The organism is Streptomyces sp. NPDC054047 (genome assembly GCF_055585065.1).
Map to the genome: position 1 here is coordinate 1,289,445 of NZ_JBVJKV010000001.1, position 219,378 is coordinate 1,508,822.

The window sequence follows — 219,378 nt, forward strand, 5'->3', positions numbered from 1 at the left end:
GGCCACACCCGCAACCCGGTCACATCTGTGTCCCAGCCCAATTGCTGCCCCGGCCACACCCGCAACCCGGTCACTTCCGCGCCCCGGCCCGACTCGTGCCCCGGCCACACCCGCAACCCGGTCACCTTCCTGCCCGCATCCCACGCGCGCCGCTCTCCTCATCAGGCTCATGCGAACAACCGCCGCCAGGTCTCGGGGCCCGGGTAGCCGTCCGCCGCCGCGCCCCGCCAGCCCTGCGCGCGTTGGAACGCCTCGACGTTGCGGCGGTCGCTCTCGCTCCAGCGGGGGCCCGGCCCCTGGGCGTAGTGCCTGCCGAAGCCCTTCTTCACCAGTTGCCTCCCGAGCTTCTCGACCGACGGGCTGGACTGGCCGGGGCGGAACACTCCCCTGCCGGGGTACGCGGGCGCCCTGCCCTGCGCGCCGCCGCCCGCGCCCGACCCCGCGCCGGGGATGTCGCGCCCCTTGCCCGTCATCAGGTACGACCAGGTCGTGGGGCCCGGCAGTCCGTCCGCGTCCCCGCCGCTCCAGCCCTGCGCCCGCTGGAACGCCTGCGTGGCCCTGCGGTCCGCGTCGCTCCAGCGCGGGCCGGGCCCCGTCTTGTAGAAGCGGGCGCCGCCTCTGCCGACCAGGGCCTTGCCGAGCTGGGTCACGTATTTGTTGTCGGCGCCGGGGCCGAACGAGCCCGCGCCGGGGTAGCGCGTCCCCGTGCCCGGCCCCGAGCCGCCCGGGGTGCCCTCCGTCACTCCCTTGTAGCGGTACGCCAGATAGCGGTTCCCATTGCTCCAATAGGCATAGGGAGTGGTCTGCTTACGGGCGTGCGGACGGGCCTGTTCGTACGCGGTGTATTGCGTGTGCGCCGCGTTCGCCCAGCCGCCGAAAATCGTCACGTGCGACCCCTTCTCGGGGTTCGCGGGGTTATGGAAGAGAAGGATGTCGCCGGGCTGGAGCTGGGCCTTCGTAATGCGTACCGCGTACGAGGAGAGGCTGCCCGTCCATTCATTGCCGCCGAGATTCCAGGCCATGGAGACAAAGCCCGAGCAGTCCTGCCGGTAGCCGTCGGACCAGTACGCCCCCATGCTGTACGGCACCTTCGCCGCGACCCACTTCTTGGCGCGGGCGATGATCTCGGCCCGCGTCGTGCTCCGCGCCGCCGACGCCGCGGGGCCCGGGGTTCCGGGCCTGCCCGGCGCTCCGTGCAACGCGCTCGTGTCGCCCTGCGGGCTGCCGGGGCCCGGATCCTCGTCCGCCGGAGTCCCAGGTGGCCGCGCCGGATGGTGGCCGGCGCCGGGGGCCGCCGCCGCCGGGAGAACCTGCCCGCCGCCGAGCACGGTGCCCGCCGCTGCGGCGATGACGAGGGCGCGGCGCGCGCCGTGCGCCGCCGGGTGGCCACCTTGCCGTACGGGAAGTGCGTGAGTCATGGCTCGTCGCCAGTGAATACATCCGGGGCAGTCGCAGTCGCTCTCGGGATCGAATTCCTCGAATACCGGAGCACCCTCCATGCGATTCCCCTCACACTCCAGGAAAGAATGCCTGCGTCGCATCTGCACAGTCGTCAGCTTCTCAACTGTCGGGCGATATCGCATGTTGACGGTCCGAATGATGGATCCGCCCCGCATTCACGTCCCCGCCGCGCCCCGGGCCCGCCCCGAGCAAAGCCCGCTCGAACCCCGGCCGAGTGCCGCCCCGAGCACCCGAAGCTCCCGGAGGGTCCGGAGCACCCGTCCGCGTCCGGTAGAGTTCTCCAGGTCAGCAGGCGCCGTTAGCTCAGTTGGTTAGAGCAGCTGACTCTTAATCAGCGGGTCCGGGGTTCGAGTCCCTGACGGCGCACAGACAGCGAAGGCCCCCCGTTCACGCGGGGGGCCTTCGTGGTTCCCGGGCCGGGGCGACACCCGTGTTCCTGAGCAGGGTCGATACCCGTGTTCCTACCGCTACCGTTGCGCCATGGCGCGCGACATACAGGAGCGGATCAAGAAGCTCATCATCGACCAGCGGCTGCCCTCCGGCGCCTCTCTGCCCACCGAGCCCGAACTGATGGAACGCCTCGGCGTCAGTCGGAACTCCGTGCGAGAGGCCCTCAAGGCGCTACAGGCGATGGGCATCGTGGAAATCCGGCACGGTTTCGGCACATATGTCGGACCCATGTCGATGGCTCCCATGATCGAGGGCCTGACGTTCCGGACGGTGGCAGGGCACTACCGCGGCGAGGACAGCCTGCTCCAGCTCCTGGAGCTGCGGGAGGCCGTGGAGACCGGTCTCATCGCCCGTCTCGCGGGCCGCATCCCGGCCGAAGATCTGGCCGAACTGGACGCGATCGTCGACCGGATGGACAGCGAGACGGCGGCGAGCGAGGGCCGAAGCGGCCGGCCGGCGGCGGTTCACACCGAAACCGACCGTGCATTTCACGCCACTCTCTACCGCTGTCTGCGCAATCCGCTGCTCGGCGAGGTCCTCGAAGCGTTCTGGGACGCCTTCCACAAGGTACGTACCGACCTCGTGGACGTGCCGCAGGACCCCAAGGTCACCTGTCGCCAGCACCGGGAGATCCTCGACGCGGTCCGATCCGGCGATGTGCTCCGGGCCGAGCGGGCGATACGGGAACACTTCGGTAATATTCGAACGCGGTTGAGTGCTCCTGTCTCAACAGGCAACTCAAATCTCTCGTATGACCGGTAAACACCTTGTTTCGCTCTTGCGATCATGGCTAGGGGCGTAGAACCTTGTGCTGGAGCCATTGGCTCTCATGAGGCAGGCGGTGCGGGGCAGTTGGGGGGCCCGACCGGTGCCCACGGGGGAAGGGGCGGGGGCCCCTTTCATGAATGGATGCCGAGGGGGGCATCATGCAACCGGAAGGTAGCTGTTCCATGTCTAAGGGGACGGTGGCCTGCCACTGATGCGTCCGTGAAGGTCGGGGGACCGAGCCGGACGGAAGGACCAACGAACACGCGGGGGACCGCGTGCGGGGGGATGACTCATGACGTCGACGCCGACGGGCGCCCGGCCGAACGACCCGTCAGAGACGACCCAGCTGCGGGTGCCGTCGCACCGTACGGGCGGGTTCCGACGTATAAAGAAGGCCCTGCCGAGATACGACTACGAGCACTACAGCCGTCTCGCGGGGCCGCTCACGCAGCCCGATCCGACCAAGCCGTACAAGGTGCAGTACCGCTCCCTGCTCTCGCAGGAGCCGCACCGGATCAGAGCCGCGCTCATGCTGGGCGCCGCACCGCTGCTCTCCCTCGTACTGCTCGCCTGGCTGCTCCAGCCGACGCACTGGACGAAGCGCGACTACGTCGCCAACGACTGGCTGCCCACGCTCGACATCGTCATGCTCATATCCATCGGCCTGATCGAGTTCTTCCGCTGCATGAACGTGCTGTCGAACGCGCACGCCACGCTCGTCGCCCGTGACCCGATCCCCGTGGTGCCCGAGACCGGCACCCGCGTCGCCTTCCTCACCTCCTTCGTGCCCGGCAAGGAGCCGCTCGAGATGGTGACGAAGACGCTGGAGGCGGCCGTCAAGATCCGCCACCGCGGCCTCATGCACGTCTGGCTCCTCGACGAGGGCGACGACCCCGCCGTCAAGGAGGTCTGCCGGCGGCTCGGCGTGCACCACTTCTCCCGCAAGGGCATCGCGAAGTGGAACATGAGCAAGGGCCCGCACCGCGCCAAGACCAAGCACGGCAACTACAACGCCTGGCTGGACGCGCACGGCGACGACTACGACTACTTCGCATCGGTCGACACCGACCACATCCCGATGCCCAACTACCTCGAGCGGATGCTCGGCTTCTTCCGCGACGAGAACGTCGGCTTCGTCATCGGCCCGCAGGTCTACGGCAACTACGACAACTTCATCACCAAGGCCGCCGAGTCCCAGCAGTTCCTCTTCCACGCCCTGATCCAGCGCGCGGGCAACGCGTACGGCTCCCCCATGTTCGTCGGCACGAGCAACGCCGTACGCATCAGCGCGCTGAAGCAGATCGGCGGTCTGTACGACTCGATCACCGAGGACATGGCGACCGGCTTCGAGATCCACCGCGCCACGAACCCGCGGACCGGCAAGAAGTGGAAGTCGGTCTACACACCGGACGTGCTCGCGGTCGGCGAGGGCCCCAACGCCTGGACGGACTTCTTCACGCAGCAGCTGCGGTGGTCGCGCGGTACGTACGAGACCATCCTCAAGCAGTTCTGGAAGGCGCCGTTCTCGCTGCCGCCCGGCCGCCTCTTCAACTACACGATGATGGTCATCTTCTACCCGATGTCCGCCATGAACTGGATCCTGGCCGCGCTCTCCTGCGCGCTGTTCCTGGGCATGGGCGCATCGGGCGTGAACATCGACCCGACGATCTGGCTGATGCTGTACGGCAACGCGTCGGCGCTGCAGATCGGCCTCTACATCTGGAACCGCCGCCACAACGTCTCGCCGCACGAGCCCGAGGGCTCCGGCGGTATCGCGGGCATGGTGATGTCGGCGCTGTCCGCGCCGGTCTACGCGCGCTCCCTCCTGGACGCCGTGCTGCGCCGCAAGAGCAAGTTCGTGGTGACGCCCAAGGGCGATTCGGCCAGCCCGGACACACTGTTCGGCACGTTCCGGATCCACCTGTTCTTCATCCTGGTCTTCGCCGGCTCGATGGCCGCCGCGTTCGTCTTCGACCACGTCCACCCGGCGATGATCATCTGGGCCACGTTCGCCCTGCTGATCACGGCCGCGCCGATCTTCGCGTGGCGGTGGGGGATGCGGCAGGACAAGAAGAAGAGCAAGTCGCGGCACGGGGGAGGCAATGCGGGACCGCCCACGGGCGGGGGCCCGACGGTGCCGCAGCAGCGCGACGCCACGGCGGAGCTGCCACAGGCGCATCAGCCTTCGCAGGCGCCACACGCGCCTCAGCAGAAGCCCAGCTGGGCAGCGAACGACCAGACCATGCAGATCGCCCTTGGGGGACGTAAGAAATGAAGGACCGTTCCAGCCGCCGCCGCGCCCGCCGCATCGCGATAGGCGCGGCGGTGGTCATAGCGCTGGCCGGGATGAACGGCCCGTGGCTGTGGCGCGTGGGTTCGGAGAAGTACCACGACTACAAGATCAACAAGCCGGAGTACAAGGCCGACAACGGTCACTGGCAGGTCGTGAACTTCCCCGAGGAGTACCGCCAGAACACGATCCACGCGGCGCTCCTGCACACCGGCAAGATCCTTCTGGTCGCGGGCTCCGGCAACAACCAGAAGAACTTCGACGCCAAGAAGTTCGACACCCGCCTGTGGGACCCGGTCAAGAACACGATCAAGAAGATCAAGACGCCCGTCGACCTCTTCTGCACCGGCCACACGCAGCTGGCCAACGGCAATCTCCTGATAGCCGGCGGCACCCAGCGCTACGAGAAGCTCAAGGGCGACATCACCAAGGCCGGCGGCCTGATGGTGGTGCACAACGAAGACCCGGACAAGCCGATCACGCTGCCCGCGGGCACGAAGTTCACCGGCAAGAAGAACGGCAAGACGTTCGTGTCCAAGGACCCGGTCGTCGTCGAGCGCGCCAAGAAGGTCTTCGACAAGGCGACCGGCGCGTTCGTCCGCAACGAACCGGGCCTGGGCCGGGTGTACGTGGAGGCGCAGAAGAGCGGCTCGAAGCACGAGACCGGCACGCAGGACAACTACCGCGTGCAGGGCCTCAAGGGCGCCGCCACCCGCAACACGTACGGCATCGCGCAGAAGCTCGCCCTGGACAAGAAGGACTTCCAGGGGATCAAGGACGCCTTCGAGTTCGACCCGGTCGCCGAGAAGTACATCAAGGTCGACCCGATGAACGAGGCGCGCTGGTACCCCACGCTGACCACGCTCTCGGACGGCAAGGTGCTCAGCCTCTCCGGCCTCGACGAGATCGGCCAGCTGGTCCCGGGCAAGAACGAGGTCTACGACCCCAAGACGAAGAAGTGGACCTACACCAAGCAGGTCCGGCAGTTCCCGACCTACCCCGCCGTGTTCCAGCTGGAGAGCGGCAGGCTCTTCTACTCGGGTTCGAACGCCGGCTACGGCCCCGACGACGTCGGCCGCAAGCCCGGCACCTGGGACCTGGAGAAGAAGGGCAGCTGGAAGGGCATCCCGGGGATGAGCGACCCGAATCTCCTGGAGACCTCCAACACGGTCGAACTGCCGCCCGCGCAGGACCAGAAGTACATGGTGGTCGGCGGCGGCGGTGTCGGCGAGTCCAAGAAGTCCAGCAAGAAGACCCGCATCGTCGACCTCCTGGACGACAACCCGAGGTTCGAGGACGGCCCCGAGCTGGAGAAGGGCACGCGCTACCCGCAGGCCTCGACCCTGCCCGACGACACGGTGCTCATCTCCGGCGGCTCGGAGGACTACCGCGGCCGCGGCGACTCGAACATCAAGCAGGCGCGGATCTACGACGCCAAGACCGGCAACATGCGGCGGGTCGCGGACCCTGAGGTCGGCCGCAACTACCACTCGGGCTCGATCCTGCTGCCCGACGGCCGCGTGATGTTCTTCGGCTCCGACTCGCTCTACTCCGACAAGGCCAACACCAAGCCCGGCGAGTTCGAGCAGCGCATCGAGATCTACACGCCGCCGTACCTCTACCAGGGCTCGCAGCCCACGCTGACCGGCGGTCCCGAGGAGATCAAGCGCGGCGGCTCGGGGACGTATCGGACGCAGCACGCCTCGTCCATCAAGACGGCCCGCCTGATCAGGCCGAGCGCCTCGACGCACGTCACCGACATCGACCAGACGTCCGTCGCCCTCGACCTGAAGAAGTCGGCGGACGGCGTCACGGTGACGATTCCCGAGGAGAAGAGCCTGGTCGAATCGGGCTGGTACATGCTGTTCGTCACCGACGACCAGGGCACCCCGAGCAAGGCCCAGTGGGTCCACGTGCCGTAGCTCGCGTGGGCGCGGGGCCGGGTGACTGCGCCCCCGTTAGGGGCGCGGGGAACTGCGCGCTCAGCCCGCGAAAAGCCGCAGTCGCGTCTGCCAGATGAATCGGCAGACGCGACTGCGGCTCTTTTGTGGTTGCTCGCGCAGTTCCCCGCGCCCCTTGCGGGGCGCTCCTACTTGGCCGCCGCCGCGAGGCTCTTCGCGTACTCGGGCCACCACTGACCGGCCTTCGGCCCGCCCCTGCACGTCCCGTCGGACTCACCGGGCCGCTTGATCCAGAGGTACGCGTCCACGAGCGGGTCGGACGTCTTGGTGGTCGGCGCCTCGCCGAGCGCGCGGCCCGGCGGGTTGCACCAGGTGTCCTTGCCCTTGGTGTACGGGCCGTTGCCGTTGCGCGCGGTGTCGATGACGAACGGCTTGTCGCCGATCTTCGCCGAGAGCTTCTTGCCGAACTCCGTGCTGGCCTCGGTGGTCTGGAAGTTCGAGACGTTGACCGAGAAACCGTCGGCCTGCTCGACGCCCGACCACTTCAAGGGCTCCCAGAGCGAGTCCGGGTTCTTCCAGCCCGCGTTGCCCGCGTCCAGGTACACCTTAGTGTTCTTCAGGGACTTGAGCTTCTCGATGGCGCCCTTGAGCAGGTCGTACCGCTCCTCGTGGAACTCCTCCGGCGTGCAGTTGTCGACCATGTGGAGCACTGCGTCCGGCTCCAGGATGACCGTGGCCCGCCGGTCGCCGATGCCCGCGGCGACCTGGTCGATGAACTTCCTGTATTCGTTGCCGTCGGCCGCGCCGCCGCCCGAATACTGGCCGCAGTCGCGGTGCGGGATGTTGTAGAGGACCAACAGGGCGTCGCGGTCGGCCTTCTCGGCGGCCTCGGTGAAGCCGCGCGACTGCTCCTCCGCGTTCTCCGGGACGATCCATTCGGCGACCGGCTGCTCGGCGATCTTGCGGATCAGCTCGGCGTCGTCCTTCTTGTCGTCCTTCTCGTACGAGGCGACCTGCTTGGCCGCGTTCCCCTCCGGGTTGACCCAGTACGGGTCGGAGCCCTTGGGCTGCTGCTTGATGGGCTGTCCCGACGATTCCTCGTTGCCCGAGCCGTCATCGGAGGAGCACCCCGACAGCAGCAGCGCCGCCCCCGCAAACGCCGCCGCAGCCTTCACCCCCCGGGCCGCGATCCGATGACCGCGGCCGGTGCCTTTGTGGTACATCCACTCCCCCTTGGGTGCACTGTCCGATTCTCAATCCTGACATACGCACTCCCGGCCCACGAGGCCCGCCCGTCGGCTGCGGAGACCTGTTGGAGACCTGTTACAGCTCGGCGCCCGGGGGTAGGCGCAGGGCGCGGGGTGGCGCTCATGGGGAGGAGATCATGCGGGATCACACCTCTGAACTACGGCTGGCCGAAGTCCTGGTGGAGACCACGAACACACTGGACGACGACTTCGACCCGGACCTCTATCTCAGCCGGGTCGCGGGCCACTGCGTAGAGCTGCTCGACGCCACTGCCGCCGGAGTCATCTTCGACGGCGCGGGCACACACTCGGTCGCCGCGGGCGGCCACCCACGGGACCTGGCGCTCGACCTGCTGGGGGCCCAGCAGAGCGGCGGACCCTGCGTGGAGAGCCTCGGCACCGGGCTGCCCGTGCCGCCGGTGCGGCTCGCGACGGCCGAACCCGCCAAGCGCTGGCCGGAGTTCACCGCGCTTGCCCGCCGCCGCGGCATCGGGATCACCTACGCGGTTCCGCTGCGCCAGCGCGAGGCCCTGCTCGGCGCGCTCAACGTCTTCGTGCCCGAGGCCACCCTGGTCCCGCACACCGACGGGGAGTTGCGTCTGGCGCAGGCGATCGCCGACGCCGCCGCGCTAGGGCTGCACAATCACCGCGCCTACACGGAGTATCGGGTCCTCGCCACACAGCTCCAGGGCGCTCTGACCAGCCGCGTACGCATCGAACAGGCCAAAGGCATACTCGCCGAACGCTGGCACACGGGTGTGGACGAGGCCTTCCAGGCGCTGCGACGGTACGCGCGTAGAGAACGGCTGGTCATGGAGCTGGTCGCCACCGAAGTGATCAAGGGATCGCTCGACGACACGGTGCTGCGCGGCAGTTGGTCCGAACCTTCCTGAAGGTCATCCCGGGAACCACCACCACCTGCGGCGATCACGGAGAGGAAGCGGGTCACGACTTGGCGTCAAACCACCCCTAGGCTCCAGCGCTCATCCGTTCTAGAGTCGTCTCAACGGCCCAAGCCCCCGGCCTGATCGTCCATCCCGTATTGCGGGGTTGGCCACCGAACCTCCCGCGCCGGCGCCGGGTTACTCCCGCAGCTCGTGCGCGCGCGGTCGAGGACCAGCCCGGTCGACGGCTCCGGGGGGAGCGGGCCGCCGACCGGGCCGGGTTGCTCCCGATCCGGGGCTCTCCGGGACAAGTCCATACATCGAGGCGACGGTTGCAGGAACCCGGTGCGATTCCGGGGCGGTCCCGCCACTGTGACCGAACGCCCGCGTGGCGTGCGGAAGTCAGGAACTGAGCCGTCGCACTCCTGCTTCGGGGCGTGGAAACCCCAGGAGGAGGCGCTTCGACATGTCACTGCACGCCGCGCCATCGCCCACCGAAAGCACGGCGGCGCAGGCCGCCACGGCCTCGGCCCGCGACTGGCTCATCGCGTCGGCCGCGGTCGTCATCGCGCTGGTCGCGCTCTACGCCGTCTTCTTCGACAACGGCTCGCTGCTCTCGGCGACCGGCGGCCATCTCCACGAGTTCGCCCACGACGGCAGGCACCTTTTCGGCGCCCCCTGCCATTGACCGGGGACGGACACGGCACCATGCCATCCCCCTCGTCCTCACCTGTTCTGCCCCTGCTCGGCCGGGGTCTCGTGGCGGGAGGCGTGGCGGGCCTCGCCGCCGGTCTCTTCTCCCTGCTCCTCGCCGAGCCGCTGATGGACCGGGCGATCCGCGCCGAGGAGAAGCGGACGGCCGCCCAGGAGCACGCGCACGCCGCGCGGCACCACGAGGAGCTGTTCACGCGCTCCACCCAGCACGGCGGCCTGGTGGTCACCGCGGTCGTCGCCGGTCTGGCCGTCGGCGTCCTGTTCGCCGTGGTGTACGCCCTGGTGCACCGCCGCGACCCGCACTCGGCTCCTTGGCCGCGCGCCCTCACCTTCGCGGGAGCGGCCTTCCTGGCCCTCTCGCTGCTGCCCGGCCTGCGCTATCCGGCGAACCCGCCGGGCGTCGGCGACGCGGGCACGGTCGGCGAGCGCCAGCCGATGTGGCTCGCGGCCGTCGCGATCGGCGTCCTCGGCACGCTCCTGACCTGGCAGGTGTACGTACGCCTCGCGGCCAGATCCGTCCCGGTGCGGCAGCTCGCGGCGGCCCTCACGACGGTCGCCGTCCTGGCCGCGCTCTTCCTGCTCCCGGACAACCCCGACCCGGTCCCGGTCGACGCGGCGCTCCTGTGGGACTTCCGCGTCCTCTCGGTCGCCTCGCACGCCCTGCTCTGGGCCGTGTTCGCGGCGGTCTTCGGGGCCCTGGGCCTGCGGGCCGTCCGGGAAGGGGCCGTCAGGGGTGGCGCCAGGGGCGCGAGCGCGGCGGGAGTGCCCTCGCGCCCGGGCGCCACCCCTACGGCCCCACCCCGGTGAGGTAGGCGGACACCACCACGTTCGCCGAGTACGTCTTGGCCGCCCGGTCGAAGGTGCCGCCGCAGGTGATCAGGCGGAGCTCGGCGCGGCCCTTCTCGTGGGGGCCGTACGCCTTCTTCGCGTCGAAGCGGTCCCGGCTGATGACCTGGACGTCGTCCACGGTGAACTCCGCGACCGAGCCGTCGTCCCGGGTCACCCGGATCTTCTCGCCCGGCCGCATCGCGCTGAGGTCGTAGAAGACGGCGGGGCGCGTCTCGGTGTCGACGTGGCCCACGAACAGGGAGGTGCCCTCGGCGCCGGGGCGCGTCCCGCCGCCGTACCAGCCGACGGAGGCCGCCTCGGTGAAGGGCGGCGGATCGATGGCGCCGTCCCGGTCGAGCCCGCGGGCGATCACGGGCGCCCGCACCTTCAGCGAGGGAACGTCCACGCTCAGCGGCCTGGCCGCACCCAACGGCTCGTGCGCGTCCGGGAGTTCGACGGCGAACGGCCGGCCCACCGCCGCCACGTCACCGTTCGTGGGCTCCGAGACACCGCCGCGTACGTCGGTGATCTCGCTGCCCCACAGCCAGAGCCCGACAAGCACCAGCGCCCAGGCGAGTCCGGTGAGGAACCGCCCGTGGCCCGCCGACCCCTCGTGGCCCGACATGTCAGTGGCCGCCCGTCACTCGGAGCGGCGCCGGCGGACACTGCGGAACGCCACGGCCACGGCCGCCACCCCCGCGAGCACCAGGCCGATCACCGCGTGCCGGGTGCCGGGCCCCGCCTCCTGGGCGTGCGCGGCCAGCTGCGCGGTGCCGCCGCCGCCCGCGCGGACCGGCGAGACGGGGGCGGTGTGGTGCCGGCCGACCTGCACGGTGCCCACGCCCTGGTGGGGGTGGCCGTCGCAGATGACGGTGATGTCGTACGAGCCCTCGACGCCGTTGCGGATCGTGGCGGAGCCGTTCAGGGAGTACTTCTCGCCGTCCCTGCCGGTGAGCTTCGCGTCCCCCGTGAACGCGCCGGACCCGGCGGACCCGGTCGTCCCTTCACACCCCGAGACGCTGATCTCGACCTTGGCCCCGGGCTCGGCGGTGGACGGGGTGACCGTGGCACGCACTTTGTCCTGCTCATGGGCGTGCGCCGGCACCGTGGCGACGACGGGGAGCGCGGCGAGGACAGCCGCCCCGGCTATGCCACGCAGGGTGAGTGTTCCTCTACGCATCGTGAACCTCCTGTTCCGAGGTTCACGCGCGGCGGCATCACACGCCTCCCGTGTGCGGCAAACGGGTGGTTATACGCGGTCCACCAGGTCGGCGATGGAGTCCACGACATTGGAGGGCCGGAAGGGGTGCTGGTCGATGTCCTTGCGGGAGGTGAGCCCCGTCAGGACCAGGAACGTCTCCATCCCCGCCTCGAGACCGGCCAGGACATCGGTGTCCATGCGGTCGCCGATCATGGCGCTGGTCTCGGAGTGCGCCCCGATGGCGTTGAGCCCGGTCCGCATCATCAGGGGGTTCGGCTTGCCCGCGAAGTAGGGGTTGCGCCCGGTGGCCTTGGTGATCAGCGCGGCGACGGCCCCGGTGGCGGGCAGCGGCCCCTCGGTGGAGGGCCCGGTCTCGTCGGGGTTCGTGCAGATGAAGCGGGCCCCGCCGTTGATCAGCCGTACGGCCTTGGTCATGGCCTCGAACGAATACGTCCGGGTCTCGCCGAGCACCACGTAGTCCGGGTCGTGGTCGGTCAGGACGTACCCGATGTCGTGCAGGGCGGTGGTGAGCCCTGCCTCGCCGATGACGTACGCCGTGCCGCCGGGCCGCTGGTCGTCCAGGAACTTCGCGGTGGCCAGCGCCGAGGTCCAGATGTTCTCGACGGGCACTTCGAGGCCCATGCGGTTCAGCCGGGCCTGGAGGTCGCGCGCGGTGTAGATGGAGTTGTTCGTCAGGACCAGGAAGGGCTTCCCGGACTCCCGGAGCCTCTTGATGAAGGCGTCGGCGCCGGGGATCGGAACGCCTTCGTGGATGAGTACGCCGTCCATGTCGGTGAGCCACGATTCGATGGGCTTGCGCTCTGCCATGGGGTGCACTCCTGCGGTCTCCGTTGAGCAAGGTAACGGTGGGACGCCGGGACAGCTCTGTGCCGACGCCCCACAGCCTAATCAGGAAGCGGTGATCGTGACCCCGTCGATCACCCAGTACCAGTTGTTGCCGCCGGTGTAACGGAAGCGGACCTGGGCTTTCGTGACCCCGGCGGGCACCTGGAGGGCGATGTTCTCGACGACGGAGGGGGTGTCCGCGGTGTACGTCTTCACCGTGACCGGGGCCTCTCCGTCGTACGAGACGAGCACCTCGCCCTTCTGCGGGGCCTCCTGGCGGTAGTACGTCGTGTACGTGAGGGTGGCCCTCGCGCCGCCCCGCACCGTGTACGAGGGGCTGACCAGCGTCGAGTCGAACGTCCCGGAGAAGGACTTGTCGGTCCACTCGTCGCCGTCGGCGACCGCGAAGACGTTCCGGGCGCGGATGTTGAGCTCGCGCCGCTGGTCGCGCTCGGCCTTGGTCCAGAACTCGTCCGTGGTGAAGGACCAGCCGCGCCACTCGGTCATGCCGCCCGCGCCCATCCTGGAGTTGTCGACGCTCCAGCCGCTCGGCGGGGTGTGCGTGAAGCCGATGACCCCGCCGCCGATGCCGGTCTCGTCGACGGGCCCGGTCAACTGGGCGCGCAGGGCATCGAACGCGTCCGGCGTGGGCTGCTGGACGGGACGCCCGTCCAGGCCCCAGGCCGGGTCGATCGCGATGCCGAGGTGGGCGAGCGCGCTGGCGGCGATGTCGGGCATGCGGACGTCGTGGCGGACCGAGCCCGCCGTGACCCCGCCGCCGGTGGCGATCATGAAGGTCTGGCGCTCGGGCCAGCTGGAGCCGCCGTGGCCGCCGGGGTCGGTGTGCCCATGGTCGGCGGTGATCATGACGAGCCAGTCCTCGGAGCCGTACGTGGCGCGGGACTTGACCGCGGCGACGATCCGGCCGACCTGGGTGTCGGCGCCGTGGATCGCGTCGAGATAGGCCTGGCTCGCGGCGCCGCTGTCGTGACCCGCGTGGTCGATGTTGTCGAGCTGGACGAAGACCGCGTCGGGGTTGCCGCTCTTGACCTCGGCGACGGCGCGGCTCGTGGTGCCCGCGTCGTACTCGGCGGACGGCGTGGAGACCCGGGCGTCGACCTTCGCCGAGAAGATGATGTCGGTGATCGGGGCCCAGGACGAGACGGCGTAGGTCCGCAGGGCGGGCTTCGCGGCCTCGATCCGCGTCATGAAGTCCGGGTACGCGGCGAGGTTGTGCCCGGTGAACTCGTTGTTCACGACCCTGTGCTTGTCGGGCCAGACGCCGGTGATGAGCGTCGACCAGCCGGGACCCGACGAGGTGGGCGCGAGCGGATTGGCGTAGATGCTGCTCGGCGCGGTCAGGCCCGCGCTCATCAGGCCCTTGAGTGCGGGCGCGTCGGCGTCCTTGATTCTGTTGAGCAGGGCGCCGTCCAGGCCGATGACCAGGACCTTCGGGGTCTTGGCCGCGGCCCTGGCGACGGCGGCGAGGGGACCCGCGGCCACTGCGATGGCGGCGGTGGAGACGAGGAGCGAGCGGCGGGATATGCCGTGCGACGACACGTGGTCCTCCGGTTCGTGAGAGGGCTGATGCAGAGGGGTGGCACATGCCAACGCCCCCGGAGAACCAGGGGCGTTGGGTCCATACCCGTTATCTTTTCGCTACCGAACACCCGGGGCCAAGGGTGCGACGGTGAACTCTCAGCTACCGGTCGCCGACTTCCAGTCCTCGACGTACGTCTGGAGGTTCTCGGAGATGTCGGCCCAGTCCGGCTCGAAGACCTCGACCCCGTCGACGATCTTGTCGAGCGCGACCGCGTTCGCGTCGGTGGCCTTGATGTCCTTGCGCGCCGCGAAGCCGCCGCCGATCTCGCTGACCTGCTGCTGGGCCTTCTGGCTGAGCAGGTAGTCGAGGAACTTCTTGGCGTTGGCGTTGTGCGGGGCCTTGTTGACCAGGCCGGCGGCGTAGGGCAGGGCGAAGGTGGTGGGCTTGCCGCCCTCCTTGGCCGGGAACCAGATGCCGAGGTTCGGCATGTCCTTGGACTGGGCGTAGTTCATCTGCACGTCGCCGTTGGCGGCGAGGAGCTCGCCCTTGTCGACCTTGGGCGCGAGCTTGCCGGTGGAGGCGGACGGGCCGACGTTGTTCGTCTGGAGCTTCTTCAGGTAGTCCATGGCGGGCTTCTTGCCGCCGAAGTCGTGCATCGCCTTGATGAGCACGGCGGTTCCGTCGCCCGCGACACCGGGCGTGGAGTACTGGACCTTGTCCTTGTACGCGGAGTCGGTGAGGTCCTCCCAGGTCTTGGGCGCCTTGGAGCCGCCGAGCTCCTTCTTGTTGTAGATGAAGCCGAAGTAGTTGTTCACGACGGAGGTCCACTTGCCGTCGGAGGCCTTGTCGGCGCCGTCGACCTGGTCGGACCCTTCCGGCTTGTAGGCCTGGAGCAGGCCCTTCTCGTCGGCCTGCTGGATGAACGGCGGCAGGGTGATGATGACGTCGGCCTGCGTGTTGGACTTCTCGCGGACGGCGCGCTGCACCATCTCGCCGGAGCCGCCCTCGACGTAGTTCACCTTGATGCCGGTCTTCTTCTCGAAGTCCTTGAAGACCTGGTCGTACCAGCCGTCGCCGTTCTCGCCCTTGAGGCCGTCGGCGCTGTAGACGGTGACCTCCTTCGCGTCGGACGCGGAGGACTCGCCGCCGCACGCCGTGAGGGAGCCTGCGAGGACGAGACTGCCGGAGACGGCGGCGAGCGCTCTGGTGCGGGTGTGACGCGACATGACGTTCGTGCTCCTTCGGGGAGGGTTCGGGCTCAGCGGTAGGAGGCGCGGGTGCGGATGCGGGAGACGGCGAAGAGGACGAGCAGCGTCGCCGCCATCAGGACCACCGCGACGGCGGCGCCGGTGAACAGGGAGCCGCGGTCGGTGGCCGCGTAGATCTGCACGGGCAGCGGCATCCAGTCCGGCGGGTAGAGCATCATCGTGGCGCTCAACTCGCCCATGGAGAGCGCGAAGCAGAGGCCCGCGGCCGCATTCAGCGACGGCAGCAGGAGCGGCAGCTTCACCTTCCACAGGACGTACGCGGGCCGGGCACCGAGCGATGCGGCGGCCTGTTCGTACGCCGGGTCGAGACGGACGATGGCAGCCGAAACCGACTGGTAGGCGAACGCCGTGACAAGAATGGTGTGCGCGAGGACCACGATCCAGCGCGTGCCGTTGAGGATCATCGGCGGCTTGCTGAACGCCACGAGGATCGCGAGCCCGACGACGACGGAGGGCACGGCCACCGGCAGCATGAAAAGCGTGTCGAGTACGCGCTTGCCCCCTCTCTTCAGCGAGGCGGCGGCGAGCGCGGCCCAGGACCCGACGGCGAGCGCGAGCAGGCTGGCGCCGACGGCGGTGACCAGGCTGGTGGTGAGCGCCTGGAGCGACTCCCCGCGGGTGGCGGACGCGTAGTGCTCCGTGGTGAATCCGGACGGGAAGGCGCCGGACCAGTGCGAGGAGAACGAGGCCGCCAGGATCACCAGGAGAGGCAGCGCGAAGAGCGGCAGGAAGAAGACGAAGAAGAGAACCCAGGTGGCCAGCTTTCCCTTGCGGCTATGCACCAACACGACGGCTCACCATCCGGTAGAGGCTGTAAAGACCCACGGAGATCGCGATGTTGACCACGGCGACGACACAGGCCGCCGGATAGTCGGACTCGAGAATGGCCTTGCTGTAGACGAGCATGGGAAGGGTCGTGACTCCCTTGGCTCCGGTGAAGAGAACAATCCCGAACTCGTTCAGACACATGACGAGTACGAGGCTGCCGCCCGCGGCGAGGGCGGGCAGCGCCTCGGGCAGGATGACCCGCCGAATGATGCGGCCGGGCTTCGCGCCGAGGCTGGAGGCGACCTCCAGCTGGGCGGTGTCGATCTGCGAGAACGCGGCGAGGAGCGGGCGCATCACGAAGGGCGTGAAGTACGTGATCTCGGCGAGGAGAACGCCCCACGGAGTGGTGAGGAACTGAAAGGGCCCGTCCGCGGCCCCCGTCGCGTCCGTCCACATCCCGTTGGCCATGCCCTTGGTGCCGTAGATGAACAGCAGGGCGAGGGTGATGAGGAAGGACGGAAAGGAGAGAAAGACGTCGATGAACCGGGCGACGGCTTTCCCTCCCGGGAACGGCACGAAGGCGATGATCAGCGCGAGCGCGAACCCGAGCACGAGACACCCGACGGTGGCTCCGACGGCCAGCCACACGGTGGTCCCGAGCGCCTCCCGAAACGCTTCGGAGGCGAAGACGTCGGAGTAGGGCTGAAGGGAGGTCCCGCCGGTATCGGGCTGGACGGACTGCTGGACGACGAGGGCGAGGGGGTAGAGGAAGAAGAGGGCGAGGAGCGCGATGGGGGGCAGGGCCCAGACGAAACCGGGTATCCGCCGCTTCGGCGAAGGGCTGCCGCCCTTTCCCTCCCCGGACGAGCCGTCCGGCCGCCCCTGCTGTGGGCAGGCGTCCCGCAGGGCGGGACGGGTGGGCACAGCCTCCGACGCCGGGTCACCGTCAACGAGGCGTCCACCAGGGCTAGCCATCGGTCACACCACCAGACAGCAGCACCGCGTCTTCCGGCGCGAAGTGCAGCGTGACCTCGTCACCGATACCCGGCGGGGTCCGCAGCTCCCGTAGGTCCGCCTTCACCCGCTGTCCGCCGACATCGACGTACAACCGGTGGGTGGCACCACGCCACTGCACCTCGGCAACGCTGCCCTTCAGGGGATTGGGGCCCTCCCCCAGGCCGACCACATGCGGCCGCACACACAACGTGGCCGTGGCCCCCCGAGCCACCTCCCCCGTGTCGACCTTCAACTCGACCCCACCGAAGGTGACATCACCCGAGCCGACCGTCACCGGCAGCAGATTCGCGTTCCCCACAAAAGATGCCGTGAACTCAGTCCGAGGCGCCCGATAAAGCTCCTGCGGAGTCCCGCAGTCCCGCAACCGGGCCCGGTCCATGACGGCGATCCGATCCGCCAGGGTCAAGGCCTCCACCTGGTCATGGGTGACGTAAAGAATGGAGACGTCGGGCAACTCGCGGTGCAAACGGGCGAGTTCCCCCAGCATCCCCGACCGCAACTGCGCGTCGAGCGCGGAAAGCGGCTCGTCCAGCAGCAGCACCCCCGGCCGAATGGCCAACGCCCGCGCGATCGCGACCCGCTGCTGCTGCCCACCGGAGAGCTCCCGGGGAAACCGCTTGGCGTACGACGCCATCCCCGTCATCTCAAGCGCCTCGGCGACCCGCCCGGGAATCTCGGACTTGGCGACCTTCTGCGCCTTCATGCCGAAGGCGACATTGTCCTCGACCCGCATGTGCGGAAAGAGCGCGTACTGCTGGACGACCATCCCGATCCCCCGCTGGTGCGGCGGAAGGCCGGTGACGTCGCGCTCCCCGATGAACACCCGCCCGGACGCGGGCCGCACGAACCCGGCGACGGCCCGCAGCGCGGTCGTCTTGCCCGAGCCGGAAGGACCGAGCAGGGCCATGACCTCGCCCGGCTCGACGGTCAGGTCGAGCGAGTCCAGGACGGTGTTCTTGCCGTAGGCGACCGAGACCCGGTCGAAGCGGATACCGCTGCGCACGCGCGTAGGGGTGCCGGCGCTGACGCCGGTGCTGACGGCGGCGCTCACTCGTCAACACCCCTGAGTATGGAGGGGAGTTCCGCGACCGAGCCAAGGACGTGCGTGGCCCCGGCCCCCCGCAGCGCCTTTGCGTCATGCGCCCCCGTCAGCACTCCGGCGACCACACCGGCCCCGGCCCGCACCCCGCTCTTCATGTCGTACGCCGTGTCGCCCACGACGGCGACCTGCTGGACGCCGTCCACCGCCCCCGTGCGCAGGAAGGCGCTGAGCACCATGTCCGGGTAGGGCCGCCCCCGGCCGCCCGCGTCGGCGGGGCACAGGGTCAGCTCGACCAGGTCCCGCCACCCGAGCGCGTCCAGGATCGCGTCCTGCGTGACCCGCGCGAACCCGGTGCTCAACACCACGGTCAGACCGGCCGACTTGAGCTCCTCGACGGCTTCCCGCGCGCCGGGGATCGGCGCGATCAGACCCCCGTCGACCAGCTCCCCGTACGCCTTCTCGAAGGCCACGTTGGCCCGCTGGGCGAGGACCTCGTCCCCGAACAGGTGCCGGAAGACGGAGATCTTGGACTCGCCCATGGTGGCGCGCACGTAGTCCAGCTTCTCGGCATGGTCGGCCGAGTCCGGCTCGACGCCGAGCTCCCGCGCGGCGGCGGAGAAGGCCTGCTCGACGAGGCCCCCGTCGGCGACGGTGGTCCCTGCCATGTCCAGCACCACGAGGCCGATGCCGCTGCCCGTGCGCGTTGCCGTGTGTGCGGTCACTGCGGTCAACTCCCTCACCATCCCAACTCGTCGGCGGTCTTCTCGGCGATCGCGGGCGAGCACGTCATGCCGCGCCCGCCGGGCCCGGTGACCAGCCAGACGCCCTCGCGCACCTGCTGGCGGTGCACGACGCGCGCCGTGTCGACGCACTGCGCGTACACCCCGGCCCAGCGCCGCTTGATCTTCGGCAGCGGGCGCCCCAGGAAGCCCTCGACGACCTCGGTGAGGTGGTCGTAGGGGTCTTCGAGGGTGTCGAAGGCGAAGGGGTGCTCGTACTCGTGGGTGTCGCCGATGGTCAGGCCGCCGTCCTTGCGCTGCACCATCAGGAGCTGCATCTTGTGCTCGGCGGCGGTCGGCGCCTGCGCCTGCCCCGCGTTGAGCGCGTCGAGGGCGTCCGACTTGTACGCGGGGTAGTAGCGGAAGCTGTCCGCGTCGGCGACGGAGGTGGTGAGCGCCTCACCGAGGGGCTCCGTCTGCATCATCTGGAGGCGCACGCGGCGCACGGGCAGGTCGGGCCCGGCCAGCTCGCGGACGAGGCCGCCGAGCCAGGCGCCGGTGGCGAGCACGACGACGTCACCGGTGTGTACGTCACCGTGGTCGTCCCGCACCGCGTTCTCACCGACGACCTCGCGGACCTCGCGGCCGGGCAGGAAGGTGTAGCGGGGCGAGGCCAGCAGCGCTTCCCGCAGCCGGAGCTGAGCGGTGCGCGGCTCCACGGCGGCGTCGCGCTCGCACCACAGCCCGGCGGTGAAGTCGCCCCGCAGCGCCGGGTTGAGGGCGCGGGCCTCGTCGGCGTCCAGCAGCTTGTAGCCGCGGGCCGCGGCGTCGGGGCGGGCGAGGGCGGCCTCGGCGACCGCGCGCTCGCGCTCGTTGCGTACGAGGGTGAGGGAGCCGTTGGCCCGGAAGCCGATGCCCGCCACCCTCGCGCCTATCTCCTCCCACAGCTCGCGGGCCCGAAGGGCGGTGTCGAGCTCCTCGCCTCCGGCGCGGCCGCTCACCCATATCTGCCCGAAGTTGCGCAGCGAGGCTCCGCGGGCCTCGCTCTCGCGCTCGATCTGTACGACCTCGTGGCCGCGTTCCACTGCGTGCCAGGCGTGCATGGTTCCCACCACGCCGGCTCCTACGACGATGACTCTCACGACGGCAACGCTCCTGGGGACGGGTGGCCCGCTGTGGTCCTGACGGCAACGGGATGGTGAACGGCCACCCAAGCTTGGCCTAGACCCGTTACGTTCTCGTTATCTGTCTGGGTCATTCGGATTCGATCGCCGTACGGGGAGGGGAAGTTGCTCTGCCGTTCAGGCGCCGCCGTTGCCCAGGTGCGTGGTGAAGGAGAACCGGTCGCCCCGGTAGAGGGTGCGGACCCGCTCCAGCGGGTGGCCGGACGTGTCCCGCGAGACGCGGTGGATCAGCAGCATGGGGAGCGCGGGAGGGGTGCCGATGAGCAGGGCCTCGCGGGGGGTGGCGAGGACGGTCTCGATGCGTTCGTCGGCGTCGCCGAAGGAGATGGCGAGCCGGTCGCGGAGGTAGGCGTAGAAGGAGGAGTCGGGCTCGAAGTCCCGGTCGAGCGCGGGGACGCGGGCGACGGAGACGTACGTGCTCTCAAGCCCCACCCGCTCGTCGTCGGCGAGCAGCACACGCTCCATGTGCCAGACGGGCTCCCCCTGCCCGACCCCGATCTCGGCGGCGAGGGCTTCGGGGGCGGGGAAGCGGTCGAGGGAGATGAGATGGCGCCCAGGGGTGCGCCCCTGCCTGCGTACGCCTTCGGTGTAGCTCGCGAGGGACAGCGGCTGCTCCAGCTTGGGGCCCGCGACGACGGTGCCGCGCCCCTGCCTGCGCAGCCGTCCTTCGAGCAGCAGCTCACGCAGGGCCTGCCGCACGGTCTCCCGGGCGACTTCGTACCGCACGGCGAGGTCCCGCTCGGTCGGCAGCGTCTGCCCGTCCCCCAACTCCTCTATGAGGTCGGCGATCCGGGCCTTCACCGCGTAGTACTTCGGGATGCGGCCGTGCTCGGGGATGCCGGAGCGGATGGGGGCGCCGGGGGCCTGGTCGAGCAGGTGCGCGGGAGGGTGCGGGGAGTTCGGGTTGTCCACGCAGGGATGTTCGCAGACGTACGTGAACAGGTGGGTGAACGGAGGGTGCGGGGCGGCGGCTCGGCGGGTGCGGGGTCCTGTCGGGGGCTCAGCGCCTTCGCGCGGCCCGCAGCCGCCGGGTCCCCACGACGAGGGCCCAGCCCCCGGCGAACAGCGCACCGGCGACGGCGCTGACGCCGAGCAGGGCGCGGGGTCCTGTGGCGGCGAGTTCATCGGCGTACGAGGACCCGCCGGCGTCGAGACGCTCGCGCCCTCCACTGCTGGTGCCGCCATCGGCCTCCTGCCGGTCGCGCACCCCGCCCTCCCTCACGTCAGGTCCGCTCTCGTCCCTGCGGTCACCGCCGATGTCGCCCCCGGGGTCGATGCCGAAGGGGTAGTCGTCGGACTCGCCCACCCAGTCGCCGTCGTCGACGCGGCGCTGGACGACGGCGGCGGAGATGACGGCTCGCTCGGAGCGGGCCTCGGAGGTGAAGGAGAGCCGCACCTTGACGGTGCGGGTCTTCCCTGCCTTGACCTTGAACCCGGGGAAACCGTCGTCGAAGACGCCGACGTTCTCGTCCTGGTCGGTCCGCTCGAACTCCACGGGATGCCAGCGCTTGCCGGCGCGGAACTCCAGCTGGATCTGCCGGGGCCGCAGCTCGCGCTCCTTGTCGACGATGACGACGACGGGGTGGATGTTGCCGCAGGTGCCGCGGGTGGTGTTGGCCAGCTCGACGGACCAGCTCCGGTAGCCGCCACCGGCCTCGTAGCCGGGCGGCCCGCCTACGATCCGCGTCCCGATGGGAAAACCTTGCCCGTTGGGAGCGGAACAGATGGGAGGCTGCGCGGCATACGGCCGCTGCACGGACCCGGCCGCTGGAGCCGCCCCGACCGCCCCGGTCGCGAGGGCGGCGGCAACGGCGGTGACGCCGGGGGCGAGAGAGCGGCGGAGTCGCATGAAGGGCCTTTGCTGTACGCGGACGGGAGCGGGGGCCGTCAGAAGACTGTCGAGACCTGTCGAACGAAGGCCACACACACTGGCCACGGACGGCGACCTTGCCACGCCCCTAAAACCCCACACCCCCGCCACAACGGCGTACGGCCGACTGCCCCGCGTAAGTCCCCCTATCAGCCGACTTTCGTTTAATTGCGATTGCAGGGGGCGAGGCTGACCCCGGCGGCCGGGACCGCTAGTGGCTCCACTCGACCGCAGCCCCTACCCCCGCCCCGTCGGAAACGCCACGTCCGCCCTGCCGAAGAGCGGGGCCAGCAGGAGTTGGGCGGCACCCTCCGCCACGCCTCTGTCGCCTCCGGGGGCCACAGCGACCGGGATCTCTCTGTCTCCGCCGCCCCGCCGGGCGCGTTCCGTGACGACCTCGCCCACCCCTCGTACGAAGCGCTCCTCGTCCGCGAGGACCGCTCGGCCGCCGAGGAGTACGAGGTCGATGTCGAGCAGGCTGACCAAATTGCCCGCACCCGCCCCGAGCACCCGCGCCGCCTCCTCCAGGTCGCCCCGCGCGACCGCCGCCAGGCACAGCGCCTCGATGCAGCCCCGGTCTCCGCAGCCGCACTCCGGGCCGTCCAGCTGGATCACCTGGTGGCCGAACTCGCCGGCCCCCGTGCGCGCCCCTCGGTAGAGGCCTCCGCCCAGGACCAGCCCCGCACCGAGACCCGTGCCCAGGTGCAGATACGCGAAGGAGTCCGCCACCCCGCCCAGCGCGAGGCCCAGCGCAGCCGCGTTCGTGTCCTTGTCCACCACCACCGGCATCCCCAGGCGCCCCGCGAACGCGTCCCGCAGCGGGAAGCCGTCCCACGCGGGGAAACCGGTCACGCGGTGCAGTACTCCGTCGGCGTGGTCGAGCGGGCCCGGGAGCGCGACCCCGACACCGAGCAGCCCCGCATCCCCAGGGGCCCGCTCCTCTTGGACCAGCTCCCGCACCACCCCCGCCGCCGCGTCCACCACGGCCTCCGCGCCGTCCCCGAACTCCAGCGGCGCCCGCCGTTCCGCGACCACATGGCCCGTCAGGTCGGCAAGGACCGCCGTCAGTTCGTCGCGGTCCAGGTGGAGGCCGACCGCATGGCCCGCGTCGGGGACCAGGCGCAGCAGCGTCCGCGGCTTGCCGCCCGTGGACGCCCGGCGGCCCGCCTCCGCCGCAAGACCCTCCGTACGCAGGCGCGCCGTGATCTTGCTGACGGCCTGCGGAGTGAGCCCCGTGCGCTCGGCCAGTTCGAGGCGGCTTATGCCGGCCTCGCCCGCCGTGCGCAGCAGGTCGAGCACGAGGGCGGCGTTGTGCCCGCGCAGCGCCGGCAGGTTCACTCCGGCGGCACCCGTCCTGCCGCCGCTTCCCCTGCCGCCGTTCCCTCTGCCACCGGCGCCGCTGCCGCCGCCCGCCCTCGCCGTATCAGTGCTGTTCACACCCCCATTGTCGCCCGCGCTTGCGCTTTGGCAACACCGTTGCTTAAGTGGAACGCATGACTGGTACCGGCTCCACAGGGTCCACAGGGTCCCCTCTTCGCGTAGCCCTCATCGGATACGGCCTCGCGGGCTCCGTCTTCCACGCCCCGCTGATCGCCGCCACCGAGGGCCTCGTCCTCGACACGGTCGTCACCTCGAACCCCGAGCGGCAGGCCCAGGCCCGCGCCGAGTTCGGTGACGCCCTGCGCTTCGCCGCGTCGGCGGACGACCTCTGGGCCCGCGCGGACGAGCTCGACCTGGTGGTGATCGCCTCCCCGAACAAGACGCACGTCTCGCTCACGACCGCCGCCCTCAAGGCGGGCCTCCCGGTCGTCGTGGACAAGCCGATCGCGGGCACCGCCGCCGAGGCGCGCGAGCTCGCCGCGCTCGCCGACGACCGCGGCCTGCTCCTCTCCGTCTTCCAGAACCGCCGCTGGGACAACGACTTCCGCACCCTCCAGAAGCTCATCGCCGAGGGCGAACTCGGCGACGTATGGCGCTTCGAGTCCCGCTTCGAGCGGTGGCGCCCGCAGCCCAAGGGCGGCTGGCGCGAGTCCGGGAACCCCGAAGAGATCGGAGGTCTGCTCTACGACCTCGGGTCCCACGTCGTCGACCAGGCGCTCGTGCTCTTCGGCCCCGCCCAGACCGTGTACGCCGAGTCCGACGTCCGTCGCCCCGGCGCCGAGGCCGACGACGACACCTTCATCGCGATCACGCACCGGGGCGGCGTCCGCTCCCACCTGTACGTGAGCGCCACCACCGCCCAGCTCGGCCCGCGCTTCCGCGCGCTCGGCTCGGCGGCGGGCTATGTGAAGTACGGCCTCGACCCGCAGGAGGCCGCACTCCGCGACGGCAAGCGGCCCGCCGGCGAGGACGGTTGGGGCGAGGAGCTCGAGTGCATGTGGGGCCGGGTCGGCTCCGGCGAGTCCCCGCTGACCGGTGGCGGCAACCCTGTCAGGACGCTGCCGGGCGACTACCCCGCGTACTACGCGGCCGTGGCCGCCGCGATCCGCGGCACCGGCCGGAACCCCGTCTCCGCGTACGAGGCCGCGTCGGCCCTCGACGTCCTGGAGGCGGCTCGCCGCTCGGCCCGCGACGGTGTGACGGTGGTCGTATGACGAGCCCCACGCCGACGGGCCCGCCCACGGTCGAGGAGCTGGAGACCCAGGAACTGCGCCTGGTGCTCCCCCACTTCACGTACGAGGACGCCTGGGCGCTCGGCACCCTCCTGGTCGACCTGGCCCGCGAGCGCCAGGCCCCGGTGGCCATCGACATCACCCGGGGCGGCCAGCAGCTCTTCCACGCGGCCCTGCCGGGCTCGACGCCGGACAACGACGCCTGGATCGCCCGCAAGCGCCGCGTCGTCGAACGCTACGGCTGCTCGTCGTTCCTGGTCGGCACGCGTTTCCGCGCCAAGGGAACGACCTTCGAGGAGTCCTCGCGCCTGGACCCGGACGTGTACGCGGCGCACGGCGGCGCGTTCCCGATCGCGGTGCGGGGCGCGGGCGTGATCGGCACGGTGGTCGTCTCCGGACTCCCGCAGGCGGCGGACCACGCGCTGGTGGTGGAGGCGCTGGAGCGGTTCGTGTAGGGCCGCGGGGTGCGCCCCGTCAGGGGCGCGGGGAACTGCGCGCCCAGCCACGACGCACCCGCAGGTGGAGTCGGCGATGGCCCCAGCCGACTCCACCCCGGGGCACCAAGAATCCGCCGCGCCCCCGCCCCGAAGGGCTACGCGTCCTTCAGCTCCTGGCGCTGCTTGCCCAGCCCCTCGATCTCCAGCTCCACCACATCACCGGCCCGCAGGTACGGCTTCGGCTCGGCGTGCCCCATGGCCACCCCCGCCGGCGTACCGGTGTTGATGACGTCACCCGGGTACAGCGTCATGAACTGGCTGACGTAGCGCACCACTTCGGCCACCGGGAAGATCTGCTGGGCCGTGGTCCCGTCCTGCTTCAGCTCTCCGTTGACCCAGAGCTTCAGGGACAGGTCCTGCGGGTCGCCGACCTCGTCCGTCGTCACCAGCCACGGGCCCAGCGGGTTGAACGTCTCGCAGTTCTTGCCCTTGTCCCACGTGCCGCCGCGCTCGATCTGGAACTCCCGCTCCGACACGTCGTGCGACACCGCGTACCCGGCGATGTGCGCGAGCGCCTGCTCGTGGGACTCCAGGTAGCGCGCGGTGCGCCCGATGACGATCGCGAGCTCGACCTCCCAGTCGGTCTTGACCGACTTGCGCGGCACCAGGACCGTGTCGTTCGGGCCGACCACCGTGTCCGCCGCCTTGAAGAAGATGACGGGCTCGGCGGGCGGCGTGGCCCCGGTCTCCTGCGCGTGGTCGTGGTAGTTCAGCCCGATGCACACGACCTTGCCGATCCGGCCGACCGGCGGCCCGACCCGCAGCCCCGCCGCGTCGAGCGCGGGCAGCTCGCCCGCCTCGGCGGCGGACCTGATCAGGTCGAGGGCTGCCGTGTCGGCGAGCAGCGCACCGTCGATGTCCGTGACGGTCCCTGAAAGGTCCCGCAGCGTGCCTTCGGCATCGAGCAGCGCCGGGCGCTCGGCCCCCGCCGTACCGACTCGCAGCAGCTTCATGGTCAATCTCCCTTGGTCGAGCGCGCCCACTCACCTCCGACGATCGCGTGGCCCGGATCGGGGCTCCCCTGCTCTCGAGCAGAGTCGAGAGCTCGCGAAAGGGTTGCGGCCATCGTCGGAGGATTGGCCGATCCTCCAAGGTCGCCGTCCATCCCGCAAGACCCTGTTCACAGACCGGACCGTTACTGGGCGGTAGCCAGCGCTCCGGCGCCGTACGGCATGTCGCGGTACAGAACGGCACGCTCGACCGCGCTCCAGGTCGTGCTGGTGACCACGTACAGCGCGGCGGCGAGCGGCACGAAGGCGACGGTGAACAGCGTCATGAACGACATGAACGGCATGACCTTGGTCATCGCGCCCATGCCGGGCATCTGCTGGCCGTCGGCGCCGCCGCTCACGGGCGCCGCCGCCATCTGCAGCTTCGTACGCCGATAGTTGAAGGTCGCGACGGCGGCCACGATCACGAAGAGGCCGAGATAGACGAGCCCCTGCGCCCCGAAGACCCCGCCGTCGGCGAGCGCGTCGGCCCAGCGCCCGCCGAGGGGCGCCTCGAAGAGCTTGTGACCGAGCAGCGCGTTGGCCTCGCCGCCGATGCTGGAGTTGGAGAACAGGTGGTAGAGCAGGAAGAACGCCGGGAGCTGGAAGAGGCTGGGCAGGCACCCGGAGAGCGGCGAGACCTTCTCCGCGGCGTGCAGCTCAAGGACTGCCTTCTGCAGCTTCTCGGGGTTCTTTCCGTGCTTCTTGCGCAACTCGGCGATCTGCGGCGACAGCTTGGCGCGCGCCTTCTGGCCACGGGCCGACGCCCGCGACAGGGGATGGACGAGGAGTCGTACGCACGCCGTGAACAGGACGATGGCGGCGGCCATCGCGGAGGCATGGAAGAGCGGTTCGAGCAGATCGGCGAGGGAGCCGACCAGATCGGCGAAAAGCGACATGAATCCGGACAGGAAATCGAACATGGAGAGGCCCTCCGTGGGGCTCGTCGTGCCGAGGAAAAGAGGTGAGGGAGCTGGTGCGCTGGTGTGCGCTGAGGCTCTTTTCGGCGTGACGGCCCGCGAGGGGACTCGGTGGATCGGTAGAGGTGCTGTTCCCTACGCGGCCGTCATGACGAGACGGCCCGGTGCTCGGGGGCGCCTGCGCCCGGAGGCGTCGGGATCGCGCTGCGGCAGGAACGCCGTGCGCTTCTCGCGGTCGCGGATGGCCGTACGCACCCGAGTACGGGGCACGGCGGGCGCGCAACGCGCGGCGATCAGGGAGCAGACGGCGAGCGCGGAGCCCGCGGCGGCGGTCGCGGCGAGCGCGACGGCGGCGGTGAGGCTGCTCGCGTCGAGGAGGACGACCTCGACGAGGAGGAAGAGGAGAAGGCCGGTGGGACGAAGAGCGGCTTTCCAGCTACGGATCACGTCCTGCACTTCCGGGTCCCCCCTCTCCTGGCTCGGTTCTCCTGGCTCATTGACGCAGCAACGTATCGAACGTATCGAACCTCATGTCGCCTACCGCCCGTTATACAGGATCGGCCCCGCCGGCCGTAGAGGGCGTCCTGCCCCGCCCTGCCCCGCCCCGCCTCGCCCTACCGCGCCCTACCGCGCCCTACCGGGGCCTACCGGGGCCGCATGGACTGCAGCTTCCCCCACACGATGAGCCGGTACTTGGAGGTGTACTCGGGGGTGCAGGTGGTGAGGGTGATGTAGTACCCGGGAGCGCTGTATCCGCGCCCGGCCTTCACGAGGCTGCGGGGTACGGGGCGGATGACGCCGCTGTCGCGGGCCGAGGTCTGGGCGAGGGTCTTGTCGACGACGTACGTGTAGACGGCCTTCTTGGTCTCGACGACGAGCCGGTCCCCGTCCCCGAGCCGGTCGATGCGGCGGAAGGGCTCGCCGTGGGTGTTGCGATGCCCGGCGAGAGCGAAGTTCCCGCCTTCCCCGGGCTGGGCTGTGCGCGGGTAGTGCCCGACGTACCCCTTGTTGAGTACGCCGCTCTTGCTGATGCCCTCGGCGACGGGGACGCGGATTCCGATGCGGGGAATGCGGAGGACCGCGTAGGCCTGGTCCCAGTCGGGGGTGGGGGCGGGTTTCTGGCGGCGGGTGAAGGCGTGACCGGGGGCTTCACCGGAGTCGGGGACGGCGTCAGGCGGGGGCTCGTCGGCGACGTCGGCACCGGCATCGGACGAGCCGGAGGGTGCATCCCCCCGGTCCCCCCGGTCCCTCCGCTCCCCCCGCTCCCCCCACTCCCGCTCAAGGGCTTCGACCTTGCGCTCGGCGCCTTCGCGGGCCTGCCGGTTGGTCCACCAGAGCTGATGGGCGACGAGAAGCAGCAGGACGAGCCCGCAGGTGACGGCGGCTTCGGCGGCCCCCCACACGAGCCGAGCGCCTCTCCCCCGCCCCGCCCCACGCCGACGCCCCTGCACAACAACAGGAACCCGCTCCACCCGTCCCCGTCCCCGTCCCCGTCCTCGTTCCCGCACCCGCACCCGCATGCGCACCCGGCACCTCCCGTCCCAAGAGGGCGGCAGGCTAAGCCCAAGCCCGCCAACAAGCCATGGCGCCCACAGCGGATTGAGCCGCCCGAACCTCGAAAGTGTGCCGCCCTGATCTGCACGGCAACCCTGCTGTAACGCCCCCACTCGGCAGTACGGTGTCCCGTATGCGCCCCGACACGCCTGCCGATCACATCGCCGAAGCCGAGCGCCTGGAGCGGACCGCCGGCTTGTACCCCGAGGACACCGAGCACCTGCTGCTCCAGGCCGCGGCCAACCTGGAGCTGGCGGGTGAGCGCGACCGCGCGACCACGCTCTACGACCGCCTACTGGCCCCGGACGCCCCCCACCCGGCGTCGGCCCCGACCCTCATCCGAGCCCTCAAGGCCTCGAACCTCTGGGAGTACGGCCACGAGGCGGAGGCAAGGGCGATCATCGACGGAGTACGGGCGGCGGCACCTCGCGACCCGGCGCCGTGGGTGATCGTGGCGGAGTCGCTGGAAGCGCACGACGAACTGACCCAAGCGCAGGAAACCTTCACCCAGGCCCTGGAGCTCCTGCTCCCGCCCGGCGGCTCCGGCGGCGCCCCGTCGTACGAACAACGCCCACTGCTGTTCGGCCGCCACAGGGTGCGCCGCTTGCTGGGAGCGGAACACGACGCGTGGGACGCGATGGCGGACGAGGTGTCAACATCCCCCGTCCCCCTGGACGAGTTGCACGACCCGAAGCGAATCTGGTCCCTGGGCTCGGACAACCCGGCGGAACTCCGCGCGGAAATCTCCCGCATCCAGGCGGAGTTGGGCTCGTACAGGGAGGCCCTGTCCCGCCCCTTCCCGGTGGCGGTCCTGCACTGGCCGTCAACGGAACTGGAGGAACTCCTGACGGCGTACCCCTCGCTGGAATCCGAATACCCCTCCCACGAGGCGCACTTGTCGACCATAGAGTCGTCACTAAGGGAACTGTCGGCCTCCGGCACCCCGAACCTGGGCATCGTCACGGGCACGGTCCCGTCCTACGAGGCCTTCGCAGCCTCGGAGGGCGCCCAGCCAACGGACGTCTCCCTGCTCCCCCAGTACGCAACGACACTGGCGGCGCGGGGCCGGGCTGTGGGGTGGCCGCCGGAGGCGGGGGCGGCTTGTTGGTGCGGGTCGGGCACCCCATACGGCGATTGCCACGGAAGGCCGTAACGGCGCGACGCGTCACCGAGGGCCCCGGCTGAGGACCTGTTGGCACCTTTAGCCAGGGCCTCACCACCCTTTTCGCACTCGCACCCCATATGAAACGCCTGTGCGATATCGTTAAAGAGGAACCTTTAGAACTGCAGAGCCGTTGCTGCCTGCTTCCGTGGATAGAGCCCCACGCTCCCGGGGAACACGACAGCATGCTTGATGCGCCCACCGCCGACCGGCGCTACGACGACGCCACCCGCGGTGCACAGCCCCACCGGTGAGCCCGGTCAGTTCGCACCCCGAATGACTGCTCGGCGTGCATTTTTGCGGACTCTGGAATTCACGGGACCACCAACTGCGGTGAACCGGCAAGAAATCGGGGTACCGGCGCCACGCTCGGCCCGGCAAGGAGAACAAGTGAGCAGCGAACTCGACCAGATATACGGCGTCTTCCGCGATCTCCTCGACACCAGCACGCCCGCGGAAGCGGTGAAGAAGCTGGAGATCCTGGGGGTCGACGCAGAGCGGATCCAGCGCATCCGTGAGCGCCACGAACAGAAGCTGCTCGCGATCAAAGAGATGGAGGAACCACGGGTAGCCGTCAACGGCAACCGGGAGACCTGGTACACCGGACCGCGCGAGAACGACCGTGCATGGCCCGCGATCCAGCGTGAGCTGGAGAAGTCGGGCTGGGGAAAGGGCGCGATCGAAGATCTCGATGGCGCGTCCACGCGTGTCGTCTCACTGCTCAACCACCCCAAGGAACCCGAGTTCTCCACACGCGGGTTGGTTGTCGGCTACGTGCAGTCCGGCAAGACCACCAACTTCACCTCGGTGATGGCGAAGGCGGCCGACCGCGGCTACAAGCTCTTCATCGTGCTCGCCGGCATCCACAACGGCCTGCGCCGTCAGACCCAGGCCCGCCTCGCCCAACAGCTTGTGGAGTCGAATCCGACGGGGTGGTCCCAACTCACCGGTCTCGACCGTGACTTCGTACCGATGGAGAATGCCGCGTCCTTCTTCGGCGGCAGCAACCGCACCCACGTGCTGTGTGTGGTGAAGAAGAACGCCAAGGTACTCCGCAAGTTCGCCCGTTGGCTGGAGTCGGCCTCCGACTACCTGCAGCAGGCCCCCGCCCTGGTGATCGACGATGAGGCCGACCAGGCCAGCGTCGCCACCCCATCGATCAACCCGCTGATCCTCCGGATTCTCGACACCTTGCCGAAGGCTGCGTACGTCGGATACACCGCGACCCCCTTCGCCAATGTCCTTATCGACCCGGCGGCGAAAGACCTGTACCCGAGCGACTTCATCGTCAACCTGCCGCAGCCAAAGGGACACTTCGGTACGGAGGTCCTGTTCGGCAGGTACGCCCTCGACGGCGAGGACCCCGAGGACGTCGATGACGGGTACGACATGATCCGCAGGGTCCCCGGTGAGGACGTCCCTCTGGTCACTCCTGCGACAAGGGCGGACGCCGACGGCTTCACGCCCGAGATCACCGACACCCTCGAAGACGCCATCCATTACTTCTGGCTCACCACCGCCGCTCGCCGGGCTCGTGGCACCGGCAACAAGCACGCCACCATGCTGATCCACACCAGCATGCGCATCCAGGTCCACAACAGCTTCCGAGAGCCCCTCAAGAGGCTCCGCGCACACACCCTGGACCACCTGAACGATCCTGACGCCCTACAGCGACTGCGCACGCTCTGGGACGACGAGACCAAACGGGTGCCGGCCGAGGACTTCCGGGAGACCAAGGTCCCCTTCGAGACGCTGTTGGAAGAGCTGCCGGGCGTCATCGGCGACTGCCGGATCATCATGGACAACTCCGACAGTGAGGACACCCTCGACTACGACAACGGCCCGGTGGTCGCCATCGCCGTCGGCGGCAACAAGTTTTCCCGAGGCCTGACCCTGGAAGGCCTCGCCGTCACCTACTTCGTCCGCGCCGCCTCCGCGTACGACACCCTGCTCCAGATGGGTCGCTGGTTCGGCTTCCGGAACGGGTACGCCGACCTCCCGCGCGTGTGGATGACGGACGAACTCCACTCCGCCTTCCGGCATCTGGCCACCGTCGAGGCGGACATGCGTCGCGACATCGACGTGTACCTCCATGAGAACGAGACCCCACAGACGTTCGCGGTCCGCCTGCGCACCCACCCGGTGCTGCGGGTGACGGCGGCGGCCAAGATGCAGTCCGCGATCAGGGCCAGCGCGGCGTACGGCGGTCGCCGCATCCAGACCCGCTACTTCCACACGGCCACTGACTGGCTGCTCGACAACCAAGAAGCTGCCCGCGAGCTGGTGCGTCGCGCCGTCAGCCAGGCCGTCACGCAGCACTCGCGCCCCGAGGAAGGCCGTCATATCCTGCACGGGGTTCCGCACACCGACGTGCTCGACTTTCTGGGCCGGTACCGCTTCCACGAGAGCTCCCAGGAGTGCGACGCCGAACTGATCTCCGCATATGTCCAGCGCCGCGTCCAAAGGGGTTCACTCCTGCGCTGGAACGTCGCGATCATCGGCAACCGTGCGGGCACCACGGACACGGACTTCACCTTCGCCCCGGACGTCACCGTCGGCCGCATCACCCGTGCCCGACTGCGCAACCTCAAGGGAGAAGCGGACTTCGCGGACATCAAGACCCTGATGAGCCGGGCCGACGCTGCCGTGGACCTGAAGGACGTCCCTCGTGGCCTGGCGGAGGACGAGATCAAGCGGGAGCGCCGCGAGCAGCTCCCGGACAACGGTCTCCTCGTGCTGTACCCGATCGACAAGGACTCTCGCCCCTCCGAGCGCCGCAAGAAGTTCCGTGAGCCGCTCGGCGCCGAGGACCATGTGATCGGCGTCGGGCTGGTCTTTCCGGAACCCCGGCAGGACAGCGAGGTCGGCTGGGACGGCAGCTATATCTCGGCGGACCTCTCCGGCATTCGGCTGGAGGACAACGACGACGAGGACCTTCGCACTCTCGAAGGCGAGGACTCGGCGTGAGTGACGTATTCCGGCGGGCCCTGGAGGAGAGTTGGCGGAATCTCCTTCTCTCTCCCGTGTCTGCGGACAATCGGCTCCGCACCGCACCCCTGCCGGTCAGCACGTCACGCGGCCCGGTCCTCGCGGCCATCGATCGCGAGGGCCATCGCCATCTGCTGGTCCCCATCGCAGGGAATCAGCACGTCCGGGAGATCCGCGACGGCCAGGTCCTTCACCTGCGCAAGCGCCCCCTTGAGGACGCGGAGGTCTACCAGCACTACGCCGACCTCGGCTGCCTGCGGCACGACCTCGACGACGTGTTCACCGGGCTCGGCGAAAACGTCCTGCGGGAGATCGCGCAGCTCGGCGGGGACGAGCAGACGCCCGCCTCCTCCCAGACGCTCAAAGCTCTGCACCGGGTCCTGGACCGTTGGCGGGCCCTGTTCCGTACGCACGGCGCGCTGCTGGGTCCCGTGCAACTCGCAGGTCTCTACGGCGAACTACACATACTGCTCCGACTCCTCGCCGAGAACCCCAGCGCCCACCGGCTGTGGACTGGGCCGAACGGTTGCCCGCACGACTTCACCTCTGGGACCGACGCCGTCGAGGTCAAGACCACCACCGGGGACGCGCTGCGCGTACGCGTCCACGGCCTGCGGCAATTGGAGCCACCGGAGGGCGGCTCCCTCCAGCTCGCCTGTCTGCGCGTCGAGCGCGTCCCCGAGGGCGGCGAGGGGGCGAGCGTCGTGGACCTGGTGGAGCGGGCACTGCGGCTGTGCGACGACGAGAGCACGCTGCTCGGTCGCCTCGCCGAGGCCGGCTATCACACCGTCGACACGGAGCGTTACCGCACGACCCGATTCCTCGTGCGTGAGGAGCGCTGGTACGCGGTGGTCGCGGGCTTCCCCCGCCTCACGGCGGCCGATCTCGCCGTCGCCGAGGTGCCCGGCAACGTGACCGACGTCGAGTACACGGTGGATCTCTCCGTGTCCCCGCCCAGCCCTCTCCCGATGACCCGGGTGGAGAAACATCTGGCCGCCATGCTCGGGGAGAGCAAGTGACAGACGCGCGCATCGAACCGCAGTGGTACTCCCAGCCGTATCCGCCGGAAGGCGCGAGCGCGGCCGAGGGCATCCGCAACCAGCTCGGCCGCCCCGAGTTGGACCTGCTCACCATCCTCGTGCGAGAGGCCGCCCAGAACAGTTGGGACGCCAGGGACCCGCGGCAGGACGGACCGGTCCGCTTCGGCATCGACCTGGGGTATGTCGGTCCCGCGTCTGCCGACTCCTGGCGCAGGCTCCTGTTGAACGGCGCTCCGTCGAACGACCATCTGGCCTTGCGCAGGGCACTTCGCGCGGGCATCCGAATCATGACGATCTCCGATCGGGGCACGAACGGCCTTGGCGGCCCCACCCGCGCCCACGAGATCCCCAAGGGTCGTCAGGACTTCGTCGCCTTCGTACGAAACGTCGGAGAGCCCCGCGACACCAGACTCGGCGGCGGCACGTACGGCTTCGGCAAAGCAATCTTCTACCTCCTCTCCAGCCTCGGGACGGTGCTCGTGCACACCCGCTGCCGCAACGAGCGGGGAGACCTGGAGACCCGCCTGATCGGCTGCGCCCTGTGGCACAGCTATCGAGACAGGGACCTTCAGGGCGACGAGCGGCGTTACACCGGCCGGCACTGGTGGGGTGATGCTTCCGGAGACGTGATCGACCCCCTCGTCGGCGCCGCTGCGGAGGAGACAGCCCGCCAGCTGGGCCTCACGCCCTTCGGCGCGGAGGAGACCGGTACGAGCGTCGTCGTCCTCGATCCTCAACTCGACGGCCTGGAGCCGAAGGAAGCCGCTGCCTATCTCGCCGAGACCGTGGCCTGGCACCTGTGGCCCAAGATGCTGGAGCGGGCCGACGGCTCGTCGGCCATGCAGTTCTCCGTCACCTGCGAGGGGCGCGACTTCCCCGTCCCGGATCCGCGCACCACGTCCCCACTCAACCTCTTCGTGGACGCCTACCGCCAGTTGGTCACCGACGAGGGCCGAACGTTGTCGTGTCAGAAGCCCATCAGGGAGTTGGGGCGGTTGGGGCTCGTCCAGCGTCCGGTCATTCCCCTCGAGCCTTCCCCCGCCGCCCGACGGGCCATGGAGATGGTGCAGGTCGAACGGTCCCTGCACCACGTGGCGCTGATGCGCCCCGCGGAGCTGGTGGTCACCTACTGGCCGGGGCGCGAGACCGGCGCCGAACTCCTCTCGTACGCAGGCGTCTTCCGCGCCACGGACCAGATGGACGCCACCTACGCCGAAGCCGAACCCCCGACACACGACGCCTGGAATCACCACCGCCTGGAGGGCCACGACCGGACCTTCGTCCGCACCACGTTCACCCGTCTCAAGGAGGCGGTCGACGAGCTGCTCCAGCTGGGCGGAACGTCCCGAGAGGGCTCGGCGAACGTGGCACTGGGCGCAGCCAGCGCCCGCTTCTCCCCGCTGGTGGGCGGCGCCTGGGGAACCGGGGGCGCCACGGACTACGGCACCCACTCCACGGGCCGGGCCACAGCAGCGCCGGACGACGACGAGGAACACCCCGACCCGCGCCCCCGTTCAGGCGCGCGACGGAGGGGCCGCGGCCAGGGCACTGCCGCCGCCTCGCCCCCGGAGGTCGACACCGGCCGTGCCCCCCGCCCACGCGTGAAGTACTCGGGCGAGACCACGTACGAAGAGCGCTTCGGGCACTCGGTCCTCGTGCAGGCGTTCACCCTCCCCGCTCCGGTCGTGCAGCGTGTTCGGGTCGAACTGGCCGTGGCTCTCCCCGGCACCGGCAATCGCGAGACCGACCCTCCTGCGGGCGCCGCGATGCCCGGCCTCGTCGGCTGGGAGGACCCCACCGGCACGCTCCACGCCTCGCCGACCTATGTCATCGAGGGCGGCGACGACACCGTCTGGCGCGCCGTTGTCCGTCCGGCCCCGGACACCATCACGGAGATCACCGTGAAGACCCAGGCGGTGAGCGCGTCGTGAGCAGACTCGCCCTCCCCTACCGATCGCCCGCCACATCCTGTGTCCGGGCCGAGCCGTGGCAGCTCGTCCTCGACGGCGCCACCATCGCTCTCCCGGAGTCTCTCGACTTCTGGGACTACCGCATGGACGTCGAGGTGAGCCGCACCGTGCACGTCGATCTGCCGACGGCCCGCGCGGGAGCAGGCCTCAATGACGGCGCGGTGCTCACCCTCGCGGCCATCTGGACCGCTTCCGGCTCCAATCTCCGAGGCCCCGTGCAACGGGTTCCGCTCACCGGTGACGACGTGTGCACCGTGGACCTTCACGCCGTCCTGGCGGGAGCCCAACTCGGGGGCGTGCTCTCCTTGGAGACAGTGCTCGTCCTCGCCCGTGCGGCTGGGGGAGCTGCCCCCTTCGCTCCACGCCGCGCCGGGTCGCTGCTCTGGGAAGACACCGCGGCGCTGCGTCTCCAGGGCGATGCGCCTCTCTTCCCCATGACGGTGATCGACTTCGCCCACACCTCGTTCCGGGACGGCGCGGCCTGGCACCTGCAACTCGGATCGGATCTGAACGCCGCTGCCATGGGCTCCATGCTTCTCCTCGTCAACGAGAAGGCCGATGAGGTCTCCGCCGCCTTCGCCCACGCGGCCAGACCCGGCCCGGTGGATCGCGTCGTCCTCTCGATGGTGTACTCCGACTGCGCCCGGATCATGATGGAACATGCCCTGCTCAAGGAGGAGTTCCTCGACGAAGCGGACTTCCCCGAGGACTCGCTGGGAGCGACCCTGGTCAACCTCTTCCACCAGCTCTTTGCGGGCCGCACGATCCAGGACCTTCGGCAGCTCCGACAGAACTCACCGAGCCTTTTCGCCTCTGAACTCCAGGCCGCGACACGCATCCTCCAGGAGGCATGACCCATGGCTCTCCTCTACCCCCGCCTCCTCGCCGGACAGGCCAAACCGCTCCACCAGCGGTACAAGGAGATGCCACCCCACGACTTGGCCGAACACGTCGCGTACCGCCATGAGTCCGCGGTCTACGTCGCCACCGGCGGCGACAGGATCACGGAGGCACAACTGCGCGACCTGCGGGCCCGCGTCCTGGAGACCGCCGCTCGTGCGGGCTTCCCCGACGAGTCCTCTCGTACGGCACGGGCCCGCTTCGATCTCGAACTGGCCGCGCTCCTGCACAGCAAGATGGACCTGATGCCGGCCGAAGCAGCGTCCGGCGACGTCTGGGCCTTTCTCGCGCTGACCCTGCTTCCCGACATCGCATACTGGCGCTATCCCCGCCCACCCGGCGACCGTGTGGTGGCCAGCGACCTGACCCGGCACGTCTTCGGCCGCCTGTGGTGGCGGGCGCACCTCGTCCGTGACCCCGTGGCTCCGGAGCCATACGCGGCGCTCGACATCCTCGGAGAGGCTGCCTTCGACCAGATCTACGCCCGCCGCAAGTCCCTCGGCGGCAGCCCGCATCTCGTACGCAACATCCTGCACGCCTGGGCGGCCGTCGACCTGCAGGGTCTCGCGGAGCGCGACGTTCTGAGGGACTTCCTCAAGCGGCTCCTCAGGCTCGCTCCCTTCGTCATCTTCGAGGCCTTGGACGACACCGAGCTACAGGCCGAACTACGTTCCGTGGCCGAGGAGTCCGTGGCCGCATTGAGGCCCGACGAAGCGCAGCAGGCCCTTTCGGAACCCCCACCCACGCACGCGATCTCGCCGGGTCCGGTAGAGAGACCCGAGTTCGGGCCGACCTGGGCCCCACGGCCTGCGGCAGCGCCCGCGCCGACATCCCCCGCCCGTCGGCTGGCCTCCCTCGAGCTGTGCGCCGGCGCCGGAGGCCTCGCACTTGGCCTGGAATACGCGGGCTTCGACCCCGTCCTTCTGATCGACAACCGTCCCGTCGCCCTCGACACCCTGCGCCTCAACCGACCCGACTGGCGCCTCCACGAGGAAGACCTGAGCACCCTGAATCCTGCGTCACTGGCCCAGGAACCGACCCTGCTGGGACTTGACCTGATCTCCGGTGGTCTGCCGCGCGTGAAGGCAGCGGCCGCCGTCTCCCGCGAACGTGGCAATGACCACGAGCTGTCGGTCTTCCGTGCCACCCTCGATCTCACCCGGGCCCTGCGCCCCCGCGCCCTCCTGATCGAGAACGTACCGGATCTGATCACGAGCGAGATGTACCGGCCACTCCGGGACCACGTACAACAGGAGCTGTCCGCGAGCGGCTACGCCCCGCTCTGGTTCGTCCTCAATGCCGCCCGCTACGGCGTGCCCCAGGAACGTAAGCAGGGCATTCTCCTCGCCTTCGCGAGCCCGGGGGCGGCCGAGGCATTCCGGATTCCGCCGCCCTCCCCCGAACCCCCGATCACCGTCGGTCAGGCGCTCGGCCCGACCATGGCCGCCCGTGGCTGGCCCGGAGCCGCCCAGTGGGCGGCACAGGCCACCGAGGTCGCCCCCACGCTCGTCGGCGGTTCCTGGGAACGCGGCGGTGCCGACCTGGGCCCGACCGGCTCCAAGCGGGCCTGGGCTCGCATCGGCGTGGACGGCGGCACGGTCGCGAACGAAGTGCCGGACCCCGACTTCGAGTGGAACCCGGCCCTCGGACGCGAAGGCATGATGGCGCTCACCGTCGAGCAGGCTGCCCTGCTGCAGGGCTTCCCCAAGGATTGGGCCTTCGCGGGACGCAAGACCGCCCGCTACCGCCAGGTCGGCCATGCCTCCCCGCCTCCGGTGGGAGAGGCGCTGGGGCGTGCGATCCACGCCGCGCTGTCGGCCACGTGACGTCGTGGCCCTCCACCGGCTCCCCCGACCTCCTCCATCACCTATAAACTCGCTCACCATGACCGTCGCTCTGCCTCACCAGCTCTCACCTGCGGGTTTCCACATCGTGGACCTTTTCGCCGGCCCCGGCGGGCTGGACATGGCCGCAACGGTTCTGGGTGTCCCCTCACTGGGGATCGAATGGGACGCGAATGCCGTGACGACACGTGACGCCGCCGGTCTCCGATCGATCCACGGCGACGTGCGCAGCTACGGTCCGGAGGACTTCCCCGAAGCGAATGTCCTCGCCGGTGGCCCGCCCTGCCAGAGCTTCACTGTCGCCGGCACCGGGGCCGGGCGCCGCGCCCTGGACGACGTCCTGAAATACGTCCAGCGCCTCGTCGACCGCGACGCACGCGCCAACATCGATGCCGACCTCGCCGACATGGACGACAAGCGCACAGGACTTGTCCTGGAGCCCTTGCGCTGGGCGCTGGGCGCCATCGACAACGACGGGCTCCGTCCATACGACGCCATCGTCCTGGAGCAGGTGCCCGCAGCCCTCCCCGTCTGGGAGGCGTACGGAGCGGCCCTCGCCGAGGAGGGCTACTCGGTGGCCCACGGCATCCTGCACACCGAGGAATTCGGCGTCCCGCAGACCCGCCGCCGCGCGATCCTCGTCGCCCGACGTGACGGACACACGGCGGCCCTCCCCACCCCAACACATCAGCGCTACCGCAAGGGCGCCCCAAGGCCGGCGGGCGATCTCGTGCTGCAGAGTTGGGTGGCCATGGAAGACGTGCTGACCGAGCGCACCGAACCCTTCCGGGTCGTCTCCAACTACGGCACTGGTGGCGACCCAAAGCTCCGTGGCAGGCGCCGTTCCTGCGAACCCGCTGCCACTGTGACGGGCAAAGTCTCCCGAAACCGCATCGTCACCGACGACATGACGGAGGATGACCTCCCCCGGCTGAGCACGAGCGAAGCGGGTCAGCTCCAGACTTTCCCGAAGCGGTTCCCCTGGTCCGGCGGCGACATCTCCCAACAGATCGGCAACGCCGTTCCGCCCCGCCTCGGCATCCACGTCCTCAGCGCCGCGCTCGGCCTGGCGCCCCCGGGTGAGGACGTGTGGCGCGCACTCGCCGACTGGTCCCCGCGGGTCCGCGAAGACGCCTCACACTGAGATCGTGCCCGCTTCACGCCCGATCCCCTCGTCCCACACCGTCTCAGCCCGCATGAGCAGACAGCCCTCTCGGGACACCAAACCGGAAGTGGCCGTCCGTCGCCTGCTCCACGCCGCCGGCCTCCGTTACCGGCTTCAGCGACGCGTCCCCGGAATGGCCCGCAACACGATCGACATCGCCTTCCCCGGACTCCGCATCGCCGTCTTCATCGACGGCTGCTTCTGGCACGGCTGCCCCGAGCACGCCACCTTTCCCAAGTCGAACCCCACGTTCTGGCGCGAAAAGATCAACAAGAACGCCATGCGCGACACCAGAACCACCGCCCACCTCGAATCTCTCGGCTGGACCGTCCTCCGCTTCTGGGAGCACGAGGCGCCGGAGCAGGTGGCCGTTCAGGTGGCCGCAGTGATCCGTTCGGAGAAACAGGTGGGGCACCCGACGCGCGGAAGCCAAGGAGCACATCCGGCGGCTCGCCCAAAGAGGGGCGCCAACTCCCCACCGGATCAGCCGGATCGGCGCCCCGAACAAACCTGAAGCGGGCTTCTACGACGGGACGCGCTCCCGGGCTCATCCACCTGCGCCCTCGGCCTCGAAGTGCGTCTGCGCCCGATCCAGCGCCTCGTCCGGATCGCAGCCGTGAGCCCGAAGCCAATGGAGGAGGTCCGCGATGACGTCGATCGCGGCCTCTTCCGCAACGGCGACGGCCAGGACCGGACAGGCCTTGCCCCTCCGCACCGTCTTCTCCCCATAGAGGCCGATCACAGCCTCGGCACGGTCGACTCGCAGGCCCCCCGTGTGCCCGGTCGGCGATCCGAGTCCTGTGGCCAATTCGCACCAGGTGACCTTGGAATCACCCCGCAGAATCACGCCCCACCGGTCGGTGACCCCCTCCAGCAGGGCCATCCCGCGCCCGCTTTCGGCCTCCGCCTCGGCCACGAGCAGTGTCGGAAGCGCGCGCACATCGGGGTCGCTGACCTCGATACGGACGAACGTGCCGTTCATGCTGATTCCGAGCGTCGTGGGCGTGTGCGAGCCGACATGCGTAATGACGTTGGCCACGAGCTCGCTCACGCACAGCTGTGCCGCATCGACCAGTTCAGGAAGGCCCCACAGGTTCAGATGCAATCGCATGATGCGGCGCAGCGCCGCCACTTCCTCTGGTTCGGCGAGGAACGGGATCTCCCACGGCTTCCTCGTCATGCACTCATGAACGCTCACGCCTCCACCTCTCAGCCAGAAGCCCATGAGATCGACGAGGTCGGCAACTAGTTGTCACGACCCATGGACCCAACGTAGCGACGCATGTGAGCATGGCAGCGCGCATCCCGCCGTGCAATGTGCACAAAGGGATTCCCTCCATAGAGTGATTGGTCTTTCCAGGGGCTTCCGATGAGATGGAACCTCCGCTAGATGACAGGGAGTTGGAATGACCGGCTCGCCCACCGCTCGACGTCGCCGACTGGCTATCGAGCTCAAGAAGCTCCGCGAGGAGCACAACCTCACGTGCAACCAGGTGGGCAAGGAGCTCGACTGGAGCGGGTCCAAGGTCAACCGCATGGAGACGGGCACCGGGCGCGTCCAGCCGTCGGACGTCGAGGCGTTGTGCCGCTTGTACGGGACCAGCCCTGAACTGCGCGAGTTCCTCAAGGCCCTCGCCAAGGAGTCGAAGCTACGCGGCTGGTGGCATGCCCACGCGGCGGCGATCCCGTCCTGGTTCTCGGTCTACGTCGGGCTGGAACAGGAAGCGGCAAGCCTGCGCCAGTACCAGTGCGAGTTCACCCCGGGGCTGCTGCAGACGGCCGCGTACGCCACCGAACTGCACCGCGCCACAGGTCACATCAGTGACGAGCAGTTGGAGCGGGCCATCCATGTGCGCATGGAACGGAAGCAGATCCTCACCCGCGAGAATCCCACGGAGCTCTGGGCAGTCATCCACGAGACGGTCCTGCGTCACGTCATCGGCGACCGCGACGTCATGAAGCAGCAGCTCGAACATATGCTGGCCATGGGGAAGTTGCCGAACGTGACCCTTCAAGTCCTGCCCTTCGACGCGGGTACATACCCCGCGACCGGCGCGTACACCATCCTCGGTTTCCCCGAGCGGGGCGACCCGGACGTGGTGTACCGGGATGGGATCACTGATGCGGTCTACCTGGAAACTCCCTCGGATGTGGACCAGTACACGAAGGCCTTCGACACCCTTCGGGCCTCTGCTTCAAGCCCGGCCCGCTCCGCCTTGTTGATTGAGAAGGTGCTTGAGGAGTACTCCAGATGACCCCAGCCACAGGATCCAGCGGCCCTTTGACCTCGCAGTGGCGCAAGAGCAGCCACAGCAACGGCTCCGGAGGCGAATGCGTGGAGGTGGCCGCTGTTGAGCAGGCAGTCCTCGTTCGTGATTCGAAGCGCCCTGACGCCCCCCGGGTCACCGTCCAGCCGTCCACCTGGAGCGAGTTCCTCACCGCCTTGCAACAAGTCCCCCCACTCTGAGGCCCGCCTACCCCACCCGCTCATCCCAATCAATCCGATGCTCGAACTGCCAAGCCCCCCAAACCGCTCCCCCAGCCCCGCCCACCTTCGTAGCCACCGGCAGCAACGCGTCCCGTAGGGCGCGGCTCAGTGGCCCCGCCGGCTTCGGCGTTGCCGTGCGGGCCGCTGCTGATGTGGCCGTTGCCGTTGCTGTTGTGTGTTTCAGGATGCGGTCCACCCTGGGGCGGCGTAGGGACTCGTAGGCCTTGAATGCCTTGCCTACCGGCAAGTCGCGTAGGCAGCGGGCCAGTTCTACCGCGCTTTCCGTGGCCAGGGACGCCCCCTGGCCCGAGGTGGGGGACGTCGCGTGGGCCGCGTCTCCGATCAGGATCATGCGGCCTCGGCTCCAGGTCTCGACCGGAGGCATCGTTTCTGTGGGGCCCGGGATCAGCAGGTCCTCCGGGGGCGTCTCCGCCAAGAGTTCCGGGGCCGGGGTGCGGTCGTCCGTGAAGGCCTCGGCCAGGCGCTTCAGCCACTCCCCCGCGCCCACCGCCTGCGCCTCCGCCGCCGTCATCGGCTCGCGGTGCGGAAGGTTCGCCGACCAGGCCGCCGTCGCGTCGTCGAAAATCTGGTAGGCGAAGTACGCCCGCTTGCCGTAGCACATGTACAACACCCCCTCCGTGGAGGGGAGTTCCGTCTTCGGGACGCGGGCCGTGAACGTCAGCGTTCCCGCGTAGTGCGGCTTCGGCGCCGTCGGGTCGATCAGGCGGCGCACCGTCGAGCGCAGGCCGTCCGCGCCGATCAGGATGTCCGCCCTCTCCTGCGAGCCGTCCGAGAAGCGGGCCGTAACGCCCGTGCCCGTGTCCGTCGCGTCCAAGAGGCGCTTGCCCCGGTGGACGGGGATCGACCTGCCCTCCGCCTCCGCCGCGATCGCCTCGTGCAGTTCCGTGCGCCAGACGAAGCGCGTGGTGGGGAGGTCAGCGGGCGCGGTCAGTTGGGCCAGGTGTCTGCCCGTCCAGCTGCGCAGGCCAAGCGCCGTCACCGGCGTGCCGATCGCGCTCACCGTCTCCGCCGCGTCGATCGCCTCCAGCGCCTGCTGGCCGTTGGGCGCGATCGTCATGCCGCCGCCGAAGCGAGAGCCCCCGGCCCCGCTCCTCGGCCCGGAGCCGTCGTACGCCTCGTACACCCTCGCCTCGATGCCCGCCTTGCGCAGGGCCATCGCCGCCACCAGGCCCGCGATGCCACCCCCGATGACCAGGGCGGTTCGGACTGTGGGGGCAGTGGTTCGCGCGGTCATCTCTACTATCGGTCCCTCGTCGGTGCGCCATCGATCGCGCCGCTCGGCCGCAGCGCGCACCCGCACCAACCTACGCGGCTCAGGCCCCCTCGCCGCAAGGCTTCCCGGCAGCGCGTTAGCCTCGGCCACGGACATCCCGAGGGACGTATCGGCTGGAAGCCGTGGAAGCGAGGCAGGCGTGGCGAAGGTACCGGCATCAGCGGCAACGGCCGCCGGCGGGCTCGTCGGCGGGTTCGCCGTCGCTCGGTGGACCAAGAAGCGGCCCCTTGGCGGAGTCGTCCTCGCCACCGCCGGGGTCGCCGCCGCGCGGCAGTGGCGTGCCGCGGCGGGCGGCAAGACCGCCGCCGCGCTCGGCGTCACCTACCTCGCCGCCTTCGCCGGGTCCCATCCCCTCGCCAAGAAGGTCGGCGCCTGGCCCGCCGTCTTCAGCGTCGCGGGCGGCGTGGGGCTTGCCTCCTGGGTGCTTGCCGACCGGAGGGGTTGATCCCCTTGATCCACTGCCGGATTCGGCAGCTCACGCCTCGCTGTCCCTGAACAAGCGCGCGAAACCCGCCACCGCCAGGACTCCCGCCCCCATCACGAGTACGAAGAACCCCCACGCCAGCGGCCACACCGCCGCGTCCGGCTCCGGGTGGCTGTCGAAGGAGACGTACATCAGCGTCGCCGGCGGGCCCGCCACAAGCAGCAGCGCCAGGACCAGCCGGTCGCGGAAGCCGAAGTAGGCCGCCAGGGACAGCATGGAGACGGCCAGGGCGGTGATGCCGAGCGCCGTCACCGGTGACGTCTCGTTGATCGCGCCGGGCGTCTCGGGGCGGTTGCGCAGGTCCCAGGGGAGGCAGAGGAGGTACGCCGCTGCCGCTAGGCCCGCGCCGACGGCGCGCGTCGCCCAGCGCCGCAGCGGAGGGCTCTCGGGCAGGGGCTTCAGCAGGTTCCGCGCACGGATGGGGCTCAGTTCGTTGCGCGGGCTCATGCGCCTGCCTATGCGGCGCGGACTCATGCGCGGACTCATGCGCGGGCTCATGTTCATCGACTTTGCCGTCATGCGGACGAGCCTGCCGACCCGGCCGGGGGCGCGACAGAGTACGCGTACTCAGAACGGGACTCCTCACGCGCCGGAGGGCCCGCCGGTCGTGCAGCGCGAGACGCCGGCCCAGGGGCGGTCAGCCCCGCGTCCCCCTGAACGTCATCCGGTACGCCCCCGGCGACACCCCCAGCCCCGCCTGGAAGTGCTGCCTCAGCGAAGCGCCCGTGCCGAATCCCGCCTCCGCCGCGATGCGGTCGACCGTGCGGTCCGTCTCCTCCAGGAGCTCGCGGGCCCGGTCCACGCGGCGCTGGGTCAGCCACTGCATCGGCGTCAGGCCCGTCTCGTCGCGGAAGCGGCGGCTGAAGGTGCGCACGCTCATGGACTCCTGCTCGGCCATCCCGGCCAGCGTCAGGGGTTCCGACAGCCGCCCCTCGGCCCACTCCCTGGCCCGGCCCGTCGACGTCAGCCGCGGCTCCGCCACGGGGCGGCGGATGTACTGGGCCTGGCCTCCCTCGCGGTGCGGGGGTACGACGGTGCGGCGGGCCACGTCCGCCGCCACCGCCGCGCCCTGGTCGCGGCGGATCATGTGCAGGCAGAGGTCGATGCCCGCGGCCTCGCCCGCCGAGGTGAGGACAGCGCCCTCGTCCACGTACAGGACGTCCGGGTCGACCGTCACGCTCGGGAACGTGCGGGCGAAGAGGTCCGCCGAGAGCCAGTGCGTCGTCGCCCTGCGGCCGTCCAGGAGGCCCGCTGCCGCCAGGACGAAGGCGCCGGTGCAGATGGAGGCGGTACGGGCGCCGGTGGCGGACCCGAGCGCCTCCGCGAGGGCGGGAGACAGCTCGCCCGGCCGCAGCGACTCGTCCTCCTCGTGCGAAGCCGGGATGATCACCGTGTCCGCGGCGGCCACCGCCTCGGGGCCGTGCTCGGCGTGGACCGGGAAGTCCGCGTCCGTGCGGATTCTGCCGGGGGTCAGGGCGCAGGTCGTCACCTCGTAGAGGCGCGTGCCCTGCGGGGAGCGTGCGTTGCCGAACAGCTGGTGGACCAGGCCCAGTTCCATGGGCAGGACCCCGTCCCTGACGAGGACCGCCACCCGGTGCGCGCTCTCCGCTCCCTGTACTGCCCCTGCTCCCTCTCCGCTCATGCCGGGATCTTCCCATCCGGTCCGGGCCCCGGAGGGCTACCCCGCCTTCGCCTCCGACAGCGGACTCGCGATGTCCTCCAGGGACCGCTGCTCCGCCTTCACCGCGAACACGGCCGCTACCAGCCCCGCCGCGCACATCAGGCCCGCCCCGATCTGGAAGGCGAGCACCGTGTCGCCGACGACGCCCGACTCGGTCAGCTTGGCGAAGATCAGCGGGCCGCTGATGCCGCCGGCCGCCGTGCCGATGGCGTAGAAGAAGGCGATGGCCATGGCGCGGGTCTCCATCGGGAAGATCTCGGAGACCGTGAGGTACGCGCTGCTCGCGCCCGCCGACGCGAAGAAGAGGACCACGCACCAGCAGGCCGTGAGTGTCGCCGCGCTCAGCGAGCCGCGGTCGAAGAGCCAGGCCGTGCCGAAGAGCAGGACGCCCGACACGATGTACGTCGACGAGATCATGATCCGGCGGCCCACCGTGTCGAAGAGCTTGCCGAGGAAGAGCGGGCCCAGGAAGTTGCCCGCCGCGATGACGGCGAAGTAGTAACCCGTGCTGCCCGAGGGGACGTCGAAGAACTTGGTGAGGATCGCGCCGAAGCCGAAGGTGATCGCGTTGTAGAGGAACGCCTGGCCGATGAAGAGGGAGAGGCCGAGCACCGCGCGCTTGGGATAGTCGCGGAAGACGGTCCTGGCGATCAGGCCGAAGCCGATGCTCTTGCGCTGGTGGATGGTGATCTCGCGCTCGGGCGGCGGCAGGCGTTCGCCCTTCTCCTCCTCGATCTCCCGCTCCACCGCCGTGACGAGGGCGTCCGCCTTCTCGCCGCGGCCGTGGATGAACTGCCAGCGCGGGCTCTCCGGCACATGGCGGCGTACGAGCAGGATCACCAGGCCCAGGACGACGCCGAGGGCGAAGGTGAGCCGCCAGCCGAGGTCCTTGGGGAAGATGCTGGTGTTCAGCATGACGACCGAGAGCAGCGAACCGCCGATCGCGCCAAGCCAGTAGCTGCCGTTGATGATCAGGTCCACGCGCCCGCGGTACTTGGACGGGATGAGTTCGTCGATGGCCGAGTTGATGGCCGCGTACTCGCCGCCGATGCCGAAGCCGGTGAGGAAGCGGAAGAGGAAGAACCACCAGGCGTCGAAGGAGAGCGCGGTGAGCGCGGTGGCGCCGAGGTACACCGCGAGGGTGACCATGAAGAGCTTCTTGCGGCCGTACTTGTCGGTGAGGCGGCCGAAGAAGAGGGCTCCCGCGCAGGCCCCCGCCACGTACAGGGCCGCCGCGGTGCCGGTCACCTGGGCGGAGCTGATGGCGAGGCCGCTGCCCTCCTCGGAGAGGCGGCTCGCGATGTTGCCGACGGTGGTGACTTCCAGGCCGTCCAGGATCCAGACCGTGCCGAGGCCGATGACGATCATCCAGTGCCAGCGGGACCAGGGCAGCCGGTCCAGTCGGGCGGGCACGGCCGTGGTGATGGTGCCTTCGTCGGACGGGGTGCTCTCCCGGTCCGGCGGCGGCGGGGCGGGCGTGGACGACGCGGTCATGGCGGGCGGCTCCTTCCGCTGCTCCCACGTCGCCGGCCTGCTGCTCCCGGGGCGGCTCCTCCGGCGGCCCCAGGCTCCCTGGGCGGCTCCCGCGGCGGCCCCAGGCTCCCGCGGCCCGGACGACGGCTCTCCCGGCGTCGGGAGAGCTCCTCCAGAGTGCCCAGCAAAGGCGCCCTCACGCGCGCCGGAGCCGCGGGTGGTCCGCCCGACCGGCCTACGCCCCCAGCAGCCGCGACACCGTATAGATCGCGAGGCCCGCCAACGCCCCCACCACCGTGCCGTTGATCCGGATGAACTGGAGGTCGCGGCCGATGTGCGCCTCGATCTTCTTCGACGTGTGCTCGGCGTCCCAGCCCGCGACCGTGTCCGTGATCAGAGACGTGATCTCGTCGCGGTACGTCGTCACCACGTACACCGCGGCGCCCTCGACCCAGCCGTCCACCTTCTGCTGAAGCCGTCCGTCCGTGGCCATCCGCGCGCCCAGCGACAGCAGCGCGGCCCGCACCCGCAGGCGCAGCTCGCTGCGCTCGTCCTCGGCTGCGGCCACGATCATCTGGCGCACCGCCGACCAGGCCGACGCGATCAGGTCCTGCACCTCGCCGCGGCCGAGGACCTCCCGCTTGAGGCGCTCGACGCGCTCGCGGGTGTCCGAGTCGGACTGGAGGTCGACGGCGAAGTCGGCGAGGAAGCGGTCGACGGCGCCGCGAGCGGGGTGCTGGGGCATGTCCCGCATCTCGGTGAGGAAGCGGAGCAGTTCCTTGTAGACGCGCTCGCCGACCTTCTTGTCGACGAACCTGGGCGTCCAGCCGGGGGCGCCGCCCTGCACCGCGTCCATGACCGACTCGTCGTGCTCCACCAGCCAGTCGTGGGCGCGTACGCAGACCAGGTCGACGACCCGCTTGTGGCCGCCGTCCGCGACGATCTTCTCCAGCATCTTGCCGATGCCCGGCGCGATCTCCTGGGCGTCCGCGCGGCGCGTGATGGCCTCGCCGACGACCGCCTGGACGTCCGAGTCGCGCAGCACCGTCAAGGCGCCGCGCAGCGCCGTCGCCAGTTCGGCCGTCACCCGGTCGGCGTGTTCGGGGTCCGCCAGCCAGGTGCCCAGGCGGCTTCCGATGCCCACCGCGCGCAGTCTGCCTCGTACGACATCGGATGAGAGAAAGTTCTCACCCACGAAGTCGCCGAGGGAGGCGCCCAGTTGATCCTTCTTGTTCGGGATGATTGCCGTGTGCGGGATGGGCAGGCCAAGGGGGTGGCGGAAGATCGCCGTCACCGCGAACCAGTCGGCGAGCGCGCCGACCATGCCGGCCTCGGCCGCCGCCGCGACATAGCCCGCCCAGGCACCGGCGCCGGAGTTCTGGGCCCACTTGGCCAGTACGTACACGACCGCGACGAAGACGAGGAGGCCCGTCGCCGTGATCTTCATCCGGCGGACGCCGCGCCGTTTCTCCTCGTCGGCGGGGCTGTACGTGAAGCCGCCGCCCGGAGCGGGGCCACCGGGGCCGGGGCCGGACGGGGCGCCGCTTGGAGGGCGGGGCGCACGGGCATGCTGCCCGGCAGCACCCGCTTGAGCCGCGTCCTCCGGAATTGATCGATTCGTACGTTCCACTCACTCCACCTGGCCCGTTCGCGTGGTTAGCGGCGTCCTCATCCGTATTGTCCCCGTCTCTCTGCACCCCTTACTGACCGACTCCTGGAACGGACGACAAGTTCCCGGCGTCTGATGGGACGGAGGGGGGCAGTGTCGGCCGCCTCACGGCCCATGACGCATCATGGGGTGATCACATCGGAGCCTCGATCAGGCTCCCCCTGCTCGAGGAGACACAGCCCGCATGACCAAGCGTCACGGTTATGCCCTGCTTGCCGCGGTCCTCGCGGTGATAGTGGTGATTTCCGCCGCCATATACCTCGGTGTCACACGCACCGACGACGGATCTCAGGACACCATCAGTGCGGGGTCACGCAGCCCCCACAACTCCGCGGCACCGGCCTCCGCCGGAACGTGGGTGGGCTCCTGGGCCGCATCCCCCGCGGCCGCCGAACCAAACACGCACCGCAACGGCTTCGCGGGCCGCTCCATCCGCAATGTCGTGCACACCAGCGTCGGCGGCGACAGCGCCCGCATCACGCTGTCGAACCTGTACGGACAGCAGCCGCTGAGCATCACCCACGCCTCGATCGCCGTGGCCGTCGGGTCGAACAACCCGGCCGCGGCACCGGGCACCCTGCGCCGCCTGAACTTCAACGGCAACACGTCCGTGGTGATCCCCGCGGGCCAGCAGGTGATGAGCGACGCGGTGCGGCTGCGCGTGCCGCACGACGCGGACCTCCTGGTCTCGACGTTCTCGCCGACCCCTTCGGGCCCGGTCACCTTCCACCCGCACGCCCGCCAGGTCAGCTACGTGGCCGAGGGCGACCGCACGGAGGACCCGAACGGCGCCGCGTACACCCAGCAGAGCACCTCCTGGCGCTACCTCTCGGCCGTGGACGTCCTGAGCAACGAGTCGGACGGCACCGTCGTCGTCTTCGGTGACTCGCTCACCGACGGCATCTCCTCCACCATGGGCGCCAACGCCCGCTGGACCGACTCCCTCGCCGACCGCCTCCGCGACGAGTCGGGCGGCCCGCGCTATGGCGTCGTGAACGAGGGGATCAGCGGCAACCGCGTCCTCTCGGACGGCAACGGAACGCCCGCGGACAACCCCAGCGGCCTCTCCCGCTTCGACCGTGACGTGCTCGACCGCACGGGCATCAAGGCCGTCGTGATCGCGCTCGGCGTCAACGACATCCTGCGCAACCCGCACCAGAACGACCCCGACCGCATCGTCGAGGGCCTGCGGGAGCTGACGCGCCAGGCGCACGCACGCGGCCTGCGGGTCGTCGGCGCGACCCTGATGCCGTTCGGCGGCCACCGGGGGTACGAGCCGGGTCTGGAGAACGTGCGCCAGTCGGTGAACGAGCAGATCCGCGACGGCAAGGTCTTCGACGAGTTCGTCGACTTCGACCGGGCGCTGCGCGATCCCTACGACCCCCGCAAGCTGCGCGGCCAGTACGACTCGGGCGATCACCTGCACCCCAGCGACCTGGGCTACCGCAAGATGGCGGAGACGTTCAACCTGACGCACCTGCGGGGCACCGCGGCCGCCGAGCTGTAGTCTCCGCCGTTTCCCCGACGGCGCTATTCACCGCTTCCGGCGCCGTAGTCCCCCGGCGCCGGATGCGAGGAGTCGGACCTGCGGTGGTGCTCCCCGTGCCGCCGCCGGTGCCCCTCTCCCCGATCCCCGCGGCCCCCGCGCTCCAGCTGCGCCGCACGCCGCTCCTCGCGCCGCTCCAGCTTCTCGCGGCGGCGCTCCTCCTTGATCCGCAGGCGCTCCGCCCGCGGCAGCTTGCGGTCCACGCCGACGCCGCCCATCAGGGCGAAGCCCGTGACCACCACGCGCGGGGAGCCCGGGGTGCCCTCTCCCGAGGCCTTGTCCTCGAAGCCGCCCATGATGCCGAAGCCCTTGACCTGGACGTCCAGCTCCGGCGGCACGGTGACCTGCAGGCCGCCCATGATCGTGAAGCAGCGGATCTCCACGTCGCGCTCGGCGAACCGCGCCTCGCGCAGGTCGATCTCGCCGCCGCCCCACATCGCGAACGCGGTGAACCGAGAGCCGACCGTCCAGCCGCCCTTGCGCATGAACCCGCTCCAGAACGCGAAGCCCCCCGTGGAGGTGGGCTCGCCGCCCATGCGGGAGGGCCAGTCGATCTCGCCCTCCCTGGCCGATCCCGGCTTCACCATCGAGATCTTGGCGCCCGCCTCCGGCAGGTCCCGGGTGATCGGCTCCAGCTCGCCGTACGTACGTGCCTTGTACGTCGCGTCCAGACGCTCCTCGAACTCCTCCATGTCCAGGCGGCCCTCGGCCACGGCGTCACGGAGTCGTTCGGCGACGCGTTCGCGGTCGGCGTCGGCGGCCCGGAGGTCCGGGAGATGAGGCTGCTCTTCGGTCATGAGAAGCAGCCTACGAGGTCGCTTTCTCCGCGTACATCTTGGCGATGACCGCCTCGATGTCGGGCTCCCTGACCGAGAGGTCGACCATCGGATACCGGGCCGCGACCAGGGCGACAAGTGGAGCTGCCGACTCCGCGGCGGGGAAGGCGAGCCACTGGCGCGGGCCCTCCACCTTCACCACCCGAGCCGACTCCACCTCGATGGGCGGAAGTTCGCGTTCCAGGTCCACGACCAGGGTCCGCTCGCTCTCGCCCACCTCGTGCAGCCCGGCGAGCGCGCCGTCGTACATCAGGCGGCCGTGGTCGATGACCATCACCCGCTTGCAGAGCTGCTCGATGTCGGTCAGGTCGTGCGTGGTGAGCAGGACCGTCGTACCCGCCTGCGCGTTCAAGTCCCGCAGGAACTCCCGCACTTTGGCCTTGCTGATCACGTCGAGGCCGATCGTCGGCTCGTCCAGGTAGAGCACCTCGGGGTCGTGGAGCAGCGCCGCCGCGATGTCACCGCGCATCCGCTGGCCGAGCGAGAGCTGACGCACGGGGACGTCCAACAGGGCGCCCAGTTCGAGGAGTTCGACACATCGGTCGAGGTTCTCCTTGAAGCGGGCGTCGGGGATGCGGTACATGCGGTGCATCAGGCGGTAGGAGTCGATCAGCGGCAGGTCCCACCACAGGGTGGTGCGCTGCCCGAAGACCACGCCGATGCGCCGCGCCAGGCGGGTGCGCTCGCGGGAGGGGTCGATGCCCGCCACGCGCAGCCGGCCGCCGCTGGGCGTCAGGATGCCCGTCAGCATCTTGATCGTCGTCGACTTGCCCGCGCCGTTCGGCCCGATGTAGCCGACCATCTCGCCGCGCGGCACGCTGAAGGTGATGCCGTCGACGGCACGCACCTCGTGCTTCTCGCGCCGCAGGAAGCCGGTCTTTTTGCGTACGTCGAAGACCTTCTCGACGCCCTCCAGCTCAATGAGGTCTGTTTCCACGGCAGTTCAGCTCCCTGTGCTGCGGTACGAACGAAGACCTGTGCGCCAGGCGAGGCCCGCGAGTGCGAGAAGGACGGCGGCCACCAGCGGCGGCGTGAACGCCACCCACGTCGGCAGGTCCAGCGGATAGGGCCGGCCAAGGACGTACAGCGCCGGAATCCAGTTCACGAAGGCCAGCGGCAGGATGAAGGTGGCGCCGCGCACCAGGTCCTTGGCGAAGACGGTCGGCGGGAACTGGAGCAGCGTGGTGCCGCCGTACGTGAAGGCGTTCTGCACCTCGGCCGCGTCCTGCGCCACGAACTGGAAGGCCGCGCCCGCCACGAACACGGCCGCGAAGATGCCCGCGCCGCACAGCAGCATCAGCGGGACCATCAGGGCCTTCAGCGGGGTCCAGCCGATGTCCAGGACCACGAGCGCGTACACGAGGACCAGGGCGCCTTGTAGCAGGCGCCCGATCCGGTGCAGCCCGAAGCGGTCGGCGGCGACCTGCGCGATCACCGGGGCGGGCCGCACCAGGAGCGTGTCGAGCGTGCCGTCGCGCACCCGCTTGCCGAGCCGGTCCATGGACCCCAGGGCGAGGTCGGCGATCCCGAACGAGGTGCAGGTGGCGCCGTAGAGGAAGGCGATCTCGGAGAGCGAGTAGCCGCCGAGCCGGTCCACCTGGGAGAACATCAGCAGGATCGCCGCGAAGTCGAAGGCGGTCACCGCGAAGTTGCCGAACGCGGTCATCACGAAGGACAGGCGGTAGGCCATCAGGGAGCGAATCCACATGGCGGAGATCAGCCGGTAGGCACGGAGCCCGTCCCGCACGTGCGTCAGGCGCTCTCGCGCCCGCTTGATGTCACCCACCCTGGACCACCACCCGTCGCGTGGCCACGGCCTGGAGCAGCCGTCCGGCCGTGAGCAGCGCCGCGGCCCAGCCGATCTGGAAGGCGTACGTCCCCAGCAGGTCCGCGCCCGTGTGCTTGCCGAGGAACACGTCGGCGGGCACCTGGAGCAGCGCCGACCAGGGCAGGGCGCGGGCGATCTCGCCCAGGGCGCCGGGGAAGACGTTCAGCGGGAGCAGCATTCCCGAGAAGAAGGTGCCCGCGAGCATCGCCACCTGCGTGGTGCCCGCGCCGTCCATCAGCCAGAACGCGGAGAGCGCCACCAGGAAGCGCAGCGCGAAGCTGACCAGGGCGCCGAGGAACACGGCGAGCAGGAACGCCAGCCAGCGCAGCGGTTCGGTGGGCAGGGCCAGATCGAAGACGAGGGCGCCCACCACCATCGGCACGACACCGCGCCCCAGCAGCTGGAACAGAGCCCGGCCCAGGTCGGTCGCCAGCCACCAGGCCTGCAGGTCGGCGGGCCGGTAGAGGTCGACGGCGATGTCCCCGGTGCGGATCCGCTCGATCAGCTCGCCCTCGAAGCCGCCGCCCATCAGCGCCATCACCGTGAGCAGCGCCTGCCCCAGCCAGACGAACGTCAGGGCCTGCGACTGGTCGTAGCCGCCGAGCCCCGGACGCTCGTCCCAGAGCGCGATGTAGGTGTACGCGAGGATCAGCCCGAAGACGGTGTTGGTGAACACCCCCGCCAGGGTGGCCGTCCGATAGGTCGCGTACCGCCGGAAGCCTCCTCGGGCGACGGCCGCGTACAAGCGGAACCGTCCTGTACGCACACGCATCCCCTTTAACGAGAGCCTTGCCCGGTCCGGGCCAAAGAGACGGAGCCTAGTGGCGTCGTCACCGCTCGTGCCAGGCATTTTCGGCGCGCGGCGCGTGCCTGGTAGGGAACGCAGGAAGCGACAGTGTGCAATGGGTCGTACGAGGCGTACGTGACGTACGACGCGAACCGGGAGTTCCACGAGACATGAGCAGCGACGAGCCGCAGCAGCCGGGCGCCGAAGAACCCAAGGGCTGGGCGCCCCGCGAACCCGTGGACCCCCCGGCCGACAGCCCCGCGGACACTCCCGCGGGCACCGCGAACACCGCGGGCACCGCAGGGACGGGCGGCGCGGCCGACAGCCCCGCGGGTGCGGCGGCCGCGGACGCCACCGACGGCAAGAAGGGCAAGAAGAAGCGCCCCAAGCGCAAGGGCTGGCGGCGGATCTTCCCCACCTGGCGCATGGTGCTCGGCGGGTTCATCCTGCTGATCCTGCTCTGCGTCGGCGGCTTCGTCGCGGGCTACATGATCGTCGACATCCCGCCGGCCAACGCGGGCGCCATCGCCCAGAGCAACGTCTACCTCTACGCCGACGGCAGCCAACTGGCCCGCGACGGCGAGGTCAACCGCGAGAACGTACCGCTGAGCCAGATCCCCAAGGAGGTCCAGCACGCCGCGCTCGCGGCCGAGGACCGGGACTTCTACAGCGAGTCCGCGGTCGACCCCAAGGCGATGATCCGCGCCGCCTGGAACACCGTCACCGGCAAGGGCAAGCAGTCCGGTTCGACGATCACCCAGCAGTTCGTGAAGAACTACTACCTGGGCCAGGAGCAGACGGTCACCCGCAAGGCCAAGGAGTTCTTCATCTCCATCAAGCTGGACCGCGAGGTGAGCAAGGACGACATCCTCGCCGGGTATCTGAACACCAGCTACTTCGGGCGCAACGCGTACGGCGTGCAGGCCGCGGCCCAGGCCTACTTCGGCAAGGACGTCAAGAAGCTGAACACCGCGCAGGGCGCCTATCTGGCGACGCTGCTCAACTCCCCGAACGCGTACGACGTGGCGACGCACCCGGAGAACAAGCCGCGCGCCGTGGGCCGCTGGAACTACGTCCTGGACGGCATGGTCAAGGAGGGCTGGCTCAGCGCCGCCGAGCGGGCGAAGACCAAGTTCCCCGCGCCGAAGGAGGCCAAGGGCGCCTCCGGCCTCTCCGGGCAGCGCGGCTACCTCGTGCAGGCCGTCGAGGACTATCTGACGTCCAACGACATCGTCGAGGAGGACACCCTGGCCAAGGGCGGCTACCGCATCACCACCACCCTCCAGAAGGGCCGCCAGGACGCCTTCAAGAAGGCCGTCGACGACCAGGTGATGTCCCAGATCGACAAGAAGGCCCGCAAGGTCGACCGCAACGTGCGCGCGGGCGGCGCCTCGATCGACCCGGCCACCGGCAAGGTCGTCGCGATGTACGGCGGCATCGACTACACCAAGCAGTACGTCAACAACGCCACGCGCCGCGACTACCAAGTGGGCTCCACCTTCAAGCCGTTCGTCTTCACCTCGGCCGTGGAGAACGGCTCGGTCACCCAGGACGGCCGCGCGATCACCCCGAACACGATCTACGACGGCACCAACAAGCGCCCGGTGCAGGGCTGGGACGGCGGGACGTACGCCCCCGAGAACGAGGACGACGTCGACTACGGCAACATCACCGTCCGCACCGCCACCGACAAGTCCGTCAACTCCGTCTACGCGCAGATGGCCGTCGACGTCGGCTCGGACAAGGTCAAGGACACCGCGGTCGCCCTCGGCGTCCCGGAGAGCACCCCCGACCTGACCGCCTCCCCCTCCATCGCGCTCGGCCCGTCCACGGCCTCCGTCCTGGACATGACGGAGGCGTACGCGACGCTCGCCAACCACGGCAAGCACGGCACGTACACGATGGTCGAGAAGGTCACCAAGGACGGCCAGGTGATCGAACTGCCGGAGAAGAAGACCGCGCAGGCCGTCAGCCGCGAGGCCGCCGACACCACCACGTCCATCCTGCAGAGCGTCGTGGACGGCGGCACCGGCACCGCCGCGCAGGCCGCGGGCCGCCCGGCGGCCGGCAAGACCGGCACCGCCGAGGAGGACAAGGCGGCCTGGTTCGCGGGCTACACCCCCGAACTCGCCACGGTGGTCTCCGTGATGGGCCAGAACCCCGACACCGGCGCACACACCCCGCTGTACGGGGCGCTGGGCCAGCCCCGCATCAACGGCGGCGCCTACCCCGCCCAGATCTGGGCGCAGTTCACCCGGGAGGCCCTGGAGGGCGAGCCGGTGCGGGACTTCGACCTGGAGCTGGAGGAGGGCGCCGACGACGTGCCGGTGATCCCCGACCCGTCGGGCGTCGAGGAGGACCCGGCGACCGGCGGAGCGGCCACCGGGGGCGACGACACCACGCAGGGCCAGGACCAGGGCCAGACCCAAGGTCAGGACCAGGGCCAGACGCAGGGCCAGGACCAGGGGCAGACCCAGGGCCAGGACCAGGGCCAGACGCAGGGGCAGGACCAGGGGCGGACGCAGGGCCAGACGGACGGCGGTGCCACCGTGGACGGCGGAGCGGCCGACGGAGGCACCACCGCCGATCCGGGCGCCGCCCAGGGGCAGACCGACGGCGCCACCGCCGACGGCGGCACGGGCGAGGACGACGGGGCCCTGGGCGGCCTGACGGACAACTCGGCGGCCAGAAGGAAGGGCGACGGCGCCGAGTAGCGGGCGTACCGGCGCCCCCGGGCTAGTGCCCCGAGGTCGCCTTCAGGCCCACGACGGCGACCAGCAGCAGCACGACGAAGAAGATCCGGGCGGCGGTGGCGGGCTCACCGAGCACCATCATTCCGACCACCGCCGCGCCGGCCGCACCGATGCCGACCCAGACGCCGTACGCCGTGCCGATGGGCAGCGTCTTGGCGGCGTGCGAGAGCAGCAGCATGCTCGCGACGATCCCGAGGCCGGTGAACACGCTCGGCCACAGCCGGGTGAACCCCTCGGTGAACTTCATCCCGATCGACCAGCCCACTTCGAGCAGACCGGCGACGATCAACAGAACCCAGGCCATGACGGCACCTCCGACAACGTAGGAACGCGAGATCGCGTTTCTTGATGGGGGTGCGTCGTCTTTTCCAAAACCCGGTACGGCGCGTCTCGTCGGGGTCCTTAAAAGGTAGCAAAGAACGCGCAAAAGGGGCTGGTGACGATGGTCACCAGCCCCTTCGCACGCTGGAGGGCCGCTCCAGCTCGCTACGGATCGCTACAGATACAGCCCGGTCGAGTCCTCGGAGCCCTCGAACCGGTCGGCGGCCACGGCGTGCAGGTCGCGCTCGCGCATCAGCACGTACGCCACGCCCCGCACCTCCACCTCGGCCCGGTCCTCGGGGTCGTACAGCACCCGGTCGCCCGGCTCCACCGCCCGCACGTTCTGCCCGACGGCGACGACCTCGGCCCAGGCCAGACGCCTGCCGACGGCGGCGGTCGCGGGGATCAGGATGCCGCCGCCCGACTTGCGCTCGCCCTCGGCGGTGTCCTGCCGCACGAGCACACGGTCGTGCAGCATCCGGATGGGCAGCTTGTCGTCGTGGGGGCTGTGTCCCTGGCTTTTGGCGCTCACGCCCCGAACCTACCTGCCGACACCGCGCCCGGACGATGCCGGGTCGGCCCTTCGTACGCCGCCGCGTCAGTCCCTGCGGCGCCGCGTGCCCACCGCGAGCAGCCCCACGAGACCCACGACCACCAGCGCCACCGGCACGATGCGCTCAAGGCGCGGCGCACCGTCCTCGCGCACCAGCTGGGCCCGCACGTCGGTCACCACGCGGTTCGCACCGACGTACGCCCGACCGAGGGAGTTGTCCACGGTGGCGACGACCTTGGCCTTCGCGTCACCGACGATCGTCTTCGGGTGGACCCGCACCCCGATCTCGTCGAGCGTCTCGGCGAGCGTCTCGCGACGGCGCTTGATGTCCGCCTCGATCTGCGCCGGGGTCCTGATATCCGACGTGTCCGACACCGCGCTGCCTCCGTGGTCGTGTCCGGCTGTCTGTTCCTTCTGTACGTGTCGCCGACAGTCTGTCAGCTCCAGGCGCGCCGCACCCCACGGCACCCCTATTACGCTCGACTCCGTCACCACACGTTTTACGAGCATCCTGTGCGAGGAGACCGAAAGATGAGCGAGCGACTCACCCCCGGCGACACGGCTCCGGCCTTCACCCTGCCGGACGCGGACGGCAACGAGGTCTCCCTGGCCGGCCACAAGGGCCGCAAGGTCATCGTCTACTTCTACCCGGCCGCCCTCACCCCCGGCTGCACCAAGCAGGCCTGCGACTTCACCGACAACCTCGACGTCCTGGCGAGCGCGGGCTACGACGTCATCGGCGTGTCGCCCGACAAGCCGGAGAAGCTCGCGAAGTTCCGCGAGCAGGAGAACCTCAAGGTCACGCTGGTCGGCGACCCCTCCAAGGAGACCCTGGAGGCGTACGGCGCCTTCGGCGAGAAGAAGCTGTACGGCAAGACCGTGACCGGCGTCATCCGCTCCACGATCGTGGTCGACGAGGCGGGCAAGGTCGAGCACGCCTTCTACAACGTGAAGGCGACCGGCCACGTAGCCAAGATCATCAAGGACCTGGGGATCTGACCGCCCCTCCCCCGTTCAGCCGTTCCCCCGGCAACTGTGACGAAGGCCCCCTTCCCGGGGGCCTTCGTTTGCGTCGGCCATGTTCGAGCAAGTGATGCCAGGAGGATTGTTCGCAGAACGGAAGGACTACCCATGGCGGCCCACGACGAGGCAGAGGCCGATACCGAGGCGGTGAAGCGCCACCACCGGCTCTTCCGGGCCGGCAAACGGCGCTCGAATCCACCGCTGCGCCGCACGGACATCACGGTCACGGACGATGCGGCGGTCAAGCGGGCGGTCAAAGCCGCGTCCCTCGGCAATGCCATGGAATGGTTCGACTTCGGCATCTACAGCTACCTGGCCGTCACCATCGGCCACGTCTTCTTCCCTTCCGGGAACGACACGGTCCAGCTGATCTCGTCCTTCGCGACCTTCGCCGTCTCCTTCCTGGTGCGCCCCATCGGCGGCATGGTCTTCGGGCCGATGGGCGACAAGATCGGCCGCAAGAAGGTCCTCGCGCTCACGATGATCATGATGGCCATCGGCACCCTCGCCATCGGCCTGATCCCGTCGTACGCCACGATCGGCTTCTGGGCCCCGGTCCTGCTGATCTTCTTCCGTCTGGTCCAGGGCTTCTCCACCGGCGGTGAGTACGGCGGCGCGTCGACCTTCATCGCCGAGTACGCCCCCGACAAGCGCCGCGGCTACTTCGGCAGCTTCCTGGAGCTCGGCACCCTGGCCGGCTACACGGGCGCGGCGGGCCTGGTGCTGATCCTCAACACGGCCCTCGGCTCGGACGCCATGGAGTCGTGGGGCTGGCGCCTGCCGTTCCTCGTCGCGGGCCCGCTCGGCCTCGTCGGCCTCTACCTGCGGCTGCGGCTCGACGAGACGCCCGCGTTCCAGAAGATGGAGGACGCCACCTTCCACTCGGCGTCCGAGGGCGCGTCCACCGTGGAGACCACGGCCAAGGGCGACCTCGCGAAGATCTTCCGCAACCACTGGGCCACGCTGATCCTCTGCATCGCCCTGGTCGGCGCGTACAACGTCACCGACTACATGCTCCTGTCCTACATGCCGACGTACCTCTCGGACGAGCTCGGCTACGACGACTCGCACGGCCTGCTGATCCTCATCGGCACGATGATCGTCCTGATGCTGATCATCAGTCAGGTGGGCAAGCTGTCCGACCGCTTCGGCCGCAAGCCGCTCCTGATGACGGGCATGGTCGGCTTCCTGGTCCTGTCCATCCCGTCGTTCCTCCTGATCAAGCAGGGCAGCCTGCTCGGGGTCTCCGCGGGCATGCTCCTCCTTGGCCTCTCCCTGGTCTGCCTCCTGGGCACCATGTCGGCGACGCTCCCGGCCCTGTTCCCGACCTCGGTCCGCTACGGCTCCCTGTCGGTCGGCTACAACATCTCCGCGTCCCTCTTCGGCGGCACGGCCCCCTTGGTCATCACCTCCCTGATCAGCATCACGGGGACGGACATGATCCCGGCGTACTACTCGATGGCGGCGGCGCTGGTGGGCGTCATCGCGGTGGCCTGCATGAAGGAAACGGCCCAGCAGCCCCTGGCGGGCTCGCCCCCGTCGGTGGAGACGAAGGAGGAGGCGGCGGAGATGGTGGAAGCGGCGGCTCCGACTCCACGCTTCTGACGCCGGGTCCACCGCGCGGGCGTGGCCCATTACGATGGGCCACGCACGCGGCCGTGGTGGAACTGGCAGTCACGCTGGGTTTAGGTCCCAGTGGGGTAACTCCCGTGAGGGTTCGAGTCCCTCCGGCCGCACGACCTGCCGAAGGGCGCCCGTCTCGACGACGGGCGCCCTTCGTATGTGCTGTGTCGTGCTGTGCTGTGTCGTGCCGTGCGGCCGTGCGGTGTCGTGCGGTGGGCCCTCAGCGCCGGCCGAGCAGCTCCCGTACCACCGGCACCAGCGCCCGGAACGCCTTGCCGCGGTGGCTGATCGCGTTCTTTTCCGCCGCGGACAGCTCCGCGCACGTGCGCGTCTCGCCCTCCGGCTGGAGGATCGGGTCGTAGCCGAAGCCTCCTGTGCCCGCCGGGGTGTGGCGCAGTACGCCCCTCAGCTGTCCCTCCACCACCCTCTCCGTGCCGTCCGGCAGTGCCAGGGCCGCGGCGCAGGCGAAGTGGGCGCCTCGGTGGGTGTCGGCGTCGATGTCGCCGAGCTGGGCGAGGAGCAGGTTCAGGTTCGCGGTGTCGTCGCCGTGGCGGCCTGCCCAGCGGGCGGAGAAGATGCCGGGGGCGCCGCCGAGGACGTCGACACAGAGGCCGGAGTCGTCGGCGACCGCGGGGAGGCCGGTGGCCTTGGCCAGGGCGTGGGCCTTGAGGAGGGCGTTCTCGGCGAAGGTGACGCCGGTTTCCCTGACGTCGGGGATCTCGGGGTAGGCGTCCGCGCCGACGAGGTCATGGGTGAGGCCTGCGTCGGCGAGGATCGCCTTGAGTTCCGTGATCTTGCCGGCGTTGCGGGTGGCGAGGATGAGGCGGGTCATGACGACCAGTATCCGGGCTGCCCGCGACGGCCGCGGCCCGCGGGCACCATGGCCCGCGTGCCACCAAGCGCTACGGCGTGCAGACCTTCGTCAGTTCGCCTGCCGCGTCCGTGATCGGGCTGAGGTCGGGCGTCGCGTCGCCCTTCTCGACCGACGCGCGGACGTTGGAGACCGCCTTGTCGAGGTCGTCGACTGCCTTGTTCACGTCGGCGTTGTCGGTCTTGTCGCCGATCTCGTCGATGTTCTTGTCGATGTTGTCGAGTGCCTCGTCCGCCTGCGTGGGGTCGTCGCCCGCCTTCTCGACGGCCTGCTGGAGGTCGGTGACGCTGTCGGCGATGGCGTCCGCCGTCTGGACGCAGTCGAGCGCCTTGTTGACGGCGTCGCAGCCGACGAGGCCGATGCCCGCCGGTACGGCGATCAGAACGGCGGTGACTGCGGTGGCGATACGGCGGTGGCGCGCGGCCATGGTTCGGTCCCTCCCCAGGGGGTACGGACGGGCGCACGGCTTGGCCCGCGCGCCCGTACTCGTTAGAACGCCCCTAAGGGGCCTGACGGTTGCTTGTTGTGCGGCTCGGCTTGGCTCGGTCAAGGCGGGACGGGCTCCACCATCGGCCCGCGTACGCCGGTGTTCCTACGGGGTGCACGCTTTGGTGACCTTGCCGCCCGCGTCCAGGACGGGGCTGAGGTCGGGTGTCCTGTCACCGCCGTCGACCGCCGCCTCGACGTTGTCCACGGCTTCCTTCATCTTGTCGACGGCCTCGCGCACGTCCTCGTCGTCGTTCTTGTCGCGGATCTCGTCGAGGTCGGACTTGATGTTGTCGAAGGTCTTGTCGATGTTGCCCGGGTAGAGGGCCGCCTCCTGGGCGGCCTTGCGTATCGCGTCGGCACTGTCGGAGACCGCGGCGGCCGCTCGTACGCAGTCCACGGCGTCCTTTGGATCGCAGGCGGCGAGGCCGAGCGCTCCAGGGACGACGAGCAAGGTGATGGCGATGGCGGGACGACGGTGACGCGCGGCCATTTGGTGAAGCCCTCCCCGGCGAGCGGCCGGGCGCGCGGCTTGGCCCGCGCGCCCGTCGTACTCGATACAACGCTCCCAGGGTGGGCGACGGTTGACCGGCCGTCCGGCCAACTGGCGGCATGAACCGCGTAATTCAGCCGTTCTGGACCGTGGATTCCAAGGCTTGGCGCTGGAGGGCGGCGAGTTCCTCGCAGCCGCCGACCGCGAGGTCGAGCAGCGCGTTCAGTTCCTTGCGGTCGAAGGGCTCGGCCTCGGCGGTGCCCTGGACCTCGACGAAGCGGCCGTCGCCGGTGCAGACGACGTTCATGTCGGTGTCGGCCTTCACGTCCTCCTCGTAGCGCAGGTCGAGGAGCGGTACGCCGCCGACGATGCCGACGGAGACGGCGGAGACGGTGTCGGTGAGGGGCTTGCGGCCCGCCTTGACGAGCTTCTTGCCCTGGGCCCAGGCGACGGCGTCGGCCAACGCCACGTACGCGCCGGTGATCGCGGCCGTACGGGTGCCGCCGTCGGCCTGGAGGACGTCGCAGTCCAGGACGATGGTGTTCTCGCCGAGCGCCTTGTAGTCGATGACGGCGCGCAGGCTGCGGCCGATGAGGCGGGAGATCTCGTGCGTACGGCCGCCGATCTTGCCGCGGACGGATTCGCGGTCGCCGCGGGTGTTGGTGGAGCGCGGCAGCATCGAGTACTCGGCGGTGACCCAGCCTTCGCCGCTGCCCTTGCGCCAGCGCGGGACGCCTTCGGTGACGGAGGCGGTGCAGAAGACCTTGGTGTCGCCGAAGGAGATGAGGACGGAGCCCTCGGCGTGCTTGCTCCAGCCGCGCTCGATGGTGATCGGGCGGAGCTGTTCGGGGGTGCGGCCGTCGATTCGAGACATGACGCCGACCCTATCCGGTACGCGCGCAGGCCCCGTTCCGGTGACCGGAGCGGGGCCTGTACGTATGGCTGGGGGTTCGGGGCTAGGCCCCGGGTGCTGCGGTGCCGCTGCTCACATCATGTCTTCGATGTCGGCGGCGATCGGGTCGGCGTCGGTGCCGATGACGACCTGGATCGCGGTGCCCATCTTGACGACGCCGTGCGCGCCCGCGGCCTTCAGTGCGGCGTCGTCGACGAGGCTCGGGTCCTTGACCTCGGTGCGGAGGCGGGTGATGCAGCCCTCGACCTCTTCGATGTTCTCGATGCCGCCGAGCCCGGCGACGATCTTCTCAGCCTTGCTGGCCATGGTGTTCTCCCTGTTCTTAAAGGACGCGGCCTCACCACACCGTAGGCCCGCTTTGTCACGGTAGCGCACGGTTGGAGCATCTTCGCGGGCGGTTACGGCACTCGTACCCAATGATGACGATCAAGGTGCCATCCCTGTGGGGGCGGCGCCGCACCCGTTCCGCAACTGGTCTACACCAGTTTTCAACGACCGCCAAACCTGGCTTGTTCCGGAGGGGACGCCGATGAGTTCCGAAGCAGCAGCGGTGCCGCAGAAGAAGTGGTGGAACGGGCTTTTCCAGGGCCTCCAGAAGATGGGCCGCAGCCTCCAGCTCCCCATCGCCGTGCTGCCGGCCGCCGGCATCCTCAACCGCCTGGGCCAGCCGGACGTCTTCGGCGCCGACGGCCTCGGCTGGGACAACGTCGCCAAGGTCTTCGCTGCGGCGGGCGGTTCGCTCCTGGACTCCACCCTCGGCCTTCCCCTGCTGTTCTGCATCGGCGTCGCGATCGGCATGGCCAAGAAGTCGGACGGCTCCACGGCGCTCGCGGCGGTCGCGGGGTTCCTCGTCTACTACGCGGTGCTTCGCGCCTTCCCCGACGACTGCCCCGCGGACACCACCTTCGGGGCCGCGGGCATGTGGAGCGGGGTCTGCATCGCGCAGGACGGAACACCCGCGCAGGCCGCGTACCAGAACCCAGGGGTCTTCGGCGGCATCGTGATGGGCCTGCTCGCCGCGTGGTTCTGGCAGCGCTACCACCGCGTGAAGCTGGTCGACTGGCTCGGCTTCTTCAACGGCCGCCGCCTGGTGCCGATCATCATGGCCTTCGTCGGCCTGGTCTTCGCGGGCCTGTGCGTGTGGATCTGGCCGCCCATCGGTGACGGCCTGACCAGCTTCTCCAAGTGGCTCGTGGACCTCGGCTGGCTGGGCTCCGGAATCTTCGGCGTGGCCAACCGCGCGCTGCTCACGATCGGCCTGCACCAGTTCCTGAACACGTTCGTCTGGTTCCAGTTCGGCGACTTCACCAAGCCGGACGGCACGATCGTCCACGGTGACATCAACCGCTTCCTCGCGGGCGACCCGACGGCCGGCCAGTTCACCTCGGGCTTCTTCCCGATCATGATGTTCGCGCTGCCCGCGGCGGCCCTGGCGATCACCCACGCGGCACGGCCCGAGCGCCGCAAGGTGGTCGGCGGCATGATGCTCTCGGTCGGCCTGACGTCGTTCGTCACCGGCATCACCGAGCCGATCGAGTACTCGTTCCTGTTCATCGCGCCCCTGCTGTACGCGATCCACGCGGTCCTCACCGGTGTCTCCATGGCGGTCACCTGGGGCCTGGGGGTCAAGGACGGCTTCAGCTTCTCGGCGGGCCTGATCGACTACGTCATCAACTGGAGCCTGGCGACCAAACCCTGGCTGATCATCCCGATCGGGTTGGTCTTCGCGGTGGTGTACTACGCCCTGTTCAGCTTCGTGATCCGCAAGTTCGACCTGCCGACGCCGGGTCGCGAACCGGAAGAGGAAGCGGAAGCGCTGGACGCGGAGCAGACGAAGGCTTAGCGCCAGCAGGGGCGGAGCCCGCGCCCCCGTACGCGGTCACATGCGGAAGGCCCTCGGACCTCTGGTCCGGGGGTCTTTTGCCGTTCATTTCGCGTTATGGCCGACCCCACAGAACTCGTGGGTTCCTTACGTCACCTTCACCGTGCTACAACAGGTCTACACCACTAATTGGTGTAGACCACGCGGCTCTCGCCGCGGACCCCCGGAGACGCCGCCGTCCCGCTCTTCCCTGTCCCCAGGCGGCGCCTTGCCCACTGGAGGAAGTTGTGTCCACGGCCAGTGCCGCCCCCGCGGCAGACAAGAAGAAGGGCGCAGGCGCGATGGCTGTCATGCAGCGCATCGGCCGCAGCCTCATGCTGCCGGTCGCCGTGCTGCCCGCAGGCGCCCTGCTCATCCGCCTCGGCCAGCCCGACATGCTGGGCCGCGAGTCCTTCCCCGAGTTCATCACCAAGATCGCCACCTTCATGGCGGCCGGCGGCAGCGCGATCATCGACAACATGGCGCTGCTGTTCGCCGTGGGCATCGCGATCGGCTTCGCCAAGAAGTCGGACGGCTCGACCGCTCTCGCGGCCGTCACCGGCTACCTGGTCTTCCAGAAGGTGCTCGGCACCTTCACGGACAAGAACCTGCCGAAGGTCGCCACCGCCGTCGACGGCAAGGTCGTCATGGTGGACGCGCCCGTGGACGCCAAGGTCCTGGGCGGCGTGGTCATGGGCATAGTCGTGGCCCTGCTCTACCAGAAGTTCTACCGGACGAAGCTGCCCGACTGGGCGGGCTTCTTCGGCGGCCGCCGCCTGGTCCCGATCCTCTCCGCCTTCGCGGGTCTGTTCATCGGCATCATCTTCGGCTACATCTGGCCGGTCCTCGGCACGGGTCTGCACAACTTCGGTGAGTGGCTGGTCGGTTCGGGCGCGGTCGGCGCGGGCATCTTCGGTGTCGTCAACCGTGCGCTGATCCCGGTCGGCATGCACCACCTGCTGAACTCCTTCCCGTGGTTCCAGGCCGGTTCGTACGAGGGCAAGAGCGGCGACATCGCCCGCTTCCTCCAGGGCGACCCGTCCGCCGGACAGTTCATGACCGGCTTCTTCCCGATCATGATGTTCGCGCTCCCCGCGGCCTGCCTCGCGATCGTCCACTGTGCGCGCCCCGAGCGCCGCAAGGTCGTCGGCGGCATGATGTTCTCCCTCGCGCTCACCGCGTTCGTCACCGGCGTGACCGAGCCGATCGAGTTCACGTTCATGTTCATCGCCCCGGTGCTGTACGCGATCCACGCGGTGCTCACCGGTGTCTCCATGGCCCTCACCTGGTCGCTCGGCATGAAGGACGGCTTCGGCTTCTCGGCCGGCGCGATCGACTTCTTCCTCAACCTGGGCATCGCGACCAAGCCCTGGATGCTCGTGCTCGTCGGCCTCTGCTTCGCGGTGGTCTACTACGCGATCTTCCGCTTCGCGATCACCAAGTGGAACCTTCCGACGCCGGGCCGCGAGTCCGACGAGGAGCTCGCCGAGCTCCAGAAGGCCGAGGCGAAGTAGGCCCCGGCCGCACCTCACCTCAGCCTGACCTCAGGACGTAAGCCCCTCGCCATCGGTACCAACGGCGAGGGGCTTCGTCCTGCTCCGCGGCTTACGGTCGTAGACATGACCACCCCCCGGGCCACCCCCCGCATCCTCGACCTCGACCGCGACCACCTCGCCGCCCTCAGCGGCCGCGCCCTGACCGCGTCGGTCGCCGCGGCCGAGGGGCGCACCATGGTCGGCGAGGTCTTCGCCGACCGGGCGGCGCTCGTCCCGATGCCCGGCATGCCCGGTGTGCACAACGCCGAGCTGGTGGCGGCCTTCGGCGCCGACATCGTCGTACTGAACCTGATCGAGCGGGCCTGGGACGGCGAACGGCTCGATCTGCCGGGCCTTGGCACATTCGCCTCCATCTCCGAGCTCGCCGCCTTCATCGGGCGGCCCGTCGGCATCAATCTGGAGCCCGGCGACGTCCCCGAGATCCGCCGCGCCAAGCCCGAGTACGCCAGACGGCTCATCGACATGGGCGCGGCGATGCTCTGCCTGACGGCGAATCCGGGGACGGGCGGTTCGTACGAAGGTCTGGCGCGGGTCACGGAGGAGCTGAGGCAGGGCCTCGGTGACGACGTCGCGCTCTGGAGCGGCAAGATGCACCACGCCGGTCACCCGGAGCGGGTCACCGCCGCCCGGCTCACCTCGCTCGTGGACGCGGGCGCGGACGGCGTCGTCATGCCGCTGCCCGGGACGCTGCCCGGAGTCACCAAGGAGCTGGCTGCCGACGCGGTGGCCGCGGTGCAGGACGCGGGGGCGATCGTGATGGGGGCGATCGGCACCAGCCAGGAGGGCAGCCACGCGAACGTCGTGCCGCAGCTGGCCCTAAACGCGAAGGAAGTGGGCGTCGACGCCCACCACTTCGGGGACTCCTACCTGCCGGGCATGTGCGACCCGGAGGTCATGTACGCCTACTCGGTCGCGATCCGCGGCCGCCGCCACACCTGGAACAGGATGGCGCTCGGCGGCCGCGGCACGAGGCGCCGGATCGCTGGATCGCCGGACCGCTAGATCTCGTAGCTGCGGCCGGGCGCGGCGAGTTCGGCCGGGCCGTCGTACACCGTCCGTGCGTCCGCCAGGTTCGCCTGGGGGTCCGTCCACGGCGGGATGTGGGTGAGGAGCAGGCGCGCGGCGCTCGCGCGCTGGGCGGACTCACCCGCCTCACGGCCGTTGAGGTGCAGGTCGGGGATGTTCTCCTTGCCGTGCGTGAAGGCCGCTTCGCAGAGGAACAGGTCGGTGTCGGCGGCCAGTTCGTCGAGCGCGCCGCACACTCCGGTGTCTCCCGAGTACGTGAGGGACTTGCCCCCGTGCTCGACCCGGATGGCGTACGCCTCGACCGGGTGGCGCATCTTCTCCGTGCGGACCGAGAACGGGCCGATGTCGAACGCGGCCGGCTTCACGGTGTGGAAGTCGAAGACCTCGCTCATCGAGGAGGCCGATGGGGTGTCGGCGTACGCGGTGGTCAGGCGCTGTTCGGTGCCCTCGGGTCCGTAGACCGGGATGGGGGCGCAGCGGCCGCCGTCGTGCCGGTAGTAGCGCGCCACGAAATAGGCGCACATGTCGATGCAGTGGTCGGCGTGCAGATGGCTGAGGAAGATCGCGTCGATGTCGTAGAGACCGACATGGCGCTGCAACTCGCCCAGGGCACCATTGCCCATGTCGAGAAGCAGCCGGAAGCCGTCGGCCTCGACGAGGTAGCTCGAGCAGGCCGAGTCCGCGGACGGAAACGACCCCGAGCAGCCGACGACGGTGAGCTTCATGGAGCGGAAACCTCCGGGGGCGAAACGGGGGTTGTGCGGGGGCCTTGCGGGGGCTCGCGAAGGGCCTTGGGGGAGGCTCCTCGAGGAGTGCTGCGATCCGTCGAGCGTAAGGCGCAAAAGGTCCGGTCGCTCCTCCGTCGTGGGCCGTTGTGGGAGAACTCACCTGCGGTGTCACCGGTTCGGGGGGCGCGCGGGGCGGGGTGCGCGCCGGTACCGTCTGCGGTATGGATACGTCGTGGTGGCTCGCGCTGGCCGCTGTCGTGGTGCTCGCGATGGTCGCCGCGGTGGTGGACGGCCGGGGGCGCAGCGACCGCGGACCCCGGGGTCGGACGACCCGGCCGCCGGGCCGTCCTCGCGGGCCGCGCCGCAGGCTGCCCGCGCCCAAGCCGGCGGAGATCTGGTGGGCGAAGGTGCCCTACGAGGACGGTCCTGGCGAGAAGGACAGGCCCTGTCTCGTGCTGTCCGTGCGGGGCGAGAGCGCGGTCGTCGCGAAGATCACCAGCAAGTACCACGACGAGCGGGCCGGGGTGATCCCGCTGCCGCCCGGGTCGGTGGGGGACGCGCGGGGGCGGCCCAGCTTCCTGGAGACGGACGAGCTGCGGGACGTGCCGGTGTGGGAGTTCCGCCGGCGGGCGGGGATCGTCGATCCGGCGCTGTGGGACCAGGTGCGGTACCTGGCGGGTTGAGCAGTAAGAACGCCGGACGGGCTGGAGATCTCCAGCCCGTCCGGCGTTGGGTCCGTCTCCGATCTCAGGCCCAGAGCTGGCCCTGAAGCGTTTCGATGGCCGCCTCGGTCGTCGTCGCCGTGTAGACGCCCGTCGACAGGTACTTCCAGCCGCCGTCGGCGACCACGAAGACGATGTCGGCGGACTCCCCCGCGGCCACCGCCTTCTTGCCCACGCCGATCGCCGCGTGCAGCGCGGCCCCGGTGGAGACCCCGGCGAAGATGCCCTCCTGCTGGAGCAGCTCGCGGGTGCGCGTCACCGCGTCCGCCGAGCCGACCGAGAAGCGGGTGGTCAGGACGGACGCGTCGTACAGCTCGGGGACGAAGCCCTCGTCGAGGTTCCGCAGGCCGTACACGAGGTCGTCGTAGCGGGGCTCCGCGGCGACGATCTTGATGTCCGGCTTCTGCTCGCGCAGGAAGCGGCCCACGCCCATGAGCGTGCCCGTGGTGCCAAGGCCCGCCACGAAGTGGGTGACGGAGGGGAGGTCCGCGAGGATCTCGGGGCCGGTCGTCGCGTAGTGGGCGCCCGCGTTGTCCGGGTTGCCGTACTGGTAGAGCATCACCCAGTCCGGGTGCTCGGCCGCCAGCTCCTTGGCCACGCGTACGGCCGTGTTGGAGCCGCCCGCCGCCGGGGACGGGATGATCTCCGCGCCCCACATGGCGAGGAGCTCACGCCGCTCCTGCGAGGTGTTCTCCGGCATGACGCAGACGATGCGGTAGCCCTTGAGCTTGGCCGCCATCGCCAGCGAGATGCCGGTGTTGCCGGACGTCGGCTCCAGGATCGTGCAGCCGGGCGTCAACCGCCCGTCCTTCTCCGCCTGTTCGACCATGTGCAGCGCCGGGCGGTCCTTGATGGAACCGGTCGGGTTCCGGTCCTCCAGCTTCGCCCAGATCCGGACGTCGTCGGAGGGGGACAGGCGCGGCAGGCGGACGAGGGGCGTGTTGCCCACGGCCGCCAGCGGGGAGTCGTAGCGAGGCATCCGCGATCAGACCATGCCGCCGGCCACGGCCGGGAGGATCGTGACGTTGTCGCCGTCCGTGAGTTTGGTGGAGATGCCGTCCAGGAAGCGGACGTCCTCGTCGTTCAGGTACACGTTCACGAAGCGGCGCAGCTTGTCGCCGTCCACGATGCGCTCGGCGATGCCCGCGTGCCGCGAGTCGAGGTCGGCGAAGAGCTCGGCGAGGTTGTCCCCGCTGCCCTCGACGGCCTTGGCGCCGTCGGTGTAGGTGCGGAGGATGGTCGGGATGCGGACCTCGATGGCCATGGCTGGGAGCTCCTGTCGGGAGAAGTCACGTGGGTGGGCGCGCGGCGGCCCGGTGGTGCGGGTGCGTCAGTGCGAGTGCGCAAGGCGGTGCGATGCGCGGAGGTGGCGCCGCGGCTCACGGCCGTACGGCGGCGGCTGTCAGCGCGAACAGATCGCGCTGGAAAGCCTGCACAAATCGACGTGCAGACGCGCAACGAGCAGCATGCCCGGCATCTTGTCGCTCACGTCGTGGGGAACCATGCGGTCATCGTATCGATTCCCGGTCCGGGTTCTGGAATGTGATCTCGCATGGTGGACGGATTACGTCCATCACGTGGATGACGGGAGCTTCGGGGCAGCTGAGGGCAGGTACGTCACCGTGGGTGCGCCGGTGGCCGGATGCACCGCGACCTCCGCCGTCACCCCGTACACCTCGGCGAGGAGCTCGCTGGTCAGGACCTCCTTCGGGGGGCCTGAGGCGACCAGGCGGCCGGCCTCGAGCACGTACAGGCGATCGCAGTAGTAGGCCGCCAGATTGAGGTCGTGCAGGGCCAGGAGATTCGTCGTGCCGAGGTCGCGGACCAGGGAGAGGATCTCCAGCTGGTAGCGGATGTCCAGGTGGTTGGTCGGCTCGTCCAGGACGAGGACCGCGGGCTCCTGGACCAGGGCCCTCGCCACCAGCGCCCGCTGGCGTTCGCCGCCGGAGAGCCCGGCGAAGGCGCGGTGGGCCAGATCCGCGGCGCCGACCCGCTCCAGGGCCTCGTCGACCAGGACGTCGTCCCGCGCGGTGTCCGCCTCCCAGAAGCGCTTGTGCGGGGAGCGGCCCATGGCGACGATCTGCCGGACGGTGAGCTCGAAGCCGGTGTGCCCGTCCTGCGGGACGGTGGCGATGCGGCGGGCGCGGTCCTTGGCCGAGCGGGCGGCGAGGTCGTCGCCGTCCAGGAGCACGCGGCCGCCGGTGGGCGTGAGGGTGCCGTAGACGCAGCGCAGGAGGGTGGTCTTGCCGCTGCCGTTGGGGCCGACGAGGCCGATGGTCTCGCCGCGGGCGGCGTGCAGGGTGACGTCGTCGACGAGGGTTCTGCCGTCCACGACGTAGGTGAGGGACTCGGTGCCGAGTACGGCCGGGCTGCTCATGCGGTCGCCTCCGTACGGTTCCTGCGCAGCATCCACAGGAAGAAGGGGCCGCCGGTCAGCGCCGTCAGGACGCCGACCGGGATGTCCTGCGGGGCGGCGACCGTGCGCGCGGCGAGGTCGGCGGCCACCAGGAACACCGCGCCCATCAGGGCCACCACCGGCAGGAGCGCCCGGTGCGCGGCGCCGACCAGCATCCGGGCCGCGTGCGGCACCATCAGGCCGACGAAGCCGATGGCTCCGCTGTACGCGACGAGTACGCCGGTCAGGAGCGAGGCGAGGACGAAGACGGCGGCGCGGAAGCGGGCCGTGTCCAGGCCGAGGACGGTGGCGCCCTCCTCCCCCACCAGGAGCAGGTCGAGCGGGCGGGCCAGGGCGACGAGCAGCGCCGTGCCCACGATCAGGGCGGCGCCGGGCAGGGCGAGCATGTCCCAGCGGGCGCTGCCGAGACCGCCGAGGGTCCAGTACAGGACCTCCTTCAGGTGGTCCGTGCTGTCGGCCATGATCAGGATCAGGCTGGTCAGGGCGGAGAGGATGTACGAGATGGCCACCCCGGCCAGGATCAGCCGGCCGGTGGCGAAGCCTCCGCCGCCGGACCTGGCCAGGGTGTAGACGACGAGCAGGGAGAGCAGCGCGCCGGCGAAGGCGGCGGCCGGAAGGGTGACGGTGGTGGCCAGCCCCGCGCCCAGGCCGAAGACACTGCCGAGGACGATGACGGCGACGGCTCCCGCGGAGGCACCGGAGGAGACGCCGAGCAGGAACGGATCGGCCAGCGGGTTCCTCACCAGGGCCTGCAGGACGGTGCCGATGACGGCGAGCCCGGCGCCTACGGCTGCGCCGAGCAGCACCCTGGGGAGTCGCACGTCCAGCACGATGGTGCGGAACGGGGAGGGCTGCGCGCCGCCCGTCAGGATCTGAAGGACGTCGGCCGTGGGTATGCGGACCGAGCCCAGCGCGAGACCCGCGACGACTGCCGCCGCGAGGGCTGCGCAGAGCGCCGCTATGACTGTCGTGTAGCGCAGCCGTCCGCGGGTCGGTGTGATCCTGGCGGGGCCTTCCCCAACCCCGCCCCTTCCCGGCTGTGACATGTGCGGCTCCGCCGCGGGCCGCTCCGGCGCGGGGGCCTTGGTCGCCGTCATCACCGGCTCCGCCGAGTTCGTCCTCAAACGCCGGACGGGCTGAATCCGCCCCCTCACAGCTGGTCCGCCAGCTTCTTCACCGCCCCCGGTGCCCGCACCCCCGCCACCGTGTCCGACAGGGGCAGGACCGCGAAGCGCTGGTGCTTGACGGCGGGGACGTCCGCGAGGACCGGGTCGTCCAGGAGGCGCTTCTTCTTCTGGGCGACCGTCGTGCCGCCGTAGTCGAGGATCACGATCACCTCGGGCTTGCGGTCGACCACCGACTCCCAGGACGCGTCGCCGAAGGACTTGTCCAGGTCGGCGAAGACGTTGCGGCCGCCGGCCCGCTCGATGATGTCGTTGCCGATGCCCCGGCCGCCCGCCGTGAACGCGGTCTTGTCGCCGCTGTCGTAGACGAAGACCGGGATCGGCTTCCTGGACTTCGACTTCGCTTCCGTCGCGGCCAGTTCGCGCTTGGCCGCGCCCACCCACTCGTCCGCCCGCTGCCGCACGCCGAACGTGCTGCCGACCTCGCGGACCTCCTGGTAGACGTCGTCCATCGACACGGCCCGCTTCGCGCAGCCCTCGACGTTGAGGCGGCTCTCGATGCCGGACTTCGCCAGTGCCTTGCGGCTGCGGCCCTCGCCCGCCTGGAAGGCGCTCGCGTAGCCGCCGTAGACGAAGTCGGGGTCGGCGGCCAGGAGCTTCTCGTACGAGGGGTATTCCTTGGCGAGGACGGGGGTGTCCGCGTACGCCTTCGCGTACTTCGGCAGGACCTTGTCGTCCAGGTATGCCGTGCCCGCGATGCGGTCCTTCAGGCCCAGCTCCAGCATCACTTCCGTGACGTGCTGGTTCATCGTGACGGCGCGCTTCGGCGGTGCTTCGTACGTCGTCTTCACGCCACAGTTGGTGACCGTGTACGGGAAGCCCCGCCTCTTGGCCTGCGGCTTCGCGTCGGTGCCGTCGGAGGACGAACACGCGGCGAGCGGGACCAGCAGCGCCGCGGCGACAAACACGCGTAGGGGACGGGACATGGCTGAGCTGCCTCCTCCAGGGGATTCCGCGTCCCCTGCGTCGTGGGAGAAGAAGGCGGCAGGTCAGTTCCTGACTGCCCCGCCCGCGAAGGGTGGGGTCACAGTGGCGGGACCGTGCCGGATTCGCACCGGCTTCCTGGGTCCTGCCGCCTCAAGGTGAAGCTCAGTATGCCTGGACGACCTTCACCTCTTCTTCGGTGACCTCGCCCTCGACGATCCGGAAGGAGCGGAACTGGAACTCGCCCGCGTCGTCGGCGTCGGCCGTGGAGACCAGGACGTAGTGGGCGCCCGGCTCGTTCGCGTACGTGATGTCCGTGCGCGAGGGGTACGCCTCGGTCGCCGTGTGCGAGTGGTAGACGATCACCGGCTCCTCGTCGCGGTCGTCCATCTCGCGGTAGAGCTTGAGCAGGTCACCCGAGTCGAACTCGTAGAACGTGGGCGAGCGGGCCGCGTTCAGCATCGGGATGAAGCGCTCGGGGCGGCCGGTGCCCTCCGGGCCCGCGACCACACCGCAGGCCTCGTCGGGGTGGTCCTGGCGCGCGTGCGCGACGATCTGGTCGTGGAGGGCCTGGGTCAGGGTCAGCATGGCAGCCAGGATAAGCAGAAGGGCCCGCCCGTACCGAAGGATGGTACGAGCGGGCCCACATGCTGGGACGAGGGGTGTTACGGCACTACTTCACCGCGTCCTGCGGCTCGGCCTTGTCGCCGCCCGCGGGCTGCGCGCCCCGCTTCTGCATGATCAGGTAGCCGACGCCGAGGATCAGGGCCCACACCGGAGCCGCGTAGAGCGAGATCCGCGCGTCCTTGTCGATGCCCATCATCACGATGACCATCCCGATGAAGGCGAGCGCGAACCAGCTCGTGTACGGAGCGCCCGGCGCCCGGAAGGTGGACTGCGGCAGCTCGCCGCGGTCGGCCTTGCGGCGGTACTTGATCTGGCAGACCAGGATCATGATCCAGGCCCACATGCCGGAGATGGTCGCGAAGGAGACGACGTAGTTGAACGCCTCGCCCGGCCACTGGTAGTTGATCCAGACGCCGACCAGCATCAGCGTGGCGGAGAAGGTGGTGCCGACCAGCGGCAGGCCGTTCTTCGTCAGCTTGGTGAAGAACTTCGGGCCCTGGCCGTTGAGCGCCAGGTCGCGCAGCATGCGGCCGGTGGAGTACATGCCGGAGTTGCAGGAGGAGAGCGCGGCCGTCAGGACGACGAAGTTGACGATGGCGGCGCCGATGCCCAGGCCCATCTCCTCGAAGGCCGCGACGAACGGCGAGACGCCCGGCTGGAACGTGGTCCACGGGACGACCGAGAGGATCATGATGAGCGCGCCGACGTAGAAGACGGCGATGCGCCACGGCACGGTGTTGATGGCCTTGGGCAGGACGGTCTTGGGGTCCTTGGACTCGCCCGCGGTGACGCCGACGAGCTCGACGGCGAGGAAGGCGAACATCACGATCTGCAGCGTCATCAGCGTGGAGCCGATGCCGTTCGGGAAGAAGCCGCCCTGGTCCCACAGGTGGGACACGGACGCGGTGTCACCGGCGTCGGAGAAGCCGATGGTGAGGACGCCGGCGCAGATGAGGATCATGCCGATGATCGCGGTGACCTTGACCATCGAGAACCAGAACTCGAGCTCGCCGAAGAGCTTCACGGAGATCAGGTTGGCGCCGTACAGGATGACCGTGAAGATCAGCGCGTAGGCCCATTGTGGAATGGAGCCGTGCGTCCAGTACTGCATGTACTGGGCCGCCGCCGTGACTTCCGTGATGCCGGTCACGACCCAGAAGAGCCAGTACGTCCAGCCGGTCACGTACCCGAAGAACGGGCTGATGAATTCACGCGCGTACTCCGAGAAGGAGCCCGACACGGCGCGGTACATGAGCAGCTCGCCCAGGGCCCGCATGATGAAGAAGATGACGAGGCCGGCGATGGCGTACGCCAGGATGAGGCTCGGACCGGCCTTGTGGATGGCCTTGCCCGCGCCGAGGAACAGGCCGGTGCCGATGGCACCGCCGATCGCGATCATCTGGATCTGCCGGGCACCTAGCCCGCGCTGATAACCCTCGCCTGACGAGCCGGGCGAACCGCCCGCGCCGTCGGCCTCATTGCCGTCGTGATGCTCTTCGACCTGCACTGAGGTCATGGTGACGCCTTTCTCCACGCTAGATCCGTGAGCCCGCAGTCTGCGTCATGGCCACGGATCAGGTCCTGATCCCCCCGGATATGGATGGAGTGCTACCGGCGGTCTGCCGGCCCGAGCGCCACCGGTGACATGGGTGGCGTCACCGAGTGGTCGTGAAGATTTATCACGGTCGCAATAGTGATCGGTTCATCCGCGTGTGGCCCACACCACGAGAAGAACCGGACAAAATTCCCCTGACGCGTCAAACACGGGCAATGAAGTGACACGATCGTTATCCGGATTTGAGCGTCCGCTGAGCGAACGCGAGGTAACCGCTGCTACATACAACGACTTTGCTGTGACATTCAGCCCTCGCCGTCAGCCCTCGGCCGTCAGCCTCAGTCGATGAGCGTGCCGACCAAGGTCTCCTGCAGACCGCCCAGCCAGAGATAGGCCATCACCATCGGCTTGCGCGGATCGGAGTCCGGCAGCTGGTAGAGCACGTCCGTGTCGTCCTCGTCGGTCACTTCCAGGCGCGCGCCGATCGCGAGACGCAGGTCGTTGAGCGCGCCGAGCCAGTGCCGCGACTCGTCGGCGGACAGCTTCAGGACGGCGCCGCCCTCGCCCCTGGACGTCATGGCGTCGAGGCAGCGGATCACCACCAGGGCGTCGTCGCGCTTCTTGGCCCGCAGGTCGTTCTCGGTGAAGCGCCGGAACTCCGAGGAATACGCCCGCACTTCCTCCTCGTCGGCCTTCTCGCTGCCCGGACCGCCGTACGCGTCCGGCAGCAGCCGCTGGAGGACCGGGTCGGTGGGCGGCTCGCTGGGGCCCTCCGCGAACAGCTCCGCGAGCGGGTCGTCGGAGGCGTCCTCGGCCGGGCCCGGCCCGATCAGCTCCAGGAGCTGCACGGCGAGGGACCGGATGATCGAGATCTCGACCTCGTCGAGCGCGACGGCCGCGCCGCCCCCGGGAATGGCTTCGAATTGTCCTGGCATCAGATGCGTCGCTACTTCCGGTCCTGCTGGAGGGTGGCCCACAGCCCGTACCCGTGCATGGCCTGTACGTCGCGCTCCATCTCCTCGCGGGAGCCGGTGGAGACGACGGCACGGCCCTTGTGATGCACGTCCATCATGAGCTTCGTGGCCTTCTCCTTCGAGTACCCGAAGTAGGACTGGAACACATAGGTCACGTAACTCATCAAATTGACCGGGTCGTTGTGGACCAGCGTGATCCATGGGACGTCCGGCTCCGGAACGGCGAAGGTCTCTTCGTCCGATTCGGGGCGGGTGATCTCTGCGGGAGCCGTACTCACTTGTCCCATGCTGCCACTCGCAGGGGGCCCTCGCACAAATGGGCTCACGAAATCGTCAGAGTGACGAGATGCGGGGTAGCATCCTTCGTATGAACACAGCGGACCTTGGGCTGCCGGTGGATGTTCCGTCGACAGCGCTCTTCACGGATCACTACGAGCTCACGATGCTGCAGGCCGCCCTGAAGGCCGGCACCGCCGATCGGCGCTCCGTCTTCGAGGTCTTCACCCGCAGACTGCCCGAGGGGCGCCGCTACGGCGTGGTGGCCGGAACCGGCCGGGTCCTGGACGCCGTGGAGAACTTCCGCTTCGACGCCGACGTCATCGGCTTCCTGCGCGAGCGCCGCGTGGTCGACGAGGCGACCCTCCAGTGGCTCTCCTCGTACCGCTTCAGCGGCGACATCTGGGGCTACCCGGAGGGCGAGGTCTACTTCCCCGGCTCGCCGATCCTGCGCGTCGAGGGCTCCTTCGCCCAGTGCGTGCTCCTGGAGACGGTGATCCTCTCCATCCTCAACCACGACTCGGCGATCGCGGCCGCGGCGTCCCGGATGGCCTCGGCCGCCGGTGAGCGCCCGCTGATCGAGATGGGCGCACGGCGTACGCACGAGCTGGCGGCCGTCGCCGCGTCGCGCGCCGCCTACGTCGGCGGCTTCGCCACCACGTCCGACCTGGCGGCCGGCTTCCGCTACGACATCCCCACGGTCGGCACGTCGGCCCACGCCTTCACCCTGCTGCACGACAACGAACGCGACGCCTTCCAGGCCCAGGTCGACTCCCTGGGCCCCGGCACGACCCTGCTCGTCGACACGTACGACGTGACCGAGGCCGTCCGCACCGCCGTCGAGGTCGCCGGGCCCGAGCTCGGCGCCGTGCGCATCGACTCCGGCGACCTGCTCCTGGTCGCGCACCGGGTGCGCCAGCAGCTGGACGAGCTCGGCGCGACGAAGACGAAGATCGTCGTGACCTCCGACCTGGACGAGTACGCCATCGCCTCGCTGGCCGCGGCGCCCGTGGACGCGTACGGCGTGGGCACGCAGCTCGTCACCGGGTCCGGGCACCCGACCTGTTCGATGGTCTACAAGCTGGTGGCCCGCGCCCATTCGGCCGACACGAAGGCTCCGCTGGAGCCGGTGGCCAAGAAGTCGCTCGGCGCCAAGTCCTCGGTGGGCGGTCGCAAGTGGGCCGCGCGGCGGCCCGACGAGCACGGGGTGGCCGAGGCCGAGGTGATCGGCACGGGTGCGGTGCCGGTGGAGCTCGCCGACCACCAGCTCCTGGTCGAGCTGGTCAAGGGCGGTGAGGTGGTGGCGCGCGAGCCGCTCGACACCGTGCGCGACCGGCACGCGGCGGCGCGGGAGCGGCTTCCGCTGTCGGCCACGCAGCTGTCCAAGGGCGAGGCCGTCATTCCGACGGAATACATCTGAATCAGCTGATTGTGCGCCGGAGCGGAGGGCAGGGCGTTCGAACGCCCTCTCCCGTATCGCAGACGGAGTCTCTACGCTCGGTTCATCCGGCCGAGTCCCCCTCCCTCCTCCCACCGCCTACGAGTCTTGCCGAGCCGAAGGACACCCGATGCGCCGCGCTCTGATCGTCGTCGATGTACAGAACGACTTCTGTGAAGGCGGCAGCCTCGCGGTCGCCGGGGGCTCCGACGTGGCCGCCGCGATCACCGAGCTGATCGGCCAGGCACCCGCGGGCTACCGGCACGTGGTGGCCACCCGCGATCACCACATCGACCCGGGCGACCACTTCTCGGACCACCCGGACTACGCCCGCTCCTGGCCCCCGCACTGCGTGGCGGGGACGGAGGGCATCGGGTTCCACCCGAACTTCGCGCCGGTCGTCGCGTCCGGGGCGATCGACGCGGTCTTCGACAAGGGGGCCCACACGGCCGCCTACAGCGGCTTCGAGGGGGCCGACGAGAACGGCGTCTCGCTGGCGGACTGGCTGCGGGAGCGGAAGATCACCGACGTGGACGTGGTGGGCATCGCCACGGACCACTGCGTACGCGCCACGGCCCTGGACGCGGTGCGTGAGGGGTTCGGCACGGTGGTCCTGCTCGACCTGACCGCGGGTGTCTCCAAGGAGACGACCGAGCGGGCCCTGGAGGAGCTCAAGGCCGCCGGGGTGGAGCTGACGGGCAAGCCGGTCGTCTAGGTCCAGTGCCCCGTCAGGGGCGCGGGACCGTGAAATGTGCGGCTCCGCCGGGTGGGCGCGATCAGCCCCCACCGGCCCGCAGGGGCAGATCGGACGGTCTCTGCCCCTGGAGCGCCTGCCGCTTCAGGGCCCGGATCGGATGCCAGAGCTCGGCGGCGGCGTCCGGCGCCGTACGCCATATGAGCCCGTCCGGGTGATGAAGGACCGCCGTGATCTCGTCCGGCGTCGGCGGCTCCGCGTTGCCCCGCAGATAGACGGCGCGCATGCCCAGGTTCCGCAGGCGCGTCAGCGCCCTCGCACGGTTCACCGCGTGGACGATCATCCGGACGTTGCCGCCGCCCAGGGAAGGGCTCGGCAGCGTCAAGGCCACCACCACGCTGCCGTTCGGCAGCTTGCTGAAACCTCCTGCGGACATGGCTGGTCACACCCCCGTGAGACGTCGCACGGGGCCCGAAACCGGAACAGCCGGACCCCGTGTCAATAAGAAATCCACAGGACGCACCTAAACACGATCGGCCGCCGCCCGCTAGGGGGCGGCGGCCGATCATGGCTTGACCTGCGAAAACGCTAATTACTTCTTCGAGGGACCCACCTGGACCGTGATCGAGGAGCCATCCTTCGGCTGCTTGATGATCTTGATCTGAGTGTTGGTGTCAGTGACCTTGACACTTCCCGTGCCGTTCTCCTTGTACCAGTAGGTGCCCTTGTGGTCGTCGAAGACCGGGACGCCCTTCTGGGACTTGATCTTCAGCGCCACGTCCGCGTTGTGGAGCGTGAACTTGTCCGTCGCGTACTTGCTGAAGGGCGCGTCGAACGGCTGGATCTTGTTGCGCAGGAGCGTGCCGTCCGCCCACTTGAGCGGCTTGGCGTGCGCGTCCACCGGCAGGATCAGGCCCTGGCCGGGGTGCGCGCTGGTGTTGTTGTCCTTCTGCGAGGTGTCCCACTGCCAGACCATCAGGCCGGTCTGGTACGCGTAGTGCTCCACCCAGTCCGGACGGGACTTCGAGAAGCCGAAGTTGTACGGGCCGACCTTCAGGGTCTTGTCGTACGACACGTACTGCCGGTTCTCGGCGAGGTAGTACTGGTCGTAGTTCTTGGTGAAGGACTCGCCGATGCGCGAAAAGCCCTTCGCCGTCCAGCCGTTGTCGTCGCCCTCGGCGCCGTCCTCGAAGACCTTGGCGCCGTCCGCGGTGATCGCGAGGGCGTCGGCCGCGAAGCCCTTGCCGCCCGCGCCGCCGTCCGTCGAGTAACGGAAACGGACGTCGATCTTCTTGCCGGCGTACGCGTCGAGCGGGAACGCGAGCTTCTTGTACGCACCCGAAGCACCGGTCAACGCGGGCTTGTCACCGGCGTCGCGCGTGATGGGCTTGCCGTCCGCGGTGCCGTCCACGGGCACCCAGTTGGCGCCGCCGTCCGTCGACACCTCGGTGTAGAGGTAGTCGTAGTTGGCCTCGATGTCCCACCAACCGTCCAGCGTGAGCTCGGACTTGGACTTGCCGGTCAGGTCGACCGAGCGCGTCAGGGTGTTCTTGAGGTCGTCGCCCTGGTCGCTCCACCACTGCTTGGAGCCCTGGGTGGGCTTGGTGACCGTGGTGGTGACGGGCTTCTTCGGGAGGTCGACGACGAGCGCCTGGCGGTGCCGGGTGTTGTACTCGGAGACGCCCAGCTTGTGCTCGGACGTCGTCGCGGCCTTGGCCTTGGCGTAGTCGAGCCAGCCCAGCTGGAACTTGTCCCAGGCGGTCATGTCGCCGGGCAGGTCACCGATGGCGTCCTTGCCGGTGCCCAGCCAGGAACCGGCCGACATCAGCGACCAGAAGCCGACCGAGTTCTCGCCCTTGCCCGAGGTGTCGTACAGGTCGGGCAGGCCCAGGTCGTGGCCGTACTCGTGGGCGAAGACGCCGAGGCCGCCGTTCTCCGGCTGCATCGTGTAGTCGCCGACCCAGATGCCCGAGTCGCCGATCTGCGTGCCGCCCGCCTTGTTCTCGCCGGGACCGGTCTTGCCCGCGTCGCTGCCGTACGCGTACCAGCGGTGCGCCCACAGGGCGTTGGTGCCCTCGGCGCCGCCGCCGGCCGACTCGTCCTCGCCCGCGTGGACGATCTGGAAGTGGTCGATGTAGCCGTCCGGCTCGTTGAAGTTGCCGTCGCCGTCGAAGTCGTAGCGGTCCCAGAGGTCGTACTTGGCGAGGTCAGCCTTGATCTGGGCGTCCGTGCGGCCCTGGGCCTTCTGGTCCTTGGTCCAGGCGGTGACGCCGTCCTTCACCGCGTCCCAGACGTTGGCGCAGTTGGTGTCGCCGCAGTAGTTGGAGCCGTACCGCGCCTCGTTGTAGTCGACCTTGACCCAGTCGGAGACCTCTCCGTCGACCGAGTACCGGCCCGAGGAGGTCTTCTCGTAGTAGGTCTTCAGGGAGTGCTTGGTCTTGCCCTTGGCGTCCTTGCCCTCACCGAAGTAGAGGTCCTGGAAGTGCTTCCGGTTGTAGTCCTTCTGCCAGGCCGTGCTGTTGTCCTTCGCACGGTCCGGCTCGGCTATCTTGTTGTGCGCCGGGCCGGGCTTGCCGCCGTACTTCTTGACCGGCGCCTCGGGTCCTTCCGGGCCGTCGGGGTCGAACATGGTGGTGTCGTCCACCTTGTCCCCGAACTCCACCAGGATCGTGAAGATCTTGTCGGTCTTCTCCCGGCCCAGCTCGACGTACTTCTTGTCGTCGAGCTTCACGACCTGGGAGCCGCCGCGCTTCTGCACCTTCGCGTCGCCCTCGACGACCTGCTGAAGGGCCGCCTGGCGCTGCTGGGCCTGCTGCTTGCTGAAGGGCCCGTCGAGGTCGTGGTCGACCTGCGCCTTGACACTGCTCGGGTCCTGCCGGTCGATGGCGGGAGCTCCGGTGGGCCCACTGTCCTCGGCCGATGCGGTGGCTGCCGAGAACGTGGCGGCTGCCGCGGCCATCGCCACGGCAGCCGCGGTGGCTCTGAACGTCCGTCTTCTGACTGTCACTTGATGCTGTCCTCCCCCGCGTCCGCGCGAAGGCGGGCCGAGGTCCCGGTCGGAGGAGGTCCGCGCGCGATACGCGTCACAAGTGACGACATTGGACCGGAGATACGGAAGAAAAGACAGACCTTGACTTGAACAGGCCAAGTACACTATGCAGGCTCGCGGCTCCGCTATCCGGACGCGCGCGCCCGCCCGTGGCCATGGTCAACAGGCGCGTCGAACCGTCCACTTGATGGACGTCATGAACCCGTGCGCCCCCTGTGCTGCCGCACCGTGGGTTAGGTCACGCTTACTGCCCGTTCCCGTCGGGCATGGAGCGGATTAGAGTCAATCGACGGTGCGTTCCAACGCGAGGCGACACTTCTCAAGTCGCCGCAGCCGAGCATCCTTTGATTCGTATACAGCTTCACATTGGGCTCGACCACCCCCGCATCCGCTGTCCCGAGGACGGATTACGCCATGCCTCGTCCCATGCCGCTGCCTCGTCCCACCTCCGCGCAGATCACCTACGGCACGCTGACCGTCGTCTTCTCGACGCTGGCCATGCTGCTGCTCTCCCAGACGAGTTCGGGCATCGGTGTAGCGGTGATAGCCGCCGCCGCGCTCGGCCTCGGCTTACTGGTGGCGATGACGGTCCCCCAGCCAAAACCCGTGGCCGCACCGGCCACACCGACAGCGCCCGCCGCCCGGACCACGGAGCAGCGCGTTCCGGCCCAGCGCGCCGCCGCGCCGGTCCTCGCCGATTCCGTACGCGAGCCGGCGGGCCCGTAGACATCACGGACCCGCCCGATACGCCGCTGTCGCTGCCGCCGCAGCGGTCTGCCGCCGTCAGCCGGTGCTGACCACCACCGTCTTGGCCGCCTTGTCGTGCAGGCCCTGCTTGTAGGGCTTGTCGAAGAAGCTCCAGCCGCCGCAGATGGCTGTCCAGATGCAGGCGCAGCAGAAGGCGAACGGCAGCCAGAGGACGGCCGCGCGGACGAGCGCGGTCTGGAGCGTCGGGGTCGCCCCGTCGTTGAGGTTCGCGACCCGCAGCCCCAGCCACTTCTTGCCCAGGGTCTGGCCCGTCCTGGAGATCATGAAGCTGTCGTACGCGATGTAGAGCACGGCGGCGAGCAGGGACTGCCCGAAGCTCTTGCCGTACTGGACCTCATCCGGGTCGACGTCGAACTCGTTCGTGCCGAAGGCCCAGGAGAGCAGCCAGACGACCACGCCGACGAGGATCATGTCGAGGATGCGGGCGAGTACGCGCTTGCCGCTCTCCGCCAGGGGCGGCATGCCGGCGAGGGGGTCACCGGCTCCGCCGTAGGGATCGCCGCCTCCGCCTCCGCCCGCGCCGTAGGGGCCCCCTCCCCCTCCGTAGGGCGGGGGCGGGGGCGGTGTGCCGTAGGGCGAGCCGCCGCCGCTGTCCGGCGGGGGCTGCTTCCTGAAGGGGTCGTTGTCGTCGGGGGGCGGCGGGTATTGCGGCGGTTCGGTACTCATGGGCCGAGTCGACCGCGAGTGCGCCGGGGGCGCATTTGGGGAGCGGCTGTCTGGGTTAAGGGTGCCCTCGAACGCGGCCGCAGGGTCTCAGCCCGTCCGGCCCTTGAGGACCAACTCGGCGAAGCCGCGGATCAACGGCGCCCGATGCCCAGGGGCCGGAACTAGCCCGCCACAAACGTTCCCGCGGCCTTGTCGTGCCAGCACTGGCGCCACGGACGGTCGAAGACGCACCACAGGACGCCGACGACCCCGATCACCAGGACCCCCGGCACCACATAGACGAGCCAGCGCTTCAGCGCCACCCCGAACGTCGGCGCCTCGTGCTCCTCCATGTCCCGCACCTGGAGTCCGAGCACCTTCTTGCCCAGCGTCCGCCCCCACTTGGCCGTGGGCAGCACCTCGTAGAGGACGCCGAAGAGGAGCAGCACGGCAAGGACCATCCCGAGGTACCCCGCCGTGGTGCCGTCGAGCAGCCACACGGTGACCTTCTCGCCGGACATCTTCGCCGCGTCGATCTTGCTGTCGACGTGATCGGCGGCCTTCGTGCCGAGCGGCAGGGCCGCGGCCCCGGTCACGGCCACGAGAACGACCGTGTCGATGAGCCGCGCGGCGAACCGCCTGCCGAGCCCCGCCGGCCGCCCCGCGGCCTGGTTCTGCGCCATGGCGAGGAACGGGTCGCTGGCCACCGGCTTCCACGGCACGACGGGCTGCTGCTGCCCGTCCCCCTCGGCGAGCTGGTGCACCTGCTGCGCCCACGAGGGCGATCCGCCACCGGGCCCCGAGGTCACGGGCGATGCCGCGCCGCCCGGCGCACCGCCCTGCTGCGGGACGGTGGGCTGCGCGGGGGCAGGCGCGGGCGCGGGCGCAGGTGCCGCCGCGGGGGCGGGCGCGGGCGCGTGAGCGGCGGCCTGGGGTGGTACGGCGGCCTGCGGGGGCGCCGGGGTCCGTGCCGCCGTACCGGCGGCGGACGACTTCGGGCGGAGCGCCCGGATCGCCATGGTGCCTTCGGTGGCGGGCGCGGCGGCGGTGGGCCGCACCGGGCCCGCGGGCCTGCGGAACGTCACCGTGCCCTCGGCCGGGGGCTGCTGGTCCTTCGGCGGCGTACCGGCAGCGGGCTTGCCCGTCCCGTTGCCCGCCCCGCCCGGCTTGATCGCCCGGATCTGCACCGTGCCGGGCCCGTTCGTCTCCGGCGGAGAGGAAGCTTCCGCGGGAGCAGAGGCGGAGGGAGACGCGGAGGCAGAGGGAGCAGAGGGAGCAGAGGGAGACGCGGAGTCGGCGGCCGATTCGCTCGGCATCGGCACGCGCGGGTCCCGCGGGTCCCGGACCCCCGAGGCGTTGCGCTGCTCGGGCCCGCCCCAGGAAATCCGGCGCTCCTGCTCGCCGCCGAGCCCCGTCTGCCGAGCCGCGTCCGCCTGCCACGCGGAGGCGGGCTCGGGCCTGCTCCCGTGCTGCGAGGCGCCGAGGTCGTCCGCACCGGCCGCCGCCTCGGGCGCCGACATGGACGACGACGGCATGGGCTCCTCGTCGAAGAAGTGCGGCCCGGTCTCCTCCGCCGCGGAGGCGGACGCGGGGGCCGCCCCCGGAGGCGCGGGGAGCGATTCGCCGTCGGTCGGGGCGGGACGGCTGGTCCCGGGCACCCAGGCCGCTCCGTTCCAGTACCGGACATATCCGGGAATGGACGGATCGGGGTAGTAGCCTTCGCGGGGCCTGTCGTCGCCTGGGGCCGGAGTTGGGGCGCTCATGTCCGTCGTCCCGTATCTGCTCGGGGGTCTTTTAGATGTTCCACATCTATCAGACCTCTGCGCCCCCCTGTGCGTCTCCTGCCCTACAGACCACTTTCCGGGCACAGTTCAACCACGTATCGACTCCGTACGGAAAAACTTTCCGGAACCCGCGTAATGCTCCGCGCCCACCGCGCTCTCTCCTTGCACGGGCCCGCTCCAGGGCCCCGAACAAGGAAGGGAAGCACCGACATGCACACCGTGGTGGAACGCGAGCTTGAGCTCAAACTCGTCCTCTCGCCGGAACGCGCCATCCCCGTCCCGGCCCGCCTCACCTACCGCACCGACGACCCCTTCGCCGTCCACATCGCCTTCCACATCGGCTCCGAACACCCCGTGAACTGGACGTTCGCCCGCGAACTCCTGGTCGAGGGCGTGTTCAGGCCCTGTGGGCACGGCGACGTCCGGGTCTGGCCGACCAAGGTCGACGGGCGCAGCGTCGTCCTGATGGCGCTGAGTTCACCCGACGGTGACGCCCTCCTCGAGGCGCCGGCGCCCGCCGTGTCCGCCTGGCTCGAGCGCACGCTGCGGGTGGTCCCTCCGGGCTCCGAGACTGAGCGGCTCGGCATCGACGACGGCCTCGCCGAGCTGCTCACACCGACCACGGGCCGTGTCGACGAGCTCTGGCTGCGCGACCCCTGGCCCTCGGACGAGTCCAAGGACGGTGAGTGAGCTCCGCCGCCACGGGGGCGACGTACGCAGAACAGGACCGGAGTCAGAACAGCTTGCCGGGGTTGAGGAGGGAGAGCGGGTCGAACGCCGCCTTGATGGCGCGCTGCATCTCCACGCCCACCGGGCCGATCTCGCGCGCCAGCCACTCCTTCTTCAGGACGCCCACGCCGTGCTCGCCGGTGATCGTGCCGCCGAGTTCCAGACCCAGGGCCATGATCTCGTCGAAGGACTCACGGGCGCGGCGGCCCTCGTCGGCGTCCGCGGCGTCGAAGCAGACGGTGGGGTGCGTGTTGCCGTCGCCCGCGTGTGCGCAGACCCCGATCGTGAGGCTGTACTTATCGGCGATGCGGTCGACGCCTTCGAGCATCTCCGCGAGCTTCGAGCGCGGCACGCACACGTCGTCGATCATCGTCGTGCCCTTGACCGCTTCGAGCGCGGTGAGCGACAACCGCCGTGCCTGGAGGAGTAGTTCGGACTCCGCCGCGTCCTCGGCCGGGACCACCTGGGTGGCGCCCGCGGCCTCGCAGAGCGCGCCGACGGCCGCGAGGTCCGCGGCGGGGTCCAGGGTGTCGAAGGCCGCGAGGAGCAGCGCTTCGGTGGTCTCCGGCAGGCCCATGTGGGCCAGGGCGTTCACGGCCCTGATGGTCGTACGGTCCATGAGTTCCAGGAGCGAGGGGACGTGCCCGCCCTCCATGATCTTGCATACGGCGTCACAGGCGGCCTTGGCGGAGCCGAACTCAGCGGCCAGGACGAGCTGTTGGGGCGGCTGCGGCTTCAGGGCGAGGGTCGCGCGCACGACGATGCCGAGGCTGCCCTCGGAGCCGACGAAGAGGCGCGTGAGGTCGTAGCCCGCGACGCCCTTGGCCGTGCGCCGTCCGGTGCTCATGAGCCGTCCGTCGGCGAGGACGACGTCGAGGCCGAGGACGTACTCCGCCGTCACGCCGTACTTCACGCAGCACAGGCCGCCCGATGCGGTGCCGATGTTCCCGCCGATGGTGCAGGTCTCCCAACTGGACGGGTCCGGCGGGTAGTAGAGACCTTGTTCGTTCACGGCCCGGGAGAGCGTGGCGTTGACGACGCCGGGTTCGACGACCGCGATCCGGTCGACGGGGTTGATCTCCAGGATGCGGTCCATCTTGACCAGGGAGAGCACGATGCAGCCCTCGCTGGCGTTCGCGCCGCCCGAGAGGCCCGTGCGGGCACCCTGCGGGACCACCGGGACGCGGAGCTCGGTCGCCGTGCGCATGACGTGCTGGACCTGCTCGACGGTGCGCGGCAGGACGACGACGGCCGGGGTGCCCGCGTCGCAGAAGCTCGCCATGTCGTTCGCGTACGAGGACGTGATGTCGGGGTCGGTGAGGACGGCCTCGGCGGGGAGGCCGTCCTGGCCCTCGTGGAGGAGTTCGATGAGTGTGCGGCTCATGATCACAGCCTCGCACCCGGGGCCATCGGTGTGAACCCGTGTGCGACGCCCCGTCCGCATGCCGGGATGTGCTCTTCGTATTGACGCACAGTGAGCGCCATGGAGATCGAGACCGGGTCCGAGTCCGTGACCCAGAAGGAACGGCGTCCGCCGCCCGCGCCCGCCGTCTGGAGCGAGTCGCCGCGGCGCCCGCGCCGCTCGCCGGTGGTGCGGCGGGTGCTGATCGCCTCGGTCGCCGGGTGTGTGGTGCTCGGCGGGGTCCTGGTGCTGCGGCCCGGCTCGGGCGGGAAGGCGGCGCCGCCCGCGCTCGGTCCCGCCGGGCGGGCGATGGCGGCGGCGGGGGCCGGGGCTCCCGCGGCGCTGCCGGACCTCACGGTGCTGATCGGGGAGCGGGAGGCGCATGTGCGCAGGCATCCCGGGGACGACGAGTCGTGGGCGGTGCTCGGGGCCGCCTACGTCGAGCGTGGGCTCCGGACCGCGGACTCCGCGTACTACCCCAAGGCGGAGGAGGCGCTGCGTACGTCGCTGAAGACGCGGCCGGAGAGGAACGTGCAGGCCCTGACGGGCATGGCGGTCCTCGCGAACGCGCGGCACGACTACCGCGGGGCGAAGAAGTGGGCCGAGAGCGCGGTCAAGCTGTCTCCGAAGCGGTGGTCGACGTATCCGGCGCTCATCGACGCGTACAGCGGCCTGGGGGACGCGAAGGGGGTGGGCAGGGCCCTGGAGACGCTCCAGGAGCTGAACTCGGGCACCTCGGTGATGGCTCGCTCCGGGCAGGTCTACCGGGACCGGGGCTGGCGCGAGGACGCGGCGTCGAAGCTGATGGACGCGGCGGCGCTGGCGGAGGGGCCCGCGGAGAAGGCGGCGTGCCTGTACCGGGTGGGTGAGCTGTCATGGGAGCGGGGCGAGCCGACGGAGTCGCTGCGCTACTACGACGCGGCGCTGCTCTCGGACCCCGACCACCACCCGTCCCTGGCCGGGAAGGGCCGCGCGCTGGCGGCCCTGGGCCGCACCTCGGAGGCTCTCCTCTTCTACCGGAACGCGCTGGTCAGACAGCCCGCACCGGAGTACGCCCTGGCCCTGGGCGAGTTGTACGAGTCGCTGCGGCTGGCCCCGGCCGCCCGCGCGCAGTACGACGTGCTGCGGGCCCGGGTGAAGCAGGAGACGGTCAACGGCGTCAACGACGAGCGGATTCTGGGCCTCTTCGAGGCGGATCACGGGGACGCGGAGGCGGCGGTGGAGCGCCTGCGGAAGGAGTTCGAGCGGCACGGCAGTCCGGAGGTGGCGGATGCGCTGGGCTGGGCGCTGCACCGGGCCGGTGAGAGCGAGGAGGCCCTGAAGTACGCGAAGCGGGCGACGGAGAAGGGCCCGCGGAGTGCGGCCTTCGCCTACCACCGGGGCGAGATCGAGCGGGAGCTCGGCAGGTACGGCGCGGCGCGGCGCCACATCGGCGAGGCGCTGCGGATCAACCCCTACTTCTCGCCCCTGCTGGCCCCGGACGCCCGGGAGGCCCTGGAGGCCCTGGGCGACCCCCCGGAGGGCGGCCCGGCCCAGATGTACGCCCCGGCCCCGGCAGGACCCCCGGCCGACCCCGGCACGCAGCCCACCCCCACACCAAAGCCAACCCCCAGCGAGCCTCCCTCGACCCAAAGCTGACCCACCCCGTGCCCGTCCATCCCCACTCGGTTGCCCCGCGGCACGGACGTGCACGTGGCGTGCACGTGGCGTGCCGCGGGGTGATCGGGTGGGTGGGCGGGGAGCATCCGCCGCGCAGCGGCGGGACAGGGGCCGTCCGCAGTCCGCCCCCGCGGTTACAGCGGGGCCGTGCCGATCAGGGCGTTGCGGGTGATCAGGTCGGTGAGGGAATGCTCTGGGAGGGAGGCCGTGGTCGGTGGGCGGAGCGGCAGGACCATGTAGCGGGTCTCCGCGGTGGAGTCCCAGACCGTGATCGAGGTTTCCGGAGGCACCTCGAAGCCGAACTCCGCCAGCACCGCCCTCGGTTCACGCACCACCCGCGAGCGGTACGCCTCGCTCTTGTACCAGCTGGGGGACGGGCCGAGCAGCCGTACCGGATAGCAGGAGCAGAGCGTGCAGACGACCACGTTGTGGGTGTCGGCGGTGTTCTCCACCACCCTCAGGCGCTGCGGCTGGACGCCGCCCGCGGCGAGGCCCAGCTCCGCCACCGCCGACGTACCGTCCGCCAGGAGCCGCTCCTTGAACGCCGGGTCCGTCCACGCCCGCGCCACCACCCGCGCCCCGTTCAGCGGGGACGAGCCGGCGAGGAACGCGTCAAGGGCCTCGTCCAGGACGGCGCCCACGACCACCCCGCGCTCCTCCAACAGGGTTTCCAGGCGCCGCACTTGACGGGAGATCAGCGCATCGGCGTGCGTACCGGACATCAGTCGCCCTCCGCTTCCAAGTAGCTCTCCCACAGGTCGAGCACCACCCCGTGGTCCCCCTCTCCCCACAGCTCCCGCGCGGCGAACCGCACCGCGTACACCTGCTCCACCGGCGCGTCCCCCCGCCCCTGCGAGCGGACGTCCGCCAGCGGGTGGTGGCCCTCCGGCTCGACCACCACGCCCCGCTTGCCCCGGGCGTACCGCGGCAGGCGGGTGTGGTGCACCGGATCGTGGTGCACGGTCGTCACGCGGGCGCCCGGCGCGAAACGGTCAGGCATCCGGCTCACCGTCCAGCTCCCCCGCCGCCACCACACCCTTGCGGTCGAGCAGCAGCCGGATCGCGTAGAACCACCGCTCGTAGTACGACGCCGCCAGGTACTCCCCCGGCGGCATCGTCTCCACGGCGTCCCTGAACTCGTCCAGGTTGTAGACGCCTTCGCGCACCAGCGCACTGTTGAGCGCGAACACCCGCGCCTCCCAGTCCGCGTGGAAGGGCTCCGTGTCGTCGGTGGTGTCGATGGGCCCGAAGCCCGTCATCCCGCCGACGTCGTTGATCCTGGCCATCCCCGCACTCTAGCCAGCAACCCTCCGGGCTGCCCTAGAGATTGCCGCGCTTCTCCTGCTCCCGCTCGATCGCCTCGAACAGGGCCTTGAAGTTGCCCTTTCCGAAGCCCATCGAGCCGTGCCGCTCGATCATCTCGAAGAAGACCGTCGGGCGGTCCTGGACCGGCTTGGTGAAGATCTGCAGGAGGTAGCCGTCCTCGTCGCGGTCGACCAGGATCTTCAGCTCGCGCAGGGTGTCGACGGGCACGCGCGTCTCGCCCGCCCACTCGCCGAGGGTGTCGTAGTACGAGTCGGGGGTGTCGAGGAACTGGACGCCCGCCGCGCGCATCGTGCGCACGGTCTCCACGATGTCGTTCGTGGCGAGCGCGATGTGCTGGACGCCCGCGCCGCCGTAGAACTCGAGGTACTCGTCGATCTGGGACTTCTTCTTGGCGATGGCCGGCTCGTTGATGGGGAACTTCACCTTCAGCGTTCCGTCGGCCACCACCTTCGACATCAGCGCGCTGTACTCCGTCGCGATGTCGTCGCCCACGAACTCCTTCATGTTCGTGAAGCCCATGACCTTGTTGTAGAAGGCGACCCACTCGTTCATCTTGCCGAGCTCGACGTTGCCGACACAGTGGTCGATCGCCTGGAAGGTCCGCTTGGCGGGCGGCTCGACGATCGGCGACGCGGCGGTGTAGCCGGGCAGGTAGGGGCCGTCGTAGCCGCTGCGGTCGACGAGCGTGTGGCGGGTCTTGCCGTACGTCGCGATGGCGGCGAGGACGACCGTGCCGTTCTCGTCCTTGACCTCGTACGGCTCGGTGAGGCCGCGGGCGCCGTGCTCGACGGCGTACGCGTACGCGGCGCGCGCGTCCGGCACCTCGATGGCGAGGTCGACGACACCGTCGCCGTGCTCGGCGACGTGGCCCTCGATGAAGTGGCCCCAGTCGGTCGACGCCTTGATGACGGAGGTGAGGACGAAGCGGGCCCCGCCGTTGGTGAGGACGTACGAGGCGGTCTCGCGAGTGCCCGTCTCCGGGCCCGCGTACGCCACGAGTTTCATGCCGAAGGCCGTGGAGTAGTAGTGCGCCGCCTGCTTGGCGTTGCCCACGGCGAAGACGACCGCGTCCATTCCCTTGACCGGGAAGGGATCGGCCTCGCGCGCGGTGTGGGGGGTGCCAGAGATGGCCGACGTGGGCTGAGTGTTCGCGGTAGCTGCCATGTCCGCAGGCTCCCGCCGTATCGCAAGGTGCGCAATAGTTTGCGTATTCAGTGGGCAATCTGCCCAGTGGTAGTCGCGGATCAGCGGGCTATCTGTACATGATGACCACCCCCGGAGCGGAGAAGAGCACACCATGACGATCGATCATCTGGACGGCAGGCTCATCGTGCTGCTCGCCCGCGAGCCCCGCATCGGCGTCCTGGAGGCGTCCCGCCGTCTCGGCGTGGCGCGCGGGACCGTGCAGGCCCGGATGGACCGCCTTCAGTCGAACGGAGTCATCCGCGGCTTCGGCCCGGAGGTCGACCCGGCCGCCCTGGGCTACCCCGTCACCGCCTTCGCCACGCTGGAGATCAAACAGGGCCAGGGCGCCGACGTACGGGCCCATTTGGCGACCGTCGCCGAGGTGCTCGAACTGCACACCATCACCGGCCACGGCGACATGCTCTGCCGCCTGGTGGCCCGTTCGAACGCGGATCTCCAACGTGTGATCGACCGTGTGGTGGGTTTTGATGGCATCGTCCGGGCCTCCACGGCGATCGTCATGGAGAACCCTGTTCCGCTGCGGATCATCCCGCTGGTCGAACAGGCGTCAGAGGACACCTGATGCGGGTAGGTAAGGAATCAGACGGACGAACAGACACACCGCAGCACGGCCCCACGACGTACGCAGCACGCGGGCGCCGGGAGACTCCCGGCGCCGTCTGAACCGCGCCTGGACGAGGTGAGCAGTTCAGTGAACTTCTGGGACTACCTCGGCAACCGCCACCAGCAGTTGCTGACGGACGCGTACCAGCACGCCAGCGCAGTCTTCCAGTGCATGGTCGTGGCGACCGTCATCGGAGTACTGATCGGCGTCGTCACGTACCGCAGCGAATGGGCGGGCAATCTGGCCACGACCGCGACCTCCACCATCCTGACCATCCCCTCGCTCGCCATGATCGGTCTGCTGATCCCCGTCGTCGGCCTCGGGGTCGCGCCGACGGTCATCGCGCTGACCCTCTACGGCCTGCTCCCCATCGTGCGCAACGCCATCGTCGGCCTGCGCGGCGTCGATCCCTCGCTGGTCGACGCGGCGAAGGGCATCGGGATGTCGCGCGCCGCCCGGCTGGTGAAGGTGGAACTGCCGATCGCCTGGCCGCCGATCCTGACCGGCATCCGCGTCTCCACGCAGATGCTGATGGGCATCGCGGCCATCGCCGCGTACGCGTCGGGCCCCGGCCTCGGCAACGAGATCTTCCGCGGCATCGGCTCGCTCGGCAGCAAGAACGCGCTCAACCAGGTGCTCGCGGGCACGCTCGGGATCATCATCCTGGCGCTGCTCTTCGACGCCGCGTACGTACTGATCGGCCGCCTGACCATTTCGAGGGGTATCCGTGTCTGAGACCACCGCGACCAACACAGACGACGGCGCGACAGCCGAGGGCGCGGCGGCCCCGAACGCCACCACGGGCGCGACGATCGAGCTGGAGAACCTCACCAAGCGGTACGCGGGCAGCGGCGACCCCGCGGTGGACAGCGTCAGCATGGAGATCAAGGCGGGCGAGATCGTCATCCTCGTCGGGCCGTCGGGCTGCGGTAAGTCGACCACGCTGAAGATGATCAACCGGCTCATCGAGCCGACCAGCGGCCGCATCCGCATCGGCGGCGAGGACGTCACCGACATGGACCCGGTGAAGCTGCGCCGCAAGATCGGGTACGCGATCCAGTCGTCCGGGCTCTTCCCGCACATGACGGTCGCGCAGAACATCGCCCTGGTGCCGAAGATGATCGGCTGGGGGAGGTCGAAGATCAAGTCCCGGGTGGAGGAGATGCTCGACCTGGTCGGGCTCGACCCGGCCGAGTTCCACGACCGCTATCCGCGACAGCTCTCCGGCGGCCAGCAGCAACGCGTCGGCGTGGCACGGGCGTTGGCGGCCGACCCGCCCGTGCTGCTGATGGACGAGCCGTTCGGCGCGGTCGACCCGATCACCCGCGACCACCTCCAGGACGAGCTGATCCGGCTCCAGCACGAGCTGCACAAGACGATCGTCTTCGTCACGCACGACTTCGACGAGGCCATCAAGCTCGGCGACCGCATCGCGGTCCTGCGGGAGCGCTCGCACATCGCGCAGTTCGACACCCCGGAGGCCATCCTCACCAACCCCGCCGACGACTTCGTCTCCGGTTTCGTGGGCGCGGGCGCGGCTCTCAAGCGGCTCAACCTCACCCGCGTACGGGATGTGGAGATCGCCGACTTCGCGACGGTGACCGTCGACGACCCGCTCCAGGACATCTTCGACAAACTGCGGGACAGCGGCACGAACGAACTGCTGCTCCTCGACAAGCGCCGCCGCCCCTACAAGTGGCTGCGGCGCGGCGACCTGATGCGCGCCGAGGGTTCGCTGGCCCGCGCGGGCACCCTCGTGCACGACACGGTCACCCGCGACGCCACGCTGCGCGACGCGCTCGAAGCGGTCCTCACGGACAACGCGGGGCGGGTCGCGGTCACCGGGCGGCGCGGCGAGTTCACCGGCGTCGTGGACATGCAGACGCTGATGAACTCCGTGCACGAGATGCTGGAGGCCGACCGGCTCGACGCCGTGGAGCACCAGCACGAACTCCAGGAACAGCGGGCCCTGTTGACCCACCACGAGCAGGAGGGCGACGGAGGGGCGGCGAAGGCGTGAGCGGCATCCCCGGGAGCAACCCCCGGATCCCCGAGCACAAACCGGCGCCCCCCGACGGGCCCGACCCCCGGCCCGAGGGCGAGCACGAGGTCAAGGGCCACCTCTTCCGCGACACGGGCGAGGCCGAGCAGGAGCCACCGCCCTCGGCGGTGGACGCGGGCCGGGTGCGGCGGATCGGCTGGCAGAAACTCGTCATCCTGCCCGCGTTCCTCGCGCTCGTCCTGCTGCTCACCTGGTGGTGGTTCCAGCAGGCCGACCTGGACCCGATCTCCGAGAACGCCCTGGCGGACGGCAATGTGTGGCTCAGGCTCCGCCAGCACATCGAACTGACGGTGATCTCCACCTTCTTCGTGCTGATCATCGCGATCCCGCTGGGCATCCTGCTGACCCGCAAGAAGCTCCGCAAGGGCGCTCCCCCCGCGATGGCCCTGGCCAACATCGGCCAGGCGACCCCGGCGATCGGCCTCCTGGCCCTCCTGGTGATCTGGATCGGCATCGGCGAGAAGGCGGCCCTGATCGGCATCATCATCTACGCCGTCCTGCCGGTCCTCTCCAACACGATCGCGGGACTGAACGCCAACGACCCGACCCTGCTCGAAGCCGCGCGCGGCATCGGCATGTCGTCGTGGGGCGTTCTCGGCAAGGTCGAACTCCCGCTGGCCGTACCGCTGATCCTCGCGGGCGTGCGCACCGCGCTCGTCCTGAACGTCGGCACGGCGACGCTCGCCACCTTCGGCGGTGGCGGCGGGCTCGGCGACCTCATCACCACCGGGATCACCAATCAGCGGATGCCGGTGCTCATGCTCGGCTCGATCCTGACGATCGCGCTCGCGCTGCTCGTGGACTGGCTGGCGTCGCTGGCCGAACTGGTCCTTCGTCCACGCGGGTTGGAGGCCGGCTCATGAGGATCACGTTGCGTACGGCGGCCGTCGGTGTGGTGGGCGGTGCCCTGCTCGTGGGCTGCGGCCTCACCAGCGGCAGCCCGATGGTGGACGACGTCAAGCCGGGCACGATCGGCAAGGGGCTCCCCCTGAAGGGCGCCGACCTGACCGTCACGTCCAAGGAATTCACCGAGCAGCTGATCCTCGGTGCGATCATGGGCATCGCCTTCGAGGCGGCCGGCGCGGACGTCCTCGACCGGACGGGCATCCAGGGCTCGATCGGCGCCCGCGAGGCCGTCAAGGGCGGCGACGCGGACGCCATGTACGAGTACACGGGCACCGCCTGGATCACGTACCTCGGCAACTCCGAGCCCATCGACGACCCCCAGAAGCAGTGGGAGGCGGTGCGCAAGGCGGACGCGAAGAACGGCGTCACGTGGCTGCCGCCCGCCGAGCTCAACAACACCTACGCGCTGGCGATCAACCAGAAGAACGAGGCCAAGTACAAGCCGAAGACCCTCTCGGACGTGGCGGCCCTGTCGAAGAAGGACCCGGGCGCGGTCACGCTGTGCGTGGAGAGCGAGTTCTCCTCTCGCGAGGACGGTCTGCCGGGCATGCAGAAGGAGTACGGGATGAAGATCCCCAACTCCAGCATCACCAAGATGGACACCGGGATCATCTACACCCAGGTCTCCAAGGGGTCGTGCGTGTTCGGCGAGGTCTTCACCACCGACGGCCGCATCAAGGCGATGAAGCTGTCGGTCATGGAGGACGACAAGCACTTCTTCCCCAACTACAACGTCTCCCCCGAGATCAACAGCAAGGCGCTGAAGGAGCACCCGGAGATCGCGGAGGTCCTGGACCCCATCACGAAGAAGCTGGACAACACGGTGGCCCAGGACCTGAACTCCAAGGTGGACGTGGAGGGCCAGGACCCGCACGAGGTGGCCCTGGACTGGCTGGTCCAGGAGGGCTTCGTGAAGGAGGGCTAGGTACGGCTCCTCGGGCACTCGGCAAGTTACAAAGACTCCGTTGCAAAGAATGGGTTGCAACGGAGTCTTTGCATGTCTACGCTCACACACATGACGGACGGCACGACAGACCCCGAGAGCCGCAAGATCCACACCCTCACCCCGCGCTCCCTGCGGGGCCTGGCCCACCCCCTGCGCATCCAGCTGCTCACCTCCCTGCGGAAGGAGGGCCCGGCCACCGCCTCCCAACTGGCGGACCGGCTCGGCGAGTCCAGCGGCGCGACCAGTTACCACCTGCGCCAGCTCGCCGCGCACGGCTTCGTCGAGGACGCGCCCGAGCGGGGCAAGGGACGCGAGCGCTGGTGGCGGTCGACGCACCAGGGCACGCGCCTCGACGAGTCGCTCATGGCCGACCCGGACCCGGCCCTGCGCGGCGCGATCGCCGTCTATCTCCACGAGGTGGCGGCCTTCCACGCCTCGGAGGTCTCCACCTGGATCGGCACGCAGCACGACTGGTCCAAGGAGTGGACGGAGAGCTCCGACCTCAGCGACTACACCCTGCGCCTGACGCCCGCGCTCACCGCCGAACTGGTCGGCAAGATCAGTGAACTCATCGAGAGCTACCGCCCGTTGGCGGTGGACCCGGGCACCCCGGACTCCGCCAGGGTGCGCCTGCACACCCACGCCTTCCCGACGCACTCCACCGAGTGAGAGGTCTCCGCCATGCACTCCGACGTACACCTGCTGCTGCACCACGCCCGCGCCGCCGAGCTGAGGCGAGCGGCCCCCTTACGGCAACGCCGACCCCGGCTGCGTGCTCAACTGGGCTGGACCATGGTCGAGTTCGGCCTGCGCCTGGTCAGCAGCTCGGAACCTTCCCGCCCTTGTCGAGCGCCCGCAGCGACTCGACCGTTCCCTTCAGTGTCGTGACCGGAATCAGCCGCAGGCCCTTCGGCAGCTCCGCCTGAGCGTCCGAGCACTCGGCCTTCGGGACCAAAAAGACGCTCGCGCCGTCCCGCTTCGCGGCCTGCGTCTTCATCGAGACGCCGCCGACCGGGCCGACCTTGCCGTCGTCGGAGATCGTGCCGGTGCCCGCGATCTTCCGGCCGCCGGTCAGATCACCGCCGCTGCCGTTGCCGTCGATCAGGTCGATGACGCCGAGCGAGAGGAAGAGGCCCGCGCTGGGGCCTCCGACCTTGCCGAGGTCGACCTTGACCTTCACCTTGTCGGTGCCGTCCACGCCGTTCGCGTCGAGGTAGGAGAGCGCGGCCCGCGCGGCCGTGTCCTGCGACTTCTTCATGTCGCCGAGGTTGTGCTTCTCGACTTCCTTCACGTTGTCGCCCGTGGGGTACACCGAGTCCTTGGGCATCACGGAACGGTCCGTACGGAACCAGCCGTCCAGCACGTCGCCCAGGCTCACGTCCATGTCGGGCCCCGTGGCCACGATCGTCGTCATCCGCAGCTGCCCGCTCGTCTCACGGGTGGGCGCACCGGTGATCGTGATGACCCGCTTGCCCTCGCTCTCGCCGAGTACGTTCGCCGTCGACCCCGGCTGGGCCACGGCGAACGGCAACGGCGCGAGGCCCGCGACGGCGAGCAGGGCAGCCACGGGGGCGGCACAGACGGCGAGAGCCTTGGGGCGCGTGAGGCGTGAGAGGGAGAACACGGGGATCAATCTAACGTGCGAGGGAACAGACAAGCCCGTCGTGGGGGACCCCCCTGCTCCTTGAGAGCTTGGGGGAGATCGAGGACGAACTCGGCGAAGCCGGTGATCGGCGGCGCCCAGGAGGGCCCCGCTCGCCCGCGCGGCCTCAGCGCAGTGCGTCGGCGACCTCGCGGGCCGCGTCCACCACCCGCGGCCCCACCCGCTCCGGCACGGAGTCCGACAGCATGACCACGCCCACGCTGCCCTCGATCCCGGTCACGCCGACCAGCGGCGCGGCGGCCCCGCTCGCGCCGGCCTCCAGCTCGCCGTGCGTCAGCGCGTAGCCGGGGTCGGTGGCGAGCCCCTGCCGGGCGGCGAGGATCGCGCGGCCCGCGGCGCCCCGGTCGAGCGGGTGCCGGAAGCCGGTGCGGTACGCCACGTGGTAGTCCGTCCAGGTCGGCTCCACGACGGCGACGGCGAGGGCCTCGGTGCCGTCGACCAGCGTCAGATGCGCCGTCGCCCCTATGTCCTCGGCGAGGGAGCGAAGAGCGGGCAGCGCGGCCTCGCGCACCAGCGGGTGCACCTGGCGGCCGAGGCGGAGCACGCCGAGGCCCACCCTGGCCCGGCCGCCCAGGTCGCGGCGGACCAGGGCGTGCTGCTCAAGAGTGGCGAGCAGGCGGTACACCACGGTGCGGTTCACACCGAGCTTGTTCGACAGCTCGGTGACGGTGAGCCCGTGATCGGTGTCGGCCAACAGCTTGAGGACACGCAGTCCTCGGTCGAGCGTCTGGGAAGTCTCCGCGGTCACGACGCCCACTCCTTAGGTGAGGGTCGACGGCCCCTTTACGCGGCGGTTGCGTCGCCGGTCCCGTGGGCGACGCGCGTCAGAGGCCGCCGGTCGGAACTCCGGCTGCGCTCCGCGGCGGCGCTGCCACGGGGCGTGTACGTTGCGGGGACATTAGCGAGGCCGTCCCGCTCAGCGGAAGACTCCGTCCAGAATCCGGGCACGAGAGCGGTTGTTAGGGGCGCAATGCCCCATACGCGGGGCAGGCCGACGGGACTGCGCACGACTCCCGCACAGGGAATCCGCACTTGGAACGCACCGCTCCTCCCCCGCAGCGCGAAGCGCCGCCGGAAAGGGACCGGCGGGAGGAACCGCCGGTAGGGACTGCCGGGGTGACCGCCGGGAGGAACCCGCCGGAAGGGACCCGCCCTACTTCATGCGGGTGGCCCACTCGCCGACCTTCGCGATCCGCTGCCGCAGCTGCCCGCCGGTGGCCTCCGCGCTGGGCGGCCCGCCGCAGGTGCGCCGCAGCTCGGTGTGGATCACGCCGTGCGGCTTCCCGCTCTGATGGGAGTACGCGCCGACCATCGTGTTGAGCTGCTTGCGCAGTTCGAGCATCTCCTTGTGGGAGACCACCGGCCGCCGCTCGGCGGGCAGTTCGAGGAGGTCGGCCTCCTCGTCGGGCCGCTTCTTGCTGTGCGCGATCTGCCGGGCCTGCCGCTTCTGGAGCAGCATCTGCACCTGGTCGGGTTCCAGGAGCCCGGGGATGCCGAGATAGTCCTGCTCCTCCTCGCTCCCCGGGTGGGCCTGCATGCCGAACTCGGCGCCGTCGAAGAGGACGCGGTCGAAGACGGCGTCGGACTCCAGCGCCTCGAAGGAGAACTGCTCCTGCTCGCCGGTGTCCTCGTCCTCCTCCTTGTTCGCCTCGTCCATCTCCTTCTCGGACTCGGCGTAGGGGTCCTCTTCGCCTTCCTTCTTCGGCTTGTCGAGGACGTGGTCGCGCTCGACCTCCATCTCGTTGGCGTGGCCGAGGAGGTCGGGGACGGTGGGCAGGAAGACCGACGCGGTCTCGCCGCGCCGCCGGGAACGCACGAAACGGCCCACGGCCTGCGCGAAGAAGAGCGGCGTCGAGATCGTGGTGGCGTACACACCCACCGCCAGGCGCGGCACGTCGACGCCCTCGGACACCATCCGGACCGCGACCATCCACCGGTCGTTGCTCGCGGTGAAGTCGTCGATCCGCTTGGACGCGCCGGTGTCGTCGGAGAGGACGACGGTGGCCTTCTCCCCGGTGAGCTCGCGGATCAGCTTGGCGTACGAGCGGGCGGAGTCCTGGTCCGAGGCGATCACGAGCCCGCCCGCATCCGGGATGGCCTTCCTGACCTCGGTGAGGCGCTTGTCGGCGGCCTTCAGGACGTTCGGCATCCACTCGCCGCGTGCGTCGAGCGCGGTGCGCCAGGCCTGCGAGATGGCGTCCTTGGTCATCGGCTCGCCGAGCCGCGCGGCGATCTCGTCGCCGGCCTTGGTGCGCCACCGCATGTTGCCGGAGTAGGAGAGGAAGATGACGGGACGGACGACGCCGTCGCCCAGCGCGCTCCCGTATCCGTACGTGTAGTCGGCGGCGGACCGCCGGATGCCGTCGTTCCCTTCCTCGTACGCGACGAAGGGGATCGGGTTGGTGTCGGACCGGAAGGGCGTACCGGTGAGCGCGAGCCGCCGGGTGGCGGGCTCGAAGGCCTCCAGGCATGCCTCGCCCCACGACTTCGAGTCACCGGCGTGGTGGATCTCGTCGAGGATCACCAGGGTCTTGCGCTGCTCCACGCGGTTGCGGTGCAGCATGGGCCGCACGCCGACACCGGCGTACGTGATGGCGATGCCCTGGTACTCCTTGCTGAGCGGCCCCGCGCTGTACTCCGGGTCCAGCTTGATCCCTATCTTGGCCGCTGCCTCCGCCCACTGCTTCTTCAGGTGCTCGGTCGGCGCGACCACCGTCACCTGCTGCACGACATGGTGGTGCAGCAGCCAGGAGGCCAGCGTCAGCGCGAACGTCGTCTTGCCTGCGCCAGGTGTCGCGACGGCCAGGAAGTCACGCGGCTGCTCCTGGAGGTACCGCTCCATCGCCCCCTGCTGCCAGGCACGCAGCTTGTTGGCGGTGCCCCAGGGGGCGCGGCCGGGGAAGGCGGGAGAGAGGTGGTGGGATGCGGAGTTGGCGGCGGTGGTAGTCACGGTCTCCGGTATTTGACGGCTCGGGTACGTACGACAACCGGGCCACCCTACCGGTGCGGGTTGACGCGCCGCGGAGAACGGCACGGGGCGTGAGACGGGTGCGACCGGTCTCACACCATCCCCTCACTCCGTACGTTCCCTCAGCCGCGTCCCCACCCACGCCCCCACCAGGGCGACAGCCGCCATCGGCAGGAACACGGCGACGAAGGCCCCCGGATGCGAGCCGCTCGCCCCGCCCGCGCCGTGCGTCGCCCCGACCATGCCGCCGCCGAGTGCGGCGAAGGCGGCGCCGCCGACGGCCAGGAGCAGGGCGTTGGAGAGGCCGTCGGATATCTGCAGGGCGGCGGAGTTCGCGCCCGCGTCCTTCGGGGGCGAGAGGCGCAGGAGCAGCACGCTCGTGGATGCGATGACCATGCCCATGCCGAAGCAGCCGAAGGCCCAGGCGACGGCGACGGTCCACACCGGCACGGCCTCGATCAGGACGGTGGGCGCCGCCGCGATGGAGGCGGCGACGAGCACCATGCCGACCAGCATCAGCTTGCCGCGGTGGGGCTCCATGCGGGGCCGCGACTGTACGTAGGAACCGAGCGCCCAGGTCGCACCGCCCACGGCGAGCGAGAGCCCCGCCATGGTCGGACTGAGTCCCCGCTGGGTGACCAGCATCAGCGGCACGAACGACTCGGCGGCGATGAAGGACCCGGCGGCGATCCCCCGCAGCAGCACGACGGAGGGCAGCCCCCGGACCGCCCGGTAGGTGCCGCGCGGCAGCAGCCCCAGAACCGCGGGCACGAGGACGGCGGCGCCGACGGCCGCCGGGAGGAGCGAGAGCCACCGCAGATCCTGACCGGCGTACTGGAGGAGCCCGGCCCCCAGCGAGATCCCGAGCGCGAGCCGGACGCGCCGCCGGTCGAAGGCCTCGACGGGCGCGGAGGGGTCCACGGGCCCGGAAGCGGTGCGCCGGATCGCGGGCAGCGCGATGGCGAGCGGCGCCACGACCAGAACCGGTATCCCGACGAAGACCCAGCGCCACCCCAGGTGCTCGGTGACGGTCCCGGAGACCAGCGGCCCCACCACGGACGGCACGACCCAGCTGGCCGCGAACGCCGCGAGAATGGACGGGCGCAGGTGCTCCGGGTAGGCGCGGCTGACGACGACGTACAGCGCGACGATGACGAGACCGCCGCCGAGCCCCTGCACGGCACGGCCCAGGATGAACATCCACATGGCCCCGGCGGTCCCGGAGAGCAGCAGCCCCGCCGCGAAGGCGGCGATCCCGGTGGCCAGCGGCCCGAGCGGCCCGCGCCGGTCGGCCCACTGCCCGGAGAGCACCATGCCGAAGAGGCTGGTGGTGAAGTACGCGGAGAAGGCGAAGGCGTAGAGGGACACCCCGTCCAGCTCACGGGCGGCCACCGGCATCGCGGTCCCGACGGCGGTCGCCTCGAAGGCGATGAGCAGGACCACGGAGACGATGCCGAGGCTGAGCGCGCGATAGGGGGCGCGCAGGATTCCGCCCTTGAGCTCGGACGGCGGGGCTATCGGGGCGGCTGCGACTTCGGCGTCGCGAGGTTCCAGGGCGCTCATGCTGGCCAGCGTAAGGGGCGTGGCAGGCGGTGACCCCTGTCCTGAGGCGGCTCGCCCCTGGTCCCTTGGTCGTACGACCTCTCGCCGCGTTCATGAACGCGGTGTGGCAGTCCCGTTGCGGGGGCGGCGGATTCCTTGATCGGGCGGTGGCGGGCGCCTACGTTCAAGGAGTCGAGTTCAACTCGGCCGTGTGCCCGAGTGGCTTAGGGGCTGGCCTGCAAAGCCAGTAACGCGGGTTCGATTCCCGCCACGGCCTCACAGTGATCGAGGACGGTCCCCTGCGGGGCGGCCCGCCGGAAGCCGTCGGGCGTGGCGCCACACCCACGCGGGAACCAGCGCCTGAAGGGCGCCTGGTCGGCGAAGCCGGCTTCCCCTGCGACGTCGGCGGGCCCGGCACCCGCCGCGAGCAGTGGCCGCGTGCGCGGGAGCCGGCCGGCCTAGACCCGCGCCTCCTCCAACCGCTCCAGAATCGCGTCCACGGTCTCCTCGACCGTCAGGTCCGAGCTGTCCAGCCACAGGCCGATCCGGGGTGTGGTCTCCCGCAGGCCCGTGTCCAGGTCCTCGACCGTCCACGCGCCGTAGCCGGTCTTGCCGCGTCCGGCCTCCCGTGCGGCCACGGACTTTGGGCTCGGGGCCAGGACGACCACGTGCACCGGCCGCGTCCGCAGCAGGTCCACGTACGTCTTCAACTCCTCGCCCAGGATGACGTCCTGGACCACCGCGACGAAGCCCGCGGCCGCGTACGCGTCGGCGGTGGACGCCGACAGGCCGTACCGCAGGCGGAGTTGGGCCGCCGCCTCGTCCGAGGCGCCCGGCTCGTACTCCTGGCCGCCCGACACGATCATCCGGCGGAAGACGTCACCGCGCACGTGCGCCGCGCGCGGCAGGCGTTCGGCCAGGGCCTGCGCCACCGTGGACTTGCCCGAGGCCATGATCCCGGTGATGACGACGACCCCGCCGAGCGGCGCGGCCGTCATGTCGCCACCGCCGCCTGTGGGCGGATCGGCAGCCTGTTCACCGGCCGTCCGGTCGCCGCGCGCACCGCCGACGCCACCGCCGCCGGAGTCGTCACGACCGGCACCGCGCTCGCCGCCTTCGCGCCGAAGGGCGCCACCACGTCCCGCTCCTCCACCAGCTTCACGATGCGGATGTCGGGGGTGTCCAGGGCGGTCGGGAGCGCGTAGCCCGTGAGGTCGGGGTGGCGGACCAAGCCGCGCGGCGTGCGGAGGTTCTCCGTGAGGGCCGCGCCGACGCCCTGCGTGACGCCCGCCTCGATACGCACCTTGAGCTGGGTCGGGTTCAGGATGCGGCCCACGTCCTGGGCGACCGCGAGCTCCACCACCCGTACCGAACCGATCTCGATGTCCACGTCCACGACCGCGCGGATCGCGCAGAACGCCATGCCCACGAAGGCATCGCCCTGGCCCGCCTCGTCGAGGGGCTCCGTCGGGTGCGGGCGGCACTGGGCCGTGGCCCAGAGCTCCTTGCCGTCCATCGCCTCCGTGACGGTCGTGCTCAACACTCCGTCGTACGAGGTGATCTTGCCGTCGGTGATCTGGAGCAGCTCGGTGGACATCCCGAACTTGTGGGCCAGCGGCTGGAGAAGCTGCGTGCGCACCATCTTCGCCGCGCGCTCCACCGCGCCGCCCGACACCCAGGTGTGGCGGCCGTGGCAGCTCGGTCCCGCCGGGGGCTGGTCCGTGTCGACGGGGGCCACGCGCACGTCGTCGATGCCGAGCGTCTCCTGGACGATCTGGCGGGCGAGCGTGGAGAAGCCCTGGCCGGTCTCCACCGCCGCGCAGATGACCGTCGCGATACCGTCGTGGACCTTCACCGTGGCGGTGGAGACCTCGTCCGTGCCTTCCGCGCCCAGGAGTTGGACCATGCCGAGGCCGTAGCCGACGCCTCGGCGCACCGCGGCCGGTTCGCCCGCGCCCTCGGGTCCTCCGGGCAGCAGCCACTCGTCCTCGGGGGTGTCCTTGGGCAGCTCGGGCAGCGGGAAGTCCCGTACGGCGCCGAGGAGTTCGGCCACCGGGGCCGGGCACGTCACCGTCTGTCCGGTGGGCAGGATGTCGCCCGTGGCCATCGCGTTGCGCAGCCGCAGCTCCGCCGGGTCGATGCCCAACTTCTTTGCGATCTTGTCCATTTGGGCTTCGTAGGCCGCGCACACCTGCATGGCGCCCTCGCCCCGGACGTGTCCGGACGGCGGGTTGTTCGTGCGGACCGCCCAGCCCTCGATGAAGGCGTTCGGGACGACGTAGGGACCACAGGCGAAGGAGACGGCCGCGGCGAGCGCGTCCGACGAGGTGTCCGCGTAGGCGCCCGCGTCGAGCAGGACCTGCGCCTCCACCTTCACCAACTTGCCCTCGGCGTCCGCGTGATGGCGGTAGCGCAGCAGCGTCGGATGGCGGTGCGCGTGGCCCAGGAAGGACTCCTCGCGGGTCGCGGTGAGCTTCACCGGGCAGCCGGTGGTCAGCGCGAGCAGGCCGAGCGGGAGGTGGAAGCTGGCGTCCTCGCGGTCGGCGGTCGCGCCGGGGACTCCGGTGACGACGACCTTCACGATGCCCGGGTCGATGCCGTAGCAGGCCGCGGCCATGTCACGGTCGGTGTGCGGGTCGGTGGAGGCGATGTACAGCTCCACGCCCCCGTCGGGACGCGGCACCGCGAGCCCCGCCTCCGCGCCGATCGGCGCCGGGTCCTGGCGGCCGATGCGGTAGAGCCCCTCGACGACGAGCTCGCCCGCCGCCTCCGGGTCGCCGTGCCGCAGCGGGATGTGCCGGATCAAGTTGCCGTCGGGGTGCAGGGGTTCGGCCGCGAACGCCTTCTCCGGGTCGGTGACCGGCTCCAGCAGCTCGTACTCGACGAAGATGGCCGCGGCGGCCATCCGTGCCGTGTCGGGGTGGTCGGCGGCCACGGCCGCGATGGCCTCGCCGTGGTGGCGTACGACGTCGGACGCGAAGACCGGGCGGTCCGCGGTCTTGCGGCCGTGCAGCGCGTCGCCGGGCACATCCTCGTGCGTGACGACGGACCGCACGCCCGGCATCTCGCGCGCCTGGGAGGTGTCGATGGAGACGATGCGCGCGTGCGCGTGCGGCGAGCGCAGGACGGCCGCCCAGAGCAGCCCCTCCGCCCAGAGGTCGGACGCGTAGGGGAACGTGCCCTCCGTCTTGGCGCGCGCCTCGGCGGACGGCAACGAGGCACCGATGCCGTGCGGCAGGGGCTCCGGGCCCGGCTGCGGCTCCACTGCGGTCGCGGTGTTCGCCGTCGCCGCGGCTTCGTTGCTCACGCCTGGCCTCCGTCCTGGCCGTAGGGTCCTTCGTACGATCCGTCCCGCGCCGCCGGGTTGACCCCTCCGGCGCCGGGTCCCGCCTGGTGCGGAATGCGCGGCTCGCCCGGGTGGTCGCCCTGCGCCGACGGCTCGGCGGCGGCCGCGGACGCCTCGCGCTCGGCGACCACTTCCTGCACGGCGTCGAGCACACCGCGGTAGCCGGAGCAGCGGCACAGGTTGCCGCACAGGGCGCGGCGGGTCTCCAGGTCGGACGGGGCGGGGTTGCCCTCGAGAAGGTCGTGCAGGGTCATCGCCATGCCCGGTACGCAGAAGCCGCACTGGACGGCGCCGCAGGCGGCGAGCGCCCGCTGCACGTCGGAGGGTCTGCCGTCGACGGCGAGGCCCTCGACGGTGCGCACCTCGCTTCCGGCGGCCGTGGCGGCGGGCACCAGGCAGGAGGCGACGAGCCGGCCGTCCACCTGGACGTTGCAGGCACCGCACTCGCCCTGCGAGCAGCCGTCCTTGGCGCCCGCGAGGCCGAGGCGCTCGCGCAGGACGTAGAGCAGGGACTCGCCGATCCAGGCGTCGGTGACGGGGCGGTCGGCTCCATTGACGCGCAGGACGTAGGAGCAGAGGGGGTGTTCGTCGGAGGGGGCGGTGGCGGCGACCGCCTCCTCGGGGTCGGTCTCGCCGTCGGCGTCCGTTTCGGCCTCTGCTTCGGCCTCTGCTTCGGCCTCTGCTTCGGCGTCGGCCTCGGCTTCGACTTCCGCTTCGGTCTCGACTGCGGCCTCGGCCTCGGGAGCCGCGCCGACGGGGTCGGCCTCGACCTCGGCTTCGGGCTCGGGCTCCGGCGTCGGCTCCGCGAGCGCCTCAGGTACCTCGGGCGCCTCAGGTACCTCGGGCGCCATGGGCTCCTCGGGCACCACATGCATCTCAGGAGCGACCGGGGGCTCAGGGACGAAGGGCTCCGGGGGCACCACTGGCTCGTGGTGCTGCGGCTCGACATGCTGCTGCGGGTGCGAATGCGGGTGCAGGTGCGGCTCGACGTGCGGATACGGCTCGGCATGCGGCTGCTGCGCCTGCTCCGACCACGGCGCACCCGCGCCCGCGCCACCGGTCGCCCAGGGTGCCGCCGCGCCGCCCGGCAGCGTCGCGGGCGGCGTACCGCCCCACTGCGCGGCGAGCGAGGACGCGGTGAACTCACCCGATTCGTCCGGAAGATCACCATTGGCGACCGGAATCGACCACTGCCCCGTGACATCCGCCGGGGCAGGGGCGGCGGGTGCGTGCCCCTCCGCCTCGTGGAAGCTCCACTGCCCGGTGGCCCGGGGGTCGTACGCGTGCTCCTGGACGTCGTGACCGGCCGACTGATGCGACGGCTGATGCGACGGATGAGCGGCCGGCTCGGGCAATCCGCCCGCGGCGGGCCACTGCACGTTCTGGACGCCGGTGCCCATGCCGGTCACCTCGGGCGGCATGGCCCAGACGCCCGTGGCCGCCGGGTCCGTCGCGTCGGCGGTCGTCGGGGTGACCGTTATCTGCGGCGGCACGTAACCGTGGCCGGGCGCGGCGAGCGGCGAGTGGTCGAAGGAGTCCAGGGCGCCTTCCGGCAGCTGCACGAAGGCCGTGGCGTCCGAGTCGTACTCGCCCTGTGGATGCGGCTGCCAGCCGCCGTTGGCGGCGTTCCCATCGTGTCGGTCGTCACTCACGACAGTGCCCTCCCCAGTGCTCGTCGGGCCAGCGCGGCGACGGTGCGCCGCAGGTGCAGTACGGCGGGCGGCAGCGGCTGCGGGGAGCCGTCCTCCGCCGGAGGGTGGTCGGGGATGCACGCGGCGGCCACGTACTCACCGAAGGCGGTGAGCGCCTCCGGGACGATCGTCCGCTCGCCGTCCCAGTCGATCAGCGACGCGACCCACTCCTCGGCCTCCAGGGGCCGCAGCGGCATCGGGGCGACGGCGCCGACCGCGCAGCGCACGCCGCGCCGCGCGGGGTCGAGGACGAGCGCGACGGACGCGGTGGCGCGGCCGGGGCCGGTGCGTCCCGTCGCCTTCAGGAAGACCTGCGGGGCGTGCAGGAGCGGCAGCCGCACGAAGCCGATGAGCTCGCCGGGGCGGAGCATGTCCATCCCCGCGAGCAGGTGCGAGACGGGGACCTCGCGGCGCGCGCCGCCGGGGCCCGCGATGATGAGGACGGCTTCCAGGGCGGCGAGGACGGGCAGGGTGTCGCCGGTCGGGCCCGCCGTGGCGATGTTGCCGCCCAGGGTGCCCGCGTTACGGATCTGCGGGGGGCCCGCGGCGCGCGCGGCCGCGGCGAGCGCGGGGAACAGGGCGGCGAAGTCGGGCCGCCCGACGCGTGCGTGGGTGAGGCCGGCGCCGAGCAGCGCGTGGCCGTCCTGGTACTGCCAGCCGCGGATCTCGCTGATGCGGCCGAGGCCGACGAGCGCGGAGGGGCGCAGGAGGCCCGCGTTGACGGCGGCCATGAGGTCGGTGCCGCCGGCTACGGGCACGGCGGCGGGCATCGCGGCGAGTGCCTCGACGGCCTCGTCCAACGTCCCAGGCAGCGTCGCCGTCTGCGCGGTCTGCGCCGCCTGCGGTGCGTGCGTGGTCAAAACCGGCTGCCCCTTCCCGATGCCCGGCGGCTTTCTCGCCGTTCTCACCGTTACGCCTGTTCCGCCGTACGGTACGTGCTCACAGCCCGGACGTGGCAACTCTGGCACATCTTCCCCGGCCCCCGGCGCGGGGGTCCGCTAGGAGCCATTCGTCCGCAGACCTGGAGGATGTGCCGTTTTCACACGCCCTCGGCGGTCAGCGGGAATTGCCACTCTTCGGTGAGCCTTGTACGGCTTTCGTCCGGCTGCCCACGCTCCCAGCGAGGGCAGCCCGACACACGGACTATCGGGTGCGCCTCACACGTTCGGGGGCGCCCCGTCGATCGGGCGTCCGAGCACTCCTGGGCGCTTCTGCCACGGCAACGGGCCGCCCGGCGGGCGGTAGTCGACGCCGAGCGCGTCAAGTCGCGCGTAGTGCGGGTTCATTCGCCGCTCGAAGTCGGCGAAGTCGCGCTCGGCGGGCGCCGGGAGCGGACTCCAGGCGACCTCGGCGAAGGCGGCGAGGCGCGGGAACACCTGGTAGTCCACACGTCCGTGGTACTCCATCACCTCGGTCCAGACGTTCGCCTGGGTGCCGAGCACGTGCCGGGCCTCGTCGGCGGTGAGCTGGGGCGGCAGCGGCTCGAAGCGGTAGACGTCCTCCAGGGTGCGGACGAAGCCGATGGGCGCGGGCTCGTCGGGGCCGCCGTGCTGCCGGTGGTCCAAGTACACCTGCTGCTCGGGACACATGACGACGTCGTGCCCGGCCTTGGCCGCCGCGATCCCGCCGCCGTACCCGCGCCAGGAGGAGACGGTGGCGCCCTCCGCGAGGCCGCCCTCCAGGATCTCGTCCCAGCCGATGAGCCGGCGCCCGCGCGCGGTCAGCCAGGTGTCGAAGTGCCGGATGAACCAGCTCTGGAGACCGTCCTCGTCGCCGACCCCCAGCTCCTTGATGCGGGCCTGCGCGGCGGGCGACTCCTTCCACTGGCCCTTGGGACACTCGTCGCCGCCGACGTGGATGAAGGTGGAGGGAAAGAGCTCGAGGACTTCCTCGAACACCCCCTCGAAGAAGCGGAGGGTGTTCTCGGTCGGGGCGAGGACATTGGGGTTGACGCCCCAGGTGTCCCAGACGCCGAGCGACGCGGTGTCGACGACGTCGGTGTTGCCGAGCTCCGGATAGGCCGAGATGGCGGCCTGCGAGTGCCCGGGGATGTCGATCTCGGGTACGACGGCGATGTGCCGCTCATGGGCGTACGCGACGATCTCGCGGATGTCGTCCTGCGTGTAGAAGCCGCCGTGCGGGGTGTCGTTCCACAGCTCGGACGCGCGATGGCCCCACTTCGAACGCGGCCGCCACGAACCGGCCTCCGTCAGCTTCGGGTGGCGCTTGATCTCGATGCGCCAGCCCTGGTCGTCGGTGAGGTGGAAGTGGAAGACGTTCAGCTTGTGGGCGGCGAGGAGGTCCAGGTAGCGCAGGACGCCGTCCTTGGGCATGAAGTGCCGGGCCACGTCGAGCATCATGCCGCGCCACCGGAAGCGGGGGCTGTCCTCGATCAGGCACCCCGGGACGGCGACCGGAACCCCCGGCCGCAGGGGCGCCCGGCGGAAGGCCTCGGGCCCGATGAGCTGACGCAGGGTCTGCGCACCCCAGAAGACGCCGGGGGCGGCGCCGCCGGCGATCTCGATGCCGCGCTCCCCCACGGAGAGCCGGTACGCCTCGGGCGCGAGGGAGCCGTCGATCTCCAGCGATACGGCGTTGCCCTCGCCGGGGCCCAGGGGCAGGCCGAGCGCGGCGCCGAGGGTGGAGCGCAGCCAGCGTTCGGTGGACTCGGTGCCGGGTGCCGCGCGGAGCACGGTGGAGGGGTCGAGGAGAAAGCCTTCGGTGTGCGGTCCCTGTGCACGTGCGGGTGCCGGGATCAGTTGCTCAAAGGTCATGCGGCGAGGTTGCCACGCGGTTGCACAACGCAAAAGGGGCGTTGCGGTACACGCAACGCCCCGCCGCGAAGAGGGTCATGGAGCGGGCCGGGAGGCTACTTCTTGCCGCCGCCCTTGCCGTCCTTGCCGCCCTTGTCCTTGTCGCCACCGGCGCTCATGGACTCGTAGATCTCCTTGCACATGGGGCAGACGGGGTACTTCTTCGGGTCACGACCCGGCACCCACACCTTGCCGCAGAGCGCGACGACGGGCGTACCGTCGAGCGCGCTCGCCATGATCTTGTCCTTCTGGACATAGTGCGCGAAGCGCTCGTGGTCACCGTCACCGCTCGACACCTGCGGCGTCGGCTCAACGAGGGTCCCCGTACCTGCCCCGCGCTCGGGCTCGGGCTCAAGAGTGCTCATGGCATCCAAGGGTACCTACGCCCGCCGGTTCCGGGCATCGTCCGGACGGGGGCGGGCCGTACACATCCGGGTCAGTTGAGCGACGCGTCGTCCGGATACGTCGCCACCATCGCCAGTTCGCTCCGCTGCCGCCGCAGCACCGCGCGCCACAGCCGCTCCGGGTCCGGGGACGACACGTCTCCCGGCTCGGACTCGACCACGTACCAGGCGCCTTCGACGAGCTCGTCCTCCAGCTGGCCCGGGCCCCAGCCCGCGTACCCGGCGAAGATCCGCAGCGAGCCGAGCGCGGGGGCCAGGAGTTCGGGGGGTGTGTCCAGGTCGACCAGGCCGATCGCGCCGTGCACGCGGCGCCAGCCGATCGGCTCGCCTCGGCCCGGCCGCGGCCGCGGCCGGGAGCCGGGGGCCGAGGACGCCGAGGACGCCGAGGACGTGGAGTCCTCCTCCCCGGGGATCACCGCCACGCCCAGCGCCGAGTCCAGCGAGACGGGACCGCCCTGGAAGACGACTCCCGGCGCGCCGGCCAGATCGCCCCAGCCGTCCAGGATGTCCGCGACGTCCACCGGTGTGGGCCGGTTGAGGACCACGCCGAGCGAGCCCTCCTCGTCGTGGTCGAGGAGCAGCACCACCGCGCGGTCGAAGTTCGGGTCCGCCAGGGCAGGCGTGGCCACGAGCAGCCGCCCTGTGAGCGAGGACACCTCGGTCATGAACGACATGATCCCGCATCTTTGCCCCGCGGGGGGAGGCAATGCCCGTACAGGAGTGAATGCAGCTCAGGGGCGCACTGGCGCGTCTGGAGCGCACACTTTCGCCGGTGACCCGGAGTGTCCGGTTCCGAACGGTTCGTGTTGTCACGAACTCCTGACGTGTTTCGCGCCCCCTTGGCCTTACGGAAGGGGGGTACACGCCCATTACGCTTGCCCTTTGGTCCACCCGTCCATCCAATCGGAACGCGAGATTCATGACCGTCACCGACGATGTACTGCTTGTCCACGGCGGAACCCCGCTGGAGGGCGAGATCCGTGTCCGCGGCGCGAAGAACCTCGTGCCCAAGGCCATGGTCGCCGCGCTGCTCGGCAGCGCTCCGAGCAGGCTGCGCAATGTCCCCGACATCCGCGACGTCCGCGTCGTACGCGGACTCCTGCAGCTGCATGGCGTCACGGTCCGCCCCGGTGAGGAGCCGGGCGAGCTGGTCATGGACCCCTCGCACGTGGAGAGCGCCAACGTCGCGGACATCGACGCGCACGCGGGCTCCTCGCGGATCCCGATCCTCTTCTGCGGGCCGCTCCTGCACCGCCTGGGCCACGCCTTCATCCCCGGCCTCGGCGGCTGCGACATCGGCGGCCGGCCGATCGACTTCCACTTCGAGGTGCTCCGCCAGTTCGGCGCCACCATCGAGAAGCGCGAGGGCGGCCAGTATCTGGAGGCCCCGCAGCGACTGCGCGGCACGAAGATCCAGCTGCCGTACCCGTCCGTGGGCGCGACCGAGCAGGTCCTCCTGACGGCCGTGCTGGCCGAGGGCGTCACCGAGCTCTCGAACGCCGCCGTCGAACCTGAGATCGAAGACCTCATCTGCGTCCTGCAGAAGATGGGCGCGATCATCGCGATGGACACCGACCGGACCATAAGGGTCACCGGTGTCGACAGCCTGGGCGGCTACAACCACCACGCCCTCTCGGACCGCCTGGAGGCCGCCTCCTGGGCTTCCGCGGCCCTGGCGACCGAGGGCAACATCTACGTCCGCGGCGCCCAGCAGCGCTCGATGATGACATTCCTGAACACCTACCGGAAGGTGGGCGGTGCCTTCGAGATCGACGACGAGGGCATCCGCTTCTGGCACCCGGGCGGCTCGCTCAACGCGATCGCCCTGGAGACGGACGTGCACCCCGGCTTCCAGACGGACTGGCAGCAGCCCCTGGTCGTCGCCCTGACGCAGGCGGCGGGCCTCTCCATCGTCCACGAGACGGTCTACGAGTCCCGGCTCGGATTCACCTCCGCGCTCAACCAGATGGGCGCACACATCCAGCTCTACCGGGAGTGCCTGGGCGGCTCGCACTGCCGGTTCGGCCAGCGCAACTTCCTCCACTCGGCGGTCGTCAGCGGCCCCACGAAGCTCCAGGGCGCCGATCTGGTCATCCCCGACCTGCGCGGCGGCTTCTCGTACCTGATCGCGGCTCTTGCGGCGCAGGGGACGTCCCGCGTCCACGGCATCGACCTGATCAACCGCGGCTACGAGAACTTCATGGACAAGCTCGTGGAACTCGGCGCGAAGGTGGAGCTGCCCGGCAGGGCCACGCTCGGCTGACGCGGCCTCACGGCATGCAGAAGGGGCGGTCACCCGGTGGGTGACCGCCCCTTCTATGTACTGCCTGAGGCTACTTGCCCTTGGCGGCTTCCTTGAGCTTGGAGCCCGCCGAAACCTTGACGCTGTAGCCGGCCGGGATGTTGATCGGCTCGCCGGTCTGCGGGTTCCGGGCGGTGCGAGCGGCACGGTGGGTGCGCTCGAAGGTCAGGAAGCCGGGGATGGTGACCTTCTCGTCGCCCTTGGCAACGATCTCGCCGACGGTCTCGGCGAACGCGGCCAGCACGGCGTCGGCGTCCTTGCGGGTCACCTCGGCACGGTCGGCCAGCGCGGCCACCAGCTCACTGCGGTTCATGTTTGTACTCCCGTGTTCTTCTTGCCGTTGAGGCGTGCCACGCGGCGGAGCCGCATGATGGGCACAGCGAAGCCGATGCTGCCAGGGTCCTCGGTCAGGCCCCGGACCCGGGTCCGTCATCCGGACCCTCGCGCCCAGAAAGGCATCCTGCCCCCACCTGCGGCGGGAAAGCCAATCCGGGGCCCCGGGGGGTCACACGAAAAGCTTCACCGCCCCCTGAAGGTGGCAGTCGGGGGCGCGCTTCCACGCCACCCTAGAGGGCCTTGAGGACCCCTGCGTTCCGCGACGCGCCGTACTACTGGGCCGTGGCGCCTGTCACAGCCACCCCAGCCGCCTTCGCCGCGGTGCGCACCGCATCGGCGACCGCGCCCGCGACCTTGTCGTTGAAGACGCTGGGGATGATGTAGTTCGGGTTGAGCTCGTCCTCGGCGACGACGTCCGCGAGGGCGCCCGCCGCCGCCAGCATCATCTCCGTGTTGACGGTGCGCGACTGGGCGTCGAGCAGACCGCGGAAGACGCCGGGGAAGACCAGGACGTTGTTGATCTGGTTCGGGAAGTCCGAGCGGCCGGTGGCCACAACTGCCGCCGTCTGGCGGGCGATCGCGGGGTCGACCTCGGGGTCCGGGTTCGCGAGCGCGAACACGATGGCGCCTTCGGCCATGGCCGCGACGTCGTCGGCGTTCAGCACGTTCGGAGCCGACACGCCGATGAAGACGTCGGCGCCGACGACCGCTTCCTTGAGGGTGCCGCGGGCGCCCTCGGGGTTGGTGTTGTCGGCGATCCAGCGCAGCGGCGAGTCGGGCGCGGCGTCCACGAGGTCCTCGCGGTCCGCGTGCACGACACCGTGGATGTCGGCGACGACGGCGTGCTTGACGCCCGCCGCGATGAGCAGCTTGAGGATGGCCGTACCGGCCGCGCCCGCACCGGACATGACGACCCGTACGTCACCAATGCCCTTGTCCACCACGCGAAGTGCGTTGGTCAGCGCGGCGAGCACGACGATCGCGGTGCCGTGCTGGTCGTCGTGGAAGACGGGGATGTCGAGGGCCTCGCGCAGGCGCGCCTCGATCTCGAAGCAGCGCGGCGCCGAGATGTCCTCGAGGTTGATGCCCGCGAAGCCGGGGGCGATCGCCTTCACGATCTCGACGATCGCGTCCGTGTCCTGGGTGTCCAGGCACAGCGGCCAGGCGTCGATCCCCGCGAAGCGCTTGAAGAGGGCCGCCTTGCCCTCCATGACGGGCAGCGCGGCCTTCGGGCCGATGTTCCCGAGCCCCAGGACGGCCGAGCCGTCCGTTACGACCGCAACGGAGTTGCGCTTGATGGTGAGGCGGCGCGCGTCCTCGGGGTTCTCGGCGATCGCCATGCACACGCGGGCCACGCCCGGGGTGTAGATCATGGAGAGGTCGTCGCGGTTGCGGATGGGGTGCTTGGACGCCATCTCGATCTTGCCGCCGAGGTGCATCAGGAACGTACGGTCGGAGACCTTGCCGACGGTGACGCCCTCGATGGTGCGCAGCTGCGCGACGATCTCGTCGCCGTGCGTCGTGGAGGTCGCCGCGATCGTGACGTCGATCCGGAGCGCCTCATGCCCGGAAGCCGTGACGTCGAGGCCGGTCACCGAGCCTCCGTGGGACTCGACGGCCGTGGTGATCTGGGAGACCGCGGTGCCGCTCGCGGGCACCTCCAACCGGACCGTGTTCGAGTAGGAGACGCTGGGCGCCGTTGCCATGGCCGACTTCCTCTGCTTTCACCGTGTTGCTCTTGCCGTCCGATCGTCGCACCTACCACTCAGTACGTGGTAGCCGCCTCGGATTGCGAACGTTTCGTTCACCGCTTTTTCGGAAACTTGTTTCCACCATACGAGAAGTTGAAGGCCCTCGGTAGGGGGAAACGGAAAGAGGCCCTCGTCACGTGGTGACGAGGGCCTCTCCCTACGTTAATGACACCGACCCGCCATGCTCGCCTCGCGGCAAGTGGTCGCTCGTAGCGACGAAGGTTGGGCCCGGGGGCTTGGATCGAGCCGGTGCCACATCAACGGTAACAAACGATCCCCGCAAGGCAATTCCCGTCCCGCAAAGTCATTCGCGGAGCAGGTCCGGCACCCCTTCCCCGTCCGGGTCGTCGCGCTCGCCGGACAGGACCGTCAGCTGCTGCGTCGCCCTGGTCAGCGCCACGTACAGGACCCGCAGGCCCGCGGGCGACTCGTCCGCGATCTCCGCGGGCGACACGACCACCGTGGCGTCGTACTCCAGGCCCTTGGCCTCCAGGCTGCCGAGGGCCACCACGCGGTCGCCCAGTCCCTCCAGCCAGCGGGCCGCCTGCTCGCGGCGGTTCATCGCCACGACGACGCCGACGGTGCCGTCCACCTGGTCGAGCAGCCGCGCCGCCTCCTCGCGCGCCGAGGCGCCGAGGTCCTTGTCGCGCACGACGGCGAAGCGGGGCTCGACTCCCGTGGACCGGACGGCCGACGGCGACTCGGAGCCCGGCATCGCGAGCGCGAGCACCTTGGCGGCGAGATCGGCGATCTCGGCCGGGTTGCGGTAGTTGACGGTGAGGGTGAAGCGGCGGCGCGGGCGGGAGCCGAGCGCCTCGTCGCGGGCGGCGGCCGCCTCGTCCGGGTCGGACCAGGAGGACTGCGCGGGGTCGCCGACGATCGTCCACGTGGCGTGCCGGCCCCTGCGGCCGACCATGCGCCACTGCATGGGGGTCAGGTCCTGCGCCTCGTCGACGATGACGTGCGCGTACTCGGTGCGCTCCGCCGCGAGCCGCTCGGCGCGCTCGCGCTGGGACTCCTCGCGCTGCGGCATCAGTTCGTCGAGCCCGGTGAGCAGGTCGAGGGGGTCCAGGTCCTTCTTCTTGCGGGGCCTGGGCGGCGTACCGAGGATCGACTGGAGCTCGTCGATGAGCGCCACGTCGTGCACGGACAGGGCGTCGCGCTTGAGGGAGCGGGCGACCTTGCGGACCTCGCCCGGGTTCAGGACGCGGCGCGCCCAGCGGCCCAGGCGGCGCTCGTCGCCCATCGCCGAGAGCACGGCGCGCGGGGTGAGTTCGGGCCACCAGGCGTCCAGGAAGCGGATGAAGTCGTCCTCGGATGTGATGTCCTCGTCGAACGACGAGCGCAGCTCGGCGGCGAGCTCCGGGTCGCTGTGCCGGCCCGCGGAGCCGGACTGCGACCACAGGGCGTCCAGGAGAAGCTTCCGGGCGCGCGGGCGCAGCAGGTTGACGGGAGCCGTGCCGCTGAGCGCGTTGCGGCGGATGCGGCCCAGCGCGTCGGCCTCCAGCTCCAGGCGGCGCCCGAAGGCGACCACACGCAGCCGTGTGGGCGTCGGTGCGGGGGCCTGGGGCGCGTCCTCGTCCTCCTCCTCGCCGAAGGACAGCTGGCCCTCCTGCGAGGCGGCCCGCACCGCGGCGGTGCCGCTCTCCAGCGCGCCCCGCGCGGCCTTGCGCAGGACGTGCAGCATCCGGGACGAGCCCTTGACCCGCGCCACCGCGGGAGAGTCGTAGACCGTGGCCTCCACCGCGCCCGCCGCGTCGTCGGCCAGCGCACCCACCGCGCGGATCGCGACCTGCCCCTCCTCGCCCAGCGAGGGCAGCACGCCCTCCGTGTAGGCCACGAGCAGCGGGGTCGGGGAGACGATGAGGATGCCGCCCGCGTACCGCCTGCGGTCCTGGTAGAGGAGGTAGGCCGCGCGGTGCAGGGCCACGGCGGTCTTGCCGGTGCCGGGTCCGCCCTCGACGTACGTCACCGAGGCGGCGGGGGCCCGGATCACCATGTCCTGTTCGGCCTGGATCGACGCCACGATGTCCCGCATCGTGTGGCTGCGGGCCTGGCCGAGCGCCGCCATCAGGGCGCCGTCGCCGATGACCGGCAGGCTCTCGCCGTCCAGGGTCGCCGTGAGCTCCGGGCGCATCAGGTCGTCCTCGACGCCCAGGACCTTGCGGCCCTTGGAGCGGATGACCCGGCGGCGCACGACACGGCCCGGGTCGACCGGCGTCGAACGGTAGAAGGGCGCCGCGGCCGGGGCCCGCCAGTCGATCACCAGCGGGGAGTAGTCCGCGTCCAGGACGCCGATGCGGCCGATGTGCAGGGTCTCGGCGATCTCGGCGGTGTTGTTCTCGCTCACCGCGTCCTCGGCCGGTTCGACCGATGTGTAGGCCCCGTCCGGGCCCTTCTTGCCGTCCTTGCCCAGCAGCAGGTCGATCCGTCCGAAGAGGAAGTCCTCGAACTCGCTGTTGAGCCGGTTGAGATGTACTCCCGCGCGGAACACCTGCGCGTCCCGCTCGGCGAGCGCACCAGGCGTGCCGACCTGGGAGCGCTTGGCCGCGTCGGTCATGAGGAACTCGGCCTCGTGGATCTTCTCCTCGAGACGCCGGTAGACCTGGTCGAGATGTTCTTGTTCGACGCTGATCTCACGGTCGCGTACGTCGGCCACCGAGGCCCCTTTCCGGACGTGCAGCTGCCCTATTGAGCAGCCGTCTACCGTACGCGAAAGGGGACCCCTGTGTGCACTTGTCTTACGCGTCCACCTCCACCAGGCGATCACCGTCGAACGTGGTCACCTCGAAGTGGTCGATGTCGTTGCGGTCCATCGCGGCGCCCCCGTGGACGTACAGCGGACCGCGCGCCCATTTGTTCGGGCTGTCCTCGATGCCGTAACCCCACTTCGGGACGGACCAGGTGGTCACCGTCTCCTTCTCGCCGTCCTTGCCGACCGCGACCAGGGAGCACTTGAGCGGGCCCTTCACGTTCTTCAGCTCCAGGACCGCGTGCGTGCCCCAGGCCTTCTTCTCCGTGCCGACCGTGGCGCTGACCTTGGTCTTCGGGTCCGTGGCCTTGATCTTGTCGTCCATGTGGTTGAAGAAGGCGTCCTCGGCGGGGCTCGTGGGGTGCGGCTCGCCCGCCACGTCCGTCGTACCGCCGTCGTCGCTCACCGCGAGGACCGTCAGCGGCCCGCCGACGATCAGTGCCGCCGCGGCGGCCACCATGTACATGCCGCGCCGGCGCTTCTGTGCGCGCTTCACGGAGACCTCGTCCACCAGCCGGTCCGCCAGGCGCGGGCTCGGCCGCGCGGCGAGCTGCTCGCCGATCTCCGGTACGGGACGCACACCGCGCGCGCCCGGGAAGTCCGCGAGCGCGGCCAGCATCGGCTCCATGCCGGAGAACTCCTCCAGCTGGTGCGCGCAGTAGGCGCAGCCCGCCAGATGGGCCTCGAAGGCCGTCGCCTCCGCGTCGTCGAGGATGCCGAGGGCGTAGGCGCCGACGGTCTCGTGCACGTCGCCGGCCTCCGCATGGCCACGCGCGTCATGTCCGTAGGACTCGTTCATGCCGTCACCCCCCGCTCCTCGAGCGCAAGCTTCATCGAGCGAAGCGCGTAGAAGACCCGCGAACGCACCGTCCCACTGGGTATACCCAACGTCTCGGCCGCCTCATTGACCGTACGCCCTTTGAAGTAGGTCTCGACAAGTACCTCCCGGTGCGCGGGAGTCAGGTCGTCGAGCGCGTCCGAGAGAGTCATCAGCCACAGCGCCTTATCGATCTCGTCCTCCGCGGGGATGACCTCCAGCGGCGACGGATCGACCTCCTGCGGCCGGGCCTGCCGACTGCGGTGGCCGTCGATGACGATGCGCCGGGCGACCGTCACCAGCCAGGGGCGTACCGAACCGGTCGCACGATTGAGCTGACCGGCGTTCTTCCAGGCACGGATGAGCGTTTCCTGTACGACATCTTCGGCGCGCTGCCGGTCGCCCGCCACAAGGCGGAGCACATAGGCCAGAAGTGGACCCGCGTGCTCGCGGTAGAGGGCGCGCATCAACTCCTCGTCCGGTCCGTTGCGTCGGGGGACCAGGCGATGTCGGTGCGGGCGTTCCTGCGGGCGCTCATCGGCCACGGCGGAATCCTTGCGCACGTCTGCCTCCGGTGTCCGCTCTTCGTCGGGCTTCGCCCTGTCGGCTGTCGTAGCCCTGTCGGCTGTTCACCCGGACTTACGTAGGTGACCGGAGCTGTGTTCAACGGAGATCACACGAGTTTTTCCGCGGCTTCCCGCCGGGCGGCGCCGGGCCCGCTTCAGGCCCGCGCGAGCGCCGCCCGCCGCCGGTGTCTGGCCACCCGCTCACGGTTGCCGCACACCTCACTGGAGCACCAGCGGCGGCGGCGCCCGCGGGACGTGTCCAGGTACACGATGGGGCAGTTGTCGCCCTCGCACTGGCGCAGCAGGGCGCGCGCCGCGGGGTCGGTGAGCAGGTCGACGGCGTCACGGGCGACGGCGGCGAGCAGGGCCGCGCACCGGGGGTGGCCGTCCAGGGCGCGGACCAGGCTGCCGTCGGGGTGCCGGACGGCGCGCGGGGCCGGCGGCGGCGTCGCGGCGAGGACGTTGACCCTGGCCAACGCGGTGTCCGCGGACCGCCCTTCGAGTTCGGCGAGGACCAACTGGCCGATGTGGCCCCGCAGTTCGCGGAAGGCCACGAGCCAGACCGGTCCCGCCCCCGGCAGGGCGGTGTGATCCGGGATGAGCCCGGCGCCCGCGAGCCAGGCACGCAGCCGGTCCACGGAGTCGAGCCGTTCCACGGGATGGTTCGTCGCCACGAGATCCAGACAGCTCCGCCCGGAGTCGAATCGCAGCTCGTACGTGGCCGGGTCCATGCCCAGTGCCATGCGCCTGTCACCGCCTTGTGGGGTTACCGGTGAGTGCTCCCCCTTACAGTGCCTCGCCTCGGGCGGGTGCGGAACCCCTGCCACCGTGCAGGCGTGAGACGCATGCTTATGGGGGCGCGCTTCGGAACCATGGTCGGGCGCCCGTCCGGCCGGTTGACTCGGTCCCATGAGAGAGAACCGAGTGACGAACCAGCGGAGGCAGGGCAGCGCCGGGGCCGTACTGGGGGCGGCCGTCGTCGCCATGGGCCTGATCTCCGGAACCTTCTACATCTTCTCCTGCGGCGTCATGCCCGGCCTGGGCCGCAGCGACGACCGCGTCTTCATCGAGGTCATGCAGAACATGAACGACGCGTTCAACAACCCGGTCTTCTTCGCGAGCTTCTTCGGGGCGCTGGTCCTCACGGCGGTCTCCGCGTGGCAGCTGCGCGGCACGAGCTCGTACCGGTGGGTGCTCGCGGCGCTCGTCCTCTACCTCGTGGCCTTCGCGGTCACGTCGGTCGTGAACGTGCCCCTGAACGAGGAGCTGGCGGACGCGGGCGACCCGGCGAAGATCGCCGATCCGGCCGCCGTGCGCGAGCAGTTCGAGGACGCGTGGCTGGCCTGGAACGTCGTACGCGCCCTGGTCTCCACCGTCGCGATCGGCCTGCTCGCGCGGGCCCTTGTGCTCCTCGGCCGGGGCAACGGGGCCCGTCAGTCGGAGTACTTGGACCCGGCGGCCGGATCAAGCGCGAGCCGGTAGCCCCGCTTGACGACCGTCTGGACGAGCTTGGGCGCGCCAAGTGCCGTACGCAGCCGGGCCATCGCCGTCTCCACGGCGTGCTCGTCGCGCCCCGAGCCGGGCAGCGCGCGCAGCAGTTCGGCGCGGGAGACCACCCACCCCGGGCGCCGCGCGAGCGCCCGAAGCAGCGACATGCCCGCGGGCGGCACGGGCCGCAGCTCGTCGTCGACCAGGACGGCGTGACCGCGGATCTCGACGCGGTGGCCCGCTATGGGCAACGTACGGGCGCGGGAGGGCAGTTCCTGGCACAGGATCTGTACGAGGGGGCCGAGCCGGAAGCGTTCGGGCTGCACCGTCTCGACGCCGCGGGCCTGCAGCGGCAGCGCGGTGACCGGGCCCACGCAGGCGGACAGGACGTCGTGCTGAAGGGCGGCGAAGAGCTCGATCGACATGCCGCGGTCCTCGGCGCGGGCCAGGAAGGACGCGGCGGCGGGCGCGCTGGTGAAGGTCAGGGCGTCGACGGCGCGCGCGACGGTGGCGTCAAGGAGCCGGTCGACGGGGGCGAGGTCCTCGGGCGGCATCCACCGGTAGACGGGCACGCCGACGACGTCCGCTCCCCCGGCGCGCAGCGACTCGATGAAGCCGGGCAGCGGTTCGCCGTGCAGCTGGAGCGCGACGCGCTTGCCCTCGACGCCTTCTTCGAGCAGCCGGTCGAGCACCTCCGCCATGGACTCGGATGCGGGCGACCACTTCTCGGTGAGCCCGGCGGCGCGAATGGCGCCTTTGACCTTGGGCCCGCGGGCGAGCAGCTCCACGCCCCGCAGGCACTGAAGCAGCGCCTCGCCGAAGCCCCAGCCGTCGGCGGCCTCGATCCAGCCGCGGAACCCGATGGCGGTGGTGGCGACCACGATGTCGGGCGCGTGGTCGATGAGCTCCTTGGTGGCGGAGAGGAGTTCGCTGTCGTCGGCGAGCGGGACGATGCGCAGGGCGGGAGCGTGCAGGACGGTGGCGCCGCGCCGCTGGAGCAGCGCTCCGAGCTCGTCGGCGCGCCGGGCGGCGGTGACGCCGACGGTGAATCCGGCGAGGGGTGCGTGGCCGTTCTTCTGGTGACCGTTCTTCTGCTGACCGTTCTGAGGGGTCGCGTGCATGGCAGCTGCTCTCGTCCCGCTAGTACTGCGTGATGGGTGGTCCGGGGTTGGACGAGCTTGCCAACAGCCCGTGACAACCCCGGATCACCACGATGTCGTACGTGTAACACCAGGCTACGACCGCCTCTCTCTCAGACCTCCGCGTATGTGAGCTGGGGCTTCGTCTCCGCGTCGGCGCTCTGCCCGGAGTCCGGGGCGGGCGCGGGGCGGCGAAGGTATACGGCCCAGGTGACGCAGAAGCACGCCGCGTAGAAGGCCAGGAAGGCCAGGAAGGCGCCGGTCCCGGACCCCACGGTCTGGAAGGACTGCCGGAAGGCGAGGTTGATCCCGAGCCCGCCGAGCGCGCCGACGGCGCCGATGAGCCCCATCGAGGCACCGGAGAGCCGCCGCCCGTAGGCCGCGGCGGCTTCCCCCTGGAGCCCCTTCTGGAGGGCCTTGGCCTGGAAGATGCCGGGGATCATCTTGTACGTGGACCCGTTGCCGAGCCCGGTGAGCACGAAGAGGGCGATGAAGGCGCCGACGAAGAGGGCGAGCGACTCGCGCATGGAGGCGACGACCACGACAGCGGTGGCCGCGCCCATCCCGACGAAGTTCCACAGCGTGATGCGGGCCCCGCCGAACCGGTCGGCGAGCCGCCCGCCGACGGGCCGGATGAGTGAGCCGAGCAGCGGCCCGATGAAGGTGACGGCGGCGGCCTGGAGCGGAGTACGCCCGAACTGGGTCTGCAGGACGAGCCCGAAGGCGAAGCTGTAGCCGATGAAGGACCCGAAGGTCCCGACGTAGAGGAAGGCCATGATCCAGGTGTGGGCGTCCCGGACGGCCTCCTTCGCGGCGCCGGTGTCGTTCTTCACGGTGGCGAGGTTGTCCATGAAGAGGGCGGCGCAGAGGGCGGAGACGAAGATGAGGGGGATGTAGATCCCCAGGAGCACGCGGGGCCCGCCCCCGGCCCCGATGACCGCGAGCCCGGCGAGCTGGACGACGGGTACGCCGATGTTGCCGCCACCGGCATTGAGCCCAAGGGCCCACCCCTTCTTCCGCAGCGGGAAGAAGGAGTTGATGTTGGTCATGCTGGAGGCGAAGTTGCCGCCGCCGACGCCGGTGAGGAGGGCGCAGAGCATGAAGGTGGTGTAGGAGGTGCCGGGCTCCATCACGGTGAAGGCCGCGATGGTGGGCACGAGGAGCGCGCCGGCCGCGATGATCGTCCAGTTGCGCCCGCCGAAGCGGGCGACGGCGAAGGTGTAGGGGACGCGGGCGACGGCTCCCACCAGGGTGGCCATGGACACCAGGAAGAACTTCCCGGCGGGGTCGATCCCGTACTCGGGCCCCATGAAGAGCACCATCACGGACCACAGGGTCCAGATGGAGAACCCGATGTGCTCCGAGAGGATCGAGAACACCAGGTTCCGCCGGGCGACGCGCTCGCCTCCCTCCTCGTTCCAGAACCTCTCGTCCTCCGGGTCCCACCGCTGGATCCACATGACAGGCCTCATCTCCACGGCTTGCGGCTGATGACCCGAAGGTAGGGAGGCCGGGTTTCAGCCCTGTGGCACGCGGTGACCGGCGGGGAACGTTGCTCTCACCTGGCGGTGGGGCGGGCGGTGAGGGGCTCTGGCGGGCGGCTGGGTCAGGCGGCGTTGACCCACGGGAGGACGTCGGTGCCGCCGCCCTTGTCCCACTTGAGGGTCACTTCGTCGTCGGCCTGGGTGAGGTCGGCGGAGATGTACTTCTCGTCGTCTCCGGTGCCGCACTTGAGGGCGATGCGGAAGCCGGTGCCGCCCTGCGCCTGCCCGAGCCCCATGCAGAGCCCGTCGCCGCCGGCGTCGATGTACGAGACGGAGTGCTTGCCCTTGCCCTGTCCGGAGGTGAGCTTGGCGCCGATGGTGAGGGTCTTGGCCTCGTCGTTCTGCCACTGGCCTTGGTACCCGGTGTCACCGGCGGGCCGTTCCGTCTCGTCCTCGGTCGGCTCGTCGAGGGGGTCGTCGGTGGTGGGGTCTGCCGAGGGCTCCGCGGAGGGCACCTCTTCGGAGGGGTCGTCGGAGGCGGAGGGGCTGGCGGACACGCTCTTGTCGGCCTTGGGCTTCTGGTCGTCGTCACTGTCGCCACTGGTGGCGAGGAAGATCCCACCGCCGACGAGGGCGGCGGCCACGACGACGGAGCCGACGATGAGGGCGACCTTGTTCTTGCCTCCGCCTCCGCTGCCGCCGCCGGGCGGAGGGGGCGGTGGGTAGCCGGCGTACTGGGGGTCGGGCTGGCCGAAGGGGGTTGCTCCGTACGGGGCTTGGGGCGCGGTCCCGTACGGGCCCTGGGGCGGCTGACCGTAGGGGCCGCTCTGCGGGGGCTGGCCGTAGGGGCCGCCTTGCTGAGGCTGGCCCTGCGGGGGCTGGGCGGGAGGCGGTCCCTGCGTCGCGTAGGGGTCCTGCGTGTACGGATTCTGCCCATCGGCGGGCGGCTGCGGAGGGGTCGGCGGGGCGCCGTAAGGCCCAGCGGGTGGCCCCGGTATGGGCGGCTGAGGCTGCTGCGGTGGCCCGAATCCGCCCTGCGGTCCGCCCTGTGATCCGCCCTGCGGTCCGCCCTGTGATCCGCCCTGCGGTCCGTCTTGTGATCCGTCCTGCGGCGGCTGGCCGGGAGGCTGGCTCATGAGTGCGGGTCCCCTCGCTGTCCGACTCGACTCCTCGCAGAGCCCGGCGGAGACCCCCTGCCCCCGCCCAGTCCCCAACATCCACCACGGGCTGTCCAAGGCACAAGCCCCGCATACGACGGCCGAAGCCGTGCGGGGGTCCAAGATTGCCCGCCGCCACCGCCCTCCCTCAGACAGCCACACCGACCCCGCACCCCGCAGGCACCTCCACCTCGAACCACAGCAGCTTCCCCGCGCTCCCGAACAGCTGATCCCCGAGCGGCCACCCGCCCCACGAGTCGGCGCACTGCCGTACGAGAAAGAGCCCACGCCCGCTGTCGGATTCCATGGACACAGGCGCAGGCGCACCGAAGGCACCGGGCGGCTTGTCGAAGGGAGCAGGGATATAGGGGCTGGTGTCCCACACCCCGACACGAAGCCGCCCGTCCCGCACGGACCGCAGCCGCAGCGAGGCGGGACCCTTCGTGTGCCGATAGGCATTGGTGACCATCTCGGACGTCAACAGCTCGGCGACATCGAGGAGTTCCAACATGCCGTGCCCGGAGAGGGCGGCCCGCAAGGTCATGCGGGCAACGCGGGGCGCTCTCGGATCGTGGGGCAGATGAAGGGCGTAGGACCAGCCTTGGGGTGGGGCTACGGTGACCATGAGGCCTCCCAGGGAGGGGGGTTGTCCCACTCGACGTGCCGATCCGGATGAGCGGTGGCAATGCCGCAGCCGTGCGGCGCGGTGCGCTTCCGCCTTACGGGACAAGGAACTTGAGTGGCGTGAGACACACCGTAGCCACCTTCATGGACTACATTCCATGGAAAGCAGGGACTGTAGCCCTAGTTAACTCGTGTGAGTTACCTCTGCAGTACGCGTACGAGCAAGGAGCACGCTGATGCCGTCGACGAGCCCGCCGCCGACCGCCCGCCGACGACGCCTCGGAACAGAACTCCGCAGGCTGCGCGAACGCGCGGATCTGTCAGCCACCGAGGCAGCCGCGCTGTTGGGTGCCACTCAGTCGCGCATCAGCAACATCGAGGCCGGACGCTACGGAGTCAGCGGCGAGCGCGTACGCACGCTGGCTCGCCACTACGACTGCGCCGACGAGGCTCTGGTGGACGCACTTGCCTCCATGACAGGCGACCGCAGGCGCGGATGGTGGGAGGAATACCGCGAGGTCCACTCTCATCGGATGCTCGACCTCACCGAGGTCGAGCACCACGCCGTCGCGCTACGAGTGGCGCAGATCATCAACATTCCCGGACTGCTTCAGACTCCGGCCCACGCACGAGCCCTCTTCAACCAGACCGTGCCACCCCTGAAGCCGCACGAGATCGAGCACCGCGTCTCGCACCGCATCAAGCGCCAGGAAGTCCTGCACCGCGAGCACCCTCCGCCGTACACCGCGATCATCCACGAGGCGGCACTACGTATGCGATTCGGCGACCGGGCCACCGCGCGGGACCAGCTCGATCACCTGGCCGCGATGAGCGAGGCGGAGCATGTAGCCATCGCCGTGATCACGTTCAACAGTGGCCCCTTCCACACGTCCGGTCAGGGCATCGACTACTTCCACGGCCCGGTCCAGCAACTCGACACCGTACAAATCGATACCGATCACGGCGGCGAACTCATCGATTCGCCGGCGCAGTTGGAGCGCTACCGTCTGGTCCTGGACCGCATGGAAGCTGCCGCGCTGGCACCGGGCAAGTCCCGGGACCACATCATGCGGCTGGCCCGCGACATCTGAAGGAGCCCAAAGTGTCGGAACTGCGCTGGCAGAAGTCGACCCATAGCCAGGAAGCCTCCTCCTGCGTCTACATAGCCGCAGCCCCGGACGGCACAATCCACCTCCGCGAAAGCGACACCCCAGACACCATCCTCACGACAACCCCGGACCGCCTCCACGCCCTGATACGCACCCTCAAGACCGCCCCACGCGTCCATATCTGACCGCCACAGACACCAGCAGGAGGCAGCCGAGGTGGCCCCCGGCGTTCGATACCGTCGTCGGATGCTGTCAGGGTCGGCGACTCTCTCTTCTCGCCGGACTCCGCACCCGTGATCTTGTCGTTCTCCTTGGAGTCGCCATCGCCCCCCTCCGCAAGCAGAAAGCGAGAGGACCGCGGCAGCAGTGAGGGTGGCCGCCGCGAGCAGGGTGGGCGGCGTCCCGCCCTGCGGGGCATAGGCGGGCATAGCGTCCGCGCAACGCTGCCGTTGGCGCAGATCCATCGCTCAGCGCAGCTCGACCCTCACCAACAGGCACGAGCCACGGCCCCTCTTCGCCCTTTGAGTCCGCGAAGCCACCGGGCCCCCTGGGCAACTGCGGCAGGGCTCAGCCCAGATGCGTATCCCCCAGCGAAACCAACAGCCTCCGCAATGCCCCGTCCAGGGCCTCGCGGTCCTCCGCCGACAGAGAGCCCAGCATTCGCTCCTCGTTCGCCACGTGGTCGACGACCGCGCGGTCGACCAACCCCAGACCCGCCTCCGTCAGGCGGACCTTGATCGCCCGGCGATCGGACGGGTCCGGGTGGCGTTCGATCAAGCCCTTGCGTTCCAGCTTGTCGAGGCGGTTGGTGATGGCGCCCGACGTCACCATCGCGCTCTTCAGGAGGCCGCCCGCCGTCAGTTCGTGCGGGGCGCCCACCCTCCGCAGCGTGGCGAGGACGTCGAACTCCGCGAACTCCAGGCCGTGTTCGGCGAAGACCGGCTTCATCCCCTTGCTCAGCAGGTGGTCCGCCCGCTTGATGCGGCCCACCAGGGCCATCGCGTCCAGGCCCGCCGCGTCCATGTCCGGACGCTCCCGGTGCCACTGGCCGCGCAGCTCGTCGATGGCGTCGGCCACCACCTCGGGGTCAGCCATTCCCGCACTCCTCTCAAGGCCCCGGGTTCGCGAACGTCGAGTATCTCAATGTTCAGATACTTGACGTTCGTAGACCCAAGGTTCATATTTATCTCAACGTTGAGAATAACAGCGTTCAGGGGAACCTAGGGGGAGCACACCATGTCCATCAGCAGCCCGCAGGCTCAGGCAGACACCGCGGCACACGAGACCCGCAGCGCACACCGCCCCGGTCAAGCACCGCGAAACCGCGCTCTCGCCGCCGCGGCCCTCGCCGCCATCGGCCCCGCCACCTGGGGCACCACCTACGTCACCACCACCGAACTCCTGCCCCCGGACCGCCCCCTGCTCGCCGCGGCCCTGCGCGCGCTGCCCGCCGGGCTCATCCTGCTCGCCCTCACCCGGCGGCTGCCCAGCGGTGACTGGTGGTGGAAGGCGGGGGTGCTCGGACTGCTCAACTTCGGGGCCTTCTTCCCCCTGCTGTTCTTCGGGGCCTACCACCTGCCCGGCGGCGTCGCCTCCACCGTCAGCGCCGTCATGCCGCTCGTCGTCGCCGGCTTCGGGATCGGGGTTCTGAAGGTGCGGCCCACCCGTCGTACGTTGATCGCCGGGCTGGTCGGCGTCGTCGGCGTCGGGCTGCTCGTCCTGCGCGGCAGCGCGTCCGTAGACCCCGTGGGGATCGCCGCCATGCTGGTCGCCACCACCCTCATGGCCCTCGCCGTCGTGCTCAGCAAGCGCTGGGGGCGGCCGGAGGGTGTCTCGCTGCTCGCCCTCACCGGGTGGCAACTCACCGCCGGTGGGATCGTGTTGGCCCCCATCGCGCTCTCCTTCGAAGGGCTGCCGGGTCACCTCACCGGCGCCAACCTCGCCGGATACGCCTACCTCGGCATCATCGGCACCGCCATCGCGTACGCCCTCTGGTTCCGCGGCATCGAGCGGCTCCCCGCATCGTCCGTGTCGTTCCTCGGGCTCACCAACCCCGTCGTCGCCACCCTCGCCGGACTGCTCCTCCTGGGGCAGACCCTCACCCTCTGGCAGGTGGGCGGGCTGATCCTCGTCGTCGCGAGCGTGCTGGTCGGGCAAGGCCGCCCCGCACGACGACACCCGTAGCCCCTCCTGCTCCCCTCTCCCTCCCCCTTCCCCGCGCCATCCGTCCCGCACAAGGAGCAGGTCCCATGCGCATCACCGTCCTCGGCGCAGCCGGAAACGTCGGCAGCCGCGTCGTCACCGAAGCTCTCGCCCGCGGCCACGAAGTCACCGCCGTCGTCCGCGACGCCGCACGGTTCCCCGCCCTGCACCCCGCCGCCGTCCACCGCACCGGCGACGCCGGAGTCCCTGAGCAGGTAGCCGAGTTGAGCTCCGGGCAGGACCTCGTGGTGAACGCCACCAGACCCGCCCCCGGCCGCGAGCCCGAACACGCCGCCATCAGCCGGGCGTTGCTCGCGGGGCTGGACAAGACCGGCGTACGCCTGCTGATCGTCGGCGGGGCCGGGAGTCTCACCGTGCCGGGCGGGCAAGGCGTCCTCGCCATCGATGATCCCGCCTACGTCCCCACCGCCTGGCGTCACATCGCCCTCGCCTCCAACGCCCAGTTCGACGCCGTCCGCACCGCCGGCACCGACGTCGACTGGACGTACGTGAGCCCGTCCGCCCTGCTCGAACCGGGCGTCCGCACCGGCACCTACCGGCTCGGCGCCGACGAACTGATCGTCGACGCCGAGGGGAACTCCGCCATCTCCATGGAGGACCTGGCGGTGGCGCTCCTGGACGAGGCCGAACGCCCCAAGCACCACCGCACCCGCTTCACCGTCGGGTACTGACCACCGGCCACAGACCCGAACTCACGCTGCTCACACCGCAGACCGCTGGAACTGCTGGTTCGCACCGTTGCCACAGGTCCATTGCACGAGCCGGGCCCCGTCCCCGGTGGACTCGTCCGCCACATCGAGGCACTTGCCGCTGTGCCGGGAGACCAGCCGGTAGGTGTCGCCTCCCCGGTCCTCGAAGCGCCACTGCTGATGCGCTCCGGAACCGCATCGGTACTGGTTCACGAAGGCCCCGTCCCCGGTGGACTCGTCCGCCACGTCCAGGCACTTGCCGCTGTGCTGCGCCAGGACCCGTACGTATCCGTCGCCCGCGTCCTCCAGGCGCCACTGCTGGTCGAGACCGCCGTCGCACGCGTACTGCACGACGGCCGCGCCGTCGGCGGAGGAGTCGTCGGAGACGTCCAGGCACTTGCCGCTGTGCCGGGCGGCGAGGCTGTAGTGGGGTCCGCCGCCCACTCCTCGGACGGTTCCGGCAGCCGTGTCGACGGAGATCTGCGGGTACCACGGCAGGCTCATGGTGGTCCTGGTCGGGAAGGCCAGCGGCGCCCAGACGTACTGGGAGTCGTTGACCGTGCCGCCCATGGAGTTGCCCCAGCGGTCGCCCATGTAGAGGTAGGAGGTGCCCGAAGTGCCCTGCACCGGAAGGACGTAGGCGGTCTGGGAGCCGTACGCGGTCGCGTCGCCGACCTCCTTCATCTGAGACCAGGGGCCGGTGATGCTGTCGGCGGTCGCGTACCGCTGCTGGTTGGGGTACCAGCCGCTGGTTCCCGAGGTCAGCATGAAGTAGACCCCGTCCCGCTTGAACAGTGCCGGGGACTCCCGGTGGTGGCCCGGCCAGGGGTTGGCGACCTCCTTGTCGAAGGCCGTGTAGTCGTCGGTCAGCCGGTAGATGAAGAGGTCGGCGTTCTCGCTGCCGGACGAGATCTGGTACGCCGTGCCGTCGTCGTCCTTGAACAGCGTCATGTCACGGGACGTGGTCCCGCTCGGCGGCCGGAAGCTGCCCTTCCAGCTGTAGTCGCCGTCGACCGTGTCGGAGACGGCGACGGCGGTGCGGGACTCGGTGTAGTCCTTGCCGTTCTCCTTGTGCATCCACATGACGAACTTGCGGGTCTCGCTGTTGTAGATGACCTTGGGGCGCTCGATGTTGGCGACGGAGAGCTCCGGGTCGCTGTCCTGCGTCAGGACGTTCTTCCTGAACTCCCACGTCTTCAGGTCGGAGGAGCGGTAGACCGAGACGGCCTTGAAGGTGTTGTCCGCGTGACGGTTCTCGCCGAACCAGTAGTAGAACTCACCCACCTTGACGGCTCCGCCGCCGTGGGCGTGGACCCCGGCTCCCGTGGTGTCCGTGAACTGGGTCCCGTTGGTGACGGTGACCGGCGCGGCATGTGCCGGGAAGCCGGCGGCGACCAGCCACAGCATGCTCAGGATGGCGGCCAGTAAGGGTCTGCGGGCGCGTCGGAACATCGAAGGTCCCTTCTTCGAAGGTGGGGGTGGACGCGAGCGGTCGTGCTCTCCGACATCCTCAATTGTTGTTTCATGTTGATGTCTGTTGAGGGACCGTAAATGTGCCCGATGTTTACGTCAACACCGAACGCAAAGCAAAACACGGAGGGCCGACCACCAGTCGTCCTGGTGGTCGGCCCTCCGCAAGTCCCCGGCCGGGGAAGCGAGTTCCCGCCGGAAGGCTCAGCCCCGGTGCGCCCCGCCCCGCGCAGGCACCGCGGCCCGGCGCGACTTCGCCCCGTTCGGCCACAGCCTCGGGCTCCGCTTCGCCGCGATGTCCTCGATCCAGCCCACGGCCATCACCATCAGGCCGATCAACGGCCAGACCAGGACCGTCATCCACAGCATGTACGTCGAGTCAAGGGCCGAGCTCCAGCGCTCGTCCTCCATGAACGGCAGGTCGTACGCCATGTCGATGAGCGGCACCGTGGCCATGATCAGGAGGTTGTGCCAGAGGTAGATCGTCACCGCCCGGTTGTTGGAGAGGGTGATGAGCTTGTCCCAGCGCTTGAGGCGGCCCGGCAGCTCCTGCCACGACGGCGAGTACTGGAACAGGATGACGACGAAGCCGAAGGACCACGCCGCCTGCGCCAGCGGGATGTCGTTCAGGTCCCAGCCGTCCGGGCCCAGGTGGCCCGAAGCCCACCAGAGGCCGAAGGCCATGATCAGGGCCGAGACCGACACCGCCACGTAGCGCGGGACACGCGCCAGTACGCCCTCCTGGTGGGCGAAGCCCAGGACCCAGCAGCTGCCGTACACCGCGAAGTCCGACACCGCGTTGCCCGTCTCGCCCGGGATCTTGACGACACCCGTGGCGAGCACCGCCGTCAGGGCCAGCGGGGCGAACAGCGTCGCCCACGGGACCCTGCGGAACGCCCACAGGAGGAGCGGCGACGCGATGACGAACCACAAGTACGCGCGGAGGTACCAGAGCGGGCCCGCCGCCTGGGCGGGCCAGGTGTCCTCCAGGAGTCCCGCCTTGTCCCCGATGTGCCAGGGGAAAGGCGGGGCGCCGATCGGGAAGACGTAGTTGACCAGGCTGACCAGGCCCCACGTGCCCCCGTGGTCCGGGTCCTTGGTCACGTTCCAGCCGCCGTAGAACAACAGGAAGAGCGCGACCGCGCTGAACGCCCACATGGGGGGCAGCAGTCGGCGTATTCGGCCCCTGATCACGCCCCACGCCGGGCGCTTCAGCGAGCGCGCCATCAGCGCGCCCGCCAGCGCGAACATCACGCCCATGGAGGGGAAGAGGATCGTCAGCCAGGCCCAGCCGAACAGGTGGTAGATGACGACGCGGACCAGGGCGAGCGAACGCAGGACGTCGAAGTAGCGGTCGCGGCCGGGCTTCTTGGGCGGGGCGGGGGCGGCCGGAGGTGCCGCGAAGGGAGTCGCACCGGGGGCCGCCGGAGCGTAGGGCCCCGGCACCTGCGGCATCGCCTGCGTGGGTTGCACGGGCTGCGTGGGATAGGTCATGCGACGGGCCTCCGATCAGCGCCGCCCACCCGCTGCTGCGGAATCGAGGGCGGCGTTCCCAACACACCCGTCCGCCGGAGCTTCTGCCAGCGAAGGCGGCCTCCGGTCAGGGCGGTGATCCAGGACTGGAGCAGCACGACGTACATCAGCTGCCGGTAGAGGATCTGCTGGAGGGGCAGCGAGATCAGGTGGGTCATGCGCTCGCGGTCGAGCCGGAAGGCGTACGCCGCGCACACCGCCTGGACGGCGAGCACGCCGAGCCACGCGACGATCGTCTTCTGGGTGGGGCCGAAGACGAGGCCGTAGAGAAGGAACACGTCGATCAGCGGGGCCAGGAGCGGCGCCAGGACCATGAAGAGCGACACCAGCGGCATGCCCACGCGGCCGAAGCGGCCCGAAGGGCCCGACTCGATCACCGAGCGGCGGTGCTTCCAGATCGCCTGCATGGTGCCGTACGACCAGCGGTAGCGCTGCGACCACAGCTGCTGCACCGTCTCCGGCGCCTCGGTCCACGCGCGCGCCTTCTCGGCGTACACGACGCGCCAGCCGTCCCGGTGCATCGCCATCGTGATGTCGGTGTCCTCGGCGAGCGTGTCGTCGCTCATGCCGCCGACCCGCTCCAGGGCCGAGCGCCGGAAGGCTCCCACGGCGCCGGGGATGGTCGGCATGCAGCCGAGCATGTCGTACATCCGGCGGTCGAGGTTGAAGCCCATCACGTACTCGATGTGCTGCCAGGCGCCGATCAGCGAGTCCCTGTTGCCGACCTTCGCGTTGCCCGCGACGGCGCCCACGCGCGGGTCGCCGAACGGCTGCACCAGCTCGCGCACGGTGGACTGCTCGAAGACCGTGTCGCCGTCCATCATCACGATGAGGTCGTAACGGGCGTTGGCTATGCCGCGGTTGAGCGCGGCGGGCTTGCCCGCGTTCTGCTGGCGCACGACGCGTACGTTCGGCAGGCGCAGCCCCTCGACGATCAGCGCGGTGCCGTCGGACGAACCGTCGTCGATGACGATGATCTCGATGGGGTGGTCGCTCGTCATGAGCGAACGGACCGTGGCCTCGATGCACTTGGCCTCGTTGTAGGCGGGCACGAGGACCGAGACCGGTTCGGTGATGTCGGGGCCCCAGCGGAAGCCCTTCTTGCGGACCTTGCGCGCATGCACCGCGGAGAGCAGCAGCATCATGCCGAAGCGGAGCAGCACCAGGAAGCCGATCACGGCGAGGGCGACGACGAGTACGCCGGTGATCTTCTCCGATGCGCCGACCAGGAAGACCCAGGCCTTCCCCTTCCACAGATCTATGCCGGAGACCGGCGCGTGCGCGCTGGGGGCGTCCAGGGCCTCGGTGAGGTTCGTGAAGCGGTAGCCCTTGTCCTGCAGATCGGGCAGGAAGGTGTCGAGCGCGGCGACGGTCTGCGAGCGGTCGCCGCCGGAGTCGTGCATCAGGACGATGGCGCCCTTGCCGTCCTTGGGCGTGGCACGGCGGATGATCTCGGCGACGCCGGGGCGCTTCCAGTCCTCGCTGTCGGTGTTGTTGACGACGGTGAGGTAGCCGCGGCTGCCTATGTACTTCGTCACCGGCCAGGACTTGTTGTCCATGGCGTCGGAGAACGACGAGTACGGCGGGCGGAAGAGGGAGGTGCGGATGCCCGCGGCGCCCGCGAGGGAGAGCTGGTTCTGCGAGAGCTCCCAGTCGATGCGGCTGGAGGACTGGTACGACAGGTCGGGGTGGTTGAACGTGTGCAGGCCGACCTCGTGGCCCTCGTCCACCATGCGCTCGACCAGGTCGGGGTAGCGCGAGGCCATCGTGCCGGTGACGAAGAAGACGCCGTGCGCGTGGTGCTTCTTCAGTACGTCGAGGACCTTGGGGGTCCACTCCGGGTCCGGACCGTCGTCGAAGGTCAGCACGAGGCGGTGGCCCGGGACGCTCAGCGTCCCCTCGTGGCCGCCGCGGGTGTCGATGACCGGGCCGCCGTCGAGGATCTTCTCCGGGACCTTGTCGGTGCCCGCGGGCGGACGCACGCGGTGGTCGGCGAGGATCTCGCTGTGCGTGTAGCCGCGCAGCATGAGCATCGCCATCAGGGCGACCAGGAGGAGCATCGGCATGAGGTAGCGCAGGGGGATCAAGCGCCGCTTGACGGTGCGGGCGGGCTGCGCGCGGCGCCGGCCGCCGCCGCTCCGGGACGGGGACTGGGGGCGGGACTGAGGTTGGGACCGGGACTGGGCGTGACTGTTCCGGGGGCCGGCCGACCGGCCCCTGTTGGTGCGGGAGTTCATCGCTGTGCGCCCTCCGAGGGCTGCTGGCCAGCGCTTTGCGGGGACAGGTAACCAACTGCCTGGGCGCGCTGCGGGGACTGTTGATCGGCGGCGGGCTGCACTGCGGGGACTTCGTCGCCGCCTCCGCCCGCGCCCGGGGATTCGGTCGACGGGTCGGGCTCCGGTGTCGTGGGGTCGTCCGTCGGGTCCGGATCCGGGTCGGGCTTCGTGGGGTCGTCGGTGGGGTCGGGGTTCCCGCCGTCGTCCGTGGGATCGGGGTCGGGGTTGCCGCCGCCCGTGGGGTCGGGGTCGGGCTCATCGCCCGGCTCGACCTTGCCGTCGTCCGTCGCGCCCGGGTCGGCGGCGCCGTCGTCACCGGTCGCGGGGGCGGTGGAGCCGCTCTCCGACGCACCCGGCGAGGGGGTCGTGCCGGGGGACGCGGAGGGGTCGAGGGAGTCGGCCGGGCGGTTCGGCGTGTCCACCTTGCTGGCCGGCTTCTCGTCCTTGGGGTCGATCGGCAGCCAGGGCGCGCTGGAGTTGCCCGAGAGCAGGGTGCCTACGATGATCACCGCGTAGACGGCGCAGGCTATGCCGACGAGCACGCCTATCCGGCGGTACCTCCGGCTGCGACGGCCCGTCTCGTCGACGAAAACAGGCCCGTCAGGCGCGTCTTCGCTCTCGGCGGCCAGATCCGCCAGCTGTCGCCCCACCCCGTCGATCTGAACGGTGACCTCGTTCGGATCATGGGTGTGTTCCGGTAGGGCATCTTCTCGCCAATTCTCCATGCGTACGCACAACCCCCCACATAACCTGACACGGGCGCGCACGACTCCGGGCATCGTGCCGTCGGACCGGGCCCCCACCCGACCCGAGCGCCCCCTTATCACACTGCGCCCGGAGGATGAATGTAGCGCACGGCGGTGACAGTCGTACTAATCCTTCATTCCAGGCTCATCATGATGAGTGCATCCGTGGCCGGAACCCAACCGTCCTCGGGCCTGCGCAGCCACCCCTCGGCGGCGGAGAGTTCGGCCGCCGCCGCGCGCAGAGCGTCGACACCGGGATGCTCTAGCCCCTTCCTCCACACCAGTGACACAGGCGACAGGGGTACGGGGTCGATCAAGGGCCGCAGGACCGACTCGGGCATGGCCGGAAAATCCACCGCGGCGAGCACCGGGGTCCTGTTCTTGGCCATGATCCGTCCGAACTCCTCGGCGCCCACCGCGAGGGGCGCGGGCGGCGCCACCTCGATCCCGCGTCCCTCGAAGAGGCGATGTGCCAGGTCGGTCCACTCCAGCGTCCGGGGATTTCCCGCCCCCGCGTACACGCTCTCCCCCGCGAGCGCGCCGAGCGGCACCGCGTCGAGCTCGGCCAGGGGGTGCCCCAGCGGCAGCAGCACCGCCATCGGCTCGTAGCGCACGGGCTGCTGGGCGAGCCGCGACCGCAGCGCCGGTTCGAGCCCCGCGTACCGCCCGAAGGAGACGTCGAGACGCCCGGCGAGGATCTCGGCCGCGGCCCCGGTGAGCCCGCTCTCGAAGCGGGCCATCAGTTCGCACTCCGGGGCGAGTTCGCGGGCCCGCTCCAGGATGCGCCCGCAGATGAGCCCGGGGCTGTTCAGGTCCACGAGCAGCGGGCGGGCCGCGGCGCCTGGCCCCCTGCCGCGCGCGAACGCCGCCGCCAGGTCGTCCTGTGCGTCGAGCACCCGCCGCGCGTACGGCAGCAGCCGCTCCCCCTCCGCGGTGAGCGTGACCTGCCGGGTGGTCCGCACGAACAGTTCGGCGCCCAACTCCCGCTCCAGGCGCCGCACATCACGGCTCAGCGCCTGCTGGGCGACGTACAGGCGGGCGGCGGCGCGCGTGAAGTGCAGCTCTTCGGAGACGGCCACGAAGGCGCGCAGGAGGCGGGGCTCCAGGTCGCGGGGCACGCCCGCCCCGAGGCCACTGGTCGTGCGGGGTTCTGCTGTCACCCCGGGAACCTACACGGAGATTCACAACGCAGGTGCGTGAGTCGGCCCCCAGAAGGTGTTGGACCCCGCACCGCCGCCCCGGTGAGGGTGATCCCATGCCGCCCGCCGAACCCCGTGCGCCCCGCCGCCGCAATCCTTACGCCCGCCTCTTCCGGATACCCGGAGCCACCGCCTTCACCATCGGCAACCTCGTCGCCCGCCTCCCCATGGGCATGTTCAGCGTGAGCGCCGTCATCATGATCGCCGGGGCCCGCGGTTCGTACGCCCTCGCCGGCGCCGTCACCGCGACGGGCCTCGCCGCGACCGCCGTCGTGGCGCCCTGGACGGCCCGCCTCGTGGACCGGCACGGCCAGGCGCGGATCGCCGTCCCGGCCACCGCGATCGCCGCGCTCGGCTCGCTCTCGCTGCTCCTGTGCGTGCACTGCGGAGCGCCCGACTGGACCCTGTTCGCCTCGTACGCGGCGACGGCCACGACCCCCAACACCGGCGGCATGTCCCGGGCCCGCTGGGCCCACCTCCTCAAGGGCGACGACCGTGCCGTGCACACCGCCAACTCCTTCGAGCAGGCCGCGGACGAGCTGTGCTTCATGCTCGGCCCCGTCCTGGCCGCCTTCCTGTGCGGAGCGCTCTTCCCGGAGGCGGGCACCCTCATCGGAGTGGTGCTGCTCCTGACCGGCGTCCTGCTCTTCGCCGCCCAGCGCTCGACGGAACCGCCGCCCCGGGGACGTACGGCCACGAAGGAGAAGTCGCCCCTCCGCGCGCGCGGGATGCCCACCCTGCTCGCCGCCTTCCTCGCCACCGGCGCCGTGTTCGGCTCGATGGAGGTCGTGACGATCGCCTACGCCGACGCGCAGGGGCACAAGGCGGCCGCGGGCGCGATCCTCGCGCTCCAGGCCGCGGGCTCCTGCGCGGCGGGCCTCCTCTACGGGACCCTCAAACCGAGCGGGCCCCCGCACCGCCGCCACATCCTGTGCGCCACCGCGATGGCGGCCCTGATGGCGCTGCCGCTCCTGGCCGCCACGCTCACCGGCTCGCTCCTTGTGCTCGCCGGGGCTCTCCTTGTCGCCGGCATGGCGACGGCCCCGACGATGGTCACCGGCATGGGCCTGGTCCAGGAGCGCACCCCCGAGGGCCGGTTGAACGAGGGCATGACCCTCGCCGTCACCGGCCTGCTCGGAGGCATCGCGTGCGGCGCCGCGGGCGGCGGCTGGGTGGTGGAGCACATCGGCGCCACGCAGGGCTACGCGGTCCCGGTCGCCGCCGCGTGCTGCGCCCTGCTGCTCAGCATCGCGCAGGCTTGCGCCACGAGCACTCCAGGTCGCCGTTCGGCTCGGCCCCACGCTGCGAGCGCGGCTTGACCAGTACGGCCTTGTCCTCGGTCGACCTGGCGAGCGTCACGACGATCGCGTCCTCCAGGGCCTTCACCGAGGAGGGCATGTAGTTGTTCAGGATGATGCTGAACACCAGCTCACGCCCGCCCGCGTCCTTCACGTACCCCGAAAGGGCGGACGCCCCGGTCAACGACCCCGTCTTGGCCCGTACGTTGAGGGCCGCCGGAGTCCCGCACATCCGCGTGCGCAGCGTGCCGCCGACGGACTTGTCCGGGGCGCAGGCCACCGGGAGCGACTTGTACCAGTCGGCGTACCAGGGTTCGCCCTTCGCCGAGAGCAGCAGCTTGATCAGCTGGTCGGCGGGCGCGTTGTCCTTGCGCGAGAGCCCGGAGCCGTCGACCTGGCGGATCTTGCCGGGGTCGACACCGGCGGTCTTCAAGTAGGCGCTGATGGCCGCGAGTCCGTCCGGCCAGCTGCCGGGCCGCCCTGTCGCCTCGTACCCCATCGTCTTCGTGAGGTTCTCCGCGTGCATGTTGTTGGAGAGCTTCATGAAGGGGATCATCAGCTCCTTCAGCGGCATGGAGTCGTGCGACGCGAGCTGGCGCGCGCCCTTGGGGGTGGCGAGCCCGGCCCTGGTCGGCCCGCTCACCTTCACCCCGTGCGCCTTCAGCGCGTCCCGGAAGATCGCGGCCGCGTAGCCGGTCGGCTCCCAGACGGTGATCCACTCCTTGGTCGCCGAACCCCCTACGGGGACGGTGCCGGTGACCGTGATCGTGTTGGTGCCGTGCTCGCGCTCGATGGTGAGCGTGTCCTGGCCGCCCGCGGCGACGGTCCTCGCGCTGTTGTCGACCTCTACGTAGTCCGTCTTCGGGGTGACCGTCACCTTGGGCCTGTCCCCGGCCCGTGCGCCGGGCTTGGCCTCGACGATGACCGTCCCGGTGTCGTAGTCGGTGTCCGGGGCGACGCTCAGCGCGGAGATCTGGGCGGCGTAGTACGCGAACTCGTCGTCCCCTGCCCAGGTGTCGCCGATGCGCTTGTCGTCGAACCGGGTGTCGTCCGCGACCAGGCGCCCCGAGACCCGCCGGACGCCCGAGTCGGCGATCTTCGCCGCGAGCCGGTCGTAGTCCTCGACGAGCGTCGTCGGGTCGCCGGTGCCGCGCAGATAGAGGTCGCCGGAGAGGACCCGGCCCTTCTGCCTGCCGTCGGTGAGCACGTCGGTGGTGAAGCGGTGGTCGGGGCCGAGCCGCTCCATGGCCGCCGCCGAGGTCAGCAGCTTGGTGTTGGAGGCGGGCATCAGGCGCCCGCTGGGCAGGTGCTGGTAGAGCACGTCACCGGACGCGGCGTCGGCGACGACGACGCTCGCCGCGCCGCCCTCCATCCGGGGGTCGCCGAGGATCGTGTCGATGGCTTCGGGCAGGCCGCTGCGGTCGGAGTCCGCCCCGGCCGGCGAGCTGACGGAGAGGGTGGCCGCCGCGACGCCGAGCACGGCGGGCCAGATCCAGTGGCGCATACGGGCGTTGACGCGTCTCACGGGTCTACTCATGACCCTGGAGCATCCCGGACTCCGGCGCCCCGCGACAGACCCCACTCCGGCCACGTACGCCACTGAGCGGATCGCACCCCGTGGCGCGGCGCACTACGGGGCGGGCCGTGCGGGGTCCGGCGGGGGTCACGCCGTCGCGGGATCACGGCGGCGCCGGGGCAGGAGCGCCGCCAGGAGCAGGACGGCCGGGGCGGGGTCCGCGGGGGTCACGCCGACGCGGCGGCAGACCAGGGCGTCGGGGTCGCCCGGAGGCTGCTGGAGGCTGTAGCCGCCGGGGCAGGAGGGACCGGCGGCGCCCGCCTCCCCCTTCGGGCCACGCTCGCCGGGCGGACCTGCGGGGCCCGTGGGACCGGCGGGGCCTTCGGGACCTGTGGCGCCGCCCGCACCGTCGGAGCCGTGGGCGCCGTCAGCGCCCGGCGGCCCCGCCGCCCCCGCCGGTCCTTCCGGTCCTCGCTCGCCGTTCGTGCCGTCGGAGCCGTCCGCCCCGGCCCGGCCCGGCTCACCGCCCGCTCCCGGTTCCCCGGGCGCTCCCGCCTCGCCCCGGCCCCCCGTCCGGCCGCCGCTCCCCGGGGCTCCCTTCTCGCCCTGTTTGCCGTCCTCGCCCCGTGAGCCCGGCGCGCCGGGCGTCCCGGGCACCCGCGCCCGGGACGGGAGGTCGTCGACGGCGTCGGAGGGGTCGGGCGCGGCAGGGGTGTCGCCGTGGGCGCGGACCTGTGCCCGCAGGGTCCGTACGTCGCGGGCCAGGGTGGACACGGCCTCGCCGCGCCGGTCCGTCTCGGCGGCGAGCCGGTCGGCGCGGCGGTCACCGGCGTCGATACGGGCCCACAGGAGCGCCGCGACGCCGCTGAGGGCGACCAGGACACAGACGAGGAAGACGGTGCGCCACCGACGGGCCAGGAGTCGCTCGAGCTTGATCACGAAGTGCCTCCGAGCCGTTGGTTGTCGATGAGCAACCTGGCGATCTCGCTCTGGTCATGGGCGTGCAGTGCGTTCAACTCGGCGAGTTTCGTATCGCGTTCGGCCACCTGGCGCTCCAGCCGGTCGCGCTCCGTCTGGAGCTTCTCCGTGAGGCTGGAGTAGCCGAGGAGCGCGTTCTCGCCGCGCTTGCCGAGATAGGCCACCACTGCCGCGCCCAGAACTCCGAGGCTGGCGAGAAGGGAACCTAAAAGAGTGACGGTGGCATCCAAGCGACTGCCTCCTGCACTTGCGTACTCGGCCGGGCCGCTGTCGCGCCCGGCCGTTTGGGAACCTGCACTCGCATGCAGTAACGAGTCACATGCCCAGAGGATGTGCCCGACCGTTCCGTGCCCCGCACACGGAAGAAGCCCCCTGACCAGTGGCCAGAGGGCTTCAACCTCACATGGGAATTGTGGAGATGGCGGGAATCGAACCCGCGTCCAACGGTGCAAAAGGAGGGCTTCTCCGAGCGCAGTTCGCTACGATTTTCTCGGCCCCGGTGATCTCGCGAACAAGTCTCCGACGGGCCCAGTCACTGTTTGATTTCCCGCCGAACCCCGTGACCGGGTTCGACGGTTTAGTTCCCTAAATTATGCCAGGATCCGGGTCGGGAACACCCCCGGGCTGACACCCATTAAGGGTCCTTCACTCACTGCTAATTAAGCAGCGAGGGCGAAGGACTGGGAATCGCTCTTGGAATTGGCGATTATTGGTTGCGACAGGTGGTTTACGAGATCATTGTCGCTTCCTCGGCTCGCTTCCCCTGCTTCGACATCCGCTGTCGAAACCGATCATCCCCATGTTTTTTTATCAAACCGCGCCCCGGCTGTGCGGGGCAGTGCCCATCGTACGTGACCAACGCCCGACGGGGCCAGCCAATTCCCGCGCGGCCCGTCCGGGCCCCGTGGGCTAGGCGCTGCGCTGGCGCTTCTTGACCTCGGCGACCGCGCGGTTCGTCTCACGCAGGTCCTGCTTCTCCTTGAGCGTCTGGCGCTTGTCGTACTCCTTCTTGCCCTTGGCGAGCGCGATCTCGACCTTGACCCGGCTGTCCTTGAAGTACAGGGCCAGGGGCACGATCGTGTGACCCGTCTCCTGCGACTTGGACTCCAGCTTGTCGATCTCGGCCCGGTGCATCAGGAGCTTGCGCTTGCGCGTGGCGGAGTGGTTGGTCCAGGTGCCCTGCACGTACTCCGGGACGTGGATGTTGTGCAGCCACGCCTCGCCGCCGTCGATGTGCACGAAGCCGTCCACCAGGGAGGCCCTGCCCATCCGCAGCGACTTGACCTCGGTGCCCATCAGGACGAGGCCGCACTCGTACGTGTCGATGATGTGGTAGTCGTGCCGCGCCTTCTTGTTCTGCGCGACCATCTTCCGGGCCGGGGCCTTCTCGGCGGCCTTCGCGGCCTTGCGCTTTACCTTTTCTTTCGCCATAGTCAGGCCATTTTCGCACTACGAGGGGGGTCCGAGGCCAGTCAATACTGTCTCGGCCCTCGTCTCGGCGCCGTCCTCGACCTCCAGGTCCGGCGTGATGCCCCTGCCGTCGACCGCCTGCCCCGAAGGAGTGCGGTAGTGCCCCACCGTCAGCTCGGCGACCGAGCCGTCGGGCAGCCGGCTCGGCATCTGGACCGAGCCCTTGCCAAAGGTCCTGGAGCCCACCACGACCGCGCGGCCGCGGTCCTGCAGGGCGCCCGTGAGCAGCTCGGCCGCGCTCATCGTGCCGCCGTCGACCAGCGCGACCACGGGTCTGGTGGTGTCACCGCCCCGCTCGGCGTGCAGGGCCTTCTGCCGGCCGCGTACGTCGTACGTCGCCACCAGGCCGCCGTCGACGAGCCCCGAGGCCGCCGTGACCGCCTCCGACACCAGGCCCCCGGAGTTGCCGCGCAGGTCGAGCAGGATTCCGGCGCCCTTGGGGGCGTCGCGCACCGCGGAGCGCACGCGCTCGCCCGCGCCCTTGGTGAAGGACTCGACCTTGATCAGGACGGCGCCGCCCGCCAGCCGCGTGACCGTGACGGAGTCCGTGGAGAGGCGGGCCCGGTGCAGCGTCTCGCTCCACGCGCGCGTGCCCCGCTCCAGACCGAGCGCGACCGGGGTGCCGGCGCGGGCACCGCGCAGCAGGGACACGACCTCGGTGACGGGGAGACCCGCGACGCGCTTGCCGTCGATGCTTCGCAGCCGGTCGCCCTCGCGGATGCCGGCCTGTTCGGCGGGGCCGTCGCGCTGGACCCGGGAGACCTCGATGCGTCCGTCGGCCGCGCGCCTGGCCCAGAGGCCGACGCCGGTGTACGCGCCGTCGAGGGCCTGCTCGAACTCCTGGTACTCCCCGGGGGAGTACACCGATCCCCAGCGGTCGCCGCTGCGGCTCACGGCGTCCTCGGCGGCCTTCTTGCCGGACTTGCCGTCGGCCATCGCCTCGGCCGCGGCATCGGCGGCTTCGTCGGCGGCGTCACCGGACGCGACGACGGAACGGGTGGACGGAGCAGGTGACTTCCGGCCTTCGCCGTTCGCCTCGGTCCAGGACCCGGTGGCCGCACCGGTGGCGAGCACGCTCGCGAACACCAATGTCAGGGTCGCCCCGCGGCGGATGCGGCGGGGCCGGGAGAGCCGGTCGCAAAACCGGTCGGGGCCTGACATGCCGGTGAGTCTAGGACAACGAAGGGCGCCGTACGGTCGGTTGAACCGTACAGCGCCCCTTTGAACAGGCGGGTCTTGTCACACCTTGAGGTACTTGCGCAACGCGAAGAAGGCGGCGAGCGCGGGCATCAGCAGACTGATGGCGAGCACCAGAGGCAGCTTGGTCAGGACCGCGTCCCATCCGATGAAGTTGATCAGATTCAGCTTCTCGGAGAGCGCGAGACCGTGATCGATGAGGAAGTACCGGCCTACGAGGAGCATCCCGCAGGCGACAGCGCCACCGATGAGACCGGCGACGGCGGCCTCCATGATGAACGGCATCTGGATGTAGAAGCTCGATGCGCCGACGAGCCGCATGATCCCGGTTTCACGTCTCCGGCTGAACGCCGAGACGCGCACCGTGTTGACGATCAGCATCAGCGCGACGACGAGCATCAGCGCCATCACCGCGAGCGCCGCCCAGTTCATGCCGTTGAGCAGCCCGAAGAGGTTCTCCAGGATGCCCTTCTGGTCCTGCACGGACTGCACGCCGTCACGCCCGGAGAAGGCGGTCGCGACCACCTGGTACTTCTCCGGGTCCTCCAGCTTGACGCGGTACGACTCCTGCATCTGGTCCGGCGTGAGCGAGCTGGACAGCGGGGAGTCGCCGAACTGCTCCTTGTAGTGCTTGTACGCCTGGTCGGCCGATTCGTACTCGACCTTCTCCACGACGGGCATCTTCTCCAGGTCGGTCTTGACCTGTTCCTTCTGCTCGTTCGTGACCGCGCCCTTGGCGCACTTCGGGTCCTGCTCCGCGTCGGCCTTGTTGCAGAGGAAGATCGATACGTTGACCTTGTCGTACCAGAAGCCCTTCATCGTGCTCACCTGGTCACGCATGAGCAGCGAGCCGCCGAACAGGGCGAGCGAGAGGGCCACGGAGACGATGACCGCGAAGGTCATCGTGAGATTACGGCGGAGACCGACGCCGATCTCCGACAGGACGAACTGGGCGCGCATGGCTCCCTTTCAGTGGATCAGTGCAGTGGATCAGTACGGGTCGTCAGTGCTGGTAGCCGTAGACGCCGCGCGACTGGTCGCGGACGAGACGGCCCTTCTCCAGCTCGATGACCCGCTTGCGCATCTGGTCCACGATCTGCTGGTCGTGGGTCGCCATGACGACGGTCGTGCCGGTCCGGTTGATCCGGTCGAGCAGCTTCATGATGCCGACCGAAGTCTGCGGGTCGAGGTTGCCGGTCGGCTCGTCGGCGATCAGGAGCTTCGGGCGGTTGACGAAGGCTCGCGCGATCGCCACCCGCTGCTGCTCACCACCGGAGAGCTCGCCGGGCATCCGGTCCTCCTTGCCGCCGAGACCGACGAGGTCGAGGACCTGGGGCACGGACTTGCGGATCTCGCCGCGGGACTTGCCGATGACTTCCTGCGCGAAGGCGACGTTCTCGCCGACGGTCTTGTTCGGAAGGAGACGGAAGTCCTGGAAGACGGTGCCCAACTGGCGCCGCATGTGCGGCACCTTGAAGTTGGAGAGGCGGGCGAGGTCCTTGCCCAGGACGTGCACCTGGCCGTGGCTGGTGCGCTCCTCACGGAGGACGAGCCGCAGGAAGGTGGACTTTCCGGAGCCGGAGGAGCCCACCAGGAAGACGAACTCGCCCTTCTCGATCTCCAGAGAGACATCCCGGAGGGCGGGCCGGGTCTGCTTGGGGTAGGCCTTGGAGACGTTGTCGAATCGGATCACGGATGCACCACGGGTAGCCGGGGGTAGGTGAGCGTGACCATACGCGAAGCGGGTACGAGAGCGCAGTCAGCGTCCTGAGTTGCGCGAATTGTCGCGGATATACCACGGAACGTAACAGTCTGAAACCGACGAGGACGGGCGGGCCGCGCCGAAATTCGTGGAAGCTGGCACAGTGGTAGGGGGAACGGTTGCGTTCCCCCTAGCGTTGGGCAGGCTGTAACTGTGCGGGAGGAGAAGCGCATGACCCATGACAGGTTGGTGTGCGCGAACTGCGCGGGGCCCGTGAGTGAAGGCCGCTGCCCCGTGTGCCGGGCCAGCCGCGAGCGCCTGCAGCAGCAGGAGGGGCCGTTCGGCGGCCTCAGCCCCGCGGCGCTCATAGGGGTGCTCGTCGTGCTGATCGCGGCGATGGCCCTACTGGCGCACCAGACCGCTTAGCGCGCCCGAGGCGCGCAACCAGGACACCCAGAAGGGCCCGGAGCTGGCTGCTCCGGGCCCTTCTGTCATGCCGTGTCCGTCATGTCGTGCGTCGCGTACGTCTCAGTACCGCGATGTGTGCCTTGGTCAGGCAGCGGCGCCGCGGGTGCCGACGAAGCGCGGCAGAACGCGGAAGCCGATGCCGCCGGCGATCATCGTCGCGGCGCCGATCAGCAGGAACGTGGTCTCGGCGGCGCCCGTCTCGGCGAGCTCGCCCTTGTCGGCCTTGTCACCCTGCTCGACCGGGGCGGAGCCCGTGTCGGTCAGGCTGTCCTTGCCCTTGCCCTGCTCGACGGGGTTGGAGCCGCCGTCGGGGTCGTTGTCGTTGCCGCCGGTGCCGTTGCCGCCGCCGGTGCCGTTGCCGTTACCGGGGTCGCTGGGGTCCTCGGTGGGCGTACCCGGGTCCGTCGGGTCCTCGGTGGGCGTGCCCGGGTCCGTCGGGTCCTCGGTCGGCTCCGTCGGGTCCTCGGTCGGCTCCGTGGGCTCCTCGGTGGGCTCGGTCGGCTCGTCCGTGGGGTCCGTCGGGTCCGTCGGGTCCGTGGGGTCCGTCGGGTCCGTGGGAATGTCCGTCGGGTCCGTGGGAATGTCCGTCGGGTCCGTGGGATCGGTGGGCTCGTCGGTCGGGTCTTCTTCGTCCTCACCGAGGCCGACGTCGACTCCGATGCCGTTCTCGTCGGCGCTGGCGCTGGCGCTCGCGCCGCCGAGCTCGACGCCGACGTCCAGGGCCGAGGCGGCACCGGCAGCGGTCAGCGAAGCACCGGCGGCGATCACCGCACCGGCAGCTATTCGTGCCACGCGGATCCGCGTCTTCTTGGTCATCTGGCTGCTACCCCCAGTAGCTGATTCGTCAGTGAGGCAGCGCCCGGGACTGCGTTCGTCAGGAGCGCTCTATCCGCCCCCACAGATCACACGCGCCCCAGAGATACGCATGCCGCTCGCGAGCCTTTCCGGTTTCCACAGCAACGTCAAGGTCGTTGCGCGCGCGATGTCTGAAATAGCAGCAGTTGACCGGCGTACGGAGATGTGACTGTGACGTAAAAGGCAACTGCCGCCTCGTGGGCGGCAGTTGCCTTGTCGATAAAGCGGCGCTTACTTCTCCTGCTGCTTGCGCCAGCGAATTCCCGCTTCGAGGAAACCGTCGATCTCGCCGTTGAACACGGACTCGGGGTTGCCCACCTCGAACTCCGTTCGCAGGTCCTTCACCATTTGATAAGGGTGCAGGACGTACGAACGCATCTGGTTGCCCCAGGAGTTGCCGCCGTCCCCCTTGAGGGCGTTCATCTTCGCCTGCTCCTCCTGGCGGCGGCGCTCGAGGAGCTTCGCCTGGAGGACGTTCATCGCGCTCGCCTTGTTCTGGATCTGCGAGCGCTCGTTCTGACAGGAGACGACGATGCCGGTGGGCAGGTGCGTCAGGCGGACCGCGGAGTCGGTCGTGTTCACGCCCTGGCCGCCGGGGCCCGACGAGCGGTAGACGTCGATGCGGAGCTCGGACTCGTCGATCTCGATGTGGTCGGTCTGCTCGACCACCGGGAGGATCTCGACTCCGGCGAAGGAGGTCTGGCGACGGCCCTGGTTGTCGAAGGGCGAGATGCGCACGAGACGGTGCGTGCCCTGCTCGACCGAGAGCGTTCCGTAGGCGTACGGGACCTGGACGGCGAAGGTGGTCGACTTGATGCCGGCCTCTTCCGCGTACGAGGTCTCGTAGAGCTCCGTCTTGTAGCCGTGGCGCTCGGCCCAGCGCAGGTACATGCGCTGCAGCTTCTCGGCGAAGTCCGAGGCGTCCACGCCGCCGGCCTCCGCCCGGACGGTGACGAGCGCCTCACGGGCGTCGTACTCACCGGAGAGGAGGGTGCGGACCTCCATCTCGTCCAGCGCCTTCTTGACGGCCGTGAGCTCGGTCTCGGCCTCGGCGCGGGTGTCCGGGTCGTCCTCCTCCTCGGCCATCTCGAAGAGCACGCTGAGGTCGTCGATACGCCCGCGCAGGGCCTCGGCCTTCCGTACCTCCGCCTGGAGGTGACTCAGCTTGCTGGTGATCTTCTGTGCCGCTTCGGGGTCGTCCCACAGGGACGGCGCCGCCGCCTGCTCCTCGAGCACGGCGATGTCTGCCCTCAGCTTGTCGAGGTCCAGGACGGCCTCGATCGACTCCATGGTCGAGGAGAGGGACTTGAGCTCTTCGGATACATCGACGACTGCCACGGGTCCAGCCTAACGGCTGAGCGCAAGCGGTCTTTCCTCGCGGCTACGGGGGACGGGGTTGCCGCCCCGTCGCGGGGCGGGGCGGCCTTGGCGCGTCTCGCCCCTGCCGGTCGGCCGGGGGATTTCCGTGCCGCCGCTTCGCGGCGGATGTCTCCCGCCCACCCACCCGAGCACCCCGCGGTGGGCGGGGTGGGCAGGGTGGGCAGGGAGTGCGGGGAGGGCGGGGAGGGCGGGGACGGCGGGACGGCGAGGACGGCGAGGACGGCGAGGACGGCGAGGACAGCGAGGACAGCGAGGACAGCGAGGACGGCGAGGACGGCGGGGACGGCGGGGGCGGCGGGACGCGAGGTTACGGGGGCGTCGGGGACGAGTTCTTGGTGTCCTGGGGCGTCGCGTCCGCGTCGTCGCCGTTCGTGGCCGCCCAGGTGCCGATGCCCGCCGCCGCCACCAGGACCGCTCCCGCCACGCCCAGCGTGATCCTGCGGCGGCGGGCCGACGCGCGGTGGCGGGCCGAGCCGGGGCGGGCCGCTCCGGAGGCGCGGGGGGCGCGGGCCGTGCCCCGGGCGCCGCCGGCGAGCTCGTCCGGGCCCGGGACGCGCATGGAGGTGTGGGTGTCGCGGTTCGAGTCGGGGGCGGCGCCGGGGACCAGGGGCACCGCTCCGCGGCGCGGGGCGCCCGGGGTGGGCTCCGGCGCGGGCTCCTCCTCCGTCTCCTCCGCCTGCGGCTCCGTGTCCGGCTCGTCCACGTCCAGCGGCGGCATCCCCGCCACCAGCGGCTGGAGCTCCCGCAGCCGGGCCGCGAGCTCCGATGCGCGCAGGCGGGACGCCGGGGCCTTGGCCAGGCACTGGACCATCAGCTGCCAGAGCTCGTCCGGGATGCCGGGGAGCGGGACCACCGTCTCCGTCACGTGGCGGCGCAGGACCGCTCCCGGGTGGCCGCCGCCGAAGGGGGTGAAGCCCGCGAGGAGCTCGTACAGGACCGTCGCGAGCGCGTAGATGTCGACCGCCGCACGCGGGGGCAGGCCCTCGATGATCTCGGGGGCGAGATAGTCCGGCGTACCGATGATCTTCGTCGCGCGGGTGCGGCGCGGGGAGTCGATCAGCTTGGCGACGCCGAAGTCCGTGAGGAGGGCCGGGTGCGAGCCGCCGGGGCCCAGGGGGCCCTGCATGTCCAGGAGGACGTTCTCCGGCTTCACGTCACGGTGCACGATCTGCGCCGCGTGCGCCGCCGCGAGGCCGTCCGCGACGTCCGCGACGATCGCCACCGCGGCCTCCGGGGCGAGCCGCCGCTCGCGGTCCAGGCGGGTGCGCAGGTCCGTGCCGCGGACCAGGTCCATCACCAGGGCGAGGTCGTTCCCGTCGACCACCAGGTCGTGGACGCCCACCACGCGCGCGTGGTCGAGGCTGAGCAGAGCCGTGCGCTCCTGGACGAAGCGGCCGACGAGCTCCTGGTCCGACGCCAGGTCCTCGCGCAGCAGCTTGATGGCGACGGGACCCTCGGGTCCCTCGCCCAGCCACACCGTGCCGGCGCTGCCCCGACCAAGGATCTGGTGGGCGGTGTACCGGCTGCCGATCTTGCGTGCCAAGACTGCTCCTACGGATGCGTGTTGGCGACAAAGCTACGCGGCCTCGACGCCAACCTTCACTCCAGGAGCAGAAATCACCCCGCAGGTGTCGACAAATCCCCAGAGTCGGGAAGGGATTCGCCCGTCACCGGGCGCGGGCGGCTAGTTGCCGCTCACTTTCCCCATCCAGCCGGCGACCGTGTCGTACCAGTCCGTCAGCTGTTCCCAGTAGCCCTTCGTCGTGCCGATCCACTCCTGGAGCGGGCTCAGCTCCCAGACGAGCCAGCTCGCCACGAAGAGGATGATCAGCGTGAAGAGACAACCCTTGAGGCAGCCGAGACCCGGGATCTTCATCCGGTTCGGGTTCGAGCCGCGCTGCCTGGGTTCCCTGGGCTCACGCGGCGGGCGTCCCGCGGGCGGCTGCTGGGGCGGCGTCTGCTGCGGCGGCGCGTACTGCTGCTGGGGCTGGGGGGCGTACTGCTGCTGCGGACGCTGGGGCTGGCGCTGCTGCTGCGGCGCGTACTGCTGGGGGCGCTGCTGCGGCTGCGGCTGCTGCACCTGGCGCTGGGGGCGGCGACGGCGCAGCGGGTCTTCGTTGGGGTCCAGGTACGACTGGACCTGCGTCTGTTCGTTGCGGTCGCGGGCCGCCCGCATCTGGTTCTGCCAGGGGTGCGGGTCGTTCGGGTCGGTGCCGGGCCGGTTCGGCGGCACCGGCGGCATGACGGCCGTCGGGTCGGCCGCGCCGCGGCTGCCGCTGGGGAGCACGGACGTGGGGTCCGCGTCACCGGCGCCGCCGGTGCTCTGCATGACGCTCGTCGCCGCGTTCGGATCGAAGGACCCCGCGTTGTTCGGCAGCACCTGGGTGGGGTCGGCCGCGCCCGCCGTGCCCGGCACCATGGCGGGGTCCGGGTCGGGCATGAGGAGGGCGCCCACGCCCTCCGCCGCGGCGATCTGCGCGCTGGACGCGTGCACGCCGACGCCGTCCGCGACGGCCCGCAGGCCGCGCGCGAGGTTCTCCGCGCTGGGACGGTGGTCGGGGTTCTTGCTGAGGCAGCGCTCTATGACCGTCCACAGCGGGTCCGGAACCGTGGAGGGGCGGCGCGGTTCGGCGCTCAGGTGCTGGTGCAGGACCTCCAGGGCCGAGCCGCCGCCGAACGGCGGACGCCCCGTGACGAGCTCGTACAGGAGGATGCCCGCGCCGTAGATGTCGACCGCACTGGTCTGCGGGCGTCCCTCGGCGGACTCGGGCGCCACGTACGCGGGCGTGCCGACGAATTCGTGGGTGCGGGTCAGGCCCGGGGAGTCGGCCAGGCGCGCGATGCCGAAGTCGGTGAGCATCGGGTGCATCGCACCGTCGGCGTCCTGCTTGAGCAGCACGTTCGCTGGCTTCAGGTCGCGGTGCACGACTCCGTCCGCGTGACTCGCGGCCAGGGCGTCGGCGATCTGGGCGGTCAGGAGGGCCGCCGCGACCGGCGTGAACGGGCCGTTCTCGCGGAGGTAGCGGTGCAGGTCGGGGCCCTCGACCAGGTCCATCACGAGGGCGAGGAGCTCTCCCTCGACGACGAGGTCACGGGTCCGCACGATGTTCGGGTGCGTGAGCCTGAGCAGGACGGAGCGCTCGCGCAGGAAGCGCATCACGATGTCCGCGTCGTTGGCGAGCTCCTCCTTGAGGACCTTGATCGCGACGGTCTCGCCGGGCTGGCCGGCAACGGCCGCCTCGGCACCCGCGGTCTCGCGCTGGCGGGCTCGCCAGACGGTGCCCGTGGCGCCGCGCCCGAGCGGCTCCTCGAGCAGGTACTTGCTGCCTACCGGCCGCACGTCGTGCTCCCTGCTGATGGCTGGTCTGTCCGGACCCGGCTACCCGCCGGAGGGTGTTCCGACCCACTCTAATGCCGCCGAACGGGGCATCGGCCGGTCACTTTCCGACCCGGCCGCCGGTGGCCGGACAGCTGTTCGGTGGAAAGACGCACCACTGGGGCCGTTGGTTGCCGATGGGCGGCGAATTGACCTTCGCCATCCTGCGCCGACCGGCGATCGCAACGGTCCAAGCAGGCACTTTTCCGAGCAGAGCCGACCAATCAAGATCACTTACTGGTGGCCGCCGGGCGTGTTGTCAGTGGCAGGTGCGAAGATGCCTACCTGTTACTGGCCGACATGGCCGTGTGCGGTGGGGGGAATCACAGCGCGAGTCCCCGTGCCCTGCGGCAAGGGCAGAAGGGACCGCTGACGGCGATGCAGATCCGGCTGACCGTCCTCGGGCCGCGCAGCGGCCAGACCGCCGAGCCCCAAGGCCGCCATGTCGTGCCGCGCGGCGCCTGTGACGTGCTGGTCACCGCGCCTCCCGGGACCGCTCTGGCCACCGTCGCCTCCGGTCTCGCCGCCGCGGTCGCGGGCGGCGACGGACCGGTCGTCCTGTACGCGGAGTCGGAGCGGCTCGACGCCCAGCGCTGCACCCTCGGGGAGCCCCCGCTGATCGACGGAGCGGTGCTCTCGCTCGGCTCCCCCGCCGAGCCAGGACCCGAACTGGCGGGAGCCGCCGCCCAGTTGCACGTGGTCGCGGGACCCGACGCGGGCGGTGTGCACCTCCTGCACGGCGGCCAGATCCGCGTGGGCCGCTCGGCGGACGCGGACGTCCCGCTGGACGACCCGGACGTCTCGCGGCTGCACTGCGCGGTGACGCTCGCCCCGGACGGCCAGGTGACCGTCACGGACCTGGGGTCCACGAACGGCACGACGGTGGACGGCCGCGAGATCACCGACCGCCCGGTGCGCCTCTCCCCCGGCTCCCTGCTGCGGCTCGGCGAGTCCGCGCTGCGCTTCACCGCCGGGGACGGCACGGGCGGCGCGCTGCCGACGGCTGCGGACGGCGAGGGGCACGTGCGCGTGCGGGTCGCCGCGAGCGCCGAAGCTCCCCGGAACGACCCCCGGAGCACTCCCCCCGAAGCGGGCCGCGCACCCTCCGAGGGCACCCACCACGCGTACGGCTCGGCGGGCTGGGGCGCGGCGGGCGAGGGCACCCAGGGCGGCACGTACGGAACACACGGGGCGTACGGCCGGGCGTCTCTCACCGACGGACCGCTCGTGCCCCAGCAGGGCGGCGCCCCGGAGGCCGAGAGCCACCGCACCGGCACCCCCGCGCGCGGGACGACCGTGCCGCGCGGCCTGCGCAAGCGAAGCGGCCTCTCGGCCTGGGCCCGGCGGCTGACGGGCGCCCGTGACGACGCGTACGGACCGGGCGAGCCCGAAGACGACGCGTACGACACCGGGAGCGGCGCCGCCGCCCCGGAACCGGCGGGCCCCACCCCCGAGGACCTCGCGATGGCCGCCGCCGCGCGCACCCCGGAGTCCTGGCCCGACCCGGCGTCCCTGCTGCTCACGGCGCTCGGTCCGGGCCCCCGGCTCTGGGAGCGCGGACCCGGCCACCCCGAGGCGCTCGCGGTCCGGCTCGGCACGGTCGACCGCGCGAACCCGGACGAGCGGGGCCTGCTGCCCGCCGTCCCCGTGACGGTCAGCCTGCGCGAGGCGGGCGCGCTCGGCCTCGCGGGACCGCGCGAGCGGCTCACGGGCCTGGCCCGTTCCGTCGTCGCCCAGCTCGCGGCGCTGCACTCCCCCGACGCCCTGGAGATCGTGCTGCTCAGCACGGACCGCGCACGGCCGACGCCGGAGCGCGCCGCCGAGTGGTCCTGGCTCGGCTGGCTCCCGCACCTGCGGCCCACGCACGGCCAGGACTGCCGCCTCCTCCTCGCCTACGACCGCGACCAGGCGGCCGCGCGCACGGGAGAGCTGCTGCGGCGCCTCGACGACCATGTGGCGGACAGGTCGGCCGCCGCCGCGACCGCCACCGACAGCTCCGCCGACGGGCCCGCCGTCGGCTCTCCGGACGCCGGGCCACGCACCGTCGTCGTGGTGGACGGCGATCCCGGGTCCGCCGGGCTGCGCGACTCCGTGGTGCGCCTGGCGCGGGAGGGTGCCACCGCCGGGATTCATGTCGTCTGCCTCGCGGAGACCCCTGCCGCGTCACCCGCCTCCCCGGTGTCGGCCACGTACGAAGCCGCCTGCTCGGTGTCGCCCGCCTTCCGCGCCTGCGGTGCCGTCGCGCTGCTCAGCGGCGACGTGGCCACCGCGCTGCGGCTGCTGCGGACCGTGGACGGACAGCCCGCGGGGTACGGAACGGTCGCCGCCGTGGACGCGGTGTCGCAGGCCTGGGCCGAGCGGTTCGCCCGCGCGCTGGCGCCTTTCCGCACGGACGGGGCGCCCGGCGAAGGGCACGCGCGCGTGTCCGCTCCGTTGCCTCAGATGGCGCGGCTCCTCGACGAACTGGGGCTCGCTCGGGCCACTCCCGCGTCCCTGATGGCGCGGTGGGCCGCCGCCGCCGATGATCCCGAGGCGTCGGGCGGGCGGGCCTGGACGGTGCTCGGGGCGGGGCCGCGCGGTCCCGTGGTCGTGGACCTCGCCGCCGAGGGCCCGCATCTGCTGGCCGAGGGCCCTTCGGGGAGCGGTCGTACGGAACTGCTGCGGTCCATCGCCGCCTCGCTGGCCGCCGCGGAGCGGCCGGACCGGCTCGGCATGGTCCTCATCGACGGGCGGGACAGCACCGGCAGCGCCGGCAGCGGGACGAACGGCGGGAACATACGGCTGGTCGAGGGCCTCGCGGTCTGTACGGACCTGCCGCACGTCACCACGCATCTCGCCGCCAACGACCCCGTACGGATGCGGGAGTTCGCCCAGTCGTTGACCGCGGAGCTGAAGCGGCGGGCCGAGCTGCTGGGGCGGCTCGGGTTCGCCGAGTGGCACACGCAGGTGCCTTCGGCCGCGGCTGCGTCCGCACCTCCGGCCGGTGGGGGCGGCGGCGATCTCGATCCGCCGCCGAGTTCCACGATGCGGCTGCGGCCCGTCGCCGCCGCCCGCAAAGGAGTTGAACCGGGACCGCCGCTGCCTCGGCTCGTCGTGATCGTCGATGACTTCGACGCGCTGCTCTCGCCCGCGCTGGGATCGCCGGGGCGGCCCGCGGCGGGGTCCGTCGTGCGGGCGCTGGAAGCGGTGGCTCGGGACGGGGAGCGGCTCGGGGTGCATCTGGTCGCCACCACCGCGCGTCATGAGCGGACTCCTGAGACGGAGTTGGGGCGGCGGGCGGCGCTGCGGGTCGTCCTGGACGCGGTTTCTCCCGGGCCGGATGAGCCTGCTCCCGGGCGGGGGGAGCTTCGGACCGCCGAGGGGCGGGTGTGCCCCTTCCAGGCGGGGCGGGTAACGGGGCGGATTCCTCGTACGTCCACGTTGCGTCCGACGGTTGTTCCTCTGGAGTGGGAGCGGATGGGCGACCCTCCGACCCGCCGGCCCGTCCGTGAACTCGGCAACGGACCCACGGACTTGGCCCTCCTCGCCAGTGCCCTGGAGCGGGCCGCGCGGTCCGTGTCCGCGGATCAGGTGCCGTCCCTGTTGTGAACCCGCGCCGTGCCGCCCTGCGGAACGCCTGCCCACAACGGGGACGACTCGACCCGCCTGCCCACGACGGAGACGGCGTGCCCGCGGTGCGCGAGCGGACCCGCAGCTCATGACGGCACGTCACAACGCCATCACGATCACCCAGTTGTCATGGTTGGCGCTCTTGCCGCCTCTCCCCGGGCGGGCGTAGACAGACCGCACGGGACTCGTCAGGGCAGAGAAACGGGGCAGTGATGCGCAGCAGTCTTCGAACACGCAGGGCACCGCAACACCGGCGTACCACAGCCAAATTCGCCGCGGCCTTCGTCGCGGGCGCGCTCGCGCTCACCGTCACCGCGTGCGGTGGCGACGACGGCGACGACAAGGACGGCGGGGACAAGGGCGGCGGCAAGGAGAGCGCCGCGGCGGTCAAGCTGCCGAAGCTGGACGGGCAGACCGTCTCGGTCGCCGCCGTATGGGGCGGCTCGGAGCGGAAGGTCTTCCTCAAGGTTCTCGACGAGTTCGAGAAGCGGACCGGGGCCAAGGTCACCTTCGTACCCGCCCAGGACCCCATCATCAGCTTCCTGGAGTCGAAGGTCGCGGGCGGCTCGCCGCCGGACGTCGCGATGCTTCCGCAGGTCGGCGCGATCGAGCAGGCCGTGGAGAACAAGTGGGCCAAGCCGGTCGGGCCCGAGGCGCAGAAGCAGCTCGACAAGAACTACGCGCAGGGCTGGCAGGACCTCGGAGCCGTCGACGACAAGCAGTACGGCGTGTACTTCAAGGCCGCCAACAAGTCCCTGGTCTGGTACAACACCCAGGTCTTCGACAACGCGGGCGCCAAGGAGGCCAAGACCTGGGACGACTTCGTGAAGACGGCCCAGACCGTGTACGACTCCGGCGTACCGCCGATCTCGGTCGCGGGCGCCGACGGCTGGACCCTCACCGACTGGTTCGAGAACATCTACCTCTCGCAGGCGGGCCCGGAGAAGTACGACGACCTGGCCGAGCACGAGATCAAGTGGACGGACCCCTCCGTGAAGGAGGCGCTGACCACGCTCGGCGAGATCTTCGGCAAGAAGGGCTTCGTCGCGGGCGGTGCGGACAAGGCGCTGCAGACCGAGTTCCCCGCCTCCGTGAAGCAGACGTTCACCGGCGGCGACCAGCCCAAGGCGGGCATGGTCTTCGAGGGCGACATGGTCTCGCTGCCCATCTCGGAGACGAAGGCCGAGATCGGCACGGACGCCAAGGTGTTCCCGTTCCCGGCGGTCGGGGACGAGTCCCCGGCAGTGGTCGGCGGTGACGCCGCCGTGGCGCTGAAGGACAGCAAGGGCGCCCAGGCACTGCTGACCTTCCTCGCGTCGCCGGACTCGGCCAAGATCTGGGCGGAGGCGGGCGGCTTCGTCTCGCCGAACAAGGAGCTCGACCTGGCGGCGTACCCGAACGACGTGCAGCGGGGCATCGCCAAGGCCCTGATCGCGGCGGGCGACGACATCCGCTACGACATGTCCGACCAGGCCCCGCAGGCCTTCGGCGGCACGCCGGGCAAGGGCGAGTGGAAGGCGCTGCAGGACTTCCTGAAGAACCCGAAGGACGTGGCGGGCACGCAGAAGGCTCTGGAGACGGCCGCCGCCGCGGCCTACAAGGACTGACGCGATGGCGTCCGCGAACGCCGGGGGCACGCCGAACGTGGCGCTGCCCCCGGCGCCCAAACCGCGCAAGAGCGTGACCGGGACGCGCAAATCCGTGGCGGTGCTCTTCCTGGCACCCGCCCTGGTGCTGCTCGGCGCGCTCGTCCTCTACCCCATCGGGTACTCCGTCTTCCGCAGCTTCTTCGACAAGTCGGGCGACTTCACGGCGTTCGGCAACTACAAGACGCTCTTCACGGACGACACCATCCTGACCGCGATCAAGAACAACGCGATCTGGGTGGTGGTCGCCCCGACGGTCGCGACCGGTCTCGGCCTGATCTTCGCCGTGCTCACCGAACGAATCCGCTGGGGCACGGCGTTCAAGCTGGTCATCTTCATGCCGATGGCGATCTCGATGCTCGCGGCCGGCATCATCTTCCGTCTCGTGTACGAGTCGGACCCCGACCGGGGTGTGGCCAACGCCGTCATGGTGGGGGTGCACGACACCTTCGTCGAGTCGTCCGCCTTCCCGCAGGCGCATCCCAGTACGCAGTCACCGCTGAAGTCGGCGGGCAAAGGCGCCTTCATCACCCGCAAGCCGGTCAGCGTGGGCACTCCGGTGGTCCTGCCGCTGACCGGTGTCGCGCCGGACGACATGCCGGACGGCGCGAAGTCCGCCGCGGCCGCGGAGCCGGACCCCGACAAGGTCACCGGCACGGCCTGGCAGGACTTCACGCGCGGCAAGGGCCGGGGCGAGGTGAACGCGCCGGACAAGGCCGAGTTCGGCTATCCCGGGATCAAGATCGAGGCCGTCAAGGACGGCAAGGTGGTGGCATCGGCCAAGGCGGCGGACGACGGCACCTTCGCGCTTCCCAAGGAGGCCGACGGGGCCCAGCTCCGCTTCCCCGAGTCGAACTTCCGCGAGCCGTACAACGGCGTGGACTGGCTCGGCCCCTCCCTGATCACACCGGCGGTCATCGGCTCGTACCTGTGGATCTGGGTGGGCTTCGCGATGGTCCTGATCGCGGCCGGTCTCGCGAGCGTGCCGCGTGAGCTCCTGGAGGCCGCCCGCGTGGACGGCGCCAACGAGTGGCAGGTGTTCCGCAGGATCACGGTGCCGATCCTGGCGCCGGTGCTCGCGGTGGTGGCGGTCACGCTCATGATCAACGTACTGAAGATCTTCGACCTGATCTTCATCATCGCGCCGAACTCCTCGAAGGACGACGCGAACGTCCTGGCGCTCCAGCTCTACAACTCCGCGTTCCTCGACAAGGATTCGGGCGTGGCGAGCGCGATCGCCGTACTGCTCTTCCTCCTCGTGATCCCGGTGATGCTCTTCAACGTGCGGCGACTTCGGCGGGAGGCTCGGCGATGACCACCCAAGTCGAAGTGGTGAAGGCGAAGCAGTCGCTCGGCGGGCGGATCGCCTCCGTCCTGAGCGGCAGCCTGGTCCGCGTCTTCCTCGTGATCGTCGGGCTCTTCTGGCTGGTGCCGACGGTCGGTCTGCTGCTCGGCTCGCTGCGCACGTCGGCCGACATGGCGGAGAGCGGCTGGTGGAAGGTCTTCACCACGCCGTCGCAGATGACGCTGGACAACTACTCGAACCTGCTCAAGGACGAGACGATCACCGACTCGATCCTGTCCAGCATCATGATCACCGTCCCGGCGACGCTGCTCGTCGTGATCATCGGGTCCCTCGCCGGATACGCCTTCGCGTGGATGGAGTTCCCGGGCCGCGACTGGTGGTTCCTCGGGGTCGTCGGGCTGCTCGTGGTGCCCGTGCAGGTGGCGCTGCTCCCGGTGTCGAAGATCTTCGGCGCGATCGGCATCTTCGAGACGACGATCGGCGTGGTCGTCTTCCACGTGGCCTTCGGGCTGCCGTTCGCGATCTTCCTGCTGCGGAACTTCTTCGCGGAGATCCCGCGCGAACTCCTGGAGGCGGCACGCCTGGACGGAGCCGGTGAACTGCGGCTCTTCTTCCGGGTCGTGATGCCGCTGGGCGCTCCGGCGATCGCCTCGCTCGGCATCTTCCAGTTCCTCTGGGTCTGGAACGACATGCTGATCGCGCTGATCTTCGCCGACTCCCAGAGCCCGCCGATCACGGTCGCGCTCCAGCAGCAGGTGCGCTCCTTCGGCGACAACGTGCAGATCCTGGCGCCCGGCGCGTTCATCTCGATGGTGATCCCGCTGGCCGTGTTCTTCGCGTTCCAGCGGCAGTTCGTGTCCGGCGTGATGGCGGGCGCGGTCAAGTAGCGGCCGGGTGGACGATCATGCCCGGCACAGGCGCATATGTTCGACGAGTGAGGCGGTCCTCCAGCGGGGCCGCCTCACCCGCACCCATCCCCCAAATGCCGCATAAGGCGTAACTCGACCGGATGTCGGGGCGTTGCCGGGCAGTGTGCCCGCGCCGACCCATGGATGTGCCTTGCCCCGGTTCAGTGTCATCGTGCCCGTGTACAAGGTGCAGGCGTATCTGCACGCATGCCTCGCATCGGTCCTCGGCCAGTCGTTCACGGACCTCGAACTGATCGTCGTCGACGACTGCTCACCCGATGCGTGCGGCGCCCTGATCGACGAGTGCGCGGCCCGTGACACCCGGGTGAAAGCGATCCATCTCAGGGAGAACGTGGGCCTGGGGCGGGCCCGCAACGCCGGCATGGAGCACGCGAGCGGCGACTACCTGATCTTCCTCGACGGCGACGACACCCTCACCCCGGACTCCCTGCACGCGATCTCCGACCGCATCAAGGAGACGGACGAGCCGGACGTCCTGATCTACGACTACGCGCGCGTGTTCTGGTCGGGCGAGGCCGTGCGCAACCAGTTCGCGAGCCTCCTGCGCCAGGACGGCAACGTCCCCTTCCGGCTGACGGACCGTCCAGGCCTGCTGCGGCTCCTGATGGTCGCCTGGAACAAGGCCTACCGCCGCGACTTCATCGAGCGCGAGGACTTCACCTTCCCGCCCGGCCTCTACGAGGACACGCCCTGGACCTACCCGGTCCTGATGACGGCGGACACGATCGCCACCCTCGACCGGGTCTGCGTGCACTACCTGCAACGCCGCCGGGGCAGCATCCTGCGCACCACGACCCGCAGGCACTTCGACATCTTCGACCAGTACGAGCGGGTCTTCACGTTTCTCGACGAACACCCGGAGCTCTCGGCGGCCTGGCGGTCGCTGCTCTTCCGGCGGATGGTCGACCACCTCTCGACTGTCTTCACCAAGCGCGACCGCCTCCCGCGCGGCAGCCGCCCCGCGTTCCTGCGCAAGGCCCGCACCCACTACCGCCGCTACCGCGTCCCCGGCGCCCGCCCGCGCACCCGCACCCGGCTGCGGCACGGCCTGGTGCGCCTGGGCACGCACCGCACCTACCGGACCGTGTGGACGGTACTGCGGGTCAGGTCGAGGGCCAGGCTGTACGTGACGCGGGCGCGGCGCCGGACCAAGGGCGCCCTGCTGCAGGTGCACTACCGCATCCAGCTGCGCCTGCCGCTGCGCGCCGACCGCGCGGTCTTCTCCTCGTACTGGGGGCGCGGCTACGGCTGCAACCCCGGCGCCCTGGAGGCCGCGCTGCGCGAGCACGCCCCGCACATCCGCACCGCGTGGATCGCCGACCCCGTCCACCACCACACCCTGCCGACGGCGACCCGCAGGCTGCGCACCGGCACGGCCGCCTACTGGAGCGCCCTCGCGCGCTCCAAGTACCTCGTGAACAACGTGAACTTCGACCGCAGGCTCGTCAAGCGCCCCGGCCAGATCATGATCCAGACCCAGCACGGCACTCCCCTGAAGCTGATGGGCCTCGACCTCCAGGACCGCCCGGCCGCCGCCCGGGGCATGGACTTCGCCGCCCTCCTGCGCAACGCCGACAAATGGGACTACGTCCTCTCGGCGAACCGGCACTCGACGCTGGTGTGGGAGCGCGTCTTCCCCGCCTCCTTCAAGACCCTCGAGTACGGCTATCCGCGCAACGACATCTACCAGCGGGCCGGCTCGGCGGACGTGGCCCGCCTGCGCGAGAGCCTCGGCATCCCCCAGGGCGCGGTCGCCATCCTCTACGCGCCCACCCACCGCGACTACCGCCACACGCAGCTGCGCTCCCTCGACCTGGAGCGGCTGCTGCACAACCTCGGCCCCCGATTCATCGTCCTGACCCGCGCCCACCACTCGTACGGGGCACCTCTGGCGCCCTCGTCGGGCCGTCTGATCGACGTCTCCGACCATCCGAGCGTCGAGTCCCTCTGCCTGGCGTCGGACGCCCTGGTCACCGACTTCTCGTCGCTGATGTTCGACTACGCCAACCTCGACCGCCCCGTCGTCCTGCACGCCACCGACTGGGAGGCGTACGAGGCGGCCCGCGGCACCTACTTCGACGTGCGCGAGTTCCCGCCGGGCGCGGTCGCGCGCAGCGAGGACGAGCTCACCGACATCTTCGCCACCGGCCACTGGCGCGGCTCGCGCTCGGCCCAGCTGCGGGCCGCGTTCCGAGACCGCTTCTGCGTGTACGACGACGGGCGGGCCGCTGAACGAGTTGTGAGGCATGTGGTGCTCGGCGAGGCCGGAGGTCTACCGTCTGTGACGCCACTGGCGGACCGGCACCCGGCGCCGGCCGCGGGGGTGGCCGACGAGCCGCTGCCGCGCGCGGACGTCTCCCGGCCCACCCCGAGCTTCTAGCCGCACCGTGCTCCTGACGGCACTCCGCGTGCGCCGCACCGTCCTCCTCCCCCCATCCCCGGGACCAGATATGCAGAACGCTTCCGCCACCCCGTCCGCGAACGCCACCGCGACCGGTCAGGACACCGGTCAGCTGCCTCAGCCGGGCCGACTCTCCGACGTGAAGGGGTGGTTCCATCCGGTCGACCAGGTCCTCTTCGACTGGATCCTGAGCCGCCAGCTGGAGCGGAACCAACGCGGTGACCTGCTCGAACTCGGCGCGTATCTGGGCAAGAGCGCCATCTTCATGGGGGCGTATCTGCGTGCCGATGAGGCCTTCACGGTCTGCGACCTCTTCGACTCGCCCGCCCCTGACGAGGCCAACTCCGCCGAGATGGGCCGCTCGTACGCCACGCTGACGCGCCGCGCCTTCGAGGCCAACTACCGCTCCTTCCACGACGGTCTGCCGCGGATCGTCCAGGAGCCGTCCTGCGGGATCACCGCGCATGTGGAGGCGGACAGCTGCCGCTTCGTGCACATCGACGCCTCGCATCTGTACGAGCACGTCCACGCGGACATCGCCGCCGCCCGGGAGGTTCTCGGGCAGGACGGGATCGTCGTGCTCGACGACTTCCGGGCCGAGCACTGTCCGGGCGTGGCCGCGGCGACCTGGGGCGCGGTGGCGAGCACGGGGCTCAAGCCGCTGTGCATCACGGCCACCAAGTTCTACGGGACGTGGGGCGGTTACGACGCGATCCACGCCGATCTCGCCGCGTTCCTGAAGGAGCGCGACGACATGTGGCACGGGGCCGAGGAGGTCGCGGGCTTCCCGATGATCCGGATCAGCGGCAAGAAGGCGAAGTCCCCGGAGCAGCCGGTGTCCCGGCACGCGGGCGAGGCGGCTCCTCGGACGCCGGGTCCTCAATCCCTCGCGGCGACCGCCGGTGCCGGAAGCAGGGCCAGGGGCCTGCTGTCGTCCCTGCTCGCGCGCTCGGGCCGCTCCTGACGGCAGTCCGCCTGGTGGCTCCCCCGCGCCCCCGAGGGGCGCGGGGAACCGCGCTACCTCTCCAGCAGCTCGAACAACTCTTCCCAGCGCGCCAGGACCCGCGCCTCGGAGAACCGCTGCACGTTCCTGCGGGCCCGCTCCCCCATCGCGTCCCGGAGCCTCGGATTGCCGGTGAGGCGCAGGAGCCGGTCGGCGAGGGCCTCGATGTCGCCGGCGGGGGCGAGCAGGCCGTCCTCGCCGTGGCGCACGAGTTCGCGGACGCCCGGCGCGCAGTCGAAGGCCGCGCACGGCACCGCACTGGCCATGGCCTCCATCAGGGCCAGCGGAAAGCCCTCGCCGCGCGACGACTGCACGAAGAGGGAGCTCTCGGCGAGCACCCCCGGCACATCGCTGGTGCGGCCACGCCACTCCACCGAACCGTCGAGCCCCAGGCGCGTGCACTGCCGCTTGAGGTCGGCCTCGTCCGCTCCGGCGCCGTAGATCCGCAGCGTCCAGTCCGGGCGCCGCGGGGCCACGAGCGCCCAGGTGTCGACGAGCATGTCGACGCCCTTCTGGTCGGCGAGCCTGCCGATGCTGCAGACCACCTTCCCCGCGCGCGGCGAGGGCACGTGAGGGAGGTGGGCCAGGGCGTTGGGCATCGCGCCGACGTTGTGCATGCCGTCCGCGATCCAGTCGTCGGCGTCCTCCTGGGTGAGCGCGAGCCAGCGGTCCACGGACGGGTAGCTGCGCTTGACCGCCTTGTAGCGGTGGCAGGCGCGGGTGTAGGCGTACGACTCGTGGCTCATGCCGATGATGCGCAGGCCCGCGGTGTCCGCCTCCCTGACCCACTCCATCGACCAGACCTGCGTGACGATGGCGACCGCGCCGGGGCGTGCGGCACGGAAGATCTCCGAGAGCCGGTCGACGACCCGCCGTTTGGCGGTGAGCCGTGCCCTCTCGCGGCACCGCGCCGCCACGTTGAGACGGCCCAGGCCCCGTGCCGGGCGCGGGGTCGGCGGATGCTCGCGGTAGAGGCTGGTCACGGGGTAGCCGACGTCGTCGGGCAGCCCCATCTTCAGCTCGGCCTCGTGGACGCCGATGACGTGCACCCGGTGGCCGTTGTCCTGAAAGAGCCGGGCCATCTGGTGGGTCCAGGCGGTGACGCCGCCGAGCTCGTCGACGGTGTTCGCGAGGAGGAAGATGTCGCGGCTCCTCGTCGCGGTCCTGGCCATCGCCGTGGTAGCCGTGGTCATGCGCCGCTCCCCTTCTCCGTGTTCCCGAACCGCTCCCCGAAGAGCGTGTCCACCACTTCGGCCGCGGCCCGCCCCTGGTCGTACGCGCCGAACCGCCCGGCGAACGCCCGCCGGGCCTCGGCCCACGCGCCGTCGGTCTGCTTCAGCGTGCCGAGCACGCGCAGCAGCTCCTCCTCCGTCTCGACCACGGGCCCGCCCGCGTCCTCCCGCAGATCGAAATAGCTGCCCCGCTCGGCGAGGTACGCGTCGAGGTCGGGGGCGAAGTGCACCAGCGGCCGGTCCAGGAGCGCGAAGTCGAACATGATCGACGAGTAGTCCGTCACCAGGACGTCGGCGAGGCAGAGCAGTTCGCTCACGTCGTGGTGGGCCGAGACGTCGACGACCGTGCCCGGCGGGCACACCGGGAGGCTCGCCGCCTCCATGTAGTGGGCGCGTACGAGGAGGACATGGGTGTCCCCGAAGCGGTCCGCGAACGTGCGTACGTCCAGGGGCAGCCGCACCGCCTTGTTGTTCTTGGGCAGGCCGCGGAACGTCGGCGCGTAGAGCACCACCGTCTTGTGGTCGGGGATGCCGAGGGCGGCGGCCGCGGCGGGGCGGGGGAAGCGGCCCGACGCCTCGTCCGCGGCGCGCGCGGCGATCAGGCGGTCGTTGCGCGGGTAGCCGCAGCGCAGCAGTCTCTCCTCGGGGATGCCGTAGGCGCGGGCCAGGGTGTGCACGTCGTGCTCGGAGCGGACCAGGAAGTGGTCGAAGCGGTCGACGGCCCGCTGGAGCCACTCGCGCTGCGGGGCGTTCTGCGTCTTCACGCGCGCCTCGTCGAAGCCCATGCGCTTGTACGCGGAACCGTGCCAGGTCTGGAGGTACGTGGTGCGGCGCGGCTTGGTCAGGCCGTGCGGGAAGCCCTGGTTGTCGATCCAGAACTCGGCGCGGCCCAGCGCCCACAGATAGCGCCAGGACCAGCGGCGCACCAGGGCGGCCGTGTCGGGGAACCCGTCGGTCGAGTCGGCGTACGCCCAGGTGCAGTGCAGCCGAAGGCCCCGGGCGAGGATCTCCTGGTGGACCGCGCGCGGGCTGTCGCCGTAGCACCTGCCCATGTGGCTCTCGAAGACCACCGAGCCCTTGCGGACGGGCAGCCGGCGCAGCGCCCGCCGGTAGACGCGCTGCTTGACCACCTTGCCGTTGAGCCTGTCCCACCGCTTGCGCAGGGCGCGCAGCCGAAGCCGCAGCTTGCGTGCGGGGCGGAAGTGGGTGACGTAGTGCAGGGCCGCCCGCAGGGTGCCGGTCGCGCGGTGGCGGGGGGCCAGGCGCAGCGACACCTTGTTCGCGCCGGTGACGTCGATGGCCGGGGCGTGCCGCACGGTCTCCGGCTCGGCGACGAGGTCGCTGGTCAACTCCTGGTCGCCCGCGCCGAGATGCAGCCGCGCCTCCCAGGTGCGGTCGCGGACGCCGAGGTCCCGCAGCCCGGCGGTGAGGCCGACGGTGGCCCGCCATACGACCGCGTGCCCGTCGTAGTGAACCTCGTCCACGGGTACGCGAAAGCCGCGCCGTCCCGTGCCGGGCGGCCGCACGTCGAGCCGGGCGGTGAGCGGCGGCCGGTTCGGAACCAGACCGCCGGGCAGCGCGAGACGCCCTTCGAGGACTGCCTTGCCGCCGTCGACCACACACCCGGTCAGACGGTTCAGCAGGCGCACGTCGCTCAACTGCCGGTACTGATGGCCCAGTTCGGTGACATCGAGCAGGTCCCGTACGCGCGGGTCCTCCAGGCCGTCCGCGCGCCAGTAGACCTTGCCGTCCCGCTCCGTCAGCTCCGAGACGACCGTCCCCGGCCGGGCGAGGGCGTACGCGGCCGCGAGCACGCCCTCCGCGTCGCCCTCCGCGAGCAGGCGCACGCACACCCGCTCCACGGGGTCGAGGGCGTCCAGGGCGCGCGCGTCCGCGCGGCCTTCGAGGTGCGGGGCGAGGTCGGCCGTGGCCCGGCGCCGTTCCTCGGCGGTGAGCTGCGGGAACGTACGGGCGCAGGGCAGCACGTGGTCGGTGAGGAAGGCCCGCTCGCGCCGGTCGGCCAGGTCCAGGCGGCCCAGGCTCACGAGGAGACCGGCGACGCGGCCGTTGGCGACGGCGAGCGCGAGGATCTCGCGGGCCAGGTCGGGCGCCGCGCGGTGGGTGGTGATCAGGTTCGGCACGAGGGTGATGCCGCGGGCCCCGAGGGCGGCCTCGACGCCGAAGAGGACCTCGCTGTGGTCGAGGTCCTCGGCGTACCGCAGACGCGCCGCGTCGATGAACTCCCGGCGGACGCAGAACCCGGCGGTCAGGGAGTCCCTGGCGACGAGTTCGGGCGCGTCGGCGAGGTTCTCGACGCCCCTTGTCCGCGCGTGCAGTGGGGCCTGCCAGCCGGGGCCGCGCTCCTTCTTGCCGCTGCCCGTCAGCCGCGTCCAGCGGCCCGCCACCAGATCGGCCCCGGTGGAGCGCGCCGCGTCGAAGAGGTTCCGGCAGGCGTGCCGCTCCAGGAGTTCGCCCTCGCCGAGCACGACGACGTACCGCCCGCGTGCCGCGTCGAGGCCGAGGTTCCGCGCTGCCGCCACGGACAGCGCGCCGCGCGCACGGACCAGGCGCACCCGGTGCGGCTGGTCGGCGGCGAGCGCCCGCGCCGCGTCGCGCGCGGGACCGTCCGTCCCGGGGTCGACGACGACCGCCTCGACGTTGCCCATCGTCTGGTCGAGCACGGAGCGCACCGACTGTTCGAGCGCGTCGACGTCCGAGCGGGCGACCACGACGCAGCTGACGTCGTGCAGTTCCGGCTTGCTCATGCGCGGCCTCCTTCGAGCATGGCGTCCACGACACCGGCGGCCGCGTGTCCGTCGTCCAGATCGCAGAAGGCCTCGCGGAATCTGTCGTACGCGTCGGCGTACGCGGCGGTCGCGGCCCCCGGGTCGCGCAGGGCGGCGATCACCTCGTCGCCGGTGGCGAGGAGCGGGCCCGGCGCCTTGGCCTCGAAGTCGAAGTAGAAGCCGCGCAGGGTGTCGCGGTAGTGGTCGAGGTCGTGGGTGTGGAAGAGCATCGGGCGCCCGGTCTGCGCGAAGTCGAACATCAGGGACGAGTAGTCCGTCACCAGGACGTCGCTGATCAGGAGCAGTTCGCCGACGTCCGGATGGCGCGAGACGTCGCGCACGGAGTCCGAGCCGGGGACGGTGCCGCCGACGAGGTAGTGCCTGCGGACCAGGAGCACCTGGTCGTCGCCGAGGGCGCGGGCGGCGGCTTCGAGGTCGAGGGGGAGGTCGAGGGCGTAGCGGCCGGACTGCTTGGGCTGGTTCTCGCGCCAGGTGGGGGCGTACAGGACGACGCGCTTGCCCTCGGGGATGCCGAGCCGTTCGCGCACGGAGGCGGCGACCTTCGCGCGGTCGGCGGCGTGCAGCAGGTCGTTGCGCGGGTAGCCGCGTTCCAGGACCTCGCCGGTGTAGCCGAAGGCGCCGCGCAGGACGGGCGTGGAGAAGCGGTTCGGGGAGACGAGCAGGCTCCACTGGTCGGCGCGGCCGGGCAGCGTCGCCATGTAGGCGCGGTCTCCCGACGCGTGGCCCGCGAGGTCGCGGCCGATGCGCTTGAGCGGGGTGCCGTGCCAGGTCTGCACGACGTACTGGCCGTGGGCGCGCTCGAACCACGCGGGCAGCTGGGTGTTGGTGACGATGTAGCGGCAGCGGGCGAGGGCCTCGTACCACTCGGCGCTCCACAGGGTGACGGGCGCGGCGCTCCCCGGCAGGTTCACCTGCTGGTCGCGCACCACCCACAGGTGCTCCAACTCGGCGCCTCTGGAGACCAGTTCCTCGTGCACGGCGCGCGGCGAGTCCGAGTACTGCCTGCCGTCGAAGCTGCAGTACAGGACCGCGTCGCGCAGCGGCTCCCCGCGCCGGGCCGCGTACACCTCGCGCAGTCGGCGCTGGCGCGGCGCGCCCCGGTCGGCCATGGGCAGCGCGGAGCCGGAGCGCAGGTGGAGGCCGTCGTGGGCGTGCCGCTTCAGGCTGATGTCACGGCCCGACCTGGTGCGCAGGAGGGGGAGTTCACGGCCCTTGCCGGGCGCCACGCACACCGGGGTGTACTGGTCGGGGTCCGTCTCGCCGGGGGCGCGCAGGAAGAGGTTCCAGCGGCCTTCGGAGAGCGGCAGGATGCCTCCGGGTCCCGGCAGGGCTTCGGGGCGCAGTGCCGCGGCGAACCGCCCGCCCTCGATCCGCACCGGTGCCGCGGTCTCCTCGCCGTGGCCGCCGTGCACGAGGACCAGCTCTGCGGGGCGGGCCGCGGCGTCGGGGTGGCTGCCCTCGATGCGCAGCTCGTCCTCCCAGGTCACGCTGTCGACGAGCGGCCGCACGGTCTGGTCGCGCAGCTCCAGGTTCCCCGACGGGTTGGCGAGGACGAGGAGTTCGCGTCCCGGCAGCAGTCCGTACCGCCCCGGAGACACGTCGGGGCAGGCGGCGAGCGGTGTGCGGGCGCCGCCCTCGCGGACCAGCGAGACACCCCACGGATCGGCCTTGCGGGGCGCGCCGGTGCGCTCGTTCTCACCGGCGTGGAAGAGGCCGAGGGGCACGTCCGCGCTGAAGTCGCGACCGTTCACCAGGGCCGGGGCGAAGTGCGTCTCCTTGGTGTGCCAGTTCTCGATCCGCAGGGCGTCGACGGCCTGCGACTCCCCCGGCGCGATCCTGCCGTGCAGCCGGATGACGCCGCCGCACCCCTCGTGCGCCACGAGCCGCGCCGCCACCCGCTCCGTGCGCAGCCGCAGCCGCCCCTTGCTGAGGGTGACGGCCACCCGCAGGAACTCCTCCAGATACCGCACGGGAAGCCGCGGGGCGCTGCCCGTCCTGACCGGCCCGGTGCGCGGCAGGAGCCCGCTGACCACGCCCATCTCGATCTTCCAGGTGGTGCTGCGCCGCTTGGTGACGGTCCTGCGCGGGTCGACGACCGTCTCGAACCCCGACCGGTCGTAGCTGTGCAGGCCCTGCTTGGAGCGGTACGTCGCCTCACGCGCGCGCACGGTGCGCAGCTTCAGCGGCAGCACGCGCCGCCGTCCGGCCCGCAGCCAGGCCACCCTGGCGCGCGCCCCGATCCGCCCGGCGGGCAGGTTGGGGATGTAGGCGTAGCCCTTGAGCCGGAGCCTGCCCCGCTCGTCCCAGGCGATGTGGGTGAGCTGTGCGCTGAGCGGCAGGTCGGAGCGTTTGAGGGCGACGGTCTCGCGCGGCAGTCCGCCGATGCCGGGGAAGTCGGCCCGGCGCCGGCGCAGGCCGCGCACCCGGAAGGCCTCGGGGTGGGACTTCTCGTACGTCATGAAGGCGAGCAGGTCGGTGACCCGGCGCTGGCGGATGAGCTGCCAGCGCACGCGCAGGGCGAGCGGCAGCGCGGCGACGACCGCGGGGGCGACGGTGTCGAGGAAGGCGTTGGCCTGCTCCATGAAGGCGTCGTGGTACGCGGCGTCGCCCTGCGGCAGGGCCTCCATGAACATCCACAGGTCCCCGGCGAGCACCGTCGTGTCGTAGCGCCGCTTGGCGTCGGCGAAGACCTCCGCCCGCGGCGTGCCCGCCGTCTCCACGGCCTTCCCCGCGAGGAAGCCGCTCGCCGCGAGGACGGCGGCGGTGCGGTCGCGGATGGCACGGGGGTTGGCACGGCGCTTGCTGATGGAGCCGTCCCTGTCGCGCCAGAGGTAGATGGGCTGCTTCAGTACGTCGACGGACTCGGCCAGGAAGTGGGCGGGGATCGTGACGGAGATGTCCTCGAACAGCACGCCCTCGGGGAAGGCGAGGCCGTGCCGGTCCCAGAAGTCCCTGCGGAAGACCTTGTTGCAGGTGATGCGATCGCCGAGCAGCTCCCAGTCGCGGGTGACGTGCGTGCCGCTGCGGTCCGACTCCATCGCCTTGCGGAACATCGGCGACTGCTCGCTCCTGCCGCCCGAGCGCAGCCGGTGGACGTTGCCGGTGACGAAGTCGGAGCCGGACTTCTCCAGAGCGGCCAGCATCCGCTCGTAGGCGTCCCGTGGGACGACGTCGTCGCTGTCGACGAACGCCAGGTAGGTCCCCCGCGCCTCGCGCACCCCCGCGTTGCGGGCCGCCCCGAGCCCCGCGTTCTCCTGCTCGACCAGCCGGAATCTGGCGTCATCGGCGGCGAACTCGCGGGCGATGCGCGGACTCCCGTCGGTGGAGCCGTCGTTGACCATGACGACTTCGAGGTCCGGCATGGTCTGCTCGGCCAGTGACCGGAGGCAAGGGCCGAGAAACTCCTCGACGTTGTAGATGGGTACGACGATGGCGAGTCGGGGTGTCATGCGCTGCGCACATTCCTTCCGGAGAACTGACGGGCACGGCTGCGCGTCCTGCTGGGGGTCACCCGGTTAACAACGACCGCCCGTCCGGGTCACCCGTACGGAGCCATTCGAGTGATCACGCCGACGGGCCCGGAACCCGGCGGCTCCGGGCCGCCGGGCGCAGGGCCCGCTCAGGTGCTGCGCCGGTCAGGGCTTGACCGCGATCCGGCCCTCGTCCATGCGCAGGAGCAGCAGCCGCTCACCGGTCTTGTCCATGAACTCGTCGACGGCCTGGCGGGAGCCCTGCCAGTAGCCGTAGTCGTCGATGAGCAGGACGCCGCCGCTGACCAACCGCCCGTACAGGTGCTCCAGTTCGTGCTTGGTCGAGGCGTACCAGTCGGTGTCCAGGCGCAGGACGGAGATCTGCTCGGGCGCCTGCTTGGGGACGGTGTCCTCGACCTTGCCCCGGACGTAGTGCACGCGCTCCTTGGGGTAGGGCACCTTCTCGAAGCCCGACTTGACGTCGTCGAGGGAGGCGACCGCCCAGATCGGCCGGTCCTTGCCCTGCACCTTGAGCAGCTCCTCGGCGGACGTCCCGTCCAGGCGCAGGTCCTCCTCGGTGGGCGGGGTCATGCCCTCGTAGGTGTCGAAGAGGTACAGGTCGCGCTCGGTGTCACCGGCCGCGAGCAGGGCCTTGGCGCAGGCCTGCATCGAACCGCCGCGCCACACACCGCACTCGACGATGTCGCCGGGGATGCCGTGCCGGACGACGTGCCGGGTGGCCAGGATGAAGGCGTTCAGCCGTTCGGGAGAGGTCATCGTGAACGGCTTCACCGCACGGATGATCTCCTTCGCCTCGTCGTCGTAGTCGGCGGGGAGGCTCAGGGCCTTGGGCTTCGGCTTGGGCTTCGCCTTCGGTGCCGGTGGGGCGGGCTTCGGTGCGGGGACCGCCGCCGCGCGCTGGGCCGGCACGGGTTTGCGCGTCAGCTGGTATCCGGTCAGTTGCTTCAGGGCGCCATTCACAGCGCGTCGCCATGCCATGGAAGCGGACAGTACGCGCAACTCGTCCGCAATGTCACGCATCGTCAACATAAGTTCATTTGGCGTCACTTGGCGTCGTCATGGGCTCCTCGTCCACCGAGCGCGGGGCCACCACCTTCGGCCTGCCGCACAGGGCGCGGCCCTCGATGGGCTCGGGCAGCGGGACGCCGTCGACCCCGCCGACCTTGTTCGCCCACCACTTGGTGGTGCCGCGCACGAACGCCATGGTGAGACTCGGGTAACTCTTGGGCCGCTGGAACACGCCGACGGAGTCGCCCCAGTAGGCGTGCTTGGCGTCGATCTTGCCGTAGGCGTGACGGATGCCCTTCATGGGCGGGAAGTCCGTGTAGGCCTCGCGCAGTTCGAGCCGGGTGTACGCGGCCAGCGCGCGGAACCCGTCGGGGTAGTAGCGCCAGCAGTCCTGCGCGTCGTGCACGTGGCCGCGCGAGGGCGCCGTCACGAAGGCGATGCCGTCCGGCTTCAGGACGCGCGCGATGTCCAGCATCGTCGCCCAGAAGAAGGGGATGTGCTCGAAGGCCTGCCCGGAGATGACGAAGTCGGCGCTGCGGGACTTCACGGGGATGCGGTACGGCTTCGTCATCACCGCGTCGACGTTGCGGCCGTCCAGGACGTCGACGCCCACGTATTCCGTGTCACGCCCTTCGAGCAGGGCCTTGTGGGTGCGGGTCTGCCCGTCGGAGACCCGGGCACCGAGATCGACCACCCGGTGACGCTTGCCCGGGGGCATGTACTGCTCCACACAGAGTTCCATCTGTTCGTACGCGGACTGGTGCACGCTCTCCTCCAAAGGGGTTCTTCTGCGCGTTGCTCGCGTTCAACGTTTATCGGCACAAAGGGTCACGTCGTCCAGGCGTCTTCGCCGCCGCGCTCTTGGCGCCCCACCCGCGCGGGGTGTGCCGGGCGCACCACTTCCTCGCCGGTTCCTCGACGTACTTGAACAGCGCCCAGGACAGCGCGGTCACCACGACCGCCACGCCCAGGAGCGTGAAGACCGCGTAGTCGGACGGCTGCGGGCGGCCCCAGGTGTCGATGATCAGCCGGTTGAGGGTCTGGTGCAGCAGATAGAAGGCGTACGACCAGAGCCCGAGCAGCACCATCGGGCGCGAGCAGAGCCAGCCGCGGTGTCCGGCGAGCTCGCGCTGGACGTAGGCGGCGATGAACAGGACGGCGAAGAGGGCAGCGACCGACCTGAGCGCCCAGGTGAGTTGACCGGCCGCGTACGGCCCGAACAGGGCCAGGCGGTTGCTGTGGACGACCACGTACGCGACGAAGCAGGCGAACAGCACCGGCGGGTGCAGGGGGAGGCGGTGGCCGCGGCGCAGGGCCAGGGCGCAGGCCATGCCCACGCCGAACTCCGGAAGCCGGGTCAGCGGGTGCCGCATGACCCATTCGCTGGAGAAGGGGGAAAGGTGGGTGGCCGTCCACCAGTTGAGCGCCCACATCGCGACGAGGCCGCCGACGGCGAGCAGGACCAGGGTGCGGGCGCGCATCCGCAGGGCGCCGCGGACGGCGTACGGGAAGAGGAGGTAGAAGAAGACCTCGACGCTGAGGGTCCAGGCGACGCCGTTGCCGGGGAACATCGGGGTGACGCCGGGGAACCACGTCTGCACGAGGAACAGCGAGGCGACGAAGCTGACGGCGTCCGTCGGCACACCGCCCCAGAGGTAGAAGACCCAGACGCAGGGGATGGTCGCGACCAGGTGGGCGGGCCAGATGCGGCCGAAGCGGCGCCAGTAGAAGAGGCGGGCGCGGGTGCCGGGGCGGTGCCCCCAGGTGAGCAGGAATCCCGAGAGCACGAAGAAGAAGTCGACGCCGGTCGCGCCGATGATCGAGTACGGGAAGAGCAGCGGCGCGTGGGCGACGCCGCCGTGGGAGCTGACGCCGGTGAAGTGGTGCACGAACACCGCGAAGGCGGCGAGGAAACGCATCCCGGTGAGGGAGTCGACCCGGGACGCGGGGTCGGCGGTGGCGTCCGGTCCGGGGAGGGGCCTGGTCTGCCGGGGGAGGGCCGTCGTCATGCCGGGGACCCCTCTCCCGCGCGCAGCGCCGGACCGCAGCCCGCCGGGCGCATCTCGGCGACCATGTGGTCCAGGGTGGGCTTCACGCGCTCGCGCAGTGCGGTGATCCGGGCCGGGTCGCGTACGGCGTCGGCGCGGACGAAGTCGCCGCCGTTGCCCTCGCGGTAGAGGGGGACGTACCCCGCGGCGGCCAGGCGGGGCGGGGTCAGGCCCGACTTGACGGTCCAGGCGGCGTGCACGTGGAGCAGTTCGGGGCGCACCTCGTGCAGGACGTAGGCGCGCAGGGCGGCGGGGTCGCCGGCCGCGTAGGCGTCGGCGACGCGGCGGTCGGTCAGGCCCGCGACGTCCACCACGCGCAGCCGCGAGGTGAGCAGCGTGCCGCCCAGGTCGGGCAGGGCGACGGTGGCGTCGCGCAGGCCGAGGTAGCGGGCGTACGCGTTGAAGGTGTGGCCGTAGCGCTCGGCGACGAAGCACATGGACAGGGTCGGGCGCTGGACGAACCTGCGGTCCTGCGCGGCCTGTCCGGTGACCGAGAGGAGCAGCGCGCCCGCGACGGCGCAGCCGACGAGGGCCCGCGCGCGCGGGCGTTCGGCGCGCCAGACGACGGCGGCGGCCAGGGCGAACGCGGTGGCGGCGAGCACCCACACCGGGGTCGCGAAGCGGTACAGCGCCATCCAGTCCCGGCCGAGCACGCCGTACGCGAAGAGCGTCAGGGCCAGCGGCACGAGCAGCGCCACCAAGGCTCTGCGGGCGGGCCCGTGGCGGGTGAGCGCGGTGCCGACGCAGGCCGCGCCGATCAGGGCGAGCGCCCATCCTCCGTACGTCAGCAGCTCGCCGGCGGTGGCCAGTTGGCCGATCTGCGGCGGCTGCTGGGCCTTGGCCACCGCGGTGTTCGGGACCCAGAGCCCGAAGGTCGCGTACCGCCACAGCAGGAAGACCGTGTAGGGCAGCGCGAACGTGCCGCAGCCCAGCACCACCGCCCGCAGCGCGTGCGCGAGGTCGCCCCGGCGCAGGAGCAGCAGCACGGCCAGCGGGTGGGCCGCCGCGAGCACCGCGCCGTCCGGCCGGGTCAGCGCGGCCAGCAGCGCGAGGGCTCCCGCCGCCGCGGCGACGGCGGGCCGCAGCAGGGTGCCGCGCACGGCCGCCCGGACGAGCAGCGCTCCGGTCGCGGCGGCGGTCAGCGCGTACAGCGGGTTCTCCAGGCCCGAGAAGGACCACGCCACGTACGACAGGTTCCCGGCGAGCAGGCCGCCGGTCAGGAGCGTGACGGCCCAGGCCCGCCCCGGCAGGACGGCACGCGCCGCCGCTGCCACGCAGGCGAGGACGCCCGCCGTGCAGAGCAGCGCGAGGGCCTTGGGGTAGAGCACCAGGTCGCTGACGCCGAGGAGCGCTCCGTGGTCGAAGAGGCCGAGCCTGCGGCCGATCAGGAGCAGGGCGAGCCAGGCGGGGTTGGAGTACCCCTCGACGGGGTCGGCGCCCGGCTGCTGCACGGGGCCCAGGCCCTCGTCGATGCTGCGGGCGTAGGCGAAAGTGATGGCGGCGTCGTCGACGATCCACTGGCCGAGCGTGCTCGCGCGCCAGGCGACCAGGAGGGTCGCGAGGGCCACGGCCGCGGGGTCGGCCCAGCGGCGGCACAGGGCCGATGCGGTCGTCGGGCGGGCCGAAGAGGGGACTTCGGCCGGTGGTGCGGATGGTTCCTTGCGGCGCTGGAACTGCGCGAGAGGACTGATCATTAAGGGACTAACTTACACATATCGCCTCACGTCACTCCCTCCTCCGCCAGGCGGGTGACCCGGACGCGGCCACACCCGCATCGGGGCGACCAACGGGCCGCGCGGGAACGAACAACAGGCAAAGTGGCCCAATGCGCCACATTGGGTTCACGCCATGACCCCGGTCCTGCCGCCCGCGGCCCGGCGGCTCCTCACCACCGCACGGGCCACGCGCTTCCGTGCGGAACGCGCCGCCGCGGGCCGGGTCGGCAACGGGGCCCAGACGCTCCTGGCGCCCGTGCACCTGTCGATCCGGGACAGCAGGACGCTCAACGTCGCCGTCGCCGCCCTCCCCGACGAGCAGGTCGAGCGGGCCCAGCTGGTCCTCTCGCGCGGCCACCGCAGGTTCCGGGTCCCGCTCGCCTTCGAACAGCACGCCCACGGTGGCCTGCTGCTCGCCGGGACCGCCACGCTGCGCGACGTGCTCGCCGCCGGGGACACCCGGGCCGGTGCGCGCCTCGGCGAGGGCGTCTGGCGGCTCACGGTCGTCACCGTCGACGCACTCGGGCGTGTCCGGCGGCGCGGCATCGGCATCGAGGGGGAGAGCGAACTGCCGCCCACGCCCACCCTCCGCCACGCCCCCGACCCGCGCACCGGCACGCTCATCCGCGTCGTCCGGTGCCGCAGCGGGCGCGCGGTGCTGCAGGTGACCCGGTCGCGGCCACGGGCCGAGCTCGTGCGGTTCGTGCCCGGCGGCGACGGCATCACCGTGCACGGGCGGCTCGTCATGGCGGGCTCCCGGCGGCGGTGGCGGGCCAAGGCCGTGCGGCGGCGCGACGGGGTCACCGTGCCGGTCGGGGCGGTGTGGGAGGGCGCCGCGTTCACCTTCCGGCTGCCCCTGGGGGAGATGGCCGGGGCCGGTCCCGGCCAGTGGGTGTGGGACTTCCACGTCACGGGGGACACCCGGGACACGGCGAACCCGGGCGGGCCCACGCTGCCGCTGGGCCGCTGGCTCTCCGACGTGCGTGACCCCGCGGCCTCCTGCCCCACGCCCTTCCGCGTCTTCGCGCTGCCCGGCGGCTCCCTCGTCCGCGCCCACGCGCACTTCACCAAGTCCGGTGGCTTCGCCGTCACGTGCTGGGACATCACGGATCAGACCTCATGAACGAGACCTCGTGAAGGAGAGCTCATGAAGATCACGTACCTCCTCGGCTGGGGCGACGAGATGGGCGGCACCGAGCTGGCCACCTACACCCAGGCGCAGCACCTCGCGGACCGCCACGACGTCGAGGTCATCTCCGTCTTCCGGACCCGCCCCGAGCCCTTCTTCCCCGAGGCCCGCAGCCTGCCCGTCCGCTATCTCGTCGACCGCACGGCGTCCCCCGAGCGCCCGGTGCGCGCGTCGCGCCTGGACGAGGCCGCCTGCCGCACTCTCGCCGCGCTGCCCAGCGAACTGATCAAGCCCGCCTGGGAGTCCGCCTTCGACCGTCTCTCGGACATCGAGATGGCCGCCGCCCTGACCAGCCTGGACACCGACGTCCTGGTCACCACGACGCCCGCCCTGATGGCCGCCGCCGTCGGGCTCGTCCCGGCCAGGGTCGTCACCGTGCACCAGGAGCACCGCCCCACCCAGCGCCGCGGCCCCTCCGGCGAGCCGCTGCTCCTGCACGCGCCGCGCCTGGACGCCCTGGTCACCCTCACCGAGCGCACCCGCGACTGGATCGCGGAGTCCCTCGGCGCCACCGCCCCCGAGCTCGCGGTCATCCCGAACGCCGTGCCCGACGGCTTCCGGCCGCGCGCCGACGGCGAGAGCAAGGTCATCGTCATGGCCGCGCGGCTCACCGGCGAGAAGCGCGTCGACCACGCGGTCCGGGCCTTCGCCGAGGTCGCCGACGCCTATCCGGAGTGGACCCTGCGCGTCTTCGGCGGCGGCCACCGCGAGCAGCACCTGCGCCGCCTGGTCGACGGCTTCGGCCTCCAGGACCGCGTCGAACTCCTGGGCCCCTGCCAGGACATGGCCGCCGAGTGGGCCAAGGCGGGGCTGACCCTGATGACCGCGGGGCACAACGAGGCGTTCCCGCTCGTGCTGCTCGAAGCGCTCGCCGCGGGCGTGCCGGTGGTCGCGTACGACGTCCTGACCGGACCCGCCGAGATCGTCAGGCACCGCGTCGACGGACTGCTCGTGCCGCCCGGCGAGATCCATGAACTGGCCGCCGCGATGAGCGAGTTGATGGGTGACCCGGAGACCAGGCGCAGCTACGCGCACGCCGCCCGCGAAGGCGTCTACGCCCGCTTCTCCTCCACCGACGTCACCGCCCACTGGCAGGAGCTGTACTCCCGGCTCGTGGCCCGGCGCGACGCCCCCGAGCGGCTCGACGACCGCGCGGACCGGGTGGCGCTCGGCGTCGCGTCGGGCGGCAGCGGCTTCCGCCCCACCACGCCGTACACCCTGGACGCCGCGCCCGCCCCCGAGGAGCGCGCCCGCGAGGACGAGATCCTCGAAGCGGACACCAGCGGCCTGGTCATCCGTTCGGTGGGGCGGCTCGCCGAGCGCCGCGACGACGTCCTGGCGCCCGACATGACCGACTGGAACCTCGAGCTGGCCGCCACCGCACTGGAGTCGGAGGACATTCCCTACGTCCTGGTCCGCACGTCCGGCACCACGCACACCCTCGCCGTGGCCGACGACGAACGCGACGGCGCGCTCAAGGCCATCGCCGAGTCCCTGCACGGGCAGCCCGTCTACGCCGAGCTGATCCATCCGCGCGACGCCGCACCCGGAGTCGTGCTCGCGGAGCGCCTCGACGGCATCGGCGAGGTCGCGGGCATCAAGCTCTTCAAGCCGGTCACCACGACCACGCTCTCCCTGCGGCACGGCGTCCAGCAGTCCTGCACGGTGGCGTTCTGGCCGCGGGCCGCGGACGGCGGGCCCGGCGGGACCGACACCCGGCGCGCACCCTTCGGCACCACCCTGGCCGGGTCCGAGCTGCCCTCGCTCTCCCCCACCGCGACCCTCCGCGTCGCCGACCGCACCTACCCGACCCTCGACGTCTTCGCCCAACTCCTCATCGGTGACGTGGACTTCCCCATCGACGCCGTCTACACCTGGGTCGACGACTCCGACCCCGAGTGGCACGCGCGCCGCAGGGCGGCCCTCGGCGGCCCCGACGACGAGACGTCCGCCGACCACGGCGCCGTCCGCTTCCGCAACCGCGACGAGCTGCGCTACTCGATGCGCTCCCTGGCGATGTACGCGCCGTGGATCCGGCACATCTACCTCGTCACCGCGGGCCAGACCCCGTCCTGGCTGAACGAGGACCACCCGGACGTCACGGTCGTCGACCACCGCGACCTGTTCGCCGACCCGGACACCGCGCTGCCCACCTTCAACTCGCACTCCATCGAGAGCCAACTGCACCGCATCGAGGGCCTGTCGGAGCACTTCCTCTACCTCAACGACGACATGTTCCTGGGCCGCCCCACCACCCCGGAGACCTTCTTCCTCAGCTCGGGCACCTCCCGCTTCTTCTGGTCGTCGGCGTCCGTGCCAGCGCTGCCCGTCTCCCCGGACGACGAGGGCTATCTGGCCGCCGCGAAGAACAACCGGGAGCTGCTCAGGCGGGAGTTCGGCAGGACGGCGACGCACAGCTTCTTCCACGCGCCCTACGCCCTGCACCGCAGCGTCCTTGCGGAGCTCACCGAGCGCTTCCCCGACGAGCTCGAAGCCACCGCGCACAGCCGCTTCCGCTCCAACGGCGACCTCGCCCTGGTGTCGTCCCTGCACCACCACTACGCGTACCTCACCGGCCGGGCCGTGCCGGCGGGCATCGCCTACGACTTCGTGGACATCGGGAGCCGCGCCGACCACGCGCGCCTGGGCCAGCTGCTCCAGGGCCGCAACAAGACGGCCTTCTGCATCGGCGAGTCCCCGGACAGCGAGCTGGCCGACGAGGAGATGGCGCTGGCCATCCGCTCGTTCCTGACGGCGTACTTCCCAGTCCGCTCCCCCTACGAGCGGGGCTGACCCTCCAGGAACAGCCGCCGCACCACCCGCTCGGCGGCGCCCCCGTCGTCGTACGGACAGAACCGCGCCCGGAAGGCCTTGCGCAGCTGTGCCGCTTCGGCCGTGTCCCATTCCCCGCTGCGGAAGAGCCCGACGAGCTCCTCCTCGGTGGTGGCCACGGCCCCCGGCGTCTCGCCCGCGCGGCCGGAGAGCAGGTCGAAGTAGGTGCCCCGCGCGAGGCGGTACGCCTGCCAGTCGGGGGCGTACGTCACGATCGGGCGGTCCAGGCAGGCGTAGTCGAACATCAGCGACGAGTAGTCCGTGACCAGGGCGTCGGCGGCCAGGCAGAGGTCCTCCACGCGCGGGTGCCCGGTGACGTCGACGAGCTGCGGGTGGGCGCGCAGGCCGGCGTCGGCGCCGTAGAAGTAGTGGGCGCGCACGAGCACGACGTACGAAGGACCCAGGGAGCGCACGAAGCGTTCCAGGTCGACGCGGGGCAGAAAGCCCTTCTGGTAGTCGCGGTGGGTGGGCGCGTAGAGCAGGACCGTCCGGCCGTCCGCGATGCCCAGCTCCTCGCGGATGCGCGCCCTTTCCTCCTGGTCCGCCGTGAAGTAGACGTCGTTGCGCGGATAGCCCGCCTCCAGGGCCTGGTACGCCGTCGAGGGGTAGACCCGCTCCCAGACCTCCGTGGAGTGCGGGTTGGCGGAGAGGCTGAAGTCCCACTGGTCGGTGTGGTCGAGGACCTTCTGGAAGCTGATGCCGTGCGTGCCCGCGGGGTAGCGGCGCTGGTCCAGGCCCATCTTCTTGAGCGGCGTCCCGTGGTGGGTCTGGAGGTAGACCTGGCCGGGGCGCTTGGTGAACCCGCCGGGGAAGCTGGAGTTGTTGATCAGGTACGTCGCTCGCGCCATGGTCTGCCAGTAGCGCCGCGAGCCCTCGACGACGTACTCGATCCCGGCCGGTACGCGGTGCTTGTGCCGGGACGAGACCACCCACACGCCCCGGATGTGCGGGGCGAGTTCGCGGGCCTTGGCGTGGATGGCGGCCGGATTGCAGGAGATCCCGCGGTTCCAGTAGGCGCCGTAGACCGCGAGGTGGGGGTCCAGGGGGCGGCGCAGGTCGGCCCGGTAGGTGAGGCGCATGGCGCGGGCGCGCAGCTTCTTCTTCCGCTCCTTGAGCCTGCGGGTGACGCCCGTCCTGCGGGAGCGGCTCTTGCGCTGGGCCTCGTAGGCGGCGTACGAGGCGGTGGCGAGGGCCTTCTCGCCCGGGGTCGGCGCGGGGCCCGCCGGTCCGTACGTGCGGTAGAGGCGGGCCGCCCCGCGGAAGAAGTCACGGCGGTCGCGCGGCGCGACGCGCCCGGGGTCGTCGAGCACGGCGAGCAGATGCGCTGCCGCGTGCGGGACGAGCCGGGCGCGGTCGGCGGGGTCCGCGGCGGCGAGCAGTTCCTCGTAGCGCCCGATGAGCGCGAAGTGCTCCCGGCCCGGCGACTTGGCGAAGCTGCCGCCGCGCCGCTCGCGCCAGCGGACGCAGGCCTTGTCCAGGACGGCGGTGCGGGCGCCGGGGGCCAGCGTCGCGCGCCGCACCGGCACCACGTCCTCGTAGGCCCCGTCGCTGAACGCCAGTCGGCGCTCGTGCCAGAAGTCGCGCCGGAAGACGCGGTTCCAGGCGGCGACGGTGACGGCAAGCGGGTCACCCGCCAGGTCGTCGCCGCCCGCGCGCACGCTCTCCCACCAGTCGACGCGGTCGTGGCCGAAGACGAGCACGTCCGGCCCGTCCGCCGCGTCGAGGGCTTCGGCGATGGCCTCCAGGGCGCCCGGCAGGAGCAGGTCGTCGCCGTCGAGGAAGAGGAGGTGGGTGCCGGTGGCGCGGTCCGCGCCGATGTTGCGGGCCGGGCCCGGACCCGCGTGCGCCGGAAGACGGACGAGTTGCACGCGCGGGTCGCGCTCCGCACACTCCGCGGCGATCGCGGCGGACGCGTCCGGCGACGCGTCGTCCACGACGATCAGCTCCAGATCGGTGCAGCTCTGGTCGAGCACGGAGTCCAGGCATTCCCTCAGGTAGCCCTGGACGCGATGGGCGGGCACGACAACCGAGAAGCGCGTCATGGACACCGACAGTAATCAGCCGGACACGCCCTGTCGAAGACCGCGCATCACTCATTGGGATGAAGGAAGGCAAAGAAATTGACCGGAAGGGGCAAAGGGGATGAATACGCCCGTACTCCCATGATTACTCCCATGACTGGGAGCGTACGAAAGGCCGGTCTTCGTGCAGCCCCGTCTCAGCGTCGTCGTGCCCATCTACAACGTCGAAGAGTTTCTGGAGGAGTGCCTTGAGTCGATCGCCGGGCAGACCATGGCCGACCTGGAGGCCGTGCTCGTCGACGACGGCTCGACGGACGGCAGTCCGCGCATCGCACGTGAGTTCGCGGCGAAGGATCCACGGTTCGTCTATGTGCGCCAGCCGAACGCGGGACTCAGCGCCGCCCGCAACACCGGGGTGCGGCACGCGACCCCCACCGCCGAGTACCTGACCTTCGTCGACAGCGACGACGTCGTGCCGCACGACGCGTACGCGCGGATGACCGCGAGCCTGGACTCGACCGGATCCGACTTCGCGAGCGGCAACGTCTGGCGCCTGAACGAGCGCGGACGCCAGCAGGCCTGGCAGTACAAGTGGCTCACCGAGCCGCGCTCGCGCACGCACATCAGCCGCGACCTGGAGCTGCTCGCCGACCGCGTCGCCTGGAACAAGGTCTTCCGGCGCGCCTTCTGGGACCGGCACGGCTTCACCTTCCCCGAGGGCAAGCTCTACGAGGACACGCCCGTCATGATCCCCGCGCACTTCCTCGCGGGCTCCGTGGACGTGCTCAGCGACCACGTCTACTACTGGCGGGTGCGCGAGGGTTCGATCACCCGGCGGCGCACGGACGTCAAGGGCGTGCGCGACCGGATCGCGGCGTGCGCGCACGTCAGCGCCTTCCTCGCCGAGCACGCGCCCGAGATGCGGAAGACGTACGACACCTCGTGCCTGCGCGACGACTTCGTGTACTTCCTGGAGGGCCTGCCGATGGGCGGGCCCGAGTACCGCGCCACGTTCATGAAGGGCGCCGCCGCGTTCCTGCGCCGCGCGGACCCGGGGGTGGTCGCGGGGCTTCCGGTGTCGCTGCGCGTGAAGTGGCATCTCGTACGCGAAGGGCGCACCGCCGACCTGATCGACCTGCTCACCTTCGAGCAGCGCAACAAGAACGCCTTCCAGGTCCGCGGGGTGCTGCGGCGCAGCGCCGCCTATCCGCGGAGTTCGGGCGGTCACATCCGGGTGCCGCAGGAACTGGCCCGGCTCGGCCGCGGCGAACTGCCGGTCATCGCCCGGGTGCGGGAGGCCGGCTGGAGCCCGGACGGGCTGCTGCGGATCAGCGGGTACGCGTACGTGCGCAATCTGGAGGCGACCCGGCCGGGGCACTCCGTCAAGGCCGCGATCCTCAAGTCGGCGCACAGCAGGGCGCAGTTGAGGAAGGTGACGACCCGGACGGTCGCCGCGCCGCAGGCCACCGAGAACTCCCGGCAGCGGCTGCACTGCTACGACCTCTCCGGATTCGAGCTCACCGTCGACCCCGAGCAGCTGAAGACGGGCGGCCGGTGGCGGCCGGGGAACTGGCTGCTCGGCGTGGTCGTCGCGGGCCACGGTTCGGTGCGCCGGGCCGCGGTCCGCCCGCTGGACGGATCGGCCGCGCAGTCCGTCGTACGCGAACTGGGCGACGGGCTCCGGCTCGTCCTCGGCTTCAGCAAGGGCCGCCTGGTGCTGAAGATCCAGGACTACGTGGCCCGGGTCGACGCCCACCACCGGGACGGCGACGAGATGGTCCTCAGCGGCCATCTGCCCAGCCACCTGCGGCCCACGGCGCTGCGTCTGACGCACAAGCACTCGTCGGCGGAGTTCGACTACCCCGTGACGCTGCCGGGCGACGACCGCTTCGACGTACGCGTGCGCCTCGCGGACCTGGAGGACATCGCGCCGACCCCGCACCTGGCCCCCAAGGAGGTCGAGCCCCCGCACGGCGACCGCTGGCAGGCCAACCTGGTCCTGCCGGACGGCAGGCTGAAGTCCCTGGCGGCGGCGCTCGACCTGCCGCCAGGCCGCTACACCTCACGCACGACGGGCGGCCGCGAGCTGTGCGCGTCGGCGAACGACCAGGGCCAGCTCGTCGTCGAGCTCACCCGGCAGCCGATCGCCGACCGGGTCGCGTGGAGCACGGACGGCACGCTGACCGTCGAGGGCACGGTGTCCGACGCGAGCTGGGACGCGGCGGAACTGGTGCTCCGGCACAGCGGCCGCGACGAGGAACTGACCGTGCCGGTGGAGCGCACCGCCGGGCGCTTCCGGGCCGTGGTGGCGCCCGGCGGCGGGGTGCTGCGGGAGGGGCGCTGGTACGCGTTCCTGCGGGAGGCCGGGGGCGACACCGCCGCGCACGGGGTGCTTCAGGACGGCATGCCCGTGCGGCTGCTCGCGTCCGTCTCCGCGGGCTTTCCGCTCCATCGGACCGTGGAGGGACGGGAGTTCACCGTCGACCGGCGGTTCGGGGACCGGCTGCTGCTGGAGGCCGGGTCGGTGCTCGCGCGCGGTGAGCGCGGGGCCTATCGGCGGCATCGGCTGCGTACCGCGCACTATCCGCGCCAGCGCAGCCAGCCGCTGCGGGACGCGGTGCTCTACTTCGACGGGGACTCGCCGCGCGCGGTCCACGAGGAGCTGGTGCGGCGCGGCGCGGACGTCGAGCACCTGTGGGTGACGCACGACCAGCAGACGCGGGTGCCCGCGGGCGCGAAGGGCGTGGAGGAGCACAGCGCCGCCTGGTACGAGGCGCTGGCCCGCTGCCGGCGGATCGTCACCGCGGGCCATCTGCCCGACTTCTTCGAGCGGCGGGACGGCCAGACCGTCGTACAGACCTGGAACGGCGCGCCCCTCAAGCGCATCGGCACCGACCTCACCGACACCCTCTACGCCGACCACGGCCACCTCGACGTCCTGCCCAGGCTCTCCCGCCAGTGGGACGTGCTCGTGTCCCCCAACCGCTTCTCGACTCCCCACCTGGGGCGGGCGCTCGCCTACGAGGGCGAGGTCATGGAAGCCGGCTCGCCCCGCAACGACGTCCTCTTCTCCGCGGACCGCGGCAAGGTCGCCGAACGCGTGCGCCGCGAGCTGGGCATCGCCCCGGACAAGCGGATCATCCTGTACGCGCCGACCTACCGGGACCACCTCGCCTACTCCCCCGGCCGCTTCCGCTACGAACCCGCGCTCGACTTCCGCGCGGCGCAGGAGGTGCTCGGCGACGACCACGTCCTGCTCGTGCGCAAGCATCCGCTGACGGCGGGCCGGCTGCCCGGGGCCCACGCGCCCTTCGTGCGCGACGTGTCGTCCCACCCGCGCACGGCCGAACTCCTGCTGGTCTCGGACGTGTTGGTGACCGACTACTCCTCCCTGATGTTCGACTTCGCGCACACCGGGCGTCCGATGCTCTTCCACGCCTACGACCTGGAGCACTACCGCGACACGGTCCGCGGCTTCTACCTCGACTTCGAGACCAGCGCGCCGGGGCCGCTGCTCGCCTCCACCGGCGAGGTCGTCGAGGCGCTGCGCGACCTGGACTCCATCACGGCCCGGCACGCGGAGGCGTACGCGGCGTTCCGCGAGGCCTACTGCGACCTGGACGACGGGCAGGCCTCGGCACGGGTCGCGGAGAGGCTCATGCGATGAGCATGGCCACGCGGGGAGCGGGCCTCCTCACGCGCCGCCAGGTCCACGGCGCGACGGCGCTGCACGGACGCGGGCGGTGGCGGCCGAGCCCGTACGTCGTCTTCGGCGGTCTCTTCTGGATCGTCATGTCCCTCGCCTTCTGGCGGGTGCCGATGTGCTGCGACTTCGGGCAGCACGCGGCGGTCGTCGAGCGGCTCAAGGCCGATCTGCTGCACCCGCGCCATCCGATGGCGGACCTGCCGGGGGCGGGCAGCCCGTACTACTCGCCGTACGCGGTGGCGCAGGGCGCCTTCGCGCGGCTGACGGGGCTCGCCGGCTGGGAGGTCGTGAAGCTGGCGGGGCCGCTGAACCTGCTGGTGCTCCTGACGGGGCTCGGCCGGTTCGTGAAGGTCCTGACGCCGCGTCAATGGGCGCCGGTTCTTGCGCTGTTCGCGATGGTGCTGCTCTGGGGCACGCGGATGGCGTGGTGGAGCGGCTACCTCGGTCTGATGTCGATGACGGGGAACCTCGCGTACCCCTCGACGTTCGCGATCGGCCTGGCGTTCTGGGCGTGGAGCTGGGCGGGTTCGCTGGCGAAGTCGCCCAGCGGCGGCTGGGCGTACGGAGGGCTCGGCGTGCTGTGCGGGGCGATCCTGCTCGTCCACCCGATCTCGTCCGTGGCGGCGGTGATCGGGGTGGTGGCGTTCGCGGCCTCGGCCCCGCGGCCCTTCGCGGGGCTGTGGAAGTGGGCGGTGACCGGCGCGACGGCGGCGGTGGTCGCGGCGAGCTGGCCCTACTTCTCGGTGTTCTCGCTCGTCGGCGACGAGAGCGTCGACTGGATCCACCGGCAGCTCTACACGGAGATGCCGCAGCGGTTCTGGCTCGCGCTGCTCGGCCTGCCCGCGCTGGCCCTGAGGTTCCGCAGGGTCCGGCGCGACCCGCTGGTCCTGATGTTCGCCCTGGACTGCGCGGTCGTGGCCTACGGCTGGCTCAGCGGCCACTACACCTACGGCCGCATCCTGGGCCTGACGCTGGTCCCGCTCCAGTTCGCCCTCGCGATCGAGCTGGCGGCGCCGCGCCCCTGGCGCCGGTGGCGCATGGCCCTGGGCGGCGTCGCGGCCACCGGGGCGGCCATCGGCTTCTTCACGCTCCAGGCGGGGGCGGTCGTGCCGCGCGCCCTGGACCCGGTGGGCTTCGACCAGCCGCCGCGCTGGCCGGGCTACGGCTGGGCGATGAGCCACCTGCACAAGGGCGACACCGTCCTGACGAACGGCTACTACCCCACCCGCTCCGTCCCCGCGTACGGCGCCAACCTCGTCGCCCCCGCCTGGCCGGACGCCTCGCTCGCCGAGGACACGCGCAACCACCGCCTCCAGGAGGTGCGCGACTACCTCTCCCCCGAGTCGACCCGCGCCGAACGCGCGCGGATCGTGCGCCGCTACGACGTGCGCTGGCTGCTGCTCTCGCCCGACCAGAGGGTGCCGAAGGAGGCCGTGGTGGTGGCGTGGGGACCGCGCACGGGCGAGGTGCTCGCGCGCGTGGGCGACGGGAACACGAAACAGAAAAAGACCCCCTAATCGGATAATTACCAGCAACCTCTAAAATTTCCCCTGTGTACCCCTCTCCGCCCCTCTCGCCCCCGTCGCCCCCGACACCCCAGGTCTGTGTCGTCGTGATCGGCTACAACGACGCGGCGCACGTCGCGGACGCGGTGCGCTCGGCCCTCGCCCAGGGCCCCGCAGTCCGCGAGGTGATCGCCGTCGACGACTGCTCGACCGACGGCAGCGGCGAACTGCTCGCGTCGCTCGCGCGGGAGGACCCCCGCGTCAAACCCATCCGCAGGGCCGCCAACAGCGGGGGCTGCGGCACTCCCCGCAACGACGGGATCGAGGCCACCACGTCCGCGTACGTGATGTTCCTCGACAGCGACGACATCCTGCCGCCGGGCGCGGTGGACGCGCTCCTCAAGGCCGCCGCGCGGCACGACGCCGAGGTGGTCACCGGCCTCTGCGTACGCCGCGAGCTGCCCTCCGGGCGCGAGACCCCCTGGCAGCCCATGCTCTACAAGCAGCCCCTGCTGATCGCCCGCCCCGAGCTGCGCGCCCGCCTGGTCCACGACACCCTCTGCGTCAACAAGCTCTACCGCGCCGACTTCCTGCGCCGGCACGCGCTGCGCTTCCCCGAGGGCAGCTTCACGTACGAGGACTTCGTCTTCACGGCCCGCGTCCTGGCGGCGGGCCCGCGCATCGCGCTGATCACGGACCCCGTCTACGTGTGGAACGTGCGCCGCACGGCGGCCAAGCTGTCCATCTCCCTGGACCGCTCGGGCATCGACAACTGGCAGGCCCGCCTGGAGGCCCACCGCCAGTCGGTGGAGATCCTCCGGGAGGCACGCAGCACCACGGGGACGGGGGGCAAACGCCTTGCACGGGCGGCACGGGCCAAGTTCATCGACCACAGCCTGCGGATGTACGCGCGTGAGCTCACCGCGCGGAGCCCGGAGTACCGCCGGGAGTGGTGGACGGCCACGCGCGCGTACCTCGCGACCTTCGACACGGGCGACCTGGACGCGGCGCCCGCGCCGGGCAGGGTCATCGCCCGCGTGATCCTGGCGTCCCCCGAGCCGCGCGACCTGACCCGCCTCCAGGAGGTGGCGGCCCGCCCGGCGCGCCTGTCGCCTCCGTACGCCCTCTCGCCGGACGACAGCACGCCCATCTGGTCACCGGACCTCCCCCAGGTCACCCTGGAGCACCTCCTCGTGCGCCCCATCCGCCTGCTCCCGCTCGCGGTGGACGCCGAGCTGCGCCCCCGCGCGCACCGGAGCCGTCTGACGCTGCGGCTGCACGAGCTGTACGGACGGGTGGCGGAGGCGGGCCCGACGACGGTCGACGTGGAGCTGGTGCCGAGGAACCGCGAGGGCCCGGTCCTTCGCCGCACGGCGGCGTTCGACCCGGCGGACGCCGAGGACCGGGAGACCTGGCTGACCGAGGCGGTCCTGGACCTGGGCTCGCTCGGCGGCGGCGTGTGGGACCTGCGGCTGCGGCTGCACTTCGGCGACGGGACGGCGCGCGAGACGACGGCGCGGGCGGTCGCGGGCCCGGGACTGCTGCGGCGCACGGCGCTTCCGTCGCGCCGGGGTCTGCTCCTGGCCCAGCCGTACGCGACGCAGGCGGGGAACCTGGCCGTGCGGCTCGCGCCGGGGCTGCGGGGCCTGGCGGGAGTGGTGCGCAGGCGGCTGGCGCGGTGGGTGGGCGGCGGCGGGCGCTGACGCCGTCCGTACGCGGGGCTCTGCGACACTGCACGTCCGAACGCCGACGACGCTCGGCGCGACTCGGGAAACGAAGACGACAGGGAAGGCTCCCAGACGATGACCTGGCTGATCACCGGCGGCGCCGGCTACATCGGGGCACACGTGGTCCGCGCCATGACGGAGGCGGGCGAGCGGGCGGTGGTCTACGACGACCTGTCCTCGGGCATCGCCGAGCGCGTGCCGCAGGGCGTACCGCTGGTGACGGGCTCGACGCTGGACGCGGAGCTGCTGTCCCGCACGCTGGCGGAGCACGGCATCACGGGGGTCGTGCACCTGGCGGCGAAGAAGCAGGTGGGCGAGTCGGTCGAGCAGCCCCTGCGCTACTACCACGAGAACGTGGAGGGCCTGCGGGTCCTGCTGTCGGCGGTGACGCAAGCCGGGGTGAAGTCCTTCGTCCTCTCCTCGTCGGCGGCGGTGTACGGCATGCCCGACGTGGACCTGGTGACGGAGGAGACGCCGTGCCTCCCGATGAGCCCGTACGGCGAGACGAAGCTGGCCGGCGAGTGGCTGGTCCGCGCGACGGGCCGCGCGCACGGCCTGTCGACGGCGTCGCTCCGCTACTTCAACGTGGCGGGCGCGGCAAGCCCCGAGCTGGCCGACACGGGCGTCTACAACCTCGTCCCGATGGTCTTCGAGAAGCTCACGGAGGGCGAGGCGCCGCGCGTCTTCGGCGCGGACTACGCGACGCCGGACGGCACGTGCGTCCGCGACTACATCCACGTGGTGGACCTGGCGGAGGCCCATGTGGCCACGGCCCGCAAGCTGGCCACGGCGCCGCGCGGCACGGACCTGACGCTCAACATCGGCCGTGGCGAGGGCGTCTCGGTCCTGGAGATGGCCACGCTGATCAACGAGGTGACGGGCTACGACCGCCCGCCGACGATGTCACCCCGCCGCCCCGGCGACCCGGCCCGCGTGGTGGCCGCGTCGACCCGCATCGCCACGGAGCTCGGCTGGTCGGCGAAGAGGGACGTGCGCGAGATGGTGACGTCGGCGTGGGCGGGGTGGGTGCGGCTGCATCCGGAGGCGGGGCGGGAGTAGGCGGTCGGGTCCGGTCCCGCACACTTGCCCCATGAAGATCCTTTGGCTCGTGCTCGCCGTCGCCCTCATCGTCAACATCTCGTCCAGCTTCGTCATCGACGACAACACACGCCAGGCCCTCGTCAGCGTGGGCACCGGGATCATCGCCCTCGCCTGCGGCGTGACGCTGTTCGCCAAGCGGGAGAAGCGGTCCTGACCCCTCAGGTACGGCCGGGGCGCCAGGTCGGCCGAGTCGGCAACAACCCGGCTAGGCCGACCTGTTCAGGTACGCGAGCACGGCCAGCACCCGGCGGTGCCCACCGTCGCTCGGCGGCAGCCCCAGCTTCGCCCCACCCCCCGGCCCAAAGGCCCCGCCACGAAGGCCCTGCTCTGGCTCGTCCTCGCGATCACCCTGGTCGCCGACGTCTCCACCAGCCTCGCCTTCGACGGCGTGCGGCAGGTGCTGATCAGCGTGTGCACCGGCGCCGTCACGCTCGGCTCGGGCGTGGCCCTGTTCCTGCTGCGGGAGAAGCACGCCTAGAACCGCGCTCCCACAGCCCCCTCACAACGCCCGGAGCCCCGCCGCCGTAGCCGCGGCGAGGCTGCCCAGATACCCCTTGGGCAGCTCGGCCCGCACCACCACGGACCGCCAGTAGAGCGGCCCCGACACCAGGTCGAGGGCGAGGTCCTCGTCGACCCCCTCCCGCACCTCTCCCCGCGCCACGGCGGCCCGCACGATGCCGTTCGCCACCCCGTGCTGCCCTTCCCGCAGGGCCTTCTGCAGGGCTTCCGCGATCTCCGGGTTGCGTGCCGCCTCCGCCTGGAGGTCCGGGATCACCTGCGAGGCCACGGGATGCCGCAGGGCGCGCGACGTCACCTCGTACAGCAGCCGCAGATCGCCCTCCAGCGAGCCGCTGTCCGGCATCGGAAGGCCCTGGACCGCTATCGCCGCCACCAGGTCGAGCACGAGGTGCAGCTTGGAGCGCCAGCGCCGGTAGACGGCGGTCTTGCCGACGCCCGCGCGGCGCGCGATGCCCTCGATGGACATGCGCGCGTACCCCACCGCCGCGAGCTCCTCGAAGACGGCGGCCCTGATGGCCTCGGTCACATCCTCACGGAGCACCGCGGCCCCCGCGGGCGCCCTGCGGCGCGGCTGTTCATCTCCTGGCCTGCTCGTCGTCATACGGACAGCATAGAACGTGACGACGATACGGTTGCGTTCCGACGTCACATCGCCCTACTCTCGACGTTGCGACGATACGGGCCCGTCCCGACGTCAGCGCCCCATGGCTCCGAGTGAAAGCAGCGGACGTGAGTCAGGTCCTCGACGCTCCATCCCGCCCCGCGGTCGCCGTACCCGACGCCGCCGAGCTCGCCGCCCGGCACGGCCTGACCGTCAGCGGCGCCCGCCCCTCGCTGCCCGGATACGTCCGGCAGCTCTGGCAGCGGCGCCACTTCATCACCGCCTTCGCGACCGCCAAGCTCACCGCCCAGTACAGCCAGGCGAAGCTCGGCCAGGTCTGGCAGGTGATGACGCCGCTCCTGAACGCCGCGGTGTACTACTTCATCTTCGGCGTCCTGATGAACACCAAGCACGACGTCCCGGACTACGTCCCGTTCCTGGTCACCGGCGTCTTCATCTTCACGTTCACGCAGAGCTCGGTGATGGCGGGCACCCGCGCCATCGCCGGCAACCTCGGCCTGGTGCGCGCCCTGCACTTCCCGCGGGCCGCGCTGCCGATCTCGTTCAGCCTCCAGCAGCTCCAGCAGCTCCTGTTCTCCATGGGCGCGCTGGTCGTGATCCTGCTCTGCTTCGGCGTCCCGCCGAGCATGTCCTGGTTCCTGGTGGTCCCGGTCCTGCTCCTGCAGTTCACCTTCAACACGGGCCTGGCCCTGGTCATGGCCCGCCTGGGCAGCAGGACGCCGGACATCGCGCAGCTGATGCCGTTCGTGCTGCGTACGTGGATGTACGTGTCAGGCGTGATGTGGAGCATCGACGCGGTCCTGAAGGACCAGCACCTGCCGCACGTCCTCCAAGTCCTCCTGGAGTGCAATCCGGCCGCCGTCTACATCGACCTGATGCGCTTCGCCCTGATCGACAGCTTCGCCAAGGGCCAGCTCCCGCACCATGCCTGGGCGTGGGCCATCGGCTGGGCGCTGCTCGCCGGAGTCGGCGGGTTCATCTACTTCTGGAAGGCAGAGGAGACGTACGGCCGTGGCTGAGACGACAGCAACCCTGGAAAAGACGCTTCCCCCCACCTACGGGCCCGCCCCCACCGTCATCGTCGACCAGGTCGACATCGTCTACCGGGTGCACGGCGCGGGCTCCCCCTCCGGCCGCGGCAGCGCGACCGCCGCCCTCGGCCGCATCCTCAAGCGCGGCAAGGGAGGCAAGGACGGCGAGGAGTCCGGCGTACGCAAGGTGCACGCCGTCAGAGGCGTCTCCTTCACCGCCCACAAGGGCGAGGCCATCGGCCTGATCGGCACGAACGGCTCCGGCAAGTCGACGCTCCTGAAGGCGGTCGCGGGCCTCCTGCCGGTCGAGAACGGCCGCATCTTCACCGACGGCCAGCCCTCGCTCCTCGGCGTGAACGCGGCCCTGATGAACGACCTCACCGGCGAGCGCAACGTCCGCCTCGGCGGCCTCGCGATGGGCATGTCCCGGGAGCAGATCCAGGAGCGCTACCAGGACATCGTCGACTTCTCCGGCATCAACGAGAAGGGCGACTTCATCACCCTCCCCATGCGCACGTACTCCTCCGGCATGGCGGCACGCCTGCGCTTCTCCATCGGCTCCGCCAAGGACCACGACGTCCTGCTCATCGACGAGGCCCTGGCGACCGGCGACCGCTCCTTCCAGAAGCGCTCGGAGGCCCGCATCCGCGAGCTGCGCAAGCGCGCGGGCACGGTCTTCCTGGTCAGCCACAACAACAAGTCGATCCGCGACACCTGCGAGCGCGTGCTCTGGCTGGAGCACGGCGAACTGCGCCTGGACGGCCCGACGGAGGACGTCCTGAAGGAGTACGAGCGCTTCACAGGCGGCAAGAAGTAGCGGAGCCGCCCGGCCCTACCGCTCCAAGAACGCGAACAACTCCTCCCAGCGCCGCACGACTTCACCCGTCGTGTAGCGCTGGATGTTCACCCTGGCCAGCTCCCCCATCCGGTCCCGCAGCTCCTTGTCGGACATCAACGTGTCCAGCCTGCGCGCCAGTTCGGCCGTGTTCCCGAGCCGCGCGAGCAGCCCGTCCACGCCGTCCTGGACGATCTCGTGCACGCCCGGCGCGCAGTCGAAGGCGGCGCACGGCACCGCCGTGGCCATCGCCTCCATCAGCGCCAGCGGGAAGCCCTCGCCCCGCGACGACTGCACGAACACCGACCCGCCCCGCAGCGCGCCCGGCACGTCGCTGGTGCGCCCCATCCACTCCACGGAGCCGTCCAGGCCCAGGGACGTGCACTGCTTCTTGAGCATCTCCTCGTCCTCGCCGGAGCCGTAGATCCGCAGCGTCCAGTCCGGGTGCAGCGGCGCGACCTCCGCCCAGGTGTCGAGGAGCATGTCGATGCCCTTCTGGTCGTGCAGCCGGCCGATGCTGGTGACGACCTTCTCGGTGCGCCGGGAGGGCACTTCGGGCATGAAGGGCAGCGGGTTCGGCATGAAGGACGCGTTGTCCAGGCCCTGCCTGATCCACAGGTCGGCGTCCTCACGGGTCAGCGCGAGCATCCGGTCGACGTCCTTGTAGTGCTTGCGCACCCGCCCGAAGCGGGAGCAGGCCCGCGAGTAGGCGAACGACTCGTGGCTCATGCCGATGACCGACATGCCGCCGGTGTCGGCGAGTTCGACCCACTCCATCGCCCACACCTGCGTGACGATGACGACGGCTCCGGGACCGGCCTGCGCGAACAGCGCGGTCAGCTTGGCGGCCTGCTCGTGCATGCCCTCCTCGCGCTTCGTGCGCAGCCGGTGCTCGGCCACGTTGAGCCGGCCCTTGATGCCGCGCGCCGGGCCGACGCGCGGCGGATGATCGTCGTACAGCGTCGTGGCGGGGTAGGGCAGGTCCGTGCCGACGTCCTGCGGGACGCCGGGGTCCGTGATGCCGATGACGTGCACGCGGTGGCCGCGCTCGACGAAGAGGCGGGCCATCTGGTGGGACCAACTGGTGATCCCGCCCAGCTCGTTGACGCTGTTGGAGACGAAGAATATGTCCCGGTTCACTTGCCGCTCCAGTGCGAGAAGAACTGATCGACGACACTCTTGGCGGCATCGCCCCGGTCGTACTCGCCGAACTCGGCCACGAACCGCGCCCGCGCCGCCGCGTACTCCAGCGCCTGCTCGTCGAGCGCCTTCAGCGCCCCGAACAGCTCGTCCTCGGTGTCGACCACCGGTCCTGGAGCCCGCTCCCGCAGGTCGAAGTAGGTGCCGCGGCCCTCGTGGACGTACTCCTCGTAGTCGTACGTGAAGAACAGCATCGGCCGGTCCAGGAGCGCGTAGTCGAACATCACGGACGAGTAGTCGGTGATCATCGCGTCGGCGAGCTGGTAGAGCGGTGTGACGTCGTGGTGCGCGGAGACGTCGATGACGCGGCCCCGCACGGACGGCGGGAGCACCACGTGGTTCAGATAGTGCGAGCGCACGAGCAGTACGTACCGGTCGCCGAACTCCTCGGCGAACCGCTCGACGTCGAAGGGCAGTTCAAAGCGTCCGTGCCGGCCGCCGTGCCGCCGGAACGTCGGCGCGTAGAGCAGCACCTGCTTGTCCTCGGGGATGCCCAACTCCGCCGCAAGCGGGCCGCGTTCGCGCACCCCGCTCGCGTCCTCGGCCCGCTTCGACCGCACCAGCGCGTCGTTGCGCGGGTAGCCGACCCGCAGCAGCACCTTCTCCTTCAGGCGCAGGGCCTTCGCCAGGGTCCGCACGTCGTGCTCGGAGCGGATCAGGAAACGGTCGAAGCGGTCGAGCACCCGCTGCTGCTCGTCCTGCCGCGGCTTGCTGCGCAGCTTCCAGGCGGGCTCGTCGAAGCCCATGCGCTTGAGCGCCGAGCCGTGCCAGGTCTGGATGTACGTCGTCCCGGGCCGCTTGGTGAGCTTGAGCGGGTAGCTCTGGTTGTCGACCCAGAACTCGGCCTGCGCCAGGGCCCGCAGGTACGGGAGGGACCAGCGCCGTACCAGCGTCGCGTCCTCGGGGAAGCCCTTCGGGCTGCCGGTGTAGGACCACACGGCGTCGAAGTCGAGCCCCTGGCGCCGCATCTCCTCGTAGATCGCCCGGGGGCTGTCGCTGTACTGCTTGCCGAGGTGGCTCTCGAAGACGACCGTGCCCTTCTTCACCGGCAGGCGGCTGAACACCTCGTCGTACACGCGCAGCTTGCTCTGCCCGGACGTGAGGTCCTTCCGCAGCTTCTTCGCCCTGCGGAAGCCGGACTTGGCGAGCCGTCCCGGTACGCCCTGCGTGCCGCGCGCCACCAGCTCCTGGATCCGGCCACCGGCGGCGTCGCGCGTGACGAGGCGGAAGGCGAGGTGCCCGCGCTGCGAGACCTCGGGCTCCATGTGGTCGGCGACCAGGCGGGTCAGCCTCGGCCGCACCGGAAGCCTCCCCTCGGCGAGCCCCGGGTCCTCCGCGGTGAGCCGCGTCCGGGTGCGCACGCCGTCGGCGGTGAGGTGCAGGCGCACGTCCCACACCGCGTCGACCACGCCGAGCGGACGCAGCCGCCTCGCGAGGTCGGCGGCGGCCTCCCAGGCGATGGTCTCGCCCTCGTACCGCACGGCGGAGACCGGGAAGCGGAAGGACTGGAGGCTGCGGCGGCGCGCGCTGAACTCCAGCTCGGCGGTGAGCACGGCGTCCGGGCCGACGACGCCGAGCGGGTTGGTGACGCGGCCCGCCATGCTCACCGTCCCCGCGGACTCCTCGTACCGCGTCAGGACGTTGCGCAGGAACATCTGGTCGAAGCGCTTGGTGTGGTAGCCGAGCCCGGTCACGTCCAGGGCCCGGCGGCCGACCGGGTCCTCCAGGTGCTCGGCGCACCAGTACACGCGGCCGTCCCGCTCGGCGAGCGGCGAGGAGATCTTGTCGCGGTTGGTGAGGGTGTCGACGGCGGGCAGCAGGTTCGCCCAGTCGCCCTGCTCCAGGAGGTAGCCGCAGATGGCCTGAATGGGCTGCACCTCGTCGTACGCGGCGCGGTCGAGCCCGGCGAGATAGTCACGGGCGAGTCCGGCGAACTCCTGCCGGTAGGCGGCGTCGCGGAACGGCAGGTCGCGCAGGTGGAGCACCAGGTCGTGCTTGAGGAACTTGACGTCCTTGGCGAGCCGCAGCTCGTCGAGGCCGCGCTCGGCGAGCAGGGCGTCGATCCGTCGGTGGATCTCCAGGCGGTGCTGGAAGTTGGTCATCTCGTGGCGCCGGTTGGTCACGGACTTCGCGGCGTCGGCGGCGCGCTCGTGGACGTGCCAGAAGTAGACCTGGTTCGGGATGAGGGTGATGCGCTCGGCGGCCAGATAGGCCTCGGCTATGAACATCAGGTCCTCGTAGAACATGCCCTTGGGGAAGCGCAGGCCGTTCTCGACGAGGAAGTCGCGGCGGTAGAGCTTGTTCGTGGAGAGGGTGTCCCAGACGAACAGGTCGGGCAGCTCGGTGACGGACTCCAGGGTGCGGGTCGTGGCGTAGAGCCAGGGGTACCACTGGTCGCGCTTCTTGTTGCGGGTGTCCATGGAAAGACGGACGCAGAGCCCGGAGACGATGTCGGAGCCGTCGCGCTCGGCGGCTTCGAGGAGGTTGCGGCAGGCGTTGCGCTCCAGGACGTCGTCGCTGTCGAGGAACATCACGTGGCGGCCGACGGTGTGGCCGATTCCCACGTTGCGGGGCTCACCGCCCGCGCCGCTGTTCTCCGGCAGCTGGTAGGCCCGCACCCGCTCGGGGTGCTCGGCGGCCAGTTCCCGCGCCACGTCGTACGAGCCGTCCGTGCTGTGGTCGTCGACGATGACGACCTCGACGCCGCGCAGCGTCTGGTCGAGCACCGACCGCACGGCGGTCGGCAGCCGCTCGGCGTCGTTGTAGACGATCACCACTACGGACACATCGGGTCGCGCCTCCGGCGTCCCCCGCTCACCTGTCGCTCCCATGCGTCCCTCCAGTCAGATACCAGCTCATCGTACTAAGTATCGCTATTGCCCGATTGGCGCCCTTCAGGGGGGTGTGATCGGCCCAGTCCCGATACGCGAAGGGGCGCCCCGGGCCTCTCGGCTCGGGGCGCCCCTTCGACGGACTGCCAGGCATACCGCCTGACGGATTACGAGTGCGTGCGCAGCAGCGTCCTCATCGTCCGCATCGCGACCGACAGGTTCGCCAGGTCGAACGCGTCCGAGCTCTGGATCTCGTCCAGGGTCGTCCGCGACCGGCTCAGGATCGCCGCGTTCTTCTCCTCCCAGGCCTTGAAGCGCTGCTCGGGAGTGTCCTCGCCGTCCCCGGCGGCCAGCACGTCGGCCGTCAGGGCGGCGTGCGCCGCGTACAGGTCCTCGCGGATCGAGGCGCGCGCCATCGACTGCCAGCGGTCGGCCCGCGGCAGCTCGATGATGCGGTCCATGAGCTGGGTGATCCGCAGCCGGTCCGCGAGGTCGTAGTAGACCTCGGCGACGGCCATCGGCGTCTTGCCCGTGCGGTCGGCGATCGCCACGATGTCGAGCGCCGGGAAGGCCGAGGAGAACCCGGCGACGCGCTGGGCGAGTTCGTCGGGGACGCCCACACCGGTCAGCTCGTCGCGGATGCTCTGGTACCACTCCTGGTCGGAGCCGCGAAGCAGCTTGGGCAGCTCGGTCCAGACCTCGGCGACACCCTCACTGAAGAAGTCGATGGTCTCGGCGAGCTGGAGCGGCTGCGGCCGGTTGTTGAGCAGCCAGCGCGTGCCGCGCTCGACCAGGCGGCGCGAGTGCAGCCGGATGCGCGTCTGCACGTCGGCCGCCACCACGTTGTCGAGCGCCTCGACCGCGTCCCAGACCTTGCTCAGACCGAAGATCTCGCGGGCCGCGAGCTGCGCCCGCACGATCTCCTCCAGCGAGGCCCCCGTCTCCTCACGGAGGCGGTGCAGGAAGGTCGAACCACCCGTGTTCACCGTGTCGTTGACCAGGACCGTGGTGATGATCTCGCGGCGCAGCGCGTGCTCGTCGATCTGCTCGGGGAACTTCTCCCGCAGCGCCCCGGGGAAGTACGCGTGCAGCAGCCCGCGCAGGTAGTCGTCGTCCGGGAGCGTCGTCTGGATCAGCTCGTCGGCCGCCGTGATCTTCGTGTACGCGAGGAGCACGGCGAGCTCGGGCTGGCTGAGCCCGCGGCCGGAGCTCAGGAGCTCGCGGATCTGCCGGTCGGTGGGCAGGAACTCCAGGGCCCTGTCCAGGTGACCGTCGCGGCCCAGGCGGCGCATGAAGCGCTGGTGGGCGTGGAGCAGGGACGGGGACTGGGCGACCGCGTTCGACAGGGCGGTGTTCTGCGCGTAGTTGTTGCGCAGGACCAGGGTCCCGACCTCGTCCGTCATCGCGGCGAGGAACGTGTTGCGCTGCTTGACGGTCATGTCGCCGTTCGCGACGACCGCGTTCAGCAGGATCTTGATGTTCACCTCGTGGTCGGAGGTGTCCACGCCCGCGCTGTTGTCGATGGCGTCGGTGTTGATGTGCCCGCCGGCCCGCGCGAACTCGATGCGGCCCAGCTGGGTCAGACCGAGGTTGCCGCCCTCGCCGACGACCTTGACGCGCAGGTCGGCGCCGTTCACGCGGATCGCGTCGTTCGCCTTGTCGCCGACGTCGCTGTTCGACTCGGCCGACGACTTCACGTACGTACCGATGCCGCCGTTCCACAGCAGGTCGACCGGCGCCTGGAGGATCGCCTTCATCAGATCGGCCGGGGTCATCTTCGCGACGCCCGACTCGATGCCGAGCGCCTCGCGGATGTGGGCGTTGAGCTGGATCGCCTTGGCGCTGCGCGGGAAGATCCCGCCGCCCGCGGAGAGCAGCTCCTTGTTGTAGTCCGCCCAGGAGCTGCGCGGCAGCTCGAAGAGGCGGCGGCGCTCGGCGTACGAGGTCGCGGCGTCCGGCCTCGGGTCGATGACGATGTGCCGGTGGTCGAACGCGGCCACCAGGCGGATGTGCTCGGAGAGCAGCATGCCGTTGCCGAACACGTCACCGGACATGTCGCCGACGCCGACGACCGTGAAGTCCTCGGTCTGGGTGTCGGTGCCCAGCTCCCGGAAGTGCCGCTTGACGGACTCCCAGGCGCCGCGGGCGGTGATGCCCATGCCCTTGTGGTCGTAGCCGGCGGAGCCGCCGGAGGCGAAGGCGTCGCCGAGCCAGAAGTTGTAGGACTGGGCGACCTCGTTGGCGATGTCCGAGAAGGTCGCGGTGCCCTTGTCGGCCGCGACCACGAGGTACGTGTCGTCCTCGTCGTGCCGCACGACCTCGGCCGGCGGCACGACCTCGCCCGCGACCAGGTTGTCGGTGATGTCCAGCAGCGCCGAGATGAACGTCTTGTAGCAGGCCACGCCCTCGGCGAGCCACGCGTCGCGGTCCACGGACGGGTCGGGCAGCTGCTTGGCGACGAAGCCGCCCTTGGCGCCGACGGGCACGATGACGGTGTTCTTCACCATCTGCGCCTTGACCAGACCGAGGATCTCGGTACGGAAGTCCTCACGCCGGTCGGACCAGCGCAGACCGCCGCGGGCGACCTTGCCGAAGCGCAGGTGGACGCCCTCGACGCGCGGCGAGTACACCCAGATCTCGTACGCCGGACGCGGCGCGGGGAGGTCGGGGATGGCCTGCGGGTCGAACTTCATGGAGACGTAGGTGTGCGGCTTGCCGCCCTCCGCCTCCTGGAAGAAGTTCGTGCGCAGCGTCGCCTTGATGACGGTGAGGAAGGACCGCAGGATGCGGTCCTCGTCGAGCGACGCGACCTCGTCGAGCGCGCCGTCCAGCTCCTCCATGAGCCCGTCGGTCAGCTCGGTGCCGGCGCGCTGGCGGTCCGGGGACATCCGCGCCTCGAAGAGCGAGACGAGCAGCCGGGTGGTGTGGACGTTGTTGAGGAGGGTGTCCTCCATGTAGTCCTGGCTGAAGGTGGAGCCCGCCTGGCGCAGGTACTTGGCATAGGCGCGAAGGACCATCGCCTGGCGCCAGTTGAGCCCGGCCCGCAGGACCAGCGAGTTGAACCCGTCGACCTCGGCCTCACCCGTCCAGGCGGCCGAGAAGGCCTCCTGGAAGCGCTCGCGGCCGTCGTCGCCGAGGTAGTCGCCGTTGCCGTTCTGGGACTTGGGCAGGCGAAGGCCGAAGTCGTAGATCCAGGCGTTCGTGCGGTCCGTGCAGCGCAGCTCGTAGGGCCGCTCGTCGGTGACCTCGACGCCCAGGCGCTGGAGGACCGGCAGGACGGCGGAGAGCGAGACCTGGCCGCCGGAGCGGTAGATCTTGAAGCGGCGCTCGCCGGGGGCGGCGCCCACCGGCTCGTACAGGCTGAGCGCGAAGTCCTCGCGGCCGTGCTTGAGCTGCTCCAGGTGCTGGAGGTCGGCGACGGCGGCGCGCGGCGTGTGGTCGGCCTTGTACCCCTCGGGGAAGGCGCCCGAGTAGCGGCGAAGCAGCTCGGCGGCACGCTCCTCACCGCACTCGGCGGTCAGCGCCTCGCCGAAGCCGTCGGCCCAGGAGCGGGCGGCCTCGACGAGCCTGGCCTCGATGCGGTCGGTGTCGGCGTCGGTGAGCTGCGGAAGCCCGCCGCCCGGCGCGACGCGGACCACGAAGTGCAGCCGGGAGAGGATCGACTCCGTGTTCCACGCGGTGAAGTCGACGCTGGTGCCGCCGAGCTCCTCCTTGAGGATGTCGATGATCCGCAGCCGCACACCGGTGGTGTAGCGGTCGCGCGGCAGGTAGACGAGGGCCGAGTAGTAGCGGCCGTACTCGTCCTTGCGCAGGTAGAGCCGCAGCCTGCGGCGCTCCTGGAGGTAGAGCACGGACGTGACGATGGCGCGCAGCTCGTCGGGCGGGGTCTGGAAGAGCTCGTCGCGCGGGTACGTCTCCAGGATCTGGAGCAGGTCGCGGCCGTCGTGGCTGTTGGGCGAGAAGCCCGCGCCCTTGAGGACTTCCTGGACCTTGCGGCGGATGACCGGCACGCGGCGCACGGACTCGGTGTACGCGGCGGACGAGAAGAGGCCGAGGAAGCGGCGCTCGCCGATGACGTTGCCGTCGGCGTCGAACTTCTTCACGCCGACGTAGTCGAGGTAGCTGGGCCGGTGCACGGTGGCACGGCTGTTGGCCTTGGTCAGGACGAGGAGCTTGTGCTCACGGGCCTTCGCGCGCGCGTCCGCGGGCAGCCGGCTGAAGGAGGGGCTGACCGGGTGGTCCTCCTCGCCCTCGTGCTTCGGGTCGGCACGCAGGATGCCGAGGCCGGTGCCGGGCACGGCGGCGAGCGAGTCGTCCTCCGTCAGGTCGTACTCACGAAAGCCCAGGAAGGTGAAGTGGTTGTCGGCGAGCCAGCGAAGCAGCTCGCGGGCCTCGTCGACCTCCTGGTCGCGCAGGTCGTCGGCGGTCGGCTCGGTGGGGAGCTCATCGGCGATGCGCAGCGCGGCATCGCGCATCTTCTCCCAGTCCTCGACGGTCTCGCGTACGTCGGACAGGATCCGGAGCAGATCGGCGCTGATCTGCTTCAGGTCCGCGCGGTCCGTCTCGCGGTCCATCTCGACGTGGATCCAGGACTCGGTGACCGCGTCGTGCGGGCGCTCGGTGCCCGGGTCGGTCAGAACTTCGAGGAGCTTGCCGGTCAGATCACGGCGTACGACGACCTGGGGGTGGATGACGACATGGATGCCGCGCCCCTGCCGCGAGAGCTCGTTGGTGACCGAGTCGACCAGGAAAGGCATGTCGTCGGTGACCACCTCGACGACGGAGTGGCTGCACGTCCAGCCGTTCTCCTCGACGGTCGGGGTGTGCACTCTGACGTTGGCCGTGCCCTGCGGGCGGTTCTCGGCCAGCCGGTAATGGGAGAAGGCTGCTCCGAAGACGTCGACCGGGTCACGGTCGGCAAGGTCCTCCGGGGCGGTGTGCAGGTAGTAGCGCTGGAGGAACGCAAGGGCCGTGTCCTCGTCAGGAGCGGCCTCGTTCGTCGTCCCGGTCGTGGCCCCATTCGGTAGGCGACCACCGACCGGGCTGTTCTCAGCTACCCGGGCCGCCCGTGTGAGCAGCTCGGCTTTGGCTTCGTCCAGCTTGGTCTGCATTGTCCTCTGACTCCTGTCGCGCGCCGTTGCGTGACGTAGAAGGAAGTGATCCGACGTAACGCCGCGACGCGGGGTCTCCGGTCGAAGTCGACGTTATGCCGCGGTGAGAGATGAGCGGGCGGTTATCCGCCATTTTCAGCGGTTTCGCTGACCGATGGCTGGGATGATCTGGCTGGCCGCACCGCGAAGAAGCGTCAGCGACGTCCCGGGCACGGATGTCCTCCGTGTTCCCCGGGCGCAGGGCGGGGGCGTACACGCCCCCGCGGGATATCGCGCTGATCACGGGTCAAGGCTATCTCCCTCGACCCGGGAGTCGTCATGAGCCGTATGTGTACAAAAGCAGGGGTGGAACTTTGACACTCTGCACAGAGACTTTCGCGCCATCTGTCGGCGATGGACCCGCTCTCCGGACCGGTGGGCCCTCTTGGCAAACCGGACGGGCGGATGCACGTTGAGCGGGACGGACGGACACGACGGACACGCACGACAGGGGAGCGAGCACCGATGGCAGCCAAGATCCTCATAGTGACCGGTGACGCGGCGGAGTCCCTGGAGGTCCTGTACCCCTTCCAGCGGCTGCGCGAGGAGGGGTACGACGTCCACATCGCCGCCCCCGCCCGCAAGAAGCTGCAGTTCGTGGTGCACGACTTCGAGCCGGGCTTCGACACGTACACGGAGAAGCCGGGCTACACGTGGCCCGCGGACCTCGCCTTCTCGGAAGTCGATCCCGGACAGTACGCCGCTCTGGTGATCCCGGGCGGCCGGGCCCCGGAGTATCTGCGCAACGACCCGGAGCTCCGCAAGATCCTCAAGTCCTTCTTCGACGCGGACAAGCCGGTCGCGCAGATCTGCCACGGCCCGCTCCTGACCGCGGCGATCGGCGGCCTCAGCGGTCGCAGGGTCACGGCGTACCCGGCCCTCGAGCTGGACATGCAGACGGCGGGCGCGACGTTCAAGGACGCCGAGGTGGTGGTCGACGGCACGCTGGTCTCGGCCCGTGCCTGGCCGGACCACTCCGGCTGGATGAGGGAGTTCCTCACGGTCCTGCGGGCGAAGGCCCCGGTGACGTAGCTAGGCGGCCAGCGACTCGGCCCTCTCCACGGCTTCCGCGAGGCTGTCGACCACCGGGACACCGACGGCCTCCAGGCTGGCCCTGCTGTGCGAGCCCCCGGTGTAGAGCACGGCCTGCGCGCCCACGTGTGCGGCGGCCACCGCGTCGTCGACGGCGTCACCGATCACGACGATCCGGTCCGCGGGCACGGACTCCAGGGCCTCCAGGTGGCGCACCATGCGCTCGGCCTTGCCCGCGTGCGAGGTGTCCGTGCGCCCGTCGATGCGCACGAAGTGCTCCTCGATCCCGTGCCGCCGCACGATCGGCACCAGGTGCTCGTGCGGCGCGAGCGAGAGCAACGACTGCGTACGCCCGGCTGCCCGCCGCCCCGCGAGCAGCTCGGCGGCGCCGTCGGCCAGCGCGCACGCCTCGACCCGCATCCAGTAGTGCTTGTGGAACACGGCGTCCATGACCAGCCACTCGGCATCGGTGGGCAGCCGCCCCATCAGCCGCTCGTAGAACAGCGGAATGGGCACGCAGTACAGGTCGCGATACCGCTCGAGCGTGATCGGCTCGAGGCCGAGCTCCGCGAAGGAGGCGTTCGTGGACTCGATCACCGCATCGATGTCATGCAGCAGAGTCCCGTTCCAGTCCCACACGATATGCGCCCCGCGCAGCAGCTTCCCCATAGGCAAACGGTACCCGGACGCACCGTCTGCCATCCGGGGCGGCTTCGGCTCCGGGGCGGCGGGAACCGTGCTCCGGGCGGACATACCGGCCCGTTCCCTCAGGAGCGTTCCCGATTGCGGGGCAATCGGGCGGGTGGGCGGGAAGGCCTGTTCGTCCAGGGTCGGACGCGGGGTGACGGGCGGGTGGGTGGGAGAGGACCCCGCCCAAGCCCCGCAGGGAACCCTCAGGCGATCAGCCCGGGAATCTCCTGCGTCGCGAACCACAGCAGCTCGTGGTCCTCGACGCCGTCCACGGTGAACCGCGCGTCATCGTCCCCCTGGTCCGCGGCCCCCAGAGCCTCCGCCCCCGCAGCGACATCCGCCTCCGCATCCCCGGCATCCACATGCACGGCGGCGACCTTCTTCAGGCCCAGCACCCCGGCCACCCGCACCTCGCCGAGCCCGAGCTCCGGGTCGAGCTCCGGGTCGAGCTCCGGGTCCAGCTCCGGATCGAGCTCCACCGCCCCGTCCGCCACATCCGCGGCCAGCACGACCCGCCGCCGAGCCGCCCCCGGATCACCCGCGATCAACCGCAGCGAAGCGAGCGCGGCCCGGTTGAGGGCGGCGTACTCCAGCTCCTCCACGTCGTCCGAGACGTACCACTCACGCAGAGCGGGCGTCACGGCATAGGCGGTCAGCGGCGCGGGCCCCAGCTCGCCCGCCTTGTACGCCTCGGCGAGACGGCTCAGGGTCAGGGGAACGTAGACGCGCATGACGGCCCGCTTTCACAGTCGTAGACACACTGCACCGGTGGAGACAGAGAGTCGGAGGTCAAAGAAGAGGCCTCCAGAATACGTGCGGGAGTCCCCCTTCGAGCTGCGCCCCACACCCACCCCCCACGTCACCCCGCACCCCCGCCCTTCACCCGGCACACCCCAGCGCCCCCAAGGCCCGAGCCACCCCCGATCCCCCGGATAGGTGACTCCTCCGACCCCTGCCCCACCACCGGCAGACCCTTGCGACCCGCGCCCTCGTCCCCGTACAAGATCTCCGACGGAAGTTACTCCCCGGTACCGAAATCCCAGGAACCGGGCCAGCGAAGCCGGAGGCGATACGGCATGCAGAAGGTGATGACCAGGCCCCGTCCCCGCCCGCCGGCGCCCACCCGCCCACCGGGCCGCACGGACCCCCGCCGCCCCGCGGCGGCCCGTACACCGACGCGCCCGCCCAGGACCCCGCCCCAGCCCCCACCGCACCCCACCGAGCTCTTCACCGAGCGTCTGCTCCTGGTCCTCAGCGGCCAGAAGCCGGTCCACTGGGCGGCGCGCCACATCGCGCACACCGCGTTCGACGACCTGACCCGCCTCGCCGAACGCACGCCCCTGACCGTGAACGGCCGGCGCCCCACGATCCACCGGATCGGCCACTACGAACCGTGCCCCGGCGTCTACGAGGTCTTCGCGAGGATCGGCACGGGCGCCACCCTCAGCGCCCTGGCGTTCCGCCTGCACCTGGGCGCGGACCAGAGGTGGCGCTGCACGGCGGTGGAGGTCGGCGCGCCCGGGAGATGAAAAGGCAAAGGGGCCGAGCACCCCACGGTGCCCGGCCCCCAACAGCTACAGCTACAGCTACAGCGCGCCGCTACTTCTTGCGGCGACGCCCGCCCTTCTGGGCCTTGCGCCGCTCCGCCCGGGTCATGCCGTCCGACTCGGACCGCGCACCCGCGTCCTCGGTCTCGAAGTCGCCCTCGTCGACGCCGCCCTCGGCGTTCGGCGCCTGGAAGTGCAGACGGTCCGGCCGCTGCGGGGCGTCGAGCCCCTTGGCGCGGATCTCGGGACGGCCGCCACCGGCGGGAACGGCGTCCTTCTTGTCCAGGGACGTCGCCCCGGCCGCGTCCGACACCGGAACCTCCTCGACCTGCTGCTCGACCTGGACCTCCAGGTTGAACAGGTAGCCGACGGACTCTTCCTTGATGCCGTCCATCATGGCGTTGAACATGTCGAAGCCCTCGCGCTGGTACTCGACCAGCGGGTCCTTCTGCGCCATGGCACGGAGGCCGATGCCCTCCTGGAGGTAGTCCATCTCGTAGAGGTGCTCGCGCCACTTGCGGTCGAGCACCGAGAGGACGACCCGTCGCTCCAGCTCACGCATGATCTCGGAGCCGAGCTGCTCCTCACGCGCCTCGTACTGCTGGTGGATGTCGTCCTTGATGGACTCGGAGATGAACTCGGCGGTCAGACCCGCGCGGTCGCCCGCGTCCTCCTCCAGCTCCTCGATGGTGACCTTCACCGGGTAGAGCTGCTTGAAGGCGCCCCACAGCCGGTCCAGGTCCCACTCCTCGGCGAAGCCCTCGGCGGTCTCCGCCGAGATGTACGCGTCGATCGTGTCGTCCATGAAGTGCGTGACCTGGTCCTGGAGGTTCTCGCCCTCCAGGACGCGGCGACGCTCGCCGTAGATGACCTCGCGCTGGCGGTTGAGGACCTCGTCGTACTTCAGGACGTTCTTACGCGTCTCGAAGTTCTGCTGCTCGACCTGCGACTGGGCGGACGCGATCGCGCGCGTCACCATCTTGTTCTCGATCGGCACGTCGTCCGGGACGTTCGCCATCGCCATCACGCGCTCGACCATCTGCGCCTTGAACAGACGCATCAGGTCGTCGCCCAGCGAGAGGTAGAACCGGGACTCGCCCGGGTCGCCCTGACGGCCGGAACGACCGCGCAGCTGGTTGTCGATGCGGCGCGACTCGTGGCGCTCGGTGCCCAGGACGTAGAGCCCGCCGAGGTCCTTGACCTCCTCGAACTCCGCCTTCACGGCGCGCTCGGCCTTCTCCAGGGCGGCGGGCAGCGCCGCGGCCCACTCCTCGACGTGCTCGACGGGGTCGAGGCCGCGCTGGCGCAGCTCCGCCTCGGCGAGGTCGTCGGGGTTGCCGCCGAGCTTGATGTCCGTGCCTCGTCCGGCCATGTTCGTCGCGACGGTGACGGCGCCCTTGCGGCCGGCCTGGGCGATGATCGGCGCCTCACGGTCGTGCTGCTTGGCGTTCAGGACCTCGTGCTGGACGCCGCGCTTGGAGAGCTGCTGGGAGAGGTACTCCGACTTCTCCACGGAGGTCGTGCCGACCAGGATCGGCTGGCCCTGCTCGTGCTTCTCGGCGATGTCGTCGACGACGGCGGCGAACTTCGCGACCTCGGTGCGGTAGATCAGGTCCGACTGGTCGGCGCGGACCATGGGCCGGTTCGTCGGGATCGGCACGACGCCCAGCTTGTAGATCTGGTGGAACTCGGCGGCCTCGGTCATGGCCGTACCGGTCATGCCGCAGAGACCGGGGGTCTCCTTGCCGTCGTGGTCGTGGCGCTTGTAGAGGCGGAAGAAGTTCTGCAGGGTGATCGTGGCCAAGGTCTGGTTCTCGTCCTTGATGTCCACCCCTTCCTTCGCCTCGATCGCCTGGTGCATGCCCTCGTTGTAGCGGCGGCCGGCGAGGATACGGCCGGTGTGCTCGTCGACGATCATGACTTCGCCGTCGATGACGACGTAGTCCTTGTCCTTCTTGAAGAGTTCCTTGGCCTTGATGGCGTTGTTCAGGTAACCCACGAGCGGGGTGTTGACCGACTCGTACAGGTTGTCGATGCCCAGCCAGTCCTCGACCTTGGCGACGCCGGACTCGTGGATGGCGACGGTGCGCTTCTTCTCGTCGACCTCGTAGTCGCCGGTCTCCTCGATGCCCTTCAGCTGGTTGCCGGGCTCGCCCTTGGTGAGGCGGGTGACCAACTTGGCGAAGTCGCCGTACCACTTGGTGGCCTGGTCGGCGGGGCCGGAGATGATCAGCGGCGTACGGGCCTCGTCCACCAGGATCGAGTCGACCTCGTCGACGATCGCGAAGTTGTGGCCGCGCTGCACCAGTTCGTCCTTCGACCACGCCATGTTGTCGCGCAGGTAGTCGAAGCCGAATTCGTTGTTCGTGCCGTACGTGATGTCGCTCGCGTACTGCTCGCGGCGCTGGGCCGGCGTCATGTTGGCGATGATGCAGCCGACGGACAGGCCCAGGAACTTGTGGACGCGGCCCATCATCTCGGAGTCGCGCTCGGCCAGGTAGTCGTTGACCGTGATCAGGTGCACGCCCTTGCCCGACAGGGCGTTGAGGTACGCGGGGAGGGTGCCGACGAGCGTCTTGCCCTCACCGGTCTTCATCTCGGCCACATAGCCGAGGTGCAGCGCGGCGCCGCCCATCATCTGGACGTCGTAGTGCCGCTGGCCGAGGACGCGCTTGGCGGCCTCACGCACCGTGGCAAAGGCTTCGGGGAGGAGGTCGTCAAGGGTCTCGCCGTCGGCGTAACGCTCCTTGTACTCCTCGGTCAGCGCGCGCAGCTCGGCGTCGGAGAGGCTGACAAAGTCCTCTTCGATGGAGTTGACCTGGTCCGCGATGCGGTGCAGCTTGCGCAGGATCTTGCCTTCGCCTGCACGCATGATCTTCGAGAGGACGGACACGGGGGTTGGTCTCCTTGCCGGTCGGGCCTGGCATGGTCGGTTTACTCATAGGGCAACGGCCATCGTAAGCGAGGAGCGGGCCGCGCCGGGAGGTCTGCCGATACGTCAACGGACGGGGGGCCTGGAAGGTGCCGGGTTGTGCCGATCAGCGCTCGGCGAAATGCGGGTGAAAGCGCGGCGAAAAGCACTGGCCCATGGCCCCTCGCCCCCGCAGAATCACCGGATGGAGCCCGTCACCCTCACCACCGAACGCCTGACCTTGCGCACCTTCACGTCCGCCGACACCGACGAGACGTACGCGGCCTGTCAGGACCCCGACATCCAGCGCTGGACCACGATCCCCTCCCCGTACGCGCGCACGGACGCGGAGGGCTTCATCACGCGCATGGTGCCGGACGGCTGGCGCTACGACACGGAGTACACCTTTGCCGTACGTCCCCGGGGCGGCGGCCCGCTGATCGCCGCCGCCAGCCTGCACCACCCGCGCTCGGGCGCCTGGGAGGTCGGCTTCTGGACGGCGAAGGAGCACCGGGGCAACGGCTACATGACGGAGGCCGTCCTCGCCCTGGCCAGGTGGGCCTTCGGCGACCTGGGCTGCACCCGCCTGGAGTGGCGCGCCGAGGTCGGCAACACGGGATCGCGCGCGGTGGCGGAGAAGGCGGGCTTCGCCTTCGAGGGCACCCTGCGCGGCGCCCTCCTGAACAAGTCCACGCTGCGTGACTGCTGGGTGGGCGCCCTGCTCCCGAGCGACCTCGGCCTGTCGTCGAGCCAGCCCTATCTGCCGGCCCGGGAGTGAGGCAGCCGGGGACTGAGACCGACCCCGCAGCCCTCCTCTTCACGCCTCTTCCCGCAGGCCGCGGGGCGTTGTCAGTGCCGCCGCCTATCGTTTCCGGCATGACGAGCCTGCCGCGCCCCGCCATCGACCTCTCCGCCGACGAGGCCCGCCGCATCGCGCTGCGCGCCCAGGGATTCTTGGGCGCCCCGGACCGCAGGTCCGGCGTGCGGGGCGTGCTGCGGCATCTCGGCGCGGTCCAGCTCGACACGATCTCGGTCCTGGCCCGCTCGCACGAGCTCATTCCGTACGCACGTCTGGGCGCCGTGGGCCGCGACCGGATCGAGGCGGCGTACTGGGACGGGGCGTCGGCGGGCTCCGGCCCCGCCCGGCCGCACGCCTTCGAGTACTGGTCGCACGCCGCGTGCATCCTGCCCATCGAGGAGTGGCCGCACTTCGCCTTCCGCCGCCGCGCGTACCGCACCCGCCCGCACTGGCACCACGACCTGCCGAACGGCGCGTACGACACGGTGATCAAGCAGCTCACCGCCGAAGGCCCCCTCACGGCCACGGAATTGGGCGGCGCGAAGAACAAGGGCGAGTGGTGGGACTGGTCGGACGCGAAGGTCGCCGTCGAGCGCGCGCTGATGTACGGCGAGGTGGTCTGCACCGAGCGGCGCAGCTGGAAGCGGGTGTACGACCTCGCGGAGCGCGCGATCCCCGAGGCGCTGCTCCATGACGACCTGGACGACACGGAGTGCCTGCGCCGCCTGGTCCGCCTGGCAGGGCAGTCGCTGGGCGTCGGCACGCGCGCGGACATCGCGGACTACCACCGCCTCAAGGGCGAGCAGTTCGACGCGGTGGTCGCGGACTCGGGGCTCGTCCCGGTGACGGTGCAGGGCTGGTCCAAGCCTGCCTGGGCCGACCCCGCGGCCTTGGCGAGCGTCCCGCGCGGCCGCCACCGCACGACGCTCCTCTCGCCCTTCGACTCCCTGATCTGGGAGCGGGCCCGCACGGAGCGGATCTTCGGCTTCACCCACCGCCTCGAGGCGTACGTCCCCAAGCCCAAGCGGATCCACGGCTACTTCGCGATGCCGGTCCTGGCCGGTGGCCACCTGGTCGGCCGCGTGGACCCGGCCCGCGAGGGCAGCACGCTGGTCGCCAAGCAGGTGTCGCTGGACGGCCCCAAGTCCGTGCCCGCGGTGGCACAGGCGCTCCGCGAGGCGGCGACCTGGGTCAACTGCGATTCCGTACGGGTGGAGCGGGTGGACCGTCCCGAGCTGACCGCCGAGTTGGTCCGCGCCCTGGGCTGAGCCGGAGCCCCCGGCCTCACCTGATCTCGAGGATCTTCTCCCGCATCGCGTACACGACCGCCTCCATCCTGGAGTGCAGCTGCAGCTTCTCCAGGATGTTGCGGACGTGGTTCTTCACGGTGTTCTCGGAGATGAAGAGCTCTTTCGCGATGTCGCGGTTGTTCATGCCCGTGGCGACCAGCTTCAGCACTTCCAGCTCGCGCTCGGTCAGCCGCGGCGCGGGCACCAGCCTGCGCTCGTCGGTGCGCTGGATCATCGACTTGAACTCGGTGAGCAGTTTCGACGCCATGGACGGGCTGATCTGCGACTGTCCGTCGGCCACCGCGCGAATCGCCGTGGCGACCTCGTCCGTGGAGATCTCCTTGAGGAGGTAGCCCGTGGCGCCCGCCTTGATCGCGTCGTAGAGGTCGGCCTCCTCGTCGCTGATCGTCAGCATGATGATCTTGGCGCTGGGTGCGACCTCCTTGATGGAGGTGCAGGCCTCGATGCCGCCGCGCTTGGGCATCCGTACGTCCATCAGCACGATGTCCGGCAGCAGGTCCGCGGCCTTGTCCACCGCCTCCGCGCCGTCGCCCGCCTCCCCGACCACCTGGATGTCCTCCTCGGCGGCGAGGACGATCTCCAGGCCACGACGGAAGAGCGCGTGGTCGTCCACCACCAGGACCCTGATGGGCTCCTTGCGCGGTGCGCCCGCGTCCGTGCCGATGCCGATGCCGCTGTCGGCACCCTCATCCCGCATCGGTCCGAAGCTGTCCGCCATCGTTCCTCCCCCTGAAGGCCATGGCCCGTTGTGCGTCGGCTGTCGCCAACCCGAGGCGACAGCACACCGGTTGGCCGGCTCCGCCCATGATTTCATGCCCGGACGGCCGCGCGGTGCGCGCAGGGGTCGCATGATGATGCCCCTGGGGGCGCACACGCGCTCCAGGGGCACCATCGAGCCCTCGGCCGACCGGGGTCAGCCGCCGAGCGCACCGCCCCCGCCCGCGGACTCCGCCCGCGTGACCATGGGGTCGGTGTTGAGGCGGATGACGCCGTAGTCGTAGGCGTGTCGCCGGTAGACGACGCTCGGTTCCTTCGTCTCCGAGTCGACGAACAAGTAGAAGTCGTGCCCGACGAGTTCCATCTCGTAGAGCGCCTGGTCGAGCGACATCGGGGCCGCCACGTGGCTCTTCTCGCGGACCACGAGCGGGCCTTCGCCCTGGATCTCCAGTGAGCCGATCCTCTTGACGGGGATACCGTCCGGCTCTTCCTCACGTACGACGGTGCCGTCTCCGTTGAGAGTCGCCGCGTCCGGCACCCGCTCGGCAACCTCGGCGGCGGAGAGCCTGCCGGTGCCGCGCCGGTTGTGGCGCTTCTCGTGCTGCTTGCGCAGCCGGGCGTCGAGCTTGGCGGTGGCCAGGTCGAGCGCCGCGTACGGATCGGTTGCCGAGGCCTCCGCGCGGATCACGGGTCCACGTCCGCGGAGTGTGATCTCCACGCGGTCGGAACGGTCGGCCTGACGCGGGTTGGCCTCCTTGGACACCTCGACGTCCAGGCTGATCACCTTGGCGTCAAGCTTCTGGATCTTCTCCAGGTTCAGCTTCTCGGCCACGTGCTTGCGGAACCGCTCGGGTACCTCGGTCTTGCGGCCCTTGACGACGATGTCCACGCAGAACTCCGTTCCCGGATCGCCCCGCTTCGGTGGCGGAGCATCTCCCTTTTGCACCAGGCCCCGGTGACTCCCGGAGCCTCGGACTCGGTGACTTCCACCTCCTCCTCCCCCGCGAACAAGATCTACACCCCGACCGGCCCCGGTGATTGCGGAAAAACCCGGCGACCGGCATTCCGATATGCGAGGGGCGGCGTCCGCCATTCCTCACAACCGAACATATCTCGCCCGGACGGATGTCGTCACCCTCTACCGCCGCATACCTCCATTCAGGTGTATTGGCCCTCTCACTACCTGCAACGATGCAAGTTCCCAGTCAGTTCCGGTTTATTCCGAAAGAATCCGGTGAGGAGGCGACAACAGCGGCGGTGACCCTGTTCTCACACGCTATTTCACGGGCTGTTACCACCGCGGCCCGCTTTTCACCTTCCGTGTGTACGTCACGTATTGCGCGGGCCGCCTCGGACAAAGACGCGCCCGTGGTCATCAGGTCGTCCACGATCACGATCCGGCCGCCGTCGGCGACGAGCCGCCCGCCACCCGCGGTCACCTCCAGAGCGCCGTGGAGATTCACCTGCCGCTGCCGGGAGTTGAGCCCCGCCTGGTCGGCCACCGCACGCCGCTGGCGCAGCACGCAGAGCACCCGGGCCCGCGTCCCGCCGCGCCGCAGCTCACCCGCCGCCGCCAGCGCGATCCGCCGTACCGGATCGTGCCCACGCGCCCGCACGGCCCGGGGAGCCGACGGAACGGGCACCAGCAGTACCGGAGCGTCACCACGCGCCCGAGCGGCACCGCGCGTCGAAGCGTCACCCCGCACGCAAGCGCCGTCACCCCGCAGCCCCGCGCGCACCGCCGCGGCCAGCCCCGCCCCCAGCGGCCCCGCGAGCCCCAGGGCGCCCCGCTCCTTGTGCGCGAGCAGCAGCGCCCGCACCCCGTCCTCGTAGGGAGCCGCCGCGTGCACCACCGGCAGTCCGGGCGGCCGCGGATCGGGGCTCACCCGGCACGGCACGGTCCCGCACAGGGCTTCGCGGCACTGTGCGCAGAGCGCCGTACGCGGTGTGCCACAGCCTCCGCACTCGGCCGGCAGCACCAGATCGGTGAGGTCCCGCCACCACCCCGGCATGCCCACCACTGTGCCAAGGCGCGCGCGCCGCTGCCACCCCTGTGGAAAACCGCCTGTGGACACTCCACGGCACAGGAGCGGCCTTACCCGCGACGCCTCACCCCGGGTAGACCGGCGCCGTACCTTCCTTGACCACCGTCTGCCACTGCGCACCCGTCGGCAGCCGCACGATCCCGTCGTCCGAGTGCGCCACCAGCGGCTGCCGCTCGTCCTCGGACGCCGCGATCTCCTTCACGCCGGTGAGGCCGGGCAGCGTCGCGCCCGCGGGCACCGAGCCGTCGCACTGGACGTACCGCATCTGCTGCACACCGCCGGACTCGCGCCCGACCACCACGAGACGGCTGCCGCCCGCCCACGACATGGCGGTGACCTCCTCCATCTGCGGTGCCGCCTGGCGCAGTTCGACCACCGAGATGTCCGGCTGCTCGCCCTTGGCACCCGTCCGCTCGACGCGGCCGATCTTCAGGGACGTCTTGCCGTCCTTCTTCACGAGGAGCGCGACCCGTACGGCGTCGGCCGACACCCGCACCGCCTCGATCCGCCCGTCGAGGCCCGAGATCTTGACCGGCAGCGGGTCTCCCGCCCCCTGCTCCAGCCAGAGCAGCCGCTGCCGCTTCGGGTCACGGTCGGCCACCCAGAGGTCGCCGCGGCCGTCCCAACTGGGCGTGGAGAGACCGTCCTTCTCGGACTTGGCCCTGCTGCGCACCTCCGGCTTGCCGAGCGCGCCCGTGGAGACCAGCGACCCCATGTACAGCGAGCGCCCGTCGAGCGACACCCCGGCCGCCCGCTCCTCGTCCCGCGACACGGCGGCGGACCGCAGCGGCTGCTCGCCACTGCCCAACCGCCCCTGCACGGGCTCCGGATCGACCTTGCCCTTGGCGCTGGCAGGCATCCGCACCAGGCGCCGCCTGTCGTCGATGAGGTACTGGAAGTCGGGGTGGTCCGCGGTGCGGCGCGAGGCGACGGACTCGGCCCGGTCCTTGCTCAGGACGCACAGCTGCGAGCCGTTGCGGCGCTGGAGCTCCACCTCCTCGACGCCGGACGACGTCAGGTCCTGGAGCGTGAACAGCAGTTGGGCGGCCATCTCGGTGCACCGCTCCTGGCCTATGGGATCGGCCTTCGCGTTCAGCGGCACCGTCAGCTTGCCCTGGTCGTCGGGCGCCAGCGTCCTGGTGTCCGCCTTGAGCCGCGTACCCGTAGGGAAGCGGGTGCCCACGACCTGCTTGAGCCACGTGGTGGGCCCGTCGAGGAGCGCCTTGACGGTCTCCGTCACGGGGTCTATTCGCTGACGTATGTAGACGGGGTCGGCGACGAGACCCTCCTGGCCGCCTCCGGTGGCGCCGGACGAACGCGTCGCGAAGTAGTACTTGTTGACGGACCAGTAGATCCGCTGGAAGTCGGACTGCCCGAGCACGACGCCCGGCGGCACCCGGTCGATCCGCCACTCCTTGCCGTTGGATCCGTCCTGCTGCGTGAGGTGGACGACCTGGTTGTACGCGGCGTTGTCGAGCTGGTACGCGTGCTCCTTGTCGACCGTGGCGACCTTGCGCCCGGTCAGCGGGAAGGAACGGCCGCTCTCGCCGTCGTCCCCGACACTGCCCGATCCGGTGCTCGGCCCGTTCTCGAGCACCGTGGTCTGCAGATCCGGGTCCCAGCCCCTGGACGCGTCCTTGGTCAGGTACTTGCGCGCCATCGCGAATTCCGGGTCGTCGCTGGTCAGCGCCTCAAGAAAGCCCTGGACGATCTCCTCGGGGCTCGCGTCCTCACCCGGTGGCATCGCGTAGACGCGGACCTGGGACTGCGAGTCCGGCCGCTGGGAGGCGTCGACCGCCTTGAGGTTGCCGCTGTCGGGCATCGAGGCGCAGCCCGCGAGCAGCACCCCGCAGGAGCCGAACAGCAGACCGGCCCGCAGTGCGCGCCGGTGCGTGCGGCGACAGGTGCGGCGATCGTGGTCAGCGCCCACGAGAGGCCTCCCCTTCCCTTGCGGGATTTGTTTCCGTCTGGTCTGTCTCGTCCGTCTCGTCCGTCTCGTCCGTCCCGCTCGCCTCGGACGCGGGGCCATCGGGCTCCTCGTCACGCGGCATGTCGTCGTCCATGGGCCGCCGCGGCACGACGCGCGACCCGCTGCCCGGCAGCGCCGCCGGGTCCGCCGTGGCCGCCTGCGCGAGCCGCGGCGCGATCGGAGCCCTCGCCGGGACGGGCGGCGGCACCCGCTCGGACGTCGACGGCTGCGCCGGCACCGTGGCCAGCTTGGCCGCGCCGCCGAGCGGCAGACCGGCGTCGTTCAGGCCGCGGTGGCGCCGCGAGTCGTCGGGCTCCAGCGGTATCGGCGAGCCCCGCAGCGCCTCGTCCGCCGTGCGCGGCAGCGTCAGGCGGAACTGCGAACCGCCCCCCGGCTCGCCCCACGCCTGCAGCCAGCCGCCGTGCAGCCGAGCGTCCTCGAGCGCGATGGAGAGCCCGAGGCCCGTACCACCGGTGGTACGCGCGCGTGCCGGGTCGGCCCGCCAGAAGCGGCTGAACACCCGGGTCGCCTCGCCGGGCTTGAGCCCCACTCCGTAGTCACGCACCGCGACCGCGACCGCGCCGCCCGCCGCCGCGAGCCGCACCACGACGTCCTGGCCCTCACCGTGCTCCACGGCGTTGACCACGAGATTGCGAAGGACGCGCTCCACACGGCGTGCGTCGGCCTCGGCCACCACGGGCTGCTGGTCCCCGACGACCCGGATGTGCGTCCCCTTGCGGTCCGCCAGCGGCTCCGCGCCGCCCACGACCCGTCGTACGACCTCACGCAGGTCTATCGGCTCGGCCTCCAGGGCCGCCGCGCCCGCGTCGAACCGGCTGATCTCAAGGAGATCCGCGAGCAGCGTCTCGAACCGGTCCAGCTGGTCGGCGAGCAGCTCGGCCGACCGCGCCGTCACCGGGTCGAAGTCCACGCGCGCGTCATGGATGACGTCGGCCGCCATCCGCACGGTCGTCAGCGGCGTACGCAGCTCGTGCGAGACGTCCGAGACGAACCGCCGCTGCATCCGCGAGAGCTCCTCCAGCTGCTGGATCTTCAGCTGGAGGTTCTGCGCCATCTTGTTGAAGGCCTCACCGAGCCGCGCGATGTCGTCCTCTCCGGTGACCTTCATACGTTCCTGAAGGCGCCCGGCGGACAGCCGCTCGGCGATGCCCGCCGCCATCCGTACCGGCGTGACGACCTGGCGCACCACCAGCCAGGCGATGGCGCCGAGCAGTACGACGACGAACAGGCCGGCGGTGGCGAGGGTCGTCCTGACGACGCCGAGGGACTCCTCCTCCTGGGTGAGCGGGAAGAGGTAGTACAGCTGGTAGGACTCGCCGTTCAGGTCGTTCAGACGCTTGCCGATGACCAGGCCGGGCTGTGCTTCACGGCCGTCGTTGAAGACGATCCGGGTGTTGCTCTGATACGCCCTGGTGCCCTTGTCGACGCTGCTGCGCAGCGACTCGGGCACGCTCTGGATCGGGTCCACGCCCCCGGAGGCGCGCGGCCCGCGCACCCTGGCGCCGCCCGGCGTGGACGTCGGGCTCAGCGTCACCACGTTGAACGCGCTCTGGCCGCCGCTGGAGAGCTGCTCCACCAGGTCGGACATCCACACGGCGGTGGGCGGCGTGGCCCCGCCGTCGGACGTGCCGCTGTCCTGCCCGGAGCGCGGCCGGGCGGAGTTCGCCTCGTCCTGAGCGGCCCGGAAGCCACCGTCGGCCTGGCTCTGCGAGGCCTTCACCTTGGCCTTGAGCAGGCCGTTGTTCACGGAACTCATGACGGCGAAGCCGAGCATCAGCACGACGCCCAGCGACATGAGCAGCGTCGTGACGACGACCTTCAGCTGGATGTTGCGCCGCCACAGCCGCAGGGCGGGCAGCAGCGGGCGCCGCACCCAGCGCACGAAGAGCCTCAGGACGGGGCTGCCCTGCACCCCGTCCTGCAACAGCAAACCGCCGTCGAGAAGCCTCGCGAACGTGGAGCCGCGCCGGCCCGCCGCACCGCCCCGGGCCCCGCCAGTCCGCCCCGAGCGGCCACCCGGAGCCCCGGGCGGTACGGGGGAACTGTCCCGGGTCACGTCAGCTCGGTCCGGCCTTGTAACCGACACCACGGACGGTCACCACGATCTCCGGCCGCTCGGGGTCCCGCTCGACCTTCGAGCGCAGCCGCTGGACGTGCACGTTCACCAGCCGGGTGTCGGCCGCGTGGCGGTAGCCCCAGACCTGCTCGAGCAGCACCTCACGCGTGAACACCTGCCACGGCTTGCGGGCCAGCGCGACCAGCAGGTCGAACTCCAGCGGGGTCAGCGCGATCGACTGCCCCTCCCGCTTCACGGAGTGCCCCGCCACGTCGATGACCAGGTCACCGATGGCCAGCTGCTCCGGCGCGGGCTCCTCGGACCTCCGCAGCCGCGCCCTGATGCGGGCCACGAGCTCCTTCGGCTTGAAGGGCTTCACGATGTAGTCGTCGGCGCCGGACTCGAGCCCGACCACGACGTCCACGGTGTCGCTCTTGGCCGTGAGCATGACGATCGGCACCCCGGATTCCGCCCTGATCAGGCGGCACACCTCGATGCCATCACGGCCCGGCAACATCAAATCCAGCAGTACAAGATCCGGCTTTGCCTCCCTGAAAGCGGCCAGCGCCTTGTCGCCATCAGCTACGAACGACGGCTCAAAACCTTCACCACGCAGCACAATCCCGAGCATCTCGGCCAGTGCGGTGTCGTCGTCGACGACAAGGACTCGTCCCTTCATGCCTGACATCATCCCATTAGCTCATCGTTACCTGGCGTGACCTGGCACACAGCTCGCCCAGGCCCTCTGCTGTCACGGGCGACACGACGCCCTCCTCGGTGACGATCGCCGTCACCAATTCCGGTGGTGTCACGTCGAACGCGGGGTTGTACGCCTGGGTCCCCAGGGGTGCCACCGCGATCCCGCTTCCCGCTTCGATTCCGGCCATCGGCACGTAGGGTGCCGTGACCTCCGTCACTTCATGACTCGCCCGCTGCTCCACCTCGATGGACGCTCCGTCCGGGGTGTCCGGGTCCACGGTCGTGACCGGTGCCACCACGATGAACGGCACGTGGTGGTAGCGGGCGAGCACCGCGAGCGGATAGCTCCCCACCTTGTTGGCCACCGAACCGTCGGCCGCGATGCGGTCGGCACCGATCAGTACGGCATCCACCTCACCCGCCGCGAACAGCGACCCCGCCGCGTTGTCCGTAAGCAAGGTGTACGCCATTCCGCTCCGCGCCGCCTCATACGCGGTCAGCCTCGAACCCTGCAGCAAGGGACGCGTCTCGTCCACCCACAGCCTGCGAAGACGTCCCTGCCGGTGCGCGGCAAGGGCCACCGCGAACGCCGTGCCCTCCCCGCCGGAGACCAGCGCCCCCGTGTTGCAGTGCGTGAGGACGCGGTGACCGCCGCCGGGCAGCATCTCGTCGAGCAGCGCCAGACCGTGCACCGCCATCCTCGCGCTGGCCTCGGCGTCCTCCCGGTGCAGCTCCCGCGCGGCCGCCAGCGCCGCGGCGCCCGCCAGCTCCTGGTCGGCGCCGCCCGCGACCGCCGAGCGGTACGCCGTCAGGGCCCTGCGGACGCCGGAGCCGAGGTTGACCGCGGTGGGCCTGGCCCCCGCGAGCGCGAGCGCGGCCTCGTCCACGTCGAAGCCGCGTACGGCGGCCAGCGCGACGCCGTACGCGCCCGCTATGCCGAGCAGCGGCGCCCCACGCACCGCCAGCGTGCGGATCGCCTGCACCAGGGCGGGCGCGTCCGTGCACACCAGCTCGGTCTCCTCGCCGGGCAGTCTGGTCTGGTCGAGGAGGACCAGTACGGGGCCCTCCGGCGGCTCGGCCCAGCGGATCGCGGGGATCGCCGGGGTCGCTGCTCTCACTGGGGGCGCTGAGTTCGTCGGGGTCTCGGTCGGCCGTGTGTCCTCGCCTGATTGCGCGTACTGATCAGCCATCCGCCCAGTCTGCCCCGTACCTGACGGACAATTGAAGGTGTGCAGCCCATACGCTGCCCGGTCACCGCAAGGGCGTGCCGTGGCACGATGGCTGCCAACCGGCCGCCGCGACAGCGGACGGGCACCGTGAAGGAGCGACGATGAACGACACTCCGGGCTGGGCTTCGCCCGGATCTGCCCCCTCCGACGGACAGGACTCCGGCAAGCCCGAACCTGCCGAGCCCGCGGACAAGCCCGACGGTCCGGGCTCGAAGTGGTCCAAGGAGCAGCCGCCGCCCGCCCAGTGGTCCGCCCCCAGCCCGCCGGCCGCCGGCCAGACCCCGCCTCCTCCACCGCCGCCTCCCGGTGGCGGCTGGGGCGGCGGACGCCCTGGCGGCCCCGGCCCCGGCCCTGGTGGACCTGGCGGCCCCGGTGGCCCCGGTGGCCCCGGTGGCTACCCCGGCTGGGGCGCCTGGCAGGGCCCGCCGCCCGCCGCCAAGCCCGGCGTCATCCCGCTGCGGCCGCTCGGCGTCGGCGAGATCCTGGACGGCGCGGTCTCCACGATGCGTACGTACTGGCGCACGGTGCTCGGCATCTCGCTCGCCGTCGCCGTGTTCACGGAGATCGTCGTCATCCTGCTGCAGGGGCTCGTCCTCAACGACAGCGAGACCACTGAGGTCCTCGACGACCCGAGCGCGACCGTCGGCGAACTGACCCGTGCCCTGGGCGACACCCTGCTGAGCTCCGGCGTGATCCTGCTGATCACCCTGCTCGGCACGATCGTCGCGACCGCCCTGCTCACGATGGTCACCAGCCGCGCCGTGCTCGGCAAGTCGGTCACCACGGCGGAGGCCTGGCAGGACGCCAAGCCGCAGCTGCCGAGGCTGATCGGCCTGACCCTGCTGCTGCCGCTCATCGGCATGGCGGTCGTCGCCGTCGGCACCCTGCCCGGCGTACTGATCGCGGTGGCCGGGGCCGGCGACGCCGGCATCAGCCTCGCCGTGCTCGGCGGCTTCGCCGCCGGAGTCGTCGCCATCTGGCTGCTGGTCCGCCTCTCGCTCGCCTCGCCCGCCCTGATGCTGGAGAAGCAGGGCGTGAAGAAGTCGATGGCCCGCTCCGCGAAGCTGGTCCGCGGCTCCTGGTGGCGGGTGTTCGGCATCCAGCTGCTCGCCGCGATCATCGCCAACGTCATCGCGTCGATCATCGTCATCCCCTTCACCCTCATCGCGGGCGCGGTGAGCGGCGACGGCGTCACCGGCTTCCTCGACACCGGCACCGGCGACCTCGGCTGGACCTTCCTGATCGTCAGCGGCATCGGCTCGGTCATCGGCTCGATGCTCACGTTCCCGATCACCGCCGGAGTCACCGTGCTCCTCTACATCGACCAGCGGATCCGCCGCGAGGCCCTCGACCTCGAACTCGCGCGCGCGGCGGGCCTCCAGGGCGACAACGGCTCGGGCGCCCCCGGAACCCCCGGGAGCTGATGCGGTGACGGGGGCAGCACTGCACGGGTCGAGAGCGGTCGCACCACTCGTACGACGCACCGGCGACGACGGCCCGCCGGTCACGATCCCGCGCGACCCCGCGCGGGAGGCCGCCGAGCGCGAACTGTCGAACCCGGCGTACCACGAGAACGACCCCAGCCTCCTGCAGCGCGCCCTGAACCGCTTCTGGGAGTGGGTCGACGACCTGTTCACCGCCGCCTCGGGGGCGACCCCGGGCGGCGGCCTCGGCCTCCTGGTCGTCGTCATCGCGGTCGTGGCTCTGCTCGCCGCCCTCTGGTGGCGCCTGGGCACCCCCCACCGCGCCCCCACGTCGTCCCCCGCGCTCTTCGACGACCGCCCCCGCACGGCGGCGGAACACCGCGCGGCCGCGGAGGCACACGCGGCCCAGGGCCACTGGAGCCAAGCCGTCCAGGAGCGCATGCGAGCCATCGTCCGCTCCCTGGAGGAACGCGCCCTGCTGGACCCCCGCCCGGGCCGCACAGCAGATGAAGCAGCGGCGGAGGCCTCCCGAACGCTCCCCGCCCACGCGACGGAACTCCATTCGGCGGCCCAGTCGTTCGACGCCATCACGTACGGCGGCCGCACCGCCACGGAGCCGACGTACCGCCGACTGACCACCCTGGACAAGGCCTTGACCCAAACAAGGCCGACGCTGAGCAACACCCCTACGGGAGCCCCCAAGTGACGGCCCCCCAGGACCCCACGAACGCCGACACCTCCCCGCACTCCGATCCGCAACGGCCGGCGGCAAACGGACCCGAGGCCGAACCCGGCGCCCACACGAGCGGATCGCCGACCGAGAGCCATGACGAAACCGGCAGAGGCGAGAACTCGCGACAGGCCGCGAGCAACCCCAGCTCCAACACCGAAGCCCCCACCCCAACCCCCGCCAACACAAAGCCCAACACAGCTGCACCCACCAACACGACGCCCGGCACACCTGCACCCGCGCCCGCGCCCGCGAACACGAACGCAACGCCGGACACACCTGCCCCCACCCCCGCGGCCCCCACCAACACAACGCCCAACACAGCTACACCCGCCCCCGCGCCCGCGCCCGCCAACACAACGCCCGACACAACTGCGCCTGCCCCCACGCCCACAGCCCCCACCAACACCGCGCCCGACACACCTGCCCCCGTCGCTGCGGCCCCCGCCAACACAACGCCCAACACAGCTACACCCGCGCTCGCGCCCGCGCCCGCGAACACGAACGCAACGCCGGACACACCTGCCCCCACCCCCGCGGCCCCCACCAACACAACGCCCAACACAGCTACACCCG

At 70.7% G+C, this 219,378-nt stretch carries 186 protein-coding genes, 3 tRNA genes, 1 other RNA gene, 1 pseudogene and 3 riboswitches; of the genes and pseudogenes, 71 read left to right on the plus strand and 120 right to left on the minus strand.

Annotated elements, in window-relative coordinates:
* Positions 1 to 167: 167 nt before the first annotated feature.
* Entirely contained in the window at positions 168 to 1,499 is a 1,332-nt protein-coding gene (locus ACZ6ZP_RS05795; protein ID WP_351164708.1) for a peptidoglycan-binding protein, read from the minus strand.
* Between the two features lie 254 nt (positions 1,500 to 1,753).
* Here ACZ6ZP_RS05795 and ACZ6ZP_RS05800 point away from each other — a divergent pair.
* The 4 genes from ACZ6ZP_RS05800 to glxA all read left to right on the plus strand — a co-directional run bounded on the left by ACZ6ZP_RS05800 (position 1,754) and on the right by glxA (position 6,891).
* Positions 1,754 to 1,827: transfer RNA gene (locus ACZ6ZP_RS05800), tRNA-Lys, on the plus strand.
* Positions 1,828 to 1,941: 114 nt separating this feature from the next.
* Positions 1,942 to 2,673, plus strand: coding sequence for a FadR/GntR family transcriptional regulator (locus ACZ6ZP_RS05805; RefSeq protein ID WP_361470659.1), 732 nt, complete (start codon positions 1,942 to 1,944; stop codon positions 2,671 to 2,673).
* A gap of 298 nt (positions 2,674 to 2,971) precedes the next feature.
* Entirely contained in the window at positions 2,972 to 4,954 is a 1,983-nt protein-coding gene (locus ACZ6ZP_RS05810) for a glycosyltransferase family 2 protein (protein ID WP_361470661.1), read from the plus strand.
* A complete protein-coding gene (gene glxA, locus ACZ6ZP_RS05815) occupies positions 4,951 to 6,891 on the plus strand; it encodes a radical copper oxidase GlxA (protein WP_351164711.1) in 1,941 nt (646 codons plus the stop codon). Before ACZ6ZP_RS05810 ends, glxA begins: the two co-directional genes overlap by 4 nt.
* 167 nt (positions 6,892 to 7,058) lie before the next feature.
* On the opposite strand, the gene ACZ6ZP_RS05820 is transcribed toward glxA, so the two are convergent.
* A complete protein-coding gene (locus tag ACZ6ZP_RS05820; RefSeq protein ID WP_351164712.1) occupies positions 7,059 to 8,093 on the minus strand; it encodes a glycoside hydrolase family 6 protein in 1,035 nt (344 codons plus the stop codon).
* Positions 8,094 to 8,254: 161 nt separating this feature from the next.
* Between ACZ6ZP_RS05820 and ACZ6ZP_RS05825 the strand changes: the two genes are divergently transcribed.
* The 3 genes from ACZ6ZP_RS05825 (at position 8,255) to ACZ6ZP_RS05835 (ending at position 10,522) form a co-directional block, all read left to right on the plus strand.
* Complete coding sequence (locus tag ACZ6ZP_RS05825) at positions 8,255 to 9,010, plus strand: ANTAR domain-containing protein (RefSeq protein WP_351164713.1); 756 nt, start codon at positions 8,255 to 8,257, stop codon at positions 9,008 to 9,010.
* A 303-nt stretch (positions 9,011 to 9,313) separates the two neighbouring features.
* Positions 9,314 to 9,434, plus strand: a riboswitch (cobalamin riboswitch).
* A 33-nt stretch (positions 9,435 to 9,467) separates the two neighbouring features.
* Positions 9,468 to 9,689: a CbtB domain-containing protein gene (locus tag ACZ6ZP_RS05830; RefSeq protein ID WP_351164714.1), complete on the plus strand. Its 222-nt coding sequence runs from the start codon at positions 9,468 to 9,470 to the stop codon at positions 9,687 to 9,689.
* A gap of 20 nt (positions 9,690 to 9,709) precedes the next feature.
* Positions 9,710 to 10,522, plus strand: coding sequence for a CbtA family protein (locus ACZ6ZP_RS05835; RefSeq protein WP_469405654.1), 813 nt, complete (start codon positions 9,710 to 9,712; stop codon positions 10,520 to 10,522).
* On the opposite strand, the gene ACZ6ZP_RS05840 is transcribed toward ACZ6ZP_RS05835, so the two are convergent.
* The 13 genes from ACZ6ZP_RS05840 to ACZ6ZP_RS05900 form a co-directional block, all read right to left on the minus strand.
* On the minus strand, positions 10,503 to 11,168 hold the full coding sequence (locus ACZ6ZP_RS05840; RefSeq protein ID WP_361470843.1) for a class F sortase: 666 nt from the start codon (positions 11,166 to 11,168) through the stop codon (positions 10,503 to 10,505). The two genes, ACZ6ZP_RS05835 and ACZ6ZP_RS05840, sit on opposite strands and share 20 nt — an antisense overlap.
* A 15-nt stretch (positions 11,169 to 11,183) precedes the next feature.
* Positions 11,184 to 11,723 carry a hypothetical protein gene (locus ACZ6ZP_RS05845; RefSeq protein ID WP_361470841.1) on the minus strand — a complete coding sequence of 180 codons (540 nt, stop codon included), beginning with the start codon at positions 11,721 to 11,723 and terminating at the stop codon, positions 11,184 to 11,186.
* Between the two features lie 69 nt (positions 11,724 to 11,792).
* Positions 11,793 to 12,572, minus strand: a complete 780-nt coding sequence (locus tag ACZ6ZP_RS05850; RefSeq protein WP_249589729.1) for an HAD-IIA family hydrolase — start codon at positions 12,570 to 12,572, stop codon at positions 11,793 to 11,795.
* Between the two features lie 81 nt (positions 12,573 to 12,653).
* Complete coding sequence (locus ACZ6ZP_RS05855; RefSeq protein ID WP_469405656.1) at positions 12,654 to 14,150, minus strand: alkaline phosphatase family protein; 1,497 nt, start codon at positions 14,148 to 14,150, stop codon at positions 12,654 to 12,656.
* A 138-nt stretch (positions 14,151 to 14,288) separates the two neighbouring features.
* A complete protein-coding gene (locus ACZ6ZP_RS05860; protein WP_366463810.1) occupies positions 14,289 to 15,359 on the minus strand; it encodes a 2-aminoethylphosphonate ABC transporter substrate-binding protein in 1,071 nt (356 codons plus the stop codon).
* A gap of 32 nt (positions 15,360 to 15,391) precedes the next feature.
* The gene (locus tag ACZ6ZP_RS05865; RefSeq protein WP_469405657.1) at positions 15,392 to 16,189 is read right to left on the minus strand and encodes an ABC transporter permease; all 798 of its coding nucleotides are present in this window, start codon (positions 16,187 to 16,189) and stop codon (positions 15,392 to 15,394) included.
* Positions 16,176 to 17,093, minus strand: coding sequence for a 2-aminoethylphosphonate ABC transporter permease subunit (locus ACZ6ZP_RS05870; RefSeq protein ID WP_383822439.1), 918 nt, complete (start codon positions 17,091 to 17,093; stop codon positions 16,176 to 16,178). Before ACZ6ZP_RS05870 ends, ACZ6ZP_RS05865 begins: the two co-directional genes overlap by 14 nt.
* Before the next feature lie 43 nt (positions 17,094 to 17,136).
* The gene (locus tag ACZ6ZP_RS05875; protein ID WP_361470855.1) at positions 17,137 to 18,189 is read right to left on the minus strand and encodes an ABC transporter ATP-binding protein; all 1,053 of its coding nucleotides are present in this window, start codon (positions 18,187 to 18,189) and stop codon (positions 17,137 to 17,139) included.
* A 44-nt stretch (positions 18,190 to 18,233) separates the two neighbouring features.
* On the minus strand, positions 18,234 to 18,971 hold the full coding sequence (locus tag ACZ6ZP_RS05880) for a phosphonatase-like hydrolase (protein WP_366463809.1): 738 nt from the start codon (positions 18,969 to 18,971) through the stop codon (positions 18,234 to 18,236).
* Positions 18,965 to 20,089 (minus strand): TIGR03364 family FAD-dependent oxidoreductase, encoded by a 1,125-nt coding sequence (locus ACZ6ZP_RS05885; RefSeq protein WP_361470834.1) that lies wholly within the window; start codon positions 20,087 to 20,089, stop codon positions 18,965 to 18,967. The genes ACZ6ZP_RS05880 and ACZ6ZP_RS05885 overlap by 7 nt, the downstream gene beginning before the upstream one ends.
* A 159-nt stretch (positions 20,090 to 20,248) precedes the next feature.
* On the minus strand, positions 20,249 to 21,043 hold the full coding sequence (locus ACZ6ZP_RS05890) for a GntR family transcriptional regulator (protein WP_351164726.1): 795 nt from the start codon (positions 21,041 to 21,043) through the stop codon (positions 20,249 to 20,251).
* A gap of 88 nt (positions 21,044 to 21,131) precedes the next feature.
* Positions 21,132 to 21,980, minus strand: a complete 849-nt coding sequence (locus ACZ6ZP_RS05895) for a hypothetical protein (RefSeq protein ID WP_361470831.1) — start codon at positions 21,978 to 21,980, stop codon at positions 21,132 to 21,134.
* Positions 21,981 to 22,238: 258 nt separating this feature from the next.
* Positions 22,239 to 23,438 carry an ROK family transcriptional regulator gene (locus ACZ6ZP_RS05900; RefSeq protein ID WP_399977058.1) on the minus strand — a complete coding sequence of 400 codons (1,200 nt, stop codon included), beginning with the start codon at positions 23,436 to 23,438 and terminating at the stop codon, positions 22,239 to 22,241.
* A 56-nt stretch (positions 23,439 to 23,494) separates the two neighbouring features.
* Between ACZ6ZP_RS05900 and ACZ6ZP_RS05905 the strand changes: the two genes are divergently transcribed.
* Together ACZ6ZP_RS05905 and ACZ6ZP_RS05910 are read left to right on the plus strand one after the other, a co-directional pair.
* Positions 23,495 to 24,595 carry a Gfo/Idh/MocA family protein gene (locus ACZ6ZP_RS05905; RefSeq protein ID WP_366463807.1) on the plus strand — a complete coding sequence of 367 codons (1,101 nt, stop codon included), beginning with the start codon at positions 23,495 to 23,497 and terminating at the stop codon, positions 24,593 to 24,595.
* Positions 24,592 to 25,068 carry a heme-degrading domain-containing protein gene (locus ACZ6ZP_RS05910; RefSeq protein WP_383822423.1) on the plus strand — a complete coding sequence of 159 codons (477 nt, stop codon included), beginning with the start codon at positions 24,592 to 24,594 and terminating at the stop codon, positions 25,066 to 25,068. The genes ACZ6ZP_RS05905 and ACZ6ZP_RS05910 overlap by 4 nt, the downstream gene beginning before the upstream one ends.
* 137 nt (positions 25,069 to 25,205) lie before the next feature.
* Here ACZ6ZP_RS05910 and ACZ6ZP_RS05915 read toward each other — a convergent pair whose 3' ends face one another.
* From ACZ6ZP_RS05915 to ACZ6ZP_RS05930, 4 genes are all read right to left on the minus strand, one after another.
* Positions 25,206 to 26,063, minus strand: a complete 858-nt coding sequence (locus tag ACZ6ZP_RS05915) for a fumarylacetoacetate hydrolase family protein (protein ID WP_351164730.1) — start codon at positions 26,061 to 26,063, stop codon at positions 25,206 to 25,208.
* Between the two features lie 182 nt (positions 26,064 to 26,245).
* Positions 26,246 to 27,010 carry a YidC/Oxa1 family membrane protein insertase gene (locus ACZ6ZP_RS05920; RefSeq protein WP_469405812.1) on the minus strand — a complete coding sequence of 255 codons (765 nt, stop codon included), beginning with the start codon at positions 27,008 to 27,010 and terminating at the stop codon, positions 26,246 to 26,248.
* A gap of 144 nt (positions 27,011 to 27,154) precedes the next feature.
* Positions 27,155 to 27,466 (minus strand): DUF6412 domain-containing protein, encoded by a 312-nt coding sequence (locus ACZ6ZP_RS05925; RefSeq protein WP_351164731.1) that lies wholly within the window; start codon positions 27,464 to 27,466, stop codon positions 27,155 to 27,157.
* 197 nt (positions 27,467 to 27,663) lie between these two features.
* Positions 27,664 to 28,539, minus strand: coding sequence for a class E sortase (locus tag ACZ6ZP_RS05930; protein WP_469405814.1), 876 nt, complete (start codon positions 28,537 to 28,539; stop codon positions 27,664 to 27,666).
* A gap of 167 nt (positions 28,540 to 28,706) precedes the next feature.
* On the opposite strand from ACZ6ZP_RS05930, the gene ACZ6ZP_RS05935 reads away from it, so the two are divergent.
* The 8 genes from ACZ6ZP_RS05935 (at position 28,707) to ACZ6ZP_RS05970 (ending at position 40,156) form a co-directional block, all read left to right on the plus strand.
* Positions 28,707 to 29,726: an SEC-C domain-containing protein gene (locus ACZ6ZP_RS05935; RefSeq protein ID WP_361470820.1), complete on the plus strand. Its 1,020-nt coding sequence runs from the start codon at positions 28,707 to 28,709 to the stop codon at positions 29,724 to 29,726.
* 399 nt (positions 29,727 to 30,125) lie between these two features.
* On the plus strand, positions 30,126 to 32,702 hold the full coding sequence (locus ACZ6ZP_RS05940; protein ID WP_361470818.1) for a Z1 domain-containing protein: 2,577 nt from the start codon (positions 30,126 to 30,128) through the stop codon (positions 32,700 to 32,702).
* Positions 32,699 to 33,742, plus strand: coding sequence for a PD-(D/E)XK motif protein (locus ACZ6ZP_RS05945; protein ID WP_361470816.1), 1,044 nt, complete (start codon positions 32,699 to 32,701; stop codon positions 33,740 to 33,742). The genes ACZ6ZP_RS05940 and ACZ6ZP_RS05945 overlap by 4 nt, the downstream gene beginning before the upstream one ends.
* A complete protein-coding gene (locus ACZ6ZP_RS05950; protein ID WP_361470814.1) occupies positions 33,739 to 35,694 on the plus strand; it encodes a hypothetical protein in 1,956 nt (651 codons plus the stop codon). The genes ACZ6ZP_RS05945 and ACZ6ZP_RS05950 overlap by 4 nt, the downstream gene beginning before the upstream one ends.
* The gene (locus tag ACZ6ZP_RS05955; RefSeq protein WP_399977041.1) at positions 35,691 to 36,587 is read left to right on the plus strand and encodes a hypothetical protein; all 897 of its coding nucleotides are present in this window, start codon (positions 35,691 to 35,693) and stop codon (positions 36,585 to 36,587) included. Before ACZ6ZP_RS05950 ends, ACZ6ZP_RS05955 begins: the two co-directional genes overlap by 4 nt.
* 3 nt (positions 36,588 to 36,590) lie before the next feature.
* Entirely contained in the window at positions 36,591 to 38,459 is a 1,869-nt protein-coding gene (locus ACZ6ZP_RS05960; RefSeq protein ID WP_469405662.1) for a DUF6339 family protein, read from the plus strand.
* Between the two features lie 58 nt (positions 38,460 to 38,517).
* Positions 38,518 to 39,621, plus strand: a complete 1,104-nt coding sequence (locus ACZ6ZP_RS05965) for a DNA cytosine methyltransferase (protein WP_469405663.1) — start codon at positions 38,518 to 38,520, stop codon at positions 39,619 to 39,621.
* A gap of 52 nt (positions 39,622 to 39,673) precedes the next feature.
* Positions 39,674 to 40,156 (plus strand): very short patch repair endonuclease, encoded by a 483-nt coding sequence (locus tag ACZ6ZP_RS05970; RefSeq protein ID WP_361470806.1) that lies wholly within the window; start codon positions 39,674 to 39,676, stop codon positions 40,154 to 40,156.
* 33 nt (positions 40,157 to 40,189) lie between these two features.
* Here ACZ6ZP_RS05970 and ACZ6ZP_RS05975 read toward each other — a convergent pair whose 3' ends face one another.
* A complete protein-coding gene (locus ACZ6ZP_RS05975; RefSeq protein ID WP_361470851.1) occupies positions 40,190 to 40,822 on the minus strand; it encodes an ATP-binding protein in 633 nt (210 codons plus the stop codon).
* A gap of 226 nt (positions 40,823 to 41,048) precedes the next feature.
* On the opposite strand from ACZ6ZP_RS05975, the gene ACZ6ZP_RS05980 reads away from it, so the two are divergent.
* Positions 41,049 to 41,897, plus strand: coding sequence for a helix-turn-helix domain-containing protein (locus ACZ6ZP_RS05980; RefSeq protein ID WP_361470804.1), 849 nt, complete (start codon positions 41,049 to 41,051; stop codon positions 41,895 to 41,897).
* A complete protein-coding gene (locus ACZ6ZP_RS05985; protein WP_469405665.1) occupies positions 41,894 to 42,109 on the plus strand; it encodes a DUF397 domain-containing protein in 216 nt (71 codons plus the stop codon). Before ACZ6ZP_RS05980 ends, ACZ6ZP_RS05985 begins: the two co-directional genes overlap by 4 nt.
* Positions 42,110 to 42,116: 7 nt before the next feature.
* Here the strand turns inward: ACZ6ZP_RS05985 and ACZ6ZP_RS05990 are convergent, their stop codons facing one another.
* Positions 42,117 to 43,385 carry an FAD-dependent oxidoreductase gene (locus tag ACZ6ZP_RS05990; RefSeq protein WP_351164747.1) on the minus strand — a complete coding sequence of 423 codons (1,269 nt, stop codon included), beginning with the start codon at positions 43,383 to 43,385 and terminating at the stop codon, positions 42,117 to 42,119.
* A gap of 178 nt (positions 43,386 to 43,563) precedes the next feature.
* On the opposite strand from ACZ6ZP_RS05990, the gene ACZ6ZP_RS05995 reads away from it, so the two are divergent.
* Positions 43,564 to 43,869, plus strand: coding sequence for a hypothetical protein (locus tag ACZ6ZP_RS05995; protein WP_366463798.1), 306 nt, complete (start codon positions 43,564 to 43,566; stop codon positions 43,867 to 43,869).
* A 30-nt stretch (positions 43,870 to 43,899) separates the two neighbouring features.
* Here the strand turns inward: ACZ6ZP_RS05995 and ACZ6ZP_RS06000 are convergent, their stop codons facing one another.
* The 4 genes from ACZ6ZP_RS06000 to ACZ6ZP_RS06015 form a co-directional block, all read right to left on the minus strand.
* On the minus strand, positions 43,900 to 44,427 hold the full coding sequence (locus tag ACZ6ZP_RS06000; protein ID WP_351164749.1) for a hypothetical protein: 528 nt from the start codon (positions 44,425 to 44,427) through the stop codon (positions 43,900 to 43,902).
* A gap of 118 nt (positions 44,428 to 44,545) precedes the next feature.
* Positions 44,546 to 45,550, minus strand: coding sequence for a GlxA family transcriptional regulator (locus ACZ6ZP_RS06005; protein ID WP_351164751.1), 1,005 nt, complete (start codon positions 45,548 to 45,550; stop codon positions 44,546 to 44,548).
* 36 nt (positions 45,551 to 45,586) lie between these two features.
* Entirely contained in the window at positions 45,587 to 47,083 is a 1,497-nt protein-coding gene (locus ACZ6ZP_RS06010) for an MFS transporter (protein WP_366463796.1), read from the minus strand.
* 214 nt (positions 47,084 to 47,297) lie between these two features.
* Entirely contained in the window at positions 47,298 to 48,509 is a 1,212-nt protein-coding gene (locus ACZ6ZP_RS06015) for a DUF445 domain-containing protein (RefSeq protein WP_469405668.1), read from the minus strand.
* Positions 48,510 to 48,915: 406 nt separating this feature from the next.
* Here ACZ6ZP_RS06015 and ACZ6ZP_RS06020 point away from each other — a divergent pair, with 406 nt between their 5' ends.
* Complete coding sequence (locus ACZ6ZP_RS06020) at positions 48,916 to 50,238, plus strand: SGNH/GDSL hydrolase family protein (protein ID WP_351164756.1); 1,323 nt, start codon at positions 48,916 to 48,918, stop codon at positions 50,236 to 50,238.
* 23 nt (positions 50,239 to 50,261) lie between these two features.
* On the opposite strand, the gene ACZ6ZP_RS06025 is transcribed toward ACZ6ZP_RS06020, so the two are convergent.
* The 4 genes from ACZ6ZP_RS06025 to ACZ6ZP_RS06040 are packed head-to-tail and all read right to left on the minus strand — an operon-like array spanning position 50,262 to position 53,713.
* Positions 50,262 to 51,074, minus strand: coding sequence for a DUF1707 SHOCT-like domain-containing protein (locus ACZ6ZP_RS06025; protein WP_351164757.1), 813 nt, complete (start codon positions 51,072 to 51,074; stop codon positions 50,262 to 50,264).
* A 10-nt stretch (positions 51,075 to 51,084) separates the two neighbouring features.
* Complete coding sequence (locus tag ACZ6ZP_RS06030) at positions 51,085 to 52,050, minus strand: ABC transporter ATP-binding protein (protein WP_366463795.1); 966 nt, start codon at positions 52,048 to 52,050, stop codon at positions 51,085 to 51,087.
* A 6-nt stretch (positions 52,051 to 52,056) separates the two neighbouring features.
* Complete coding sequence (locus ACZ6ZP_RS06035) at positions 52,057 to 52,899, minus strand: ABC transporter permease (protein ID WP_469405671.1); 843 nt, start codon at positions 52,897 to 52,899, stop codon at positions 52,057 to 52,059.
* A complete protein-coding gene (locus ACZ6ZP_RS06040) occupies positions 52,892 to 53,713 on the minus strand; it encodes an ABC transporter permease (RefSeq protein ID WP_351164761.1) in 822 nt (273 codons plus the stop codon). The genes ACZ6ZP_RS06035 and ACZ6ZP_RS06040 overlap by 8 nt, the downstream gene beginning before the upstream one ends.
* Before the next feature lie 185 nt (positions 53,714 to 53,898).
* Here ACZ6ZP_RS06040 and ACZ6ZP_RS06045 point away from each other — a divergent pair, with 185 nt between their 5' ends.
* Positions 53,899 to 56,442 carry a transglycosylase domain-containing protein gene (locus ACZ6ZP_RS06045; RefSeq protein WP_469405673.1) on the plus strand — a complete coding sequence of 848 codons (2,544 nt, stop codon included), beginning with the start codon at positions 53,899 to 53,901 and terminating at the stop codon, positions 56,440 to 56,442.
* A 22-nt stretch (positions 56,443 to 56,464) separates the two neighbouring features.
* On the opposite strand, the gene ACZ6ZP_RS06050 is transcribed toward ACZ6ZP_RS06045, so the two are convergent.
* The 3 genes from ACZ6ZP_RS06050 to ACZ6ZP_RS06060 all read right to left on the minus strand — a co-directional run bounded on the left by ACZ6ZP_RS06050 (position 56,465) and on the right by ACZ6ZP_RS06060 (position 57,730).
* Complete coding sequence (locus ACZ6ZP_RS06050) at positions 56,465 to 56,785, minus strand: DMT family transporter (protein WP_249589693.1); 321 nt, start codon at positions 56,783 to 56,785, stop codon at positions 56,465 to 56,467.
* Positions 56,786 to 56,834: 49 nt separating this feature from the next.
* A riboswitch (guanidine-III (ykkC-III) riboswitch) is annotated at positions 56,835 to 56,904 on the minus strand.
* A 73-nt stretch (positions 56,905 to 56,977) separates the two neighbouring features.
* On the minus strand, positions 56,978 to 57,334 hold the full coding sequence (locus tag ACZ6ZP_RS06055) for a co-chaperone GroES (protein WP_160505256.1): 357 nt from the start codon (positions 57,332 to 57,334) through the stop codon (positions 56,978 to 56,980).
* A 66-nt stretch (positions 57,335 to 57,400) separates the two neighbouring features.
* Positions 57,401 to 57,730: a DUF3618 domain-containing protein gene (locus ACZ6ZP_RS06060; protein ID WP_351164762.1), complete on the minus strand. Its 330-nt coding sequence runs from the start codon at positions 57,728 to 57,730 to the stop codon at positions 57,401 to 57,403.
* Positions 57,731 to 57,886: 156 nt separating this feature from the next.
* On the opposite strand from ACZ6ZP_RS06060, the gene bcp reads away from it, so the two are divergent.
* The 3 genes from bcp (at position 57,887) to ACZ6ZP_RS06075 (ending at position 60,114) form a co-directional block, all read left to right on the plus strand.
* The gene (gene bcp, locus ACZ6ZP_RS06065; protein WP_469405675.1) at positions 57,887 to 58,354 is read left to right on the plus strand and encodes a thioredoxin-dependent thiol peroxidase; all 468 of its coding nucleotides are present in this window, start codon (positions 57,887 to 57,889) and stop codon (positions 58,352 to 58,354) included.
* Positions 58,355 to 58,486: 132 nt separating this feature from the next.
* The gene (gene proP / locus ACZ6ZP_RS06070) at positions 58,487 to 59,983 is read left to right on the plus strand and encodes a glycine betaine/L-proline transporter ProP (protein ID WP_351164765.1); all 1,497 of its coding nucleotides are present in this window, start codon (positions 58,487 to 58,489) and stop codon (positions 59,981 to 59,983) included.
* A 47-nt stretch (positions 59,984 to 60,030) separates the two neighbouring features.
* Positions 60,031 to 60,114, plus strand: a tRNA-Leu gene (locus tag ACZ6ZP_RS06075).
* Positions 60,115 to 60,221: 107 nt separating this feature from the next.
* Here ACZ6ZP_RS06075 and rdgB read toward each other — a convergent pair.
* The 5 genes from rdgB to ACZ6ZP_RS06100 all read right to left on the minus strand — a co-directional run bounded on the left by rdgB (position 60,222) and on the right by ACZ6ZP_RS06100 (position 63,070).
* A complete protein-coding gene (gene rdgB / locus ACZ6ZP_RS06080) occupies positions 60,222 to 60,833 on the minus strand; it encodes an RdgB/HAM1 family non-canonical purine NTP pyrophosphatase (RefSeq protein WP_351164766.1) in 612 nt (203 codons plus the stop codon).
* 70 nt (positions 60,834 to 60,903) lie between these two features.
* Positions 60,904 to 61,299: a hypothetical protein gene (locus ACZ6ZP_RS06085; protein ID WP_351164768.1), complete on the minus strand. Its 396-nt coding sequence runs from the start codon at positions 61,297 to 61,299 to the stop codon at positions 60,904 to 60,906.
* A gap of 165 nt (positions 61,300 to 61,464) precedes the next feature.
* Entirely contained in the window at positions 61,465 to 61,851 is a 387-nt protein-coding gene (locus ACZ6ZP_RS06090) for a hypothetical protein (RefSeq protein WP_361470785.1), read from the minus strand.
* Positions 61,852 to 61,984: 133 nt separating this feature from the next.
* Positions 61,985 to 62,725 carry a ribonuclease PH gene (gene rph, locus ACZ6ZP_RS06095; RefSeq protein WP_351164771.1) on the minus strand — a complete coding sequence of 247 codons (741 nt, stop codon included), beginning with the start codon at positions 62,723 to 62,725 and terminating at the stop codon, positions 61,985 to 61,987.
* 111 nt (positions 62,726 to 62,836) lie between these two features.
* Positions 62,837 to 63,070 (minus strand): PTS sugar transporter subunit IIB, encoded by a 234-nt coding sequence (locus ACZ6ZP_RS06100; RefSeq protein WP_351164772.1) that lies wholly within the window; start codon positions 63,068 to 63,070, stop codon positions 62,837 to 62,839.
* Between the two features lie 223 nt (positions 63,071 to 63,293).
* On the opposite strand from ACZ6ZP_RS06100, the gene ACZ6ZP_RS06105 reads away from it, so the two are divergent.
* The 3 genes from ACZ6ZP_RS06105 (at position 63,294) to ACZ6ZP_RS06115 (ending at position 67,183) form a co-directional block, all read left to right on the plus strand.
* Entirely contained in the window at positions 63,294 to 64,607 is a 1,314-nt protein-coding gene (locus tag ACZ6ZP_RS06105) for a PTS transporter subunit EIIC (RefSeq protein ID WP_351164773.1), read from the plus strand.
* Positions 64,608 to 64,873: 266 nt separating this feature from the next.
* Positions 64,874 to 66,139 carry a PTS transporter subunit EIIC gene (locus ACZ6ZP_RS06110; RefSeq protein ID WP_351164774.1) on the plus strand — a complete coding sequence of 422 codons (1,266 nt, stop codon included), beginning with the start codon at positions 64,874 to 64,876 and terminating at the stop codon, positions 66,137 to 66,139.
* 105 nt (positions 66,140 to 66,244) lie between these two features.
* On the plus strand, positions 66,245 to 67,183 hold the full coding sequence (locus tag ACZ6ZP_RS06115) for a DUF7916 family protein (RefSeq protein WP_366463791.1): 939 nt from the start codon (positions 66,245 to 66,247) through the stop codon (positions 67,181 to 67,183).
* Here ACZ6ZP_RS06115 and ACZ6ZP_RS06120 read toward each other — a convergent pair.
* Positions 67,180 to 67,932: an MBL fold metallo-hydrolase gene (locus tag ACZ6ZP_RS06120; RefSeq protein ID WP_351164778.1), complete on the minus strand. Its 753-nt coding sequence runs from the start codon at positions 67,930 to 67,932 to the stop codon at positions 67,180 to 67,182. The two genes, ACZ6ZP_RS06115 and ACZ6ZP_RS06120, sit on opposite strands and share 4 nt — an antisense overlap.
* A 224-nt stretch (positions 67,933 to 68,156) precedes the next feature.
* Between ACZ6ZP_RS06120 and ACZ6ZP_RS06125 the strand changes: the two genes are divergently transcribed.
* The gene (locus ACZ6ZP_RS06125; protein WP_366463790.1) at positions 68,157 to 68,618 is read left to right on the plus strand and encodes a type II toxin-antitoxin system PemK/MazF family toxin; all 462 of its coding nucleotides are present in this window, start codon (positions 68,157 to 68,159) and stop codon (positions 68,616 to 68,618) included.
* A 64-nt stretch (positions 68,619 to 68,682) separates the two neighbouring features.
* On the opposite strand, the gene ACZ6ZP_RS06130 is transcribed toward ACZ6ZP_RS06125, so the two are convergent.
* The 10 genes from ACZ6ZP_RS06130 to clpS all read right to left on the minus strand — a co-directional run bounded on the left by ACZ6ZP_RS06130 (position 68,683) and on the right by clpS (position 76,624).
* The gene (locus ACZ6ZP_RS06130; protein ID WP_351164780.1) at positions 68,683 to 69,636 is read right to left on the minus strand and encodes a PLP-dependent cysteine synthase family protein; all 954 of its coding nucleotides are present in this window, start codon (positions 69,634 to 69,636) and stop codon (positions 68,683 to 68,685) included.
* A gap of 6 nt (positions 69,637 to 69,642) precedes the next feature.
* On the minus strand, positions 69,643 to 69,921 hold the full coding sequence (locus tag ACZ6ZP_RS06135) for a MoaD/ThiS family protein (protein ID WP_351164782.1): 279 nt from the start codon (positions 69,919 to 69,921) through the stop codon (positions 69,643 to 69,645).
* 138 nt (positions 69,922 to 70,059) lie between these two features.
* Positions 70,060 to 70,161 carry a putative leader peptide gene (locus ACZ6ZP_RS06140; protein WP_336605789.1) on the minus strand — a complete coding sequence of 34 codons (102 nt, stop codon included), beginning with the start codon at positions 70,159 to 70,161 and terminating at the stop codon, positions 70,060 to 70,062.
* Positions 70,162 to 70,230: 69 nt separating this feature from the next.
* On the minus strand, positions 70,231 to 71,034 hold the full coding sequence (locus tag ACZ6ZP_RS06145; RefSeq protein ID WP_351164784.1) for an ABC transporter ATP-binding protein: 804 nt from the start codon (positions 71,032 to 71,034) through the stop codon (positions 70,231 to 70,233).
* Positions 71,031 to 72,119 carry a FecCD family ABC transporter permease gene (locus ACZ6ZP_RS06150; RefSeq protein ID WP_469405817.1) on the minus strand — a complete coding sequence of 363 codons (1,089 nt, stop codon included), beginning with the start codon at positions 72,117 to 72,119 and terminating at the stop codon, positions 71,031 to 71,033. Before ACZ6ZP_RS06150 ends, ACZ6ZP_RS06145 begins: the two co-directional genes overlap by 4 nt.
* Before the next feature lie 104 nt (positions 72,120 to 72,223).
* A complete protein-coding gene (locus tag ACZ6ZP_RS06155; protein WP_469405677.1) occupies positions 72,224 to 73,183 on the minus strand; it encodes an ABC transporter substrate-binding protein in 960 nt (319 codons plus the stop codon).
* A gap of 44 nt (positions 73,184 to 73,227) precedes the next feature.
* Positions 73,228 to 73,345: riboswitch (cobalamin riboswitch) on the minus strand.
* 1 nt (position 73,346) lies between these two features.
* A complete protein-coding gene (locus tag ACZ6ZP_RS06160) occupies positions 73,347 to 73,769 on the minus strand; it encodes a M67 family metallopeptidase (RefSeq protein ID WP_361470773.1) in 423 nt (140 codons plus the stop codon).
* 85 nt (positions 73,770 to 73,854) lie between these two features.
* Positions 73,855 to 75,324, minus strand: a complete 1,470-nt coding sequence (locus ACZ6ZP_RS06165) for an amino acid permease (RefSeq protein ID WP_351164789.1) — start codon at positions 75,322 to 75,324, stop codon at positions 73,855 to 73,857.
* Between the two features lie 377 nt (positions 75,325 to 75,701).
* Entirely contained in the window at positions 75,702 to 76,298 is a 597-nt protein-coding gene (locus tag ACZ6ZP_RS06170; RefSeq protein WP_351164790.1) for a DUF2017 domain-containing protein, read from the minus strand.
* An 11-nt stretch (positions 76,299 to 76,309) separates the two neighbouring features.
* On the minus strand, positions 76,310 to 76,624 hold the full coding sequence (clpS, locus tag ACZ6ZP_RS06175) for an ATP-dependent Clp protease adapter ClpS (protein WP_160505277.1): 315 nt from the start codon (positions 76,622 to 76,624) through the stop codon (positions 76,310 to 76,312).
* Positions 76,625 to 76,704: 80 nt separating this feature from the next.
* Here clpS and ACZ6ZP_RS06180 point away from each other — a divergent pair, with 80 nt between their 5' ends.
* Together ACZ6ZP_RS06180 and ACZ6ZP_RS06185 are read left to right on the plus strand one after the other, a co-directional pair.
* Positions 76,705 to 78,033, plus strand: a complete 1,329-nt coding sequence (locus tag ACZ6ZP_RS06180; protein WP_351164791.1) for a nicotinate phosphoribosyltransferase — start codon at positions 76,705 to 76,707, stop codon at positions 78,031 to 78,033.
* Between the two features lie 148 nt (positions 78,034 to 78,181).
* Positions 78,182 to 78,766 carry a nicotinamidase gene (locus tag ACZ6ZP_RS06185; protein ID WP_351164792.1) on the plus strand — a complete coding sequence of 195 codons (585 nt, stop codon included), beginning with the start codon at positions 78,182 to 78,184 and terminating at the stop codon, positions 78,764 to 78,766.
* A gap of 61 nt (positions 78,767 to 78,827) precedes the next feature.
* On the opposite strand, the gene ACZ6ZP_RS06190 is transcribed toward ACZ6ZP_RS06185, so the two are convergent.
* Together ACZ6ZP_RS06190 and ACZ6ZP_RS06195 are read right to left on the minus strand one after the other, a co-directional pair.
* Complete coding sequence (locus ACZ6ZP_RS06190) at positions 78,828 to 79,181, minus strand: hypothetical protein (protein ID WP_351164793.1); 354 nt, start codon at positions 79,179 to 79,181, stop codon at positions 78,828 to 78,830.
* Between the two features lie 156 nt (positions 79,182 to 79,337).
* Entirely contained in the window at positions 79,338 to 81,752 is a 2,415-nt protein-coding gene (locus tag ACZ6ZP_RS06195; RefSeq protein ID WP_469405682.1) for an immune inhibitor A domain-containing protein, read from the minus strand.
* A 474-nt stretch (positions 81,753 to 82,226) separates the two neighbouring features.
* On the opposite strand from ACZ6ZP_RS06195, the gene ACZ6ZP_RS06200 reads away from it, so the two are divergent.
* On the plus strand, positions 82,227 to 82,520 hold the full coding sequence (locus ACZ6ZP_RS06200; RefSeq protein ID WP_351164821.1) for a hypothetical protein: 294 nt from the start codon (positions 82,227 to 82,229) through the stop codon (positions 82,518 to 82,520).
* 57 nt (positions 82,521 to 82,577) lie between these two features.
* Here the strand turns inward: ACZ6ZP_RS06200 and ACZ6ZP_RS06205 are convergent, their stop codons facing one another.
* Positions 82,578 to 83,228 (minus strand): RDD family protein, encoded by a 651-nt coding sequence (locus ACZ6ZP_RS06205; RefSeq protein WP_351164795.1) that lies wholly within the window; start codon positions 83,226 to 83,228, stop codon positions 82,578 to 82,580.
* Positions 83,229 to 83,389: 161 nt separating this feature from the next.
* Complete coding sequence (locus ACZ6ZP_RS06210; protein WP_469405683.1) at positions 83,390 to 84,970, minus strand: RDD family protein; 1,581 nt, start codon at positions 84,968 to 84,970, stop codon at positions 83,390 to 83,392.
* A 231-nt stretch (positions 84,971 to 85,201) separates the two neighbouring features.
* Here ACZ6ZP_RS06210 and ACZ6ZP_RS06215 point away from each other — a divergent pair, with 231 nt between their 5' ends.
* Positions 85,202 to 85,681, plus strand: coding sequence for an SsgA family sporulation/cell division regulator (locus ACZ6ZP_RS06215; protein ID WP_351164798.1), 480 nt, complete (start codon positions 85,202 to 85,204; stop codon positions 85,679 to 85,681).
* 43 nt (positions 85,682 to 85,724) lie between these two features.
* Here the strand turns inward: ACZ6ZP_RS06215 and ACZ6ZP_RS06220 are convergent, their stop codons facing one another.
* On the minus strand, positions 85,725 to 87,104 hold the full coding sequence (locus tag ACZ6ZP_RS06220) for an FAD-binding oxidoreductase (protein WP_351164799.1): 1,380 nt from the start codon (positions 87,102 to 87,104) through the stop codon (positions 85,725 to 85,727).
* 99 nt (positions 87,105 to 87,203) lie between these two features.
* On the opposite strand from ACZ6ZP_RS06220, the gene ACZ6ZP_RS06225 reads away from it, so the two are divergent.
* Complete coding sequence (locus ACZ6ZP_RS06225; protein WP_469405687.1) at positions 87,204 to 88,760, plus strand: tetratricopeptide repeat protein; 1,557 nt, start codon at positions 87,204 to 87,206, stop codon at positions 88,758 to 88,760.
* Positions 88,761 to 88,915: 155 nt separating this feature from the next.
* Here ACZ6ZP_RS06225 and ACZ6ZP_RS06230 read toward each other — a convergent pair whose 3' ends face one another.
* Genes ACZ6ZP_RS06230 through hppD form a run of 4 tightly spaced genes read right to left on the minus strand, consistent with a single transcriptional unit; the run spans position 88,916 to position 91,271 of the window.
* A complete protein-coding gene (locus ACZ6ZP_RS06230; RefSeq protein WP_351171116.1) occupies positions 88,916 to 89,503 on the minus strand; it encodes a nitrile hydratase subunit alpha in 588 nt (195 codons plus the stop codon).
* Complete coding sequence (locus ACZ6ZP_RS06235; protein WP_383822360.1) at positions 89,503 to 89,781, minus strand: SH3-like domain-containing protein; 279 nt, start codon at positions 89,779 to 89,781, stop codon at positions 89,503 to 89,505. Before ACZ6ZP_RS06235 ends, ACZ6ZP_RS06230 begins: the two co-directional genes overlap by 1 nt.
* On the minus strand, positions 89,774 to 90,067 hold the full coding sequence (locus ACZ6ZP_RS06240; RefSeq protein WP_351171111.1) for a hypothetical protein: 294 nt from the start codon (positions 90,065 to 90,067) through the stop codon (positions 89,774 to 89,776). The genes ACZ6ZP_RS06235 and ACZ6ZP_RS06240 overlap by 8 nt, the downstream gene beginning before the upstream one ends.
* Positions 90,068 to 90,101: 34 nt before the next feature.
* Positions 90,102 to 91,271: a 4-hydroxyphenylpyruvate dioxygenase gene (gene hppD, locus ACZ6ZP_RS06245; RefSeq protein WP_351171108.1), complete on the minus strand. Its 1,170-nt coding sequence runs from the start codon at positions 91,269 to 91,271 to the stop codon at positions 90,102 to 90,104.
* A 133-nt stretch (positions 91,272 to 91,404) separates the two neighbouring features.
* On the opposite strand from hppD, the gene ACZ6ZP_RS06250 reads away from it, so the two are divergent.
* From ACZ6ZP_RS06250 to ACZ6ZP_RS06275, 6 genes are all read left to right on the plus strand, one after another.
* Positions 91,405 to 91,875: an Lrp/AsnC family transcriptional regulator gene (locus ACZ6ZP_RS06250; protein ID WP_160505290.1), complete on the plus strand. Its 471-nt coding sequence runs from the start codon at positions 91,405 to 91,407 to the stop codon at positions 91,873 to 91,875.
* A 129-nt stretch (positions 91,876 to 92,004) separates the two neighbouring features.
* Positions 92,005 to 92,652, plus strand: a complete 648-nt coding sequence (locus ACZ6ZP_RS06255; RefSeq protein ID WP_351171145.1) for an ABC transporter permease — start codon at positions 92,005 to 92,007, stop codon at positions 92,650 to 92,652.
* Positions 92,645 to 93,937 (plus strand): betaine/proline/choline family ABC transporter ATP-binding protein, encoded by a 1,293-nt coding sequence (locus tag ACZ6ZP_RS06260; protein ID WP_383822356.1) that lies wholly within the window; start codon positions 92,645 to 92,647, stop codon positions 93,935 to 93,937. Before ACZ6ZP_RS06255 ends, ACZ6ZP_RS06260 begins: the two co-directional genes overlap by 8 nt.
* A 5-nt stretch (positions 93,938 to 93,942) precedes the next feature.
* The gene (locus tag ACZ6ZP_RS06265) at positions 93,943 to 94,842 is read left to right on the plus strand and encodes an ABC transporter permease (protein ID WP_383822680.1); all 900 of its coding nucleotides are present in this window, start codon (positions 93,943 to 93,945) and stop codon (positions 94,840 to 94,842) included.
* Positions 94,839 to 95,810, plus strand: a complete 972-nt coding sequence (locus ACZ6ZP_RS06270; RefSeq protein ID WP_399976975.1) for a glycine betaine ABC transporter substrate-binding protein — start codon at positions 94,839 to 94,841, stop codon at positions 95,808 to 95,810. The genes ACZ6ZP_RS06265 and ACZ6ZP_RS06270 overlap by 4 nt, the downstream gene beginning before the upstream one ends.
* 72 nt (positions 95,811 to 95,882) lie before the next feature.
* Complete coding sequence (locus tag ACZ6ZP_RS06275) at positions 95,883 to 96,500, plus strand: ArsR/SmtB family transcription factor (RefSeq protein WP_351171102.1); 618 nt, start codon at positions 95,883 to 95,885, stop codon at positions 96,498 to 96,500.
* Between the two features lie 148 nt (positions 96,501 to 96,648).
* Here ACZ6ZP_RS06275 and ACZ6ZP_RS06280 read toward each other — a convergent pair whose 3' ends face one another.
* From ACZ6ZP_RS06280 to ACZ6ZP_RS06295, 4 genes are all read right to left on the minus strand, one after another.
* On the minus strand, positions 96,649 to 97,455 hold the full coding sequence (locus tag ACZ6ZP_RS06280; RefSeq protein WP_351171099.1) for a S16 family serine protease: 807 nt from the start codon (positions 97,453 to 97,455) through the stop codon (positions 96,649 to 96,651).
* A gap of 145 nt (positions 97,456 to 97,600) precedes the next feature.
* The gene (locus ACZ6ZP_RS06285) at positions 97,601 to 98,242 is read right to left on the minus strand and encodes an IclR family transcriptional regulator (RefSeq protein ID WP_190080202.1); all 642 of its coding nucleotides are present in this window, start codon (positions 98,240 to 98,242) and stop codon (positions 97,601 to 97,603) included.
* A 405-nt stretch (positions 98,243 to 98,647) separates the two neighbouring features.
* Positions 98,648 to 100,444 (minus strand): DEAD/DEAH box helicase, encoded by a 1,797-nt coding sequence (locus tag ACZ6ZP_RS06290; protein WP_351171096.1) that lies wholly within the window; start codon positions 100,442 to 100,444, stop codon positions 98,648 to 98,650.
* A gap of 123 nt (positions 100,445 to 100,567) precedes the next feature.
* The gene (locus ACZ6ZP_RS06295; protein ID WP_469405691.1) at positions 100,568 to 102,025 is read right to left on the minus strand and encodes an MFS transporter; all 1,458 of its coding nucleotides are present in this window, start codon (positions 102,023 to 102,025) and stop codon (positions 100,568 to 100,570) included.
* 184 nt (positions 102,026 to 102,209) lie between these two features.
* On the opposite strand from ACZ6ZP_RS06295, the gene ACZ6ZP_RS06300 reads away from it, so the two are divergent.
* Positions 102,210 to 102,281, plus strand: a tRNA-Cys gene (locus ACZ6ZP_RS06300).
* A gap of 181 nt (positions 102,282 to 102,462) precedes the next feature.
* On the opposite strand, the gene ACZ6ZP_RS06305 is transcribed toward ACZ6ZP_RS06300, so the two are convergent.
* The 7 genes from ACZ6ZP_RS06305 to ACZ6ZP_RS06335 all read right to left on the minus strand — a co-directional run bounded on the left by ACZ6ZP_RS06305 (position 102,463) and on the right by ACZ6ZP_RS06335 (position 110,932).
* Complete coding sequence (locus ACZ6ZP_RS06305; protein WP_351171090.1) at positions 102,463 to 103,002, minus strand: AAA family ATPase; 540 nt, start codon at positions 103,000 to 103,002, stop codon at positions 102,463 to 102,465.
* Positions 102,999 to 105,311, minus strand: a complete 2,313-nt coding sequence (locus tag ACZ6ZP_RS06310; protein WP_351171087.1) for a xanthine dehydrogenase family protein molybdopterin-binding subunit — start codon at positions 105,309 to 105,311, stop codon at positions 102,999 to 103,001. The genes ACZ6ZP_RS06305 and ACZ6ZP_RS06310 overlap by 4 nt, the downstream gene beginning before the upstream one ends.
* On the minus strand, positions 105,308 to 107,002 hold the full coding sequence (locus ACZ6ZP_RS06315; protein ID WP_469405693.1) for a (2Fe-2S)-binding protein: 1,695 nt from the start codon (positions 107,000 to 107,002) through the stop codon (positions 105,308 to 105,310). The genes ACZ6ZP_RS06310 and ACZ6ZP_RS06315 overlap by 4 nt, the downstream gene beginning before the upstream one ends.
* On the minus strand, positions 106,999 to 107,901 hold the full coding sequence (locus ACZ6ZP_RS06320; protein ID WP_351171081.1) for an FAD binding domain-containing protein: 903 nt from the start codon (positions 107,899 to 107,901) through the stop codon (positions 106,999 to 107,001). Before ACZ6ZP_RS06320 ends, ACZ6ZP_RS06315 begins: the two co-directional genes overlap by 4 nt.
* Before the next feature lie 297 nt (positions 107,902 to 108,198).
* A complete protein-coding gene (locus tag ACZ6ZP_RS06325) occupies positions 108,199 to 109,815 on the minus strand; it encodes a beta-N-acetylhexosaminidase (RefSeq protein WP_361469443.1) in 1,617 nt (538 codons plus the stop codon).
* A 95-nt stretch (positions 109,816 to 109,910) separates the two neighbouring features.
* The gene (locus ACZ6ZP_RS06330) at positions 109,911 to 110,219 is read right to left on the minus strand and encodes a DUF3039 domain-containing protein (RefSeq protein ID WP_160505308.1); all 309 of its coding nucleotides are present in this window, start codon (positions 110,217 to 110,219) and stop codon (positions 109,911 to 109,913) included.
* Positions 110,220 to 110,290: 71 nt separating this feature from the next.
* On the minus strand, positions 110,291 to 110,932 hold the full coding sequence (locus ACZ6ZP_RS06335; protein WP_383822343.1) for a YqgE/AlgH family protein: 642 nt from the start codon (positions 110,930 to 110,932) through the stop codon (positions 110,291 to 110,293).
* A 245-nt stretch (positions 110,933 to 111,177) separates the two neighbouring features.
* Between ACZ6ZP_RS06335 and murA the strand changes: the two genes are divergently transcribed.
* Positions 111,178 to 112,521: a UDP-N-acetylglucosamine 1-carboxyvinyltransferase gene (gene murA, locus ACZ6ZP_RS06340; RefSeq protein ID WP_361469450.1), complete on the plus strand. Its 1,344-nt coding sequence runs from the start codon at positions 111,178 to 111,180 to the stop codon at positions 112,519 to 112,521.
* Between the two features lie 70 nt (positions 112,522 to 112,591).
* On the opposite strand, the gene ACZ6ZP_RS06345 is transcribed toward murA, so the two are convergent.
* The 6 genes from ACZ6ZP_RS06345 to ACZ6ZP_RS06370 form a co-directional block, all read right to left on the minus strand.
* Complete coding sequence (locus ACZ6ZP_RS06345) at positions 112,592 to 112,873, minus strand: HU family DNA-binding protein (protein WP_016645140.1); 282 nt, start codon at positions 112,871 to 112,873, stop codon at positions 112,592 to 112,594.
* A gap of 295 nt (positions 112,874 to 113,168) precedes the next feature.
* A complete protein-coding gene (locus ACZ6ZP_RS06350) occupies positions 113,169 to 114,602 on the minus strand; it encodes an NAD-dependent malic enzyme (RefSeq protein ID WP_469405696.1) in 1,434 nt (477 codons plus the stop codon).
* A gap of 349 nt (positions 114,603 to 114,951) precedes the next feature.
* Complete coding sequence (locus ACZ6ZP_RS06355; RefSeq protein WP_351171064.1) at positions 114,952 to 117,306, minus strand: HelD family protein; 2,355 nt, start codon at positions 117,304 to 117,306, stop codon at positions 114,952 to 114,954.
* A gap of 82 nt (positions 117,307 to 117,388) precedes the next feature.
* Positions 117,389 to 118,198, minus strand: a complete 810-nt coding sequence (locus tag ACZ6ZP_RS06360) for an anti-sigma factor family protein (protein ID WP_351171061.1) — start codon at positions 118,196 to 118,198, stop codon at positions 117,389 to 117,391.
* A complete protein-coding gene (locus ACZ6ZP_RS06365) occupies positions 118,195 to 118,779 on the minus strand; it encodes a sigma-70 family RNA polymerase sigma factor (RefSeq protein ID WP_351171058.1) in 585 nt (194 codons plus the stop codon). The genes ACZ6ZP_RS06360 and ACZ6ZP_RS06365 overlap by 4 nt, the downstream gene beginning before the upstream one ends.
* 158 nt (positions 118,780 to 118,937) lie before the next feature.
* Positions 118,938 to 119,525, minus strand: a complete 588-nt coding sequence (locus tag ACZ6ZP_RS06370; protein ID WP_351171055.1) for a CGNR zinc finger domain-containing protein — start codon at positions 119,523 to 119,525, stop codon at positions 118,938 to 118,940.
* Positions 119,526 to 119,691: 166 nt separating this feature from the next.
* On the opposite strand from ACZ6ZP_RS06370, the gene ACZ6ZP_RS06375 reads away from it, so the two are divergent.
* Positions 119,692 to 120,264, plus strand: coding sequence for an anthrone oxygenase family protein (locus ACZ6ZP_RS06375; RefSeq protein WP_469405699.1), 573 nt, complete (start codon positions 119,692 to 119,694; stop codon positions 120,262 to 120,264).
* Here ACZ6ZP_RS06375 and ACZ6ZP_RS06380 read toward each other — a convergent pair.
* The 4 genes from ACZ6ZP_RS06380 to ACZ6ZP_RS06395 form a co-directional block, all read right to left on the minus strand.
* Positions 120,216 to 121,391, minus strand: a complete 1,176-nt coding sequence (locus ACZ6ZP_RS06380) for a uroporphyrinogen-III synthase (RefSeq protein WP_469405701.1) — start codon at positions 121,389 to 121,391, stop codon at positions 120,216 to 120,218. The genes ACZ6ZP_RS06375 and ACZ6ZP_RS06380 overlap by 49 nt on opposite strands.
* A 131-nt stretch (positions 121,392 to 121,522) precedes the next feature.
* Positions 121,523 to 122,869, minus strand: a complete 1,347-nt coding sequence (locus tag ACZ6ZP_RS06385; RefSeq protein ID WP_351171046.1) for a nitrate/nitrite transporter — start codon at positions 122,867 to 122,869, stop codon at positions 121,523 to 121,525.
* Between the two features lie 146 nt (positions 122,870 to 123,015).
* Positions 123,016 to 124,029: a hypothetical protein gene (locus ACZ6ZP_RS06390; protein ID WP_469405702.1), complete on the minus strand. Its 1,014-nt coding sequence runs from the start codon at positions 124,027 to 124,029 to the stop codon at positions 123,016 to 123,018.
* Between the two features lie 169 nt (positions 124,030 to 124,198).
* Complete coding sequence (locus ACZ6ZP_RS06395; protein ID WP_366462227.1) at positions 124,199 to 124,675, minus strand: ATP-binding protein; 477 nt, start codon at positions 124,673 to 124,675, stop codon at positions 124,199 to 124,201.
* A gap of 235 nt (positions 124,676 to 124,910) precedes the next feature.
* Between ACZ6ZP_RS06395 and ACZ6ZP_RS06400 the strand changes: the two genes are divergently transcribed.
* The gene (locus tag ACZ6ZP_RS06400) at positions 124,911 to 125,765 is read left to right on the plus strand and encodes a helix-turn-helix domain-containing protein (RefSeq protein ID WP_469405704.1); all 855 of its coding nucleotides are present in this window, start codon (positions 124,911 to 124,913) and stop codon (positions 125,763 to 125,765) included.
* Positions 125,766 to 125,776: 11 nt separating this feature from the next.
* A complete protein-coding gene (locus tag ACZ6ZP_RS06405; protein ID WP_366462228.1) occupies positions 125,777 to 125,968 on the plus strand; it encodes a DUF397 domain-containing protein in 192 nt (63 codons plus the stop codon).
* 382 nt (positions 125,969 to 126,350) lie between these two features.
* On the opposite strand, the gene ACZ6ZP_RS06410 is transcribed toward ACZ6ZP_RS06405, so the two are convergent.
* On the minus strand, positions 126,351 to 126,878 hold the full coding sequence (locus tag ACZ6ZP_RS06410) for a MarR family winged helix-turn-helix transcriptional regulator (RefSeq protein WP_351171018.1): 528 nt from the start codon (positions 126,876 to 126,878) through the stop codon (positions 126,351 to 126,353).
* 141 nt (positions 126,879 to 127,019) lie between these two features.
* Here ACZ6ZP_RS06410 and ACZ6ZP_RS06415 point away from each other — a divergent pair, with 141 nt between their 5' ends.
* Together ACZ6ZP_RS06415 and ACZ6ZP_RS06420 are read left to right on the plus strand one after the other, a co-directional pair.
* Positions 127,020 to 127,967 carry an EamA family transporter gene (locus tag ACZ6ZP_RS06415; RefSeq protein ID WP_469405706.1) on the plus strand — a complete coding sequence of 316 codons (948 nt, stop codon included), beginning with the start codon at positions 127,020 to 127,022 and terminating at the stop codon, positions 127,965 to 127,967.
* Positions 127,968 to 128,032: 65 nt separating this feature from the next.
* Complete coding sequence (locus ACZ6ZP_RS06420; RefSeq protein ID WP_351171012.1) at positions 128,033 to 128,677, plus strand: NAD(P)-dependent oxidoreductase; 645 nt, start codon at positions 128,033 to 128,035, stop codon at positions 128,675 to 128,677.
* 30 nt (positions 128,678 to 128,707) lie between these two features.
* On the opposite strand, the gene ACZ6ZP_RS06425 is transcribed toward ACZ6ZP_RS06420, so the two are convergent.
* The 5 genes from ACZ6ZP_RS06425 to ACZ6ZP_RS06445 all read right to left on the minus strand — a co-directional run bounded on the left by ACZ6ZP_RS06425 (position 128,708) and on the right by ACZ6ZP_RS06445 (position 135,838).
* Positions 128,708 to 130,147 carry an RICIN domain-containing protein gene (locus tag ACZ6ZP_RS06425; protein WP_366462232.1) on the minus strand — a complete coding sequence of 480 codons (1,440 nt, stop codon included), beginning with the start codon at positions 130,145 to 130,147 and terminating at the stop codon, positions 128,708 to 128,710.
* A 222-nt stretch (positions 130,148 to 130,369) separates the two neighbouring features.
* Entirely contained in the window at positions 130,370 to 131,659 is a 1,290-nt protein-coding gene (locus tag ACZ6ZP_RS06430) for an acyltransferase family protein (protein WP_351171006.1), read from the minus strand.
* The gene (locus ACZ6ZP_RS06435) at positions 131,656 to 133,764 is read right to left on the minus strand and encodes a bifunctional polysaccharide deacetylase/glycosyltransferase family 2 protein (RefSeq protein WP_351171133.1); all 2,109 of its coding nucleotides are present in this window, start codon (positions 133,762 to 133,764) and stop codon (positions 131,656 to 131,658) included. The genes ACZ6ZP_RS06430 and ACZ6ZP_RS06435 overlap by 4 nt, the downstream gene beginning before the upstream one ends.
* Positions 133,765 to 133,931: 167 nt before the next feature.
* Positions 133,932 to 134,624, minus strand: coding sequence for a hypothetical protein (locus tag ACZ6ZP_RS06440; protein ID WP_351171003.1), 693 nt, complete (start codon positions 134,622 to 134,624; stop codon positions 133,932 to 133,934).
* Between the two features lie 230 nt (positions 134,625 to 134,854).
* Positions 134,855 to 135,838: a LysR family transcriptional regulator gene (locus ACZ6ZP_RS06445; RefSeq protein ID WP_361469590.1), complete on the minus strand. Its 984-nt coding sequence runs from the start codon at positions 135,836 to 135,838 to the stop codon at positions 134,855 to 134,857.
* 137 nt (positions 135,839 to 135,975) lie between these two features.
* Here ACZ6ZP_RS06445 and ACZ6ZP_RS06450 point away from each other — a divergent pair, with 137 nt between their 5' ends.
* Positions 135,976 to 137,238: an MFS transporter gene (locus ACZ6ZP_RS06450; RefSeq protein WP_383822308.1), complete on the plus strand. Its 1,263-nt coding sequence runs from the start codon at positions 135,976 to 135,978 to the stop codon at positions 137,236 to 137,238.
* Here ACZ6ZP_RS06450 and dacB read toward each other — a convergent pair.
* The 8 genes from dacB to ftsE all read right to left on the minus strand — a co-directional run bounded on the left by dacB (position 137,162) and on the right by ftsE (position 144,071).
* A complete protein-coding gene (dacB, locus tag ACZ6ZP_RS06455; protein ID WP_469405708.1) occupies positions 137,162 to 138,754 on the minus strand; it encodes a D-alanyl-D-alanine carboxypeptidase/D-alanyl-D-alanine endopeptidase in 1,593 nt (530 codons plus the stop codon). The two genes, ACZ6ZP_RS06450 and dacB, sit on opposite strands and share 77 nt — an antisense overlap.
* 126 nt (positions 138,755 to 138,880) lie before the next feature.
* Positions 138,881 to 139,672 carry a collagen-like domain-containing protein gene (locus tag ACZ6ZP_RS06460; RefSeq protein WP_469405710.1) on the minus strand — a complete coding sequence of 264 codons (792 nt, stop codon included), beginning with the start codon at positions 139,670 to 139,672 and terminating at the stop codon, positions 138,881 to 138,883.
* On the minus strand, positions 139,669 to 139,941 hold the full coding sequence (locus tag ACZ6ZP_RS06465) for a hypothetical protein (protein WP_351170992.1): 273 nt from the start codon (positions 139,939 to 139,941) through the stop codon (positions 139,669 to 139,671). Before ACZ6ZP_RS06465 ends, ACZ6ZP_RS06460 begins: the two co-directional genes overlap by 4 nt.
* Positions 139,942 to 140,121: 180 nt before the next feature.
* Positions 140,122 to 140,510, minus strand: a transfer-messenger RNA (tmRNA) gene (gene ssrA, locus ACZ6ZP_RS06470).
* Between the two features lie 110 nt (positions 140,511 to 140,620).
* A complete protein-coding gene (gene smpB, locus ACZ6ZP_RS06475) occupies positions 140,621 to 141,142 on the minus strand; it encodes an SsrA-binding protein SmpB (RefSeq protein WP_351170989.1) in 522 nt (173 codons plus the stop codon).
* A gap of 18 nt (positions 141,143 to 141,160) precedes the next feature.
* Positions 141,161 to 142,342: a S41 family peptidase gene (locus ACZ6ZP_RS06480; protein ID WP_351170986.1), complete on the minus strand. Its 1,182-nt coding sequence runs from the start codon at positions 142,340 to 142,342 to the stop codon at positions 141,161 to 141,163.
* Positions 142,343 to 142,420: 78 nt separating this feature from the next.
* Positions 142,421 to 143,338 (minus strand): permease-like cell division protein FtsX, encoded by a 918-nt coding sequence (gene ftsX, locus ACZ6ZP_RS06485; RefSeq protein ID WP_351170983.1) that lies wholly within the window; start codon positions 143,336 to 143,338, stop codon positions 142,421 to 142,423.
* 43 nt (positions 143,339 to 143,381) lie between these two features.
* Positions 143,382 to 144,071, minus strand: a complete 690-nt coding sequence (gene ftsE, locus ACZ6ZP_RS06490; protein WP_030788113.1) for a cell division ATP-binding protein FtsE — start codon at positions 144,069 to 144,071, stop codon at positions 143,382 to 143,384.
* Positions 144,072 to 144,311: 240 nt separating this feature from the next.
* Here ftsE and ACZ6ZP_RS06495 point away from each other — a divergent pair, with 240 nt between their 5' ends.
* Positions 144,312 to 144,506, plus strand: a complete 195-nt coding sequence (locus ACZ6ZP_RS06495) for a hypothetical protein (RefSeq protein WP_351170980.1) — start codon at positions 144,312 to 144,314, stop codon at positions 144,504 to 144,506.
* 126 nt (positions 144,507 to 144,632) lie between these two features.
* Here the strand turns inward: ACZ6ZP_RS06495 and ACZ6ZP_RS06500 are convergent, their stop codons facing one another.
* The 4 genes from ACZ6ZP_RS06500 to ACZ6ZP_RS06515 form a co-directional block, all read right to left on the minus strand.
* The gene (locus ACZ6ZP_RS06500; protein ID WP_469405714.1) at positions 144,633 to 145,364 is read right to left on the minus strand and encodes a hypothetical protein; all 732 of its coding nucleotides are present in this window, start codon (positions 145,362 to 145,364) and stop codon (positions 144,633 to 144,635) included.
* 270 nt (positions 145,365 to 145,634) lie between these two features.
* Positions 145,635 to 146,741, minus strand: a complete 1,107-nt coding sequence (prfB, locus tag ACZ6ZP_RS06505) for a peptide chain release factor 2 (RefSeq protein WP_351170974.1) — start codon at positions 146,739 to 146,741, stop codon at positions 145,635 to 145,637.
* A gap of 349 nt (positions 146,742 to 147,090) precedes the next feature.
* Positions 147,091 to 148,326, minus strand: coding sequence for a serine/threonine-protein kinase (locus ACZ6ZP_RS06510; RefSeq protein WP_351170971.1), 1,236 nt, complete (start codon positions 148,324 to 148,326; stop codon positions 147,091 to 147,093).
* A 141-nt stretch (positions 148,327 to 148,467) separates the two neighbouring features.
* A complete protein-coding gene (locus ACZ6ZP_RS06515) occupies positions 148,468 to 150,123 on the minus strand; it encodes a serine/threonine-protein kinase (protein ID WP_351170968.1) in 1,656 nt (551 codons plus the stop codon).
* A gap of 414 nt (positions 150,124 to 150,537) precedes the next feature.
* Here ACZ6ZP_RS06515 and ACZ6ZP_RS06520 point away from each other — a divergent pair, with 414 nt between their 5' ends.
* The 6 genes from ACZ6ZP_RS06520 (at position 150,538) to ACZ6ZP_RS06545 (ending at position 161,014) form a co-directional block, all read left to right on the plus strand.
* Positions 150,538 to 153,747 carry an FHA domain-containing protein gene (locus tag ACZ6ZP_RS06520; RefSeq protein WP_469405716.1) on the plus strand — a complete coding sequence of 1,070 codons (3,210 nt, stop codon included), beginning with the start codon at positions 150,538 to 150,540 and terminating at the stop codon, positions 153,745 to 153,747.
* Positions 153,748 to 153,980: 233 nt separating this feature from the next.
* Positions 153,981 to 155,375 (plus strand): ABC transporter substrate-binding protein, encoded by a 1,395-nt coding sequence (locus ACZ6ZP_RS06525; protein ID WP_361469498.1) that lies wholly within the window; start codon positions 153,981 to 153,983, stop codon positions 155,373 to 155,375.
* Positions 155,376 to 155,379: 4 nt separating this feature from the next.
* Positions 155,380 to 156,729 (plus strand): carbohydrate ABC transporter permease, encoded by a 1,350-nt coding sequence (locus ACZ6ZP_RS06530; protein WP_383822293.1) that lies wholly within the window; start codon positions 155,380 to 155,382, stop codon positions 156,727 to 156,729.
* A complete protein-coding gene (locus ACZ6ZP_RS06535) occupies positions 156,726 to 157,607 on the plus strand; it encodes a carbohydrate ABC transporter permease (protein WP_351170960.1) in 882 nt (293 codons plus the stop codon). The genes ACZ6ZP_RS06530 and ACZ6ZP_RS06535 overlap by 4 nt, the downstream gene beginning before the upstream one ends.
* A 172-nt stretch (positions 157,608 to 157,779) precedes the next feature.
* Positions 157,780 to 160,029 carry a bifunctional glycosyltransferase/CDP-glycerol:glycerophosphate glycerophosphotransferase gene (locus ACZ6ZP_RS06540; RefSeq protein ID WP_469405718.1) on the plus strand — a complete coding sequence of 750 codons (2,250 nt, stop codon included), beginning with the start codon at positions 157,780 to 157,782 and terminating at the stop codon, positions 160,027 to 160,029.
* Positions 160,030 to 160,099: 70 nt separating this feature from the next.
* A complete protein-coding gene (locus ACZ6ZP_RS06545) occupies positions 160,100 to 161,014 on the plus strand; it encodes a class I SAM-dependent methyltransferase (protein ID WP_469405720.1) in 915 nt (304 codons plus the stop codon).
* Between the two features lie 53 nt (positions 161,015 to 161,067).
* On the opposite strand, the gene ACZ6ZP_RS06550 is transcribed toward ACZ6ZP_RS06545, so the two are convergent.
* From ACZ6ZP_RS06550 to ACZ6ZP_RS06580, 7 genes are all read right to left on the minus strand, one after another.
* A complete protein-coding gene (locus ACZ6ZP_RS06550) occupies positions 161,068 to 162,246 on the minus strand; it encodes a glycosyltransferase (protein ID WP_351170951.1) in 1,179 nt (392 codons plus the stop codon).
* A complete protein-coding gene (locus ACZ6ZP_RS06555; protein ID WP_469405723.1) occupies positions 162,243 to 165,050 on the minus strand; it encodes a bifunctional glycosyltransferase/CDP-glycerol:glycerophosphate glycerophosphotransferase in 2,808 nt (935 codons plus the stop codon). Before ACZ6ZP_RS06555 ends, ACZ6ZP_RS06550 begins: the two co-directional genes overlap by 4 nt.
* A complete protein-coding gene (locus tag ACZ6ZP_RS06560) occupies positions 165,047 to 168,541 on the minus strand; it encodes a CDP-glycerol glycerophosphotransferase family protein (RefSeq protein ID WP_469405724.1) in 3,495 nt (1,164 codons plus the stop codon). The genes ACZ6ZP_RS06555 and ACZ6ZP_RS06560 overlap by 4 nt, the downstream gene beginning before the upstream one ends.
* Positions 168,542 to 168,727: 186 nt before the next feature.
* Positions 168,728 to 169,561, minus strand: coding sequence for a TylF/MycF/NovP-related O-methyltransferase (locus tag ACZ6ZP_RS06565; protein WP_469405726.1), 834 nt, complete (start codon positions 169,559 to 169,561; stop codon positions 168,728 to 168,730).
* A gap of 55 nt (positions 169,562 to 169,616) precedes the next feature.
* The gene (locus ACZ6ZP_RS06570; protein ID WP_469405727.1) at positions 169,617 to 170,357 is read right to left on the minus strand and encodes a class I SAM-dependent methyltransferase; all 741 of its coding nucleotides are present in this window, start codon (positions 170,355 to 170,357) and stop codon (positions 169,617 to 169,619) included.
* A 46-nt stretch (positions 170,358 to 170,403) separates the two neighbouring features.
* Positions 170,404 to 171,600 (minus strand): acyltransferase family protein, encoded by a 1,197-nt coding sequence (locus ACZ6ZP_RS06575; protein WP_469405729.1) that lies wholly within the window; start codon positions 171,598 to 171,600, stop codon positions 170,404 to 170,406.
* On the minus strand, positions 171,597 to 173,333 hold the full coding sequence (locus ACZ6ZP_RS06580; protein WP_469405731.1) for a hypothetical protein: 1,737 nt from the start codon (positions 173,331 to 173,333) through the stop codon (positions 171,597 to 171,599). Before ACZ6ZP_RS06580 ends, ACZ6ZP_RS06575 begins: the two co-directional genes overlap by 4 nt.
* A 154-nt stretch (positions 173,334 to 173,487) precedes the next feature.
* Here ACZ6ZP_RS06580 and ACZ6ZP_RS06585 point away from each other — a divergent pair, with 154 nt between their 5' ends.
* Together ACZ6ZP_RS06585 and ACZ6ZP_RS06590 are read left to right on the plus strand one after the other, a co-directional pair.
* Complete coding sequence (locus tag ACZ6ZP_RS06585) at positions 173,488 to 174,477, plus strand: hypothetical protein (protein WP_469405733.1); 990 nt, start codon at positions 173,488 to 173,490, stop codon at positions 174,475 to 174,477.
* 24 nt (positions 174,478 to 174,501) lie between these two features.
* A complete protein-coding gene (locus tag ACZ6ZP_RS06590; RefSeq protein ID WP_469405735.1) occupies positions 174,502 to 177,336 on the plus strand; it encodes a stealth conserved region 3 domain-containing protein in 2,835 nt (944 codons plus the stop codon).
* Here ACZ6ZP_RS06590 and ACZ6ZP_RS06595 read toward each other — a convergent pair.
* On the minus strand, positions 177,321 to 179,417 hold the full coding sequence (locus ACZ6ZP_RS06595; protein WP_469405736.1) for a bifunctional glycosyltransferase/CDP-glycerol:glycerophosphate glycerophosphotransferase: 2,097 nt from the start codon (positions 179,415 to 179,417) through the stop codon (positions 177,321 to 177,323). The genes ACZ6ZP_RS06590 and ACZ6ZP_RS06595 overlap by 16 nt on opposite strands.
* 163 nt (positions 179,418 to 179,580) lie before the next feature.
* On the opposite strand from ACZ6ZP_RS06595, the gene ACZ6ZP_RS06600 reads away from it, so the two are divergent.
* The 5 genes from ACZ6ZP_RS06600 (at position 179,581) to ACZ6ZP_RS06620 (ending at position 187,589) form a co-directional block, all read left to right on the plus strand.
* Positions 179,581 to 183,063, plus strand: coding sequence for a bifunctional glycosyltransferase/CDP-glycerol:glycerophosphate glycerophosphotransferase (locus ACZ6ZP_RS06600; RefSeq protein WP_351170926.1), 3,483 nt, complete (start codon positions 179,581 to 179,583; stop codon positions 183,061 to 183,063).
* Positions 183,060 to 184,619 (plus strand): hypothetical protein, encoded by a 1,560-nt coding sequence (locus ACZ6ZP_RS06605; protein ID WP_469405738.1) that lies wholly within the window; start codon positions 183,060 to 183,062, stop codon positions 184,617 to 184,619. The genes ACZ6ZP_RS06600 and ACZ6ZP_RS06605 overlap by 4 nt, the downstream gene beginning before the upstream one ends.
* Positions 184,620 to 184,654: 35 nt before the next feature.
* Positions 184,655 to 186,310 carry a glycosyltransferase family 2 protein gene (locus ACZ6ZP_RS06610; RefSeq protein ID WP_469405739.1) on the plus strand — a complete coding sequence of 552 codons (1,656 nt, stop codon included), beginning with the start codon at positions 184,655 to 184,657 and terminating at the stop codon, positions 186,308 to 186,310.
* Between the two features lie 99 nt (positions 186,311 to 186,409).
* Positions 186,410 to 187,393 (plus strand): UDP-glucose 4-epimerase GalE, encoded by a 984-nt coding sequence (gene galE, locus ACZ6ZP_RS06615; protein WP_469405741.1) that lies wholly within the window; start codon positions 186,410 to 186,412, stop codon positions 187,391 to 187,393.
* A gap of 31 nt (positions 187,394 to 187,424) precedes the next feature.
* Entirely contained in the window at positions 187,425 to 187,589 is a 165-nt protein-coding gene (locus ACZ6ZP_RS06620) for a hypothetical protein (protein ID WP_351170917.1), read from the plus strand.
* Positions 187,590 to 187,640: 51 nt separating this feature from the next.
* On the opposite strand, the pseudogene ACZ6ZP_RS06625 reads toward ACZ6ZP_RS06620, so the two are convergent.
* A pseudogene (locus ACZ6ZP_RS06625) lies at positions 187,641 to 187,721 on the minus strand (DNA-binding response regulator); the annotation flags it as partial.
* On the opposite strand from ACZ6ZP_RS06625, the gene ACZ6ZP_RS06630 reads away from it, so the two are divergent.
* Positions 187,686 to 187,913: a hypothetical protein gene (locus tag ACZ6ZP_RS06630; protein ID WP_469405820.1), complete on the plus strand. Its 228-nt coding sequence runs from the start codon at positions 187,686 to 187,688 to the stop codon at positions 187,911 to 187,913. The pseudogene ACZ6ZP_RS06625 and the gene ACZ6ZP_RS06630 overlap by 36 nt on opposite strands.
* Positions 187,914 to 187,934: 21 nt before the next feature.
* Here the strand turns inward: ACZ6ZP_RS06630 and ACZ6ZP_RS06635 are convergent, their stop codons facing one another.
* Positions 187,935 to 188,555 (minus strand): TetR/AcrR family transcriptional regulator, encoded by a 621-nt coding sequence (locus tag ACZ6ZP_RS06635; protein WP_366462250.1) that lies wholly within the window; start codon positions 188,553 to 188,555, stop codon positions 187,935 to 187,937.
* A 128-nt stretch (positions 188,556 to 188,683) separates the two neighbouring features.
* Here ACZ6ZP_RS06635 and ACZ6ZP_RS06640 point away from each other — a divergent pair, with 128 nt between their 5' ends.
* Together ACZ6ZP_RS06640 and ACZ6ZP_RS06645 are read left to right on the plus strand one after the other, a co-directional pair.
* Positions 188,684 to 189,595 carry an ABC transporter permease gene (locus ACZ6ZP_RS06640; protein ID WP_361469541.1) on the plus strand — a complete coding sequence of 304 codons (912 nt, stop codon included), beginning with the start codon at positions 188,684 to 188,686 and terminating at the stop codon, positions 189,593 to 189,595.
* Entirely contained in the window at positions 189,588 to 190,424 is an 837-nt protein-coding gene (locus ACZ6ZP_RS06645) for an ABC transporter ATP-binding protein (protein WP_361469544.1), read from the plus strand. The genes ACZ6ZP_RS06640 and ACZ6ZP_RS06645 overlap by 8 nt, the downstream gene beginning before the upstream one ends.
* 15 nt (positions 190,425 to 190,439) lie before the next feature.
* Here the strand turns inward: ACZ6ZP_RS06645 and ACZ6ZP_RS06650 are convergent, their stop codons facing one another.
* From ACZ6ZP_RS06650 to ACZ6ZP_RS06660, 3 genes are all read right to left on the minus strand, one after another.
* Positions 190,440 to 191,582, minus strand: coding sequence for a glycosyltransferase (locus ACZ6ZP_RS06650; RefSeq protein WP_469405742.1), 1,143 nt, complete (start codon positions 191,580 to 191,582; stop codon positions 190,440 to 190,442).
* Complete coding sequence (locus ACZ6ZP_RS06655; RefSeq protein WP_469405745.1) at positions 191,579 to 194,473, minus strand: bifunctional glycosyltransferase/CDP-glycerol:glycerophosphate glycerophosphotransferase; 2,895 nt, start codon at positions 194,471 to 194,473, stop codon at positions 191,579 to 191,581. The genes ACZ6ZP_RS06650 and ACZ6ZP_RS06655 overlap by 4 nt, the downstream gene beginning before the upstream one ends.
* A 167-nt stretch (positions 194,474 to 194,640) precedes the next feature.
* Positions 194,641 to 199,584, minus strand: coding sequence for an NAD-glutamate dehydrogenase (locus ACZ6ZP_RS06660; protein WP_361469551.1), 4,944 nt, complete (start codon positions 199,582 to 199,584; stop codon positions 194,641 to 194,643).
* Positions 199,585 to 200,088: 504 nt separating this feature from the next.
* On the opposite strand from ACZ6ZP_RS06660, the gene ACZ6ZP_RS06665 reads away from it, so the two are divergent.
* Positions 200,089 to 200,655, plus strand: coding sequence for a DJ-1/PfpI family protein (locus ACZ6ZP_RS06665; protein WP_351170896.1), 567 nt, complete (start codon positions 200,089 to 200,091; stop codon positions 200,653 to 200,655).
* On the opposite strand, the gene ACZ6ZP_RS06670 is transcribed toward ACZ6ZP_RS06665, so the two are convergent.
* Complete coding sequence (locus ACZ6ZP_RS06670) at positions 200,656 to 201,324, minus strand: HAD family hydrolase (protein WP_351170893.1); 669 nt, start codon at positions 201,322 to 201,324, stop codon at positions 200,656 to 200,658. It lies immediately after the preceding gene.
* Positions 201,325 to 201,548: 224 nt separating this feature from the next.
* Positions 201,549 to 202,076: a DUF6912 family protein gene (locus ACZ6ZP_RS06675; protein ID WP_469405747.1), complete on the minus strand. Its 528-nt coding sequence runs from the start codon at positions 202,074 to 202,076 to the stop codon at positions 201,549 to 201,551.
* 357 nt (positions 202,077 to 202,433) lie between these two features.
* On the opposite strand from ACZ6ZP_RS06675, the gene ACZ6ZP_RS06680 reads away from it, so the two are divergent.
* Positions 202,434 to 202,874, plus strand: a complete 441-nt coding sequence (locus tag ACZ6ZP_RS06680; protein WP_366462255.1) for an Rv3235 family protein — start codon at positions 202,434 to 202,436, stop codon at positions 202,872 to 202,874.
* A 70-nt stretch (positions 202,875 to 202,944) separates the two neighbouring features.
* Here ACZ6ZP_RS06680 and secA read toward each other — a convergent pair whose 3' ends face one another.
* Complete coding sequence (gene secA, locus ACZ6ZP_RS06685) at positions 202,945 to 205,785, minus strand: preprotein translocase subunit SecA (protein ID WP_351170885.1); 2,841 nt, start codon at positions 205,783 to 205,785, stop codon at positions 202,945 to 202,947.
* Positions 205,786 to 206,008: 223 nt separating this feature from the next.
* Here secA and ACZ6ZP_RS06690 point away from each other — a divergent pair, with 223 nt between their 5' ends.
* Both ACZ6ZP_RS06690 and ACZ6ZP_RS06695 read left to right on the plus strand, forming a co-directional pair.
* A complete protein-coding gene (locus tag ACZ6ZP_RS06690; protein WP_469405751.1) occupies positions 206,009 to 206,581 on the plus strand; it encodes a GNAT family N-acetyltransferase in 573 nt (190 codons plus the stop codon).
* Positions 206,582 to 206,679: 98 nt separating this feature from the next.
* Entirely contained in the window at positions 206,680 to 207,870 is a 1,191-nt protein-coding gene (locus ACZ6ZP_RS06695) for a winged helix-turn-helix domain-containing protein (RefSeq protein ID WP_351170879.1), read from the plus strand.
* Positions 207,871 to 207,886: 16 nt separating this feature from the next.
* On the opposite strand, the gene ACZ6ZP_RS06700 is transcribed toward ACZ6ZP_RS06695, so the two are convergent.
* From ACZ6ZP_RS06700 to mtnA, 7 genes are all read right to left on the minus strand, one after another.
* Positions 207,887 to 208,630, minus strand: a complete 744-nt coding sequence (locus ACZ6ZP_RS06700) for a response regulator transcription factor (RefSeq protein ID WP_351170876.1) — start codon at positions 208,628 to 208,630, stop codon at positions 207,887 to 207,889.
* A 195-nt stretch (positions 208,631 to 208,825) separates the two neighbouring features.
* On the minus strand, positions 208,826 to 209,518 hold the full coding sequence (gene hpf, locus ACZ6ZP_RS06705) for a ribosome hibernation-promoting factor, HPF/YfiA family (protein WP_383822238.1): 693 nt from the start codon (positions 209,516 to 209,518) through the stop codon (positions 208,826 to 208,828).
* A 316-nt stretch (positions 209,519 to 209,834) separates the two neighbouring features.
* Complete coding sequence (locus ACZ6ZP_RS06710; RefSeq protein WP_351170870.1) at positions 209,835 to 210,641, minus strand: ComF family protein; 807 nt, start codon at positions 210,639 to 210,641, stop codon at positions 209,835 to 209,837.
* 97 nt (positions 210,642 to 210,738) lie between these two features.
* Positions 210,739 to 212,604, minus strand: a complete 1,866-nt coding sequence (locus ACZ6ZP_RS06715) for an LpqB family beta-propeller domain-containing protein (protein ID WP_399984318.1) — start codon at positions 212,602 to 212,604, stop codon at positions 210,739 to 210,741.
* Positions 212,594 to 214,720, minus strand: coding sequence for an MtrAB system histidine kinase MtrB (mtrB, locus tag ACZ6ZP_RS06720; protein WP_469405755.1), 2,127 nt, complete (start codon positions 214,718 to 214,720; stop codon positions 212,594 to 212,596). Before mtrB ends, ACZ6ZP_RS06715 begins: the two co-directional genes overlap by 11 nt.
* 1 nt (position 214,721) lies before the next feature.
* Positions 214,722 to 215,411 (minus strand): two-component system response regulator MtrA, encoded by a 690-nt coding sequence (gene mtrA / locus ACZ6ZP_RS06725; protein ID WP_198502768.1) that lies wholly within the window; start codon positions 215,409 to 215,411, stop codon positions 214,722 to 214,724.
* Positions 215,412 to 215,415: 4 nt separating this feature from the next.
* Positions 215,416 to 216,609: an S-methyl-5-thioribose-1-phosphate isomerase gene (gene mtnA, locus ACZ6ZP_RS06730; protein WP_351170864.1), complete on the minus strand. Its 1,194-nt coding sequence runs from the start codon at positions 216,607 to 216,609 to the stop codon at positions 215,416 to 215,418.
* Between the two features lie 140 nt (positions 216,610 to 216,749).
* Between mtnA and ACZ6ZP_RS06735 the strand changes: the two genes are divergently transcribed.
* Positions 216,750 to 218,072, plus strand: a complete 1,323-nt coding sequence (locus tag ACZ6ZP_RS06735; RefSeq protein ID WP_469405757.1) for a DUF7847 domain-containing protein — start codon at positions 216,750 to 216,752, stop codon at positions 218,070 to 218,072.
* A gap of 4 nt (positions 218,073 to 218,076) precedes the next feature.
* Positions 218,077 to 218,778, plus strand: a complete 702-nt coding sequence (locus tag ACZ6ZP_RS06740) for a DUF4129 domain-containing protein (RefSeq protein ID WP_351170858.1) — start codon at positions 218,077 to 218,079, stop codon at positions 218,776 to 218,778.
* On the opposite strand, the gene ACZ6ZP_RS06745 is transcribed toward ACZ6ZP_RS06740, so the two are convergent.
* The coding region (locus ACZ6ZP_RS06745) for a hypothetical protein (protein ID WP_469405759.1) at positions 218,759 to 219,378 on the minus strand (620 nt) is incomplete at its 5' end. The two genes, ACZ6ZP_RS06740 and ACZ6ZP_RS06745, sit on opposite strands and share 20 nt — an antisense overlap.

Excerpts from the sequence above, each read along its gene's own strand:
- ACZ6ZP_RS05965 (WP_469405663.1), top strand. The coding sequence starts at position 38,518 with ATGACCGTCGCTCTGCCTCACCAGCTCTCACCTGCGGGTTTCCACATC.
- ACZ6ZP_RS06190 (WP_351164793.1), bottom strand. The coding sequence starts at position 79,181 with ATGTCCGCAGGAGGTTTCAGCAAGCTGCCGAACGGCAGCGTGGTGGTG.
- ACZ6ZP_RS05990 (WP_351164747.1), bottom strand. The coding sequence starts at position 43,385 with ATGACCGCGCGAACCACTGCCCCCACAGTCCGAACCGCCCTGGTCATC.
- ACZ6ZP_RS05795 (WP_351164708.1), bottom strand. The coding sequence starts at position 1,499 with ATGGAGGGTGCTCCGGTATTCGAGGAATTCGATCCCGAGAGCGACTGC.
- ACZ6ZP_RS06525 (WP_361469498.1), top strand. The coding sequence starts at position 153,981 with ATGCGCAGCAGTCTTCGAACACGCAGGGCACCGCAACACCGGCGTACC.
- mtnA (WP_351170864.1), bottom strand. The coding sequence starts at position 216,609 with ATGGCTGATCAGTACGCGCAATCAGGCGAGGACACACGGCCGACCGAG.
- proP (WP_351164765.1), top strand. The coding sequence starts at position 58,487 with ATGGCGGCCCACGACGAGGCAGAGGCCGATACCGAGGCGGTGAAGCGC.
- ACZ6ZP_RS06680 (WP_366462255.1), top strand. The coding sequence starts at position 202,434 with ATGACCAGGCCCCGTCCCCGCCCGCCGGCGCCCACCCGCCCACCGGGC.
- ACZ6ZP_RS06690 (WP_469405751.1), top strand. The coding sequence starts at position 206,009 with ATGGAGCCCGTCACCCTCACCACCGAACGCCTGACCTTGCGCACCTTC.
- ACZ6ZP_RS06085 (WP_351164768.1), bottom strand. The coding sequence starts at position 61,299 with ATGGCCGCGCGCCACCGCCGTATCGCCACCGCAGTCACCGCCGTTCTG.
- ACZ6ZP_RS06435 (WP_351171133.1), bottom strand. The coding sequence starts at position 133,764 with ATGCCGATGCTCCTCCTGGTCGCCCTGATGGCGATGCTCATGCTGCGC.
- ACZ6ZP_RS06045 (WP_469405673.1), top strand. The coding sequence starts at position 53,899 with ATGAGCAGCGACGAGCCGCAGCAGCCGGGCGCCGAAGAACCCAAGGGC.
- ACZ6ZP_RS06090 (WP_361470785.1), bottom strand. The coding sequence starts at position 61,851 with ATGGCCGCGCGTCACCGTCGTCCCGCCATCGCCATCACCTTGCTCGTC.
- ACZ6ZP_RS06565 (WP_469405726.1), bottom strand. The coding sequence starts at position 169,561 with ATGGCATGGCGACGCGCTGTGAATGGCGCCCTGAAGCAACTGACCGGA.
- ACZ6ZP_RS06620 (WP_351170917.1), top strand. The coding sequence starts at position 187,425 with ATGAAGATCCTTTGGCTCGTGCTCGCCGTCGCCCTCATCGTCAACATC.
- ACZ6ZP_RS06410 (WP_351171018.1), bottom strand. The coding sequence starts at position 126,878 with ATGGCTGACCCCGAGGTGGTGGCCGACGCCATCGACGAGCTGCGCGGC.
- ACZ6ZP_RS06660 (WP_361469551.1), bottom strand. The coding sequence starts at position 199,584 with ATGCAGACCAAGCTGGACGAAGCCAAAGCCGAGCTGCTCACACGGGCG.
- ACZ6ZP_RS06655 (WP_469405745.1), bottom strand. The coding sequence starts at position 194,473 with ATGGGAGCGACAGGTGAGCGGGGGACGCCGGAGGCGCGACCCGATGTG.
- ACZ6ZP_RS06370 (WP_351171055.1), bottom strand. The coding sequence starts at position 119,525 with ATGGCACTGGGCATGGACCCGGCCACGTACGAGCTGCGATTCGACTCC.
- ACZ6ZP_RS06125 (WP_366463790.1), top strand. The coding sequence starts at position 68,157 with ATGGATACGTCGTGGTGGCTCGCGCTGGCCGCTGTCGTGGTGCTCGCG.
- ACZ6ZP_RS06665 (WP_351170896.1), top strand. The coding sequence starts at position 200,089 with ATGGCAGCCAAGATCCTCATAGTGACCGGTGACGCGGCGGAGTCCCTG.
- ACZ6ZP_RS05835 (WP_469405654.1), top strand. The coding sequence starts at position 9,710 with ATGCCATCCCCCTCGTCCTCACCTGTTCTGCCCCTGCTCGGCCGGGGT.
- ACZ6ZP_RS06170 (WP_351164790.1), bottom strand. The coding sequence starts at position 76,298 with ATGCCAGGACAATTCGAAGCCATTCCCGGGGGCGGCGCGGCCGTCGCG.
- ACZ6ZP_RS06215 (WP_351164798.1), top strand. The coding sequence starts at position 85,202 with ATGCACACCGTGGTGGAACGCGAGCTTGAGCTCAAACTCGTCCTCTCG.
- ACZ6ZP_RS06735 (WP_469405757.1), top strand. The coding sequence starts at position 216,750 with ATGAACGACACTCCGGGCTGGGCTTCGCCCGGATCTGCCCCCTCCGAC.
- ACZ6ZP_RS06155 (WP_469405677.1), bottom strand. The coding sequence starts at position 73,183 with ATGTCCCGTCCCCTACGCGTGTTTGTCGCCGCGGCGCTGCTGGTCCCG.
- ACZ6ZP_RS06225 (WP_469405687.1), top strand. The coding sequence starts at position 87,204 with ATGGAGATCGAGACCGGGTCCGAGTCCGTGACCCAGAAGGAACGGCGT.
- ACZ6ZP_RS06375 (WP_469405699.1), top strand. The coding sequence starts at position 119,692 with ATGAGAGAGAACCGAGTGACGAACCAGCGGAGGCAGGGCAGCGCCGGG.
- ACZ6ZP_RS06015 (WP_469405668.1), bottom strand. The coding sequence starts at position 48,509 with ATGAAGATCACGGCGACGGGCCTCCTCGTCTTCGTCGCGGTCGTGTAC.
- ACZ6ZP_RS06115 (WP_366463791.1), top strand. The coding sequence starts at position 66,245 with ATGACCACCCCCCGGGCCACCCCCCGCATCCTCGACCTCGACCGCGAC.
- ACZ6ZP_RS05915 (WP_351164730.1), bottom strand. The coding sequence starts at position 26,063 with ATGAAGCTGCTGCGAGTCGGTACGGCGGGGGCCGAGCGCCCGGCGCTG.
- ACZ6ZP_RS06545 (WP_469405720.1), top strand. The coding sequence starts at position 160,100 with ATGCAGAACGCTTCCGCCACCCCGTCCGCGAACGCCACCGCGACCGGT.
- ACZ6ZP_RS06130 (WP_351164780.1), bottom strand. The coding sequence starts at position 69,636 with ATGCCTCGCTACGACTCCCCGCTGGCGGCCGTGGGCAACACGCCCCTC.
- ACZ6ZP_RS06160 (WP_361470773.1), bottom strand. The coding sequence starts at position 73,769 with ATGCTGACCCTGACCCAGGCCCTCCACGACCAGATCGTCGCGCACGCG.
- ACZ6ZP_RS06135 (WP_351164782.1), bottom strand. The coding sequence starts at position 69,921 with ATGGCCATCGAGGTCCGCATCCCGACCATCCTCCGCACCTACACCGAC.
- ACZ6ZP_RS05810 (WP_361470661.1), top strand. The coding sequence starts at position 2,972 with ATGACGTCGACGCCGACGGGCGCCCGGCCGAACGACCCGTCAGAGACG.
- ACZ6ZP_RS05805 (WP_361470659.1), top strand. The coding sequence starts at position 1,942 with ATGGCGCGCGACATACAGGAGCGGATCAAGAAGCTCATCATCGACCAG.
- ACZ6ZP_RS06120 (WP_351164778.1), bottom strand. The coding sequence starts at position 67,932 with ATGAAGCTCACCGTCGTCGGCTGCTCGGGGTCGTTTCCGTCCGCGGAC.
- ACZ6ZP_RS06180 (WP_351164791.1), top strand. The coding sequence starts at position 76,705 with ATGAACACAGCGGACCTTGGGCTGCCGGTGGATGTTCCGTCGACAGCG.
- ACZ6ZP_RS06605 (WP_469405738.1), top strand. The coding sequence starts at position 183,060 with ATGAGCATGGCCACGCGGGGAGCGGGCCTCCTCACGCGCCGCCAGGTC.
- ACZ6ZP_RS06040 (WP_351164761.1), bottom strand. The coding sequence starts at position 53,713 with ATGCGTGTGCGTACAGGACGGTTCCGCTTGTACGCGGCCGTCGCCCGA.
- murA (WP_361469450.1), top strand. The coding sequence starts at position 111,178 with ATGACCGTCACCGACGATGTACTGCTTGTCCACGGCGGAACCCCGCTG.
- ACZ6ZP_RS06495 (WP_351170980.1), top strand. The coding sequence starts at position 144,312 with ATGACCCATGACAGGTTGGTGTGCGCGAACTGCGCGGGGCCCGTGAGT.
- ACZ6ZP_RS06535 (WP_351170960.1), top strand. The coding sequence starts at position 156,726 with ATGACCACCCAAGTCGAAGTGGTGAAGGCGAAGCAGTCGCTCGGCGGG.
- ACZ6ZP_RS06675 (WP_469405747.1), bottom strand. The coding sequence starts at position 202,076 with ATGCGCGTCTACGTTCCCCTGACCCTGAGCCGTCTCGCCGAGGCGTAC.
- ACZ6ZP_RS06205 (WP_351164795.1), bottom strand. The coding sequence starts at position 83,228 with ATGAGTACCGAACCGCCGCAATACCCGCCGCCCCCCGACGACAACGAC.
- ACZ6ZP_RS06430 (WP_351171006.1), bottom strand. The coding sequence starts at position 131,659 with ATGACCTATCCCACGCAGCCCGTGCAACCCACGCAGGCGATGCCGCAG.
- ACZ6ZP_RS06550 (WP_351170951.1), bottom strand. The coding sequence starts at position 162,246 with ATGACCACGGCTACCACGGCGATGGCCAGGACCGCGACGAGGAGCCGC.
- ACZ6ZP_RS05895 (WP_361470831.1), bottom strand. The coding sequence starts at position 21,980 with ATGCGACTCCGCCGCTCTCTCGCCCCCGGCGTCACCGCCGTTGCCGCC.
- ACZ6ZP_RS06010 (WP_366463796.1), bottom strand. The coding sequence starts at position 47,083 with ATGACCGCGTCGTCCACGCCCGCCCCGCCGCCGCCGGACCGGGAGAGC.
- ACZ6ZP_RS06005 (WP_351164751.1), bottom strand. The coding sequence starts at position 45,550 with ATGAGCGGAGAGGGAGCAGGGGCAGTACAGGGAGCGGAGAGCGCGCAC.
- ACZ6ZP_RS06395 (WP_366462227.1), bottom strand. The coding sequence starts at position 124,675 with ATGGTCACCGTAGCCCCACCCCAAGGCTGGTCCTACGCCCTTCATCTG.
- dacB (WP_469405708.1), bottom strand. The coding sequence starts at position 138,754 with ATGAGTAGACCCGTGAGACGCGTCAACGCCCGTATGCGCCACTGGATC.
- ACZ6ZP_RS05935 (WP_361470820.1), top strand. The coding sequence starts at position 28,707 with ATGCGCCCCGACACGCCTGCCGATCACATCGCCGAAGCCGAGCGCCTG.
- ACZ6ZP_RS06450 (WP_383822308.1), top strand. The coding sequence starts at position 135,976 with ATGCCGCCCGCCGAACCCCGTGCGCCCCGCCGCCGCAATCCTTACGCC.
- ACZ6ZP_RS06695 (WP_351170879.1), top strand. The coding sequence starts at position 206,680 with ATGACGAGCCTGCCGCGCCCCGCCATCGACCTCTCCGCCGACGAGGCC.
- ACZ6ZP_RS06390 (WP_469405702.1), bottom strand. The coding sequence starts at position 124,029 with ATGAGCCAGCCTCCCGGCCAGCCGCCGCAGGACGGATCACAAGACGGA.
- ACZ6ZP_RS06230 (WP_351171116.1), bottom strand. The coding sequence starts at position 89,503 with ATGTCCGGTACGCACGCCGATGCGCTGATCTCCCGTCAAGTGCGGCGC.
- clpS (WP_160505277.1), bottom strand. The coding sequence starts at position 76,624 with ATGGGACAAGTGAGTACGGCTCCCGCAGAGATCACCCGCCCCGAATCG.
- ACZ6ZP_RS05905 (WP_366463807.1), top strand. The coding sequence starts at position 23,495 with ATGACTGGTACCGGCTCCACAGGGTCCACAGGGTCCCCTCTTCGCGTA.
- ACZ6ZP_RS06050 (WP_249589693.1), bottom strand. The coding sequence starts at position 56,785 with ATGGCCTGGGTTCTGTTGATCGTCGCCGGTCTGCTCGAAGTGGGCTGG.
- ACZ6ZP_RS06145 (WP_351164784.1), bottom strand. The coding sequence starts at position 71,034 with ATGAGCAGCCCGGCCGTACTCGGCACCGAGTCCCTCACCTACGTCGTG.
- ACZ6ZP_RS06305 (WP_351171090.1), bottom strand. The coding sequence starts at position 103,002 with ATGACGGCCGCGCCGCTCGGCGGGGTCGTCGTCATCACCGGGATCATG.
- mtrA (WP_198502768.1), bottom strand. The coding sequence starts at position 215,411 with ATGATGTCAGGCATGAAGGGACGAGTCCTTGTCGTCGACGACGACACC.
- ACZ6ZP_RS06580 (WP_469405731.1), bottom strand. The coding sequence starts at position 173,333 with ATGATCAGTCCTCTCGCGCAGTTCCAGCGCCGCAAGGAACCATCCGCA.
- ACZ6ZP_RS05975 (WP_361470851.1), bottom strand. The coding sequence starts at position 40,822 with ATGACGAGGAAGCCGTGGGAGATCCCGTTCCTCGCCGAACCAGAGGAA.
- ACZ6ZP_RS06480 (WP_351170986.1), bottom strand. The coding sequence starts at position 142,342 with ATGTCAGGCCCCGACCGGTTTTGCGACCGGCTCTCCCGGCCCCGCCGC.
- ACZ6ZP_RS06420 (WP_351171012.1), top strand. The coding sequence starts at position 128,033 with ATGCGCATCACCGTCCTCGGCGCAGCCGGAAACGTCGGCAGCCGCGTC.
- ACZ6ZP_RS06140 (WP_336605789.1), bottom strand. The coding sequence starts at position 70,161 with ATGGTTCCCCACGACGTGAGCGACAAGATGCCGGGCATGCTGCTCGTT.
- ACZ6ZP_RS06710 (WP_351170870.1), bottom strand. The coding sequence starts at position 210,641 with ATGCCGGGGTGGTGGCGGGACCTCACCGATCTGGTGCTGCCGGCCGAG.
- ACZ6ZP_RS06335 (WP_383822343.1), bottom strand. The coding sequence starts at position 110,932 with ATGTCGTTCATGACCGAGGTGTCCTCGCTCACAGGGCGGCTGCTCGTG.
- ACZ6ZP_RS05980 (WP_361470804.1), top strand. The coding sequence starts at position 41,049 with ATGACCGGCTCGCCCACCGCTCGACGTCGCCGACTGGCTATCGAGCTC.
- ACZ6ZP_RS06380 (WP_469405701.1), bottom strand. The coding sequence starts at position 121,391 with ATGCACGCGACCCCTCAGAACGGTCAGCAGAAGAACGGTCACCAGAAG.
- ACZ6ZP_RS06560 (WP_469405724.1), bottom strand. The coding sequence starts at position 168,541 with ATGACACCCCGACTCGCCATCGTCGTACCCATCTACAACGTCGAGGAG.
- ACZ6ZP_RS06350 (WP_469405696.1), bottom strand. The coding sequence starts at position 114,602 with ATGGCAACGGCGCCCAGCGTCTCCTACTCGAACACGGTCCGGTTGGAG.
- ACZ6ZP_RS05960 (WP_469405662.1), top strand. The coding sequence starts at position 36,591 with ATGGCTCTCCTCTACCCCCGCCTCCTCGCCGGACAGGCCAAACCGCTC.
- ACZ6ZP_RS05830 (WP_351164714.1), top strand. The coding sequence starts at position 9,468 with ATGTCACTGCACGCCGCGCCATCGCCCACCGAAAGCACGGCGGCGCAG.
- ACZ6ZP_RS05930 (WP_469405814.1), bottom strand. The coding sequence starts at position 28,539 with ATGCGGGTGCGGGTGCGGGAACGAGGACGGGGACGGGGACGGGGACGG.
- ACZ6ZP_RS06520 (WP_469405716.1), top strand. The coding sequence starts at position 150,538 with ATGCAGATCCGGCTGACCGTCCTCGGGCCGCGCAGCGGCCAGACCGCC.
- ftsX (WP_351170983.1), bottom strand. The coding sequence starts at position 143,338 with ATGCGCGCCCAGTTCGTCCTGTCGGAGATCGGCGTCGGTCTCCGCCGT.
- ACZ6ZP_RS06025 (WP_351164757.1), bottom strand. The coding sequence starts at position 51,074 with ATGACCGAAGAGCAGCCTCATCTCCCGGACCTCCGGGCCGCCGACGCC.
- ACZ6ZP_RS05840 (WP_361470843.1), bottom strand. The coding sequence starts at position 11,168 with ATGTCGGGCCACGAGGGGTCGGCGGGCCACGGGCGGTTCCTCACCGGA.
- ACZ6ZP_RS05825 (WP_351164713.1), top strand. The coding sequence starts at position 8,255 with ATGCGGGATCACACCTCTGAACTACGGCTGGCCGAAGTCCTGGTGGAG.
- ACZ6ZP_RS06595 (WP_469405736.1), bottom strand. The coding sequence starts at position 179,417 with ATGACGCGCTTCTCGGTTGTCGTGCCCGCCCATCGCGTCCAGGGCTAC.
- ACZ6ZP_RS05820 (WP_351164712.1), bottom strand. The coding sequence starts at position 8,093 with ATGTACCACAAAGGCACCGGCCGCGGTCATCGGATCGCGGCCCGGGGG.
- ACZ6ZP_RS05970 (WP_361470806.1), top strand. The coding sequence starts at position 39,674 with ATGAGCAGACAGCCCTCTCGGGACACCAAACCGGAAGTGGCCGTCCGT.
- ACZ6ZP_RS05850 (WP_249589729.1), bottom strand. The coding sequence starts at position 12,572 with ATGGCAGAGCGCAAGCCCATCGAATCGTGGCTCACCGACATGGACGGC.
- ACZ6ZP_RS06325 (WP_361469443.1), bottom strand. The coding sequence starts at position 109,815 with ATGACCTTTGAGCAACTGATCCCGGCACCCGCACGTGCACAGGGACCG.
- ACZ6ZP_RS06425 (WP_366462232.1), bottom strand. The coding sequence starts at position 130,147 with ATGTTCCGACGCGCCCGCAGACCCTTACTGGCCGCCATCCTGAGCATG.
- ACZ6ZP_RS06220 (WP_351164799.1), bottom strand. The coding sequence starts at position 87,104 with ATGAGCCGCACACTCATCGAACTCCTCCACGAGGGCCAGGACGGCCTC.
- ACZ6ZP_RS06020 (WP_351164756.1), top strand. The coding sequence starts at position 48,916 with ATGACCAAGCGTCACGGTTATGCCCTGCTTGCCGCGGTCCTCGCGGTG.
- ACZ6ZP_RS06360 (WP_351171061.1), bottom strand. The coding sequence starts at position 118,198 with ATGAACGAGTCCTACGGACATGACGCGCGTGGCCATGCGGAGGCCGGC.
- ACZ6ZP_RS06210 (WP_469405683.1), bottom strand. The coding sequence starts at position 84,970 with ATGAGCGCCCCAACTCCGGCCCCAGGCGACGACAGGCCCCGCGAAGGC.
- ACZ6ZP_RS06000 (WP_351164749.1), bottom strand. The coding sequence starts at position 44,427 with ATGACGGCAAAGTCGATGAACATGAGCCCGCGCATGAGTCCGCGCATG.
- ACZ6ZP_RS06250 (WP_160505290.1), top strand. The coding sequence starts at position 91,405 with ATGACGATCGATCATCTGGACGGCAGGCTCATCGTGCTGCTCGCCCGC.
- ACZ6ZP_RS06270 (WP_399976975.1), top strand. The coding sequence starts at position 94,839 with ATGAGGATCACGTTGCGTACGGCGGCCGTCGGTGTGGTGGGCGGTGCC.
- ACZ6ZP_RS06150 (WP_469405817.1), bottom strand. The coding sequence starts at position 72,119 with ATGTCACAGCCGGGAAGGGGCGGGGTTGGGGAAGGCCCCGCCAGGATC.
- ACZ6ZP_RS06530 (WP_383822293.1), top strand. The coding sequence starts at position 155,380 with ATGGCGTCCGCGAACGCCGGGGGCACGCCGAACGTGGCGCTGCCCCCG.
- ACZ6ZP_RS06240 (WP_351171111.1), bottom strand. The coding sequence starts at position 90,067 with ATGGCCAGGATCAACGACGTCGGCGGGATGACGGGCTTCGGGCCCATC.
- ACZ6ZP_RS06330 (WP_160505308.1), bottom strand. The coding sequence starts at position 110,219 with ATGAGCACTCTTGAGCCCGAGCCCGAGCGCGGGGCAGGTACGGGGACC.
- ACZ6ZP_RS06100 (WP_351164772.1), bottom strand. The coding sequence starts at position 63,070 with ATGGCCAGCAAGGCTGAGAAGATCGTCGCCGGGCTCGGCGGCATCGAG.
- ACZ6ZP_RS06385 (WP_351171046.1), bottom strand. The coding sequence starts at position 122,869 with ATGTGGATCCAGCGGTGGGACCCGGAGGACGAGAGGTTCTGGAACGAG.
- ACZ6ZP_RS06185 (WP_351164792.1), top strand. The coding sequence starts at position 78,182 with ATGCGCCGCGCTCTGATCGTCGTCGATGTACAGAACGACTTCTGTGAA.
- ACZ6ZP_RS06105 (WP_351164773.1), top strand. The coding sequence starts at position 63,294 with ATGAGTTCCGAAGCAGCAGCGGTGCCGCAGAAGAAGTGGTGGAACGGG.
- ACZ6ZP_RS06500 (WP_469405714.1), bottom strand. The coding sequence starts at position 145,364 with ATGACCAAGAAGACGCGGATCCGCGTGGCACGAATAGCTGCCGGTGCG.
- ACZ6ZP_RS05880 (WP_366463809.1), bottom strand. The coding sequence starts at position 18,971 with ATGGTGAGGGAGTTGACCGCAGTGACCGCACACACGGCAACGCGCACG.
- ACZ6ZP_RS06345 (WP_016645140.1), bottom strand. The coding sequence starts at position 112,873 with ATGAACCGCAGTGAGCTGGTGGCCGCGCTGGCCGACCGTGCCGAGGTG.
- ACZ6ZP_RS06555 (WP_469405723.1), bottom strand. The coding sequence starts at position 165,050 with ATGAGCAAGCCGGAACTGCACGACGTCAGCTGCGTCGTGGTCGCCCGC.
- rdgB (WP_351164766.1), bottom strand. The coding sequence starts at position 60,833 with ATGACCCGCCTCATCCTCGCCACCCGCAACGCCGGCAAGATCACGGAA.
- ACZ6ZP_RS05910 (WP_383822423.1), top strand. The coding sequence starts at position 24,592 with ATGACGAGCCCCACGCCGACGGGCCCGCCCACGGTCGAGGAGCTGGAG.
- ACZ6ZP_RS06235 (WP_383822360.1), bottom strand. The coding sequence starts at position 89,781 with ATGCCTGACCGTTTCGCGCCGGGCGCCCGCGTGACGACCGTGCACCAC.
- ACZ6ZP_RS06700 (WP_351170876.1), bottom strand. The coding sequence starts at position 208,630 with ATGGCGGACAGCTTCGGACCGATGCGGGATGAGGGTGCCGACAGCGGC.
- ACZ6ZP_RS06670 (WP_351170893.1), bottom strand. The coding sequence starts at position 201,324 with ATGGGGAAGCTGCTGCGCGGGGCGCATATCGTGTGGGACTGGAACGGG.
- ACZ6ZP_RS06585 (WP_469405733.1), top strand. The coding sequence starts at position 173,488 with ATGACCCCGGTCCTGCCGCCCGCGGCCCGGCGGCTCCTCACCACCGCA.
- ACZ6ZP_RS06165 (WP_351164789.1), bottom strand. The coding sequence starts at position 75,324 with ATGACCTCAGTGCAGGTCGAAGAGCATCACGACGGCAATGAGGCCGAC.
- ACZ6ZP_RS06295 (WP_469405691.1), bottom strand. The coding sequence starts at position 102,025 with ATGAGCGCCCTGGAACCTCGCGACGCCGAAGTCGCAGCCGCCCCGATA.
- ACZ6ZP_RS06575 (WP_469405729.1), bottom strand. The coding sequence starts at position 171,600 with ATGACGACGGCCCTCCCCCGGCAGACCAGGCCCCTCCCCGGACCGGAC.
- ACZ6ZP_RS06635 (WP_366462250.1), bottom strand. The coding sequence starts at position 188,555 with ATGACGACGAGCAGGCCAGGAGATGAACAGCCGCGCCGCAGGGCGCCC.
- hppD (WP_351171108.1), bottom strand. The coding sequence starts at position 91,271 with ATGGCAGCTACCGCGAACACTCAGCCCACGTCGGCCATCTCTGGCACC.
- ACZ6ZP_RS05845 (WP_361470841.1), bottom strand. The coding sequence starts at position 11,723 with ATGCGTAGAGGAACACTCACCCTGCGTGGCATAGCCGGGGCGGCTGTC.
- bcp (WP_469405675.1), top strand. The coding sequence starts at position 57,887 with ATGAGCGAGCGACTCACCCCCGGCGACACGGCTCCGGCCTTCACCCTG.
- smpB (WP_351170989.1), bottom strand. The coding sequence starts at position 141,142 with ATGGCGAAAGAAAAGGTAAAGCGCAAGGCCGCGAAGGCCGCCGAGAAG.
- galE (WP_469405741.1), top strand. The coding sequence starts at position 186,410 with ATGACCTGGCTGATCACCGGCGGCGCCGGCTACATCGGGGCACACGTG.
- ACZ6ZP_RS06400 (WP_469405704.1), top strand. The coding sequence starts at position 124,911 with ATGCCGTCGACGAGCCCGCCGCCGACCGCCCGCCGACGACGCCTCGGA.
- glxA (WP_351164711.1), top strand. The coding sequence starts at position 4,951 with ATGAAGGACCGTTCCAGCCGCCGCCGCGCCCGCCGCATCGCGATAGGC.
- ACZ6ZP_RS06415 (WP_469405706.1), top strand. The coding sequence starts at position 127,020 with ATGTCCATCAGCAGCCCGCAGGCTCAGGCAGACACCGCGGCACACGAG.
- ACZ6ZP_RS06590 (WP_469405735.1), top strand. The coding sequence starts at position 174,502 with ATGAAGATCACGTACCTCCTCGGCTGGGGCGACGAGATGGGCGGCACC.
- ACZ6ZP_RS06275 (WP_351171102.1), top strand. The coding sequence starts at position 95,883 with ATGTCTACGCTCACACACATGACGGACGGCACGACAGACCCCGAGAGC.
- ACZ6ZP_RS05985 (WP_469405665.1), top strand. The coding sequence starts at position 41,894 with ATGACCCCAGCCACAGGATCCAGCGGCCCTTTGACCTCGCAGTGGCGC.
- ACZ6ZP_RS05860 (WP_366463810.1), bottom strand. The coding sequence starts at position 15,359 with ATGTCGCGTCACACCCGCACCAGAGCGCTCGCCGCCGTCTCCGGCAGT.
- rph (WP_351164771.1), bottom strand. The coding sequence starts at position 62,725 with ATGTCTCGAATCGACGGCCGCACCCCCGAACAGCTCCGCCCGATCACC.